Source organism: Kluyvera georgiana (assembly GCF_050990895.1).
In the GTDB taxonomy this organism is placed as follows: domain Bacteria; phylum Pseudomonadota; class Gammaproteobacteria; order Enterobacterales; family Enterobacteriaceae; genus Kluyvera; species Kluyvera georgiana.
In genome coordinates this window covers 1,786,896-2,017,581 of sequence record NZ_CP158865.1, presented here as the reverse complement: position 1 = coordinate 2,017,581, position 230,686 = coordinate 1,786,896, and the positions used below count along the sequence as shown (strand labels likewise).

Annotated in this window: 220 protein-coding genes, 8 tRNA genes and 1 other annotated feature (2 of these 229 only partly in view); of the genes, 86 read left to right on the top strand and 142 right to left on the bottom strand. The window is 53.1% G+C overall.

Annotated features, from left to right (window positions below):
* The 3 genes from ABTW00_RS09570 to ABTW00_RS09560 form a co-directional block, all read left to right on the top strand.
* Window positions 1-1,984, top strand: the 3' portion of a protein-coding gene (locus ABTW00_RS09570) for a PqiB family protein (RefSeq protein WP_271448056.1). Its footprint begins 650 nt before the window's first position; the window shows 1,984 of its 2,634 coding nt (coding positions 651-2,634); the start codon falls outside the window, past its left edge; its stop codon occupies window positions 1,982-1,984.
* 84 nt (window positions 1,985-2,068) lie between these two features.
* A complete protein-coding gene (gene rsmF / locus ABTW00_RS09565) occupies window positions 2,069-3,508 on the top strand; it encodes a 16S rRNA (cytosine(1407)-C(5))-methyltransferase RsmF (protein ID WP_433640384.1) in 1,440 nt (479 codons plus the stop codon).
* A gap of 112 nt (window positions 3,509-3,620) precedes the next feature.
* Complete coding sequence (locus ABTW00_RS09560; protein ID WP_064544747.1) at window positions 3,621-3,860, top strand: YebV family protein; 240 nt, start codon at window positions 3,621-3,623, stop codon at window positions 3,858-3,860.
* Window positions 3,861-3,891: 31 nt separating this feature from the next.
* On the opposite strand, the gene lpxP is transcribed toward ABTW00_RS09560, so the two are convergent.
* Window positions 3,892-4,827, bottom strand: coding sequence for a kdo(2)-lipid IV(A) palmitoleoyltransferase (gene lpxP, locus ABTW00_RS09555; RefSeq protein ID WP_271448058.1), 936 nt, complete (start codon window positions 4,825-4,827; stop codon window positions 3,892-3,894).
* A 557-nt stretch (window positions 4,828-5,384) separates the two neighbouring features.
* On the opposite strand from lpxP, the gene ABTW00_RS09550 reads away from it, so the two are divergent.
* Window positions 5,385-5,597 carry a KTSC domain-containing protein gene (locus ABTW00_RS09550; RefSeq protein WP_064544742.1) on the top strand — a complete coding sequence of 71 codons (213 nt, stop codon included), beginning with the start codon at window positions 5,385-5,387 and terminating at the stop codon, window positions 5,595-5,597.
* A 103-nt stretch (window positions 5,598-5,700) separates the two neighbouring features.
* Here the strand turns inward: ABTW00_RS09550 and uraH are convergent, their stop codons facing one another.
* Window positions 5,701-6,111 (bottom strand): hydroxyisourate hydrolase, encoded by a 411-nt coding sequence (gene uraH, locus ABTW00_RS09545; protein ID WP_433640380.1) that lies wholly within the window; start codon window positions 6,109-6,111, stop codon window positions 5,701-5,703.
* Between the two features lie 126 nt (window positions 6,112-6,237).
* Complete coding sequence (locus ABTW00_RS09540; protein ID WP_240492989.1) at window positions 6,238-6,414, bottom strand: cold shock small protein YmcF; 177 nt, start codon at window positions 6,412-6,414, stop codon at window positions 6,238-6,240.
* A 502-nt stretch (window positions 6,415-6,916) separates the two neighbouring features.
* On the opposite strand from ABTW00_RS09540, the gene cspF reads away from it, so the two are divergent.
* The 4 genes from cspF (at window position 6,917) to rfaY (ending at window position 10,140) form a co-directional block, all read left to right on the top strand.
* Window positions 6,917-7,117, top strand: coding sequence for a cold shock-like protein CspF (gene cspF, locus ABTW00_RS09535; RefSeq protein WP_164092424.1), 201 nt, complete (start codon window positions 6,917-6,919; stop codon window positions 7,115-7,117).
* A gap of 718 nt (window positions 7,118-7,835) precedes the next feature.
* On the top strand, window positions 7,836-8,141 hold the full coding sequence (locus tag ABTW00_RS09530; protein WP_433640377.1) for a hypothetical protein: 306 nt from the start codon (window positions 7,836-7,838) through the stop codon (window positions 8,139-8,141).
* Between the two features lie 453 nt (window positions 8,142-8,594).
* Window positions 8,595-8,888 carry a YciI family protein gene (locus ABTW00_RS09525; protein WP_065358402.1) on the top strand — a complete coding sequence of 98 codons (294 nt, stop codon included), beginning with the start codon at window positions 8,595-8,597 and terminating at the stop codon, window positions 8,886-8,888.
* Window positions 8,889-9,456: 568 nt separating this feature from the next.
* Window positions 9,457-10,140, top strand: a complete 684-nt coding sequence (gene rfaY / locus ABTW00_RS09520) for a lipopolysaccharide core heptose(II) kinase RfaY (protein WP_433640375.1) — start codon at window positions 9,457-9,459, stop codon at window positions 10,138-10,140.
* 26 nt (window positions 10,141-10,166) lie between these two features.
* Here the strand turns inward: rfaY and ABTW00_RS09515 are convergent, their stop codons facing one another.
* The 4 genes from ABTW00_RS09515 to yobA form a co-directional block, all read right to left on the bottom strand.
* Window positions 10,167-10,394 (bottom strand): hypothetical protein, encoded by a 228-nt coding sequence (locus ABTW00_RS09515; protein WP_433640373.1) that lies wholly within the window; start codon window positions 10,392-10,394, stop codon window positions 10,167-10,169.
* A 546-nt stretch (window positions 10,395-10,940) separates the two neighbouring features.
* Window positions 10,941-11,279 (bottom strand): YebY family protein, encoded by a 339-nt coding sequence (locus ABTW00_RS09510; protein ID WP_100250011.1) that lies wholly within the window; start codon window positions 11,277-11,279, stop codon window positions 10,941-10,943.
* Between the two features lie 12 nt (window positions 11,280-11,291).
* Window positions 11,292-12,161 carry a copper homeostasis membrane protein CopD gene (copD, locus tag ABTW00_RS09505; RefSeq protein ID WP_433640371.1) on the bottom strand — a complete coding sequence of 290 codons (870 nt, stop codon included), beginning with the start codon at window positions 12,159-12,161 and terminating at the stop codon, window positions 11,292-11,294.
* Window positions 12,162-12,163: 2 nt separating this feature from the next.
* Window positions 12,164-12,538 carry a CopC domain-containing protein YobA gene (gene yobA / locus ABTW00_RS09500; protein ID WP_433640369.1) on the bottom strand — a complete coding sequence of 125 codons (375 nt, stop codon included), beginning with the start codon at window positions 12,536-12,538 and terminating at the stop codon, window positions 12,164-12,166.
* Window positions 12,539-12,675: 137 nt separating this feature from the next.
* Here yobA and ABTW00_RS09495 point away from each other — a divergent pair, with 137 nt between their 5' ends.
* The 3 genes from ABTW00_RS09495 (at window position 12,676) to exoX (ending at window position 14,346) form a co-directional block, all read left to right on the top strand.
* Window positions 12,676-12,906 (top strand): DNA polymerase III subunit theta, encoded by a 231-nt coding sequence (locus ABTW00_RS09495; protein WP_064544733.1) that lies wholly within the window; start codon window positions 12,676-12,678, stop codon window positions 12,904-12,906.
* A gap of 89 nt (window positions 12,907-12,995) precedes the next feature.
* Window positions 12,996-13,664, top strand: coding sequence for a nitrilase-related carbon-nitrogen hydrolase (locus ABTW00_RS09490; protein ID WP_433640367.1), 669 nt, complete (start codon window positions 12,996-12,998; stop codon window positions 13,662-13,664).
* 22 nt (window positions 13,665-13,686) lie between these two features.
* Entirely contained in the window at window positions 13,687-14,346 is a 660-nt protein-coding gene (exoX, locus tag ABTW00_RS09485; RefSeq protein ID WP_271447674.1) for an exodeoxyribonuclease X, read from the top strand.
* A gap of 1 nt (window position 14,347) precedes the next feature.
* Here exoX and ptrB read toward each other — a convergent pair whose 3' ends face one another.
* Together ptrB and ABTW00_RS09475 are read right to left on the bottom strand one after the other, a co-directional pair.
* Window positions 14,348-16,399 (bottom strand): oligopeptidase B, encoded by a 2,052-nt coding sequence (gene ptrB / locus ABTW00_RS09480; RefSeq protein WP_271447673.1) that lies wholly within the window; start codon window positions 16,397-16,399, stop codon window positions 14,348-14,350.
* Window positions 16,400-16,482: 83 nt separating this feature from the next.
* Window positions 16,483-17,124: a tellurite resistance TerB family protein gene (locus ABTW00_RS09475; RefSeq protein ID WP_064544725.1), complete on the bottom strand. Its 642-nt coding sequence runs from the start codon at window positions 17,122-17,124 to the stop codon at window positions 16,483-16,485.
* A 183-nt stretch (window positions 17,125-17,307) separates the two neighbouring features.
* Here ABTW00_RS09475 and purT point away from each other — a divergent pair, with 183 nt between their 5' ends.
* Window positions 17,308-18,486 carry a formate-dependent phosphoribosylglycinamide formyltransferase gene (gene purT, locus ABTW00_RS09470; RefSeq protein ID WP_433640364.1) on the top strand — a complete coding sequence of 393 codons (1,179 nt, stop codon included), beginning with the start codon at window positions 17,308-17,310 and terminating at the stop codon, window positions 18,484-18,486.
* Window positions 18,487-18,562: 76 nt separating this feature from the next.
* On the opposite strand, the gene ABTW00_RS09465 is transcribed toward purT, so the two are convergent.
* The 3 genes from ABTW00_RS09465 to zwf all read right to left on the bottom strand — a co-directional run bounded on the left by ABTW00_RS09465 (window position 18,563) and on the right by zwf (window position 22,765).
* Entirely contained in the window at window positions 18,563-19,204 is a 642-nt protein-coding gene (locus ABTW00_RS09465; RefSeq protein WP_064544721.1) for a bifunctional 4-hydroxy-2-oxoglutarate aldolase/2-dehydro-3-deoxy-phosphogluconate aldolase, read from the bottom strand.
* A gap of 39 nt (window positions 19,205-19,243) precedes the next feature.
* Window positions 19,244-21,055, bottom strand: a complete 1,812-nt coding sequence (gene edd, locus ABTW00_RS09460) for a phosphogluconate dehydratase (protein ID WP_064544719.1) — start codon at window positions 21,053-21,055, stop codon at window positions 19,244-19,246.
* 234 nt (window positions 21,056-21,289) lie between these two features.
* Window positions 21,290-22,765, bottom strand: coding sequence for a glucose-6-phosphate dehydrogenase (gene zwf, locus ABTW00_RS09455; protein WP_064544716.1), 1,476 nt, complete (start codon window positions 22,763-22,765; stop codon window positions 21,290-21,292).
* Window positions 22,766-23,162: 397 nt separating this feature from the next.
* Between zwf and ABTW00_RS09450 the strand changes: the two genes are divergently transcribed.
* Both ABTW00_RS09450 and pyk read left to right on the top strand, forming a co-directional pair.
* On the top strand, window positions 23,163-24,032 hold the full coding sequence (locus ABTW00_RS09450; RefSeq protein WP_064544714.1) for a MurR/RpiR family transcriptional regulator: 870 nt from the start codon (window positions 23,163-23,165) through the stop codon (window positions 24,030-24,032).
* A 110-nt stretch (window positions 24,033-24,142) separates the two neighbouring features.
* A complete protein-coding gene (pyk, locus tag ABTW00_RS09445; protein WP_064544712.1) occupies window positions 24,143-25,585 on the top strand; it encodes a pyruvate kinase in 1,443 nt (480 codons plus the stop codon).
* A 115-nt stretch (window positions 25,586-25,700) separates the two neighbouring features.
* Here pyk and lpxM read toward each other — a convergent pair whose 3' ends face one another.
* From lpxM to znuA, 3 genes are all read right to left on the bottom strand, one after another.
* The gene (gene lpxM / locus ABTW00_RS09440; RefSeq protein ID WP_064544710.1) at window positions 25,701-26,678 is read right to left on the bottom strand and encodes a lauroyl-Kdo(2)-lipid IV(A) myristoyltransferase; all 978 of its coding nucleotides are present in this window, start codon (window positions 26,676-26,678) and stop codon (window positions 25,701-25,703) included.
* A gap of 131 nt (window positions 26,679-26,809) precedes the next feature.
* Window positions 26,810-28,132: a murein DD-endopeptidase MepM gene (gene mepM / locus ABTW00_RS09435; protein WP_064544708.1), complete on the bottom strand. Its 1,323-nt coding sequence runs from the start codon at window positions 28,130-28,132 to the stop codon at window positions 26,810-26,812.
* A 12-nt stretch (window positions 28,133-28,144) separates the two neighbouring features.
* Window positions 28,145-29,104 carry a zinc ABC transporter substrate-binding protein ZnuA gene (gene znuA / locus ABTW00_RS09430; protein ID WP_065358117.1) on the bottom strand — a complete coding sequence of 320 codons (960 nt, stop codon included), beginning with the start codon at window positions 29,102-29,104 and terminating at the stop codon, window positions 28,145-28,147.
* Between the two features lie 77 nt (window positions 29,105-29,181).
* Between znuA and znuC the strand changes: the two genes are divergently transcribed.
* A complete protein-coding gene (gene znuC / locus ABTW00_RS09425) occupies window positions 29,182-29,937 on the top strand; it encodes a zinc ABC transporter ATP-binding protein ZnuC (protein ID WP_064544705.1) in 756 nt (251 codons plus the stop codon).
* Complete coding sequence (gene znuB / locus ABTW00_RS09420; protein WP_064544702.1) at window positions 29,934-30,719, top strand: zinc ABC transporter permease subunit ZnuB; 786 nt, start codon at window positions 29,934-29,936, stop codon at window positions 30,717-30,719. Before znuC ends, znuB begins: the two co-directional genes overlap by 4 nt.
* A 115-nt stretch (window positions 30,720-30,834) precedes the next feature.
* Here znuB and ruvB read toward each other — a convergent pair whose 3' ends face one another.
* Complete coding sequence (gene ruvB / locus ABTW00_RS09415; RefSeq protein WP_271447670.1) at window positions 30,835-31,845, bottom strand: Holliday junction branch migration DNA helicase RuvB; 1,011 nt, start codon at window positions 31,843-31,845, stop codon at window positions 30,835-30,837.
* Between the two features lie 8 nt (window positions 31,846-31,853).
* Window positions 31,854-32,465, bottom strand: a complete 612-nt coding sequence (gene ruvA, locus ABTW00_RS09410) for a Holliday junction branch migration protein RuvA (protein ID WP_065358119.1) — start codon at window positions 32,463-32,465, stop codon at window positions 31,854-31,856.
* A 1,161-nt stretch (window positions 32,466-33,626) separates the two neighbouring features.
* Between ruvA and ABTW00_RS09405 the strand changes: the two genes are divergently transcribed.
* Window positions 33,627-34,229: a YebB family permuted papain-like enzyme gene (locus tag ABTW00_RS09405; protein WP_271447668.1), complete on the top strand. Its 603-nt coding sequence runs from the start codon at window positions 33,627-33,629 to the stop codon at window positions 34,227-34,229.
* Between the two features lies 1 nt (window position 34,230).
* On the opposite strand, the gene ruvC is transcribed toward ABTW00_RS09405, so the two are convergent.
* From ruvC to aspS, 4 genes are read right to left on the bottom strand one after another with little or no spacing between them, the layout of a single operon-like run.
* Window positions 34,231-34,752: a crossover junction endodeoxyribonuclease RuvC gene (gene ruvC / locus ABTW00_RS09400; protein WP_064544692.1), complete on the bottom strand. Its 522-nt coding sequence runs from the start codon at window positions 34,750-34,752 to the stop codon at window positions 34,231-34,233.
* Between the two features lie 34 nt (window positions 34,753-34,786).
* Complete coding sequence (locus tag ABTW00_RS09395; protein ID WP_064544690.1) at window positions 34,787-35,530, bottom strand: YebC/PmpR family DNA-binding transcriptional regulator; 744 nt, start codon at window positions 35,528-35,530, stop codon at window positions 34,787-34,789.
* 28 nt (window positions 35,531-35,558) lie between these two features.
* On the bottom strand, window positions 35,559-36,002 hold the full coding sequence (nudB, locus tag ABTW00_RS09390) for a dihydroneopterin triphosphate diphosphatase (RefSeq protein WP_065358122.1): 444 nt from the start codon (window positions 36,000-36,002) through the stop codon (window positions 35,559-35,561).
* 1 nt (window position 36,003) lies between these two features.
* Window positions 36,004-37,791: an aspartate--tRNA ligase gene (gene aspS, locus ABTW00_RS09385; RefSeq protein ID WP_065358123.1), complete on the bottom strand. Its 1,788-nt coding sequence runs from the start codon at window positions 37,789-37,791 to the stop codon at window positions 36,004-36,006.
* 267 nt (window positions 37,792-38,058) lie between these two features.
* Between aspS and ABTW00_RS09380 the strand changes: the two genes are divergently transcribed.
* From ABTW00_RS09380 to cmoB, 5 genes are read left to right on the top strand one after another with little or no spacing between them, the layout of a single operon-like run.
* On the top strand, window positions 38,059-38,625 hold the full coding sequence (locus ABTW00_RS09380; RefSeq protein ID WP_433640357.1) for a hydrolase: 567 nt from the start codon (window positions 38,059-38,061) through the stop codon (window positions 38,623-38,625).
* Window positions 38,622-39,440, top strand: coding sequence for a DUF72 domain-containing protein (locus ABTW00_RS09375; protein WP_065358125.1), 819 nt, complete (start codon window positions 38,622-38,624; stop codon window positions 39,438-39,440). Before ABTW00_RS09380 ends, ABTW00_RS09375 begins: the two co-directional genes overlap by 4 nt.
* 51 nt (window positions 39,441-39,491) lie before the next feature.
* A complete protein-coding gene (locus ABTW00_RS09370; protein ID WP_064544680.1) occupies window positions 39,492-39,887 on the top strand; it encodes an MAPEG family protein in 396 nt (131 codons plus the stop codon).
* Window positions 39,888-39,926: 39 nt separating this feature from the next.
* On the top strand, window positions 39,927-40,670 hold the full coding sequence (gene cmoA, locus ABTW00_RS09365; protein WP_064544678.1) for a carboxy-S-adenosyl-L-methionine synthase CmoA: 744 nt from the start codon (window positions 39,927-39,929) through the stop codon (window positions 40,668-40,670).
* Window positions 40,667-41,635, top strand: a complete 969-nt coding sequence (cmoB, locus tag ABTW00_RS09360; RefSeq protein WP_065358126.1) for a tRNA 5-methoxyuridine(34)/uridine 5-oxyacetic acid(34) synthase CmoB — start codon at window positions 40,667-40,669, stop codon at window positions 41,633-41,635. The genes cmoA and cmoB overlap by 4 nt, the downstream gene beginning before the upstream one ends.
* A gap of 199 nt (window positions 41,636-41,834) precedes the next feature.
* Here cmoB and cutC read toward each other — a convergent pair whose 3' ends face one another.
* Window positions 41,835-42,575, bottom strand: a complete 741-nt coding sequence (cutC, locus tag ABTW00_RS09355; protein WP_271447663.1) for a copper homeostasis protein CutC — start codon at window positions 42,573-42,575, stop codon at window positions 41,835-41,837.
* A gap of 74 nt (window positions 42,576-42,649) precedes the next feature.
* Window positions 42,650-43,216, bottom strand: a complete 567-nt coding sequence (locus ABTW00_RS09350; protein WP_064544673.1) for a VOC family protein — start codon at window positions 43,214-43,216, stop codon at window positions 42,650-42,652.
* A 211-nt stretch (window positions 43,217-43,427) separates the two neighbouring features.
* Between ABTW00_RS09350 and argS the strand changes: the two genes are divergently transcribed.
* A complete protein-coding gene (gene argS / locus ABTW00_RS09345) occupies window positions 43,428-45,161 on the top strand; it encodes an arginine--tRNA ligase (RefSeq protein ID WP_271447662.1) in 1,734 nt (577 codons plus the stop codon).
* Between the two features lie 272 nt (window positions 45,162-45,433).
* Entirely contained in the window at window positions 45,434-47,305 is a 1,872-nt protein-coding gene (gene mrdA, locus ABTW00_RS09340; protein WP_433640353.1) for a penicillin-binding protein 2, read from the top strand.
* A 21-nt stretch (window positions 47,306-47,326) separates the two neighbouring features.
* On the opposite strand, the gene ABTW00_RS09335 is transcribed toward mrdA, so the two are convergent.
* From ABTW00_RS09335 to flhB, 6 genes are all read right to left on the bottom strand, one after another.
* A complete protein-coding gene (locus ABTW00_RS09335) occupies window positions 47,327-48,895 on the bottom strand; it encodes an MFS transporter (RefSeq protein ID WP_064544668.1) in 1,569 nt (522 codons plus the stop codon).
* Between the two features lie 232 nt (window positions 48,896-49,127).
* A complete protein-coding gene (locus ABTW00_RS09330) occupies window positions 49,128-50,267 on the bottom strand; it encodes a glycoside hydrolase family 88/105 protein (protein ID WP_433640350.1) in 1,140 nt (379 codons plus the stop codon).
* Between the two features lie 4 nt (window positions 50,268-50,271).
* The gene (locus tag ABTW00_RS09325) at window positions 50,272-51,858 is read right to left on the bottom strand and encodes an MFS transporter (RefSeq protein ID WP_064544664.1); all 1,587 of its coding nucleotides are present in this window, start codon (window positions 51,856-51,858) and stop codon (window positions 50,272-50,274) included.
* A 270-nt stretch (window positions 51,859-52,128) separates the two neighbouring features.
* Window positions 52,129-52,524 (bottom strand): flagellar protein FlhE, encoded by a 396-nt coding sequence (gene flhE / locus ABTW00_RS09320; RefSeq protein ID WP_064544662.1) that lies wholly within the window; start codon window positions 52,522-52,524, stop codon window positions 52,129-52,131.
* The gene (gene flhA, locus ABTW00_RS09315) at window positions 52,524-54,605 is read right to left on the bottom strand and encodes a flagellar biosynthesis protein FlhA (RefSeq protein WP_064544660.1); all 2,082 of its coding nucleotides are present in this window, start codon (window positions 54,603-54,605) and stop codon (window positions 52,524-52,526) included. Before flhA ends, flhE begins: the two co-directional genes overlap by 1 nt.
* The gene (gene flhB, locus ABTW00_RS09310) at window positions 54,598-55,749 is read right to left on the bottom strand and encodes a flagellar biosynthesis protein FlhB (RefSeq protein ID WP_433640347.1); all 1,152 of its coding nucleotides are present in this window, start codon (window positions 55,747-55,749) and stop codon (window positions 54,598-54,600) included. The genes flhA and flhB overlap by 8 nt, the downstream gene beginning before the upstream one ends.
* Before the next feature lie 607 nt (window positions 55,750-56,356).
* Between flhB and ABTW00_RS09305 the strand changes: the two genes are divergently transcribed.
* From ABTW00_RS09305 to ABTW00_RS09290, 4 genes are all read left to right on the top strand, one after another.
* Window positions 56,357-56,962 carry a fimbrial protein gene (locus ABTW00_RS09305; RefSeq protein WP_433640345.1) on the top strand — a complete coding sequence of 202 codons (606 nt, stop codon included), beginning with the start codon at window positions 56,357-56,359 and terminating at the stop codon, window positions 56,960-56,962.
* Window positions 56,963-57,037: 75 nt separating this feature from the next.
* Entirely contained in the window at window positions 57,038-57,733 is a 696-nt protein-coding gene (locus ABTW00_RS09300; protein ID WP_433640343.1) for a fimbrial biogenesis chaperone, read from the top strand.
* Window positions 57,734-57,786: 53 nt separating this feature from the next.
* Entirely contained in the window at window positions 57,787-60,276 is a 2,490-nt protein-coding gene (locus ABTW00_RS09295; RefSeq protein ID WP_433640341.1) for a fimbria/pilus outer membrane usher protein, read from the top strand.
* 3 nt (window positions 60,277-60,279) lie between these two features.
* Entirely contained in the window at window positions 60,280-61,422 is a 1,143-nt protein-coding gene (locus ABTW00_RS09290; protein ID WP_433640339.1) for a fimbrial protein, read from the top strand.
* A gap of 84 nt (window positions 61,423-61,506) precedes the next feature.
* Here the strand turns inward: ABTW00_RS09290 and cheZ are convergent, their stop codons facing one another.
* Genes cheZ through tar form a run of 6 tightly spaced genes read right to left on the bottom strand, consistent with a single transcriptional unit; the run spans window position 61,507 to window position 67,809 of the window.
* Window positions 61,507-62,151, bottom strand: coding sequence for a protein phosphatase CheZ (cheZ, locus tag ABTW00_RS09285; RefSeq protein ID WP_163449515.1), 645 nt, complete (start codon window positions 62,149-62,151; stop codon window positions 61,507-61,509).
* A 10-nt stretch (window positions 62,152-62,161) separates the two neighbouring features.
* Window positions 62,162-62,551: a chemotaxis response regulator CheY gene (gene cheY, locus ABTW00_RS09280; RefSeq protein WP_064544650.1), complete on the bottom strand. Its 390-nt coding sequence runs from the start codon at window positions 62,549-62,551 to the stop codon at window positions 62,162-62,164.
* 16 nt (window positions 62,552-62,567) lie between these two features.
* The gene (locus ABTW00_RS09275; protein ID WP_064544649.1) at window positions 62,568-63,617 is read right to left on the bottom strand and encodes a protein-glutamate methylesterase/protein-glutamine glutaminase; all 1,050 of its coding nucleotides are present in this window, start codon (window positions 63,615-63,617) and stop codon (window positions 62,568-62,570) included.
* Window positions 63,614-64,480 carry a protein-glutamate O-methyltransferase CheR gene (gene cheR, locus ABTW00_RS09270; RefSeq protein WP_433640336.1) on the bottom strand — a complete coding sequence of 289 codons (867 nt, stop codon included), beginning with the start codon at window positions 64,478-64,480 and terminating at the stop codon, window positions 63,614-63,616. The genes ABTW00_RS09275 and cheR overlap by 4 nt, the downstream gene beginning before the upstream one ends.
* Window positions 64,481-64,503: 23 nt before the next feature.
* Entirely contained in the window at window positions 64,504-66,108 is a 1,605-nt protein-coding gene (locus ABTW00_RS09265; RefSeq protein ID WP_433640334.1) for a methyl-accepting chemotaxis protein, read from the bottom strand.
* A 39-nt stretch (window positions 66,109-66,147) separates the two neighbouring features.
* Window positions 66,148-67,809, bottom strand: a complete 1,662-nt coding sequence (gene tar / locus ABTW00_RS09260; RefSeq protein WP_433640332.1) for a methyl-accepting chemotaxis protein II — start codon at window positions 67,807-67,809, stop codon at window positions 66,148-66,150.
* Between the two features lie 275 nt (window positions 67,810-68,084).
* Here tar and ABTW00_RS09255 point away from each other — a divergent pair, with 275 nt between their 5' ends.
* On the top strand, window positions 68,085-69,347 hold the full coding sequence (locus tag ABTW00_RS09255) for a dicarboxylate/amino acid:cation symporter (protein ID WP_064544642.1): 1,263 nt from the start codon (window positions 68,085-68,087) through the stop codon (window positions 69,345-69,347).
* A 178-nt stretch (window positions 69,348-69,525) separates the two neighbouring features.
* Here ABTW00_RS09255 and ABTW00_RS09250 read toward each other — a convergent pair whose 3' ends face one another.
* From ABTW00_RS09250 to flhD, 7 genes are all read right to left on the bottom strand, one after another.
* The gene (locus ABTW00_RS09250) at window positions 69,526-70,812 is read right to left on the bottom strand and encodes a porin (RefSeq protein WP_433640329.1); all 1,287 of its coding nucleotides are present in this window, start codon (window positions 70,810-70,812) and stop codon (window positions 69,526-69,528) included.
* Window positions 70,813-71,483: 671 nt separating this feature from the next.
* Window positions 71,484-71,987 carry a chemotaxis protein CheW gene (gene cheW, locus ABTW00_RS09245; protein ID WP_065357835.1) on the bottom strand — a complete coding sequence of 168 codons (504 nt, stop codon included), beginning with the start codon at window positions 71,985-71,987 and terminating at the stop codon, window positions 71,484-71,486.
* Between the two features lie 23 nt (window positions 71,988-72,010).
* On the bottom strand, window positions 72,011-74,041 hold the full coding sequence (gene cheA / locus ABTW00_RS09240) for a chemotaxis protein CheA (RefSeq protein ID WP_433640327.1): 2,031 nt from the start codon (window positions 74,039-74,041) through the stop codon (window positions 72,011-72,013).
* A 4-nt stretch (window positions 74,042-74,045) separates the two neighbouring features.
* Window positions 74,046-74,972: a flagellar motor protein MotB gene (gene motB / locus ABTW00_RS09235; RefSeq protein WP_163448970.1), complete on the bottom strand. Its 927-nt coding sequence runs from the start codon at window positions 74,970-74,972 to the stop codon at window positions 74,046-74,048.
* Window positions 74,969-75,862, bottom strand: coding sequence for a flagellar motor stator protein MotA (motA, locus tag ABTW00_RS09230; RefSeq protein ID WP_064544632.1), 894 nt, complete (start codon window positions 75,860-75,862; stop codon window positions 74,969-74,971). The genes motB and motA overlap by 4 nt, the downstream gene beginning before the upstream one ends.
* A 123-nt stretch (window positions 75,863-75,985) precedes the next feature.
* Complete coding sequence (gene flhC / locus ABTW00_RS09225) at window positions 75,986-76,570, bottom strand: flagellar transcriptional regulator FlhC (protein ID WP_100249988.1); 585 nt, start codon at window positions 76,568-76,570, stop codon at window positions 75,986-75,988.
* On the bottom strand, window positions 76,567-76,917 hold the full coding sequence (flhD, locus tag ABTW00_RS09220) for a flagellar transcriptional regulator FlhD (protein WP_064544628.1): 351 nt from the start codon (window positions 76,915-76,917) through the stop codon (window positions 76,567-76,569). Before flhD ends, flhC begins: the two co-directional genes overlap by 4 nt.
* A 791-nt stretch (window positions 76,918-77,708) precedes the next feature.
* On the opposite strand from flhD, the gene uspC reads away from it, so the two are divergent.
* Entirely contained in the window at window positions 77,709-78,128 is a 420-nt protein-coding gene (uspC, locus tag ABTW00_RS09215; RefSeq protein ID WP_065357832.1) for a universal stress protein UspC, read from the top strand.
* Between the two features lie 82 nt (window positions 78,129-78,210).
* On the opposite strand, the gene araH is transcribed toward uspC, so the two are convergent.
* The 4 genes from araH to ABTW00_RS09195 all read right to left on the bottom strand — a co-directional run bounded on the left by araH (window position 78,211) and on the right by ABTW00_RS09195 (window position 82,625).
* Complete coding sequence (gene araH, locus ABTW00_RS09210) at window positions 78,211-79,191, bottom strand: L-arabinose ABC transporter permease AraH (protein ID WP_433640323.1); 981 nt, start codon at window positions 79,189-79,191, stop codon at window positions 78,211-78,213.
* A gap of 14 nt (window positions 79,192-79,205) precedes the next feature.
* Complete coding sequence (gene araG / locus ABTW00_RS09205) at window positions 79,206-80,720, bottom strand: L-arabinose ABC transporter ATP-binding protein AraG (RefSeq protein ID WP_433640321.1); 1,515 nt, start codon at window positions 80,718-80,720, stop codon at window positions 79,206-79,208.
* A gap of 62 nt (window positions 80,721-80,782) precedes the next feature.
* The gene (locus ABTW00_RS09200; protein ID WP_433640319.1) at window positions 80,783-81,763 is read right to left on the bottom strand and encodes an arabinose ABC transporter substrate-binding protein; all 981 of its coding nucleotides are present in this window, start codon (window positions 81,761-81,763) and stop codon (window positions 80,783-80,785) included.
* Window positions 81,764-82,067: 304 nt separating this feature from the next.
* Entirely contained in the window at window positions 82,068-82,625 is a 558-nt protein-coding gene (locus ABTW00_RS09195; RefSeq protein ID WP_064544617.1) for a DJ-1/PfpI family protein, read from the bottom strand.
* A gap of 633 nt (window positions 82,626-83,258) precedes the next feature.
* On the opposite strand from ABTW00_RS09195, the gene ABTW00_RS09190 reads away from it, so the two are divergent.
* Window positions 83,259-83,762, top strand: a complete 504-nt coding sequence (locus ABTW00_RS09190) for a non-heme ferritin-like protein (protein WP_064544615.1) — start codon at window positions 83,259-83,261, stop codon at window positions 83,760-83,762.
* 77 nt (window positions 83,763-83,839) lie between these two features.
* On the opposite strand, the gene ABTW00_RS09185 is transcribed toward ABTW00_RS09190, so the two are convergent.
* Complete coding sequence (locus tag ABTW00_RS09185) at window positions 83,840-84,091, bottom strand: DUF2766 family protein (RefSeq protein WP_064544613.1); 252 nt, start codon at window positions 84,089-84,091, stop codon at window positions 83,840-83,842.
* A gap of 81 nt (window positions 84,092-84,172) precedes the next feature.
* On the bottom strand, window positions 84,173-84,262 hold the full coding sequence (azuC, locus tag ABTW00_RS09180; protein ID WP_015963980.1) for a stress response protein AzuC: 90 nt from the start codon (window positions 84,260-84,262) through the stop codon (window positions 84,173-84,175).
* Window positions 84,263-84,472: 210 nt separating this feature from the next.
* Between azuC and ABTW00_RS09175 the strand changes: the two genes are divergently transcribed.
* Window positions 84,473-85,897, top strand: a complete 1,425-nt coding sequence (locus ABTW00_RS09175) for an MFS transporter (protein WP_433640314.1) — start codon at window positions 84,473-84,475, stop codon at window positions 85,895-85,897.
* A gap of 65 nt (window positions 85,898-85,962) precedes the next feature.
* Here ABTW00_RS09175 and ABTW00_RS09170 read toward each other — a convergent pair whose 3' ends face one another.
* Window positions 85,963-86,601, bottom strand: a complete 639-nt coding sequence (locus ABTW00_RS09170) for an RpiB/LacA/LacB family sugar-phosphate isomerase (RefSeq protein WP_433640312.1) — start codon at window positions 86,599-86,601, stop codon at window positions 85,963-85,965.
* 289 nt (window positions 86,602-86,890) lie between these two features.
* On the opposite strand from ABTW00_RS09170, the gene ABTW00_RS09165 reads away from it, so the two are divergent.
* The 3 genes from ABTW00_RS09165 (at window position 86,891) to ftnA (ending at window position 90,185) form a co-directional block, all read left to right on the top strand.
* Window positions 86,891-89,077, top strand: coding sequence for an HD domain-containing phosphohydrolase (locus ABTW00_RS09165; RefSeq protein WP_433640310.1), 2,187 nt, complete (start codon window positions 86,891-86,893; stop codon window positions 89,075-89,077).
* Window positions 89,078-89,163: 86 nt separating this feature from the next.
* Window positions 89,164-89,499, top strand: coding sequence for a YecR family lipoprotein (gene yecR / locus ABTW00_RS09160; RefSeq protein WP_065357840.1), 336 nt, complete (start codon window positions 89,164-89,166; stop codon window positions 89,497-89,499).
* 188 nt (window positions 89,500-89,687) lie between these two features.
* Window positions 89,688-90,185, top strand: coding sequence for a non-heme ferritin (gene ftnA, locus ABTW00_RS09155; protein ID WP_064544607.1), 498 nt, complete (start codon window positions 89,688-89,690; stop codon window positions 90,183-90,185).
* A gap of 34 nt (window positions 90,186-90,219) precedes the next feature.
* On the opposite strand, the gene ABTW00_RS09150 is transcribed toward ftnA, so the two are convergent.
* A complete protein-coding gene (locus ABTW00_RS09150) occupies window positions 90,220-90,459 on the bottom strand; it encodes a YecH family metal-binding protein (protein ID WP_433640308.1) in 240 nt (79 codons plus the stop codon).
* Between the two features lie 196 nt (window positions 90,460-90,655).
* Between ABTW00_RS09150 and tyrP the strand changes: the two genes are divergently transcribed.
* Complete coding sequence (tyrP, locus tag ABTW00_RS09145) at window positions 90,656-91,867, top strand: tyrosine transporter TyrP (protein WP_433640306.1); 1,212 nt, start codon at window positions 90,656-90,658, stop codon at window positions 91,865-91,867.
* Window positions 91,868-91,905: 38 nt separating this feature from the next.
* On the opposite strand, the gene ABTW00_RS09140 is transcribed toward tyrP, so the two are convergent.
* The 8 genes from ABTW00_RS09140 to ABTW00_RS09105 all read right to left on the bottom strand — a co-directional run bounded on the left by ABTW00_RS09140 (window position 91,906) and on the right by ABTW00_RS09105 (window position 99,998).
* Window positions 91,906-92,574 (bottom strand): YecA family protein, encoded by a 669-nt coding sequence (locus ABTW00_RS09140; RefSeq protein ID WP_065357824.1) that lies wholly within the window; start codon window positions 92,572-92,574, stop codon window positions 91,906-91,908.
* Between the two features lie 85 nt (window positions 92,575-92,659).
* Window positions 92,660-93,376 carry an ABC transporter ATP-binding protein gene (locus ABTW00_RS09135; protein WP_064544578.1) on the bottom strand — a complete coding sequence of 239 codons (717 nt, stop codon included), beginning with the start codon at window positions 93,374-93,376 and terminating at the stop codon, window positions 92,660-92,662.
* The gene (locus ABTW00_RS09130) at window positions 93,373-94,251 is read right to left on the bottom strand and encodes an ABC transporter ATP-binding protein (protein WP_271448037.1); all 879 of its coding nucleotides are present in this window, start codon (window positions 94,249-94,251) and stop codon (window positions 93,373-93,375) included. Before ABTW00_RS09130 ends, ABTW00_RS09135 begins: the two co-directional genes overlap by 4 nt.
* On the bottom strand, window positions 94,248-95,537 hold the full coding sequence (gene livM, locus ABTW00_RS09125; RefSeq protein WP_433640303.1) for a high-affinity branched-chain amino acid ABC transporter permease LivM: 1,290 nt from the start codon (window positions 95,535-95,537) through the stop codon (window positions 94,248-94,250). Before livM ends, ABTW00_RS09130 begins: the two co-directional genes overlap by 4 nt.
* Window positions 95,538-95,546: 9 nt before the next feature.
* A complete protein-coding gene (locus ABTW00_RS09120; protein WP_064544597.1) occupies window positions 95,547-96,461 on the bottom strand; it encodes an ABC transporter permease subunit in 915 nt (304 codons plus the stop codon).
* A gap of 79 nt (window positions 96,462-96,540) precedes the next feature.
* Complete coding sequence (locus tag ABTW00_RS09115) at window positions 96,541-97,659, bottom strand: branched-chain amino acid ABC transporter substrate-binding protein (RefSeq protein WP_064544573.1); 1,119 nt, start codon at window positions 97,657-97,659, stop codon at window positions 96,541-96,543.
* 405 nt (window positions 97,660-98,064) lie between these two features.
* The gene (locus ABTW00_RS09110) at window positions 98,065-98,940 is read right to left on the bottom strand and encodes a hypothetical protein (protein WP_433640300.1); all 876 of its coding nucleotides are present in this window, start codon (window positions 98,938-98,940) and stop codon (window positions 98,065-98,067) included.
* 173 nt (window positions 98,941-99,113) lie between these two features.
* Window positions 99,114-99,998 (bottom strand): LysR family transcriptional regulator, encoded by an 885-nt coding sequence (locus tag ABTW00_RS09105; protein ID WP_433640298.1) that lies wholly within the window; start codon window positions 99,996-99,998, stop codon window positions 99,114-99,116.
* A 35-nt stretch (window positions 99,999-100,033) separates the two neighbouring features.
* Here ABTW00_RS09105 and ABTW00_RS09100 point away from each other — a divergent pair, with 35 nt between their 5' ends.
* On the top strand, window positions 100,034-100,852 hold the full coding sequence (locus tag ABTW00_RS09100; protein ID WP_245191240.1) for a sulfite exporter TauE/SafE family protein: 819 nt from the start codon (window positions 100,034-100,036) through the stop codon (window positions 100,850-100,852).
* Window positions 100,853-100,972: 120 nt separating this feature from the next.
* The gene (locus ABTW00_RS09095) at window positions 100,973-101,929 is read left to right on the top strand and encodes a diguanylate cyclase domain-containing protein (RefSeq protein WP_433640296.1); all 957 of its coding nucleotides are present in this window, start codon (window positions 100,973-100,975) and stop codon (window positions 101,927-101,929) included.
* Window positions 101,930-102,197: 268 nt separating this feature from the next.
* On the opposite strand, the gene ABTW00_RS09090 is transcribed toward ABTW00_RS09095, so the two are convergent.
* From ABTW00_RS09090 to uvrY, 6 genes are all read right to left on the bottom strand, one after another.
* A tRNA-Leu gene (locus tag ABTW00_RS09090) sits at window positions 102,198-102,284 on the bottom strand.
* Between the two features lie 11 nt (window positions 102,285-102,295).
* Window positions 102,296-102,369, bottom strand: a tRNA-Cys gene (locus ABTW00_RS09085).
* Between the two features lie 40 nt (window positions 102,370-102,409).
* Window positions 102,410-102,485 (bottom strand) — tRNA-Gly (locus ABTW00_RS09080).
* 151 nt (window positions 102,486-102,636) lie between these two features.
* Window positions 102,637-103,185 (bottom strand): CDP-diacylglycerol--glycerol-3-phosphate 3-phosphatidyltransferase, encoded by a 549-nt coding sequence (gene pgsA / locus ABTW00_RS09075; protein ID WP_064544567.1) that lies wholly within the window; start codon window positions 103,183-103,185, stop codon window positions 102,637-102,639.
* A gap of 55 nt (window positions 103,186-103,240) precedes the next feature.
* Window positions 103,241-105,073: an excinuclease ABC subunit UvrC gene (gene uvrC / locus ABTW00_RS09070; RefSeq protein WP_433640293.1), complete on the bottom strand. Its 1,833-nt coding sequence runs from the start codon at window positions 105,071-105,073 to the stop codon at window positions 103,241-103,243.
* Complete coding sequence (gene uvrY, locus ABTW00_RS09065) at window positions 105,070-105,726, bottom strand: UvrY/SirA/GacA family response regulator transcription factor (protein WP_064544562.1); 657 nt, start codon at window positions 105,724-105,726, stop codon at window positions 105,070-105,072. Before uvrY ends, uvrC begins: the two co-directional genes overlap by 4 nt.
* Before the next feature lie 456 nt (window positions 105,727-106,182).
* Here uvrY and ABTW00_RS09060 point away from each other — a divergent pair, with 456 nt between their 5' ends.
* A complete protein-coding gene (locus ABTW00_RS09060; RefSeq protein ID WP_064544561.1) occupies window positions 106,183-106,407 on the top strand; it encodes a DUF2594 family protein in 225 nt (74 codons plus the stop codon).
* Window positions 106,408-106,476: 69 nt separating this feature from the next.
* Here the strand turns inward: ABTW00_RS09060 and sdiA are convergent, their stop codons facing one another.
* From sdiA to ABTW00_RS09020, 8 genes are all read right to left on the bottom strand, one after another.
* Entirely contained in the window at window positions 106,477-107,199 is a 723-nt protein-coding gene (gene sdiA / locus ABTW00_RS09055) for a transcriptional regulator SdiA (RefSeq protein WP_065357815.1), read from the bottom strand.
* 320 nt (window positions 107,200-107,519) lie between these two features.
* Entirely contained in the window at window positions 107,520-108,272 is a 753-nt protein-coding gene (tcyN, locus tag ABTW00_RS09050) for an L-cystine ABC transporter ATP-binding protein TcyN (RefSeq protein ID WP_433640290.1), read from the bottom strand.
* Window positions 108,269-108,937 (bottom strand): cystine ABC transporter permease, encoded by a 669-nt coding sequence (gene tcyL, locus ABTW00_RS09045; protein ID WP_064544553.1) that lies wholly within the window; start codon window positions 108,935-108,937, stop codon window positions 108,269-108,271. Before tcyL ends, tcyN begins: the two co-directional genes overlap by 4 nt.
* Window positions 108,938-108,950: 13 nt before the next feature.
* Window positions 108,951-109,937: a D-cysteine desulfhydrase gene (dcyD, locus tag ABTW00_RS09040; protein WP_433640288.1), complete on the bottom strand. Its 987-nt coding sequence runs from the start codon at window positions 109,935-109,937 to the stop codon at window positions 108,951-108,953.
* Window positions 109,938-110,018: 81 nt separating this feature from the next.
* The gene (gene tcyJ / locus ABTW00_RS09035) at window positions 110,019-110,819 is read right to left on the bottom strand and encodes a cystine ABC transporter substrate-binding protein (RefSeq protein WP_064544593.1); all 801 of its coding nucleotides are present in this window, start codon (window positions 110,817-110,819) and stop codon (window positions 110,019-110,021) included.
* An 85-nt stretch (window positions 110,820-110,904) separates the two neighbouring features.
* Window positions 110,905-111,456: a flagella biosynthesis regulatory protein FliZ gene (fliZ, locus tag ABTW00_RS09030; protein WP_240492971.1), complete on the bottom strand. Its 552-nt coding sequence runs from the start codon at window positions 111,454-111,456 to the stop codon at window positions 110,905-110,907.
* A gap of 60 nt (window positions 111,457-111,516) precedes the next feature.
* The gene (locus ABTW00_RS09025) at window positions 111,517-112,236 is read right to left on the bottom strand and encodes an RNA polymerase sigma factor FliA (RefSeq protein WP_064544586.1); all 720 of its coding nucleotides are present in this window, start codon (window positions 112,234-112,236) and stop codon (window positions 111,517-111,519) included.
* Between the two features lie 166 nt (window positions 112,237-112,402).
* The gene (locus tag ABTW00_RS09020; RefSeq protein ID WP_433640285.1) at window positions 112,403-113,662 is read right to left on the bottom strand and encodes a FliC/FljB family flagellin; all 1,260 of its coding nucleotides are present in this window, start codon (window positions 113,660-113,662) and stop codon (window positions 112,403-112,405) included.
* Window positions 113,663-113,927: 265 nt separating this feature from the next.
* On the opposite strand from ABTW00_RS09020, the gene fliD reads away from it, so the two are divergent.
* Genes fliD through fliT form a run of 3 tightly spaced genes read left to right on the top strand, consistent with a single transcriptional unit; the run spans window position 113,928 to window position 116,143 of the window.
* Window positions 113,928-115,334 (top strand): flagellar filament capping protein FliD, encoded by a 1,407-nt coding sequence (fliD, locus tag ABTW00_RS09015; RefSeq protein WP_433640283.1) that lies wholly within the window; start codon window positions 113,928-113,930, stop codon window positions 115,332-115,334.
* Window positions 115,335-115,358: 24 nt separating this feature from the next.
* The gene (gene fliS, locus ABTW00_RS09010; protein ID WP_065357811.1) at window positions 115,359-115,769 is read left to right on the top strand and encodes a flagellar export chaperone FliS; all 411 of its coding nucleotides are present in this window, start codon (window positions 115,359-115,361) and stop codon (window positions 115,767-115,769) included.
* A complete protein-coding gene (gene fliT, locus ABTW00_RS09005) occupies window positions 115,769-116,143 on the top strand; it encodes a flagella biosynthesis regulatory protein FliT (protein WP_433640280.1) in 375 nt (124 codons plus the stop codon). Before fliS ends, fliT begins: the two co-directional genes overlap by 1 nt.
* Before the next feature lie 42 nt (window positions 116,144-116,185).
* On the opposite strand, the gene yedD is transcribed toward fliT, so the two are convergent.
* Window positions 116,186-116,599: a lipoprotein YedD gene (yedD, locus tag ABTW00_RS09000; protein ID WP_433640278.1), complete on the bottom strand. Its 414-nt coding sequence runs from the start codon at window positions 116,597-116,599 to the stop codon at window positions 116,186-116,188.
* A 186-nt stretch (window positions 116,600-116,785) separates the two neighbouring features.
* Window positions 116,786-117,097: a flagellar hook-basal body complex protein FliE gene (gene fliE, locus ABTW00_RS08995; protein WP_433640275.1), complete on the bottom strand. Its 312-nt coding sequence runs from the start codon at window positions 117,095-117,097 to the stop codon at window positions 116,786-116,788.
* A gap of 216 nt (window positions 117,098-117,313) precedes the next feature.
* Here fliE and fliF point away from each other — a divergent pair, with 216 nt between their 5' ends.
* The 14 genes from fliF (at window position 117,314) to rcsA (ending at window position 128,842) form a co-directional block, all read left to right on the top strand.
* Complete coding sequence (fliF, locus tag ABTW00_RS08990) at window positions 117,314-118,984, top strand: flagellar basal-body MS-ring/collar protein FliF (protein WP_433640273.1); 1,671 nt, start codon at window positions 117,314-117,316, stop codon at window positions 118,982-118,984.
* Window positions 118,977-119,972: a flagellar motor switch protein FliG gene (gene fliG, locus ABTW00_RS08985; RefSeq protein ID WP_064544539.1), complete on the top strand. Its 996-nt coding sequence runs from the start codon at window positions 118,977-118,979 to the stop codon at window positions 119,970-119,972. The genes fliF and fliG overlap by 8 nt, the downstream gene beginning before the upstream one ends.
* Window positions 119,965-120,663, top strand: a complete 699-nt coding sequence (fliH, locus tag ABTW00_RS08980; RefSeq protein ID WP_433640271.1) for a flagellar assembly protein FliH — start codon at window positions 119,965-119,967, stop codon at window positions 120,661-120,663. Before fliG ends, fliH begins: the two co-directional genes overlap by 8 nt.
* Complete coding sequence (gene fliI / locus ABTW00_RS08975) at window positions 120,663-122,033, top strand: flagellar protein export ATPase FliI (protein ID WP_271447387.1); 1,371 nt, start codon at window positions 120,663-120,665, stop codon at window positions 122,031-122,033. The genes fliH and fliI overlap by 1 nt, the downstream gene beginning before the upstream one ends.
* Window positions 122,034-122,054: 21 nt before the next feature.
* Complete coding sequence (fliJ, locus tag ABTW00_RS08970) at window positions 122,055-122,498, top strand: flagellar export protein FliJ (RefSeq protein ID WP_064544537.1); 444 nt, start codon at window positions 122,055-122,057, stop codon at window positions 122,496-122,498.
* Complete coding sequence (locus ABTW00_RS08965; RefSeq protein ID WP_433640268.1) at window positions 122,495-123,694, top strand: flagellar hook-length control protein FliK; 1,200 nt, start codon at window positions 122,495-122,497, stop codon at window positions 123,692-123,694. Before fliJ ends, ABTW00_RS08965 begins: the two co-directional genes overlap by 4 nt.
* 104 nt (window positions 123,695-123,798) lie before the next feature.
* Window positions 123,799-124,266 carry a flagellar basal body-associated protein FliL gene (fliL, locus tag ABTW00_RS08960; protein ID WP_065357806.1) on the top strand — a complete coding sequence of 156 codons (468 nt, stop codon included), beginning with the start codon at window positions 123,799-123,801 and terminating at the stop codon, window positions 124,264-124,266.
* A gap of 4 nt (window positions 124,267-124,270) precedes the next feature.
* Entirely contained in the window at window positions 124,271-125,275 is a 1,005-nt protein-coding gene (fliM, locus tag ABTW00_RS08955; RefSeq protein WP_433640266.1) for a flagellar motor switch protein FliM, read from the top strand.
* Window positions 125,272-125,685: a flagellar motor switch protein FliN gene (gene fliN, locus ABTW00_RS08950; RefSeq protein ID WP_064544530.1), complete on the top strand. Its 414-nt coding sequence runs from the start codon at window positions 125,272-125,274 to the stop codon at window positions 125,683-125,685. The genes fliM and fliN overlap by 4 nt, the downstream gene beginning before the upstream one ends.
* A gap of 100 nt (window positions 125,686-125,785) precedes the next feature.
* Window positions 125,786-126,124 (top strand): flagellar biosynthetic protein FliO, encoded by a 339-nt coding sequence (gene fliO, locus ABTW00_RS08945; protein ID WP_064544582.1) that lies wholly within the window; start codon window positions 125,786-125,788, stop codon window positions 126,122-126,124.
* The gene (fliP, locus tag ABTW00_RS08940; RefSeq protein ID WP_064544528.1) at window positions 126,124-126,861 is read left to right on the top strand and encodes a flagellar type III secretion system pore protein FliP; all 738 of its coding nucleotides are present in this window, start codon (window positions 126,124-126,126) and stop codon (window positions 126,859-126,861) included. The genes fliO and fliP overlap by 1 nt, the downstream gene beginning before the upstream one ends.
* 9 nt (window positions 126,862-126,870) lie before the next feature.
* Complete coding sequence (fliQ, locus tag ABTW00_RS08935) at window positions 126,871-127,140, top strand: flagellar biosynthesis protein FliQ (RefSeq protein ID WP_035896987.1); 270 nt, start codon at window positions 126,871-126,873, stop codon at window positions 127,138-127,140.
* Window positions 127,141-127,145: 5 nt separating this feature from the next.
* Window positions 127,146-127,940 carry a flagellar biosynthetic protein FliR gene (fliR, locus tag ABTW00_RS08930; RefSeq protein ID WP_064544526.1) on the top strand — a complete coding sequence of 265 codons (795 nt, stop codon included), beginning with the start codon at window positions 127,146-127,148 and terminating at the stop codon, window positions 127,938-127,940.
* Window positions 127,941-128,218: 278 nt separating this feature from the next.
* Window positions 128,219-128,842 (top strand): transcriptional regulator RcsA, encoded by a 624-nt coding sequence (gene rcsA / locus ABTW00_RS08925; protein WP_064544525.1) that lies wholly within the window; start codon window positions 128,219-128,221, stop codon window positions 128,840-128,842.
* A gap of 48 nt (window positions 128,843-128,890) precedes the next feature.
* On the opposite strand, the gene dsrB is transcribed toward rcsA, so the two are convergent.
* Window positions 128,891-129,082: a protein DsrB gene (gene dsrB / locus ABTW00_RS08920; protein ID WP_064544524.1), complete on the bottom strand. Its 192-nt coding sequence runs from the start codon at window positions 129,080-129,082 to the stop codon at window positions 128,891-128,893.
* A 172-nt stretch (window positions 129,083-129,254) separates the two neighbouring features.
* On the opposite strand from dsrB, the gene ABTW00_RS08915 reads away from it, so the two are divergent.
* Window positions 129,255-129,461, top strand: coding sequence for a YodD family protein (locus tag ABTW00_RS08915; protein WP_433640261.1), 207 nt, complete (start codon window positions 129,255-129,257; stop codon window positions 129,459-129,461).
* Window positions 129,462-129,777: 316 nt separating this feature from the next.
* Here ABTW00_RS08915 and dgcQ read toward each other — a convergent pair whose 3' ends face one another.
* The 3 genes from dgcQ to ABTW00_RS08900 form a co-directional block, all read right to left on the bottom strand.
* On the bottom strand, window positions 129,778-131,472 hold the full coding sequence (gene dgcQ, locus ABTW00_RS08910; RefSeq protein WP_433640981.1) for a cellulose biosynthesis regulator diguanylate cyclase DgcQ: 1,695 nt from the start codon (window positions 131,470-131,472) through the stop codon (window positions 129,778-129,780).
* Between the two features lie 154 nt (window positions 131,473-131,626).
* Window positions 131,627-131,809, bottom strand: coding sequence for a YodC family protein (locus ABTW00_RS08905; protein WP_065357802.1), 183 nt, complete (start codon window positions 131,807-131,809; stop codon window positions 131,627-131,629).
* A 77-nt stretch (window positions 131,810-131,886) separates the two neighbouring features.
* A complete protein-coding gene (locus ABTW00_RS08900) occupies window positions 131,887-132,804 on the bottom strand; it encodes a DUF808 family protein (RefSeq protein ID WP_433640979.1) in 918 nt (305 codons plus the stop codon).
* 169 nt (window positions 132,805-132,973) lie between these two features.
* On the opposite strand from ABTW00_RS08900, the gene yedA reads away from it, so the two are divergent.
* Window positions 132,974-133,900: a drug/metabolite exporter YedA gene (gene yedA, locus ABTW00_RS08895; protein ID WP_433640259.1), complete on the top strand. Its 927-nt coding sequence runs from the start codon at window positions 132,974-132,976 to the stop codon at window positions 133,898-133,900.
* On the opposite strand, the gene ABTW00_RS08890 is transcribed toward yedA, so the two are convergent.
* Genes ABTW00_RS08890 through drpB form a run of 4 tightly spaced genes read right to left on the bottom strand, consistent with a single transcriptional unit; the run spans window position 133,860 to window position 136,844 of the window.
* Window positions 133,860-134,354, bottom strand: coding sequence for a very short patch repair endonuclease (locus tag ABTW00_RS08890; protein WP_064544508.1), 495 nt, complete (start codon window positions 134,352-134,354; stop codon window positions 133,860-133,862). The genes yedA and ABTW00_RS08890 overlap by 41 nt on opposite strands.
* Window positions 134,335-135,756: a DNA cytosine methyltransferase gene (locus ABTW00_RS08885; RefSeq protein WP_433640256.1), complete on the bottom strand. Its 1,422-nt coding sequence runs from the start codon at window positions 135,754-135,756 to the stop codon at window positions 134,335-134,337. The genes ABTW00_RS08890 and ABTW00_RS08885 overlap by 20 nt, the downstream gene beginning before the upstream one ends.
* Before the next feature lie 54 nt (window positions 135,757-135,810).
* Window positions 135,811-136,518 (bottom strand): phosphohydrolase, encoded by a 708-nt coding sequence (locus ABTW00_RS08880; protein ID WP_064544506.1) that lies wholly within the window; start codon window positions 136,516-136,518, stop codon window positions 135,811-135,813.
* A gap of 44 nt (window positions 136,519-136,562) precedes the next feature.
* The gene (drpB, locus tag ABTW00_RS08875; protein WP_433640254.1) at window positions 136,563-136,844 is read right to left on the bottom strand and encodes a cell division protein DrpB; all 282 of its coding nucleotides are present in this window, start codon (window positions 136,842-136,844) and stop codon (window positions 136,563-136,565) included.
* A gap of 724 nt (window positions 136,845-137,568) precedes the next feature.
* Here drpB and ompC point away from each other — a divergent pair.
* Window positions 137,569-138,756, top strand: a complete 1,188-nt coding sequence (gene ompC / locus ABTW00_RS08870) for a porin OmpC (RefSeq protein ID WP_433640252.1) — start codon at window positions 137,569-137,571, stop codon at window positions 138,754-138,756.
* Between the two features lie 63 nt (window positions 138,757-138,819).
* Here the strand turns inward: ompC and ABTW00_RS08865 are convergent, their stop codons facing one another.
* Window positions 138,820-139,716 carry an N-acetylmuramic acid 6-phosphate etherase gene (locus tag ABTW00_RS08865; RefSeq protein ID WP_065358375.1) on the bottom strand — a complete coding sequence of 299 codons (897 nt, stop codon included), beginning with the start codon at window positions 139,714-139,716 and terminating at the stop codon, window positions 138,820-138,822.
* Between the two features lie 168 nt (window positions 139,717-139,884).
* On the opposite strand from ABTW00_RS08865, the gene ABTW00_RS08860 reads away from it, so the two are divergent.
* Together ABTW00_RS08860 and dcuR are read left to right on the top strand one after the other, a co-directional pair.
* Window positions 139,885-141,504: a sensor histidine kinase gene (locus tag ABTW00_RS08860; RefSeq protein WP_064544497.1), complete on the top strand. Its 1,620-nt coding sequence runs from the start codon at window positions 139,885-139,887 to the stop codon at window positions 141,502-141,504.
* A complete protein-coding gene (dcuR, locus tag ABTW00_RS08855) occupies window positions 141,501-142,220 on the top strand; it encodes a two-component system response regulator DcuR (protein WP_433640249.1) in 720 nt (239 codons plus the stop codon). The genes ABTW00_RS08860 and dcuR overlap by 4 nt, the downstream gene beginning before the upstream one ends.
* Here dcuR and ABTW00_RS08850 read toward each other — a convergent pair.
* Together ABTW00_RS08850 and ABTW00_RS08845 are read right to left on the bottom strand one after the other, a co-directional pair.
* Entirely contained in the window at window positions 142,201-143,166 is a 966-nt protein-coding gene (locus ABTW00_RS08850) for an FAD:protein FMN transferase (protein WP_433640247.1), read from the bottom strand. The two genes, dcuR and ABTW00_RS08850, sit on opposite strands and share 20 nt — an antisense overlap.
* 58 nt (window positions 143,167-143,224) lie before the next feature.
* Window positions 143,225-146,029 carry a flavocytochrome c gene (locus ABTW00_RS08845; RefSeq protein WP_433640244.1) on the bottom strand — a complete coding sequence of 935 codons (2,805 nt, stop codon included), beginning with the start codon at window positions 146,027-146,029 and terminating at the stop codon, window positions 143,225-143,227.
* A gap of 629 nt (window positions 146,030-146,658) precedes the next feature.
* Between ABTW00_RS08845 and ABTW00_RS08840 the strand changes: the two genes are divergently transcribed.
* The 5 genes from ABTW00_RS08840 to ABTW00_RS08820 all read left to right on the top strand — a co-directional run bounded on the left by ABTW00_RS08840 (window position 146,659) and on the right by ABTW00_RS08820 (window position 154,924).
* Window positions 146,659-148,173, top strand: coding sequence for an anion permease (locus ABTW00_RS08840; RefSeq protein ID WP_209438759.1), 1,515 nt, complete (start codon window positions 146,659-146,661; stop codon window positions 148,171-148,173).
* A gap of 56 nt (window positions 148,174-148,229) precedes the next feature.
* A complete protein-coding gene (fumA, locus tag ABTW00_RS08835; protein WP_433640242.1) occupies window positions 148,230-149,879 on the top strand; it encodes a class I fumarate hydratase FumA in 1,650 nt (549 codons plus the stop codon).
* A gap of 437 nt (window positions 149,880-150,316) precedes the next feature.
* A complete protein-coding gene (locus tag ABTW00_RS08830; protein ID WP_433640240.1) occupies window positions 150,317-152,830 on the top strand; it encodes an autotransporter domain-containing protein in 2,514 nt (837 codons plus the stop codon).
* A gap of 193 nt (window positions 152,831-153,023) precedes the next feature.
* Window positions 153,024-153,926, top strand: coding sequence for an ROK family protein (locus ABTW00_RS08825; RefSeq protein WP_433640238.1), 903 nt, complete (start codon window positions 153,024-153,026; stop codon window positions 153,924-153,926).
* 17 nt (window positions 153,927-153,943) lie between these two features.
* Window positions 153,944-154,924 (top strand): LacI family DNA-binding transcriptional regulator, encoded by a 981-nt coding sequence (locus ABTW00_RS08820; RefSeq protein WP_433640236.1) that lies wholly within the window; start codon window positions 153,944-153,946, stop codon window positions 154,922-154,924.
* A 58-nt stretch (window positions 154,925-154,982) separates the two neighbouring features.
* On the opposite strand, the gene ABTW00_RS08815 is transcribed toward ABTW00_RS08820, so the two are convergent.
* Window positions 154,983-156,950, bottom strand: a complete 1,968-nt coding sequence (locus ABTW00_RS08815; protein ID WP_433640977.1) for an alkyl/aryl-sulfatase — start codon at window positions 156,948-156,950, stop codon at window positions 154,983-154,985.
* Window positions 156,951-157,218: 268 nt separating this feature from the next.
* On the opposite strand from ABTW00_RS08815, the gene ABTW00_RS08810 reads away from it, so the two are divergent.
* The gene (locus ABTW00_RS08810) at window positions 157,219-157,602 is read left to right on the top strand and encodes a hypothetical protein (protein WP_065358365.1); all 384 of its coding nucleotides are present in this window, start codon (window positions 157,219-157,221) and stop codon (window positions 157,600-157,602) included.
* A 53-nt stretch (window positions 157,603-157,655) separates the two neighbouring features.
* Here the strand turns inward: ABTW00_RS08810 and ABTW00_RS08805 are convergent, their stop codons facing one another.
* The 3 genes from ABTW00_RS08805 to ABTW00_RS08795 all read right to left on the bottom strand — a co-directional run bounded on the left by ABTW00_RS08805 (window position 157,656) and on the right by ABTW00_RS08795 (window position 159,737).
* On the bottom strand, window positions 157,656-158,285 hold the full coding sequence (locus tag ABTW00_RS08805; protein ID WP_065358364.1) for a winged helix-turn-helix transcriptional regulator: 630 nt from the start codon (window positions 158,283-158,285) through the stop codon (window positions 157,656-157,658).
* Between the two features lie 181 nt (window positions 158,286-158,466).
* Window positions 158,467-159,369 (bottom strand): lipid A hydroxylase LpxO, encoded by a 903-nt coding sequence (gene lpxO, locus ABTW00_RS08800; RefSeq protein ID WP_433640233.1) that lies wholly within the window; start codon window positions 159,367-159,369, stop codon window positions 158,467-158,469.
* A 278-nt stretch (window positions 159,370-159,647) separates the two neighbouring features.
* Window positions 159,648-159,737, bottom strand: a tRNA-Ser gene (locus ABTW00_RS08795).
* A gap of 90 nt (window positions 159,738-159,827) precedes the next feature.
* Here ABTW00_RS08795 and mtfA point away from each other — a divergent pair.
* Both mtfA and ABTW00_RS08785 read left to right on the top strand, forming a co-directional pair.
* Window positions 159,828-160,625 carry a DgsA anti-repressor MtfA gene (mtfA, locus tag ABTW00_RS08790; protein ID WP_206063153.1) on the top strand — a complete coding sequence of 266 codons (798 nt, stop codon included), beginning with the start codon at window positions 159,828-159,830 and terminating at the stop codon, window positions 160,623-160,625.
* Between the two features lie 100 nt (window positions 160,626-160,725).
* Window positions 160,726-160,801, top strand: a tRNA-Asn gene (locus ABTW00_RS08785).
* A 63-nt stretch (window positions 160,802-160,864) separates the two neighbouring features.
* Here the strand turns inward: ABTW00_RS08785 and cbl are convergent.
* Complete coding sequence (gene cbl / locus ABTW00_RS08780) at window positions 160,865-161,815, bottom strand: HTH-type transcriptional regulator Cbl (protein WP_065357644.1); 951 nt, start codon at window positions 161,813-161,815, stop codon at window positions 160,865-160,867.
* Between the two features lie 102 nt (window positions 161,816-161,917).
* Window positions 161,918-162,835, bottom strand: a complete 918-nt coding sequence (gene nac, locus ABTW00_RS08775) for a nitrogen assimilation transcriptional regulator NAC (protein WP_065357645.1) — start codon at window positions 162,833-162,835, stop codon at window positions 161,918-161,920.
* A gap of 307 nt (window positions 162,836-163,142) precedes the next feature.
* On the opposite strand from nac, the gene ABTW00_RS08770 reads away from it, so the two are divergent.
* Window positions 163,143-163,218: transfer RNA gene (locus ABTW00_RS08770), tRNA-Asn, on the top strand.
* A 50-nt stretch (window positions 163,219-163,268) separates the two neighbouring features.
* On the opposite strand, the gene ABTW00_RS08765 is transcribed toward ABTW00_RS08770, so the two are convergent.
* Window positions 163,269-164,603, bottom strand: coding sequence for a PLP-dependent aminotransferase family protein (locus ABTW00_RS08765; RefSeq protein ID WP_433640230.1), 1,335 nt, complete (start codon window positions 164,601-164,603; stop codon window positions 163,269-163,271).
* Between the two features lie 87 nt (window positions 164,604-164,690).
* Here ABTW00_RS08765 and ABTW00_RS08760 point away from each other — a divergent pair, with 87 nt between their 5' ends.
* Window positions 164,691-165,572, top strand: coding sequence for a DMT family transporter (locus ABTW00_RS08760; protein ID WP_433640228.1), 882 nt, complete (start codon window positions 164,691-164,693; stop codon window positions 165,570-165,572).
* Window positions 165,573-165,609: 37 nt separating this feature from the next.
* Here ABTW00_RS08760 and ABTW00_RS08755 read toward each other — a convergent pair whose 3' ends face one another.
* Together ABTW00_RS08755 and ldtA are read right to left on the bottom strand one after the other, a co-directional pair.
* Window positions 165,610-166,551, bottom strand: coding sequence for a Gfo/Idh/MocA family protein (locus tag ABTW00_RS08755; RefSeq protein WP_433640226.1), 942 nt, complete (start codon window positions 166,549-166,551; stop codon window positions 165,610-165,612).
* A gap of 70 nt (window positions 166,552-166,621) precedes the next feature.
* On the bottom strand, window positions 166,622-167,554 hold the full coding sequence (gene ldtA / locus ABTW00_RS08750) for a L,D-transpeptidase (RefSeq protein ID WP_064544411.1): 933 nt from the start codon (window positions 167,552-167,554) through the stop codon (window positions 166,622-166,624).
* Window positions 167,555-167,747: 193 nt separating this feature from the next.
* Here ldtA and ABTW00_RS08745 point away from each other — a divergent pair, with 193 nt between their 5' ends.
* Entirely contained in the window at window positions 167,748-169,196 is a 1,449-nt protein-coding gene (locus tag ABTW00_RS08745; RefSeq protein ID WP_064544409.1) for an AMP nucleosidase, read from the top strand.
* A 90-nt stretch (window positions 169,197-169,286) separates the two neighbouring features.
* On the opposite strand, the gene ABTW00_RS08740 is transcribed toward ABTW00_RS08745, so the two are convergent.
* From ABTW00_RS08740 to ABTW00_RS08730, 3 genes are all read right to left on the bottom strand, one after another.
* Window positions 169,287-169,362: transfer RNA gene (locus ABTW00_RS08740), tRNA-Asn, on the bottom strand.
* A 140-nt stretch (window positions 169,363-169,502) separates the two neighbouring features.
* Window positions 169,503-170,969, bottom strand: a complete 1,467-nt coding sequence (locus ABTW00_RS08735) for an EmmdR/YeeO family multidrug/toxin efflux MATE transporter (RefSeq protein WP_065357663.1) — start codon at window positions 170,967-170,969, stop codon at window positions 169,503-169,505.
* Entirely contained in the window at window positions 170,945-171,124 is a 180-nt protein-coding gene (locus ABTW00_RS08730; protein WP_416374507.1) for a DUF5951 family protein, read from the bottom strand. Before ABTW00_RS08730 ends, ABTW00_RS08735 begins: the two co-directional genes overlap by 25 nt.
* 6 nt (window positions 171,125-171,130) lie before the next feature.
* Between ABTW00_RS08730 and ABTW00_RS08725 the strand changes: the two genes are divergently transcribed.
* Window positions 171,131-171,206, top strand: a tRNA-Asn gene (locus ABTW00_RS08725).
* 45 nt (window positions 171,207-171,251) lie between these two features.
* Here the strand turns inward: ABTW00_RS08725 and ABTW00_RS08720 are convergent.
* A complete protein-coding gene (locus tag ABTW00_RS08720) occupies window positions 171,252-171,770 on the bottom strand; it encodes a hypothetical protein (protein WP_433640222.1) in 519 nt (172 codons plus the stop codon).
* 124 nt (window positions 171,771-171,894) lie between these two features.
* Between ABTW00_RS08720 and ABTW00_RS08715 the strand changes: the two genes are divergently transcribed.
* On the top strand, window positions 171,895-172,785 hold the full coding sequence (locus ABTW00_RS08715) for a LysR substrate-binding domain-containing protein (protein WP_433640220.1): 891 nt from the start codon (window positions 171,895-171,897) through the stop codon (window positions 172,783-172,785).
* A gap of 5 nt (window positions 172,786-172,790) precedes the next feature.
* On the opposite strand, the gene cobT is transcribed toward ABTW00_RS08715, so the two are convergent.
* The 6 genes from cobT to dacD all read right to left on the bottom strand — a co-directional run bounded on the left by cobT (window position 172,791) and on the right by dacD (window position 178,216).
* Window positions 172,791-173,843 (bottom strand): nicotinate-nucleotide--dimethylbenzimidazole phosphoribosyltransferase, encoded by a 1,053-nt coding sequence (gene cobT, locus ABTW00_RS08710; RefSeq protein ID WP_433640218.1) that lies wholly within the window; start codon window positions 173,841-173,843, stop codon window positions 172,791-172,793.
* Window positions 173,844-173,873: 30 nt separating this feature from the next.
* A complete protein-coding gene (gene cobS, locus ABTW00_RS08705; protein WP_433640216.1) occupies window positions 173,874-174,614 on the bottom strand; it encodes an adenosylcobinamide-GDP ribazoletransferase in 741 nt (246 codons plus the stop codon).
* Complete coding sequence (gene cobU, locus ABTW00_RS08700) at window positions 174,611-175,156, bottom strand: bifunctional adenosylcobinamide kinase/adenosylcobinamide-phosphate guanylyltransferase (RefSeq protein ID WP_433640975.1); 546 nt, start codon at window positions 175,154-175,156, stop codon at window positions 174,611-174,613. Before cobU ends, cobS begins: the two co-directional genes overlap by 4 nt.
* Window positions 175,157-175,350: 194 nt before the next feature.
* Window positions 175,351-175,671 (bottom strand): DUF496 family protein, encoded by a 321-nt coding sequence (locus tag ABTW00_RS08695; RefSeq protein WP_035894853.1) that lies wholly within the window; start codon window positions 175,669-175,671, stop codon window positions 175,351-175,353.
* A gap of 201 nt (window positions 175,672-175,872) precedes the next feature.
* On the bottom strand, window positions 175,873-176,931 hold the full coding sequence (locus ABTW00_RS08690) for an FUSC family protein (RefSeq protein ID WP_064544396.1): 1,059 nt from the start codon (window positions 176,929-176,931) through the stop codon (window positions 175,873-175,875).
* 118 nt (window positions 176,932-177,049) lie between these two features.
* Window positions 177,050-178,216, bottom strand: a complete 1,167-nt coding sequence (gene dacD, locus ABTW00_RS08685; protein ID WP_433640213.1) for a serine-type D-Ala-D-Ala carboxypeptidase DacD — start codon at window positions 178,214-178,216, stop codon at window positions 177,050-177,052.
* Here dacD and ABTW00_RS08680 point away from each other — a divergent pair.
* Entirely contained in the window at window positions 178,128-178,382 is a 255-nt protein-coding gene (locus ABTW00_RS08680; RefSeq protein ID WP_433641134.1) for a hypothetical protein, read from the top strand. The two genes, dacD and ABTW00_RS08680, sit on opposite strands and share 89 nt — an antisense overlap.
* 48 nt (window positions 178,383-178,430) lie before the next feature.
* On the top strand, window positions 178,431-179,855 hold the full coding sequence (gene sbcB / locus ABTW00_RS08675) for an exodeoxyribonuclease I (protein WP_433640973.1): 1,425 nt from the start codon (window positions 178,431-178,433) through the stop codon (window positions 179,853-179,855).
* Window positions 179,856-179,963: 108 nt separating this feature from the next.
* Here sbcB and tsuB read toward each other — a convergent pair whose 3' ends face one another.
* From tsuB to ABTW00_RS08655, 4 genes are all read right to left on the bottom strand, one after another.
* A complete protein-coding gene (gene tsuB / locus ABTW00_RS08670; protein WP_001575873.1) occupies window positions 179,964-180,188 on the bottom strand; it encodes a thiosulfate utilization sulfurtransferase TsuB/YeeD in 225 nt (74 codons plus the stop codon).
* Between the two features lie 12 nt (window positions 180,189-180,200).
* A complete protein-coding gene (tsuA, locus tag ABTW00_RS08665; protein ID WP_433640211.1) occupies window positions 180,201-181,256 on the bottom strand; it encodes a thiosulfate utilization transporter TsuA/YeeE in 1,056 nt (351 codons plus the stop codon).
* Between the two features lie 191 nt (window positions 181,257-181,447).
* Complete coding sequence (plaP, locus tag ABTW00_RS08660) at window positions 181,448-182,806, bottom strand: putrescine/proton symporter PlaP (RefSeq protein ID WP_001575875.1); 1,359 nt, start codon at window positions 182,804-182,806, stop codon at window positions 181,448-181,450.
* Window positions 182,807-183,153: 347 nt separating this feature from the next.
* Entirely contained in the window at window positions 183,154-183,975 is an 822-nt protein-coding gene (locus tag ABTW00_RS08655) for an SDR family oxidoreductase (protein ID WP_065357670.1), read from the bottom strand.
* A 178-nt stretch (window positions 183,976-184,153) separates the two neighbouring features.
* On the opposite strand from ABTW00_RS08655, the gene hisL reads away from it, so the two are divergent.
* The 10 genes from hisL to ABTW00_RS08605 all read left to right on the top strand — a co-directional run bounded on the left by hisL (window position 184,154) and on the right by ABTW00_RS08605 (window position 192,503).
* Window positions 184,154-184,204: a his operon leader peptide gene (gene hisL, locus ABTW00_RS08650; RefSeq protein WP_071594744.1), complete on the top strand. Its 51-nt coding sequence runs from the start codon at window positions 184,154-184,156 to the stop codon at window positions 184,202-184,204.
* Window positions 184,180-184,301 (top strand) — a sequence feature (His leader region). (Overlaps the previous gene by 25 nt.)
* Window positions 184,302-184,335: 34 nt before the next feature.
* On the top strand, window positions 184,336-185,235 hold the full coding sequence (gene hisG, locus ABTW00_RS08645; protein WP_065357671.1) for an ATP phosphoribosyltransferase: 900 nt from the start codon (window positions 184,336-184,338) through the stop codon (window positions 185,233-185,235).
* 5 nt (window positions 185,236-185,240) lie between these two features.
* Entirely contained in the window at window positions 185,241-186,545 is a 1,305-nt protein-coding gene (hisD, locus tag ABTW00_RS08640; protein ID WP_271447898.1) for a histidinol dehydrogenase, read from the top strand.
* Window positions 186,542-187,603: a histidinol-phosphate transaminase gene (gene hisC / locus ABTW00_RS08635; RefSeq protein WP_433640206.1), complete on the top strand. Its 1,062-nt coding sequence runs from the start codon at window positions 186,542-186,544 to the stop codon at window positions 187,601-187,603. The genes hisD and hisC overlap by 4 nt, the downstream gene beginning before the upstream one ends.
* The gene (hisB, locus tag ABTW00_RS08630; RefSeq protein ID WP_064544382.1) at window positions 187,600-188,667 is read left to right on the top strand and encodes a bifunctional histidinol-phosphatase/imidazoleglycerol-phosphate dehydratase HisB; all 1,068 of its coding nucleotides are present in this window, start codon (window positions 187,600-187,602) and stop codon (window positions 188,665-188,667) included. The genes hisC and hisB overlap by 4 nt, the downstream gene beginning before the upstream one ends.
* Window positions 188,667-189,257 (top strand): imidazole glycerol phosphate synthase subunit HisH, encoded by a 591-nt coding sequence (gene hisH, locus ABTW00_RS08625; RefSeq protein ID WP_064544380.1) that lies wholly within the window; start codon window positions 188,667-188,669, stop codon window positions 189,255-189,257. Before hisB ends, hisH begins: the two co-directional genes overlap by 1 nt.
* Entirely contained in the window at window positions 189,257-189,994 is a 738-nt protein-coding gene (gene hisA / locus ABTW00_RS08620) for a 1-(5-phosphoribosyl)-5-[(5-phosphoribosylamino)methylideneamino]imidazole-4-carboxamide isomerase (RefSeq protein WP_433640202.1), read from the top strand. The genes hisH and hisA overlap by 1 nt, the downstream gene beginning before the upstream one ends.
* Window positions 189,976-190,752: an imidazole glycerol phosphate synthase subunit HisF gene (hisF, locus tag ABTW00_RS08615; RefSeq protein WP_064544376.1), complete on the top strand. Its 777-nt coding sequence runs from the start codon at window positions 189,976-189,978 to the stop codon at window positions 190,750-190,752. Before hisA ends, hisF begins: the two co-directional genes overlap by 19 nt.
* Complete coding sequence (gene hisIE / locus ABTW00_RS08610) at window positions 190,746-191,345, top strand: bifunctional phosphoribosyl-AMP cyclohydrolase/phosphoribosyl-ATP diphosphatase HisIE (protein ID WP_433640200.1); 600 nt, start codon at window positions 190,746-190,748, stop codon at window positions 191,343-191,345. The genes hisF and hisIE overlap by 7 nt, the downstream gene beginning before the upstream one ends.
* Window positions 191,346-191,498: 153 nt before the next feature.
* Window positions 191,499-192,503, top strand: coding sequence for an NAD-dependent epimerase (locus ABTW00_RS08605; protein WP_433640198.1), 1,005 nt, complete (start codon window positions 191,499-191,501; stop codon window positions 192,501-192,503).
* Between the two features lie 83 nt (window positions 192,504-192,586).
* Here ABTW00_RS08605 and ugd read toward each other — a convergent pair whose 3' ends face one another.
* The 34 genes from ugd to wcaB form a co-directional block, all read right to left on the bottom strand.
* A complete protein-coding gene (ugd, locus tag ABTW00_RS08600) occupies window positions 192,587-193,753 on the bottom strand; it encodes a UDP-glucose 6-dehydrogenase (protein WP_065357680.1) in 1,167 nt (388 codons plus the stop codon).
* A 208-nt stretch (window positions 193,754-193,961) separates the two neighbouring features.
* Complete coding sequence (gndA, locus tag ABTW00_RS08595) at window positions 193,962-195,368, bottom strand: NADP-dependent phosphogluconate dehydrogenase (RefSeq protein ID WP_064544366.1); 1,407 nt, start codon at window positions 195,366-195,368, stop codon at window positions 193,962-193,964.
* Between the two features lie 138 nt (window positions 195,369-195,506).
* Window positions 195,507-196,313 carry a glycosyltransferase gene (locus ABTW00_RS08590; RefSeq protein WP_433640195.1) on the bottom strand — a complete coding sequence of 269 codons (807 nt, stop codon included), beginning with the start codon at window positions 196,311-196,313 and terminating at the stop codon, window positions 195,507-195,509.
* Window positions 196,314-196,393: 80 nt separating this feature from the next.
* On the bottom strand, window positions 196,394-197,479 hold the full coding sequence (gene wecB / locus ABTW00_RS08585) for a non-hydrolyzing UDP-N-acetylglucosamine 2-epimerase (protein WP_433640970.1): 1,086 nt from the start codon (window positions 197,477-197,479) through the stop codon (window positions 196,394-196,396).
* A gap of 15 nt (window positions 197,480-197,494) precedes the next feature.
* The gene (locus ABTW00_RS08580) at window positions 197,495-198,217 is read right to left on the bottom strand and encodes a glycosyltransferase family 32 protein (protein ID WP_433640193.1); all 723 of its coding nucleotides are present in this window, start codon (window positions 198,215-198,217) and stop codon (window positions 197,495-197,497) included.
* Between the two features lie 63 nt (window positions 198,218-198,280).
* A complete protein-coding gene (locus ABTW00_RS08575) occupies window positions 198,281-199,144 on the bottom strand; it encodes a polysialyltransferase family glycosyltransferase (RefSeq protein ID WP_433640191.1) in 864 nt (287 codons plus the stop codon).
* Between the two features lie 635 nt (window positions 199,145-199,779).
* Window positions 199,780-201,027: a lipopolysaccharide biosynthesis protein gene (locus ABTW00_RS08570; protein WP_433640189.1), complete on the bottom strand. Its 1,248-nt coding sequence runs from the start codon at window positions 201,025-201,027 to the stop codon at window positions 199,780-199,782.
* Window positions 201,028-201,634: 607 nt separating this feature from the next.
* On the bottom strand, window positions 201,635-202,396 hold the full coding sequence (locus ABTW00_RS08565) for an oxidoreductase (protein ID WP_433640187.1): 762 nt from the start codon (window positions 202,394-202,396) through the stop codon (window positions 201,635-201,637).
* Entirely contained in the window at window positions 202,389-203,084 is a 696-nt protein-coding gene (locus ABTW00_RS08560; protein WP_433640185.1) for a cytidylyltransferase domain-containing protein, read from the bottom strand. Before ABTW00_RS08560 ends, ABTW00_RS08565 begins: the two co-directional genes overlap by 8 nt.
* Window positions 203,081-204,061: a Gfo/Idh/MocA family protein gene (locus tag ABTW00_RS08555; protein WP_433640183.1), complete on the bottom strand. Its 981-nt coding sequence runs from the start codon at window positions 204,059-204,061 to the stop codon at window positions 203,081-203,083. Before ABTW00_RS08555 ends, ABTW00_RS08560 begins: the two co-directional genes overlap by 4 nt.
* Window positions 204,062-205,120, bottom strand: coding sequence for a nucleotidyltransferase family protein (locus ABTW00_RS08550; RefSeq protein WP_433640181.1), 1,059 nt, complete (start codon window positions 205,118-205,120; stop codon window positions 204,062-204,064). It abuts the gene before it with no gap.
* Between the two features lie 18 nt (window positions 205,121-205,138).
* On the bottom strand, window positions 205,139-205,786 hold the full coding sequence (locus ABTW00_RS08545) for an acetyltransferase (RefSeq protein WP_433640179.1): 648 nt from the start codon (window positions 205,784-205,786) through the stop codon (window positions 205,139-205,141).
* On the bottom strand, window positions 205,779-206,852 hold the full coding sequence (neuB, locus tag ABTW00_RS08540; protein WP_433640177.1) for an N-acetylneuraminate synthase: 1,074 nt from the start codon (window positions 206,850-206,852) through the stop codon (window positions 205,779-205,781). The genes ABTW00_RS08545 and neuB overlap by 8 nt, the downstream gene beginning before the upstream one ends.
* Before the next feature lie 6 nt (window positions 206,853-206,858).
* Window positions 206,859-208,022, bottom strand: a complete 1,164-nt coding sequence (neuC, locus tag ABTW00_RS08535) for a UDP-N-acetylglucosamine 2-epimerase (protein ID WP_433640175.1) — start codon at window positions 208,020-208,022, stop codon at window positions 206,859-206,861.
* 5 nt (window positions 208,023-208,027) lie between these two features.
* Window positions 208,028-209,170: a LegC family aminotransferase gene (locus ABTW00_RS08530; RefSeq protein ID WP_433640172.1), complete on the bottom strand. Its 1,143-nt coding sequence runs from the start codon at window positions 209,168-209,170 to the stop codon at window positions 208,028-208,030.
* A gap of 15 nt (window positions 209,171-209,185) precedes the next feature.
* Window positions 209,186-210,376, bottom strand: coding sequence for a UDP-N-acetylglucosamine 4,6-dehydratase (locus tag ABTW00_RS08525; RefSeq protein ID WP_433640170.1), 1,191 nt, complete (start codon window positions 210,374-210,376; stop codon window positions 209,186-209,188).
* A gap of 454 nt (window positions 210,377-210,830) precedes the next feature.
* Window positions 210,831-211,724 carry a UTP--glucose-1-phosphate uridylyltransferase GalF gene (gene galF, locus ABTW00_RS08520; RefSeq protein WP_433640169.1) on the bottom strand — a complete coding sequence of 298 codons (894 nt, stop codon included), beginning with the start codon at window positions 211,722-211,724 and terminating at the stop codon, window positions 210,831-210,833.
* Window positions 211,725-211,934: 210 nt separating this feature from the next.
* The gene (locus ABTW00_RS08515; RefSeq protein WP_065357453.1) at window positions 211,935-212,930 is read right to left on the bottom strand and encodes an NAD-dependent epimerase/dehydratase family protein; all 996 of its coding nucleotides are present in this window, start codon (window positions 212,928-212,930) and stop codon (window positions 211,935-211,937) included.
* A 160-nt stretch (window positions 212,931-213,090) separates the two neighbouring features.
* Window positions 213,091-214,491 carry a colanic acid biosynthesis protein WcaM gene (gene wcaM / locus ABTW00_RS08510; RefSeq protein WP_433640167.1) on the bottom strand — a complete coding sequence of 467 codons (1,401 nt, stop codon included), beginning with the start codon at window positions 214,489-214,491 and terminating at the stop codon, window positions 213,091-213,093.
* A 9-nt stretch (window positions 214,492-214,500) separates the two neighbouring features.
* Window positions 214,501-215,724: a colanic acid biosynthesis glycosyltransferase WcaL gene (gene wcaL, locus ABTW00_RS08505; RefSeq protein ID WP_065357447.1), complete on the bottom strand. Its 1,224-nt coding sequence runs from the start codon at window positions 215,722-215,724 to the stop codon at window positions 214,501-214,503.
* A complete protein-coding gene (gene wcaK, locus ABTW00_RS08500; RefSeq protein WP_065357446.1) occupies window positions 215,721-217,001 on the bottom strand; it encodes a colanic acid biosynthesis pyruvyl transferase WcaK in 1,281 nt (426 codons plus the stop codon). The genes wcaL and wcaK overlap by 4 nt, the downstream gene beginning before the upstream one ends.
* A gap of 142 nt (window positions 217,002-217,143) precedes the next feature.
* Window positions 217,144-218,625: an MOP flippase family protein gene (locus ABTW00_RS08495; protein WP_433640164.1), complete on the bottom strand. Its 1,482-nt coding sequence runs from the start codon at window positions 218,623-218,625 to the stop codon at window positions 217,144-217,146.
* 9 nt (window positions 218,626-218,634) lie between these two features.
* Entirely contained in the window at window positions 218,635-220,029 is a 1,395-nt protein-coding gene (wcaJ, locus tag ABTW00_RS08490) for an undecaprenyl-phosphate glucose phosphotransferase (RefSeq protein ID WP_064544340.1), read from the bottom strand.
* 132 nt (window positions 220,030-220,161) lie between these two features.
* Window positions 220,162-221,532, bottom strand: coding sequence for a colanic acid biosynthesis phosphomannomutase CpsG (cpsG, locus tag ABTW00_RS08485; RefSeq protein ID WP_065357444.1), 1,371 nt, complete (start codon window positions 221,530-221,532; stop codon window positions 220,162-220,164).
* Between the two features lie 153 nt (window positions 221,533-221,685).
* Window positions 221,686-223,122 (bottom strand): mannose-1-phosphate guanyltransferase, encoded by a 1,437-nt coding sequence (cpsB, locus tag ABTW00_RS08480; RefSeq protein ID WP_065357443.1) that lies wholly within the window; start codon window positions 223,120-223,122, stop codon window positions 221,686-221,688.
* Between the two features lie 3 nt (window positions 223,123-223,125).
* Window positions 223,126-224,349 (bottom strand): colanic acid biosynthesis fucosyltransferase WcaI, encoded by a 1,224-nt coding sequence (gene wcaI, locus ABTW00_RS08475; protein ID WP_433640160.1) that lies wholly within the window; start codon window positions 224,347-224,349, stop codon window positions 223,126-223,128.
* The gene (locus ABTW00_RS08470) at window positions 224,346-224,825 is read right to left on the bottom strand and encodes a GDP-mannose mannosyl hydrolase (protein ID WP_065357441.1); all 480 of its coding nucleotides are present in this window, start codon (window positions 224,823-224,825) and stop codon (window positions 224,346-224,348) included. Before ABTW00_RS08470 ends, wcaI begins: the two co-directional genes overlap by 4 nt.
* Window positions 224,826-224,828: 3 nt before the next feature.
* Window positions 224,829-225,794 carry a GDP-L-fucose synthase gene (gene fcl, locus ABTW00_RS08465; RefSeq protein ID WP_064544326.1) on the bottom strand — a complete coding sequence of 322 codons (966 nt, stop codon included), beginning with the start codon at window positions 225,792-225,794 and terminating at the stop codon, window positions 224,829-224,831.
* A gap of 2 nt (window positions 225,795-225,796) precedes the next feature.
* A complete protein-coding gene (gene gmd / locus ABTW00_RS08460; protein ID WP_032281169.1) occupies window positions 225,797-226,918 on the bottom strand; it encodes a GDP-mannose 4,6-dehydratase in 1,122 nt (373 codons plus the stop codon).
* A 24-nt stretch (window positions 226,919-226,942) separates the two neighbouring features.
* Window positions 226,943-227,497: a colanic acid biosynthesis acetyltransferase WcaF gene (gene wcaF, locus ABTW00_RS08455; RefSeq protein ID WP_065357440.1), complete on the bottom strand. Its 555-nt coding sequence runs from the start codon at window positions 227,495-227,497 to the stop codon at window positions 226,943-226,945.
* Window positions 227,498-227,506: 9 nt separating this feature from the next.
* Window positions 227,507-228,253: a colanic acid biosynthesis glycosyltransferase WcaE gene (wcaE, locus tag ABTW00_RS08450; protein WP_064544320.1), complete on the bottom strand. Its 747-nt coding sequence runs from the start codon at window positions 228,251-228,253 to the stop codon at window positions 227,507-227,509.
* An 8-nt stretch (window positions 228,254-228,261) separates the two neighbouring features.
* Window positions 228,262-229,485, bottom strand: coding sequence for a colanic acid polymerase WcaD (gene wcaD / locus ABTW00_RS08445; RefSeq protein ID WP_433640156.1), 1,224 nt, complete (start codon window positions 229,483-229,485; stop codon window positions 228,262-228,264).
* Window positions 229,460-230,677, bottom strand: a complete 1,218-nt coding sequence (wcaC, locus tag ABTW00_RS08440) for a colanic acid biosynthesis glycosyltransferase WcaC (protein WP_433640154.1) — start codon at window positions 230,675-230,677, stop codon at window positions 229,460-229,462. The genes wcaD and wcaC overlap by 26 nt, the downstream gene beginning before the upstream one ends.
* On the bottom strand, window positions 230,674-230,686 hold the 3' end of the coding sequence (wcaB, locus tag ABTW00_RS08435; protein ID WP_433640968.1) for a colanic acid biosynthesis acetyltransferase WcaB. 479 nt of this gene lie beyond the right edge of the window; the window shows 13 of its 492 coding nt (coding positions 480-492); its start codon lies off the right edge, out of view; its stop codon occupies window positions 230,674-230,676. Before wcaB ends, wcaC begins: the two co-directional genes overlap by 4 nt.

Below are 230,686 nucleotides of genomic sequence, written 5' to 3'. Positions count from 1 at the left end.
AGGCAGCCGTTTCTGGAACGTTTCCGGAGTGAAAGCCGACGTCGGTCTGAGCGGCGCGAAAGTGCAGTTGGAAAGTCTGGCCGCGCTGGTTAACGGTGCGATTGCCTTCGACTCGCCATCCGACTCCCAGCCTGCCGCGCAGAACGATGAGTTTGGCCTCTATGAAGATTTGGCGCACAGCCAGCGCGGCGTGCTTATTCAGTTGCAGTTACCGAATGGCGATGGGCTGAAAGCAGGCTCGACGCCGATGCTCTATCAAGGGCTCGAAGTGGGGCAACTGACAAAAATGACGCTCAACCCGGACAGTTCTGTGACCGGTGAAATGACCGTCGACCCGAGTGTGGTATCGCTGCTGCGCGAAAATACGCGCATCGAACTCCATCAGCCGAAGCTGTCGCTGGAAAACACCAATCTGAGTCAGTTGCTCACCGGCAGCACCTTTGAACTGGTGCCTGGAGAAGGCGCGCCCAAGGATCGCTTTACCGTGCTTGCTGCGGATAAAACCTTGCTACAGCAACCCGGCGTACTGACGCTAACTCTGACCGCGCCCGAGAGCTACGGCATCGACGCGGGGCAGCCTATCATGCTGCACGGCGTGCGTATCGGCCAGGTCATGGAGCGTAAGTTGAACGCGAAAGGAATCAGCTTCGCCATCGCCATTGATCCGCAATATCGTGACCTGCTGCACGGTGACAGCAAGTTTGTGGTGAACAGCAAGATGGACGTGAAAGTGGGTGTCGACGGCGTGGAGTTCCTCGCGGCCAGCGCCAACGAATGGCTCAGCGGCGGCATTCGCATTTTGCCTGGGGAAAAAGGCCAAATGAAGGCCAGCTACCCGCTGTTCGCCAATCTGGAGAAAGCGCAGGAAAATAATCTTAGCGACTTCCCAACCACCACATTGATGCTCACCGCAGAAACGCTACCGGATATTCAGACCGGCTCCGTGGTGCTGTACCGTAAGTTTGAAGTAGGCGAAATCACCTCCGTTCAGCCACGCGCCAACGCGTTTGATATCGCCGTACATATTAAGCCGGAATACCGTTCTTTGCTCACCGCTAACAGCGTGTTCTGGGCTGAAGGTGGCGCGAAAGTGCAGTTAAACGGGAGCGGTCTGACGGTGCAGGCCTCTCCTCTTTCGCGGGCGCTCAAAGGCGCAGTTAGCTTTGATAACATCAGCGAAGCGAATAACGGCACCCGCAAGGGCGACAAGCGGGTCCTGTTCCCCTCAGAAACCGCCGCGCGCGCGGTGGGTGGACAGATCACGCTGCACGCCTTTGATGCGGATAAACTTTCTGCCGGTATGCCAATTCGTTATCTCGGCATCGATATCGGACAGGTACAAAGCCTGGAGCTCAATGCCTCGCGCAATGAAGTTCAGGCCAGCGCCGTGCTCTACCCGGAGTACGTCAATACCTTTGCCCGCCGCGGCACTCGTTTCTCCGTGATTACGCCGCAAATCTCGGCCGCTGGCGTTGAGCACCTGGATACCTTGCTCCAACCGTACGTCAACGTTGAGCCGGGCCACGGGGAGCAGCGTCGCGACTTTGAGCTCCAGGAAGCGACCATTTCCGATTCACGCTATCTCAACGGCCTGAATGTGGTGGTGGAGGCGCCGGAATCCGGCTCGCTGAGTATCGGTACGCCGGTGTTGTTCCGCGGCATTGAAGTCGGCACCGTTACCGGCTTACGTCTCGGCAGCCTCTCTGACCGAGTCATGATTGAAATGCGTATCGGCCAGCGTTATCAGCATCTGGTGCGCAACAATTCAGTCTTCTGGCTGGCTTCCGGCTATAGCCTCGACTTTGGCCTGATTGGCGGCGTCGTGAAAACCGGCACCTTCAATCAGTTCATTCGCGGCGGGATCGCTTTCGCCACGCCGCCGGGGACACCGCTGGCGCCGAAGGCGCAGGAAGGCAAACACTTCCTGCTGCTTGAGTCGGAGCCGAAAGAGTGGCGCGAATGGGGCACCGCCCTGCCGCGTTAACGACCGCCCTCACGCGCCGGTGTCCCGTCACCGGCGCGTTTTATGGTAGACTGCGCGCTCTTTATCTCCTTGTGGTATTCGCCAGTGGCTCAAAACTCTGTCTATTTTCCTGATGAATTCCTCGCGCAGATGCGTGAGGCCATGCCGGCTCATCTCTCATTTGACGCATTTCTTGCCGCCTGCCAGCGCCCGCTGCGCCGCAGTATTCGCGTGAATACGCTGAAAATCACGGTCGATGACTTCCTGCGTCTGGTTGACCCTTATGGCTGGCAACTGACCCCGGTCCCCTGGTGTGCCGAAGGTTTTTGGATCGAGCGTGACGACGAGGACGTGTTGCCGCTGGGCAGCACCGCCGAGCATTTGAGCGGACTGTTTTATATTCAGGAAGCCAGTTCCATGCTGCCCGTCGCGGCACTGTTTGCCGACGGAGCGGCACCGGTTCGGGTGATGGACGTTGCCGCAGCCCCGGGCTCTAAGACCACGCAGATTGCGGCCAAAATGGGCAATCGCGGAATGCTGCTGGCCAACGAATTTTCCGCCAGCCGGGTGAAGGTGTTGCATGCCAACATCAGTCGTTGCGGCATTAGCAATACCGCGCTGACGCATTTTGACGGCCGCGTGTTTGGCGCCGCCTTACCTGAGTGCTTTGATGCCATATTGCTGGATGCCCCCTGTTCCGGCGAAGGGGTTGTGCGTAAAGACCCTGATGCATTGAAGAACTGGTCGCTGGCAAGTAATCAGGCCATAGCCGAAACCCAACGCGAGCTGATCGACAGCGCGTTCCACGCGCTGCGCCCAGGCGGGACGCTGGTCTATTCCACCTGCACGCTGAACCGCGAAGAGAACGAATCGGTCATCGCCTGGCTGCTGGCGCGTTATCCGCAGGAAGTGGAAGTCTTGCCTTTAGGTGAGCTTTTTGCCAGCGCTGACCAGGCGCTGACGCCGGAAGGCTTTCTGCACGTATTCCCACAAATTTATGACTGCGAAGGGTTCTTCGTTGCGCGACTGCGTAAAACAGCGGCCATCGAAGCGCTGCCTGCGCCGGGCTACAAGGTGGGTAAATTCCCATTCACACCGATGAAAACGCGTGAATCCGCTGCCGTTGAAAGCGCAGCGCGAAGCGTGGGTATTGAATGGGATGACGCGCTAACGCTGTGGCAGCGTGACAAAGAGATCTGGTTGTTCCCTGCTGAAATCGCGCCGTTGCTGGGTAAAGTTCGTTTTTCCCGCATCGGTTTGAAACTTGCCGAAACGCACAACAAAGGCTTCCGCTGGCAGCATGAAGCGGTCGTTGCGCTGGCCAATACGCAAAAATTGGGTCACGAACTCACGCTGGAAGAAGCACAGGAATGGTATCGCGGTCGCGACGTGTATCCGCAGCAACCTCCCACTCACGACGACGTCATTGTCACGTTCCAGGGTTTCCCCTTAGGGTTGGCGAAACGCATTGGCTCACGGTTGAAGAACAGTTTTCCCCGAGAGTTGGTACGCGACGGTAAGCTGTTTTCCAGCAGGTCCGAGTAGCGCTTAAAAAAAACGCACTTTTTCACTGGCGTAATTTTCTACGTTGACTACGCTGAAAAGGTACGGCCTAACTGGTCGTACCACAACGGTCAGCAGATTAACGGAGAGCATTATGAGTAAAACCAGCTTACGCATCGGCGCATTCGAGATTGATGACGCCGTTCTGCACGCCGATCAGCACGGTGAGCGAACGTTAAGCATCCCTTGTAAGTCCGATCCCGATTTATGTATGCAGTTAGATGCCTGGGACGCCGATACCAGCATCCCGGCCCTTCTTGATGGCGAACGTTCCGTTCTCTACCGCAAGCACTACGATCAACCGTCCGATGCCTGGGTTATGCGCCTTGTCTGACCCAAAAGGAACCCGCCCATAGGCGGGTTATTTATTTGGCGTGTGGCACCACTTTGTACAATGAGGCTTCACCGCGCGGGCGCGTTTTAAACCGACGATGCACCCACAGATATTGCTCAGGCGCACGTAAAATCTCACGCTCAATGATTTTATTCATATAGCTGGCAGCCGGGATCTCATCCCCACTCGGGTAATCGGTCATCGCTTCGCTGATATGCAGGGTATAACCTTTCTGGCAGGGCTTACGCACCATGGTCACAGTTAGCATGGCAGCGCCGGAAAGACGTGACAGTACGTTTGTTCCGTTGGTGGTCGCCGCTTCGGTGACTGAGAAGAATGGCGCGAACACGCTGCCTTTCGGGCCGTAATCCTGATCGGGAGCGAACCACACGGCTTCACCGGCCTTGAGCGCCTGCACCAGACCGCGCAGGTTACGACGGTCAATCATCGCCTTGTTTGAGCGCAGACGCCCGGTAGTCTGGACCCACTCCATGAGCGGATCGTTATGCGGACGGTAGGTTGCCATCATTGGACGACATAGCCCCATCGCACGGCCGCCAAGCTCCAGCGACATAAAGTGGACGCCAACGACCATTACACCGCGCTGTTCTTTCAGGGCGTTCATCAGGTTGGCATAACCTTCCACATCAAACCATTTTTTGACGCGAGCATCGCTCCAGAACCAGGCCATCCCGGTTTCAATCAGCCCCATGCCCAGCGACATAAAGTTTTGCTCAATCAGCTTTTCACGTTCCGCAGCATCCATATGCGGGAAACAAAGTTCAATATTACGCGTGGCAATCTGCTCACGGCGTTTTAGAAAACGGCGAGATGCTTTACCCAGAGAGGTGCCAAGCCAGTGTAAAAGAGGATACGGCAGTTGAACGACCAGCCACAGTAAAGCGAGTGCAAGCCACTTCAGCCCATTACGCGGGTGAAGCAAAGCGGTATTAAAATTTTTGGACATCATTTTTCCAGCAACGAAATGCAAGGGTAACGCTTAAGGAGAATCGAATCCGTTCATTCATCTTTATGCGTTTGTGTATATGTTGGACCCTGCTGCATTCGACAAATTCACTTCCCAGACGTTTATTTACAAACGGCTGGTAACAGAGGTATGGCGCGGGGGTGGCAGACTGTGGCTCAACTCGCCGAGAGCATGCGCCTTTTTCATGCAAAAAAATAGAGAATTTAATTCACATTACAAAATAATTTTTTTAATGCTAACGTTTTGTATTATTAGCGGGTTATCAATTTTCTAACATCATAATTTTAATCATGTTTTCTTTTCTTATCAGCGCGACGTTAGGTGGCGTTTTGACTATTGGTTGTGTTCGGGACAGAACATAAAAGAGACCGGGTAAGATTCCTGGCTACCCTCGCGTTTCTGCGCGGATAAGGGATAAGAAAATTCTTCTTTGCGATAAAATTTACGCCGATGAATCTTCCGTAAGCGTTAAGATAAGCATTCAGCCGAGTTGCCCCACCAGCGACTCAAAAGATGAAGGGAGTAACCAGAACATAATGCAGCGTCAGAACGTCTCATCATCACGTATAAAATCAATTGGTTACGATGCAAAGCAAAAAATACTGGAAATAGAGTTCTTCGGGTTAGGCATTTACCAATATGTTGGCGTCACCTCAAAAACGTACGAAACATTTCTCAGCGTGAAGTCAAAAGGACGCTTTTTTGATGGCGTCATTAAAGACAAATTCCTCTGCCGAAAAATAGGCTGAGCAGCCTATCGGGATTTGCACATAATGCATCGCCATAACAGATAGCAAAAAGCCAGCGATTAGGCTGGCTGAGTGACTCAGATGCGTTGTCGGGTGACGCGTATCAACTCCCTTTGTAAGTGGAGTATCCGTACTGACTTAGCAAGAGAGGGATATGAAGCTTTTCGTTGGTCTGCGTCACGGTGAATAACACCGGGACCTCAGGGAAAAATGAGGACAGCTTTTCACTCTTAAAATAGTCGCCCGTTTTGAACGTCACCCGGTATACCCCTGGCTGCATGTCCTTATCTTCCGGATACAAGGATTTAATACGGCCATCATTATCTGTTTTTCCTTTGGCAAGCATGTCCCAGCCTGTTGGCTGTTGTTTTTCCAAAGTAACGTCAACGTCCCAGGAAGGGATCCCCGTTTGCTGGTTTAAGATGTGAACACTGAGCGTTCCCGCAGGCGCACTAAACGCAACTGGCGTGAAGATAGCGGTAGACAGCAACATCAGACGGGCTATTTTGTTCATTTTTTCTTCCTGTGGTTACAAGCACAGGTCAAGCTTAAACGTGTTTTGGATAAAAAAAATTCAACTTTTCGTTAAGAATTCGGACGAGCACAATACGAAGGATAACGTACGCTTAGGCACATGCAACTAAGCAGATACTCCCGGAGATTTATCCTTGATGACAGTTGTCTCATTGGGCACCATATTGGTCTTGCAAAAAATACATTTTGCACCAAATGGATTTCTCTCTGAAACATCAAATATTGATGTTCGATATTGGGAACCATGACAACATGGACACCTGAAGTGAATATTTAAATTCATAATTTATACCTCTCTGATAACAGTTGTCGCAGCGTATTTTTATCGGAAATTTCGCTTTTTTTTACGTTCTAACGCTCTGCAAAATATCTAAAAACACAAACAACTTCTAAATAAACGTGTATGGTGGCAGCCCCCTATTCAAATCCTCGCAACATTCCTAAAAACATTGCTGTTGCCAAATGATCAAGGTCGATATCGGACCGGCTCATTTGAGTATCTCAATTTTAATGATGATAATAAACGCATAGTATTGTACGTTGGACTCAAAGAGAGGTGATATCAGCGGTAGAGTCTGGCTATGAGGACTGCTTTGTAGAAAGTTTTACGTTTGTTTGTATTTCAAACTGACATCTTATTAATGCATTTCCTGCGCTGATTGGCAAATTTTATTTTAGCCGTCCAGGAGTCTCTATCTAAAATACACAGATAGAATTAGCTTTTTATTTTTTTAAGCGTATAATCTAGCCGTATTTTTCATCAAGGAATCTATTTATCTCGTAAAATGACAGGAATTGTCAAAAGTTTTGATGCTATAAGTGGCAAAGGCTTTATCACCCCATCAGACGGCCGAAAGGACGTTTTACTCCATATCTCAGCACTCTACAGCTGTGAATCTGAATCCCCAAAACCGGGAGACCGTGTCGAATTTTGTCGTATGAATGGTCTGAAAGGACCTGTGGCTGCGAATATCTACCTATCCTGAACGGTATCCAAACCCAAAAAACTGTATCGTCCATCGCCCTGCCGTAAGTTAAGTCGCCCATTGTCCAGACCATCATGGAAAAACGGAGGCAGACTTCAATTGCACTTTTGAGTTGAACTGTAACCCCTCATAAGTAGGGAGTTAGGCCATACTGCAATTTTTATTGACTAGCTAAGTACGCATAAACTCAGGTAAGTCCCTTAAAAAATGCATAGCAGATCAGCCCCACTAAAACCAGGATAACTAACGCCACCACTATTGCTATGAAAATATGCCATAGTGCCTTCAGGATAGAGATAAAAGCGGATGCCTTTTGGGCTGACGATAAGCAAGTTCCATGTTCTCTCTCCCACTCAGTAGACCAAATAGTGTGCTCCCTCATCCATGCTACCACATGTGCATAGACAGCAAATCCAACCCCAAGACCGACAGCTACTGATGCAAGATTGATACAGTAGTACAGGAGTTCAGATTCGAAAAAAAATGGATTGAAGCGATCGGTTATTGCACCAAATAAAAGACCGACACAGGGAATCAGAATCCCACCATACTTTTCAAAAGCGAGTGTAGATACGTAACTAAAACGCCTCAAATCCCCTCCTAAAACAAGTCATGTAATTTTTATTTTTTGCGCCAAAGGTCAATTCATATCATACATGAATGAACCATTTTGATTATCATACTCCTACAACTCACTTACCCAAAACATGGGATCGTTATGAAAAAACTCTTAGTCATCGCACTCATCACATTCAGCGCTAGCTCGTTAGCTCAGGAAGAATTTTTCTACAAATGCGATGATGGAACCAAAGCCCATCAGTATCTGGACGAAAATGGCAAAGCGGTGATGGATTTCCATGGTGTAAAAACCACCTACAGAGGCATCAACGCGGCCAATGAGCTTAGCTTTGTTGCGGATGGTTATAGTCTGAGTATGAAACCACTGACAGAAACCCGATTTAACATGGATTTGTTGGGACAAAAAACACACTACGCGACAAATTGTGACGAAATACAGGAATAGCTATTTTTCGAAGTCGTCCCCCCTCCATTTCGAGGGGGATAAATCTTGCTGCAATCTGTTTCGGCTAAAGCAGTATAAAAATCTTCATCATAATCATATCGATACGAACTACGACGCTCCTCTTGACTATCTTCATATCCGGCATCCAGGCGGCCATCATAATCTTTGGATGGGTCGAATACACTCTGAATAGAATGATATAGATAGCAAGAGACCAAATACGATTCCTCTTGGCGGCGGAGAACAATAAAATCTCCATAATTCAATAAATTAATAAATACTTTATGCTTTCGTCATCCTTAAACCTTACATCACATCCCTTTAAATACAGATAGTTATAATTTTCTACTGCAGAGTTCGGCAGAATTTCAGGCGTCTTACCACTCAAAATGCTCTCACCGCCATTTCCTGTGGTGATAACATCTAAACCTTCCTCTCTCTAAGGGCTTTGAAATGAGTATTATTTATGTCGTTGTCTTAACGTATGTAAAACCACTGCAAGAAGTTGACGCTCAAATTCCTGAACACGTTAAGTGGCTTAAAAGAGGCTACGCAGAGGGCGTATTTCTCGCGTCAGGCAGAAGAATCCCTCGAAATGGCGGAGTTATACTCGCAAAATGTGACAGTATCGAGTCGCTTGAGGAGCGCCTTAGTCAGGACCCATTCCAAAAATTGAAGATCGCTGAAGCTGAAATTATTCCCTTTGATGCTTCTATGAGATCTGAATTGCTGGAAAATATTCTTTGATTGCATATCGGCTCAATTTCCCATGTTGGGCCGTTCATCTAGAGCAACCGCTCCCAATTCGCCATCTAGCGCCACCTCATAGATTACCCTTCCCCACCAAGCTGATCATCTGGGCTCGTGGTAAGGGATCGCCAGCGGTTACTGAAAAACAGCCTGAAACCAATTGTGGAATGATCCAAAGCAAACCAGCGCGGATTACTCAACAGTTAGGCAGATGCTCTACCAGAAGTAGCGATAAATCCTCTCAGTTGCCACATTTCATCCGCTGCATGCTGTTATCTGATGTAAGATTTATGTAATGTCCCGCAGCGCTATCTCCAACGCAATTTATTAAAAAGTTCTATTTGTCGTATCAATTAGTGAATATCTGTATTTTAATATTAACCCTCGAGATTTCCGCATTTTTTGTACTTTTTTGTTTTTACGTCCTAATTATTATTTCCCCTTAAGGCTTTCTTAAGGAATTAGCACTGCGGGGGCATTGAGCGCTTTTGTCATTCCCAATAAGGCATATTGACTTCCACTGCAATATCAGAACAACACTTATGTATGTGATAAGAAGTAACATATGATAACCAAGACCAAACTTTGCAACTTCAAATTATACTATAAAGATAATGAAGAGAAATATAAGTCAATCTTTGCCGATGTGGTGAACTATCGGTTTAGAACGCTAAAGGTATTTCGTAACACTAACGATACGAAGGTATCCTTGATTGATACTGAATACGGAAAATATATCCTCAAAATATTTTCTCCCAAAACGCGAAAGGCTGAGAGATTTTTAAAATCATTTATTAAAGGTGACTATTATAAACATCTGATAGTTAAAACCGATCGTGCAAAAAAAAAGGGACTTGTTTTTCCGAATGATATTTATTTTCTTGCAGAGAGAAAAATCTTCAACTATTCAGGGATCTTTATCATGCTGAATGAGTATGTGGAGGGTGAAATGCTCTGCGATTATGCCATCATCCCTGACGCCTTTAAGAACGAAATTAAAAAGTCGATAGATAAGTTGCACTCTTTAAACCTACTTTCTGGCGACCCGCACAGTGGTAATTTTGTTGTCACCAAAGAGGGTATCCGTTTAATCGATCTGACAGGAAAACGATGCACGCCAGAAAGAAAAGCCCGCGACCGAATTTCGTTAGAGGAAAATTTAGGCATTCCAAATGAAATAAAAAATTTTAGCTATTATCATGCTATTTTTAAGAAATGCATTCGTAAATTTATTAGAAGGAAGAGTTAATATAGATTATCGCGATTAATTAATCATTAACTGCCAATCGCAGACTCCGCGATATTACTTAATTTTTCGGCAATGGCTGCCACATCGTTTTCCCTTCCCCGCCTGGCCGGATAGTCAGGGCTCATGGTAAAGGGTTGCCAGGTGTTATGAAAAAACAGCTCGCTGTCGATGGTAGAATTATCCACAGCAGAGAAACAAGCTTCACGCACCAAAGGAGCCATTTTTGGACGCGGAACATCACTGTGTTGGCACACTATCAATCCGCAGCCATACCAATGCTAATTCATACGTCCGAGATTCGTAGCCTGGCAGGTCGCGTGTAGGAAGATGCCTACGGTGAAGAATTTACGCAAAAGCGGCTGGGTCACGCCCCGGAGAATACGACCAAAATCTATCCCGATGAGCGGGACGATAGCGCTTATAAAATGTTATGAAACCTTGTAAAAAGAATGTTAAAGGTGGTATAACCAAAGGTGCCGGAATACAGAAGTTCGGATATTCTCGGGCACTGCCTTGTAATAGATTGATTTATAAGGCACATAAAAAGAGACCGAATACGATTCCTGTATTCGGTCCAGGGAAATGGCTCTTGGGAGAGAGCCGTGCGCTAAAAGTTGGCATTAATGCAGGCTAAGTCGCCTTGCTTTATAAGAATAGATGACCGTGACAGCTTTTCCAGTCCACAGACCTGGAGAGTGGAAAATTTTCGTCGATTAAACGGTATAGCTTAAAAAAAACCGCAACCATTCTGCGAGAATGATTGCGGTTTTTTATTGATTATTAAACAGATACGCTATTCGTTAGCAAAGTTTCTCTGCGCGTTCAATAAACGGAGCGAGACTCATTTTCACTCCCGGCTGATGCGGATCGTCAATCTGAATGACGCTTAGCGGCTGCGCCTGGGTCTTACCGGCCTTGACCTGCTGCTCAGCGACGTCGTTCAGCGGGTACTGCACCAGAGTACTGGGGTTAATCACATACAGTGCGTTATCAGCACGGCAGGTGAGCATGACCTCTTCGCGGTTAAACGCCCACTTCTCTTTTCCCACCTCAAAGCGGCTCACGGTGATGACCTGTGCAGCCAGCGCGCTGCTGGCCGTCGTTAACAACAACAAAGAGAGAATAATCTTTTTCATAATTCGCCAGTTCAATTAAAAAGGTTCCCAGGTGGCGAAAAGACTGACGCACGCCAGCACCAGCGCCCCCAAAACAATTTCCACCTGCGTGGTACGTAAAAAGACGCGCTGCGCCCATCCATTCGCTGCCGTCATCCTTGGCACCAGTAAATAGCGGTTAAGCAGCGCCATGACAATCATCAGCGCAACCAGTCCCACTTTTACCCATAGCGCAACGCCATACGGTGTTGCTGCTGTGAAACCGCCCTGAATCATCCAGGCATTTACCAGCCCCGTCGCCACCGCAGCTGCCACGGCCAGATGCCCATAGCGGGAATAACGCATCATCGTGGTAATAGCTAACTTACGCCAGCGGCCTTTTGCCAACCGTAAACAGTACAAGAAGGGGACCAGACCGCCCACCCATGCCGCTGCGCAAAGCAGATGCGCTGCATGGTTAATACGCTGTAGCACTCCGGCTACGCCTTCATGCATCGCCGCATGGCCGACGCCCGCCAGCAGAATAAACTGCGCGACGCACAGAAGCAAAAGCCGCCGCATCATCTGCCGTGGCTGTACACAGGCAATACCGAAGGCCACCCATGCCAGCACGATTTCCCACAGCCAGACGCTACCAAACTGCGTGTGCAATACTGCCTGCCAGACCTCCGGACGCCAGGTATCAGACCAGCCATCTCCCATCAGCCCGCCTTGCGCCACCAGCATCAGCATGGCCGACAGCACGCTCAGCGTCAGCGCACTGCGCAGTAGTTGGGAAAAACGCTGAATCAACAGTCGCCGTAGCTCAGAAGGTGCCCACCAGCCCGCATAAAGCGTGCAACCGAAGGCCACCATCAACGAGGCAAAATGAATAAACCGTAAACTAATATAGAGTGCCGCTAGCATGGTTACTTCACACTAAACTGGTACTGACCTTTCGTTTTGTGCCCGTCAACCGACACCACGTGCCACTCAACGGTGTACAGACCGGGTATCAGCGTCTGGGTCAGTGGCACCCTCATCTGCGTCTTATCATTTTCGCTGCGAGTGGCCTTGCCTGTTCCGATGACCTGCTTATCCGGGCCGGTAAGCTTAACGCCACTAAAGTTGGCTTCGATACCTTCTGAAAAATTCAGCGTCAGCATTTGCGGTGCTGAGGTGACTTCGGTATTGGCGGCAGGCGTCTGTTGTTGCAGGTGGGCGTGAGCCCATACGGGCGAGGAGCCGAAGGCACTCAAAAGAAACAGCGTGGCACAGAGCGTGCGAGGCGCGGTGAATTTCATTTCCATCATTCCCTTTTGTTATCAATATAAGTCAAAGAATAACGCTGTATAATGTTCACGTCGAGATGGGCGCCCCCTGGACTTGCCATTTTGCGAGACTCTTAGTAACTTTTGCGCGTGATCCTAAGGAGAAAACCATGCAAACCAATCTGGCAGCCCTGCCTCAGCAGGAAATGGATAAAGTTAACGTCGATCTTGCCGCCGCGGGCGTTGCATTTAAAGAGCGTTATAACATGCCGGTCGTGGCCGAAGTCGTCGAACGCGAGCAGCCCGCCCATCTGCGCGACTGGTTCCGCGAGCGGCTGATCGCGCATCGTTTAGCTTCTGTAAACCTTTCCCGTCTGCCTTACGAACCCAAACAGAAATAATTATTACTGTTAGTTACAATTCCTTACATCCGGTCTGTTACTATTGCTCAGAATAAAAACTCGCTGACAACGTGTTGAAGGACGCAACTATGCTGACATGGACTATTGCCGCAGCGCAATATGCGCCCCGAACGGGAGGCGTCGCCGAAAACATCACCCACCATCTGCGCTTTATTCACGCCGCCGCCGAGCAGGCGTGTAAGGTGCTTATCTTTCCGGAACTTTCTCTTACTGGCCCCAACGACGAACACACGCTCCCCGCGCCGCCCTGTGATAACCAACTACAGCCACTGCGCGACGCCGCCCAGCGCCACCAGATGACAATCATTGCCGGGCTACCGATGGAGAACGAGGGCAAGCGTATTAAAGGCATCGTCATTTTCGCTCCCGATGCCGCCACCCCGCTTAAACAGCAGCAGGGGCACGGTACCTGCCTGGCGCCAGAGTCGGACCAGGTCAGCGTCTTTGAACTGAACCATGAAGGCTGCGAACTTTCCCCTCAGGCGTCCCTACTGGCTACCGTTAGCTGCATGGCGGAACCGCAGCAGCAGCGGACAACCCAACGCCTGCAGCGGTTTGCGCATAAGTACGCCATCGCGGTATTGAAGTCGAATTACGCCAGCGGAACCTTTTCCGGCGGTAGCGCGCTGTGGGATGAGAGCGGCCAGCTGATCGTGCGCGCCGACAGCGGAGAATTGCTGTTAACCGGCAGAAAAAGCGCCCAGGGTTGGCAAGGCGAGATCATTCCATTACGCTAGTCGTTTTGGCCGGGAGTTCGCCATGCTGCGCGTTATTGATACCGAAACCTGTGACCTGCAAGGGGGCGTCGTTGAGATTGCCTCCGTCGACGTTATTGACGGGCAAATCGTCAACCCGATGAGTCATCTGGTTCGCCCCGACCGTCCCATCAGCGCACAGGCGATGGCGATCCACCGGATTACCGAAGAAATGGTCGCCGATAAGCCGTGGATTGAAGAGGTCGTCCCCTTCTATCAGGGAAGCCCATGGTACGTTGCCCATAACGCCAGCTTTGACCGCCGCGTATTGCCGGAGATGGACGGCGAGTGGATTTGCACCATGAAATTAGCGCGTCGCCTGTGGCCTGGCATTAAGTACAGCAATATGGCGCTCTATAAGTCCCGCAAGCTGAGCGTAGCCACGCCCCCAGGACTACACCACCACCGCGCGCTGTACGACTGCTACATTACCGCCGCGCTGCTGATCGACATCATCCAAACCTCTGGCTGGACGCCGGAACAGATGGCTGACGTCACCGGACGGCCTGCGCTGCTCCGTACCTTTACCTTTGGTAAATACCGTGGACAGGAAGTGGCAGAAGTGGCGAAAAACGATCCGGGCTACCTGCGCTGGCTGTTTAACAACCTCGACCGCATGAGCCCGGAACTACGTTTAACGCTGAAGCACTACCTTGGCCAATAGCCTAGCGCTCCGAGCGCCCTGGTAGCGTTCCCTGGGCCAGGGCAATCAGGAAGGCATACTCCAGCGCGACCCCCTCATAGCTCTTATAGCGCCCGGACTTGCCGCCATGGCCGGCATCCATCTCGGTACACAGTAGCAACAGGTTATCGTCGACCTTAAGTTCACGTAGCCTGGCCACCCATTTTGCCGGCTCCCAGTACTGCACCTGCGAATCGTGTAACCCGCTGGTGACCAGCAGATGCGGGTAAGCCTGCGGCTGTACGTTGTCGTACGGGCTGTAGGATTTCATATAGCGATAGTAGGTTTCATCCTGCGGATTGCCCCACTCTTCAAACTCGCCGGTAGTGAGCGGAATCGACTCATCCAGCATGGTGGTCAGCACATCAACAAACGGAACCTGCGCCACTACGCCATGAAACAGCTCAGGTCGCTGGTTGATAACCGTCCCCATCAGCATACCGCCCGCGCTGCCGCCCATGCCGTAACACAAATTCGGCGCGCCATAGCCCTTCGCCAGCAGCGCATCGCAGACGTCGAGATAGTCGTTAAAGGTGTTTTGCTTCTTGAGGAATTTGCCGTCTTCATACCACTGCTGGCCCAGTTCACCGCCGCCGCGAATATGGGCAATCGCAAAGACAAAACCGCGATCGAGCAGGCTCAGGCGGCTGCTGCTGAAATCGGCGTCCATGCTGGCGCCGTAAGAGCCATAGCCGTAGACCAGCAGCGGATTTTTCCCCCGACGAAAATGCTCGTGGCGATAGACCAGCGAAACCGGTACCTCAACGCCATCCCGTGCGGTTACCCACAGGCGTTCGCTGCGATAGCGGCTGGCATCGAAGCCTTTTACCTCCTGTTGTTTAAGCACGCGGCGCTCGCCGCTATCCATATCAAGCTCAAACAAGGTATCCGGCGTGGTCATCGAGGAGTAGCCGTAGCGTAAACAGGCTGTTTCCGGTTCCGGGTTATAGGCAATCCAGGTGACATAGGCCGGATCGTCAAAGGCGATAGCCGTCTCCTGATGAGTTTGCCGATGAATCTGCCGCAGGCTGGTTAATCCACGCTGGCGTTCTTCCACCACCAGCCAGTCGCGGAATAACGTGAAATCTTCCAGCATCACCGTCTCGCGCGCGGCGATTAACGTCAGCCAGTCCCCTTCTTCCCCGTTAACGCCACGATAGAGGCCAAAGTTTTTACCTTCGCGGTTTGAACGAATATAAAAATGCCCCTGGTAATGGTCAAGGCTGTATTCATGATCCTTACGGCGAGCTAAAAATGTCTGCGGCTTCGCGTCAGGCGTATCGGCATCGACCAGCAGCATTTCACTGGTTGTGGCGCTGGACAGCGCAATCACCACGTACTGGCGCGATGAGGTCTTATGCAGGCTGACGTAGAACGTTTCATCCTGCTCTTCATAGATAAGCTCATCGTGCGTGGAGGGTGCCCCCACCTGATGACGCCAGACCTGCCATGGCAGCAACGTCGTCGGGTGCTGGCGCACATAATAGAGTGAACGGGAGTCGTTCGCCCACACCACGCCGGGCGAAACATTGTCAATCACCTCCGGTAGCCAGGTCTCATTTTCCAGATGACGAATCCGCAGGCTGTACTGGCGGCGAGAGAGGAAATCTTCGGTTACCGCCAGGAGATTGTTGTCGGGAGCGACGTTTAGCCCTCCCAAAGTATAAAACTCACTGTGCGCCGCACGCTTGTTTTCATCAATCAACAGCGACCAGCTCTCCTCTCCCAGCGCCTGGCGCTGATAAAGGGCATATTCGCGCCCCGGCTCAAAAACCTGACGGTAGCGATAACCATTTTTGATATACGGCGCAGAAACCTCGCGCGGAGGGATCCGGTCCACAATCTCTTTCAGCACGCGATCCTGTAGGCTGCGCTGGGATGACATCACCTGGCGGCCATAGGCGTTTTCCTGCTGTAAATAGTCGATAACCGCAGGCCTGGCGCGCGTGTCATCGCGCAGCCAGTAGTAGTTATCAATGCGCGTATCGCCATGCAATGTCATGGCGTGGGGGATCCGTTTTGCTTTTGGCGGCATCTCATTATTCTTCTGTTTTAGTCACACCCTATAAGGGTGGACAAATTAAACAATGATGCAAGCAAAAGCGGTGATAAAAGTAATTAAAGTTGCTGTTTTTGCTGCTGTAAATCGCGCTCGATGCCCTCACGGACCTCCGGCGGCAGTTTCAACGCATCGCCCAGCGCGTTCAGGTAGCTGCGCTCCATAAAATGATCGATATCGATTGCCGCACAGCTAATGAAATAGAGTTCCAACGCTTCTTCTTCATTGTGGACGTCTCGCGCCAGACGTTGAGGGTCGAGCGGTTGTTCCATCGCCCGCGCAATCAGCGCACGCCCCTGCTCTGCAATACCGGCTTCACGCAGCTGCTGTTCAATCGCCTGCTGCTCTTTCGCATCGATATGTCCATCGCTCTTCGCCGCAAAGACCAGCGCCAGAATCAGACGTTCGGTACGCACATCCAGCGGCGCCGCCGATTCGCCGTACTGGCTGGCCGCCTGCGGGTCCGCGCGCAATTTATCTTTGTACTTGTTCCACAACACGCTACCAGCCACCGCGCCACCGCCCACCAGCAGCGCGCCGGTACCGTACTTCGCCAGTATCTTTCGCGATGACTTACTGGCCAGCAGTAGCCCAGCCAAACCGCCTAACGCACCGGGCACCAGCATTTGGCTAAGATCGCTTTTACTCTCCCCCGATTTTTGCCCCAGCAGAGACTGCAGTTGATTAAGCCAGCCTGACATACGACCTCCAGTAGAAATAGGTGAGAAACTCAGCCTATGCGAGCAGATGTCAGGATATGTCTATGCCAGATAAAGATGCGCAAATATCCAGCAATAGCAACGTCTGACCGTTGTCAGCGAGACAGACGCAAACGTTTTCGTTTATAATGAGCCAAATTTTTGTGAGACGGTGGAATAGGTAAAATGACGTTATTAGGCACAGCTCTGCGTCCGGCGGCGACGCGCGTAATGCTCCTCGGTTCGGGCGAGTTAGGTAAGGAAGTGGCGATTGAGTGCCAGCGGTTGGGCATTGAGACCATCGCCATCGATCGCTACGCTGACGCCCCGGCGATGCACGTCGCGCATCGTTCTTATGTGATTAACATGCTCGACGGCGCGGCGCTGAAGGCGCTGGTTGAGCAGGAAAAACCGGACTTTATCGTGCCGGAGATTGAAGCGATCGCCACCGATATGTTGATTGAACTGGAACAGGCGGGTCAGCACGTGGTGCCCTGCGCACGCGCCACGCAATTGACCATGAACCGCGAAGGCATCCGCCGCCTGGCGGCAGAACTTCTCAAGCTGCCAACCTCAGCCTATCGCTTTGCCGACGGCGAAGCTCAGTTTCGCCAGGCGGTCGCCGACATCGGCCTGCCGTGCATCGTTAAACCGGTGATGAGCTCATCCGGCAAGGGCCAGACCTTTATTCGCCGTGAAGACCAGCTCGCTCAGGCGTGGCAGTACGCGCAGGAAGGTGGCCGGGCCGGTGCCGGGCGCGTGATTGTGGAAGGGGTGGTCAATTTTGATTTTGAAATAACCCTGTTAACCGTCAACGCCGTAGACGGCGTACACTTCTGCGCGCCGGTTGGCCACCGTCAGGAAGATGGCGACTACCGTGAGTCCTGGCAGCCGCAGCAGATGAGCGCGCTGGCGCTGGAGCGCGCGCAGGCGATCGCCCGCGAGGTGGTGCTGGCACTCGGCGGCTACGGCCTGTTCGGCGTTGAGCTGTTTGTTTGCGGCGACGATGTGGTGTTCAGCGAAGTCTCTCCGCGTCCGCACGATACCGGGATGGTGACGCTGATTTCGCAGGACGTTTCAGAGTTCGCGCTGCACGTCCGTGCGTTTCTTGGATTACCGATTGGGGCTATCCGTCAGTATGGCCCTTCCGCCTCTGCGGTACTGCTGCCAACGCTGAGCAGCAGCAACGTGACCTTTGATAACGTGCAGAATGCGCTCGGCGCGGGTGTTCAACTGCGGCTGTTCGGCAAGCCGGATATCGCCGGTTCCCGCCGTATGGGCGTAGCGCTGGCTACTGGCGATAGCGTTGAAGATGCCGTTGAGCGCGCCAAAATCGCTGCAGCGGCGGTCGTTATTCAGGAATAAGAAAAAAGGCGGGTTGCTTGCGCATACCCGCCCTTCTTTTGCTTACCCGATCATCAGACCGGGTACCGCAGACACCTTACAGCTTCGCGCCTTCAACCGCTTCGCGAGCCAGCTTGGTGATGCGATCGTAGTCGCCCGCTTCCAGCGCGTCTGCCGGAACCAGCCAGGAACCGCCGATGCACAGCACGCTTTTCAGCGCCAGGTAGTCACGGTAGTTAGCCGGAGAGATACCGCCAGTCGGGCAGAAACGGATGTGAGAGAACGGACCCGCAATCGCCTGCAGCGCTTTCACGCCGCCGTTCGCTTCAGCCGGGAAGAATTTGAACTCTTTCAGGCCGTGCTGCATACCCAGCATCAGTTCAGAAACAGAGCTAATGCCCGGGATCAGCGGGATAGTGCCTGCGGTAGCCGCTTTCAGCAGCTCATCGGTCAGGCCCGGGCTGATAGCAAACTGCGCGCCAGCGTCGGTCACTTCTTTCAGCTGCTGTGCGTTAGTCACGGTACCCGCACCCACGATCGCGTCCGGAACTTCTTTCGCAATGGCGCGGATAGCGTCCATCGCGCAGTCGGTACGCAGCGTCACTTCCAGTACGCGAACGCCACCGGCAACCAGCGCTTTTGCCATCGGTACTGCGTGCTCAAGCTTGTTAACCACGATTACCGGGACTACCGGGCCAGTGGTCAGGATTGCTTCAGCCGTTGTTTTCCAGTTTTTCATCAGAAATATTCTCTCGCCAGATCTACAAAACGTGTCATCTTAAAAGGTAATACAGGTTGCGCCCTGCTCTGCACCGGACAATTTTTCCCGTAATGCGCCAAACAGTTCACGGCCTGTCCCCACGCGCGAAGCGCTCAGATCGGGAATATGCGGTTGGCGTGCGGCCAGTTCAGCTTCATCAACCAGCAGCGTCAGCTCGCCGGTCTGGCCGTTTACGCGGATCATGTCGCCATCGCGTACTTTCGCCAGCAGCCCACCGTCATAGGCTTCAGGGGTTACGTGAATCGCTGACGGTACTTTACCGGATGCACCAGACAGTCGTCCATCAGTGACCAACGCAATTTTGAAACAGCGGTCCAATAATACACCAAGTGGCGGCATAAGTTTATGTAATTCTGGCATCCCGTTCGCTTTTGGCCCTTGATGGCGCACAACCACGACGCAATCTTTATCCAACAGCCCCGCTTCAAAGGCAGGCAGCACATCATGCTGGCTTTCAAAAACCACCGCAGGCGCTTCAATCACCTGGTTCTCAACCGGTACGGCGGAGGTTTTCATCACCGCGCGGCCAAGGTTGCCGCTCAGCACTTTGGTGCCGCCGTGTTTCGAGAACGGTTTATCGAAGGTGGCAATAATATTGTCATCCAGCGACGCGGTGGCGCCTTCACGCCAGTCCAGTTTGCCTTCGTTCAGCCACGGCTCCATGGTGTAGTGAGACAGGCCGAAACCGGCGACGGTGTTCACGTCTTCGTGCAGCAGTCCGCCTTTCAGCAGTTCGCGCACCAGCACCGGCACGCCGCCCGCCGCCTGGAAGTGGTTGATATCGGCCGGACCGTTCGGGTACAGACGCGCCATCAGCGGTACCACTTCTGACAAGTCGGAGAAATCATCCCAGTTAATGATAATGCCCGCCGCGCGCGCCATCGCCACCAGGTGCATGGTGTGATTGGTTGAACCGCCGGTCGCCAGCAGCGCCACGATACCGTTGACCACCACTTTTTCGTCAATCATTTTACCCAGCGGCATCCACTCATTACCGTTGCCGGTCATGCGAGTTACCTGACGTGCCGCAGCGGCGGTCAGTTCAGCGCGCAGCGGCGCATCCGGGTGAACAAAGGAAGAACCCGGCAGCTGCATCCCCATGAACTCAATCACCATCTGGTTGGTGTTGGCAGTGCCGTAGAAAGTGCAGGTACCCGGCGCGTGGTAAGACGCCGCCTCAGACTCCAGCAGCGCGTTACGGTCAACCTTACCTTCAGCGTAAAGCTGGCGAATGCGCACTTTTTCTTTGTTCGGCAGGCCGCTGGCCATTGGGCCTGACGGAATGAAGACAGACGGCAAATGGCCGAATGACAGCGCGGCCATCGCCAGCCCCGGGACGATTTTGTCGCACACGCCGAGGTAAAGCGCGCCGTCAAACATGTTATGAGACAGACCCACCGCAGCGGACATGGCAATCACTTCGCGGCTCAGCAGCGAAAGCTCCATCCCATCCTGACCCTGAGTCACACCGTCACACATCGCGGGCACGCCGCCTGCAACCTGCCCCACCGCGTTCACGCTGTGCAGCGCTTTGCGGATCAGGTCCGGATAGTGTTCGTAAGGCTGGTGGGCAGAAAGCATGTCGTTATAGGAGGTGATGATCGCGATATTGTTACGCAACATGCTTTTCAGCGACGCTTTATCGTCTGGCTGACAGGCGGCAAAACCGTGCGCCAGGTTGCCACAAGCGAGCTGAGAGCGATGAACCGTTTCAGTTTTGGCTTGTTCGATACGTGCCAGATAAGCCGCGCGCGTATCGCGAGAGCGTTCGATAATGCGATTTGTTACCCGTAACATTGCAGAGTTCATAAAGGCTCCTTAAATTTTTTCTGTCCAGGCTGCGGCTCACGACGGTGTATACATGGGGCTGACGAATAAATAAATGCCCGTATAGCGCAGCTCAGAGGCAAAGGTCTACTCGCAGTGTAATAAAAAAAGCCCCGGGGGTGAATCCTCCCGGGGCTTAAATGCGCAAAAATAGCACTACTTGCTGTGTTAGATCATGTTACCGGTAAAATAACACTTCTGGATTACCAGCAGACCTTACTCAAACTCGTTCCAGGAACGACCATCACGAGTAATCATGGCGACAGATGCCACCGGCCCCCAGGTTCCCGCCTGATAAGGTTTCGGCGCGTCTTTATCGCTAGCCCAGGCTTCGGTAATCGAGTCGACCCACTTCCATGCTTCTTCCACTTCATCGCGGCGCACGAACAGCGCCTGAATGCCGCGCATCGTTTCCAGCAGCAGGCGCTCATAGGCATCGGCAAGATGCGTTTGATTGAAGGTCTCGGAGTAGCTCAGATCCAGCTTGGTCACCTGCAGGTTGTGCTTGTGCTCCAGACCCGGAACCTTATTAAGGATCTGAATATCTACGCCTTCGTCCGGCTGCAGACGAATGGTCAGCTTGTTCTGCGGCAGCTCAGGCCAGGTTTCTTTGAACAGATTCAGCTCTGGGTTTTTGAAATACACAACCACTTCTGAACATTTGGTCGGCAGACGTTTACCGGTGCGCAGGTAGAACGGCACGCCCGACCAGCGCCAGTTATCAATGTCCACACGAATGGAAACGAAGGTTTCGGTGTTGCTGGATTTGTTCGCGCCCTCTTCTTCAAGGTAGCCCGGCACCTTCTGCCCTTGCGCAAAACCAGCGGTGTATTGTCCACGGACGGTTTTTTCACGCACGTTGGTATGGTCAATGCGACGCAAAGACTTCAGGACTTTCACTTTCTCATCGCGGATGCTGTCAGCACTTAAATCTGAAGGAGGCGCCATGGCAATCATGCACAGAACCTGTAACAGGTGGTTCTGGATCATGTCGCGCATTTGGCCGGCCTGGTCGAAGTAACCCCAGCGGCCCTCAATGCCGACTTCTTCGGCCACGGTAATTTCTACGTGATCGATAGTGCGGTTATCCCAGTTGTTCACAAACAGCGAGTTAGCAAAGCGCAGCGCCAGCAGGTTGAGCACCGTTTCTTTACCCAGATAGTGGTCGATACGGTAAACCTGGCACTCTTCAAAATACTCGCCCACCTGGTCGTTAATCTCACGAGAGGTTTCAAGGGAAGTACCCAGCGGTTTTTCCATGACGACGCGCGCCGGTTTGGCGTTCAGTTTCGCCTCGCCCAGACCGCGGCAGATGGCGCCAAAGGTGCTTGGCGGCATAGCAAAGTAGTTAATGGTAATGCGGTTTTTTTGATCAAGCATCTCACCCAGACGCGAAAACGCCGGGGCGTCATTCACATCAAGGTTGCAGAAATCAAGACGCGCGCTGAGGGTGTTCCACAAACCTTCATCAATTTTCTCTTTCATGAAGGTTTCGAGCGCTTCGCGGACAACTTTGGTGTATGCCGCTTTATCCCAGTCTGCACGGCCTACGCCGATAATCCGGGTGTCCGGATTAATCTGGCCGGCTTTTTCCAGCTGATACAGGGAAGGCAGCAGTTTTCGGCGGGCCAGGTCTCCCTTCGCGCCGAAAATGACCAGATCGCATGCCTGGGCCGTTTGCGTTACCGCCATGTCATTCTCCTCGGTTTATATTCCTGGTTCTATGCCAGGCTATCTACCCGTCGCCGTTCAGGTTTTCATGAAAACGACGGATATCGTTGTAATTTTCTTACGGTGCACTGTACTGTGTTTACGAAATTGCCGAAACCCTTTAACGGCATTGACCGCCTCCGATCGCACAATTCGGAACCACCACGGTCATATCATGAGGGCAATTGACCTGTTTTGTTCGTTCTTTCGCCCAGGCGGCGTCTGTTAAAACACGACACCGATCATGTAATGAAAAAAAACAACATATTTTGCTGTTCCTATTCACTTTTCATCCCGCTTCAAGCGTATATTCTTGCTAAAACGCCTGCAGATTTCACCCATTAATGGAATCGTTTCAATCTATGAGCGCCTTGTCACGATGAACATGCTGGAAAGAATCCAGTCCCAACTGGAAAACCTTAGCAAATCCGAGCGAAAAGTCGCGGAAGTCATTCTGGCGGCTCCCGAACAGGCAATTCATTCAAGCATTGCCGCGCTTGCCCTGGAAGCTGAGGTCAGTGAACCTACGGTTAATCGCTTCTGCCGCAGTCTGGAAACGCGAGGTTTTCCTGATTTTAAACTGCATCTTGCCCAAAGTCTGGCAAACGGTACACCGTATGTTAATCGTAATGTGGACGAAGATGACAGCGTTGAAGCCTATACGGCCAAAATATTCGAATCGGCCATGGCGAGCCTTGCGCATGTGCGTCAATCGCTCGATATGTCGGCGGTGAATCGCGCGGTCGATCTGCTGACCCAGGCGAAAAAAATCGCCTTCTTTGGGCTCGGTTCTTCCGCCGCGGTGGCGCACGACGCCATGAACAAATTTTTTCGCTTTAACGTCCCTGTCATCTATTCCGATGACATCGTTTTGCAACGAATGAGCTGTATGAATTGCAGCGACGACGACGTCGTGGTGCTCATTTCTCACACCGGCCGAACGAAAAGTCTGGTCGAGGTAGCGCAGGTGGCGAGGGAAAATGATGCGATGGTTATCGCCATCACTTCCGCCGGTACGCCGCTGGCCCGCGAGGCCACGCTCGCCATCACGCTGGACGTTCCTGAAGATACCGATATCTACATGCCGATGGTGTCCCGCCTGGCGCAGCTGACCGTGATCGACGTCCTGGCCACCGGCTTTACCTTACGACGCGGGGCGAAATTCAGGGATAACTTGAAGCGAGTCAAAGAAGCGTTAAAAGAATCGCGCTTTGATAAAGAACTATCGACACACAGCGATAATCACTAAAAGCGATAAAAAGAGTGTAACCTATTTAAGCATTCGGTAACCCGTTATTGGCATATTGCCGAATTCCTGTTCACGCAACACCTGAGTTGTATTAGTCAACGGAGTATTACATGTCCAGAAGGCTTCGCAGAACCAAGATCGTCACCACGTTAGGCCCAGCAACCGATCGCGATAACAACCTTGAAAAGGTTATTTCCGCCGGCGCTAACGTCGTACGTATGAATTTCTCTCACGGTACGCCAGAAGATCATCAGCTACGTGCCGACAAAGTACGCGAAATTGCAGCAAAACTGGGGCGCCATGTAGCCATCCTTGGCGATCTGCAAGGTCCAAAAATCCGCGTATCGACCTTCAAGGAAGGCAAAGTTTTCCTCAATATCGGCGACAAATTCCTGCTGGACGCCAACCTGGGTAAAGGTGAAGGCGACAAAGAGAAAGTGGGTATCGACTACAAAGGCCTGCCTGCCGACGTCGTACCGGGCGACATCCTGCTGCTGGATGATGGCCGCGTGCAGTTAAAAGTGCTGGAAGTTCAGGGCATGAAGGTGTTCACCGAAGTCACCGTCGGCGGCCCGCTGTCCAACAATAAAGGCATCAACAAATTAGGTGGCGGCCTCTCCGCTGAAGCGCTGACCGAAAAAGACAAGGCCGATATTCTGACCGCCGCCAAAATCGGCGTCGACTATCTGGCTGTCTCCTTCCCGCGCTGTGGCGAAGATCTGAACTACGCTCGCCGTCTGGCCCGCGAAGCCGGCTGCGATGCGAAAATTGTCTCCAAAGTTGAGCGTGCGGAAGCCGTCTGCAGCCAGGACGCGATGGACGATATCATTCTCGCTTCCGACGTTGTGATGGTGGCCCGTGGCGACCTGGGCGTAGAAATTGGCGACCCGGAGCTGGTGGGTATTCAGAAAGCGCTCATTCGTCGTGCGCGTCAGCTGAACCGCGCAGTCATTACCGCGACCCAGATGATGGAGTCGATGATCACCAACCCGATGCCGACTCGTGCGGAAGTGATGGACGTGGCGAACGCCGTGCTGGATGGTACCGATGCGGTGATGCTTTCTGCGGAAACCGCGGCCGGTCAATATCCGTCTGAAACCGTCGCCGCCATGGCGCGTGTGTGCCTGGGTGCAGAAAAAATCCCTAGCATCAACGTATCTAAACACCGCCTGGACGTGCAGTTCGACAACGTTGAAGAAGCGATCGCCATGTCGGCAATGTATGCGGCAAACCACCTGAAAGGGATTACCGCCATCATCACCATGACCGAATCCGGCCGTACCGCGCTGATGACCTCGCGCATCACCTCCGGTCTGCCGATTTTCGCCATGTCTCGCCATGAACGTACGTTGAACCTGACCGCGCTGTACCGTGGCGTTACGCCGGTGTTCTTCGACAGCGCCTGCGACGGCGTCGCGGCAGCCCACGATGCGGTAAACCTGCTGCGCGACAAAGGCTATCTGATGTCCGGCGACCTGGTGATTGTGACCCAGGGCGACGTGATGAGTACCGTGGGTTCAACCAACACCACGCGCATTCTGACCGTCGAGTAATACGCACGTCATCAACATAAAAAAACCGGACGATGTCCGGTTTTTTTTGCACTCAGAACAGGGCGGGAATGATCTGGGGTAACCCCAGTGTCGCTTTGCTCGCCCGGGCGATGCGTTATTTCTTTTTCTTTGGGTAGAGCTCTTTGCGCTGATACGGCTCTATTTCGCCGGGCTTACGCGTCTTCAGCAGCTTCAGGATCCACGTATACTGCTCGGCATGCGGGCCCACAAAGATCTCCACTTCTTCATTCATGCGGCGTGCAATGGTGTTGTCATCCGCTTCCAGCAGATCGTCCATCGGCGGGCGCACCAGTATCGTCAAACGATGCGTTTCACCGTTATAGACCGGGAACAGCGGCACCACGCGCGCACGGCACACTTTCATCAGCCGCCCTATCGCCGGCAGCGTCGCTTTGTAGGTTGCAAAGAAATCGACAAACTCACTATGCTCCGGCCCGTGATCCTGATCGGGCAGATAGTAGCCCCAATATCCCTGACGTACCGATTGAATAAAAGGTTTGATGCCATCGTTACGCGCGTGCAGGCGACCGCCAAAGCGGCGACGTACGGTATTCCACACGTAGTCGAACACCTTGTTGCCCTGGTTGTGGAACATTGCGGCCATCTTTTGGCCCTGCGAGGCCATGACCATGGCAGGGATATCAACGCCCCAGCCGTGCGGAACTAAGAAGATAACGTTTTCACCGTTGCGGCGCATTTCATCGATAATCTCCTGCCCCTGCCAGTCGAGGCGCGGCAGAATTTTTTCCGGCCCTTTCAACGCCAGTTCAGCCATCATCACCATCGCCTGCGGCGCGGTGGCAAACATCTCATCAATAATCGCTTCACGCTCGGCTTCACTTTTTTCCGGGAAGCAGTACAGCAGGTTGATCTGCGCGCGACGGCGGGCGCTTTTCCCAAACTTACCGGCCAGACGGCCAAGTTTACCCAGCAGCGGGTCGCGGATTTTCGCCGGTACATAAGCGATGCCCGCAAATGCCAGCACGCCTAGCCAGGCGCCCCAATAGCGCGGGTGACGAAAAGATTTCTCAAACTCGGGAATGTATTCACTGGTATTTTTTTTCGTTTCCATGCCTGTTCCAGGTTCGAATCATCGGGTCGGTGTGGATAATCAGATAGTGTAGCGAGGCGAGGTGCTTCGCACAAAAGAAAAAGCCGACGCCACCTGGGCGTCGGCTCTGAACGTTTACTTCTTAGACGAAACTAGTCAAAACGCAGCTGCGGCAGCACCTGTTTTACCTGTGCCAGGTAGTCGGTACGGTCTGAGCCGGTCAGCCCTTCGGTACGTGGCAGTTTCGCCGTCAGCGGGTTCACCGCCTGCTGGTTGATCCATACTTCATAGTGCAGGTGTGGGCCTGTTGAACGACCGGTGTTGCCTGACAACGCGATACGATCGCCACGTTTCACCTTCTGGCCCGGTTTCACCAACAGTTTACGCAGGTGCATATAGCGCGTGGTGTAGGTCCGGCCATGACGCAGTGCAACGTAATAGCCGGCCGCGCCGCTACGTTTGGCGACAACGACTTCACCGTCACCCACCGCCAGAACCGGCGTACCTTGCGGCATCGCGAAATCAACGCCGCGGTGCGGCGCCACGCGACCGGTCACCGGATTCAGACGGCGTGGGTTAAAGTTAGACGATACGCGGAACTGACGTGAGGTCGGGAAGCGTAAAAAGCCTTTCGCCAGCCCCGTACCGTTACGGTCGTAGAACTTACCGTCTTCCGCGCGGATCGCGTAGTAATCTTTACCATCAGAACGTAAACGTACGCCCAACAGCTGGCTTTGCTCACGCTTGCCGTCGAGCATTTCGCGCGACATCAGCACCGAGAATTCATCGCCTTTTTTCAGCTTACGGAAGTCCATCTGCCACTGCATCGCTTTAATCACCGCGCTAACTTCCGCGCTGGTTAACCCGGCGCTGGTGGCGCTGGAGACGAAGCTACCGCCGACGGTACCTTTGAACAGGCTATTAACCCAGTCGCCCTGCTGCATCTCGCTGCTCATTTTGAAACCGTTTGCAACGCGATCGTAGGTACGGGTTTCACGACGCGACATTTCCCAGGTTAAACGCTGGAGATCGCCATCATCGTTCAGGGTCCAGGAGAGCTGCTGGCCCACCTTCATGTTTTTCAGGTCTTTATCAGAAGCGGCAAGCTGGCTGATATTCCCCATATCAATACCGTACTGATTCAGGATGCTGCTCAGGGTATCGCCCGTGGATACCACATACTCATGCACGCCCGTTTCGTTATCGACTTTGTCGTCCAGTTCGTCCTGCGGGATGGCTTCATCTTCCTGCGCGGCCTGGTCAATCGGTTCACTGGCCTCCGGCAGCAGAGAACGAATTTCTTTTTTCTCCAGCTCAATCGTCCGGGTGACGGGTGATGAAGAGGTTGGATGGTAAACGTATGGCCGCCATACGGCGACGGCCAACGTGAGAACGGTGAGTGACCCCAGCATAACGCGGTGGGGCCGCGGCAAATTATTAAATGCCAGAGCGACAGAGCGGGCTATCTGCTGCACGTATTCACTTCCTTACTTATCTCCTTTCAGGCAGCTCGCATACTGGGTCGCCAGTTGAGCAAGAAACGCCGGGTAGCTTTCTTTGCTCAGCTGTATATTCGTGCCGAGTGGGTCCAGCGTTCCCATGCGAACGTTGGTACCCCGCGCGACAGATTCAACGACAGCGGGCCTGAATTGTGGCTCAGCAAAAACGCAGGTTGCTTTTTGCTCAACCAACTGTGTTCTTATTTGATGTAAACGCTGCGCACCGGGTTGAATCTCAGGGTTGACGGTGAAGTGCCCAAGCGGCGTCAAACCGTAGTGTTTTTCGTAGTAACCATAGGCATCATGAAAAACGAAATACCCCTTTCCTTTCACCGGCGCCAGCTCATTCGCCACCTGCTTGTCGGTTGCGGCCAGATTGGCCTCAAAATCCTTCAGGTTGGCGTCAAGCCGGGCTCGACTCTGGGGCATAAGTTCCACTAATTTGTCATGGATTGCAACCGCCGAAAGCCGCGCTATCTCTGGGGATAACCACAGATGCATGTTGTATTCACCGTGATGGTGATGTGCGTCACCTTTTTCACCGTGAGCGTGGTCATGATCGCCCTCTTCCGCACCTTCGTCACCATCGTCGTCAGCCCCTTTCATGAGTAACGGTTTCACGCCGTCCAACTGGGCGATAGTCACTTTTTTGCCGGCAGAAATGCTTTGCGTTGACTTGTCCATGAAGGCTTCCATCTCTGGACCAATCCAGACGACTAAGTCCGCGTTCTGTAAGCGTTTTGCATCAGATGGACGCAATGAATAGTCATGCTCAGACGCGCCGTCAGGCAGTAAAACCTGGGTCTCGGTGACACCATCGGCAATCGCTGAGGCGATGAATCCTAACGGTTTAAGAGAGGCGACAACGGCAGCATCCGCACGCTGTGCGGCACTCCCCCACAAAGCAACGGATAAAGCTGCGAAAAGAAGCGTATTTTTCTGTAACATAATGCGTCTATTGTTCGAAATGAATGAAAGAAGTGTGATATTATAACATTCACTCTCTTGTGCAACCCCTAATTGCTATGACGAATCTTGTATCGCTGGAAAATGTCTCCGTCAGCTTCGGCCAGCGCCGGGTGCTCTCCGACATCTCACTGAATCTCAAGCCAGGCCGCATTCTGACGCTGCTTGGTCCTAACGGCGCGGGTAAATCTACGCTGGTACGCGTGGTACTAGGGCTTGTTGCGCCCAGCGAAGGCGTCGTGGTGCGCGAAAAACAGCTGCGTATCGGCTACGTACCGCAGAAGGTTTACCTCGATGCGACATTGCCGCTGACCGTCAAGCGTTTTTTGCGTCTGCATCCCGCTACGCGTAAAGAAGATATCCTGCCGGCGCTCAAGCGTGTACAGGCAGGACATCTGCAGGATGCGCCGATGCAGAAGCTTTCCGGTGGTGAAACCCAGCGCGTACTGCTGGCACGTGCACTGCTGAACAAACCGCAGCTGCTGGTGCTGGATGAACCGACTCAAGGCGTTGACGTCAATGGCCAGGTGGCGCTGTACGATCTGATAAACCAACTGCGCCAGGAGCTGGACTGCGCGGTACTGATGGTATCGCACGATCTGCATCTGGTCATGGCAAAAACCGACGAAGTGCTGTGCCTCAACCATCATATCTGCTGTTCCGGCACGCCGGATGTGGTCTCAATGCACCCAGAATTTATTTCAATGTTTGGGCCCCGCGGCGCCGAGCAGCTCGGCATTTACCGCCATCAACATAACCACCGCCACGATTTACAGGGCCGTATTGTTTTACGTCGGGGAAATGGGCAGTCATGATTGAAATTTTACTTCCCGGCTGGCTTGCCGGAATGATGCTGGCGTGTGCTGCCGGCCCGTTAGGCTCGTTCGTGGTCTGGCGCCGTATGTCCTATTTTGGCGATACCCTGGCGCATGCTTCCCTGCTGGGCGTCGCTTTCGGTTTACTGCTCGACGTGAATCCATTTTATGCGGTCATCGCCGTCACGTTGCTGCTTGCAGCCGGCTTGGTGTGGCTGGAAAAGCGCCCTCACCTGGCGGTGGATACCCTGCTCGGCATTATGGCGCACAGCGCGCTGTCGCTTGGCCTGGTGGTGGTCAGCCTGATGTCGAACATCCGCGTAGACCTGATGGCCTACCTGTTTGGCGACCTGCTGGCGGTTACGCCGCAGGATCTTATCTCGATTGCGCTGGGTGTGGTTGTGGTGCTGGCAATTCTGTTCTGGCAGTGGCGTAATCTGCTGTCGATGACCATTAGCCCGGATCTGGCGTTTGTCGACGGCGTGAAGCTACAGCGGGTTAAGCTGCTGCTGATGCTGGTGACCGCGCTGACCATCGGCGTGGCGATGAAGTTCGTCGGCGCGCTGATTATTACATCGCTGCTGATTATTCCCGCGGCAACAGCGCGCCGTTTCGCCCGTACGCCAGAGCAGATGGCGGGGATTGCGGTGGGCGTTGGGATGATTGCGGTAACCGGTGGGCTGACCTTCTCGGCGTTTTACGATACGCCGGCGGGCCCTTCCGTGGTGCTGTGCGCGGCACTGCTGTTTATTCTGAGTATGACAAAGAAAGCCGCTGCCTGATTTTCCCGGTGGCGCTTCGCTCGGCCGGGTACACCTATGCCCGGTGGCGCTTCGCTTACCGGGCCTACAGAATCGTGTAGTCGTGTTGGCCTGATAAGCGAAGCGCCATCAGGCACTAAGGCATCTCTGGCGGCTTGATGCCAAAGTGTGCCCACGCGCGCGAAGTTGCCATACGGCCACGTGGCGTGCGCTGCAAGAACCCTTGCTGAATCAGATAGGGCTCCAGCACGTCCTCAATGGTTTCTCGCTCTTCGCCAATCGCCGCGGCCAGGTTATCCAGCCCGACGGGACCGCCAAAGAACTTATCAATCACCGCCAGCAGCAGCTTGCGGTCCATATAGTCAAAGCCTTCCGCGTCAACGTTCAGCATATCCAGCGCCTGCGCGGCAATCTCTGCGGAGATGGTGCCATCATGCTTCACCTCCGCATAATCGCGTACGCGCCTCAGCAGACGGTTGGCAATACGCGGCGTACCGCGTGCGCGACGCGCCACTTCCAGCGCGCCTTCATCGCTCATCTCCAGCCCCATATAGCGGGCGCTGCGGCCCACGATGTGCTGGAGATCAGGAACCTGGTAAAACTCCAGACGCTGTACGATACCGAAGCGATCGCGCAGCGGCGAGGTCAGGGATCCCGCGCGGGTGGTGGCGCCAATCAGGGTAAACGGCGGCAGATCGATTTTAATCGACCGCGCGGCCGGGCCTTCACCAATCATAATATCCAGCTGATAGTCTTCCATCGCCGGATACAGCACCTCCTCCACGACCGGAGACAGGCGGTGGATCTCATCGATAAACAGCACATCATGAGGTTCAAGGTTGGTGAGCATAGCCGCCAGGTCGCCCGCCTTCTCCAGCACGGGGCCTGAGGTGGTGCGTAGGTTAACGCCCATTTCATTGGCCACGATATTCGCCAGCGTGGTTTTCCCTAAACCCGGCGGGCCGAAGATGAGCAGATGGTCCAGCGCGTCGCCGCGGAGTTTCGCCGCCTGAATAAAGATTTCCATCTGCGAGCGCACCTGCGGCTGGCCGATATACTCTTCCAGTAATTTGGGGCGGATGGCGCGATCGGCCACCTCCTCCGCCATCGAACTGCCTGACGAGATCAGGCGGTCTGCTTCAATCATCCTTTACCTCATAGCGCTGCGCGGAGCGCTTCGCGGATCAATGTTTCGCTGCTGGCGTCCGGACGGGCGACTTTACTCACCATCCGGCTGGCTTCCTGAGGTTTATAGCCCAGCGCCACCAGCGCGGCAACCGCTTCCTGCTCGGCATCGTCGCTCTCCGGCCCTGCCGGTGAGGTCAGAACCAGATCGGCGGCAGGCGTAAACAGGTCGCCATGCAGCCCCTTGAAGCGGTCTTTCATCTCGACGATAAGACGCTCGGCGGTTTTCTTGCCAATACCCGGCAGCTTGACCAGCGCCCCCAGTTCTTCGCGCTCGACCGCGTTCACGAACTGCTGCGCCGACATACCGGAGAGGATCGCCAACGCCAGCTTCGGGCCAACACCGTTGGTTTTAATCAGCTCTTTAAACAGCGTGCGTTCCTGTTTGTTGTTGAAACCGTACAGCAACTGCGCGTCTTCACGCACCACGAAGTGGGTAAAGACTATCGCTTCCTGCCCGGCTTCCGGCAGCTCGTAAAAACAGGTCATCGGCATATGCACTTCATAGCCGACGCCGCCGGTTTCCAGAAGGACCAACGGGGGTTGTTTTTCGAGAATGATGCCTCTGAGTCTGCCTATCACGTGACGCTCCTGCGTTAAGGGCTGAAAAGGTAATGCTCTATCATAAAAAAAGGCTGGATAGATATCCAGATGAAAAATGTTTTTAACGATTTTCCGGGCGCTTTTTATCGCCTCGAAGTACCGTTCCTGACGCGAACAAAATATCTCGTATAATAATTAACGACTTTCTTTCGCTCTTCCCGGATGACCTCCTGACCGTAGGTCATATGGCAAATTCGATAGCCACTATTGATCAATCGCGGCATTTCTTCCCGTTCCTGCGTGTCCAGCAACACTTGACGATGGCGGTTAAGAACACGATAGATCTCCCGCACCGGCAGACTCGGATACCGTTTGTGGTAAAGAAACAACGTGAGCCTCATAAAGGCAATGATCGACCCATTGCTCATTAAATCAGGAACAAGACAGGCATTGAACAAGAGATGATGGCAGAGTTTCGCTATGTGTGGGTTGTTCTCGACAAATTGCATACACATCACGTTTGGAGGCAGCTTAACCTCCATGTATGATTTATCCTCTTGCCAGCAGGTGATGCTATACGAATAGAGTCCCGCGCAGGTATTTCGTGGCAAAGAGCTCGCAGCTCATATCCAGTCCGGCATAATAGAGAATATGCCAGCAATAAAATAACAAGTATCTGTATCAACCAACAATATCGCATCGTAAGGTACAATCGATACTAAACGCCGATAAAAGCAGATGTACATTATGTGCCGCTTATATGTATTGCATGAAATATAAATGGAAAACACACACTTAGACCAAAACGAGATGTGACACGTCTGGACGCACCAACAATATCTGAAAGTTAGCTTTCTAAAAGGAATGAAAGCGCCAGTCCAATGCAGACCACATGTGTATCAGCATAGAAAGAACAGCACTAAACCCGCGCGTCATTGTCCCCGACTACAAATCAGTAATGCCCGATAACGTTCAAACAGGGATATTTATCTCATCTCTATACACGCTTCTGGCGAGATTAGCCGTCCTTATTTTTAATACCCGCAAAAAACATTCTTATTTTAAATAAGAGTAAACATAACATTCATCACTCCCATTCATTAATAACCATATACTTGCCATAAGATTAATATAATGCTAATTATCCAACAGCATAAAATAGAGGACGTTATTTCAGAATAATCACCACGGAACGAGAACATGAAAAAACATTATCTAATCGAATATGAAACCGGAGATATTGTATTTACCTGTATAGGTACCGCACTTTTCGGTCAGATATCAACCGCATCACGGTGTTGGAGCAATCATGTAGGCATGATTATTGGCCACAACGGTGAAGACTATCTGGTGGCAGAAAGCCGCGTTCCGCTCTCAACCGTCACCACGCTGTCGCTATTTATCCAGCGTTCAGCCGGGCAGCGTTACGCCGTACGTCGCCTGCGCGGCGGCCTGACGGTCAAACAGAAGCTCGCCATCATGGAGCAGGTTCCTGCCCGGCTAAACAAGTTTTATCACACCGGATTTAAATACGAGTCATCGCGCCAGTTCTGTTCGAAATTTGTGTTTGATATCTACAAAGAAGCGCTGTCTATTCCGATAGGCGACGTCGAGACGTTTGAAGAGTTACTGAACAGCAACCCCAATGCAAAGCTCACTTTCTGGAAACTGTGGTTTTTAGGTTCCATTCCCTGGGAGCGCAAAACGGTAACACCAGCCAGTCTGTGGCAGCATCCGAATCTGATTCTGGTGGATTCACAAGATAAAGAAACACCCCAGTCAACGGCGACTGAGGTGATTTAGATTAGCGTAACCGCCCACGCGCTAAATTCAGCCTTGCGTCACTCACCTGCATGGCGTTCTGGCTGACGTGGCAGTGGGTAATGGCGATAGCCAGCGCATCCGCGGCATCGGCCTGCGGGTTAGCGGGGAGCTTTAACAGCGTGCGCACCATATGCTGAACCTGGCTTTTTTCCGCGCTACCAATACCCACCACGGTCTGTTTCACCTGACGGGCGGCGTACTCAAAGACAGGCAGCTCCTGATTGGTGGCGGCCACAATGGCCACCCCGCGCGCCTGCCCCAGCTTAAGCGCCGAGTCGGCGTTTTTCGCCATAAAAACCTGCTCTATCGCGAAATAGTCCGGCTGGAACTGGGTGATAATCTCCGTCACGCCCGCGTAAATCAGCTTCAGGCGCGACGGGAGATCCTCGACTTTGGTGCGAATGCAGCCGCTACCGAGGTAGGTCAACTGACGGCCAACCTGGCGAATCACGCCATAACCGGTGATGCGCGACCCCGGGTCAATGCCGAGAATAATAGCCATCACGCATCTCCTGTTATATTAGGGTTCAGCCACCTCATTCTAAGGTAGCAGCAACCTCGTCAGAGATTTCACCGTTGTGGTAAACTTCCTGAACGTCGTCACAGTCTTCCAGCATGTCGATAAGACGCAGCAGCTTCGGCGCGGTTTCCGCGTCCATGTCCGCTTTGGTAGACGGAATCATTGAGACTTCAGCGGCATCAGCTTTCAGACCCGCGGCTTCCAGCGCGTCGCGCACTTTGCCCATCTCTTCCCACGCGGTGTAAACGTCAATCGCGCCGTCATCGAAGGTCACAACGTCTTCAGCACCGGCTTCCAGCGCCGCTTCCATGATGACGTCTTCGTCGCCTTTCTCAAAAGAGATCACGCCTTTTTTGCTGAACAGGTAAGCAACCGAACCGTCAGTTCCCAGGTTACCACCGGTTTTGCTGAACGCGTGACGCACTTCCGCAACGGTACGGTTACGGTTATCGGACAGGCATTCAATCATCACCGCCGTGCCGCCAGGGCCGTAACCTTCATAGATGATGGTCTCCATGTTCGAGTCTTCATCACCGCCCACGCCGCGCGCAATCGCACGGTTCAGGGTGTCACGGGTCATGTTGTTGGACAGTGCTTTATCCACCGCCGCACGCAGACGCGGATTAGCATCCGGATCGCCGCCGCCCAGTTTAGCCGCCGTCACCAGCTCACGAATGATCTTGGTGAAGATTTTGCCGCGCTTGGCATCCTGCGCCGCTTTACGATGTCTGGTGTTGGCCCATTTACTATGACCTGCCATAAAAATATCTCCAAAAAACTTTGCCCTATCAGGCAGCGTTAATGACAAATTCTTCAATCGCCTGCCGGTTACTCCACGACTTGGTCAGCGCCGCCGCAACGGGCGCATCGAGCCATTGGTAGGCCAGGTGTTCAGTGAACACAATCTCCCGCTCGTGGGGCAGCGCAAGGCAGAACCAGGATTCCGTATTGCGCACTACGCCTGGGGCATAGCGATGTCGTAAATGTTGAAAAATTTCAAACTCCACCGTGCGCTGACAGTCCATCAAGGTCAGTTGCTCAGAAACAACGTCAATGGTGACCTCTTCCTTTACTTCACGCACGGCGGCCTGCGACGCGGTTTCCCCCGCTTCCAGGCTGCCGGTAACCGACTGCCAGAACTCGGGGTCATCGCGTCGCTGCAGCATCAGCACCCGTTTACTGTCCTGGGCATAAATGACCACCAGAATAGAGACGGGCTGCTTGAATAGCATGTTACTCGTTCTCCGCCGACGCTTTCGGCTCTTTTGCCACAACCTGAATACCCAGCTCGCCAAGAGAGGCCGGGTTCGCGAAGCTTGGCGCTTCGGTCATCAGGCAGGCAGCCGCCGTGGTTTTCGGGAAAGCGATAACGTCACGGATGTTGTCGGTGCCGGTCAGCAGCATGGTCAGACGGTCTAGACCGAATGCCAGACCCGCGTGAGGCGGCGTACCGTACTTCAGCGCGTCCAGCAGGAAGCCAAACTTCTCGCGCTGCTCTTGCTCATTGATGCCGAGGATACCGAACACGGTCTGCTGCATGTCGCCGCGGTGAATACGTACGGAACCACCGCCCACTTCGTAGCCGTTGATCACCATATCGTAGGCGTTCGCTACCGCGTCTTCCGGTGCCGCTTTCAGTTCTTCGGCGGTCATGTCTTTCGGCGAGGTGAACGGGTGGTGCATCGCGGTCAAACCGCCTTCACCGTCGTCTTCAAACATCGGGAAGTCGATAACCCACAGCGGCGCCCACAGGGTTTCGTCGGTCAGGTTCAGGTCTTTACCCAGCTTCAGACGCAGCGCGCCCATCGCGTCGGCAACCACTTTCTTGTTATCCGCGCCGAAGAAGATCATGTCGCCGTCCTGCGCGCCGGTGCGCTCAAGGATAGCTTCAATGATGTCGGCGGTCAGGAATTTGGCGACCGGGCTGGTGATGCCTTCCAGACCCTTGGCGCGTTCGGTCACTTTGATGTAAGCCAGGCCTTTCGCGCCGTAGATCTTCACAAAGTTGCCGTATTCGTCGATAAGCTTACGGGTCAGCGCAGCGCCGCCCGGTACGCGCAGCGCGGCTACGCGGCCTTTCGGATCGTTTGCCGGGCCAGAGAAGACCGCGAATTCCACGTCTTTCAGCAGATCAGCAACGTCTACCAGCTCCATCGGGTTACGCAGATCCGGTTTGTCGGAACCGTAACGGCGTTCGGCTTCAGCGAAGGTCATGATCGGGAAGTCGCCCAGATCCACGCCTTTGATTTCCAGCCACAGCTGACGCACCATCGCTTCCATCACTTCACGTACCTGCGGTGCGGTCATGAAGGAAGTTTCCACGTCGATCTGGGTAAATTCTGGCTGACGGTCAGCGCGCAGATCTTCGTCACGGAAGCATTTTACGATCTGATAGTAGCGGTCGAAACCGGACATCATCAGCAGCTGTTTGAACAGCTGAGGCGACTGCGGCAGCGCATAGAATTTACCTTTATGTACGCGGGACGGTACCAGGTAATCGCGTGCGCCTTCCGGGGTCGCTTTGGTCAGCATCGGGGTTTCGATATCGAGGAAACCGTGATCGTCCATAAAGCGGCGCACAAAGCTGGTGATTTTGGCGCGGGTTTTCAGGCGCTGAGCCATTTCAGGACGACGCAGGTCGAGGTAGCGGTACTTCAGACGCGCTTCTTCGGTGTTAACGTGGTTGGAGTCCAGCGGCAGCGATTCTGAACGGTTGATGATAACCAGGTCGGAAGCCAGAACTTCAATCGCACCGGTCGCCATATCCGCGTTGATGTTTTTTTCATCACGGGCGCGAACGGTGCCGGTAACCTGAATGCAGAACTCATTACGCAGTTCAGAGGCTAACTTCAACGCATCCGCACGATCCGGATCGAAGAACACCTGTACGATGCCTTCACGGTCGCGCATATCGATAAAAATGAGGCTACCGAGATCACGACGGCGGTTGACCCAACCACACAGAGTCACCTGCTGCCCAACGTGGGACTGTCGAAGCTGTCCGCAATATTCTGTACGCATGAGATATCCCTTAACTTAGCCGTCGGCGGATTGTCGCCTGCCTGGCAGGCTTTACTGTCGCAGCTTTAGCTGAATGTCACTACTGGATGAAAAAAGGGGGCTATTATACTGGAAATTCTCGCTGGCGATAAGCCCAGTGCGGTTTATACGCCTGTTTGCTGAACGCTTATTGCTTACGCTCACAAAAATTAACAATAATTATCCATTCGATCACCTGGCGACAATTGTAAGGTATGCCCCCGACAGCCCGCTTACAGAGGAATAACCATGCTGAATTTAGTCGCAAACAAAACCGCCCTTGTCGTCATTGACTTGCAGGAAGGCATTCTGCCGTTCGCCGGCGGCCCGCATACCGCAAGCGACGTTGTGTCACGCGCCGCGCGTTTAGCCGAAAAATGCCGCGCCGCCTCTGCGCCGGTGGTGATGGTACGCGTGGGCTGGTCCGCCGATTATGCCGAAGCGTTAAAACAGCCGGTTGACGCGCAGGCCCCGGCAAAAGCGCTGCCGGACAACTGGTGGACCTATCCGGCTGAACTGGGTAAACAGGACGGAGATATCGAAGTGACCAAACGCCAGTGGGGTGCCTTCTACGGAACCGATCTTGAAATGCAGCTGCGCCGCCGAGGCATTGACACCATTATTCTGTGTGGGATTTCAACCAATATCGGCGTCGAGTCAACCGCGCGTAACGCCTGGGAGCTGGGCTTTAATCTGATCATCGCCGAAGATGCATGCAGCGCCGCTTCCGCTGAGCAACATCAGGGCAGCATGACGCATATCTTCCCGCGCATCGCCCGCGTGCGCAGCACTGAGGAGATCCTCGCCGCCTTATGATTTATCTTGGGCTTCCCCAATGGTCGCACCCGAAATGGGTGCGATTGGGTATTACCAGCCTCGAACAGTACGCTCGCCACTTTAACTGCGTGGAGGGTAACACCACGCTGTACGCGCTGCCAAAAGCCGAGATTGTCGCCCGCTGGCAGGCTCAAACGGATGATAACTTCCGTTTTTGCTTTAAATTCCCGGCGACCATTTCACATCAGGCTGCGCTACGCCAGTGCGGCGATCTCACGCAGGAATTTTTCCAGCGGCTATCGCCTCTCGCCGGGCGAATTGGTCAGTACTGGCTACAGCTTCCCGCGACCTTTGGGCCGCGCGACCTCCCTGCGCTATGGGCATTCCTCGACGGCCTGCCAAAGGAATTCCATTACGGCGTGGAAGTTCGCCATCCTGGCTTTTTCAGTAAAGGTGATGAAGAGCGACAGCTCAATCGTGGCCTGCACGAACGTGGCGTGAATCGCGTGATTCTCGACAGCCGCCCGGTGCATGCCGCCATTCCGCACAATGAAGCCGTCATCGAGGCGCAACGTAAGAAACCGAAGGTACCGGTGCACGCCGTCGTCACCGCCGGTCAGCCAATGGTGCGCTTTATCGGCAGCGATAATATGGCGCAGAATCTGGCGATGTTTACGCCGTGGCTGGAAAAATTGCCGCTATGGCAGCAAACCACCACCCCCTATTTATTCCTGCATACGCCGGATATCGCCCAGGCGCCCGAGCTGGTGGACGCCCTGTGGAATACGTTGCGCACCGCCCTTCCCGACCTGGGTGACGCGCCGGCAATTCCACAACAATCTTCTCTTTTCTGACGTTCCTACCTATGATAATGAGTGCCATCTGCCAAAAGAAAGGGAGTTTGTATGGTTAGCGCGTTGTATGCCGTGCTGGCGGCATTGTTGCTGATAAAGTTTTCCTTTGATGTCGTTCGCCTGCGCATGCTGTACCGCGTTGCCTACGGTGACGGCGGCTTTAGCGAGCTACAGAGCGCCATCCGCATTCACGGCAACGCGGTGGAATACATCCCCATTGGCGTGGTTCTGCTGCTGTTTATGGAAATGAACGGCGCGGAGACCTGGATGGTGCACATTTGCGGCCTGCTGCTGCTGGCCGGGCGGCTGATGCACTATTATGGATTCCACCATCGCCTCTTTCGCTGGCGGCGCTCCGGCATGAGCGCAACCTACATTTCGCTGTTGCTAATGGTGCTGGCGAACCTGTGGTATATGCCGTGGGAGTTGGTTTTCTCCCTCCATTAGCGCACAATACGCCGTTTTTATTTTTCCGGATTTCACCTTATGTCTGACCGCGACACGCTATTTTCTGCCCCGATCGCCCATCTTGGCGACTGGACTTTCGACGAACGGGTAGCCGAAGTCTTCCCGGATATGATCCAGCGCTCCGTACCGGGCTACTCGAATATTATCTCGATGATAGGCATGCTGGCCGAGCGCTTCGTGCAGCCCGGCACGCAGGTCTACGACCTGGGTTGTTCACTCGGTGCGGCCACCCTCTCCATACGCCGTAACATCGCCTATAACGACTGCCGTATCATCGCCGTCGATAATTCCCCCGCGATGATTGAACGCTGTCGCCGCCATATCGACGCCTATAAAGCGCCGACCCCGGTCGACGTGATTGAAGGTGACATTCGCGACATTGAGATTCACAACGCCTCCCTGGTGGTGCTGAACTTTACCGTACAGTTCCTCGAACCCGCAGAACGTCAGGCGTTATTGAACAAAATTTATCAGGGTCTCAACCCAGGCGGCGCGCTGGTGCTGTCCGAGAAGTTCAGCTTCGAAGACGCGACCGTCGGCGAGCTGCTGTTCAATATGCACCACGACTTTAAGCGTGCTAACGGCTACAGCGAGCTGGAAATCAGCCAGAAGCGCAGCATGCTGGAAAACGTGATGCTGACCGACTCCGTTGAAGTGCATAAAGCGCGTTTGCAGGAGGCCGGCTTCGAACACAGCGAGCTGTGGTTCCAGTGCTTTAACTTTGGCTCTCTGGTGGCACTGAAAGCAGGAACCCCGGCATGATCGAGTTCGGCAATTTTTACCAGTTAATCGCCAAAAGCCCGCTCTCCCACTGGCTGGAAACGCTGCCCGCGCAGATTGGCGCCTGGCAGCGCGATCAGCACGGCCTGTTTAAGCAATGGGCCAATGCCGTCGAGTTTCTACCTGAAATTCAGCCGTGGAAACTTGACCTGCTGCACAGCGTCACCGCGGAAAGCGAAACGCCGCTGAGTGAAGGCCAGCTTAAACGCATCGATACGTTAATGCGTAACCTGATGCCGTGGCGTAAAGGACCGTTTTCACTGTATGGCGTTAACATCGACACCGAATGGCGCTCCGACTGGAAATGGGAGCGCGTGTTACCGCATCTGTCTGACCTGAGCGGGCGTACGATTCTCGACGTCGGTTGCGGCAGCGGCTATCACCTGTGGCGCATGATTGGCGCAGGCGCGCATCTGGCGGTCGGTATTGACCCCACCCAGCTGTTCCTGTGCCAGTTTGAAGCGGTGCGTAAATTGCTGGGTAACGATCAGCGCGCGCACCTGCTGCCGCTCGGCATTGAACAGCTTCCAGCCTTAAAAGCCTTTGACACCGTCTTCTCAATGGGCGTGTTGTACCACCGCCGATCGCCGCTGGAGCATATCTGGCAGTTGAAAGATCAGCTGGTCAGCGAGGGTGAGCTGGTACTGGAAACGCTGGTGGTGGAAGGCGACGAGAATACGGTGCTGGTGCCGGGCGACCGCTACGCGCAAATGCGCAACGTCTATTTTATTCCGTCCGCGCTGGCGCTGAAAAATTGGCTCGAGAAGTGCGGATTTGTCGACGTACGCATCGCTGATATGAGCGTAACCACCACCGAAGAGCAGCGCCGCACCGAGTGGATGGTGACCGAGTCGCTGGCCGACTTCCTTGACCCGAACGACCCGAGCAAAACGGTGGAAGGCTATCCTGCCCCGCTGCGCGCGGTGCTGATTGCCCGCAAACCGTAATCTGTCCGGTAGGCCCGATAAGCGCAGCGCCATCGGGTAACCCCGGCGCACATGCCGGATGGCGGCGTAACGCCTTATCCGGCCTACCGACGGTGCAGTGGGGAAATAACGGAGAAAAAAAGGCCCCTGTTTAATGGGCAGGGGCCTGGTACAAGCAAGCATCATATTGGGCGATATGACGCGCGGTAAAAAACGTTAGCTACTCATGCTGCGTGATGATCGCTTTCATTGCGGCCACTGCCGCACCGTCGACGGCATAACGCGAATACTCATCAGCGTCAGGATCCGTTGACATTGACAATCCGGGGTTGCGATAACGCATGTCGGAGGGCAGCCATTGCCCGGCTGAACTGTGCACTTCTTTGACGCCGGCTTCCAGGAAGAGTGAAAGGTTACTCGCTCTTACACCTGCACCCGCCATAATGGTTGGAGTATCGTTACGGGCGATTAGTTCCCGAATTAATGAAATACCTTTTTCCGCCGACGGCTGTTGCCCCGAAGTCAGTATGCGGGCGACACCTAATTCCGCCAGTGCATCAGCAGTTTGCAGCGGATTTGCACACATATCAAACGCCCGGTGGAACGTCACCGCCAGTGGCCCTGCAGCCACCATAATTTGTCGCATCCGCGGTACATCGACCTGCCCTTCCGGGTTGAGTATGCCAATCACAACGCCGGGATACCCCAACGAACGAACCTGGCGAACATCTTCCAGCATGGCGGCAAACTCGCCGTCTGTATAACAAAAATCACCGCCGCGCGGGCGAATAATGGGATGGACGGGAATCGTCACCCGCTGGCGAGTGGCTCTCAACACGCCGTACGACGGCGTCAGCCCCCCTTCCAGCGGCGCGGCGCACAGTTCAATGCGATCGGCCCCGTTCTGCTGCGCGATAACCGCGCATTCCGTGCTATAACAGCAGATCTCCAGCAATGCCATGTCTCTCTCCCTTTTTCTCCAGCGTCCGATCATGCCACCGTTCCGCGCGACAGACCCCGCGTTAGCTCACATTGTTACACTGCCTGTTCACTGGCAACGATCTCTTCAATCGTCCACGGATGAAATTTCACCGTCACGTTGCCGTCGGTCACCGCCATGGTGGGATTGGGCAAGCGTTCGCGTTCCCCTTTCGGTGAACTGGTTTTCACTGAAATACCCGGCTGGCTCAGGCCGTCATCGGACAGCAACGCCAGCGCGCGGGCATTAAGCTGCGCCGGTTCGCCCGGCAGGACGATTTCAATATGTTCCCAACCTTCATGGGGATAGCGCTTCTCACCCGGCCACGGTAGTTCAACGACCGTAAAGCGCCAGTGCGCGACGCACACCGGCTCATCCAGTTTGAACAGGCAGATAGGTCGGCCATTGATGATATTTTCCGACAGCAGCGTACCGCACTGTTCAAACCCGGCACGCCAGCGCTCGGCAGTCGCATTTTGATGACAGCGCAGCGAAATGTGGTCAGCGTTAAGCGGGGCAATATCTAACCCCAGACGCTGGGCAAGCGTGCTGAACGCCTCGGTGAAGCGCGGAAGATCCGCAGAAATATCCTGTAGCTGTGCCATCGTCTGCCAGTTTGCCATTTCAGCCCTACTCTTAATCAATGAAAAGGCTAATCTACCCTGTTGTTGGCGCTGAACCAACCTATGAGGCGGACAAGCGATTAATCCCTGTTCAGGCGGCGTTGGGCCAATGCTGACGGCATCCGGCAAATGCAGTATACTCCCGCCTTAATTTATCCACACCCGGCGCGGAACCAGCATGGTGACGGCGTCTAAAACGTAAGGTATTCCGGTGAATATTCAGGCTCTTCTCTCAGAAAAAGTCAGTCAGGCCATGATTGCGGCAGGCGCACCTGCCGATTGCGAACCACAGGTTCGTCAGTCAGCAAAAGTACAGTTCGGTGACTATCAGGCTAACGGCGTGATGGCGGTTGCCAAGAAACTGGGCATGGCGCCGCGACAACTGGCAGAGCAGGTACTGTCTCATCTCCAGCTTGATGGCATCGCCAATAAAGTGGAAATCGCCGGGCCAGGCTTTATCAATATTTTCCTCGATCCGGCTTTCCTTGCCGAGCACGTGACTCAGGCGTTGAAAAGCGATCGTCTGGGTATCGCGCAGCCGCAGGCACAAACTATCGTGGTTGACTACTCCGCGCCAAACGTCGCCAAAGAGATGCACGTGGGCCATCTGCGCTCCACCATCATCGGCGATGCGGCGGTACGTACCCTGGAATTGATGGGTCACAAAGTTATCCGCGCCAACCACGTCGGCGACTGGGGCACCCAGTTCGGTATGCTGATTGCGTGGCTGGAAAAGCAGCAGCAGGACAACGCCGGTGAAATGGCGCTGGCCGACCTCGAAGGTTTCTACCGCGACGCGAAAAAACATTATGACGAAGACGAAGCCTTCGCCGAGCGCGCGCGTAGCTATGTGGTTAAGCTGCAGAGCGGCGATGAATACTTCCGTAAAATGTGGCGCCAGCTGGTCGACATCACCATGACCCAGAACCAGCTGACCTACGATCGCCTGAACGTCACCCTGACCCGCGACGACGTGATGGGTGAAAGCCTGTACAACCCAATGCTGCCGGGTATCGTAGCCGACCTGAAAGCCAAAGGTCTGGCAGTGGAGAGCGAAGGCGCAACCGTAGTGTTCCTGGACGAGTTCAAGAACAAAGAAGGTGAGCCTATGGGCGTCATCATCCAGAAAAAGGATGGCGGCTACCTGTACACCACCACCGATATCGCCTGTGCGAAATATCGTTACGAAACCCTGCATGCCGACCGCGTGCTGTACTACATCGACTCCCGTCAGCACCAGCACCTGATGCAGGCGTGGACCATCGTGCGTAAAGCCGGCTACGTGCCAGATTCCGTTCCGCTGGAGCACCACATGTTCGGCATGATGCTGGGTAAAGACGGCAAGCCGTTCAAAACCCGTGCCGGTGGTACCGTGAAGCTGGCGGATCTGCTGGACGAAGCGCTGGAGCGCGCGCGCCGTCTGGTGGCAGAGAAGAACCCGGATATGCCGGCAGACGAGCTGGAAAAACTGGCCAACGTCGTCGGTATTGGCGCGGTGAAATATGCCGATCTCTCCAAAAACCGCACCACCGACTACGTATTCGACTGGGATAACATGCTGGCCTTCGAAGGCAACACCGCGCCGTATATGCAGTATGCCTATACCCGCGTTCTGTCCGTATTCCGTAAAGCGGAGCTGGAAGAGAGCGCAATCGTCAACGCCGCTGTTTCCATTACCGAAGATCGTGAAGCCCAGTTGGCTGCACGCCTGCTGCAGTTCGAAGAGACGCTGAACGTGGTTGCTCGCGACGGTACGCCGCACGTGATGTGTGCCTATCTGTACGATCTTGCCGGTCTGTTCTCCGGCTTCTACGAGCACTGTCCAATCCTCTCCGCAGAGAGCGAAGCAGTGCGTAATAGCCGCCTGAAGCTGGCGCTGCTGACGGCAAAAACGCTGAAACTGGGTCTCGACACTCTGGGTATCGAAACCGTCGAACGTATGTAATTACTTCGAGTGGTATAAAAAAGCCTGCGCCTGTCGCGGGCTTTTTTTATTTTCCCGAATGACCCCTTCCAGGACTGATAAGCGAAGCACCATCAGGCGGCCCCGCGCACCTTGCCGGATGGCGGCGCAAACGCCTTATCCGGCCTACGTTCACTGCAATTTGTTACAAAACACAAGGAATGACACATTTCCAGGAGGGATGGTACATTTTTTGCCTGTCATGCCAGTGACCGCTCCGTATCATTAGGCGGCTTATACACTGGGTACCGTTCATGACATTTCGAGATTATGAAGCGGAGAGAAAACTCTTTCTGCGACGCGCGCTAGTGGCCTTTGGCCTGGTCGTCATCTGCTTTAGCATATTGATTTTCAACCTGTATCATCTCCAGGTTGATGAACACGACTACTACACCACCCGTTCGGACGCCAACGACATCAAAATGCTGCCGGTCGCGCCAACGCGCGGCATCATCTACGATCGCAACGGCATTCCGCTGGTCAAGAACGTGACCTGGTACGATATTTCGGTTACCCCCTATAAAATCAGCGATATGGATGCCCTGTTGCATCAACTGACGCCCCTGGTCGACCTGACGCCTGATGATATTGAACAATTCCACAAGGCCTTAAAATCGAGCAGCCGCTATCGCCCGGTGGTGCTAAAAAACGCGCTGACCGACGTCGAAATTGCCCGCTTCTCCGTGAACCAGTTCCGTTTCAGCGGCGTCACGATTGACAGTTATGAGGACCGTCAGTATCCGTATGGTGCCGAATTAGCGCACGTGCTGGGCTACGTGTCGAAAATCAACGATACCGATCTCAAAACGCTGGATAAAGAAGGGATTGCCGAGAACTATGCCGCCGACCACAACATTGGTAAGCAGGGTATCGAGCGCTATTACGAAAATGAACTGCACGGTAAAACCGGCTATCAGGAAGTGGAAGTTGATAACCACGGACGCATCGTTCGTCTGTTAAAAGACGTCCCGCCGGTTGCCGGGAAAGATATTCACCTCACGCTGGATCTGCATCTGCAAGAGTATATTGAGAGCCTGCTGGTCGGGCAGCGCGCCGCCGTGCTGGTGGAGGATCCGCACGACGGTTCCGTGTTGGCGATGGTCTCCAACCCAAGCTATGACCCCAACCCCTTCGTCAAAGGCATCAGCTATCAGGACTACAACACCTTGTTGCAGGATAAAGATCTGCCGCTGATTAACCGCGTGACCCAGGGGCTGTACCCACCTGCCTCAACCGTCAAACCCTATATGGCGATGTCGGCGCTGCTCGACGGCGTGATTAGCCCACAGACCAGCTTCTTCGGCGCGCCGACCTGGACCCTGCCGGGCACCCAACGCCATTACCGCGACTGGAAGAAAACCGGCCACGGAATGCTCGACGTGACCAAAGCGATTGAAGAGTCCGCCGATACCTTCTTTTATCAGGTGGCCTATATGATGGGTATCGACCGCATTCATACTATGCTCAGCCAGTTCGGCTACGGCAAGCCCACCGGCATCGATCTTGATGAAGAGTACAACGGTCTGTTGCCAAGCCGCAGCTGGAAAGAGCGGGTGCATAAAAAAGCGTGGTATCAGGGGGATACGATTTCGGTCGGCATCGGGCAGGGCTACTGGATAGCCACGCCAATACAAATGGTGAAAGCGATGGTGGCGCTGCTCAATAATGGTCGCGTCATTCCCCCTCACCTGCTGAAGGATGAAGAGTCCGGCAACACGGTGACGCCCTATCGGGAGCCCAAAAATGAAACGCAGATTGCCAGCGCCTCTTCACCTTACTGGAACCTGGTACGCCAGGCGATGTTCGGCATGGCAAATGCCCCCAACGGCACCGGCTACAAGTTCTTCCACACCGCACCATACGGTATTGCGGCAAAAAGCGGCACCTCTCAGGTATTCAGCCTGAAGGAGAACCAGACCTATAACGCGAAGATGATTCCAACCCGCCTGCGCGACCATATTTTTTATACCGCCTTTGCGCCGTATAAAAATCCGCAGGTGGCCGTAGCGTTAGTGTTAGAAAATGGGGGGAGTGACGGCGTGGTCGCGGCGCCGGTGATGCGCCAGATCCTCGACCATCTTTTTGCCCCCCAGAACGGTCAGCCGCAGCCGCCGTCCCAGGGGTAAGAGACGTGAACGTCGGGTGCCTTAGCGCCCGGCGGAAACGGCTTCCACAACAACAGGCGCGTCGTCGTTTTTAAACAGCGGGCTATTGCCCCAGCACTCTTCGTAGCGATGCCCTACCAGATCTTCCACCACCGCACGGACCTCCGGGGTGATATCCTCAAGCTTGCCGCCTGCTTTAATACGCGCGACTTCCTGCAGCACCACTTTGTGCGTTTCGCGATCCAGCTTCATCTGCTTACTGAAGACAATCGCCATCAGCGCCAGCAACGCTACGCCGCCGCAGAACACTACCGCAATCGCGTTAACCGCGCTTTCCGGCTGCACGTGCGCTTTTGACTGGAAGCCGTAGTAGCTGAGGATGGCTCCCATCACAAACACGATAATAGAACGCAGAATCTTGCCGGAGAAGGTCATCGCCCCGGCATAGATGCCCTCACGGCGACGGCCGGTGTAGACTTCATCCACGTCCGCCAGGAAGGTGTAAACGGTCCACGGAATGTAGTACACGCCGCCGGTCCCCAGGCCGAAAATGATCGTGATGCCGAACATCAGAATGGTCGCCAGATGCACCGGCAAATGGAAGAACCACAGCGAGGTATAGAGCAACACGGCGAAGATAACGATGCTCAACGCAATAATGTACGGCTTGCTGAAGCCTTTTTTCACGCACAGGCCGATAAACAGCGCCGTGGAGATCAGCTGCAGGATAGAGTTAAGGCTGTTCAGCCCGGCGACCATCGCCGGATCGTGCTGGAGAACGAAAATAACAAAGTAGGTAAAAATGGAGGCAAACAGCCACTCGGCGCCAAAACCGCACAGGTACATGCCAAGGTGCTTACGGAACACGCGCAGATAGAAGGTTGAGCGCATATCTTTCGCCAGCGACAGCAGCGTATTCAGCAAGCCGGTTTTCGCCTGTACTTCCGTCTCTTCTTCACGCGGGCGTTCCCAGCTGTTGTACCACAGGCAGGCCACTGCCGCGATCAGGATCGCGCCGTAGGTCAGGCCGGTCAGGAAGAACGGGGTCGCGGAATCTTTGCCGTACAGCAGAATGAACTGCCCTGGAATAAAGGCAGCGAGGAAGTTTGCCAGCTTACCAAAAATCGCTTTATAGCCTGTCAGCTTCGAGCGCAGCGCGAAGTCGTCGGTCATTTCGGTGGCTAATGTTTCGTACGGCACCATAACTGAGGTATAAATAATCTCGAACATCACGTAGGTGCACAGGTAGTACCAGAAGCTCAGCCCTTCCACCCACAGCAGCGGGTAGAACATCATCAGCGGAATGCCGATCAGCAGGAAGAAGCGGCGGCGGCCAAAGCGCTTACCAAGGCGCGTTTTGCCGAAGTTATCGGTGAGGTAACCCATCAGCGGGTTACTGATGGCGTCAATGACGCTGGCAACGGAGAAAATAAACGCGGCTTCGATTAACGTCAGGCCGCAGAAGGTGGTGTAGAAGTACAACAGCCACGCGCCGCTGATCGCCAGCGCGCCGCTACCTAAGAGGTTTCCGCCTCCGTATGCCAATTGATGGCGCAGATTGACAGGTCTTCCCTGCAGCCCGTGGGGGGCTGAAGCCGTATTTCTTGCCATGAAAAATAAACCTCGTGTTTTATTATTTTGAAACACTGTTTTTATATTCTTATGACGGCGGGTTAAATGTGAGCTATATCACTAATGTCATTGCGGCTATTACCCATCACACAAGAATGCGATCCACTTAAAATTTTTTTATAACTAAAAGTGAAAATTGCAAAAAATTTTGATTTACCGGGTAATAAAAAACCCGGCGACTGACGTGGCCGGGTGGGTGAAGAGAGAGAACTTAGAAGAACTTACGTAAATACTCGGTCAGGCACAGGATCGCCATCGCCTGCCCGTATGGCATCGAGGTCAGCGGGATTTCGCGGTAGAAATCGAGGTTAGACCCCATGCCGGTGCCAAAGGAGGTTTGTAGCAGCTCGCCTTCCGGTGATATGTGCTTCACAATGCCTTTAATCGCTTTTTCCGCAACGATCGCATACTCCTGGCTCACGTAGCGCTTGCGCACCGCTTTCAGAATACCGTAGGCAAAACCGGCGGTTGCCGACGCTTCCAGATAGGAGTTCGGATCGTCCAGCAAGGTGTGCCACAGCCCGCTCTCATCCTGACATTTCGCCAGCGCGGCAATCTGCGCGTTCAGCACCTGCACCAGATAACGACGCGTCGCGTTGTTTTCCGGCAGATCGACCAGCTCAAGGAAGTCTGGGATCACGATGGTCAGCCAGCTGTTGCCGCGTGCCCAGCGGGCGTTAGCAAAGTTGTGGTTGCCTTCGTAGCTCCAGCCGTGGAACCACAGGCCGGTTTCCCGATCCATCAGATTCTGCACGTGCAGCAGGAACTGATACACCGCTTCTTCCACATATTCAGGACGATTCAGCAGTTTGCCAATTTTCGCCAGCGGCAGCACGGTCATCATCAGCGTGTCATCCCACATCTGCTGATGGTTTTCCTCCGCCAGCGTGATGTGCTGCATGCCGCCGTGTTCGGTGCGCGGCATCTCATTCATCGCCCATTCCGCCCAGCTGTCGAGCCACGGCAGGTACGCCGGATTACCCGTCTCTTCATAGCGATAGGCCAGCGTCAGGAACGGCGCCATGGTGTTGACGTTTTTGGTGGTCGCCCCCTCGGCAAAACGGTCTGCAAACCAGCTGTCGATAATATCGCGCATCGCCACATCGCCGGTTTGCTGGTAGTACTGATAAATACCGTACAGCCCTACGCCATGCGTCCATTCCCAGCCTGCCCATCCTTTGGTATCAATGACGCGACCATCGTCCAGGCGCAGCAGAAATTGGCCGGTTTCATCCTTGATATTCACCAGATTGTTCGTCACCGTCTGAATCAAGGCTTTCACCTCTTCCCGGGAGATAAAGCGCTCCGGCTGTCGTAATAATGGGCTATGTTTGACGGGCCAAACTTTCATATTCTTAACCTCTGTTGTAAGTCGAATTCAATGTTGCAGCCTGCTTCAGTGAAGGTGCAGCAGGTTTGTTACGATTCAGGTAGCCAATGTTGTTGTTGCCCCACAGGGATTCATAAGGCATCCCCGCCAGCATCTCGACCGTAGCGCGCGCCTGCGGCGTAACGGTCTCAGGCATCACGTGGCCAGATTCACGCATTTTCGCGGTCTCTTCACGCAGCACGCTGTGGGTTTTCAGGTTCAGCTTAAAGCGCAGGGAAACGAGGAAGCCCAACGCCAATACGATGATGGTACCCATGCTGAGGATCATCAGGATGGTATGGCTGACTTCAGGCGGCTGCGTTTTCTGGCCGGACACAAAGCCGGACAGCTGCATGATGATCCCCACCAGCATGACCGCACCGGCCTGAGAGGCTTTACGGGTCAGGGTCATGATGCCGGCGAAGATCCCTTCGCGACGCTGACCGGTGATGACTTCATCGACGTCAGAAATATAGGTGTAGGTGTTCCACGGTACATAGTTGATGCCCCCGCGACCCAGGCCTGCGATAGCGGAGATCAGCAGCAGCAGCGAGTAGATGTCGCTCATGCCTGCGTAGTACAGCGCCGCGTAAGAGAAAGACCCCAAACCAAACAGGACGACAACCATGCGGTAGGACGGTGCCGGCCCAAAGCGGATGCACAGCGGGATCATGGCAATAACGGCAATGAACTGGAAAATCGCCATTGTGCCGAGCAGGTTAGAAGCCACGGAAGCTTCCTGCATCAGCACAAACACCACATAGTAGGTAAAGACGGCGTTGAACACGTCCTGGGCGATATAGCCCCCGAGGTACATGCCCAGATGCTGGCGGAAAATCTTGATGCGCAGCGTAGAGCTCAGTTCAACAAACAGGCGATTCATGCTCTGACCAAAGGTCAGGTGCTTTTTCTCTTCTTCCGCCTTCAGGGCTGCCGCGGTCCACTCTTCACGCGGGCGTTCCCAGGTGAAGAACCAGACGAAGGTTAGCATCAGCGCGCACAGTACGGAGAACACCAGGCTGGCGTAAAAGAAGGAAATGGCGTTGTCTTTACCAAAATGAGTCAGCAGGATACCCGGCAGGAAGGAGGCCAGAATCGCCGACATCTGAGCCATACCAATACGCGCGCCTGAGAACTTGGTTTTCTGTTTGAAGTCGTCGGTCATTTCCGGTACCAGCGTTTCGTACGGTACCAGGATCATGGTGTAGACCACGTCAAAAATCAGATAGGTCAGGAGGTAATACCAGAAGCCCATGTCCCCTATCCACATAAAGGAATAGCTGAACACGCAAGGGATACCCAACATAATGAAGAATTTACGACGACCGAAGCGTTTACCTAACCAGGTAGAGCCGAAGTTGTCGGTCAGGAAGCCCATTAACGGACTGACCACCGCATCCAGAACCCTGGCGGTGGCAAAGATAAAGGTGGCCTCAATGGGGCTTAACCCGCAGAAAGTGGTATAGAAATAGAGAAGCCATGCAGCGGTCAGCGCGGTCGTTCCCGCGCCGAGGAAATCTCCCGATCCGTAGGCGAAGTAATTTACCAGTCCTATTTTTCGCGTTCTATTCATTAGCCGTCAATCCTGTGCTTTTTTATTATGAATCTCCTTCGCTCGCTGAGGGTGAGACAAAAGGAGTACTGACACGGCTACAGTAAAAGTATGCATCAAGGGATACCTTCCTATTTCTGCCAGTTCGGGCGTAGGATTGGCAAAAATGCAAAGAGTCGTGGCATATGCATCACTGATTTATAAAACAACGTTTCTTTACAATCAAAAGCAGGGGCCAGAAATGCGAGCTCGCCACCAGAATCGAGCGGCGAGTGGAGGAATGTGCGGCGATTAGCGGTAGTTAACGATGATTTGAATGCTTTTAACCTGTAGAGCGGGAATTAATCGCCCGCCGCCGGGAATCTCCCAAATAAAACGAAACGGCTCAGCGGCTGAAACCTGATTGAACGCCATCGTGGTGCCGCTGAGGGCATCCAGCTCCGTACAGCGCGAGAGCGAACACAGGCGCGTGCGCAGCCCGGCAGGAATCGGCCCGTTCAGTTCATAGCGCCAGGCAACCAGCGTGGTTGCGCCCTGCACCGGCTGCGATGGCGACAGCGGGCGTGACGAGGCCGCCACGCCACGATGGTTGAGCGTAATGCCAATATTGCTGGCCTGCCAGGCGCCCTCACCCGCCGCCTGCGCCAGACACGGCAGGAGGCAAAGCAGCGGAAGAAATCGCGGCATTATTTGCCTCCAATGGTCGCGGTCATGCGGATATTACGGTTGTCGGAGAGTTCCATATTCGACAACACCACCAGCTGCGGCAGGCTACGGCGTAAAAAACGCGACAGCAGAGGACGCAGCGCGTGATTGACCAGCAGTACCGGCGGTGCGCCCAGCATCTCCTGACGCGCCAGCGCCTCCTGCGTCTGTGCTAACAGTCTGTCTGCCAGACCTGGCTCCAGTCCGCCGCCGCCCTGCAACGCCTGCAGCAACAGACGCTCCAGCGGCGTATCCAGCCCAATCACCTGTACCTCGTCGTTGCCCGGGAACCAGCGCTGGGTAATGGCCCGGCCCAGCGCCACGCGCACCACCGAGGTCAGTTCGCCCGGGTCGGTTTGAATCGGCGCATGCTCCGCCAGCGTCTCGAGAATGGTGCGCATATCGCGAATCGGTACTTTCTCATCCAGTAGATTTTGTAGCACTTTGTGCAGCGTCGTCAGCGTGACCACGCCCGGCACTAAATCTTCGGTCAGCTTCGGCATTTCCTGGGTCACACGATCCAGCAGCTGCTGTGCTTCCTGGCGACCAAACAGCTCAGAAGCATGGAGGCTGATTAAATGGTTCAGATGTGTTGCCACCACCGTACTGGCTTCCACCACCGTAAAGCCCTGAATCTGCGCCTGCTCTTTCAACGCGCTCTCAATCCAGATAGCCTCCAGGCCAAACGCCGGATCGGTTGTCACCTCGCCCGGCAAACTTCCCGCGGCAGTGCCGGGGTTAATCGCCAGCCAACGCCCCGGATAGGCTTCACCGCTGCCAATTTCAACGCCTTTGAGCAGAATACGATACAGCGCTGGAGAAAGATCCATATTGTCGCGGATGTGTACCACCGGCGGCAGGAAGCCCATCTCCTGAGCAAATTTCTTCCGGATACTGCGGATACGCCCCAGCAGCTCGCCGTCCTGCTGGAAATCGACCATCGGGATCAGACGATAACCGACCTCCATCCCCAGGGTATCTTCCAGCTGCACGTCGCTCCAGGTGGCCTCAACGGCCTGCGAACTGCTCTCCGGCACGTTCACCGGCTGCGGTTGCTCCGGCGCTTTCATTTCGCGCCCGCGAATCCACCAGGCCAGCCCCAGCAGCGCGGCGGTAAACAGCAGGAACACCAGGTTTGGCATCCCCGGCACCAGCCCCAGCAGGCCGAGTACCCCGGCGCTAAGGAGCATCACGCGCGGGTTGCTGAACAGCTGCCCCACCATCTGCTCGCCGACATCCTGCTCAGTACTGACGCGCGTCACAATAACACCCGCAGCGGTTGAGATAACCAGCGCCGGAATCTGGGCTACCAGGCCATCGCCGATGGTCAGCAGCGTATAGGATTCCGCCGCTTTGCCGAGATCCAGCCCGTGCTGCAATACGCCCACCAGCAGGCCGCCGATGACGTTAATCACCATGATCAGGATCCCGGCGATGGCATCGCCGCGCACGAATTTACTGGCGCCGTCCATTGAACCGTAGAAATCGGCTTCCTGAGTCACTTCGGCACGACGCTTTTTGGCCTCGTCTTCGCCGATAATTCCGGCGTTGAGGTCCGCGTCAATCGCCATCTGTTTACCCGGCATCCCGTCCAGCACGAAACGCGCGCCCACCTCTGCAATACGACCCGCACCTTTGGTGATAACCATAAAGTTGATGATCACGAGGATGATAAATACCACGATCCCGATGGCGAAGTTACCGCCCACGAGGAAGTGGCCGAACGCCTCTACCACCTTCCCCGCCGCCGCGCCGCCGGTATGACCTTCCATCAGAATGATACGGGTTGACGCGACGTTCAGCGCCAGGCGCAGCAGCGTGGTGAACAGCAAAATGGTGGGGAATGCGGCAAATTCCAGCGTACGCTGGGTAAACATCGCCACCAACAGCACCATGATGGAGAGCGCAATATTAAAGGTGAACAGCAGATCGAGGACGAAAGCCGGAAGCGGCAGCACCATCATCGACAGAATCAGCAGGATCAGCACCGGCCCGGCAAGCACTTGCCACTGGGTAGATTTCAGGTTGCCGGGGAGACGCAGCATTGCGACAAGATTAGCCATCAGAGTCCTTCTCGTTCAAAAAATCCAGTGCCTCAGGCACCGGTATGTTATCCGGTTTTTTCGGCGGTACGCCGCCCGCCAGTCGCCAGCGCTTCAGTTGCCATACCCACGCCAGCACTTCCGCTACCGCGGCGTATAGCTGGCCGGGGATCTGCTGGCCGATATCGGCATGGCGATACAGCGCCCGCGCCAGCGGCGGCGCTTCCAGCATCGGTATTCGGTTCTCTTCGCCAATTTCACGAATGCGCAGCGCCACCAGGCCAGCCCCTTTTGCCACCACCTTCGGCGCGCTCATTTTGTTTTCGTCGTACTGCAACGCCACCGAATAGTGGGTCGGGTTATTCACGATAACGTCGGCCTTCGGCACGTCCGCCATCATGCGCTGCCGCGCCGCCGCCCGCTGCATCTGGCGAATACGCCCTTTCACGTGCGGGTCGCCCTCGCTCTGCTTGAATTCATCGCGGATATCCTGGCGCGACATGCGCAGCTTCTTCAGATGGCTGTGGATCTGCCAGAAGACGTCGAACCCCACCATCGGAATGATGCCCAGCGCCACCAGCAGCGCGCACAGCCCGACCATGTTCAGCGCATCCCCCATCGCCGACAGCGGCGACTCGCTGACCAGCCGCATCATCTGCGGCCAGTGCATCCACAGGAAAAAGCCCGCCACGGTGCCCATCAGCACCGCTTTCATAATGGCTTTGGTGAGCTCCGCCGCGGTCTGCGCCGAGAACATGCGCTTAATGCCCGGCAGCGGGTTGAGCTTATCGAGCTTGAAGGCCAGTGATTTGGTGCTGAACACCAGCCCGCCGAGCATCATCGGCGCCACCAGCGCCACCGTCACCACGCCGACTATCAGCGGCAGCAGCGCCAGCATGGCTTCTTTGAGCAGCAGAATGATTTGTCCGAGGATCAGATTGGGATCGCTGACGATGCTGTGGTCAAAACGCAGCCCGCCCGAGAGCAGATTGGCCAACCGACGGGCAAGGGATTCCCCGCCCAGCCAGAGCACGCAAACGCCCACCAGCAGCATCAGCAGCGATGTCAGCTCGCGGGAACGCGGGATTTGCCCCTCTTCGCGCGCTTTCTCAAGCCGTTGGGGTGTGGGGTCTTCCGTTTTGTCGTCGTCGCTCTCTTCTGCCACGGCTTCACTCTCGCAGTTTCGGTCGCGAGTATTATCCCGAGGTTGCGCATTGCCAATAGGCAGAATAGCGGAGTGAAAGTAGAGGAATTCGGGCGTTTATGGCCCTGACAGGCCGGATACAGGGATAACCATGGCGGTCATGTCGCAGAAAAGATGCCTGCGCCCCTCATTCTCAGGTTAGACCTCACCAGGGTTCGCACGCAATGGGTTTCCTGATAGTCGACAAACGGATAATAAGCCATCTTGTTCTGCTCAGTTAGCGCTGATACCCGCGAGCCGTTGAACTCCCCTTTTTACCATGAAATAAACTAACAAATTGATTAAGGGAATCTTAAAATTAAGCGAGCAACTTATAAAATCGGGTAAAATAGACATTCAGAAAAATTATTTAACGTGAATAAAAAAGGATAAAACAAGCAACACGCCCGGTGAATTAATAACAACAATGAATATTATCACCATCAAAACACCATGAATGAATCAAAAGCCTCCTCACGCAGCAATTGCTTAACAAACAGGCATCTCGCCAATATCCCAGCGACCGTTCTATAATATATTAAGAGGCATAGAATTAATATTAATGTCCTATGGATTATAAAAATAGACTATGAACTATAAACAAGGAGTTGTTATCTTTATGAAGATAAATAAAAGCATTATTGCGTTAGCCTTTCTGGCTACGTTTTCACTCAACGCGCACAGCGCGGAAAACGGCGCGGGAACCATCCATTTCACCGGCGAAATCATCGAACCTTCTTGTACCATTGATGGAGATAGCGGGAATGACCTCAATGTTCCCCTGGGAACCTGGCCGACCTCTCTTTTTAGTACTGTAGGTGCAGAGTCAGATCCCATTGATGTTGATATCAAACTTGTCGACTGCCCGGTCACAAGCGACGGCTTATCCGCCGTACAGCTCACCTTTAACGGCACCACGGCATTAACCGGGTCCAATACGCTCCTTGACGTCAGCCAACTCAGCACCTCCGGCGATAAAGCGGCCACCGGCGTCGGGATTGCGCTGAGTCCTGCCGATAAGCCAACACAGTTGTTGGCATTCGATGGCTCTGAAGGACAGGTCTATATCAATTTACCTACTGTATCTACCGATTCGGTTTGGGCCCACTTGCAGGCCCGATATAAATCCTTCGCCACAGAGGTCACGCCAGGGCCCGCGGATGCCGATCTGACGGTCAACATTGTGTATCACTAATATTCTTGACTGCTTCGCCTGATATATATCAGGCGATGACCCTTCGTATTATATTATTACACCGAGGCCCTGTTTATGCGTATCCTAGTGCTGGCTGCAGCATTGTCGCCTATTTTCTATTCGTGCATGTGCACGGCTGCTGGCGTCCAGGTTGGCCGTACACGTATTATTTTTGATGCTAATAAAAAAGAGGTGGCATTAGCATTAACGAATACCGACGAGCAACTCCCCTGGTTAATTCAATCCTGGACCGATATCGGTGATGAAAAAACGCGAGGGCCGTTTATCGTCACGCCCCCGCTATTTCGTCTGGACGGCAAAAAAGAACAGAGCCTACGTATTACGTGGAACGGTACGCCGTTGCCAGAAGATAAAGAGTCCTTGTTCTATATGAACGTGCGCACCATTCCCGCCACCGCCAAAGAAGACGAAAGTAAAAATATGCTGCGCCTCATCTATAAAACCCGTATCAAACTGTTCTGGCGCCCCAAAAAAATCAACGGAACGCCGGCTGAGAGCTGCGAAAAATTACAGTTCTCACGTTCAGGCAATGTGTTAAAGGTGACGAATAAAAACGCCTTCTATACGGTTTTTGATTCCTTACACCTGGGTGCCGTTGCGCTGAAGCAGGCGGATATGGTCGCCCCGTTTAGCGATGCCTCATTTACCCTGAATACGCCGTCTTTCGCGAACCAGGTCACCTGGCGCTGCATTAGCGATTACGGCAGCCCATCGCAGCAATACTCAGCCTCTGTCAATCAGAGGGGGTAAAGTTGCGATATTGCCGCCCGCAGAAACAAACGTTCCCCTTATCAAGACTGTCATTGCTTATACGCAGACTGGTCGGCATCGCATTTGTTTTTTCGACTCAGGTACTGGCGAAAGAATACACCTTCTCCGCCTCCTCGCTGGAAGGTAACGGGCTCTCGCAGCAGGAGATCGACCTCTCTCTTTTTTCTCGCGAAAACGCGCAGATGCCCGGAACCTGGCCCTCCCGATTGAAGCTCAATAAAACGGAGTTGGATGAGCAGTCGATCACCTACATCAGCGGCGAAAACGGCGAACTTCAGGCACAAATTACGCCCGCCATGCTGCGCCAGTGGGGCATTAAAGTTGACGATTATCCTGAGCTTGCAACAGCGCCTGCGGATACGCCTCTTGCTGAACCGCTGGGTCATTACATACCGCAAGCTTCGTCAACGCTGGATTTTTCGTCAATGACGCTAAAAATAAGCATGCCGCAGGCCGCGATATCAAGCCAGGCAAGAGATGGCATCGCCCCTTCCCTCTGGGATGACGGCGTTCCCGTGTTGTTTACGGATTACAGCTATTCCGGATCCCGGACCAGCGACGAACATAACAATACGTCTGAGAGCCAGTACCTCAACCTGCGCAGCGGTCTTAACCTCGGGGGATGGCGCCTGCGAAACTATTCTACCTGGAGCAAATCTGAAAATACCCACGCCTGGGAGACCATCAACACCTATCTCCAGCACGATATTGATTTCCTGCGCAGTCAGTTTACCGTCGGCGAAAACAGCACTCGTGGCGATGTCTTTGACAGCATACAGTACACCGGCGTCAATCTCGCCTCCGATGACGAAATGCTGCCCTATAGCCAGCGCGGCTACGCGCCAATTATCCGCGGGGTCGCCAGCTCGAATGCTGAAGTGTCCGTTCGGCAAAATGGCTATCTCATCTACCAGCAAAACGTCGCGCCCGGCGCGTTTGAAATTACCGATCTCTATTCCACCACCAACAGCGGCGACCTTGAGGTGACGGTGAAAGAGGCCGATGGCAGCGAACACCATTTCACCCAGCCCTATTCCAGCACCGCGGTTATGCTGCGCCCTGGCCGGATAAAGTACGAAGCCACCGCCGCACGCTATCGCGCCGCCAGCGGCAGCAGCGAAAAAGAGCCTGAATTCGCGCAGGCAAGCATGATTTACGGCTTGAATAATAGCGCGACATTATTTGGCGGCATCACCGCCTCGGAGGATTACCAGGCATTGAATGCCGGTATCGGTATCGCGCTGGGCGATTTTGGCGCGCTCTCCGCCGATGTCACCACCGCCAAAGCGACGCTGGATAATCATCACACCAGCACCGGCCAGTCATACCGTCTGCTCTATTCCGGAAAGATTGAAACCACAGATACCAACTTTACCCTCGCCAGCTATCGCTACTCGACTCAGGGTTACTACAGCTTTGCCGATGCCAATAAGAAATATGACGGTAGCGAAGATGACTGGATGTTCCGCTATAACAAACGCAATCGAATCCAGGCCAGTATCAGCCAAACGCTGCTCGGTAGCAGCATTTATCTGAACGGCTACCAGCAGGACTACTGGGGCACTTCGGACACGGAACGCAGCCTCTCTGCCGGGATAAATACCACGATTAAGGGGATTAGCTATCACCTGACATACACCTACAGTAAAACCAGCGATGGGCCAGACGATCGGATGATAGCCTTTGGTTTGAGTATTCCGCTAAGCCGCTGGTTACCCAATGCGTGGTCCAGCTATAACGTGAGCAACAGTAAACGGGGTTACACGCGCCATAACATAGGCTTAAACGGCACGCTGCTTGACGATCGGCGCCTGAGCTATTCTTTGCAACAGAGCCGCAGCAACCATGATGCTGATGATACCAGCAGCCTGTACGGCAGCTATCGTTCACGGTACGCCAATCTCAATGCGGGCTATTACACTTCCTCAAACGATTCGCAGCAGTTCAGCATCGGCGCTAGCGGAGCGATAGTCGCCCATCCTCACGGCGTCACGCTGTCTCAACCGCTGGGCGATCAGTTTGCGATTGTCTCGGCGCAGGGCGCGCAGGGCATCCGTTTCCAGAACCAGCGCGGGATACGCACCGACTGGCAGGGAAATGCGGTGATTCCGTCCCTCAGTGCGTATCAAAAGAACGCTATTCGTATTGATACCACCAGCCTGCCGGATGATGTTGATACCGACGCCACCGCCGTCACCGTCATTCCAACCCGCAGCGCGGCAGTGGCGGCAAACTTTATTGCTCACGTCGGTTATCGCGCCATGCTCCAGCTTTCAGGCATAAAAGGATTAGCCATTCCTTTCGGCGCGATGGTTTCCGTCGATAACGCGTCGATTTCCGGCATCGTCGATGACACCGGTACCGTCTACCTGGCGGGCGTTCCCCGCCAATTCTCGATAACCGTAAAATGGGGTAAAGCGCCCGAACAACAATGTCATGCCGCCGTAGCCCTGCCTGAACCCGAACACGCCGCTAATCTGGCGGGCATCCTTTTCGCCCAAGTCGCCTGTAAACAGGAATGAAATATGCGTCACTTTTTTACGGTCATTTTAGCTTCAATTCTCTTCCTGGTGCCGGGGGTAACTCTGGCAGCAGTAACCGTGTTAACCAATTGCTTTGACTCAGCAGCAGACTATTCCGTGTCGTATGACCATGAACTCAGCAGCAGCGAAAACAAGGCAACCTATTCTTATCGGGCGAGCAGCGACATGCCTGGAAGCGGACCAGAGATCGAAGCTAACTGCTCCTGCCCTGCTAACATCGCTTCATCATCAACGGTTTATGAATATAATTTTGCCGGTAGCCCGCTTGCGGCTGGCGTTAGCGGATACGGCGTGTTGACAGACAAATTGGATATCCAGGCGACAGGTTTTAATGACGCTATTGATAACCCTGATGGGACCGGTTTAAGCCCAATCAATATCACGGAATATCCCACGTCAATCGGTAGCATGCTCACTCAAAAAGCTTACCAAAAACAGACCGAAGGATCTGCCGATGTCTGTAGCGACGAAACGCGACCAACCGGCGGCGCAACGGTGAAGCGTAAGTTCAAATTGAACATACTTCGCTTTTCTTTGTATGTAAAAAAACCGATTATTGGTGAGGAAATCATCAACCCTACGCTGGTTGTTCAAGGCTACGCCTGTTTATATATAGGCGGCGGTTCTTGTGAGAGTACCGATGCGCAGCTGGTCTCCAATATCTGGCTCAGCGGCAAAATTACCGCGCCGCTCAGCTGCACCATTAATGCCGGTAGCACCATTGAAGTGGATCTGGGGACGCTCAACCGCAATCAGTTCGTCACCCCGGGCGCCACGCCGCAAAACTATACCCTCCGGGATGTCGATATTTCCTACCACTGCGACGGGCTGACCGCCGATGACAATGACAAAATCAAGCTGACCTTAACCGCCGATCAGGGCGTCGTCGACGGCAGCCAATCCTATATCGCCAGGCTGATCGACAGAGACGATCTTGGCGTCAGAATGTTTGACGTCAACAACCAGAACGTGGTGCTGGATGGCTCCATCGATTTCCCGGTATCTCTGGATGAACAAGGTAACGGCGTCATTCGCATGAAAGCGGCGCCGGTCAGCACCACGGCCAGTAAACCGGCGCCCGGCAGTTTCGAAGGCAATATGACGGTGAAGATGGATTTACGTTAAGCGCCCTGCCCCCGCAGGGGAGTCAGGGATGGCCCGGCGGCACAATGCAGACCGGGCCGACAACTGTAGGCTGTGGGATGAAACTCAGAATCCCAAACTGTCCAACAGGTCGTCTACCTGATCCTGGCTGGCGACCACGCCCGCTTTCGAGGTATCAACCTGCGGCCCGTTGAGCAGACTGTCATTCTCACGTTTTGGACGCGAGCCTTGATCCGGGATGTTCTCCAGTAGCACCATCAGCAGCTGACGCTCAATCTCCTGGATTACATCCATCATGCGCTTGATAACCTGGCCGGTGAGGTCCTGGAAATCTTGCGCCATCATGATTTCAAGCAGTTGCGCATTGGTAAAGCTGGTATGTCCGGGCACATCGCCAAGATATTTACGCGTATCGCTCACCAATTCGCGGGCGTCAGCCAGCTCAATCGGATTTTCAAACCATGCATCCCAGCGTTGAGTCAGCGCTTTCGCGCCTTTTTCCATTTCATCCTGATGCGGCTGAGAGGCTTCAACACTGTTGAGCGCGCGTTCAGCAGCCTGCGCGGTCATCTGCACCACGTAATCGAGACGGTCACGCGCATCGGGAATCGCCTCCGCCGCCTCCGCAATGGCCTGATCCAGCCCCAGTTCACGCAGGCTATCGCGCAGCATACGGGTCAGATTGCCAATGCGGCTAATAATATCCGCGGCGGAATGTTCATCGCCGGGCTTGATGGAAGAATGCATCATGACTGTCACCTCACATGCCCAGTTTCTCGAAGATTTTGTTCAGCTTCTCTTCCAGCGTCGCGGCGGTAAACGGTTTCACCACGTAGCCGCTGGCTCCGGCCTGCGCGGCAGCAATGATGTTCTCTTTCTTCGCTTCCGCGGTCACCATCAGCACCGGCATCGCCGCCATTCCGCCGTCAGCACGAATGGTTTTCAGCAGTTCCAGCCCGTCCATGTTCGGCATGTTCCAGTCGGAAATCACAAATCCAAACCCGCCCGCTTGCAGTTTATTCAGCGCATCAACGCCGTCTTCTGCTTCTTCAACGTTGTTAAACCCCAGCTCTTTTAACAGGTTGCGCACGATGCGACGCATGGTGGAAAAGTCATCCACAACCAAAAACTTAAGCTCTTTATCCGCCATAAAATAATTCTCCTGATCAAATACGTATTGCCTGTCCGGCACTGATTTTCGCCAGCATCTGCTGGCTTACCTGGCTAAGATCGACCACTTCGCTGACGCCACCGGTATTGATGGCCTCACGCGGCATGCCGAACACCACACAACTGGCTTCATTCTGCGCAATGGTCCAGGCACCGGCCTGGTACATCGCATGCATCCCAGCCGCACCGTCGTTGCCCATGCCGGTGAGGATCACCCCCACGGCGTTGCGCCCCGCGTGCTTCGCAACCGAATGAAACAGCACATCAACCGACGGGCGATGGCGATTAACCGGCGGCCCGTCGTGAATTTTGATTTGATAGTTTGCTCCGCTGCGCGCCAGCTCCATATGCTTGTCGCCCGGCGCAATGTAGGCGTGGCCCGGCAGTACGCGCTCGCCGTCTTCCGCTTCTTTCACCGTAATCTGGCAAAGCTTGTTGAGCCGTTCGGCAAACGAACGGGTAAAGCCCGGCGGCATATGCTGGGTAATCAGCAGCGCGGGGCTGGAGAGCGGCAACGGCTGCAGCACGTGGCGAATCGCCTCGGTGCCGCCGGTAGAGGCACCGATAGCGATCAGCTTCTCAGAGCTGAGCAGCGGCCCTGCTTTTAGCGTCACGGGGGCTGCGAGTGGCTTGTGCGCGCTAATCCGGGCGCGGGAGGCGGCCCGTACCTTGTCGGCAATGGTTTCGCTGTAGGCCAGCATGCCTTCACGAATCCCCAGCTGTGGCTTGGTGACAAAGTCCACCGCGCCAAGCTCCAGCGCACGCAACGTCACCTCCGACCCTTTCCCGGTCAGCGAGGAGACCATCACCACCGGCATCGGCCGCAAGCGCATCAGTTTCTCGAGAAAATCGAGGCCGTCCATGCGCGGCATTTCAACGTCCAGCGTCAGCACGTCCGGATTGAATTTTTTAATCAGATCCCGAGCCACCAGCGGATCCGGTGCGGTAGCCACCATCTCCATATCGTCGTGGCTGTTAATAATCTCCGTCATGATCTGGCGCATCAGCGCCGAATCATCTACCGACAAGACTCTGATTTTACTCATGCTCTTCCCTTACTTAGCGCATAGACCGTCTGTCCGCGCAGGCTGAACTCACGGGCAAGATGGCTAAAGTTTTCCGAATGCCCGGCAAACAGCAGCCCGTCGGGTTTCAGCAGGGGCACAAAGCGCTTGAGGATCTCCTGCTGCGTTGTTTTATCGAAATAAATCATTACGTTACGGCAGAAAATTGCGTCAAATGGCCCGGGAACGTTGTAGTGCGTATTCAGCAGGTTCAGCGTGGTGAAATCCACGTAGTTCGCCAGCTCGTTACGCACCCGTACCAGCCCCTCGTGCGGGCCGGTTCCGCGCATAAAATAGCGCTGCAGCTGCTGCTGCGAGAGCGTTTTCAGCTCCTCCATGCGATAAATACCGTTTTGCGCTTTTTCCAGTACTTCGGTGTCAATATCGCTGGCAAACACCTTCCAGCGACCCGGCGCGGTGCCCAGGGTATCGGCCAGAGTAATGGCGATGGAGTACGGCTCTTCCCCCGTCGACGCGGCGGCGCTCCAGACCCGATATTCCCCCTGCCGACGCGCAGCATGCTCCGCCAGCGTCGGGAAATGGTGCGCCTCGCGGAAGAACGCCGTCAGGTTGGTGGTCAGCGAATTGATAAACGCCTGCCACTCGGCGCTGTCTCCGTTGGCCTCCAGCAGGCTGAGATAGTGACCAAAATCATCCAGATTCAATGCCCGCAGGCGTCGAACCAGACGGTTGTAAACCATGTCACGCTTGTGATCCGCCAGCACGATCCCGGCGCGCTGGTAGATCAGTTGACAGATCCGACGAAACTGCGCGTCGGTAAGCGTCAGGCGCTGCGTCAGCTGGCTCAGTAATTGCGATTGCCCATTTGGCAGAGATACAGTCATAGCGCCTTCTTACATCACATCATTCAGGAAACAGCAGGTACTGCGGCCAGCGAGACGTTTTCACGCTCGGCGGCCACCTTCACTTCTTCGAGTTCAAACACAGAAACCACGGAGGTTAAGCGATCGGCCTGCCCTGCCAACTGTTCAGTGGCGGCCGCTCCTTCTTCCACCAGCGCGGCGTTCTGTTGCGTCACCTGGTCCATCTGGCTGACGGCCAGCGCGACCTGTTCAATGCCCCGGCGCTGTTCGTCCGAGGCGGAGGCGATTTCCCCCATGATGTCGTTTACTCGGGTGACCGACTGGACTATCTCGCTCATGGTGCTGGCCGAGGTTTCGACCAGCGCCGATCCTTCCTGTACGCGGGCCACCGACTCTTCGATCAGCACTTTGATCTCTTTTGCCGCCTGGGCGCTGCGGCTGGCGAGGTTACGCACTTCACCGGCCACCACCGCAAACCCGCGCCCCTGCTCGCCCGCACGTGCCGCTTCCACGGCGGCGTTCAGCGCCAGGATGTTGGTCTGGAAGGCAATGCCGTCAATGACGCTGATAATGTCGCTGATTTTCTTCGAACTGGTGGCGATATTGTGCATGGTCTGCGCAACATGGTTGGCCTGCTCGCCCCCGCGTTTAGCGGTGTCCGCCGCGCCGTGGGCCAGATGAGAAGCCTGGCGCGCGTTGTCGGCGTTCTGGCTGACGGTCGCCGTTAACTGTTCCATGCTCGCCGCGGTTTGCGCCAACGATGCCGCCTGTTGTTCCGTACGGGAAGAGAGGTCGTTGTTGCCAGCGGCAATTTCTGAGATCCCGGTGTGCATCGCGAAACTCCCCTGACGCACTTCGCCTACCGTTTTACGCAGAGATTGCTGCATCGACTTCAGTCCGGCGAAAATGGCGCTGATTTCATTTTTACCGTACACCGCAATTGGCCGCGCCAGATTGCCTTTGGCAATGCTGTCAAAATGGCTGCTGATAATGGCCAGCGGTTTGACCACCATATGGCGCACCCACCACAATGCAACGAGGGTGATCGCCACGGAGATAATCACCATCGCGATAAACATCATCGTGGAGCGCGCATAATCGTCCTGGCTTTCGCTTTTCGCCGCCGCCACATAGCGCTCAATATTCTTGCGCCAGCTTTCATAGTTGGCATCGAACTGGTCCTGCGTTTTCTGCACCGGCGCAGCGACATATTCAGAGAGCTGATTGTTTTCCAGCCAGGCGACCTGATGCGCCAGCATCTCGTGCCAGGTGGTAAAACTTTTCGCCGTCTGCTCTTGCAACGCCTTATCGCTCTCGCTCATCAGTTGCAGCGCCATAAAGCCCTGAAACAGCGCTTCGCCTTGCGAAAGGTTCTGCTTCACGTCGTCAACCATGGCGTGCACTTCATTAGGTGGATAGCTCAGCGCCGCCAGCGTACCGGCTTTATTAAGCATGGTGCTGGCCTGCAGCATGGCGGCACGTGATTCCGTGAGCGTGCTTAGCTGCTGGCTGCTCTGATCCACCCGATAAATATTGTTTTGTCCGTCGCGAAACGCCCAAAAAGAGAGTCCGTTACTGCCAATCTGCAAAATGCCGCAGAGAATCAAAATCAGAAACAACGTGGTAGAGATTCGAATACGATAAAGCATCACCACACTCCTGGAGGCGGCCCTTGACCGCAGATAAAATTAAAAGGTTTCCCAGTTAGAATCAGAGGTTCGATTGGCGGCGGAAGCCTGGCGAGGTATCGCCAACGTTGCCGCCGCCGGTACTGATGTCGTCGCTCTATTTCCTGAGGCGACGTTCAATCGGAATGCCGCAACCGCCTGGTTCAGGCGTTCGGCTTGTTCTTCCAGCGCGGCGGCGGCAGAGGCGGACTCTTCCACCAGCGAGGCGTTTTGCTGGGTGACGCTGTCCATCTCCGCAACGGCGATGGCGACCTGATCGATACCCCGACTCTGTTCGTCAGAAGCCGAGGCGATTTCCCCCATAATGTCGGTGACGCGGGTCACGGCATTGACGATATCGGTCATCGTTTCACCCGCCGTCTCAACCTGCACGGAGCCGGTTTCTACGCGTGCAACGGAGTCTTCAATCAGCGCTTTAATCTCTTTTGCGGCCTGAGCGCTGCGGCTGGCCAGGTTACGCACTTCGCCAGCCACCACCGCAAATCCCCGCCCCTGCTCCCCGGCACGCGCGGCTTCCACGGCGGCGTTCAGCGCCAGAATGTTGGTCTGGAACGCAATGCCGTCAATGACGCCGGTAATATCGGAAATTTTCTGCGAGCTGGCGGCAATCTCGTGCATGGTATTCACCACGCCGTTCACCACGCTGCCGCCATGTTGCGCGGTGTCAGATGCGCGTTGCGCCAGCTGTGACGCCTGACGCGCGTTTTCGGCATTCTGCTTCACCGTTGCGGTCAGCTGCTCCATGCTGGCCGCCGTCTCTTCCAGCGACGCCGACTGCTGTTCGGTGCGTGCGGACAGATCGTTATTGCCGGCGGCAATTTCGCTGGTGCCGTGATAGATAGCTTCCGCGCCTTCCCGGACGTGTGTCACGGTATCAATCAGCGCGCTTTGCATATGGGTGACCGTATCGGCCAGTTCGGTAATTTCGTTACGCCCGCGCAGGGTCAGGCGCTGAGTTAAATCTCCGGCGGCAATCTGGCGAATGTGCGCCATCACGGAGGCCAGCGGCTTAAGCAGAATCGCGCGGATGCCAAACCAGGCGCCGACCACCACAATCACCAGCACTACCGCCAGTATCGCCAGCTGCCAGCGGGCAATCTGGTAGTCGCTGCTGCTGGTGGTAAAGGCGCGCTGATAGAGCGCTTCACTTTGCGTGGCGTACTGATTCATCGCCTCGCCCATGGCGTTCTGCATGCCTTGCGTCGGCTGGGCAAAATAAGCGTCCATATTACCGCCTTCCAGGAACCCCACCAGTTCCTGTAACGCCGCGGAATAGTTTTGATAGGTCTTTGTGATCTGGGCGCTGGCGTCGTTCATCGCCGGCTGCGAGGGCAGTTCGCTAAAGCGCGCAAAGTGTTCTGCCGCCTGGGTTAGCGTGGTGCGTGCATTTTTCAGCAATTCCGTTTTGGCGCTGCTTTGCTGGTTAGCGGTGTCCATCATCATCCGCGCCGAAGAACGGCTCAGGTTGATGCGGGTTTGCAGCAGCAGATCCCACGCTTTGGTGAGTTCGGCCTGTTGCGTGCGAAGCGTGTTAGATTGCGCAAAGCTCTGTTGGTTTTGATGCAGTGAGGAGAACAAAAAGCCTCCGGAGACCAACTGCAAAAGTGCGAAGACGACCAGCACCAACATCAGCAGCGTGACAACGCGGATACGGTTTAACATACAGCACCTTCTCAATGACGTGTTATTCGCTGTTATCGGCATCCCAAAAAGAAACTTTATGTGCGGGCGGGGTAAAAATCGTAAGCGTTCTCGGGCAGCAAAACGGCTGTGGACGTGAGCGACTGAATCACAACGCTTTTTATAAAATATAAAAAAAAGTTGTAAATCCCCTCACTTTCATACAATTTATGTGGTGAATAAATTGATGGTATTTAATAACTAAAAAATCATTTTTTCATCGCAGGGCTTTTTCGTAATCTGACGGGGTATTTTTTGTGGCAAACGCAAATAAGCTCACGATTTTTATCGTGATTTTCATGCTGGCGGGGATTCTCACCGGCGCAATGATCCATTCCTATGCATCAGCAACCACCATCGAAGTGTGGTCTGGTAACATCACTCTTCTGACGGATATATTCCTCCGGCTAATCAAAATGGTCATCGCACCGTTGGTGTTCAGCACCTTAACGGTCGGGATCATGAAGCTGGGTGAAACCTCGACGATTGGCCGCGTCGGCGGTAAAGCGATGGTGTGGTTTATCAGCTCTTCGGTGCTGTCGATTCTGGTGGGCCTGTTTATCGTCACCCTGCAACAGCCGGGGGCGGGTCTGAATCTGACCGTGCCAAAAGACGCGGTTGATACCGGTCTGGCGGTCAGCGGCATGAGTCTGAAGGGCTTCCTTTCACATACCATCCCGACCAGCATCGTCGGCGCGATGGCGAATAACGAAATTCTGCAGATTGTGGTCTTCTCGATGTTCTTCGGCATCGGCGGGGCTTCACTGGGACAGAAATTCAACGCGCCGTTGGTGGCCGCGCTGGATGTGGTCTCGCATATCATGCTGAAAGTCACCGGCTACGTGATGTACGTTGCGCCGCTGGCCATTTTTGCCGCTATCTCTTCGGTCATCGCCACCGAAGGGCTGGGGATCCTGCTAAACTACGCTTCATTCATCGGCGGCTACTACCTGGCGATTCTGCTGACCTGCTGCGTGCTGGTAGCCATCGGCTACATGGTGCTGAAAAAAGAAGTCTTCCGCCTGCTCAGCATGCTCAAAGATCCGGTGCTGGTCGCGTTTACCACCAGCAGCTCCGAAGCAGCCTATCCGAAAACGCTTGAACAGCTGACCCAATTCGGCTGCTCACGCAATATCGTCTCCTTCGTCTTGCCGATTGGTTACTCCTTTAACCTCGTCGGCTCAATGGTGTACTGCTCTTTTGCGTCGATGTTTATCGCACAGGCCTACAATATTCATTTGGGCTTCTCCGAAATTGCGGTACTGATGCTGACGCTGATGCTGGCATCCAAAGGGATTGCCGGGGTGCCTCGTTCGGCGCTGGTGGTGCTGGCGGCGACCATTCCGAGCTTTAATATTCCGGTTGCGGGTATCCTGCTGCTGATGGGCATTGACCACTTCCTCGATATGGGCCGTTCAGCTATTAACGTACTGGGTAACGGGGTCGCAACGGCGATGCTGTCGCAGAACGAGGGCGAGCTGGCGCAGGAAGAACCCGAAGTCGTACAGCAGAATATGTAAACGCCAGGCCGACACAAAAGAAAAGCCAGACCTCAGGGTCTGGCTAAATAGAAAATAAACCTGCCATTCTCGCCGCGAAGCACTCCCCCTCCCCACAGCGATATCAACACAGTAGTAACAAGAGCAAATGAAAAGTACGGCCCCCACCCCACTGGCATAAGATGGGGGTTTACAGCATTTAGATAAAGATACGCAGGCCTACCGCAGCCAGGTGATCGGAGACGTTATAAGAGTCATCGGTATTGCCGCTGGCTTTCTCATAGCCGTATTCGATATAGGTGACGGCGTTTTTACCTAACCAGTAGTCAGTACCCAGCGTGGTGGACTGGAAATGCTGTCCGTCCATCGCATCGCCGCCTTCGGTCCAGTCAAAGTTAGCGTAAATGCTCCACTCCGGCGTAATTTTGAACTGAGAAGCATATTCCAGGCCCAGGATAGTTTCCTGATCGTCGGTGGCGTTGCTGGTGCCGCTGACCGCCGCGTGAACATCGTCAACTTTGTTGATGTAGTAAGTCGCCTGCGCGGCGTTATACCAGGTAAAGCCGTCGAAGTTGGCGGTGTACTTGGCGTTTAAGCCCATCGAGTAGGTGTTACCATCGTAAGACGGGCCGGTGACGTTGGTGACCGGTACGGTACCCATTGGGTTATCATTCTGGTCGTAATAGGTCATGTTGGTCGTCGTGGTACCCTGGTTAACCGTATAGTTGTTGTACGCTGCCGCACCGGAGACAGAGAAGCCATTGTCAAAGCGATACTGCGCCGCCAGCGCCGCGCCGCCGTGAACGGTGGCAGAACCGTCATGGTAGGCGTCGTGCATATCCGGGCCGTCGCCATAACCGCTACCGAAGCCAATTTTATCCACGTCATCATTACCCTGGCCCATGACGCCGACGGTAAATTCTTTGGTGTTGTAGTAATAGATAGCCGCTGAGTTAATAATATCCGTCGACATCCCGGCGGTATCGTGTTTCGCCTTACCACCGTAGGCATAAGTGGTATCAATACCCAGCCCCCAATCCGTTGGCGCATACTGTTTACCAAACGTTATCACGCCATATTCATCATTACCCAACCCGGCATAGGCCTGACGGGTATAGACATCATTACCCTGATCGTCGGTGGCGGAATCCAGACCGTGAATACCGGTTTCGTAATAACCTACTGCATAATAACCTTTGTCATTAATTTTCTGGCGTAATGCGACACCCAGACGTGAGTCATTATTCTGAATATTATGTTCTACGCTATGCGCGGAATCGTCCTTCGCATACAAACGTACGGAACCCATAATCGAGACCGCCGTATCATCGCTTTTATAGACCATTTCCCCTTTGGTTTGCGTCGCCGTGTACGCCGGAGAGGCAAAGTCGCCGCTGCTTGCCAGAGCACAAGTCGGAGCACCTACCGCTGCAGTAATAGCCAGAGCGATAATAGAGGGTTTAATCATTACTTTTTTTACGCGCATAGAAGTCCCTTAACCTAATATTTAAGTTCGTTTTTTTGACTGCTTTAATTTAGTAAGACGGGAAAACAAATTATTTCCACGAGCAAATATTAATGACAGAACGATTTTATTTTCCATGCGTAAAAATAAAAAATAAGAGAGCGATCACTAAGAATTATTTCCTTTCACCCCTTCACATATTGTTTTAAAACTCACGAAAACAGTTATTATTTAATTCAAATTATTAGCAATTTACTTATTTTTTGAAATAAAGTGTTTCTTAATATTTAAATTAAACCATTGAGATTTAACTAAGCAACATTAATGAATGTTAAAAACAGCATTTATCATGCTTATTTTTAACACGTTTTTATCATAGCAGACTAATTTATCGAATAATTCGGCAGGTTAAAGATTAACAATCTTTATTTAAAATAAATGCACGTTGCCCCTTCTCGATTAGCCTATATACACAATAAATTGATTGAATAAATACATTCAATTGAGTGATGTGTTTTTCAGAATAACAGAAAAGGAGGGGCAAAAATGGAAAAATAAAGGGATAGAAAATGTTATCTCTGCACGCTGTTATCGCACACTTTTTTCATTATCTTATTTTAATAAAAACGAATTTGCGTTAGCCGCTATTTATAATTCAGGCCCGACGTCGTATGCCGCCGGGCCTTTTCTCATCATGCCGCGTGGTTAGCTGCGCTATCCAGCAGGGCCATCTCTTCACTATTCAGCAGCTTTTCGATGTTGACCAGAATCAGCATCCGGTCACCCAATGCGCCAAGCCCGGTGAGATATTCCGTAGACAGCGTGACGGCAAACTCTGGCGCCGGACGAATCTGCTCTGCCGCCAGCGACAAGACGTCGGAGACCCCGTCCACCACGATCCCGACGACGCGCTGACCCAGGTTCAGTACGATCACCACCGTATTATCGTTGTACTCGACATCTTGCTGACTGAACTTCACCCTCAGATCGACAATCGGCACGATCACGCCGCGCAGATTGGTGACACCTTTAATAAAGGACGGCGTGTTGGCAATGCGCGTAACCTGATCGTAGCCCCGAATTTCCTGCACCTTCAGAATATCGATACCGTACTCTTCGTTGCCCAGGGTAAATACCAGAAATTCCTGTCCTGTCGGTTCTCCCGCCAGCTTTGTTACATTCGTCATACCGGTCATGTTTTCTACCTTTTTTCTGCGTTTCAGGCGGCTGTGTTCGCCAGACGTTTATCACGATTCAGTCCCTGCAGGGCGGAGACGTCAACAATCAGCGCGACGCTACCGTCGCCAAGAATGGTCGCCGCCGAGATGCCCGGCACTTTGCGATAGTTGCTTTCGAGGTTTTTCACCACCACCTGGTGCTGGCCAATCAACTGATCGACCAATAGCGCATAGCGTCGACCGGCGCTTTGCAGGATGACGACAATGCCCTGCGTAGCCTCGGTTTTCGCGCCCTGTACATCGAAAGCTTTCCACAGTTCCACCAGCGGCAGATATTCGCCGCGAACTTCCAGTACGCGCTCGCCGCCCGCCAACGGATGCAGATCTTCTTCACGCGGCTGCAAAGATTCCATCACCGCGTTGAGCGGCAGAATAAAGACCTCTTCGCTGACCTTCACCGACATACCATCAAGAATCGCCAGCGTCAGCGGCAGCAGAATGCGGATCGTCGTCCCCGCGCCCTGCTTCGACTGAATTTCAACGTGGCCGCCCATCTCCTGAATATTTCGTTTTACCACGTCCATCCCCACGCCGCGCCCGGAAACATCGGTTACCTGTTCGGCGGTGGAGAAACCCGGTGCGAAGATCAGCATGCCGACCTCTTCATCGGTCATGCTTTCGCTGACGGCCATCCCCTGCGACAGCGCTTTTGCCAGAATGCGTTCACGGTTCAGGCCTGCGCCATCGTCGGTCACTTCAATACAGATATTGCCCCCCTGATGCTCTGCGGAGAGAATCAGGTTACCCACGGCAGATTTTCCTGCCGCCAGACGCGTTTCCGGCAGTTCGATACCGTGATCGAGGCTGTTGCGCACCAGGTGAGTTAACGGATCGATAATGCGTTCAATCAGGCTTTTATCCAGCTCAGTGGAGCTGCCCATCAGCGTCAGCTCTACCTGCTTACCGAGCTTACCCGCCAGATCGCGCACCAGACGCGGGAAGCGGCTAAAGACATACTCCATCGGCATCATTCGGATAGACATCACGGACTCCTGCAGGTCGCGCGCGTTGCGCTGGAGCTGCCCCATGCTGGTAATCAGGTCGCCGTGCGAGACCGGATCCAGCGCGTTGGAACGCTGGGCCAGCATTGACTGAGTGATGACCAGCTCGCCAACCAGGTTAATCAACTGATCGACCTTCTCAACCGCCACGCGGATACTGGTCGATTCACTGCTGCGCGCCGCGGGCTTTTCGCGTTCTACGCGGGGCGCCGTCTGGCTTGCGGCGGCTACCGGCGCCCCTGGCGCGACAACCGGCAGCTCCACGATCTCTTCGGCTTCGGCTATTTCCACGACCTTAGGCTCTGTCGCTGCGGCAACGGTGGTGAAGGCTATCTGGTCTGCCTCGATAACGAAACACAGCACGGCGACGATATCGTCCTGATCCACGCTACTGTCGAGCACCGCGGTTAGGCTATCGGCCGTTTTGTTGACCTGGGTCAGCGTCGCCAGATTGCCCAGCTCCTCTTCCAGCATATCGGGTTCACCGGGCTTCAGGCGCGACAGCGTGATCTGGATTTTGCCGGCGGCTGCGGTATCGATCGCTACCGTCTCGGCCTGCTGACTGTTGTCGACCACGCTCAGGCGGGCGCTTGCGGCCACCGGTGGGACGCTTTCGCCTTTCGCCTCCAGCGCCAGTTGGCGCAGAGCGTTGCAGATATATTCGAAGCTGGCAGCATCCGGTTCGCTGGAGCTTTTATAGGCGTCGAGCTGTTCCTGCATAATATCTTTGGTTTCCAAAAACAGGTTGATAATATCGGTGTTGAGCTTCATCTCCCCGCGGCGTGCCTCATCCAGCAGGTTCTCCATCAGATGCGTCGTTTCCTGCAGCACGGTGAAGCCGAAAGTGCCCGCCCCGCCCTTGATCGAGTGCGCCGCGCGGAAGATCGCGTTCAACTGTTCAGCGTCAGGGTCATCCACCGCCAGATCCAGCAGATGCTGTTCCATATCGGCCAACAGCTCGTCGGCCTCATCAAAAAATGTTTGATAAAAATCGCTGATATCCATGCTCACGCAATCACCTCGAGTCGGGTTGTGGCGCCGTAGTACCTGATGCAGACGGTGAGGTCGTCGGCGACGGTAATACGCTTAAAGGTTCATTCTGGCTCTCGGCATTCTCATGGAGAATGGCCTGCTCAGCCTGGTTATTCAGCACCAGCAGGCTGATGCGACGGTTAATCGCATCGTTGCCGCCGTGCTCTGATAAGCGCATCGAGTTTGACATCCCGATCACGCGTAAAACTTTGCCATCATCCAGCCCGCCGGCCACCAGTTCACGGCGGGAAGCGTTGGCGCGATCTGCCGACAGCTCCCAGTTGCTGTAGCCACGCTCCCCGGTGGCATACGGATAGTCGTCCGTATGACCGGCCAGGCTGACCTTATTGGGAATTTCGTTCAGCACCGGCGCAATCGCACGGAGAATATCGCGCATGTAGGGTTCCACTTCCGCGCTGCCAGTTTTAAACATCGGTCGGTTCTGGCTGTCGATAATCTGAATACGCAGCCCTTCCTGCACGAGGTCAATTTTCAGATGCGGACGCAGCGCACGCAGCTTGGGATCGGCCTCAATCAGCTGGTCCAGTTCGCCACGGATACGTTTCAGACGATTGGTTTCCATCCGTTTTTTCAGGTCGTCGATGTTCGGCTGCTTGTGTACTTCGCCCTGTTGCTGGGTGACATCATCACCGCCGCCGGGAATCGGACTCTCGCTGTTCGCCATCCGCTGGCCTCCGGTGATCGCGGTGGCCAGCGGCGTACGGAAGTATTCGGCTATCTGAATCAACTCTTTCGGGCTGGAGATGGAGATCAGCCACATCACCAGGAAGAACGCCATCATTGCCGTCATAAAGTCGGCATAGGCAATTTTCCACGAGCCATGGGCGCTGCCGTGAGATTTATGTTTGCGCCGCTTAACGACGACAATAGGATGCGCTTGATTCTTCATGCGTCCTCGGTGGTCGTTTGCTGTTGCCCCGCCGGGTTACGCACCGCACGAACGTGCTCTTCCAGCTCGATAAACGACGGGCGTTCACTGGTGTAAAGCGTTTTTCGGCCAAATTCGACGGCGATCGGCGGCGCGTAGCCGTTGAGGTTAGACAGCAGCGTAATTTTGACGCACTGCATCATCTTCGTCGTTTCCGCGCTCTTTTGACGCAGCACGCTCGCGAGCGGTGAGACAAAACCATAGGCCAGCAGGATCCCGAGGAACGTACCGACCATCGCGTGAGCAATCAGCGCGCCCAGCTCTGCCGCCGGACGGTCGGCTGAGCCTAAGGCGTGTACTACGCCCATGACCGCCGCAACAATACCAAACGCCGGCAGCGAATCCCCCACCAGCGCCAGGCTGTTGGCCGGCACTTCGCTTTCGCTTTCGTGGGTTTCGATTTCTTCATCCATCAACGCTTCAATTTCGAAGGTGTTCATGTTGCCGCTGATGATCAAGCGCAGATAGTCGACGATAAATTCCAGCATCACCGTATCGGCGAGGATCCGCGGATAACTGGCAAAAATTTCGCTCTCTTTCGGATTCTCGATATCGCGCTCGAGCGAAAACATCCCCTGCTGACGTGACTTGGCCATCAGGCGATAGAGCAGCGCCAGCAAATCCATATACATCGTTTTGGTGTACTTTGAGCGGCGGAACAGTAAAGGTAACGCTTTCAGCGTACCTTTAATGGCCTTGCCGTTGTTGCCCACGATGAACGCGCCAACCCCCGCCCCGCCGATAATAACCAGCTCGGCTGGTTGATACAGTGCTCCAAGGTGTCCGCCAGTCATCATGTAACCGCCGAAAACTGTCCCCAAAACGACCAGGTAACCTATTAAGATCAGCACGCTATCATCCTTCCACTGTTGACTAAGAGAGGAGACAGATGAGCAATTTCATCCACGCGCAGGCAAAAAAAGCAGCGGCCATAATGGCCGCTGCTGGAGTGTTTTCGCCACACCGTGTGGGGTTTAAACAGCTTGCTCTATCTGTTCATCCAGCAGTTGTGGATTACTATCGGCAAGATCCTCAGAAAGTTTACGTCTTTTTACGGCCCGTGATGGCGGCTGGCATAAGCTGCATACAAAGCTACCAACGGGTTGGTGAGCGTGGGTAATAAAGTTACCGCCGCAGGCGTTACAACTGGAGAGTTCGAGCATGCCGCTTTCAACGAAACGAACCAACGTCCACGCACGCGTCAGGGCCAACAGCGGCCCGGCATCCTGCTGCGGGCACTGCTCGAGGTAGAGACGGTAAGCCTTGATCACAGCATCGACGCCAGAACATTGCCCACTTTTGAGTAAGAACTGCCAGGCATTGCAGAACATGGAAGAGTGAATATTCTGTTCCCACGTCATAAACCAGTCCGTGGAAAACGGTAGCATCCCTTTCGGCGGCGGGCTGCCGCGAAGTTCTTTGTAGAGCTTAATCAAGCGACCACGGCTCAATTGTGTTTCGCTTTCCAGCATTTGCAAACGCGCGCCCAGGGTAATCAGCTCCATGGCGAGCTGAATATCGCGTGCTTCCTGAACAATGCTTTTTTCGCTCATGGTCAAGCCCTTTTCTTACGGGCAGGTTCGCCTGAATGACTGGCCTGATTCAGCAGGCGTGTGGAGAGCAGAATGCCGGTATGGATTTGCTGTAAATCGTCAACCCGTGATTCCTGCGTCAGACGGGTGATGGTTTGTGAGTCATCAAAACGGAACTGACAAACCAATTGATTGGTTTCGGCCAGTTTCACCATCTGCGGGAGCGTCAGTTCCCCGAGGACTTTCGCCATATCCTCGTTGATACCGAGGCGGAACATGGCTGAAGCCTTATCCTGACCGATCAAACGCTGTGCAAGAAGCAAGTAAGACAAGTTGATGTCATAGATGTGCTTTAGCAACTCGGATGTATGCATTTTCCCCATCCCGAATAACCAATTTGTACTTTATGCGGAAAATCCGCATACCCCGTGATGTCGTCGGGCAAGGCCCGATAAAAAAAGAATCGGTCAAAATGCATAGCCGATTAGGTGAATCTCATGCCCCATCGCCGGGTAACGTTTTGAACGCACGGCCCGACAATTCTAAACATTTCTTACAATTTACTAAGATTTTTCCTAATTCGACGCAACTTTACTCGCCAGATGTGACACATACAATGTTACTTCACTGTTAATTTGAAATTTATGTGATCAACATCACAAAATCAAACCGTATTTTTACACCGCATCCATCAGTCATAGTTGTATTTTGAACAATAAATAACCATTCAAAACGCTGTTTTATTCCTGCCTGGCGGATATTCATTCACCGAAACTATCCAATAACGTTCGACGGTGGGCAACTTTACTTGAGACAATTGCGAAAAAATTATCACAGATCATAGTTTCATCTAATATATAAAATTCATCGTAAATTCAATAAATTGAAACATCGAATGATTTGCCGTATATTCATTTGCATATTATTTACTTTTCATTAACATTAATTCAGCATAAATTAAATGTTTATTCGCTGTTTTGATTACATGATATATTCAGCGTCGCTTATGCAATCTGTACAATAATTACGCATTTATTCGCATAAAAAAAACTTATGTATCAGGTTAACTTATAGACAGATTTATTCTGTCTTCCCCTTGCAGGTCTGAGGTAAAAAGAGTAAGAGAATAAAAAGAGAGCGCGCATTATTAGAGCAAGGAGGTCTGATGTCTTACTCACATCTACTGGTGGCCGTTGCGCCCACCCCGGAAAGTCAGGCCCTGCTACGGAAAGCAGTCGCCATCGCGCGTCCTGTCAATGCGCGCATTAGCCTTATCACCCTCTCAACCGACCCGGAAATGTATAATCAGCTCGCCGCCCCGATGATGGAAAACCTGCGGGAGCTGATGCAGGAAGAGACCCTACAGTTCCTGCAAACGTTGGCTGACACGGTCGACTACCCCATCTGGAAAAGTCAAATCGCCTGCGGTGAATTAGGCGAACATATCAAAGCGTTCAGTAAAAAATACCAGGTTGACCTGGTCATCTGCGGTAACCATAACCAAAGCTTTTTTTCGCGTGCCACCTGCTCGGCAAAAAGTATCGTGGGAACCAGTGGGGTGGACGTTTTACTTGTGACGTTGTAACAATACCGTTGAGATAAGCCAAAACCCGGGGTAGCTTCCATTCCCCCGGGCAATCTTGAATGATTTCAGCTGACAGTCTGCGCTATACGCTCCGTTTAGCTTTCTGTTTGTAACGGTCGAAGATCACCGCCGCCAACAGAATTAAACCGCGCACGACATACTGCGAGAATGGAGAGATATTGAGCAGGTTCATCGCGTTCTCCACGGTGCCCAGAATCAGAATCCCGGCGACCACGTACGATATCTTGCCAATCCCGCCTTTCAGCGAGACGCCGCCCAGCACGCAGGCGGAGATGACGATCAGCTCATAGCCAATCGACGTCATGGGCTGTCCGCTGGTCATACGTGAGGCCAGAATGATCCCCGCGGCAGCTGACACCAGGCCTGAGAGCACAAAGATAATGATCTTGGTGCGCACCACCGGAACCCCCGCTAAACGGGCAGCCTCTTCATTACCACCAATCGCCAGCGTGTTACGGCCAAAGGTGGTTTTGTTAAGCAACAGACCGAAAATAATCAGGCAACCGACCGTCAACCAGATAGGTGCCGGCAGGCCCAGCCAGTTGGCATAGCCCAGGGTGAAGAAACGCTCGTCCTCAATCCCTACCGCCTTTCCATCGGAGATGATATAGGCCAACCCGCGCACGATTTGCATGGTGGCAAGCGTGGTGATCAGCGCATTGATCTTAAGACGGGCAATCACGAAGCCGTTGACCAGCCCGCTCAACGCCCCGAGCAGCAGCCCGGCAAAGACGCCAATCCACAGATTTTCAGTGACGTTAATCACCACCGCCGTCGTGACGCCCGCACAGGCAATCACTGAAGCAACCGACAGATCAAAATCGCCGGAGGCCAGGCAGAACAGCATCCCGCAGGCCACCATTCCTGACATCGATATAGCCAGCCCAAGCCCCTTCATATTGATAAAGGTGGCAAAGTTCGGGACAAAAATCGTACAGCAGATAAACAGCGCGGCGAAGACCACCAGCATTCCGTACTGATCCCAGATACGGCTAAGGCTCAACGACGAGCGGCGGGCGCCAGGCGTAGTAACAGTTGACATCATAACCTCCTAACTCAGGCAACGGCCTGACTGACTTTTGGCATAGCCAGGCTTAACGCCTGTTGTTCATTGGCGCTCTCGTGCAGCAGTTCGCCGGCGATTTCCCCTTCACGCATCACCACAATACGGTCGGCAACGCCCAGCACTTCCGGTAGGTCGCTGGAAGCAAACAACACCGCGACGCCGGACGCCGCCAGCGCATAAATCACGTTATAGATTTCATGTTTTGCCCCAACGTCGATGCCCCGCGTGGGCTCATCAAGCAGGATCACCTTCATATCTTCCGACAGCCAGCGTCCGAGAATCGCCTTCTGCTGATTGCCCCCGGAGAGGTTCATGATCAGCTGCTGAGCCCCCGGCGTTTTGATATTAAGAGACTGAATATGGTGGTCGGCATTAGTCGCTTCCCAGTCGTTATTGATGAGGCACCCCGCGTGGATATGCTTGCGGCGGGCGCTAATGTTGATATTGTCACGCACCGAATGGACCGGGATGATCCCCTCGGCTTTGCGGTCTTCGGGGCACAGCATCATCCCCGCGCGAATCGCCTGCGCAGGTTTATTGATGGTCACCCGCTCACCGTCGATGAAAATCTCACCGCCGGTTATTTTCGTCCCGCCGAAGATCCCTTTCATCAGCTCGCTGCGCCCGGCGCCAACCAGGCCAAACAGGCCGACGATTTCACCGCTGCGAACGGTCAGCGAAATCGGCGTGCGCACGCCCGGCGCTTTCACCAGCGATAGACGCAGACGCTCTTCACCGTACTGACGCGGCTGCCAGCCATAGATATCGCCAATGTCACGCCCGACCATCGCCTGCACCAACCGGTCGTGGCTCACTTCCATCATGTCGGTAAAGGTGCAGACATAGCGGCCATCTTTAAATACGGTGATGGCATCACTCAGCGCGAAGATCTCTTCCATGCGGTGAGACACATAGATGATCACCCGCCCCTCTTTGCGCAGTTCACGGATCACCCGAAACAGGTTGTCGATTTCGCGCGCGGAAAGTGAGCTGGTCGGTTCATCAAAGGCAATGACCTTGGCGTTACGCGCCAGCGCTTTGGCAATCTCGACCATCTGCCATTGGCCAATCGACAGGTACTTCAGCGGCGTATCGGAATCGATGTCCAGACCCAGATGCTCAAGCTGGATACGCGCTTCATAGTTCAGCAGTTTGCGGTTAACGATACCGCCGCGGCTTGGCAATTGACCAAGATAGATATTTTCCGCCACGGTCATTTCCGGGACGAGATGCAGTTCCTGGTAAATTATCGCGATACCCGCGTTCAGCGCCGCGGTGGTATCAGCAAAAGAAATCTCTTCTCCGCGCAGCGCCAGCGTGCCGGACGTCGGGGCATAGTTACCGCTAAGAATTTTCAGCAGCGTCGACTTGCCGGCGCCGTTCTCGCCCATCAGCGCGTGGACCTGGCCGCTATAGCAATCGAAGCTAATATCGGACAGCGCCTTTACGCCCGGGAAGGTTTTGCTGATACCGCGGAAAGAGAGATAAGGGGTAGACTGTTGCATCGCAACCTCCACAATGACACGATCCCTCTCCTCCCGCGCTGCGGGAGGAGAACCATCAGGACTTAGAGGCCTTTTTTCGCCAGCTCTTCTTTGAAGTTATCGCGGGTAATCAGCACGACATCGGTCACCGCGGTAAATTTCGGTGGTTCAGCGCCTTTCTGCACCCAGTTGTAGAGCAGCTCGCTGGTTTTGTAACCGTGAATGTCCGGGCTTGGCAGAAGCGAACCAAAGAAGCCGGTGGCCTGCGCTTTTGACAGTTCGTTCACCGCGTCCACACCGTTGATACCAATACCGATGACGTTGTCCGCTTTGAACCCCTGACCTTCCGTAGCACGCACGCCACCGAGCACGGTGTTATCGTTCATGCCAACAACCAGCCACTGTTTCACTTCCGGATGTTGTACCAACAGCGAGTTACCGGCATCGAACGCACCGGGGATATCGTTAGATTTGGTGGGCACCTGATAAATCTGCTTTTCCGGGAAACCGGCAGCTTTTAGCGCGTCCATGGAACCTGAAGTCCGGCGGCGCGCGGTGTCCAGTTCATTGGCGGTAATCGCCATCACCCCGGTGGTTTTCACGTCCCAGCCGCGCTTCTGCATCTCTTTATACAGTTCCTGCCCTTGCCGTGCGCCTATTTCGCTCGCCGCCATCATCACCAGCGGCACATCCTCCATCGGTTTCCCTTTGGCGTTAACAAACTGATCATCAACGGTGATGACCTTCATATCGTAGCCACGCGCTTTGGCGACGATAGCGGGCCCTAATTTTGGATCTGGCGTACAAATAACAAAACCTTTGGCACCACTGGCCGCCAGGCTATCAATGGCATTGAGGGTTTTCTCACCGTCCGGAACGGCAATTTTAATGACATCAAAACCAAGGTCTTTACCGGCTTTATCCGCAAATTTCCATTCCGTCTGGAACCAGGGTTCTTCGGGTTGTTTTACTAAAAAACCGAGCTTTAAATTCTCGGCCATAGCCGATTGTGACATAACCGCCGTCAGCCCGATGGCCACCAGCGCTTTCGTAAATTTGTGCATGGTTAACTCCAGCCTAAATGTTCTTTTATGTAGGGAAAAATCAGACAAACGATTTAAATCGGACATAAAACAAAGTATTAGCCGCATAATTAACAGCATTAACAATGTTGAAACATTAATAGCCAGGAATTAACCATTCAGAAGAGAGCACCATCACACCCCTGAATAACAGTGAAGTGATGCATAGATTCAGCAGATACGTACATATAAAAAACGCGAATTGTCAGACAATTCGCGCAGAGAGAATAGCTTATTTATCTATATACTCAGCGAAGATATCCCTTCCACTGAGATGACCAATTAATTACCAGCGGTAATAGATGTGATCGGCGTGGTCACGTACCGGCGCTTCATCGCCCAACAGACGTGCCGCGACGGTAAAGGCAAAATCAAAGACGTGACCAAATCCTTTGCCGCTAATCAGATTGCCGTCTTCAACGACCGGCGCATCAACGTATTCACCGTTTTTCACGTCCTGCCACAGATCCCCGGAGCAGACATAGCGACGGCCTTTCAGCAGATCGTTGCCGGCCAGCACGCGCGCAGCGGCTGAGCAGATTGGGCAAATAAATTTGCCCGCGGCATCGTGGGCCGCCACAAACTTAACGACATCCTGATTCGCCGCCAGATTCACGCTACCTTGTGGCCCCCCCGGCAGGACGACTGCGTCGTACAGGGTATCAAGACGTTCTGCCAGCGTGGCGTCAGCCACCATCGGGATATCGTGATAGCTCACCACCGCGCGTGATTCAGCGCACGACACCAGCTCAACGCCAATATGCAAACGGCGCAGGATATCGATAGTGACAATCGCTTCCCCTTCTTCAAAACCCGGGGCCAGCAGTACAGCAACCTGTTTCATTTTAACTCCTGTAAATTCATATAATCGAATCCCTCCAGGTGACGAATAGGGAAGGATTTAGCGTACTCCTCATTACCGCGAACATAATCCTCTTACCGGCCATTATCAAAAATGATCTAAAACAAATTTGCGATCATTCCAATATTGGGGGACCGATGTATATCATGATATATAAATGGGAATTATTATTCGCGATGTACTATTGATAGCAAATAATGCGTAACGCGCCTATCTGAGCAATGACTGCCAATCTAAAAATTAGACTCAGCTCACATTTCCCGATGCACATAATGTAAGACAGAATACGCATGTTAACAAAGCCTTACGCAGAGTATATCGGGAAGTTACATTCTCTATATTTCATAGGGTTACGAAAATATTATTTTGCGAACCTGGGTAATAGCAATATAGGTTGTAACGAAACGTAAAAAGCGGCTCATGAGAGTTTTCTTATATCCAAACTAAGAGTATTCTTTTTTCTGAACACAAGAGAAATTATATCTTTTGTTCATGGTTGAAGACTACGAGTAATATGTAGTTACACTCCAACGCGTAAATAGCGCATGGTTAGCGGCTATTTAGATACTATGCGGTATCACGCGTATCGTTCCTACCAGTAATAAGGATATTTGTATGGCAGTTCCAGGAATGGTTCAAAAGCTTAATGCTCAGATGAATCTCGAATTTTATGCATCTAATCATTATTTGCGTTTGAGCGAGTGGTGCTCAGAACATCGACTGAATGGTACCGCGACGTTTTTACGTTCACGGGCGCAATCCAGCGTAACGCAAATGATGCGTGTGTTCGATTATATGAAGAAATCTGGCGCTTATCCGGTTGTGAAAGCTTTTGAAACCCAAGAAGATAAGTGTGCCACCCTCGAAGATCTTTTCCTGAAAACCATTGAAGATCACGCACAGCGCAGCTCTACGCTGTCTGAGCTGACTGAACAGGCAAAAGTGCTTCATGACGATAACACCCTGAGTTTCCTCAACGCACTGGAAGAAGAGCAGGAACAGGATGGTATCTTGCTGAAGACCATTCTGGATGAAGTGCGCAGCGCGCGTAAAGCGGGCCTCTGCATCCAGCAAACCGACCAGCATCTGCTGAACATCGTTAACCAACAGCAGCATTAATTACGCAACAAGGGCGGCCATGGCCGCCCTTGTTCTTTCCGCTCTCAGGACTGTGGCCTGAAGACGTCAATTCGGGATCAGTGCGTCGCATCCTGTGGCGTAAACTTCAGCTCAATCAGCGCAATCGCTTTCTGAATCGCCCGCAACGTTACCGGATCGGCCCCCGCCGGATGAGTGGTAAAGTCAATCGCTTTCAGCTGAGTCGCCATCTTTTCGCGGACTTCAACCGGTGCGATAACATCAATAACGTCGAGGATCTGTTTGATAACGAGTTGGCAGGCGACGACGTCGGAAACCAGTTCATCGTTAGGGGTGAGGTTCTGAGACATTTTTTGCTCCTATTTTGCGGAGCGTAATAGTAACCTACTTTTGCTGAAGATAAAAAAACCTGCCGCAGCAGGTTTTTTTTATCAGAACATAGCGCCTGGCGGTACGTCTTTGAAAGTCTTGCAATAGTTCTCGAACATGCTTTTGAGGATTTTACGCATGCGCTGTTTCATGTTGATGCTCCGGTTTTTGTTATGCAGGTGTTATTGTCTTTAGGCACATAATATGACCACCATCACAAAAATCAACCATTTTGAGAGTTAAATCACATAACAATTATCATGCATGTTAAATTTATAAGGAAATTGTTATGAAAATCTGTGACTTGCAGAATCTACAAAACCTATAAATTTTACGAATTATTTTGATAGGGTAACGCAACGATGAATGAGCCTCTCCAGGCCCAGGCGAGCCGTGGGGTATCCCCTGCCGCGCTGCTTGTGGCCGGTGCATTCTTTATGGAGTTCCTCGATGGGACGGTGATTGCCACCGCCCTGCCAGATATGGCGAAAACCTTTGGCGTTGAAGCCGTCGATCTCAATATTGGCATTAGCGCTTACCTGATCACGCTGGCAGTACTCATCCCGGCCAGCGGCTGGATAGCGGACCGCTTTGGCGCGCGCACCATTTTCAGCCTCGCGCTGGCCATTTTCACCGTCTCTTCCGTGTTTTGCGGCCTCGCCACCAGCGCCCACAGTTTCGTGGCCATGCGTATCCTGCAGGGCGTAGGCGGCGCGTTGATGGTCCCTGTTGGGCGGCTAGCCGTCCTTCGAACCACGCCGAAACACCTGCTCATTACCGCCATTGCCACGCTCACCTGGCCCGCGCTGATTGCGCCTATTATCGGGCCTCCGCTGGGCGGATTTATTACCAAAGTGGCCGACTGGCGCTGGATATTCTTTATTAATGTCCCGTTGGGTATCATCGCCATCCTGCTGGCGTTGCGGATTATTCCCAACATCCGCGATGATGAGCGACGGCCATTCGATCTACCGGGTTTCCTCGCTACCTCAGTGTCAATGGTGAGCCTTGTCTACGCGATGGAGCTTCTGGGGGCGGAGAAAATGCAGGGGGGGCTAATCATCACGCTGTTGCTGCTCGGCGGCGCCACTTTTTATTATGCGCTGTCCCATTTCCGCCGCAGCCCGGCGCCGATGATCCGTATGGATGCTCTAAAGGTCCCCACCTTCCGCGTCACGATGTACGGTGGTTCATTGTTCCGCGCCTCGATCAGTGCCGTACCGTTCCTGCTTCCCCTACTCTTTCAGGTCGGTTTTGGTATGGATCCGTTCCACTCCGGCCTGCTGGTGCTGGCGGTGTTTGTGGGCAACCTGACGATTAAGCCGGCAACCACACCGCTCATTCGCTGGCTGGGCTTCCGCCGCCTGCTATTGATCAACGGTGCGCTGAACGTGCTGGCGCTGGTCGCCTGCGCCTTCCTGACACCGCAGACGCCGGTATGGGTGATTATGCTGGTACTGTATCTCGGCGGCGTGTTCCGCTCGATTCAATTTACCGGCGTCAGCACCCTGGCGTTTGCCGACGTACCCTCACCGCAAATGAGCTATGCCAATACGCTGTTCAGTACCGCCAGCCAGCTGGCGATTGGCCTGGGCATCACGCTCGGGGCGATTGGGATTCGTATTGGTGAGAAGCTCAGCGCCGTGCTGGATCTCAGTACGGTACCGGGTATCAGCTTCCGCCTGGCCTTTGTCTTTATTGCGTTGATTTGCCTGGTGGGGATGATAGATACCCTGCATCTGACGCGAGACGCGGGCAGCGCGGTGTCGAAGAAAGCCAAAGCCTGAGTTCACTGTATAAAAAAACCCACGCCAGAGCGTGGGTTTTTTTATTAAAAAGGAGAGCGTCAGGCTTACGCCAGGATCTCGCGAACAAAGGTTTCGATTTCTTTGTTCTGGCAGTTTTCGAAGAAGCATTCCTGGAAACGCTGACCGGAGACAGCCGTTTTCACCAGCGCCGGGTCGATTGCGCGCAGAGTATCCAGATAGTTTTCTTTCACTACAGCGGCTTTCACCTGGTTCAGGATACCCGCGTTGCGGACCTGAGGCTCTTTACGCTCCGGCGGGTAGCCTTCGCCGTTACGACCGGTGAACGCTTTTTCAAACATGTAGCGAACGTTCAGCTCCGCGCCCCAGCCATAACCTTTTGCGAAGGCCAGAGACAGCGCGTTACCGTTGTTGATCTGGGCAAACAGGAAGGCGTCTGCCGGATCCAGGCAGTAGCCGCAAACCACGCCCGGATGGATGTTCAGGGACATCAGCGCGCCCTGACCGGTACCGCAGCCAGTCACGACGAAATCTACCGCTTTAGAGTTCAGCAGGATGCTGGCCATGATACCCAGGTGAATGTAGGTCAGATGATGATCGTTTTCATCGCTCATGCCCACGTTGTAGACCGGGAAGCCTTTTTCATCGGCAACGGCTTTTAACTCATGATGAATAGTCGCGTTCTTGCTGGCCTGGCTGTTTTCCATCATCAGTGCAATTTTCATTCTTTCCTCTCCTGAAAGCTACGCGGGATTTCCCGCAGTCGTTCGATTACGTTGCAGTAACCTTACTACCAGACAAACGCACTTTCAAATTTTATGAAAAATGGTTTTACTTTTTACTGAGGCGGTCACACTTTTGGCCTATGCCGGGTAGATAAATCATTACATAAACCATTATTTTTTTACTGTTACCAGGGCACATGGTCGACTAAACTGGCGTAAGGGGAATAATAGACCCGATGAATTGTACGCTATTAAATGGATGAAATAGTCTTCGCAAAGGAACTGACTTGTGACACAGGACTGCCGATCTCTTCGACACGGGCTGGGTCTCCTTGTTCTACTGACCCTGTTGCTCGTTTGCACGACACGCGTTTTTGCCGTACCGCCACAAAAAGTAAAAGCGGCTTCCACCATTCCTGTCTGGATACTCGACGCCGATAGTTTTGAATTCTGGCGCGACGACCACGGAGAGTTCCATGGTTTCTATCCCGAGCTGCTGCACGCCATCAATTCGCGCTACGGCTATAATCTCACCCTCCAGCCCATTGACGGCACGACCTTCGAGCAACGTTTCAGACACCATGACTACGGGTTATACGCCAGCGTGCTACAGACCCGTGAACACCTGAAGAATACCATCCTCTCCTTACGCCTGCTCGAAAACAGCGTCGTTACCGCCAGCATCACCCGACAGGCAAAGACGGTACGCGACCTGAACGATACACGAGTCATTTTCCGACGGCACGATCCCACCCAGACGCTCGTTAAACAAGCTTATCCCACCCTGACATTTCAGCAAGTCATCGAAGTTGACAGCAGTAAAGAGGCCTTACAGATTCTGCGCAGCGGCGGCGCCGATTTCTATATCAACGAGGACAGAGAGATCGGCAGTCCGCAGTATTACTACACCATCTCTCGTCCGTTCGATTCACTGCGTATCACCACCTCGTTCGGGATTAGTCCGGAACTGATATCTCTACGCAGTAACATCAATCAATTGATTAACGAATGGCAGCAAAACGGCAAGCTTCAGGCATTAGAAGAGCAAAGCCAGATTGAATTTCTCCGCCGTAACCTCGTCATCACCCCCGAAGAGCGACACTGGCTCCAGGAAAATCGCCTTACCCTCTGGCTACCGAAAAATGAGAACTTCTCCCCCATCATCTGGAAGGACAATCAGGGATACCACGGCAGCGCGATTAGCATCGTCAACGATCTCCGCGATCTGCTCAATATCAACGTCGACGTTCAATTCGTTGATAATTATCTGGTACGTATGAAAAATGAAGACTGGCCGTTACGACTTGCCGATATTATTGACGTCCGCGACGGCGCACAGTTGGAGGGGCTGGTTGGACCGTTGTTGAACTGGTACAACGCTTATTACAATAAGGTCGGTCAGCCCTTTATTCTTGATGAAGAGCAGGTGCGCCATCAGCGGATTGGCGTGATTCGCGGCTCCTTTGCCGCCTACTATCTGCGCCAGCGGTTTGGTACTGACGTTACGCTGGTCGCACGTGCCACCCTCGACGAGCTGCTGGATACCATTGATAACAACCAGATCGACTTTATTCTCGGTGATTTAAGCTCGCTCGAGCAGGCGCTACGCGGCAGCGATCTGTTCCGTGGCGCACTGAAAGTCGCAGGACTGACCCACTCAAGTTTTCAGATTGGTACCTGGGTGAACATCGATCACCCGCTGCATGCACTGCTGGCGCAGGTTCATCTGATCTCCAGCTATCGTCACCAAATCACGCCGCCGACCAACGTCCCAGCCTCCACGTCGTTAAGTAAAAATTCATTACAAATGATTAGCGCCGGACTGCTGGCCGCGCTGGTCTTTATTCTGAGTATGATGCTGATGATGTGGCGGCATATGAACAAGAACCGCGCGATTAACCGCAGCATCGTCGAAGCGATGGAAAAAATTAATCACGTCCACGACGATGAGACCGGCTGTCATATCCGCCGCGTCTCTGCCTATTGCAGCCTGTTAGCCCGCGCGATGAAGCTGCCTCAGCGTCAAATCCGCGATATTGAGAATTTTGCCTCGCTGCATGACATCGGCAAAATTGCGGTGCCCGAGACGATTCTGCATAAGCAAGGCAAACTCACCGAGGACGAATTTAAGCAGATTCAGCAGCATTCAGTGAAGGGCTGGCGCATCGTGCAGGGGCTGGTGCTCGGCTCTGTGGCGGAAAATCTGATCCGCTACCACCATGAAAAATGGGACGGCAGCGGCTATCCGGATGGGTTAGCCGGTGAAGCCATCCCGCTGGAGGCGCGTATTCTGGCCATTGCCGACGTTTACGATGCGCTGCGGCAAAAGCGCATCTACAAGCCCAGCTTCTCGCATGAGCGCGCATACGAAATCATCGTCAGCAGTTCAGGCAGCCATTTTGACCCAACGCTGGTCAAACTGTTTTGCCAGTTGCACCTGCAGTTTCAGGCTATTTACGAGTCACAAACGGATTAACACCTGAATCTGGCGACTATTCAAGGGATTGGCCGCAGGTCACGTCAGTTATAATGAGACTACGACAGATTGCGCAGAGCGACATGATGAAAAGCCTCATTCTTATCCCCGCCCTGCTGGCCCTTTCCGCGTGCACGGTTCCCCGCACGGCGAGTGTCAGCGAAGTTGATGCAACCAGCGGTATCGTTCGCCTGACCTACGGACAGGCGGTACTGCAGAATGCCCGCACCGACAGTTACCTGGCCCAATCCGAGGCCAATAAAGCCTGCCAGCAGATGGGCTACGCCACCGCTTTTTCCTATGGTCAGCCGATTCCCACCTGCTCCACCATTAGCGGCTCGCTGTGCCTCAACGAATATATTACCCTTCAGTACCAGTGCCGGGGTATCGCAAATATTCCTGCCTCCAGCGCCTATTATTAGCCCCACCGCCGGTGAATTCCGGCATTATTATTCCCCTTGATATTTATCGTTATATTTATGCCAATGAGTTTTATTCCCATTCGCATTATTATATCGATCATTTTATATTTACCTTTTGCAAATAAATTAATAACAACTTATAGTTCTGCTGTAATTAACAATTAACCTATTTTTTCGGGAGCGACACCATGCTAAAAGCGCCAATGATCGAGAAATTAAACGAACAGATGAATCTCGAACTTTATTCTTCGCTGCTGTATCAACAGATGAGCGCCTGGTGTAGCTTCAACAGTTTTGAAGGCGCCGCCGCCTTTTTACGCCGCCACGCGCAGGAAGAGATGACGCACATGCAGCGCCTGTTTGATTACCTGACCGACACCGGCAGTCTGCCACGCATCAATAGCGTCTCTTCGCCGTTTGCCGAGTATGCATCACTGGACGAACTGTTCCGTGTGACCTATGAGCACGAGCAGCTGATTACCAGCAAAATTAATGAACTGGCGCACGCCGCTATGTCCAACCAGGATTATCCGACCTTTAATTTCCTGCAGTGGTATGTTGCGGAACAGCATGAAGAAGAGAAATTGTTTAAATCCGTTATCGATAAGCTGACGCTGGCAGGTAAAAGCGGTGAAGGTCTGTACTTCATTGATAAAGAGCTGGCAACGCTCGATACTCAGAATTAATGTTCATGCAGCGGCGTTAATACGCCGCTGCTGATTAATGTCGGCATATCTTACTTTCTTCGGTCGTAAAACCCGATTCCAGCGGTATAAATTTCCCTTTCTTATACAAAAAAGCCACCAGCTCGCCCGCGCTCATATTTTCCGCAGAACAAGTATGAAAACGCGCATGCTCGCCAAAGCGTGCACGAATGGCCGCTTCCAGACTTTCGAAGCTGTACTGCTGGCCTGATGCAATCATCATATTCAGTACTTCGTGACCGTGAATAGAGTCCATTATTTCTCCCCTTAAAAAAGGTCACCATAAACTGCATTTGTACTGCATGTTTTGCGCTAGCGCAGCTTTCTGGCGTCCTATAAAAAACGTAAACTTTTAATTACACCATCTGTAATTCAGATTTGACGAATGACGCATATTCACATACTCTGCGCGACATCTTTCGTTGTGAATACGTTGTGAAGTAGAGGAAAGCGTGAAGAACCGTACTCTGGGGAGTATTTTAATCGTCGCCGGCACCACCATCGGCGCAGGAATGTTGGCAATGCCGCTTGCCTCAGCGGGGGTCGGTTTTGGCATCACGTTGGTGCTGCTGGTAGGTCTGTGGGCATTAATGTGCTACACCGCCCTGCTGCTGCTGGAAGTGTATCAGCACGTACCGGCCGACACCGGATTAGGTTCTTTGGCGCTACGCTACCTGGGACGCCACGGGCAGTGGATCACCGGCTTTAGCATGATGTTCCTGATGTACGCGCTCACGGCGGCCTATATCAGCGGTGCGGGTGAACTGCTGGCTTCAAGTCTCAACCAGTGGTTTAGCATGGATATGCCACCCGCGATGGGCGTACTGCTGTTTACCGCCATCGGCGGCATGATCATCTGCGTGGGCACCTCGCTGGTCGATCTATTTAACCGCTTTCTGTTTAGCGCCAAAATCATTTTTCTGATCGTCATGCTGGCGCTGCTGCTGCCGCACATTCACAAAATTAATCTGATGACGCTACCGATGGCCCAGGGGCTGGCGCTGTCGGCCATTCCGGTTATCTTTACCTCGTTTGGCTTCCACGGCAGCGTACCGAGTATCGTTAGCTATATGAACGGCGACGTACGCAAACTGCGCGGCATTTTTATCATCGGTAGCGCCATCCCGCTGGTCGCCTATCTGTTCTGGCAGTTGGCAACCCTCGGCAGCATCGACTCGCCGGTCTTTAGCGCACTCATGTCTCAGCACGCGGGCCTGAACGGCCTGTTAATGGCGATTCGCGAAGTTGTCGCCTCGCCGCACGTTGAGCTAGCCGTCCACCTGTTTGCTGACCTGGCGCTGGCGACCTCCTTCCTCGGCGTCGCACTGGGGCTGTTTGACTATCTGGCGGACCTGTTCCAGCGCAAAAATAGCGTCCGCGGCCGTCTACAAACCGGCGGTATCACCTTCCTGCCACCGCTGGCCTTCGCGCTGTTCTACCCGCGCGGTTTTGTGATGGCGCTGGGTTACGCGGGCGTGGCTCTGGCAGTGCTGGCGTTGATTATCCCGTCATTGCTGACGCTGCAAAGCCGCAAACACCACCCTCAGGGCGGCTATCGCGTCGCCGGAGGAAAACCGATGCTGTGGCTGGTGTTTGCCTGCGGGATTGCGGTGATTGGCATTCAGGCAGGAATCGCGACCGGGCTGTTACCGTCGGTGGGGTAAGTGTCTTGATATAAAAAAGGGGCCAATCGGCCCCTTTTTTATTTTGCTAAACAACACTGCTTATATTTCTTTCCGCTGCCGCACGGACACGGGTCGTTACGTCCCACCTTCTGTTCGTTTTTAATCGGCTGCTTAACCGGCGCTTCTTTCGGATTGTCCATCCAGTAATCGAACAGACTCAACGCCGCCGGGCGAATTTTGTCGATACTGTCAAAATACTGCTCAACCGTGAACGACTCCAGCGCCGCGCTTTTCTCTTCATCACCGTGCAGCGCGATGCTATCAAATGCCGCTTGCTGGTCTGCCGGTAAACCGGACCAGTCGGTCAGACGCGCGCCGCGCAGGTAACCATAGCACCACTCCTCCACGATGGTCAGCTCCTGACCTTCTTCTTCGCGAGTCCCAAACAGCGGCTCAAACTGGTCCGGGTAGTCGTTCAGGCGATCGGCAATGTCACTCATATGCTGCAGCGTGAGATTCACAAAACGGTCGCGCTCGCGATCGGTCGCCCAGTGCGGCACATGGTCTGCCCCGCCCCATACGGCAAACATCCACTCGGCGGGTTCAATCTCCAGCGGTGAGGAGAGGATGGCGGTCAGCATACCGTCCAGTTCGGAAACGTCGATAATTGACGCATCAGAGGCATACTTCGCAATGGTCTCGTCCAGCCATTCCAGCTCGCTTTCGGTTAAAGGTCCCGTTTTCATACTCAATCTCTGTCGTTGTTGATGAGGTCATTCAGTTCAGGCGCAATGATGCAGGAGTTTAGCATTGAACTCCAGCAATGCTTTGCTACACGCCGCCCAGATAGGCCTTGCGCACCTCCTGATTGCCCAACAGTTCCTCACCGCTGCCGCTGAGACGAATTTGCCCGTTCACCATCACGTATCCCCGGTCAGAGAGCTTCAGCGCATGGTGAGCATTTTGTTCCACCAGAAAAATAGTCATCCCATCGCGAGCCAGTTCACGCAGCGTATGGAAAATTTGCTTCACCACAATCGGCGCCAGTCCGAGGCTGGGCTCATCAAGCAGCAGCAGTTTCGGTCGGCTCATCAGCGCACGGGCAATCGCCAACATCTGCTGCTCACCGCCGGACATGGTCATCGCCCGCTGCTTACGCCGCTCTTTGAGACGAGGGAACAGATCGAACATGCTTTGCAGATCCTGAGCGGCGTACTGGTTACCAATGGGGATGGTACCCATCAAGAGGTTTTCTTCCACGGTCATATCGGGGAAGATGCGCCGCCCCTCCGGCGCCTGAGCGATCCCCGCCGAGGCGACATAATGGGTGGTACGATGGCTGATATCGTCGCCGCAGAAGAGAATTTGCCCGCTGCGCACGCGCGGCTGGCCGAAAATGGACATCAACAGCGTCGATTTCCCCGCGCCGTTGGCGCCAATCAGTGAGACGGTTTCGCCCTTGTTGACCTGCAGCGAAACCTGCTTTAACGCCTGGATAACGCCGTAATAGACATCAACCTCACGAAACTCCAACATCGGTTCGCTCATAGGCTGACCTCGTCTTCGCTGGTGCCGAGATAGGCGGCAATGACTTTCTCATCGTGCTGAATTTGTTCCGCCTTGCCCTGGGCAATGACATCGCCGTGGTCCAGCACGATAATATCGTCCGAAATGTCCATCACCATCCCCATATCATGTTCAATCAGCAGCACGGTAATGCCGTGATGCTCACGCAAGAAACGGATAATTTTGCTCAGCGCCCGCGTTTCCACGGGGTTCAGCCCGGCGGCGGGTTCATCAAGACAAATCATCTCCGGGCCGGTGCACATGGCGCGGGCAATCTCGAGGCGACGCTGCTGGCCATAGGACATCTCACCCGCCAGCCGGTTGGCGCAGTCAACCAGATCCACCACCTCAAGCCAGTAAAAAGCGCGATCCAATGCGGCGCTCTCGGCACGGCGATAGGCTGGCGTATTGAGGATCCCGGCGACCAGGTTGCGGTTGACCTGCATATGCTGCGCGACCAGCAGATTCTCCACCACCGACATCTCGCGGAAAAGACGGATATTTTGGAACGTCCGCGCCAGCCCCGCCCGGTTCACGAGGTGAGTTCCGCCAAACATCTTGTAAAAAATCCGCTGCCCGAGGCGTGCCGGGTTAACCCAGTCACCCGGCTGAAACTTTTGTCCGAGAATCTGGATGACGTTAGTGGTTTTACCGCGCGTATTGAACAGAATTTTGCCGCCGGAAGCCTTGTAGAAACCGGTCAGGCAGTTGAACACCGTGGTCTTTCCCGCGCCGTTGGGGCCGATGAGCGCGGTAATCGAGCCACGCTGTACCTCCAGATTGACATCGTTCAGGGCTTTAATACCGCCAAAATGCATCATCAAATGCTCAACGCTTAAAATCACATCCTGGCTCATGGCGCCACTCCTTTACGCACCGCAAATCCGCTGCGATTGATGCGAATCAGCCCCCGAGGCCGCCAGATCATCATCACCACCATCAATACGCCAAACAGCAGCACGCGATACTCGGCAAAACTGCGCAATAGCTCGGGGGTAACGGTCAGTACAAACGCCGCCAGCACCACGCCGATGGTCGAGCCCATCCCGCCCAGCACCACGATGGCGAGAATCAGCGCCGATTCAAAGAAGGTGAACGAGGTGGGATTGACGAAGCCCTGATAGGTGGCGAAGAACACGCCGGCAATTCCGGCGGTCGATGCGCCGAGGGTAAAGGCCGACAGCTTCACCAGCACATGATTCAGGCCCATCGAGCGGCAGGCGATTTCATCTTCACGTAGCGCCTCCCACGCGCGGCCAATCGGCATACGCGTCAGACGATGTTTGATATACAGCACCAGCAGTACCACCAGCACCAGAACCGCGTAGATAAAAATAAACTTCAGATTAGGGTTATAGGTGAGATGGAAAAACTCGTGGAACGGTACACCGCCCTCTTTCGCCCGCCGTCCAAATTCGAGGCCAAAGAAGGTTGGCGGCGGTGCGGAAATCCCGTTCGGGCCGCCGGTAAAGCTGAGCCAGTTGTTAAGGATCAGACGGATGATTTCACCAAAACCAAGGGTCACAATGGCCAGATAGTCGCCGTGCATGCGCAGCACCGGAAAGCCAAGCAAGGCGCCTGCCGCCGCGGCCATCAGCGCCGCCAGCGGTAGCATCGACCAGAATCCCAGCCCCAGATACTGATACCCCAACGCCAGCCCGTAGGCGCCAATGGCATAAAACGCCACGTAGCCCAGATCTAAAAGCCCGGCGAGACCGACTACGATGTTCAGCCCTAGCCCCAGCAGCACGTAGATCAGGCCGAGGATCGCCACCGTCAGCACATATTTGGTGGCGACGAACGGGAAGCAAACCGCCAGTGCCAGCACCAGTGGGATTATCCATCTCATTCGGCTTTTATAGTCCGGCGCACGCACATAGACGCCCGCATTATCGCTTTCAAAGCGGGATGTAAAACGTCGGCCGAGCGCGGTGGTGGCCATTGCGCTAAGCGCAAAGCGCCCCACCATCACGACGGCGATAATCCAAATTAGGCGTTGACCTTCAAAGTTGAAGCTGTAGCCATCAAGCACCACGCCGACAATCGGGCCGAAGATAATCAGCGCCACCAGGCCGGAAAAAATTGCGTCAAGAATGCAGCGTTTGAGGGAAAACGCCTCATGTGAAGCTATTGAATGCGTCATCGTCCACTCCTACACTTTGGCCACAATCGGGCGGCCAAGCAGCCCCTGCGGGCGGAAAATCAGGATCACCACCAGCAGTCCGAACGAGAACACATCTTTATAGTCGGAGTTGACCATCCCGGAGAACTGCGCTTCGGCCACGCCAAGCAGCAGCCCCCCCAGCATCGCCCCCGGTAGGGAACCGATACCGCCGAGCACCGCCGCGGTGAACGCTTTGATGCCGATGATAAACCCGGCATAGAAGTCGAAGGTGCCGTAGTTCATGGTGATCAGCACCCCCGCCAGCCCCGCCATCGCCGCGCCGATCACAAACACCAGCGAGATGATACGATCGGTGTTGATGCCGAGAATCGAGGCCATTTTGCGATCCTGCTGCACCGCCCGGCACATACGTCCGAGACGGGTGTGCCCAATAATCCACGTCAGCAGCAGCATCCCGGCAAACGAGGCCAGCAGGATAAAGATTTTGGTATAGGTAATCTGCACGAAACCGTCCCCGATATGCAGACGCAGCACACCGTCGAGCATCGTCGGCACCCCCTGCTGGCGCGGACCCTGGCTGATTTGCGCATAGTTTTGCAAAATCAATGACATGCCGATGGCAGAAATCAGCGGCGCCAGACGAGTGGAATTACGCAGCGGTTTGTAGGCAATACGCTCAATCGTCCAGCCGTACACGCCGGTAACCACGATGGTAAAGACCAGCGTGCCGAGGATCAGCAGGGGGAAAGAGTGCAGGCCAAAGAAGGAGAGTAGCGCCAGACCAATGGCGCAGAGGTAGGCTGAGATCATATACACTTCGCCATGAGCGAAGTTAATCATGCCGATGATACCGTAAACCATGGTGTAACCAATGGCGATCAGCCCGTAGACCGATCCTAGCGTCAAGCCATTGACTAACTGTTGCAGAAAGAATGTCTCCATCATCGCGCGCTCGTGTTATTGGCCGTGTTATAGAGCGCCGGTATGCAAGCACACCGGCGCTGAGCGTGACTCCATCCGGTTACTCAACTTCCTTATACTTGCCTTTGTCATCCCACTGATAAACGACGTAGTCCGAGACTTTCAGGTCGCCCTTGCTGTCCCAGGCTTTCTTACCCATGACGGTTTCGACCGGGTTGGCCTTCAGCCATTCGCTGGCTTTCGCCGAATCAGGACCGGCCGCTTTAAACGCCGCCGCGATGGCCTGAATAGAAGCATAGGAATAGAGGGTGTAACCTTCAGGCTCAAACTTATTGGCGCGGAATTTTTCGATAACCGCCTTGCCGTCAGGGATCAGGCGCGGATCTTTGCCAAAGGTCATATAGATGCCGTTGGTATACTGCGGACCACCGGCGGCGGTGACCATCTCTTCGTTGACGATACAGTCGCCGGAGAAGAATTTCGCCTGCACGCCCTGCTCACGCATCTGACGTACCAAAGGGCCCGCTTCAGGGTGACAGCCGCCGAAGAAGACCACGTCCGGCTTCTGAGCGCCAATTTTGGTCACCAGCGCATTAAAGTCTTTTTCACCACGCGACAGGCCTTCATACATCACATCCTTCACGCCGCGCTTGGCCAGCGCCGCGCGAGTCGCATCCGCCAGTCCCTGTCCGTAGGTATCTTTATCGTGGATGATAACCACCCGTTTGGCCTTCAGCTTATCAATGATGAAGTTGCTGGCAACGTCGCCCTGCTGGTCGTCGCGGCCGCACATACGGAACATATCGTTCATTCCGCGCTCGGTGATTAGCGGGTTTGTTGAACCAGGGGTGATGGCCAGCACGCCCGCATCGTTATAAACCTCGGAGGCGGGCATCGTCGAAGAGGAACAGAAGTGGCCAACGACGGCCTGAACTTTGTCCTGATCGACCAGACGGTTCGCTACCGCCACGGCCTGCTTCGGTTCACAGGCATCATCGCCCTGTACCAGCTTAATTTTCTCGCCGTTAATCCCACCCGCAGCGTTAATATCCGCCGCGGCCTGGGTCGCGCCGTGCCAATATTGATCGCCATAGGTAGCGTTCGGCCCGGTAAATGGGCCAGCGACACCAATCACAATATCGGCCTGGGCGGAAAACGCCGTCACCAGACACCCTGCCAACACAATCGAAAGCGGACTTCTTATTAATTTCAGCGACATTATTATCTACCTTAGCAAAAGAGGTTTATGCATAACGGTGTGAAGCCGAACCACCGGCGCACGCGCCGGACTGACGACATCCTGACAATATCCTGCTGATAACGGCGAGGTTTCCTTACGCTTTTCAGGTCAAATCATTAAGCAAAATGGTTGCCAACTTTTCGCAACCATCGCGCGGATTTTGACAATTTTGAGTATAGAGCGCCGTTACAGGGCCTCTGCACCGACGAAGTGAAATTACGGGAGGGATCACATCTGGTTAACAATAAAGTACATAAATATTGCAATAGTCACGCTTTGCGCATTTTTGTAGCAAGTTGTGCAAACTATGCTGCGCGGTGGTGCAGGCTATAGGCATCACAAAAAAGCCCGCTGGGGAGCAGGCTTTCGGACAACATGATAAGCTTATTCTGGCAGTTTAAATTGCCACAGCGCGGCGTCTTTGTGCAGCGGGTCAAGCTGATACGCTTCGTTGAGTTTCGGGTGATCGGCAATCAACTCAGCCAACGCCTGTCCATTTTCGATAGGTTCGAGGTTGTAAGCCATATCCAGTTTACGTACCGCTTCAATAAACCGAGGGCGAATGGCATATTTTTTGACGCTTGAATTCTCCTCGTATCGCTTTATCTGCGCGATGGCAATCATCCAGAACATGGGCCGCCACCAGGCCCAGGAAAAATCACAGCGGCCAATCACATCGCTGGCATTATGTTGATGGGCAAGGATCGTGAAGAAATTCATCAATTCATCAAGTTTATAACGATCGTTCTGTTCTTCCCGTTTAAACGTACTAAAACCGTCGTAACGGGTAACCAACTGAATTCGTTCCCAGGCGTTATCCTCCAGCATCCGTTGCTCGGAGACGAAAAAGCGGGAAATCATAAATTCAAAGTAGCGACGGCTCGCCATTGCTGGAATCAGGACATTCATTGACGAATTTTTGACGCCCTGAAAATACTCGCTGCAGTAAGTCTGGAATAAGTTAATGACGGCCCCTTCTTTTGCATGCTCCGCCGACGCGCGGTTAGCCTCAGCCGTTTTAGCTAACTCCGTTTTGGTTTGTTGCAGTTCGTAAATTTGTAGGGAAACCGTAATAATCACCCCGCACAGCGCTAAGCCGGCAAACAGCGCGTTCACGCTGCTGAACATATCCGCTAACGGCTGGGTAGTCTTCGACTTGATCCACACCGGATCGGCACCCATATACCAGGCCCAGACCCACAGCCCAAAAATTAATGTTGTCGATCCTATCAGCAGCATATAAAAGGTTTTGTTCTTCATTACCCTATCCTTACAAGGCGTTAGCGCACACTATACGCGAGGGATAAATACAATTTCATCTACTATTCCCGGCAGGTTTTATCTCTATTAAGCCGACAGGCTGGCCCACAATGAATCAGGGTCAGAGTTGAATCAACTCAAGACAGAATCGGGCAACGATATCAGGATATTGATTAATGAGTTCTGAGAAAGTCGATTAATTCTGTTATTGGTGGGCTTAGTGAATCCGCTGTTTTATAGCAAATGCAGATTCGTCGCCGTGCCCATGGGTCGGTTAGCGGTAATACATGGTAATGGTATTTTTTACGGAAGCGTTCAGCGACTGACACGGGAATAACCCCTACGCCAATACCACTACTGACCATTTCGCAAACCCCTTCAAAGCTGCTCATTCTGATGCGATACGTCAGTGGGTGACCCAGTTCTCTGGCATGTCCGTTGATGTGCTCCTGCAGCGCGCTGCCGGGGTAAAGGCCAATAAAAGTCTCGCCGAGCGCTTCTGAGAGAGAGACTTCATGGCGAAATCCAAACGGGTGCGTGGTCGGAACGATAAGGGCAAGCCTGTCATCTGCTATGGGTTCAAGCATCAGTTCGCGGGGGTCAACAGCATCTGAGACGAGACCGGCTTCCGCGATCCCATTATGTATGCTGTTAATAATATCCGTACTGGTTCTCTCTTCTAACTCAATGGTCACATTAGGGTGTTCTGAAAGCCACTTAGCCAGTCTACCGGGCAGAAATTCTGCCATTGCAGACGTATTGGCATACAATCGTACCTTTCCTCTCACTCCTTTAACGTAAGCGCCGAGTTCAGCGTTAAGCCGCTCGTGCCGGGAAAGTAATTCACGGGCGTGGCCGACCAGGATTTCACCGGCATCTGTCAGGCTAACGCCTCTGGGATGTCGAGAAAAAAACTTTACCCCGATATCTTCCTCCATGCTTTTCAGTCTCTCGCTGGCCGAGCCAACCGCAAGACAGGCATCACGAGCCCCCTGAGTAATGCTTCCCGCATCAGCGATGCAGACGACAAGTTTCAAATCAGAAAGATCCAGCCTCATAAGATATACACCTAAGCTTTCGGATGATCCGAAGCATGATGCGTTTAAACCAGATTGTCCACTCGCGACTGAAATGCTTGAATCACTCAAAATCCTTCATCAAGGCAGATTTTGTGAACGAACAACTGTATCTCTATCTTTTACTTATATTTATCCTCGCCGGTTTCGTAAAAGGCGTGACAGGAATGGGTCTACCAACGGTGGCGATGGGATTAATTAGCTTGTTCATGCCTCTTCCTGTCGCAGCAGCGCTGCTGGTTATTCCTTCTTTCGTGACGAACGTGCTCCAGCTTTGTACCGGCCCCTCAGTAAGGCAGATTATCCAACGTCTGTGGCGGATGATGTTGCTTCTGTTGGCTGGCACGGCGGCCGCCTCTTCACTGCTAATCAGCATAAATGCAACCTGGTCAGCGTTTGGGCTGGGTGTGGCTTTACTTATTTACGCAGCTTTTGCGCTGGTGTCGCCGTCCTTTACGGTCCCGGAGTCCAGAGAGAAATGGCTGTCTCCGGTTATTGGCGGCGTGACAGGTGTCATCACCGGCGCGACAGGCGTGTTCGTAATGCCAGCCGTCCCCTTTCTCCAGTCGCTTCGATTAAGCAAAGATGAACTCGTTCAGGCTCTGGGGCTGTCATTTACCGTTTCGACCGTGGCGCTGGCCGCAGGTCTTTATCTGCATGATGCTTTCAGGGTGGAGCAGTTTTCATTGTCTTTTTTATCTCTATTCCCTGCCCTGGCCGGGATGTGGCTTGGGCAGAAAGTGCGGGCACGCATCAGCGCCAGACTTTTCAGAAAATGTTTTCTCCTGTTCCTGATTGTGCTTGCCCTGGAGTTGATTTCACGCCCCTTTATCTGATTTGTCGCTGATGTAACTGCTATCTGTGGTCGTTCGGGCAAACGAGCTCTTTTTTGAACTATATTCAAATGATTGGTAAGCCTTAATCTGGCATAAACATATCTATTTCTTCGAGGTGATATGAAATTCCCTGGCATCCCGGATAATGAGGAAGAGCGTCTAAGATCCCTTTATCTGGCAGATCTTCTTGATACAGGCTCCGAAGAACGTTTTGATCGTTTAACTCGTCTGGCAAAAAAAGTCTTTCAGGTGCCCGTGGTACTGATAAGTCTACTCGACCGTGAGCGCCAATGGATGCTAGCGTGCGAAGGATTGGCTACCCGCGAAACGCCTCGCAACATCTCTTTTTGTAGCCACGCCATTTTGCAGGATGGCCCCTTTATTGTTAACGACGCATCTCACGATGAACGTTTTCATGATAACCCTCTGGTTACCGGGGAACCTTACATAAGGTTCTACGCAGGGTATCCCGTGCATCTGCCTGATGGCGCTATCGCAGGTACCCTTTGTCTGATTCATTCCACACCCCGCGGTTTCAACGACGAGGATATTGCTTGCCTCAAGGATTTGGCCTTTATTGTCGAAGATGAATTTAAGATTCTTGGCATGGCCTTGACCGATAGTTTAACGGGTATCCCTAATCGTCGTGGTTTTTATAGTAAAGGAGAAAAGCGATTCCGTTCCCTTACTAAAACGAATGTAACATTCAGCCTCATCTTTTTTGATCTCGATAAATTCAAACCTATCAACGATCTCTGGGGGCATGCGGAAGGTGATGAGGTTTTAAAAGTATTCGCCGCGATGGTGTACAAACTTCTGCGTCCAGGGGATATCGCAGGACGTCTCGGCGGGGATGAATTTGCCGTTCTCCTCACTCACCACGCCAGGGCCGATTTATTTTTGCAAGATTTGCGTAATAACGTCGATGAGTACAATCAAAACTCGGGTAAGCCCTATAACATTAATTATTCCTACGGAATGTTGCAAAATGACCCGGAGCGCTACCCGTCGTTAAGGGAGATGCTTAAAGAAAGCGATGAGGTGATGTACTCAGCAAAGCGCCGGAAACATGCATAAGCGTACACTGGTGTTATTTTGAGTGTTTTCCCTGAGGGACGTGGGGAAAATGCCGGAGTCGATACAAGCGTATTTTGAAGGGCGATGGTTAATTATTTGTACGCGTGAGAAACTCAGATAAATGACGCTCGAAGACCTGATGCGAATCGCTTCAAACAACGTTCATATTAGGAAACATATTAGGAAATGAGGTTTCAGGCACAAAAAAACCACCTTTCGGTGGTTTTTCACGACACTGCTTATCATTGATTTTATTCTACTTTTCCCATGGTAGCCGGAGTGGGACTTGAACCCACACAGCGCGAACGCCGAGGGATTTTAAATCCCTTGTGTCTACCGATTCCACCATCCGGCCAGGGAAGAAAGTGGAGGCGCGTTCCGGAGTCGAACCGGACTAGACGGATTTGCAATCCGCTACATAACCGCTTTGCTAACGCGCCTTTAAATCTTAAACATCCGCTATTGCCGATGCTTTTAAATTGGAGCGGGAAACGAGACTCGAACTCGCGACCCCGACCTTGGCAAGGTCGTGCTCTACCAACTGAGCTATTCCCGCATTATCAAGTCGATTCGTTAACCACTTGATTTTGCTATCGTCTGGCAATCAGTGCTGCCGTTCGATGCGTTGCATTCTACTTATCTGACGCGGTGAGTCAACGGTATTTTTCGCAACTTTGTATCGTTTGCTGAAAATTACGCCGAAACGATCACTCTTGAAGCAAATCGCCGCGCGCGGCGTTCAGATATTGCAGCATAGACCACAGCGTCAGCACCGCTGCCACGAGGAATAGCGCAATACCGGCCCACTCAACCCACATATTCGGACGCCACAGCATCCACACCAGCGCGGTCATCTGCGCGGTGGTTTTCACTTTACCGATCCACGAAACGGCAACGCTGCTGCGTTTACCCAGCTCGGCCATCCACTCGCGTAACGCCGAGATAATAATTTCACGAGCGATCATCGTTGCCGCCGGCAAGGTGACCCACCAGGTGTGGTAATGTTCCGCCACCAGCACCATGGCAATCGCCACCATCACTTTATCCGCAACCGGATCGAGGAAGGCACCAAAACGAGTACTCTGGTTCCAGCGACGAGCGAGATAGCCATCAAACCAGTCGGTGACGGCGGCCACAAAGAAGATCAGCGCGCAGACAAACGGCGCCCAGACGAACGGAAGGTAGAACGCCAGCACAAAAAACGGAATCAGGATGACGCGGAACAACGTAAGCAATGTAGGGATATTATATTGCATGGCGTGGTAACTATCTGTTGTTAGTAAATATTAGCCCTATGTTGCTACAGAGCCCCTAATGTTTCAACGAGTAGAAGATCTTTTCTGCTAAGCCGAGCGAGATTCCCGGCACTTTGGCGATATTTTCGATGCTTGCCTGCTGTAAACCTTGCAGCCCACCCATGTACTTGAGCAGCATCTGACGCCGCTTCGGCCCCACACCTTCGATTGTCTCCAGCGAGCTGGTGCTTTTCACTTTGGCGCGCTTTTTGCGATGCCCGGAGATAGCGTGATCGTGCGATTCGTCGCGGATATGCTGGATCACATGCAGCGCAGGAGAGTCAGGAGGCAAACTAAAACCCTCACCTTCCGGCTCAAAGAACAGCGTCTCAAGCCCGGCTTTACGGTCGCTGCCTTTCGCAACCCCTAACAACAGCGGGTGATGCTTATCCCACGGCACGTTGAGTTCGGCAAAAACCGCTTTCGCCTGGCCCAACTGCCCTTTCCCACCGTCGATAAGAATGACATCCGGAATTTTACTTTCATCAATCGCTTTACCGTAGCGACGGCGCAGCACCTGGTTCATCGCGGCGTAGTCGTCACCCGGAGTAATACCGGTAATGTTGTAGCGACGATACTCGGCGCGCAGCGGGCCGTTAGCATCGAACACCACACAGGAGGCCACCGTCTGCTCGCCCATGGTGTGGCTGATATCGAAACATTCCATCCGCTTAATCGCCGGCAACTTCAGTTCGATAGCCAGCGCCTGAAGGCGCTGATGTACGGTCGACCGTTGAGACAGTTTAGTCGACAGCGCGGTCACCGCGTTGGTGCGCGCCAGCTTTAAGTAACGCGCACGATCGCCACGCGGTTTAGTCTGTACCTGAATGCGTCGCCCGGCGAGCTCAGAAAGGGAGTCGGCGAGCAACGTTTTATCTTTGAGCGAGAAATCGAGCAGGATCTCGCCCGGAAGCGTGCGCACCTGGCTGCCCTGGAAATAGAACTGACCAACGAAAGTCTCTACCACTTCGCCGAGCTCGGTATCGCTTGGCACCTTGGGGAAATAGCTGCGGCTACCGAGGACTTTGCCCTGGCGGATAAACAGCACATGCACACAGGCCATTCCCGCCTCGAACGCCACGCCAATGACGTCCAGATCGTCACCGTTATTCGAGACAAACTGTTTTTCCGTCACTCGACGTACGGCCTGAATCTGATCGCGGATGCGGGCGGCTTCCTCAAACGCCAGCGCATGGCTGGCTTTCTCCATGCGCGCGATCAGCTGCGTCAGCACCTGATCGTCTTTACCCGCGAGGAACAGCCGTACATAGTTCACCTGCTGCGCGTACTCTTCTTCGCTCACCAGCCCTTTCACACATGGCCCCAAACAACGACCAATCTGGTATTGCAGGCAAGGACGCGAGCGGTTGCGATAAACGCTGTTTTCGCACTGGCGGACGGGGAAGATTTTTTGTAACAGCGCCAGCGTTTCCCGCACGGCATAACCGTTGGGGAAAGGACCAAAGTACTCGCCTTTGGCGTGTTTGGCGCCGCGATGCGTCGCCAGACGCGGATGGGTATCCGCGCTGAGGAAAATAAAGGGATACGATTTGTCGTCACGCAGCAACACGTTGTAACGCGGCTGATAGAGCTTGATGTAGTTATGCTCCAGCAGCAGCGCTTCCGTTTCGGTGTGGGTGACGGTGACATCAATCTGGGCGATTTGTGCTACCAGCGCTTCCGTTTTGCGAGAAGACACCTGCGTACGAAAATAGCTGGCAAGGCGCTTTTTGAGATCTTTGGCTTTGCCAACATAAATAACCGTGCCGCCGGCATCATACATACGATAAACGCCGGGCTGGCTGGTTACGGTTTTCAGAAAGGCTTTTGAATCAAAAACATCACTCACTGACTTGCTAACGACTCCGCATTGCACAGGCCATGGCGAATTGCCAGGTGGGTCAGCTCAACATCACCGTGTATGTTCAGCTTGCTAAACATACGGTAGCGGTAACTGTTCACCGTCTTGGGACTCAGATTCAACTGTTCTGAAATCTCATTCACCTTCTGACCTTTAGTGATCATCAGCATAATCTGCAATTCACGTTCAGACAAACTGGAGAACGGCGATTCCGTCTTTTCCGGCTCAATCTGACTTAATGCCATTTGCTGAGCGATGTCTGAGGCGATATAGCGCTGACCGGAGAACACCGAGCGAATGGCGTTAACCACCTCTTGCGGCGCGGCGCCTTTGCTCAGATAACCGGCCGCACCGGCCTGCATGACTTTTGCCGGCAGCGGGTTTTCCGTGTGTACGGTTAGCATGATAACTTTGGTATCGACCGCCGAACGCGCAATTTTACGCGTTGCTTCAAGGCCACCAATGCCAGGCATGTTCATGTCCATCAATACAACATCAACAGGATTGGCACGGCACCACTTAACCGCATCTTCCCCGCAGTTAGCTTCGCCGGTGACTCTAATACCTTTTATATCTTCGAGAATGCGTCGTATCCCTGCGCGCACCAGTTCGTGGTCATCAACAAGAAGGACGTTGATCAAAGGAATAATCTCCAGAATAGGGATAACGCTACTACTTCTTAATTCCCCCATACTACCGGGTTTTATATCATCTGTGAAAGTCTAAAAATGCCAGGGCTTCGATTTCGATCTCGTTTTTGGAAATAATCATGTACAGAGACTGGAAAGCACTAAAAAACAGTAAGATGCCTGTGGCAGATATCAGTATGCTTGCGGGGATTAACGACGTAAACAGGTGCTTTGTCGTATATTTGATAAATAGGCCTTATAATATGTAACAACAATTAACGATGACGGAACCGTATTTAAACATTTTGCCCCTAACCCGCTGTCTATGCAGTCGAAATAATAATTAATATCAGATCTGAGCAGCGAACAAAAAACAGGCACTCCTTTTTTTCCCCCGGCTTGTGGTATACTGCGCCGCTTTCATAATCCGCATCGCGCATAATGCGCAGAAATTGTACGAGGCAATAAATGAGCACACCTGATTTTTCCACTGCAGAAAATAATCAAAATCTGGCCCAGGAAGTTTCCTGCCTGAAGTCTTTGCTGACCCTGATGCTGCAGGCGATGGGCCAGGCTGATGCCGGTCGCGTGATTATTAAAATGGAAAAGCAAATTGCGCAGTTAGAAGATGAAGCTCAGGCTGCCGTATTTTCCAGCACCGTTAAGCAAATTAAACAAGCTTACCGCCAGTAATAAAAAACCGGCTGTCAGCATTGCTGCTGACAGCCGGTTTGCCGTCTGCACGCAGAACGCGAATACCAGTCAGATCAATCCAATCGCCGCTGCATAGCAGGCAATCTGCGTTTTGTTCGGCGCATTAAATTTTTTCTGCATGTTCTTTTGATGGAAATTCACCGTATTCTCAGAGATCGACAAAATCATCGAGATCTCCGCAGAGGTTTTCCCTTCCGCCGTCCATTTCAGAATTTCTAATTCCCGCTTGCTGAATTTCATCTCCCGCGGCATCACCATTTCATCTTCCACACGCAATAATGCCAGCAGGCTCATTTCCAGCAGAATTTGTAAACGCAGAGCGATTTCATCCTGGTCTGGAGTAAAGCCTGGCGTACGGGTGCGCGACACCGAGAGGAAGCCGTGCGCATGGTTAGGCAACATCAGACATTGCGTAGCGCCGGTTTGTAGGCCATGCGCGCGCGCGGCATGCCACAACTCCTGAGCATCGCTGAACAGCTCGTCGTCCCAGGGTAAATGGCCCAGCGAGAAATTATCAGGTTTCAGCACAGGATCGATAGCCATATAGTTCGCAGACTTATAATGCGACATCCAGGCATCAGGATAAGTGGTATACACAGAAATGCGCGGTCGGGTAAACGGCACCGGATGCCGAACACACAGGGCGAAGAAATCGTATTCCAGATATTCTGTTTGTTGTTGAAGTAACGCGTATATCTGTTCGCTTGCCGTAGCAGCCTGGAAAAGATGCAGCATTTCCCGCCGCCAACTGAAAAAATCATCGTCTCTCATAACGAACGAGAAATCCCCTGATCAATAATCATTTTTATGAATACAGAAAGCTAACACATAAATCTTATTTATATGTATAAAATATCACGCCACTCTAAAATAATCCTAATTTGCCTCATTTCTGTAACTTAGCGCACGATATTACTGCTCTCAGGCGCTTTATGGCCGTTTCAGATGAAATAATATTTACCTATTGATTGAGCATGCTTAAGTAAAATTTTTCATTAAAAAGGTGATGATACAGAGGCGTCATTATTTGCTATGCGAATTAAGTTCGATGAAAGGCACGCAGGTTGGGTAACCCGCGCGCCTTTGGAGAGCTACTGCATCAAGAATTTTTCGAGGAACTGACGGGTACGAGCCTGCTGTGGATTGGCGAACAGCGCCTTAGCTTCCTCCTGCTCCACAATTCGCCCCTGATCCATAAAGATGGCGCGGTCAGCAACATCACGGGCAAAGCTCATCTCATGGGTCACGATGACCATCGTACGCTTCTCCTGCGCCAGCGCGCGGATAGTGTTCAACACCTCACCCACCAGTTCGGGATCCAGCGCGGACGTCGGTTCATCAAACAGGATCACATCCGGACGCATCGCTAGCGCACGGGCAATCGCCACACGCTGCTGCTGGCCGCCGGAGAGACGGCGCGGATAGCTCTCTTCTTTACCTGAAAGCCCCACCTTGCTTAATAGCTCGCGAGCGCGGGCAACCGCACCGGCTTTATCTTCACCCTTCACGATCACCGGCCCTTCAATGATATTCTCCAGCACCGTACGATGTGGGAACAGATTGAAGCTTTGAAACACGAACCCGACGTGCTGGCGCAGGCGGCGAATCAGCCCTTTCTGCTGGCCGATAGGGCGCGCGGTATCAATCGTGATATCGCCAACGCGGATGGTGCCGCTTTCCGGCTGTTCCAACAGATTAATACTGCGCAGCAGCGTGGTTTTGCCGGAACCGCTTGGCCCGATAATGGCCACCACTTCTCCCTCTTTCACCTCGAGATCGATACCGTGCAGCACGGTCTGTCCGTGGAATTTTTTAACCAGGTTTTTGACTTCAATTGCACTCATTTCGGGTCTCGCTCCTGGCGGTTTAGCTGGTTTTCAAAATAGTTTTGCAGCACCGACAGCACGGTCGCCATCACCCAGTAAATCAGAGACGCGGCCAGATACATGGTGAACACTTCCAGCGTACGTGAGGTGATCAGTTGAGCCTGACGGAACAGCTCCGGCACCTGAATGGTCGCCGCCAGCGAGGTATCTTTCACCAGGCTGATAAAACTGTTCGACAGCGGCGGCAGCGCGACGCGCGCCGCCTGCGGCAGAATCGCCCGGCGCATCGTCTGCCACGGGGTCATGCCGATACTTGCCGCTGCTTCCCACTGGCCTTTATCGATCGACGAAATCGCCGCACGCAGCGTTTCGGCAGCATAGGCCGCCGTATTCAGCGACAGGCCAATCATTGCCGACGGAATGGGATCCAGTTCGATACCAAACTGCGGCAGACCGTAGTAGATCATAAACAGCTGGGCAATCAGCGGCGTGCCGCGAAAAATAGAGATGTAGCAACGTGCCAGCCAGCGTACCGGCGCAATGGGCGACAGGCGCATCAACGCGAGAATAAAGCCCAACACCAGCCCAAAGAACATCCCGCCGATACTGAGCTGGAGGGTAAAGACCGCGCCTTTGAGCAGATACGGCGCGGAGTCGATCACTAATTGAATACTTTCTTGCATGAGCGCGTTCTATTTAAATGTGAGGATGATAGGCGAACAGCGCAGGCGCGCCGCCGGTATGGACGAACAGAATGGGCCCTTCATCTTTGAAGCGTTTCTGGCTGACACCGTCGATAAGCCCGGCCATCGCTTTACCGGTGTAGACCGGGTCGAGCAGAATGCCTTCCAGACGCGCGAGCAGTTTCACCGCTTCCATGCCGTCATCGTTCGGAATACCGTAGCTCGGGGCGAAATAGTCGTCCCACAGCGTGATCCCGGCGGTAGCCGTCAATTCAAGGCTGCGCGCAATCTCCTGCTGGAGCGTGACCACTTTCGGCAGTTGATCGGCCACCTTGCGGGAAACGGTGACGCCAATCAGCTCGGCTTCCGGCATCACCTGCTCGAGCCCCACGGCCAGACCAGCATGGGTTCCCGCGCTGCCGGAGGCTACCACCACGGAGGAAATCGACACCGCACCTTCGCACTGCTGAGCGATTTCCAGCGCGCTCTCCACGTACCCCAGCGCGCCCAGCGCGTTTGAACCGCCCACCGGAATCACATAAGGACGAAAGCCCTGCGCTTCAAGACGCGTCGCCAGTTCAGCCAGCTGCGCGTTCGGGTCGGTCAATGCCTCACACATCTCCACCTGGGTATTAAACAGATCCAGCAGCAGACGGTTGCCGTTGCTGAGATAGTTTTCTGCCTTCGTCCCCATCGGATTTTCCAGCAGCGCCACGCAGTGCAGCCCCAATTTTGCCGCCACCGCCGCCGTCTGGCGCACGTGGTTAGACTGGATTGCCCCAGCGGTCACCAGCGTGTCGGCCCCTTCACGTAGCGCGTCGGCAGCGAGAAACTCCAGTTTACGCAGCTTGTTTCCGCCCATCGCCAGCGGCGTGACGTCGTCGCGTTTGATAAAAATGTCGCGCCCGATGTAGTCGGAAAAGCGCGGCAGGTATTCCAACGGCGTCGGCGCGCCAATAAACTCAAGGCGCGGAAAACGGGTTAAATTTTGCAGTGACATAGCATCTCCTTAGTCTCGTTTTTATTATGCGCCGTAAATAAAAAAAGGCGCCCTTTCAGCGCCTTTTTTCCTTCAGAGCAACTAGTGCGTAACGTCAGCTCCAAACCATTTTTCGGACAGCGCCTTCAGGCTACCGTCTTTCTGCATGGCGTCAATAGCGCTATCCACTGCTTTGAGCAGATCGTCGTTGCCTTTACGCAGCGCAACGCCTGATTCCTGACGGGAGAACGCATCACCGGCCACCGCCAGCGTATTGTTGGTTTTCTTCACCAGATCCAGCGCCGCCAGACGGTCAACCAGAATGGCGTTGATACGGCCAACGCGCAGATCCTGATATTTGGTCGGGTCATCGTCGTAAGTCCGGATGTCCACGCCCTGCACGTTCTGACGCAGCCACTCTTCATAGTTGGTGCCCAGACCGACGCCGACTTTTTTACCTTTCAGATCCGCCGCGGTTTTGATGGAGTCTTCGCTGCCCTTCTTCACCAGCGCCTGAATACCGGAGATGGTGTACGGGGTGGAGAAGTCATATTTCTTCTGACGTTCCGGCGAAATGGTGACCTGGTTAATCACCACGTCGATACGTTTGGAGTCCAGCGACGCCAGCATACCGTCCCATTTGGTCGGTTTCAGATCGGCCTTAACGCCAAGGTGTTTAGCCAGTTCGTTAGCGAAATCGACTTCAAAACCGGTCAGCTTGCCGTCATCACCCTGGAAACTAAACGGAGGATAGGTCCCTTCCAGCCCAACGCGCAGCGTGCCGCGTTCTTTAACCTGGTTTAATAAATTTTCGGCAGCAAAGGCTTGCACGCTTGCTCCCGCAACCAGCGCAACGGCCATTACGCCCATCAGCGCCTGACGACCCAGAAACTTCAGTTTCATTATACCCCCGAAAAACATTATTTTTCCGTAGTGTAAACCGTTCATCATCAATGACAAACACCCATAAGATCCATGTTATTCCAATTTAATATATATCAGAGGTTTCACGGTCTGCGAAGTTTTGTGCGTTGTTCAGCGCCTGCTGGTGATGAAATCGCAGGTATTTACGCAGTGCAATACGATAATTGTTGGTGCTGGTATCCGGCAGCCACGCCTCCAGCTTGACGTCAGCCTGGCGTTCCAGCAGCAGCGCGCGCGGCACCTGTTGCGCGGAAAAGTGGTTGCCAAGACGACGCAGACGCACGACGTATTCACGCACGGTACCGGCGCTCATGTCGGTATGTTCGAGGAGGTATTGTTTGAAGCCGATGATATTGAAGAAGGCGCTCTGCTCTTTGCAGTGCAGATCGCCGCAGAAACGGCACAGCGCGGACCATGCCTCGCGTTCCTGTTGCCAGGCCGCGTCGTCCATCAGGGTATCGAGACGGGATATCGCGATTTTATTGACTATCTCCCCCTGCCGGACGAGCGTGATGCGGTCGAGCAGTTTATGACAGTGCGCGCAGTGCGTTTGGCTGTGTTTGAAGTCTTTCAAATAGCGGCTTAGGGGCCGTCTTTTTACCTGCATCATCATGATAACTCCGGGTTTTCATTGATTAATGCGGCATTCTTTGGTTGAACGTAACGTTATACCAACCTACAGCTTACCCAGCTTGATGCGCAGACGCTTGATCGCCTGACTGTGCAACTGGCTGACGCGCGATTCCCCTACTTCCAGCACCGCGCCAATCTCTTTAAGATTGAGCTCTTCCTGGTAATAGAGGGTTAACACCAACTTTTCACGTTCCGGTAAGGCTTCAATCGCCTCCATCACGCGCTGGCGAAGATCGCCTTCCAACAGTTGATGCAGAGGGTTTTCGTGCTGATTCTCTTCCGTCACCAGTTCGATGCTGTCGCCATACTCTTCCCGCCACTCATCGTAGGAAAAAAGCTGGCTGTTATTGGTATCTAACAGCACCTGACGGTATTCCTCAACCGCAATCCCCAATCGCTGCGCGACTTCGGTTTCCGTCGCGTTTCGTCCCAGCTCTTGCTCCAGTTGACCCAGCGTTTGCGCAACTTCACGCGCGTTCCGCCGGACGCTACGCGGCACCCAGTCACGGCTGCGTAATTCGTCCAGCATCGCCCCACGGATGCGTTGCACTGCGTAAGTGGTAAATGCCGTACCTTGCAGAGCGTCATAGCGTTCAACAGCGTTCAATAAGCCGATACCGCCCGCCTGGAGCAGATCGTCCAGTTCCACGCTCGCCGGCAAACGCACCTGGAGGCGCAGCGCTTCATGGCGCACCAACGGCACATAGCGTTGCCATAGCGAGTGTTTATCCATTACACCTTCAGCGGTATACATTGAATTCACGATAAACAGCCCTGCATTAATATGAGTTATCGGCACGATTATCCGTTTCTATAGCCGTTTTAATCGGTGGAACAGTGGGAGAAATGTGGGGTTATTTGCGCAGTAAAGTGAAATTTCAGTAACAAAAAAACCCCGCCGAAGCGGGGTTGGGTCAGGATGAGAGCGATTAGCCCTGCAGCAGAGACAGAACCTGCTGCGGTACCTGGTTGGCTTTCGCCAGCACGGAGTTACCGGCCTGCTGAATAATCTGCGCTTTAGACATGTTGGACACTTCGGTCGCATAGTCGGCGTCCTGAATACGGGACTGCGCTTCAGACAGGTTGGTGGTGGTGTTGTTCAGGTTGGTGACCGCGGAATCCAGACGGTTCTGGACGGCACCCAGGGATGAACGGAATTTATCGACAGATGCGATAGCATCATCAAGAGCTTTAAGTGGATCTGCGGTGAGATTACTTGGTGCGGTGGTAAGAGCCCCCGCTGTAACTACGCCAGTATCAGTAATATTAGCGACATTATAGGTCGCCGCTTTAGTCGTCGCGTCAGTAGTCTTAATCAAATAAGCATCTTTACCATTGGCATCTTTGTACTGAACCAATGACTGATCTCCAGTTAATGCAGCCGTATCGATTTTAATATCTTTACCGATAGTTGTAATTGCAGTTGTGGAGGTAGGGCTGTCACCCGTTTCAGCCGTTGAATTGAAGCTGATGGTACCAGTTTTATTGTCAACTTGAGCATCATAGTACTTACCAGCATTCAGAACATATGATTTACCGCCATCCTCTACTAGCGTAGAACCACTTGTTAAACCCGATGCTTTACCGTCGACAAAGTTAGCATCAGCAACAGTAATTTGCTTGTTAATTGTACTTCCATCCTTAAGACTATTACCAAGATTGGTAACATCAAAAGAGCTTAGATTTAAGGTATTGGAATCAATTTTCTTAAGGTCGATAGTGATGGTCTGTCCATCATTAGCCCCAACCTGAATACTCATTTTACCGTCTTTAGCAAGAACATTGACGCCGTTAAACTGTGTCTGACTTGATACACGATCAATCTCATCCAGACGGGATTTAATTTCATCCTGGATAGAAGAGAGGTCGGAATCAGAGTTCGTGCCAGTAGATGCCTGAACAGTCAGTTCACGCACACGCTGCAAGTTGTTGTTGATTTCAGACAGCGCGCCTTCAGTGGTCTGCGCAACGGAGATACCGTCGTTGGCGTTACGTGCCGCCTGAGTCAGGCCTTTAATGTTGGAGGTGAAACGGTTAGCAATCGCCTGACCCGCTGCGTCATCCTTCGCGCTGTTGATACGCAAGCCAGAAGACAGACGCTCGATAGAACTGGACAGAGCAGACTGGTTCTTGTTGATATTGTTCTGAGTGATCAGCGAGAGGCTGTTGGTATTAATGACTTGTGCCATGATTCGTTATCCTATATTGCAAGTCGTTGATTACGTAATGGGTTTCCACCCGTCGGCTCAATCGCCGTCAAACTTGTTATCGTCTGCCGTTAAACAACCTTTAGAATTTTTTTTCGCAATCACGCATTTTTTTAGCCGCCGAATTACTCTTTTCTCTTGCCCTTATTCCCGCCATTAAAAATTTAGAATTAAGCGTAAACTTTGTGACATCCAGGCCGATAACCCCGGTATTCGTTCTACGTGTCGACAGATAAAAGGAAATCACATGGCAAGTATTTCATCGCTGGGAGTCGGGTCGGGCCTGGATTTAAGTAGCATTCTTGATAGCCTCACCGCCGCCCAGAAGGCAACGCTGACGCCTATCTCTAAACAGCAGACGTCTTATACCGCAAAGCTGAGCGCCTACGGGACGCTGAAAAGCGCGCTGACCACGTTCCAGACCGCTAACACCGCGCTGTCAAAAGCTGACCTGTTTTCCGCCACCACCACTACCAGCAGCAGCACCGCGTTTAGCGCCACCACGGCGGGGAATGCGATTGCCGGGAAATACACCATCAGCATCAGCCATCTGGCACAGGCGCAAACGCTGACCACCAGCACCACCAAAAGCGATACCAAAACCGCGATTGCCACCAGCGACAGTACGCTGACCATTCAACAAGGCGGCGGTAAAGATCCGATCACCATCGATATCAGCGCGGCCAACTCCTCGCTGAGCGGTATTCGCGATGCCATCAACAACGCGAAAGCGGGCGTCAGCGCCAGTATCATCAACGTCGGTAACGGCGAATATCGTCTGTCGGTGACCGCAAATGACACCGGTAGCGATAACGCCATGACGTTGACTATCAAAGGCGACGACGCGCTGCAAAGCTTTATGGGTTATGACGCTAAAGCCAGCAGCAACGGGATGGATGTCTCCGTTATTGCGCAGAACGCCCAGTTGACCGTCAACAACGTGGCTATTGAAAACAGCAGCAACACCATCAGCGACGCGCTGGAAAACATCACCCTGAACCTGAACGATGTCACCACCGGCAACCAGACGCTGACCATCACCCAGGACACCACCAAGGCGCAAAAAGCCATCAGCGACTGGGTCACCGCCTATAACTCGCTGCTGGACACCTTTAGCAGCCTGACAAAATACACCGCCGTCGACGCGGGCTCCGATAGCCAGAGCGCAAACAATGGCGCCCTGCTCGGCGACTCGACGCTGCGCACGATTCAGACTCAGCTCAAAAGTATGCTGAGCAACAGCGCCAGCTCCTCGCAGTTCAAAACGCTGGCGCAGATCGGTATCTCTACCGACCCGAGCACCGGCCAGCTTGAGCTGGATGCCGACAAACTCACCGCGGCGCTGAAAAAAGACTCTACCGGCGTAGGTACCTTGATCGTCGGCGACGGCAAAAAAACCGGTATCACCACCACCATCGGCACCAACCTGACCAGCTGGCTTTCCACCACCGGCATCATTAAAGCCGCCACCGATGGCGTCAGCAAAACGCTGAACAAATTAACCAAAGACTACAACGCCGCCAGCGATCGTATTGATGCGCAGGTTGCGCGCTACAAAGAGCAGTTTACCCAGCTCGATGTGTTAATGACCTCGCTGAACAGTACCAGCAGCTACTTAACGCAGCAGTTTGAATCGACCAGCAATTCCAAGTAATCACTTTTGATCGGGAGAGACGTCATGTACGGGGCAAAAGGTACGCAGGCCTACGCACAGATTGGAGTGGAAAGCGCCGTGATGAGCGCCAGTCAGCAGCAGCTTGTGACCATGCTGTTTGACGGCGCGCTCAGCGCGCTGATCCGCGCCCGCCTGTTTATGCAGGACGGCAACCAGCAAGGGAAAGGTCTTTCCCTGTCGAAAGCCATCAACATTATCGAAAACGGGCTGAAAATCGGCCTTGATGAGGACAGCCGCGACGAGCTAACGCAGAACCTGCTGTCGCTGTATGCCTATATGGTCAGACGCCTTCTGCAAGCCAACCTGCACAATGATGTCAGCGCCGTTGAGGAAGTTGAGGCGTTAATGCGCAACATCGCCGATGCCTGGAAGGAATCTCTACTTACGCCTAACTTGATTCAGGACGCCGTCTAATGAGCCATGCACCGCACCTTTATCTGTCGTACCAAAAGCTGGTTGAAAAAAGCAATCTGATGCTACGGCTTGCCACGGAGGGACTGTGGGACGAATTAATCGCCAGCGAAATGGAGTACGTCAATGCGGTGCAAAAAATTGCTCAACTGACGCGAGAGAGCCAGCCAACCGAACCGCTTCAGGAACAACTCCGTCCGTTGCTGCGTAAAGTGCTTGATAACGAAAACACCGTAAAGCGCCTGTTGCAGGCGCGCATGGACGAGCTGGCGAAACTGGTCGGACAATCGTCAATTCAGAAAACGGTGATGACCACCTACGGTAATCAGGGCGGCCACGTGCTGGTTCCGCAGGATAAGGTTGACCTGAATCATTGATGAATAGCGCTCCGGCATCAGCTATGCCGGAGCGACAAAATTTTACGGCAGCACCGACGGCAGCGGCGCTTTAATCAAAGCGTTGGCACATTCTACCGTAGGCCGCTCAACCCGCTGCAACGTCATCCCATCGTATTTCAGCGAATTGCCATCGCGTTCCACCGCATAGACATCCAGCTTGTTGGTCACGTTGTAGACATCGCTATCGCGCAGAGTGAGTTTGCCCGGCAGCGCAATCACCCGCTGCCACTGGCGGCAGTCCAGGGTATCGCCGTCGCGGGTGACAATCAGGCTGGCCATCGCCTCCGGGCTGACCAACGCGCGCTGCGGCCCCATCGTCTGCCAGTATCCCGCCAGCCCCGCCGGAGCAGGTGATTTCACCACCGTTGAGTAGTCTTCGATCTGCGCACAGCCCGCCAGCGCCATCAGCGCTGCCACAATGGCTAATTTTTTCATTATTCATCCTGTTCCGGGAGAAAAAAACAGAAACATTATAGCGTTAAACCTGCGGGGGTTTCACGGAAAAGACGGTGGGCTGAGGGTAATCTGAACGAATGCAATGAAGCGTGGGAGGCGCCGGAGTGGAAAAGACGAATGGCAGGACTCTCCCAACGTTAAACCCAATTGAGAGAGCAACGGAAGCTAGACCTGCATCCCCATCACTTCCTGATACGCACCCACCAGTTTATTACGCACCTGAATTCCCATCTGCAGCGAAACGGACGCTTTTTGCAGATCGGTCATCACATCGTTCAACGCGATTCCCGGTTCACCTAATGAGAACTTCTCCGCCTGCGCTTTGGCGCTGTTTTGCGTATCGCTGATACGGTCGAGCGCCGCGTGCAGCTGCCCGGCAAAGCTGATGGTTGGCTGTGTATCCACGCTTTGACCGCGCGCCAGTGATGCCGTTGCCTGCATCTGCGACAGCACGCCCTCAATACCCTGAATCGCCATGTTGACTCCCAGATTGTGTTTAACCTGGGAACGAGCTTACCAGTTTGTCAATAAGATAAAGGCGCTAAATAGCACTATAAAAACGGGTTATTTGGCCCATCGAATTTCCCGAAGCATCAAATAATGGCATCGCTGTCTTTATGTGTTTTGCGCCAGGGAGTCTGCTTTGTTTTCGTTTACGTTTAACGCCATTGATCAGGAACGACGAGGTGCGCAATGAGCGCGAGTGCTACGGCTACGCCACAAAATAAAACTGTAGAATGGGTCAATCGCCTGCGCGCTAATCCAAAAATTCCACTGATGGTGGCCGGTGCCGCTGCGGTGGCTATTCTCGTGGCGATGGTGCTGTGGGCCAAATCCCCGGACTATCGCACGTTGTTCAGCAACCTGTCCGATCAGGACGGGGGGGCCATCGTGACCCAGCTGACCCAGATGAACGTCCCCTATCGCTTCGCCGATAACGGCGGCGCGCTGGAAGTCCCCGCCGACAAAGTGCATGAACTGCGCCTGCGTTTGGCCCAGCTCGGCCTGCCGAAAGGCGGAGCGGTAGGCTTTGAGCTGCTCGATCAGGAAAAATTCGGTATCAGCCAGTTCAGCGAGCAGGTGAACTACCAGCGCGCGCTGGAAGGTGAACTGTCTCGTACCATCGAAACCCTCGGTCCGGTCAAAAGCGCCCGCGTGCACTTGGCGATGCCAAAACCTTCGCTGTTCGTACGCGAGCAGAAATCCCCCTCGGCCTCCATTACGGTCAATCTCGAACCGGGACGCGCGCTTGATGAAGGACAAATCTCCGCGGTGGTCCATCTGGTCTCCAGCGCCGTCGCGGGTTTACCGTCGGGCAACGTCACCGTGGTCGATCAGGGCGGCCATCTGCTGACCCAGTCCAATACCAGCGCTCGCGACCTGAACGACGCGCAGCTGAAATACACCGCCGACGTTGAAGGCCGCGTTCAGCGCCGTATTGAAGCGATACTTGGGCCGATCGTCGGTAACGGTAACGTGCATGCGCAGGTCACCGCGCAGGTGAACTTCGATAATAAAGAGCAAACCGACGAACAGTATCGTCCGAATGGCGATCCTAACCAGGCCGCCATTCGTTCGCGTCAGGTTAGCGAAAACGACCAGGTCGGTAGCCCGTATCCGGGCGGTGTTCCGGGCGCGCTGTCTAACACCCCAGCCCCGGCACCGTCGGCGCCGATTGCCAACCCACCGGCAAATCAGGCCAACGCGCAGAACGCCAATACCCGCACGGCCACCACCACCGGTCCGCGCAATACCCAGCGTAGCGAAACCAGCAACTTCGAGCTCGATCGCACCATTTCGCACACCAAAAAGAACGTTGGCGACGTTCAGCGTCTGTCTGTCGCCGTGGTGGTCAACTATCGCAATCTGCCAGACGGTAAACCGCTGCCGCTGACCAGCGATCAGATGAAACAGATTGAAGATTTAACCCGCGAGGCGATGGGCTTCTCCAGCCAGCGTGGCGATACCCTGAACGTGGTCAACTCACCGTTTAACAGCAGCGATGACAGCGGCGGCGAACTGCCGTTCTGGAAACAACAGTCGTTTATCGAGCAGCTGATGTCCGCCGGTCGCTGGCTGCTGGTGCTGATTGTCGCCTGGCTGCTGTGGCGTAAAGCGATTAAGCCGCAGCTTGCCCGCCGCGAACAGGTCGCCCTGGCTGAGGTGGAGAAAGCGAAAGCACAGCAGGAAATTCAGGAAGCCGTTGAGGTTCGCCTCAGCAAAGATGAACAGACCCAGCAACGCCGTGCTAACCAGCGCCTGAGCGCCGAGGTGATGAGCCAGCGTATTCGCGAGATGTCTGATAACGATCCGCGCGTCGTGGCGCTGGTCATTCGCCAATGGATGAATAACGACCATGAGTAATCTTACCGGAATCGACAAAAGCGTCATTTTGCTGATGACGATTGGCGAAGATCGCGCCGCCGAGGTGTTTAAACACCTCAGCACCCGTGAAGTGCAGCAGCTCAGTACCGCCATGGCGGGTATCAAGCAGATTTCGAATAAACAGCTGACCGACGTGCTGGCCGAGTTTGAGCAAGAGGCCGAGCAGTTCGCGGCGCTGAGCGTTAACGCCAATGAATATCTGCGTTCGGTACTGATTAAAGCGCTGGGTGAAGAGCGAGCTTCCAGCCTGCTGGAGGACATTCTCGAAACCCGCGAAACCACCAGCGGGATCGAAACGCTCAACTTTATGGAGCCGCAGAGCGCCGCCGATATTATCCGCGACGAGCATCCGCAGATCATCGCCACCATACTGGTCCACCTCAAACGCGGCCAGGCCGCCGATATTCTGGCGCTGTTCGACGAACGTCTGCGTCACGACGTCATGCTGCGTATCGCCACCTTTGGCGGCGTGCAGCCGGCGGCGCTGGCGGAACTGACTGAGGTGCTGAACGGCCTGCTCGACGGCCAGAACCTCAAGCGCAGCAAAATGGGCGGCGTGAGAACGGCGGCAGAAATTATCAACCTGATGAAAACGCAGCAGGAAGAAGCGGTTATTACCGCGGTACGCGAATTCGACGGCGAGCTGGCGCAGAAAATTATCGACGAAATGTTCCTGTTCGAAAACCTGGTCGAGGTCGACGATCGCAGCATCCAGCGCCTGCTGCAGGAAGTGGACTCCGAATCGCTGCTCATTGCCCTCAAAGGCTCCGAGCCGCCGCTGCGCGAGAAGTTCCTGCGCAATATGTCCCAGCGTGCAGCCGACATTCTGCGCGACGACCTGGCCAACCGCGGCCCGGTACGTTTGTCGCAGGTCGAGAACGAACAGAAAGCCATTCTGCTTATTGTGCGTCGTCTGGCCGAAACCGGCGAGATGGTGATTGGCAGCGGAGACGACACCTATGTCTGATACCACGCCGTGGAAAGTCTGGCAGCCTGACGATCTCTCGCCGCCGATGGAGGTGGAGTTTACTCCCCTCACCCTCGACGAACCCGACGCCGAGCAGGAGGAAATTTCTGCCGAGCAGCTGCAACAACAGCAGCTGGCTCAGCTGCAGATCCAGGCACATGAACAGGGGTATCAGGCCGGGCTGCGTGAAGGCCACGCCGCCGGTCAACAACAGGGCTATCAGGAAGGGCTGGCGCAGGGGCTCGAACAGGGTCTGGCACAGGCCAAACAGGATCAGGCCCCTATCCATGCCCGAATGCAGCAGTTGGCGAGCGAATTTCAGCACACCCTGGATACCCTCGACAGCGTGATCGCCTCACGTCTGATGCAGATGGCGCTGGAAGCGGCGCGACAGATTGTCGGCCAGATGCCGGTGGTCGATAACACCGCGCTGATTAAACAGATTCAATCCCTGCTGCAGCAAGAACCGCTGTTCAGCGGCAAGCCGCAGCTGCGGGTTAGCCCGGAAGATTTGCCGCGCGTCGAGGAGATGCTGGGCGCCACGCTGAACCTTCACGGCTGGCGACTGCGCGGCGACCCAACGCTGCACCCCGGCGGCTGTAAAGTTTCCGCCGATGAGGGCGATCTCGATGCCAGCGTGGCAACGCGCTGGCAGGAACTGTGCCGCCTGGCGGCACCGGGAGCCTGCTGATGACCGTGCGTCTAACCCGCTGGCTGAACACGCTCGACAACTTTGAAGCCCGCATTGCCCAGCTTCCCGCCGTGCGCCGCTATGGCCGCCTGACCCGCGCTACCGGCCTGGTGCTGGAAGCCACCGGTCTGCAGCTACCGCTCGGTGCAACCTGCATTATTGAGCGTCAACAGGGTACTGAGATGCAGGAAGTGGAAGCCGAAGTGGTCGGCTTCAACGGTCAGCGCCTGTTTTTAATGCCGCTCGAAGAGGTTGAAGGCATTTTACCCGGCGCACGGGTTTATGCCCGCAGCAGCATCGGAGACGGATTGCAAAGCGGCAAACAGCTCCCGCTTGGCCCGGCGCTGCTCGGCCGCGTGCTCGACGGCAGCGGCAAACCGCTCGACGGCCTGCCCGCGCCGGATACTACCGAAACCGGCGCGCTGATCACTCCGCCCTTCAACCCGCTCCAGCGCACGCCGATTGAACACGTGCTGGATACCGGCGTGCGGCCCATTAATGCCCTGCTGACCGTTGGCCGCGGCCAGCGTATGGGGTTGTTCGCCGGTTCCGGCGTCGGTAAAAGCGTGCTGCTCGGCATGATGGCGCGCTACACCCGCGCCGATGTCATCGTCGTCGGCCTTATCGGCGAGCGCGGTCGCGAGGTGAAAGATTTTATCGAGAACATTCTCGGCACCGAAGGCCGGGCGCGTTCCGTAGTGATTGCCGCGCCCGCCGACGTCTCTCCCCTGCTGCGCATGCAGGGGGCGGCCTACGCGACCCGCGTGGCGGAAGACTTCCGCGATCGCGGCCAGCATGTGCTGCTGATCATGGACTCACTGACCCGCTACGCAATGGCGCAGCGCGAAATTGCCCTGGCGATAGGCGAACCGCCGGCCACCAAAGGCTACCCGCCTTCGGTCTTTGCCAAGCTGCCCGCGCTGGTTGAACGCGCCGGGAACGGCATCAGCGGCGGCGGCTCGATCACCGCGTTTTATACTGTGTTAACCGAGGGCGACGATCAGCAGGATCCGATCGCCGACTCCGCGCGCGCCATTCTCGATGGCCATATCGTCCTGTCGCGACGGCTGGCCGAGGCCGGTCACTACCCGGCAATTGATATTGAAGCCTCCATCAGCCGCGCGATGACCGCGCTGATTAGCGAGCAACACTACGCGCGAGTGCGCAATTTTAAACAGCTGCTCTCCAGTTTTCAGCGTAACCGCGACCTGATTAGCGTCGGCGCGTACGCCAAAGGTAGCGATCCGATGCTGGACAAAGCCATCACGCTCTGGCCGCACCTGGAAGCATTTTTACAGCAAGGCATTCTTGAAAAAGCAGACTGGGAATCATCAATCCAGGCGCTGGAATTGATTTTCCCAACGTCATAGTGAAGCAAGAGGATCACCAATATGGCGCAGCACGGTGCATTAGCAACGCTCAAAGAACTGGCAGAAACCGATGTCGATAACGCCGCCCTGGTGTTGGGCGAGATGCGACGCGGCTGCCAGCAGGCGGAAGAACAACTCAAAATGTTGATGGACTATCAGCTTGAATACCAGAACAGCCTGAATAATGACATGACGCAGGGGATTGCGAGCCTGCGCTGGCAAAACTACCAGCAGTTCATTCAGACGCTGGAGAAAGCGATTGACCAGCACCGTCAACAGCTTATCCAGTGGAACAACAAAGTCGAACAGGCGCTGAACTTCTGGCGTGAGAAAAAACAGCGTTTGCAGGCATGGCAAACGTTACAAGACCGGCAGGCCTCTGCGGAGCTGCTGGCGGAAAACCGTCTGGATCAGAAGAAGATGGATGAATTTGCCCAGCGTGCAACCATGAGGAAACCAGAATGATCACTCTGCCTAACCTGGCCATCAGCGATACAAGCCTCGCGACGGCCGATACCGCAGCCAAAACCGCAGGCGGCGCCGAGGATTTTCTGGCTCTGCTGGCCGGCGCATTAACCCAAACCGCCGAGGGAGCAAGCGCGGGCAAAACCGCGTTGTTGTCTGGCGAGGAGGCGGCATCGTTACGCGATGCCAAAGTTAAAGGTCAATCCATCACCGAATGGCTGGTACAGCAAGAAGCCACGCGCTCCACCGTTGAACTGGGTGAAGCGGCGGATATCACCGAGCAAAGCGACGCGCAAACGCTGCTCAGTTCGCTGGCGGCACACCTCAAAGGCGAGCTGTCGTCGGGTAAAGATAAGGTCAGCGGCAAAGAGCGTGACGCCGACGAGGATAAACTGAGCGACGACGAACTGAGCAGCCTGAATGCGTTGATGGCCATGCTGCCCGCACCGTTGCAGCCCTTGCAGAACGCCGCGCATTCAACCACGGGCGCCGCCAGCGATACGCTGAACGCGTTAAGCACGCCGCTCAAACGTGGCGATGCGAAAGCCGAGAGTTTTATCGATGTGAAAGGCACTCCGGCGTCACAGCCGCATACCGATGCCCGGGCGCTGTCGGCCGACGCCGCTTTCGCGATCCCCGCGCAAAAGGCCGAAATGGAGAGCACGCCAAGCCCGACCGCGCCAACGGCAACGTTGTCAGCGATGTCCCCGCAGAGCAGCAGTTCACTGGCCGCCCCGGCGGCCGTCAGCGCCAACGTTCATGCCCAGCTTGGTACTCCGGACTGGCAGCAGAACGTCAGCCAGCACATCACGCTGTTTACCCGTCAGGGTCAGCAAACTGCCGAACTGCGCCTGCACCCAGAGTCGTTAGGCCAGGTACACATTACGCTGAAGGTGGAAGATAACCTCGCGCAGATCCAGATGGCCTCGCCGCACAGCCACGTGCGCGCTGCACTGGAAGCCGCCCTGCCGGTGCTACGCAGCCAGCTGGAAGATAACGGTATTCAGTTGGGGCAGAGCAACATCAGCAGCGATGGCTTTGCGGGTCAGCATCAGCAGCCCTCTTCCCAGCAGTCTTTCGCCTCGCGCGCTGATGCCAATGCAGGCGATGCGCAAGACGATGGCGAAGTACTGGCCGTCCCTGCCGCCCTGCACGCCGCCTCTCGCGGCGATAACGCGGTAGATATCTTCGCTTAAACGCCAGAGGTAACACGATTATTCCCGTCTTTTCCACGCTTTGACCGGCGCGGGAGGCGGGATAATCATTGGATAAGCAGTAGTAAAAAGGAAGACCGCATCAGATGACTGACACCGCTATCAATAAAAAGAGCAAACGCTCGCTCTGGATCCCACTTTTGGTGCTGGTAACGCTCGCCGCCTGCGCCACAGCAGGTTACAGCTACTGGCGCATTGAGCATCAGAACGCCCCCGCCGCGCCGAAAGAAGCGCCGCCGCCGGCCGCACCGGTCTTTTTCCCGTTGGATACCTTCACCGTCAACCTGGGCGATGCCGATCGCGTGCTGTACGTGGGCATCACGCTGCGCATGAAGACCGAAGCTGATCGCGCCCGTCTGAACGACTATCTGCCGGAAGTACGCAGCCGCATGCTGCTGCTACTGTCGCGTCAGGACGCGACGAAACTGGCAACGGATGACGGGAAAAAACAGCTCGCCAACGATATTAAAGAGACGCTGAGCGCGCCGTTAATTGCCGGTCAGCCGAAACAGAACGTTACCGACGTTCTGTACACTGCCTTTATTCTGCGATAGAGCCATGGGCGACAGTATTCTTTCTCAGGCCGAAATCGATGCGCTGTTAAACGGCGACAGCGACAAATCGAGTGAACCGCTGGCGGGCGCCACGGGCGAAGATGATATTCGCCCCTACGACCCCAATACCCAGCGCCGCGTCGTCCGTGAGCGACTGCAGGCGCTGGAGATTATTAACGAGCGTTTCGCCCGTCACTTCCGTATGGGGTTGTTTAACCTGCTGCGCCGTAGTCCGGACATTACCGTGGGGGCGATACGCATTCAGCCTTACCACGAGTTTGCCCGTAACCTGCCGGTGCCAACCAACCTCAACCTGATTCACCTTAAGCCGCTGCGCGGTACCGGCCTGGTGGTGTTCTCGCCAAGCCTGGTGTTCATCGCGGTGGACAACCTGTTCGGCGGCGACGGTCGTTTTCCTACCAAAGTGGAAGGCCGTGAATTCACCCACACCGAGCAGCGAGTGATCAACCGTATGCTCAAGCTGGCGCTGGAAGGCTATAGCGATGCCTGGAAAGCGATTAACCCGCTGGAGGTGGAGTACGTCCGTTCGGAGATGCAGGTCAAATTCACCAACATCACCACCTCACCAAACGATATCGTGGTGAACACGCCATTCCACGTGGAAATCGGCAACCTGACCGGCGAATTTAACATTTGCCTACCGTTCAGCATGATTGAACCGCTGCGCGAACTGCTGGTCAACCCGCCGCTGGAAAACTCCCGCCACGAGGACCAAAACTGGCGCGAAAACCTGGTACGTCAGGTGCAGCACTCGGAGCTGAAGCTGGTGGCGAACTTCGCCGATATCTCGCTGCGTTTGTCACAAATACTCAAACTTAAACCCGGTGACGTTCTGCCGATTGACAAGCCAGACCGCATTATTGCCCACGTTGACGGCGTACCGGTGTTAACCAGCCAGTACGGTACCGTGAACGGCCAGTATGCGCTGCGCGTAGAACATTTGATCAACCCGATTTTGAATTCGCTGAACGAGGAACAGCCCAAATGAGTGATATGAATACTCCACCCGATGACAACAGCGGATCCGTGGACGATCTGTGGGCTGAAGCGCTGAACGAGCAAAAATCCACCTCCGGAAAAAGCGCCGCGGATGCGGTCTTCCAACAGCTCGGCGGCGGCGACGTCAGCGGTACGTTGCAGGATATCGATCTGATCATGGATATCCCGGTCAAGCTGACCGTGGAACTGGGCCGTACGCGCATGACCATCAAAGAGCTGCTGCGCCTGACGCAGGGTTCGGTGGTGGCGCTTGACGGTCTGGCGGGCGAGCCGCTGGATATTCTGATTAACGGCTATCTGATCGCGCAAGGTGAAGTAGTGGTGGTTGCCGATAAATACGGCGTTCGCATTACCGACATCATTACGCCATCGGAACGTATGCGCCGTCTGAGCCGCTGATATGAGCGCAACCCACTCCGCGCCCGTTGTGACGCCGTCGCACGCCGCACCGGCCAACCATACCACCACGCCGGTGACGGTGGCGCACGCCAACGAACCGATGACTTCGCCGCTGATTCAGGTAAGCGGCGCGCTGCTCGGCATTATCGTGCTGATTCTGGCCGCCGCGTGGATCGTTAAACGCGTTCTGCCCGGTACGGTTCAGGGCCGCACCAACAGCGGTCTGAAGGTGAGCGCCAGCGCCTCGTTAGGGGCGCGCGAACGAGTGGTGATTGTGAACGTCGAGGATGCGCGGCTGGTGCTGGGCGTAACGGCCCAGCAGGTCACGCTGCTCCATACCCTCCCGCCAGCGCCGCCGGAAAACCAGCCGCCGCAGGCTAACGCGCCGGAATTTGCTTCACTGATGAAAAACATGCTTAAGCGTCCCGGGAGATCCTGATGCGCCGTATTTATTCCCTCGCGCTGGGCGGGTTGTTATTGCTCTCGCCTTCCGCCTTTGCTCAGCTTCCGGGTTTAATCAGCCAGCCGCTGGCCAACGGCGGGCAGAGCTGGTCGCTGCCGATACAGACGCTGGTGTTTATCACCTCGCTGACCTTTATCCCGGCGATTTTACTGATGATGACCAGCTTTACCCGCATCATCATTGTCTTTGGCCTGCTGCGCAGCGCGCTGGGAACGCCGTCCGCACCGCCTAACCAAGTGCTGCTGGGGCTGGCGCTGTTTCTCACCTTTTTCATCATGTCGCCGGTCATTGATAAGGTTTATACCGACGCCTATCAGCCGTTTAGCGAAGATAAAATCACCATGCAGGAGGCGTTGGATAAAGGCGCACAGCCGCTGCGTGAGTTTATGCTGCGCCAGACGCGTGAGGCCGATCTGGCGCTGTTCGCCCGGCTGGCCAACAGCACGCCAATTCAAGGCCCGGAAGCCGTGCCGATGCGCATTCTGCTGCCCGCCTACGTCACCAGCGAGCTGAAAACCGCTTTTCAGATTGGCTTCACGATTTTCATTCCGTTTTTGATTATCGATCTGGTCATTGCCAGCGTGTTGATGGCGCTGGGGATGATGATGGTACCGCCTGCAACCATTGCCCTGCCCTTTAAGCTGATGCTGTTTGTATTGGTCGACGGCTGGCAGTTACTGGTCGGTTCACTGGCGCAAAGTTTTTACAGTTAAGGAGTACCCATGACCCCTGAATCCGTCATGATGATGGGCACCGAGGCGATGAAAGTGGCGCTGGCGCTGGCCGCCCCGCTGCTTTTAGTCTCGCTGGTCACCGGTCTGATTATCAGTATTCTGCAAGCGGCCACGCAGATTAACGAAATGACGCTCTCGTTCATTCCAAAAATCATTGCCGTTTTTATCGCTATCATCGTCGCCGGGCCGTGGATGCTGAATCTGCTGCTTGATTACGTACGCACCTTGTTCAACAACCTGCCCTACATCATCGGTTAAGCATTATGCTTCACATGACCAGCGACCAGTGGGTTTCATGGCTCGGGCTCTACTTCTGGCCGCTGCTTCGCGTGCTGGCGCTGATCGCCACCGCCCCCATTCTCAGCGAACGTTCTGTGCCTAAACGGGTGAAAGTGGGGTTGGGGATTATCATTACCTTCGTGATTGCGCCCTCGCTGCCGCCGGTCGATGTCCCGCTCTTTTCCGCTAACGCGCTGTGGCTGGCGCTCCAGCAGATTCTCATTGGCATCGCGCTGGGCTTTACGATGCAGTTTGCCTTTGCCGCCATACGAACCTGTGGCGAGATTATTGGCCTACAGATGGGTCTGTCATTTGCCACCTTTGTCGATCCGGGCAGTAACCTCAATATGCCGATACTGGCGCGCATTCTGGATATGTTAGCCATGTTGCTGTTCCTGGTCTTCAACGGGCATCTGTGGCTGATTTCACTGCTGGTCGATACTTTCCACACGCTGCCTATCGGCGGTGAACCCATTAACAGCAATGCGTTTCTCGCGCTCACCCGAGCGGGAGGCATGATTTTTCTCAACGGACTCATGCTCGCACTGCCGATCATTACCCTGCTGCTGACGGTGAACCTCGCACTCGGGATGCTTAACCGTATGACTCCGCAGCTGTCGGTGTTTGTCATCGGCTTCCCCATCACGCTTACCGTCGGCATTCTGCTAATGGCGGCGTTAATGCCATTAGTGGCCCCCTTCTGTGAACACTTATTTAGCGAAATATTTGATCTATTAGCCGATATTATCAGTGAGTTACCACGTATAAATTCTCCATAGTACCCTCCCGGTTATTATGAGGAAATTCCTAAAGTAAATTTGCAAAAACATCTACCAGCATATCGCTGGCGCGGGTTATTTGTTTTTACGTCTTTCACATAACCTAACATTTACTTTACTTTGAGATGATTCCTGGCAAATTATACGTAACTTTACGGGATAGTTGATGCCGCCTGATCGTCTTCATTCTCAATTTTTTATTTTCATTAGGTTCGCTGCGACGATGAAGTTCGAGGGTAATGGGTTAATTATCGTTACGCATTGAGTGAGGGTATGCCATGTCAACGATTATTATGGATCTATGCAGTTATACGCGGCTAGGGTTAACCGGATACCTGGCCAGTCGTGGAGTGAAGAAACGAGATATTGACAATGTTGAGAGCGTAGAAGCACTTACTGAAGTTTGCGCGGCTCGCCGTCCATCTGTCGTGTTTATTAATGAGGACTGCTTCATCCACGATGTGCAGAGTAGCTTGCATATCAAGCAGATCATTAATCAACATCCCAGGACTTTGTTCATTGTTTTTATGGCCATTGCCAATATTCATTTTGACGAATACCTGATGGTGCGGAGTAATCTGCTAATAAGTTCCAAATCGATAAAACCGGAAACCCTGGATAGCATTCTGGGGAATTATCTGAAAAAAGAAAAATCAGATGTAAAGCAGACTAATATGTCTACTCTGTCATTAAGCCGGACAGAATCAAGTATGTTGAAAATGTGGATGTCGGGACAGGGAACGATTCAGATTTCCGATCAGATGAATATTAAAGCAAAAACTGTATCGTCACATAAGGGTAATATTAAGAAGAAAATAAAAACGCATAACAAACAGGTTATCTATCATGTTGTGCGCCTGGCAGAAAATGTCACCTCGGGCATTTTCGTCAATATGCGCTAGGATATCCAGGCAGGGAAACTGGCGGTAGCCCTACCGCCAGGTGCTCGATTACGATTCGCTTTTTTCAACAAATATCCCATCAGGATGGCCCACTTCGTTGAAAAACCATATCCCCAACGGATAATCTTCCAGCGCGACCAGATACATGGTCCCTTCATTGAACTGTTCAATGGCCAGCACCACACCGGAGCGACGCGGCCCCCCATCGGTTTTGACCGTCACACGATCGTTAACTTGCATAAACGTCTCTCCTGATTGGTTTTTCCCAGTGTAGAACAAAATGGTCGTGCTGACAGCGGCTCCGCAAACCAACTGACTAAATATCCACCAATGTAAAAAAGCGAACAAAAAATGAGCAGCATCGTACAACGAATGTATAATTATACAGGGAACGGTAAAAAGGGTATCTGTGATGAAATCTGCGATCGATCCTCGCCAGATCAACGTCGATGCGCTACTGGCGGCCATCAACGAAATCAGCGAAAGTGAAATCCACCGTTCGTCGAACGATCCACACCACGTGAGCGTCGACGGTCGTGAATACCATACCTGGCGTGAACTGGCGGAAGCCTTCGAGCTGGATGTACACGACTTCAGCGTGACCGAAGTGACGCGCTGACGGCAAAAAAATCCCGACACATCTGCGTCGGGATCAACCTTGCCGAAGCAAGAAGCATTGAAATATTCGTTACATCAGGAAACCTGACGTGGGTGAAACATTATCGTTGTTTATGTGGAATGACAAGAATTATTCACCTAGTAAATATATATGACCTCTCAGTCATTCGTCGTTTCTTGTTTTAATAACATCGAGATAAATCATATAGATGGCGATTTCAGATAACCTGGATTATTGTTAATTTTTTGAGATTATTCTTATTACTATACTTATCCATAAGCTAAATTTATGATTTTCGCTTCTACAGCTACGTCAATCAGCCTTCAGCACACACCCGGTTACGGCCGCCCTGTTTCGCCTGATACAGGCGACGGTCGGCGATTGACTGAAGATGTTGGAAATCGTAGCGCTGCAGCTCTTCGCTACTGCACACGCCTAACGAGGCGCTCACCCGCAGCGTTTGATTGCGGCTGATGAGAATTTCCCGACTATAGATGCTCTCACGAATACGCTCAGCAATCACCAGAGCCTGTTCCAGCGACGTTTCCGGCAGCACGATACAAAATTCTTCACCGCCAACGCGCCCGGCGATATCCGACTTCCGAACTTTATTGAGGATCACCCGGCCAATATGAATCAGTACCCGGTCTCCGGCCTGATGACCATATTGATCGTTAATGCGCTTGAAGTGGTCCAGATCCAACTGAATCACCGACAACGGTGCGCCCAATTGCTGGCTGGCAGCAAGCGCTTTACCGGCTCGCTCAAACAGCGCCGCACGGTTATACAGGCGGGTCAGCATATCGTGCCAGGCTCGCCACTCTAAGGAATCCTGCAGCGACGACATATTGCGTACCATGCGGCGGATGACGGCCCAGGAGATAAGCAGCATGGAGGTAAACAGTATCCACAGCAGGGTTAGCGCGATACTGATGCTGCCAAAGTCGCCGCGGATCCCTTCCTCCAGGCTATGAATACGCAACAGCACACCGTCGAAATTGCGCAACTTTTCCCAGCTGATGTAGCGGGAAAGCTGGCGAACGCTGCCCTCGTTATCGTGCTCGTAGGCATACGCCAGCTGTGCCTGGATCTCTTGCGAAAGCTGCGTGCGCTTTTGCGGATTCTCTTCGGATGAGGCAATCAGGTTCATCCGCCGATCGTAGAGCTGATATTCCCCCTCCGCTTCCCCTTCAACAGACTGCATCAGGAATTGGGTCATCTCATTAACTGATAGCTGGATGGCCAACACGCCGAACCAGTATTGGTCGTAATCGAGAGGCGCAGAAGCGGTCACCATCTGCGCCACCGGCACTTTATCGCGACTGAAGGTGGTGTTCCATTTCACGCCGCGATTCGGGTTATCCCGCTGTGACTGCTGGATAAACCACGGGCTGGTGGCCAATTTGTAATAGTACTCGGTGATGCTGTTGCCCTGATCCTGTTCGGTGCTGAGATAGAATCCGGCGCGCGAAACGTACAGCATATGAGTATCAAAACGGGAGAGATGCTGACGCGTAATGGCAGAGAGGCGCAGCAGATAGCCAAGCTCAATGGTTGCCATGAACTCGTTGCCGAGCAGAGCATTATCGCGCGACAAGAGATTGGTATGTTCGACAAAATCGTCCGAGACGCCGTTTAACGGCAACGTGCGGTTGTTGTTTAGCGAGATCCGCCAGTCGGCAAGCGCACGCTTGCGCTCAAACTCCTGCTCAGCGGTGCGCAGAACTTCAAAGGCCAGTGGAACCTGCAGCGCCGACTCCATACCATTGCGAAAAAACAGCAAGCGGTCAGTATTGAACTGCAACTGCGCGTCCATGTCGTTGGCGACGTTTTTCAGGTTATTGCGCTGGCTGGAGATGTACGCATCCTCCAGCACAATGGTTTCGCGCCAGGTCAACAACGTGGAGAAAAACAGCACCACCAGAAAGCAGATATTGACGACACGTTCGGGGCTAACCCGACGCGTGAGGCGCGCCCACCATCCTGACGAAGCCGCCGTGCTGGCAGTCATGGGACGCACATAGGCCTCCTGACACTCGCAGACCCATCCCACATCCCATTATTGCGCTGCTGAGAATTCATACTGCTCCATTACACATCGCTACGACAAAGAACCCAATAACAACGGTTCTAAAACGCCCGGCAATTGCCGGGCGTAAACACGGTTATAATGCCTTTTCCTGCTGGCGTGTAGGGCCGGGAATCAGCTCATCTTCGCGGAATGCTTCCCGTTTGACGCCGAAACCATCATACCAACGACACTCCACCATACCGCTAGCATATCCCGTTACCACCATCCGCGGCCCACCGTTTTTGGGCCGAACTTCATCACTGACCAAAAAGACCATTACTGCCTCCGGTATCAGGGTGAAACTGTTTCACCTTAGCCTATCCACGGCCCCTTTGCGTAGCGGAATTGGATTATTTACGCCGGCTTTTTACGCAGGCTGGCGATGAGATTCACCCCCGCCAGCACCACGGCGCCAATCATAAAACCCAGCACCAGGTTTGCCAGCGTCGGCAGCACCATGGCTAGCCATGCCGCCTGCTGCCCGGCAAAGCCTTCGATAGCATGGTGCAACGGCGCCACGCCGTGAACCACAATACCGCCGCCCACCAAAAACATCGCCAGCGTCCCCACCACCGAGAGCGTTTTCATCAGCCAAGGCGCGACCACCAGCAACCCTTTACCGAGTCCCTGAGCCAGCACGCTGCGCTTCTCCGCCAGCCAGTAGCCCATATCATCCAGTTTGACGATCACCCCAACAAGACCGTAGACCCCCGCGGTCACCAGCAAGGCGATGCCGGATAAAATCAGCACCTGGTTGAGCAACGGCGCTTGCGCCACAATACCCAGCGTGATGGCCACAATTTCCGCCGACAGAATAAAGTCGGTACGAATGGCGCCTTTGACTTTATCGCGCTCGTAGACAGCCGGATCCTGCTGGGCAATGGCCTCCAGACGCTGCTGACGAGCGGCATCATCCCCCTTATGCTTACGCGCCTGCAGGGTATGCAGCACCTTCTCCACGCCTTCAAAGCACAGATAGGCCCCGCCAATCATCAGTAGCGGCGTGACCGCCCAGGGAATAAAAGCGCTGATCAGTAGCGCCAACGGAACCAGAATCACCTTGTTAAGCAGCGACCCCTTTGCCACGCTCCATACCACCGGCAATTCGCGGTTGGCGCGCACGCCCGACACCTGCTGTGCGTTCAGCGATAAATCATCACCCAGCACGCCGGCGGTTTTTTTGGCCGCCAGTTTGCCCATCATCGAGATATCGTCCAGTAAGGTTGCGATATCATCTAATAAGGTTAATAAACTACTTCCCGCCACAAGCAACATCCTTCCTTTTGTTATTGATAACAAAGTATGAAGCAAAAAAGCGCAGGGCGTAAGAGATACATATTTATAACATAAGAATAACATCAACCCCTTAATTAAAGCACTCGCCAGCGAACTCGTTTTGGCGTTTACTATCAGCCTGCTTGCTATTATGCCGTGAGGAAGTATGCGTATTAAACAACTGTTACCGCTGGTCGGCGCGCTGTTCGCGCTGTATATCATCTGGGGGTCGACCTATTTTGCCATTAGCATTGGCGTGGCGAGCTGGCCCCCGCTGACGATGGCGGGCGTGCGCTTCCTGTCGGCGGGCGTGCTACTGATGATGTATCTGCTGGCGACCGGGCATCGCCTGCCGCCACGCGGACCGCTGCTCAACGCGGCGCTGATTGGTGTTTTGCTACTCGCGGTGGGTAATGGCATGGTGACGGTGGCGGAACATCAGCACGTGCCTTCAGGCATTGCCGCCGTGATGGTGGCCACCGTGCCGCTGTTTACGCTGTGCTTTAGCCGCTTTTTCGGCATCGCCACCCGTAAGCTGGAATGGCTGGGGATCGCCATCGGTCTGGCCGGCATCGTGCTGTTGAACAGCGGCGGCAACCTTAGCGGCAACCCGTGGGGTGCGCTGCTGATTCTGATTGGTTCTCTGAGCTGGGCGTTTGGTTCGGTGTACGGCTCGCGTATCACGCTGCCGACCGGCATGATGGCGGGCGCGATCGAAATGTTAGCCGCCGGTATTGTGCTGATGCTGGCCTCGTTGCTGAGCGGTGAACGCCTGACGACGTTACCGGATCTCCACGGTTTCCTGGCGGTGGGCTATCTGGCGATTTTCGGTTCTATCATCGCCATCAATGCCTATATGTATCTGATTCGAAACGTCACCCCCGCCGTGGCAACCAGCTACGCTTACGTCAATCCGGTGGTCGCCGTTCTGTTAGGTACCGGTTTTAACGGCGAGCATCTCTCTGCGACCGAGTGGCTGGCGCTGGCGATTATCATTGCGGCAGTGGTGCTGGTGACGTTAGGCAAATATCTGTTCCCGGCGAAAGCGACGGCTACTCCCTGCCCGACGAAGAAAGCAGGTTTAGATTCGTGATCCCCTGAATCCCGATCTGCGCGCTGCCTTCGCCGCCGCAGATCCACTCCTCCAGCCGTTCGCACAGCGCGCTATCGCTTAGCTTCGCTCGTCCGCGTAGCGCGCACTCCCACACCACCAATACCCGCCAGCCCTGTTCGACCAGCAGGCCGATATCTCGTCGATCGCGAGTGACATTAGCGCCAATTTTCGCCAGCCAGAACTCGGTTCGCGTGGCCGGCACCTTAAATAAATAGCAATCATGCTGATGCCAGAAACAGCCGTGAGTAAAAATGACGCAGCGATAGTCATCGAGCGTGAAATCAGGCCGGCCCGGCAGACGCGTATCCTGAGCCTGCCAGCGTAAACCCAGCTGTTCGAGCAAGGACGCCATCCTTTTTTCAATGGCGGTATTGTGCGTACCGATAGCACGCATATTTTTGCTGCGCGTGGCTTTATCGTGAACGTCCGCCATCCTGCTTCTCCGCATCCCGCTTTTGTACGGCTTGCAAAATACGCGACTCCAGCAGCCTGGCCACGGCGGCAAATACCGGCACAATCACCGAGTTACCAAACTGGCGATAGGCCTGCGTATCCGAGACCGGAATGCGAAAGCGGTAGCCCTGCGGCGATTCAAAGCCCATCAGCCGCGCGCACTCACGCGGTGTCAGGCGGCGCGGCCGGCGTAGCTGATTCTGTGGATCGTCGAAATGTTTTTCGCCCAGTGCGCGATCCCAGCCGCGATCGATAAGGATCTCCGCACCGTCTTTGTAATAGCGTGCCGACAAGGTACGCGCCACGCTGGTGGCTCGCGTGGGATCAACCAGCCCATAGCCAAAGCCGTTGCCTTTTTCCTGATGCTTGCGCGCATAGCGATAGAGGTACTTCCACAGCACCGGCGTCAGGATAAATTTGGCATCGACGTTGGGCTCCAGCAATTCGCCAAAGGTTGGGCGACGCGCGGGATAAAGCGCGGGAATATCGCGCAGAGTGAAGCCCTCATGCAGGCCTAAATCCCGACGGAAACCAACCAGCACGATGCGCTCGCGGTGCTGCGGTAAGAAGTGCTGACCGTCGATAATCTTCGGGTCATCGGCCCCCATATCCGCAGCATCGGCAACTTCATAGCCCAGCTCGTCCAGGGTTTGCATGATAATGCGGAAGGTTTTCCCGCCATCGTGACTTTTCAGATTCTTGACGTTCTCCAGCACAAAGATGGGTGGCCTGCGTGCGTCAATAATTCGCACCACGTCAAAAAACAGCGTGCCTTGCGTATCACAGGCAAACCCATGCGCGCGGCCCAGGGCATTTTTTTTCGATACCCCGGCAAGCGAAAACGGCTGGCAGGGAAAGCCCGCGAGCAGAACATCGTGCTGCGGAATGCATTGGCGAATATGCGCCTGCGCCTCGGCGTCGCTGACCTCGGTGCGCCCACTCAGCGTGACATCGCGGATGTCGGCGTTGAACCGGTGTTCATGCGGATCGCAGTACCAGTTCGCCTTGTAGGTGCGCACCGCATGTTTGTTCCACTCGCTGGTAAACACGCACTGGCCGCCAATCGCTTCAAAGCCGTTGCGAATACCGCCGATACCGGCAAAAAGATCGACAAAGCGAAAGGCATAATTCGGATGATGGGCTGGCGGCTTCGGCAGCAACCCGGCAAGATGCGCCTGCTCGTTTTCGCTGAGTCGGGTACTGGCGCGCCCCAGGGCGACGACACGTTTAACAATAGCCGGGCTCCAGTGCTGTTCCCCCACGGCAACCAGCTCGGCGACAACGGTCTTAAGATCGTAAATCTCCAGGATATGCTCCAGCAGCGCCTGAGCGTCCGGCTCGTCGGGTAACGCTACCTCGTTTGATAAGACTCGTTGTTGCATAAATTCGACCAGATACAGAAAAGGAAAAAGAAAGCGCAAATAAAAGTGAGATTATCATAGTTTGCTGGATTCTTGTGGCGCGAATCGCCGCAGTACATCCTCATCCAGCGACAGCCGATCGCCCGCCAGTTCGGCACTCAGCTTTGCCATAAATTGCACCAAAAAATCAGCATTCTGTTGCGCTATTTCCCGCCCCTTCTCGGTTTGCATCGTCGCAGGCAGGCGCAGCAGCTTGGTCTGAAAATGGTCCAGCGCGTAGGCTTTATCATCTAACGTCCGGCGTTCGGCGAAGGGATCGTCGGCATCGAACAGCGCCGTATTCATCGAACCCGAGACGGCAAACACGCGCGCCAGCCCGATAGCGCCCAGCGCCTCTAGCCGGTCGGCATCTTGCACGATACGGGCTTCTGCCGTTTCTGGAGGAATGCGCGCGCTAAAACTGTGTGCCGCTATCGCATGGGCAACGGCATCGTAACGTTCAGGTGGAAAATGAGGAAAATCACGCTGGAGGATTTCCAGGGTTTGCTGCGCCGCCAGCTGCGAAGAACGCGCGCGATCGGGATGGTTCTTTGGCAGACTGACCAAATCGTGAAAATAGCTGGCCAGCAGGATGACGAGTAAATCGACCGACTGCCCTTCCGCTATCTGTCGCGCGGTGCGCCAGACGCGGCGGAAATGGGCGATATCATGCGACGCATCGCCGCTATATTCATGTGTTTCAAACCAGAACTCAACGTCCTGCTGCCACGCGTTTAAATCCATTTTATTATTGCCTGAGTGAGTATTAGCCCCTCAGCATAGCAATATTAGAAGCGTTCTTCCCGCTCTGCCTGACGAGGGCGCGTATACCAGGCTATCCCGCCGAGCAGCCCACCGACAACGCTCAAGACCAGAAAACCCAGCAGTGCGCCAAGCCACTTACCGCTGGTCGAACCGATTTCACCGTCAATCGTCGCCCCCGGAATGGTCTGTACATCGCTGATGACCCATATGTAATGGCCCATCGCCCAGACAAAGTAGCCACAAAACGCGTAAAAGACCCACAGCGCCAACTTGCCTCCTGGGCCGCGGTCCATTCTTTCTTCCATAAAAACACTCTCATCACACAAATCATTCAAACGGCCGCCACGGTAATGATGTGACGCAAATCACATTATAACAATTAAAGCGGTACGAGGAAGCTTTCAGTACGGCCTGTAGGCCACGAAGTGTCGGTGACTTGATCTCTGGCAAGTTTGTCGCGGTGCCCATTTTTTGTGCCACGAAGCACCTCGCTAAGCCGCAGACCCAGCGGTTTCTTTACTGATGAGTTTTAATACCGCGTCTTATTCCCCGCTTAAATTAACACTCACTTATATACAAAATAGTATTTCCTTTCATCAAGACATTCTTTTCCTCTATATTTATAAATATAAAAATACCCTTTATTTTTCATTTTATCCGTGTCATTATCATCGCCGTTATTAGTCTTTTGTTATGCATCAAGATTTTTTATTTATGACCTTCCCGACTGTATGCCAGTGCAGTCGGGATTTTTTTGTTTTCTTCACCTCAAACTAACCATTCAACTAATTTATAAATACACCACAAAACAATTAAAAATAACATAATGCAATGAATTTCATGAATTTTTATAATACAAGTTGTTTAATTATATTTATTCTACTATATCTGAAATCTTTTGAAATATTTAATATAATTTTATTACATTTATATCGTGATGAAAATTGAACTCCCACTATATTATCCAAATGCGTAACACCGGAGGTGTTTCTATATATTCACATGCGTTATCATGCAAAGGAAAATATAATGAAAATGAAAGCACTGGCTCTGCTGATTCCTGCTTTATTTATAGCAGGCGCGGTAAATGCGGCGGAAATGTATAATAAAGATGGAAATAAAGTAGACCTGTACGGCAAGGTCGATGCTCGTCATACCTTCTCCGACAACGCGGGTGATGACGGCGATGAAACCTACGTGCAAATCGGTTTCAAAGGCGAAACCCAGATTACTAACGACCTGACGGGCTACGGCCAGTGGGAATACAAAACCTACGCTAACGATACCGAAGGCGCTGGCGACAAATCCTTTAACCGCCTGGCGTTTGCTGGCTTGAAATTTTCCAACTACGGTTCCTTCGATTATGGCCGTAACTACGGTTCAGTGTACGACATTGAAGGCTGGACCGATATGCTGCCGGTATTTGGCGGTGATTCTTACACCTGGACCGACAACTTTATGGTTGGCCGTGCTAACGGTGTCGCAACCTATCGTAACAGTGATTTCTTTGGTCTGGTCGAAGGCTGGAACTTTGCCCTGCAGTATCAGGGTGCGAATGAAAGCGGTTCAAATAACCAGGAAGGGACCAAAAATGGTCACAACAACGTCCGCTTCCAGAACGGTGACGGTTACAGCATGTCCACCACATTTGACTTCGCCGATGTGGTTCCGGAATTAGAGGGATTAACCATCGGGGCAGCCTATGCCACTTCCGATCGTACCAACGATCAGGTGGCTTATGCGGGTATTGAGAATCGCTACGGTAGCGGTAAGAACGGCAGCGTAAGCGCCGGTGGCGATAAAGCTGACGTCTGGACCGTCGGCGCAAAATATGATGCTAATAACATCTATCTGGCGATGATGTATGCGGAAACCCGCAACATGACGCCGTTTGGCGACGCTGGTATTGCTAACAAAACGCAGAACTTCGAAGTGACCGCGCAGTATCAGTTCGACTTTGGTCTGCGTCCGTCCCTGGCGTGGGTCTATTCCCACGGCGTTGACGTTGGCGTTCATACCAACAGCCATGGTTCTTACCTGACCGACCAGGATCTGGTGAACTACATCGATCTGGGTGCAACTTACGCCTTCAACAAGAACTTCTCTAGCTACGTTGACTACAAAATCAACCTGCTGGATGAAGATTCCCGCTTCTATAGCGCAAACGGCATCTCTACCGATAATATCGTTGGCGTCGGCATGATCTATCAGTTCTAAACTGTCAGCGATAAAACAAAGCCCGCATCACACGCGGGCTTTTCTTTTTTATCAACATCAAGACTATGGCGCTTCCTGCAGCGCCAGACGCACAAAGCCATTGTTCTGCGCCAGCAGTTCATGGGCTTTCCAGGCATCCATCCCGGTAAGCACCATCAATACCGCTGTTTTACAGTTATGGTCGCAGCTTTCCAGCGCCGCTTTCGCCGCCGCGCGCGTGCAGCCGCCCGCCTCCATCACAATCGCAATTTGCCGCTCCATCATCTGCGTGGTATTACCGCGAATATCAACCCGCATATTGCTATAGACTCGGCCAGTACGGACGGCCAAAGCGGTGGTCAACATATTGAGCACACGATTTTGCGCGGCAATCGCCTTCGGATTGCCATATCCCGCCACTACTTCAGCGCCGGTTTGCGGCGCAATGACGATATCGGCGAGTTCGGCGGCTTCGCTGTGCACGTTGCGGGTAATCAGCGCCCTTGTCGCCCCCAGTGACCAGGCATGACGCATCGCGCCCCATAGCCACGGCGTTTTCCCGCGAACGGAAAGCCCGATCAACAGGTCTTTTTGCGTGAACCCGATGGCCTGGAGATCCAGCACGCCACGGTTATAGTCCTGCGCCGCCTCGCCCATATCGTGCAGCATCGCCAGCGCCCCGCCCGCAATCAACCCCACCAGCGGATGCTTTTCATCCGGCGCATACGCATTGGCGGCCAACACCGCGTTGCGCCCCGAAGCGCCCGCCCCCGCAATCACGACCCGACCACCGTGACTTAAGGTCGCCACCGCGCGGTCGACCAAACGAGTCAGCTCGTCAAGACAGGAAGTAACAGCGTCGGAGATTATCTTATCTTCTTGATTAATAAGATTTAACATATCATGAGTGGACAGTCGGTCAATTTCAGCGGTCGTCGAACTGCGTCTTTCCATGACTGAACCTGCAAGCTTAATGCTCATAAACGGACTCCTTATTATGGGTTCTTCAACAATACTAAAGTGTTTTGTATGGAAAGCTCTGCGAGTACGGTCACAAAGAAAGGTTTGGTTTTGTCAGGGCTCGATGACTTTAAGAAAAGGGATACATCGGCGATAATGATTTTTTGCCGTTGATAATAGAAGGTTTTCATGCGCAATATGCCGCAACAGCCACCTCAGGCCAGGCGCCCAATGAAGCTCAGTACGCTGGTGACGCTGATGGTATGCAGCGTGATTGTTTCCGTCCTGTTGGTGGTATACGCCTTCTATTTCATGCAGATAACTAAAGCGACTCGCACCGGTCTGCAGGACAAGGCCTTTGCCATCGCCCGCACGCTGGCCGATTCCCCAGAGATCAAGCGCGGGCTCGCGACGTCGCCTGAACAAAATATTATCCAGCCAATTGCTACAGCGGTACAGCAGCGCAATGGTCTGCTCTATGCCGTTATCACGGACATGGATGCGGTGCGTTACTCGCACCCCAATACCCATCTGATTGGCCAGCATTTTATCGGTGCCGATTTGCAGCCTGCGCTCAAAGGCCATGAGAATCTGTCAATTAATCACGGCGTTCTGGCAGAAGCGCTGCGCGTTTTTACGCCCATCTACGACAACCAGCATCGGCAAATTGGCGTGGCGATTGTCGGTATTTCACTGCAGAAGGTGGATGAACAGATTAGCGAAGCACGCTGGAACGCCATCTGGTTTGTATTGTTTAGCGCGGTGGTGGGCACGCTGGGTATCTGGGGGCTGGTACGCGTGCTGAAAAATATCTTATTTGGCTTCGAGCCGCATGAGATCTCCAGAATGTTCGAGCAGCGCCAGGCCATGCTGCAATCCATGCGTGAAGGGGTTATAGCCGTTGACGACAAAGGCCGCGTAACCCTGATTAATCAGGCCGCACGTCACATTCTCTTTTCGGCTGATGCCCATGCTTTAGGGGCGGAGCAACACGCACCGCTGCTCAGCAATCTCAAAGAAGTGCTCGCCAGCGGCTCGCCGGTGACCGATCGTGAAATGGGCTGCAATGGTCGCCTGCTGCTATGCAATATCGTTCCGCTGCGCAACAACAGGCGCGTCATTGGTGCCATCGGCACCTTCCGCGACAAAACCGAAGTGAGCCAGCTGATGCAGCGTATGGATGGACTGGTCAACTATATCGACGCCCTGCGCACCCACTCCCATGAATTTATGAATAAACTGCACGTCATTCTTGGGTTATTGCACATGAAGCGCTACGACAAGCTCGAAGACTACATTCTGCAAACCGCACAGAACTATCAGGCGGATATTGGTACGCTGCAGCACAAAATAAAATCACCGATTATTGCCGGTTTCCTGCTGGGTAAAATCAACCGTGCGGGCGATATGGGCGTCAATCTGACGCTGGCGGAAGAGAGTCTGGTGCCCGATAACCCGAACGAAGAACAGGTGGCGGTACTGGTGACCGTACTCGGCAACCTGATTGAGAACGCCCTCGACGCCATGGCCGACCAGGGCGAAGGTGAAATTGGCTTGCTGCTACACTACCAGAACGGCTGGCTTAGCGGCGAAGTCAGCGACGATGGCCCAGGGATAGACCCGGTGCGCATTGACGCTATTTTCAATAAAGGATTTTCAACCAAAGGCGAAAACCGCGGTGTCGGGCTGTTCCTGGCCCGCCAGCAGACGGAAAACCTTGGCGGGACGCTTTCCGTCGAGTCGGAGCCGGGCGTATTTACGCAATTTTTTGTACATATTCCGTGGGACAGCGAGAGGAACAGCGCGTGATTAATGTGTTAATAGTCGATGATGATGCCATGGTGGCCGACCTGAATCGTTGCTATATCGAGAGAGTGGACGGTTTTGCCTGCTGCGGTATCGCGTCTACGCTCCAGCAGGCGCGAGATAAGCTTGTGGATCCTTCACTGTCTATCGACCTTATCCTGCTGGATGTTTATATGCAGCAGGACAACGGGCTGGATCTGCTGCCAGAAGTCCGTAATGCCGGGCGAGCGATTGACGTTATCATGATCTCCTCCGCTTCCGATGCCGCCACCGTTCAGACTTCGCTGCGCTACGGCGTGGTGGACTATCTGATTAAGCCTTTCCAGTTCCCGCGTTTTGAAGAAGCGCTACTGAGCTGGCGCGAAAAAAAACAGCTGATGGGGAGCCACGCCTACTATGAACAGGCCGACGTCGATCGCCTGCTGCACGGTGGTTCGCCCGAGTTGGCAGACACCAAGCGGTTGCCGAAGGGGTTGACGCCACAGACTCTGCGCACATTGTGTCAGTGGATTGATACACACCCGGAAACGGAGTTTTCCACCGACGACCTGGCGCAGGCAGTGAACATTTCCCGCGTGTCGTGTCGTAAGTATCTGATCTGGCTTGCGCAGATCAATATCCTCTTTACCAGTATTCACTACGGTGCGACCGGTCGCCCGGTCTATCGCTATCGCCTGCAGCCGGAACAATACGGCCTGCTCAAACAGTACTGTCAGTAAGGTGATAGTCGTTATCCAGTAGCGTGAAACGATAGTGGCGGGCCGAAGACAGGACCACCTTTTTCGTTTTCGTCACGAAAATCGCTTCAATATCCGGCCTTGCGCGCAGCGCCGCGCAGCCCTTCTCGACACCCATGCCATACATCAACGTGGTCCAGATATCGCCATCGATGGAGTTTGTGCTGACGATCGTCACGCTATCGAGTTCGTTATTCAGAGGGTAGCCGGTACGCGGGTCGAGGATATGATGATACAGCTGGCCATCTTGTTCAAAAAAACGCTCATAGATGCCGGAGGTCACCACCGATTTATTTTCGACGTTGAGCGTACCAATCATCGCCCCGGCGGTAGAGAACGGTTTTTTTATGCCAATCGACCACCCCCCTTCCGGCGTACCCAACGTTTGTACGTTGCCACCAAGATTGATGAGCCCCTGCTCCACGCCCTCCTGGCATAAAAAATCGCGCACGCGGTCGGCAATATAGCCCTTTGCGATCGCGCCGAGATCGATCTCCATTCCCGGCAGCGCCAGGAAAACACTCTCGTCGCTATCGTTGAGGATGACCTGCTCGTGTTTGGTCAGCGTCAACAGATGCGCAATTTCATCCGCAGGCGGCACGCTGTCGCCCTTAAAGCCGATGCGCCAGCGTTTTACCAACGGTCCAATCGCCAGGTTAAAAGCACTCTGCGGGAGTTCGCTCGCCGCTTTCGCACATTTGATCAAGGTATAAACCGGGTGACTGACCTTCACCGCACGTTGGCCTGCCGCATGGTTGATGTCCATCACCTGCGACTGAGCACGATTTACGGTCAGCAGATCTTCATATTGCTTAATCAGACGGAAAACGCGAGAGGCAAGGGCCTCATCGTGAACGAAGAGTTTTAACAGGATGGGCGACCCCATCAGAACGGCGGAATAGCTGTATACCCGAGCGGTATCTGACATCAAACTCCCCCTTCAAATCAGTTGAAATAGCCCGGCAATGCCGGGCTATGGGACTGGGTTACGCTGATTCAAGCATGGCCCAGGGCACCTGTTGCGCGCGCAGCGCAGCCTGATGGCCAGCGAGCGTACCAAAGATAATAATATCAGCAACAGCGTTCCCGCCAATTCGGTTGCCACCGTGGATACCACCGACCACTTCACCGGCAGCAAAGGCTCCTGGAATCACCTGTTTTTGCGCATTCAGCACGTGGGTTTCGGTATTAATGGTCACCCCGCCCATAGTGTGGTGCACGCCTGGCGCAATCTGAATCGCGTGGAACGGCCCTTCATTAATCGGTGCACGCAGCGCCGTTTTACGACCAAACTCTTCGTCGTCCTGTTTCGCTACCGCATCGTTATAACGGGCAAGCGTGGCGAGGAAAGTCTCTTCGTCTAGTCCCAGTTTAGCCGCCAGTTCACTCGCGGTGCTCGCGCTGGTGACCAGTCCTTTAGCGATATACTCATCTGCCGCTTTATTTTTGCTGCGGACGTGTTCATCAAAGACGATGTAGGCATATTGCTCCGGCAGCGCAATGATAGCGGCCGAGACTTTATCGCGCGTTTCCATTTCGTTAAAGAAGCGGTTGCCCTGCTGGCTCACCAGAATCGCGCCGCCGCCGCGGATGGATTCCGACACCAGATAAGAGGTTTTCTGTTCCACTGTCGGGTGAATCTGGATTTCGCCCATATCCACCGTACCCGCACCAATACGCTCCAGCAGGGCAATACCGCCGCCGGTTGCGCCTTTGTGGTTGGTGGTCACGAAGCCCGCCAGATCCGGGCGGTATTTCACCACCATCTCGCTGTTAGCGCTGAAACCGCCGGTCGCCACAATGATGCTGCGGGTCGCAATGGTGACGCTCTCCTGCTCCTCGGTCAGCAGGCGTACCGCCGATACTTCACCGCCTTCCATCACAATATCGACCACCGAAGTGTCGAGCATGACATCAATCTCGCGTTTTGTGACATTACGCACAAGGCCGCTGATGAGATAACCGCCCACGGCAGAACCGTCTTTTGGACGGTGAGTACGGTCAATACTCATGCCGCCGGTGGTGGTGATGTCGTTGAGCATGATGCCGCGATCCGCCAGCCATTCGATCGCCTGCGGCGCATTTTCCACAAAGCGATGCAGCAGCGCCGGGTTGTTTTTGTTTTTACCGCCCTTCAGCGTTTCGGCGTAGAACAGCTCTTTACTATCCTGAATGCCTTTCACGCGCTGGAAGCGGGTTTCCGCCGCGTTCATCCCGGCAGAAGCCTTAATCGTGTTGCCACCGATGGTCGGCATTTTTTCAACAATCAGCACGCTGGCGCCATCATCATGGGCCTGAATCGCCGCCGCCAGACCGGCGCCACCGCTGCCCACCACGACCACGTCGTAGGCTTTTGGCGCTGCGGCATCGCCGCCCTCTTCCGCCGCCAGCGCTTTACTGGATTTCACCATCGCTTTGGAGACCGCTTTTTTCACCGCCTCGCTCTGGCTGGTCGCACCGGAAATGGCGTCAACATGTGGCGTATTCGCGTCGAGGATACGGGAACGAATCTCTTCAAAGCTGGTGACGAACTCAACGTCCTGATCGACGCCACCGGTCAGCTCGATATCGGCAATACGGTCGGTTTCCAGGCTTACGTTGATAACCAGTTCGCCGGCATCATCCTGAACGGTCTCCACGAATACGCCCGGCTTAAATTTTGACACCGTCATGCTCATGTCGCGGATCATCGCTTCCACCAGCGAGAAGCGCCACAGCGGTTCCGGAATGTTCAGCGCTTCACGCTGGGTGCTATCAATAAACAGATCCAGCGTCTGGCCGTCCGCAATACGGTCCGCCCAGTCCGGATAGGCAATGCAGGCACGGCCGACGGCCACCAGGTCATAACCGTGATCCATGGCGCTTTCAATATCGCTGTCATTAACCACACCGCCCACGCCCATCACCGGCACCTGGGCCAGCGTTTCAGAGCGCATCGCGACATATTTTTCAATCAGCGGGGTCGGATCGTTGGTCTCTACAATGGACGGGCGCAGGGTTGCACCGACGGAGAAGTGCAGGTAGTCCAGACCTCGTGCGGCCAGTTTTTCCAGCAGATACATTGTGTCGTTGAAGCGGATCCCCGGGACTTCCATCTCTTCCGGCGAGAAGCGATAGCCGATAATAAAGGCATCATCCGCATACTGGCGTACCATCTTATGGGTGATATCCAGCACCGCCAGCGGGAATTTTGCGCGGTTGTCACGGCTGCCGCCCCACTCGTCGTCGCGTTGGTTAGAGTTTGGGGAATAGAATTGTTGGATCAGATAGGTATTCGCGCCGTGCAGTTCCACGCCGTCGAAACCGGCCTGGATAGCGCGGCGCACGGCTTCACCAAATTTACCGACCATGCCTTCCACTTCTTCCGTGGTCAGCGCGACCGGTGTTGCTGCGCCTTCACGCGGCGCAGCCACGGCGCTTGGGCCGACCGGCGTGCGCCCACCGATCAGCTTCGGATCGACCATACGGCCGCCGTGATAAATTTGCAGCAGCGCTTTGGAGCCCTGGGATTTGATGGCTTCGGCAATTTTCGCCAGCCCGGCAATTTTATCGTCGCTGTCGATCCCCAGAGCCCCCGGGAAGGCCAGACCTAAGTCATCCACAAAGCAGCATTCGACGATGATGGTGCCGATACGTCCGGCACGGGCACGGTAGTACTCCACCAGCTCGCTGCTGACTGAGCCATCGAAATAGCCTGAACACGTCGTCATGGGGGCCATAAACAGACGGTTTTTCAACTCGGTGCCATTGGGCAAGGTAAAGGAGCTAAGTACGCGATGATCACTGTTCATAAGAATAAACTCCAAACTTTAAAAAATTAAATTCAAGAATTCGGGATCGGGCTGCATTTGAGTTATTTGTTATGCCGATATCATGATATTAATATAGCGATAATTTTAGTTACTAAAGTCATTACGTTAGTTATAAAACTATTTAATCCCACGAATAACAGGAATACCCCCATGGTGTTACTAATTAGAATATATTTCATTCACAATTATTTAATAAAATCGCTTAAAAATATAACTTAGCAAACAGTGGACAAACCAGTCGCAAACACAAATAAAAACCAACAAAAACAATGATATAAAATTTAATACAGGAACTAAAAATCTCCTTTATATAATTTTTATCATACTCAATAACCGCCAATAACCTATAATCTTATAGGGTTATTCTGATCAGAAGAAAAATAACACTGCGCTTGTCTTTTTTTGATCGTGATCAATTGTAATCGCCTTCAAAAGAGCATTATATAAATATAAGAATTTTTCACATTGGTGCTAAATAAAATAGCGTCAATGACCCATACTCAAAATTGCCTGCAACACTTTTGAAAGATAAATAAAGTAAAAAAACTAAAAAAAGCAGAAAGGCAGTTTTTGCGAATCGAATTATTAACTACTTATAGAAGCGTAATATGAACGAGAAATCTGCGACATCGCACTCGCCGACGCCGGTGAGTAAACCGAAAGACGGCAAGAAAAACCGTCTTGTGATGATGGCCCTGCCCATTATCGTGGCCGTGCTATTACTTTTCGTCCCGGTTCCTGACGGGCTTCCACCTTATGCCTGGCACTACTTTGCCATCTTCGTCGGCGTGATCGTTGGCCTTATCTTCGAACCGCTGCCGGGTGCCGTCATTGGTCTGACCGGCGTGGTCGCCATTGCGCTGTGCAGCCAATGGGTGCTGTTTAGCCCGGAACAGATGGCTGCCGATAAATTCCATCTGGCGGGCGCCTCCTTTAAATGGGCGGTCAGCGGTTTTGGTAACTCGACCGTGTGGCTGATCTTTGGTGCCTTCATGTTCGCCGCCGGTTACGATAAAACCCGTTTCGGTCGCCGACTGGCGCTGATTCTGGTGAAATATCTCGGTCGCCGCAGCCTGACGCTCGGCTACGCCATCACGCTGGCGGACCTGCTGCTGGCACCGTTTACGCCCTCTAACACCGCGCGCAGCGGCGGGACCATCTACCCGATTATCGCCAACCTGCCGCCGCTGTATGGCTCTAAACCGAACGACCCGAGCGCCCGTAAAATCGGCTCCTATCTGATGTGGGTGGCTATCACCGCCGCTTGTATTACCAGCTCGATGTTCCTGTCAGCCCTCGCCCCTAACCTGCTGGCGCTGGCGCTGGTGAAAAGTATTGTCGGTATCAACATTTCCTGGGGCACCTGGTTTATCGCCTTCCTGCCGCTCGGCGTGCTGCTTATCCTCACCATGCCGCTGCTGGCCTACTGGTTCTACCCACCGGAAGTGAAGGTGAACGATGAAGTGCCGCTGTGGGCCGCTCGTGAGCTGGAAAAACTGGGTAAACTGTCACGCAATGAAATTCTGCTGCTGGTATTCGTCTGCTGCGCGTTGATGATGTGGATCTTCGCTGCGGCGTGGATTGAACCCGCAATGGCCGCCCTGTTGATCATCGGCCTGATGCTGTGGACCGGCGTGCTGGAGTGGAACGATATTACCGGCAACAAAGCGGCCTGGAACACCTTTGTCTGGTTTGCCACCCTCGTGGCGCTGGCCGACGGCCTCTCTTCCACCGGCTTTATCGGCTGGCTGGGTAAAGAAGGCGGTATGCTGATGAGCGGTATCTCTCCGGGCGTGGCGACCATCGTGCTGCTGCTGGCGTTCTATCTGCTGCACTATCTGTTTGCCAGCACCACCGCGCACACCACCGCGCTACTGCCGGCGATGCTCACGATTGCCTCCACTATTCCGGGTATGAATATGGAAGTGTTCGTGCTGCTGATGGTGACCTCGCTGGGTATCATGGGGATCATCACCCCGTACGGCACCGGCCCAAGCCCGATTTACTACGGCAGCGGCTACCTGCCAACCAAAGACTACTGGCGCCTCGGCACCATCTTTGGCGGCATCTTCCTGGTCGCCCTGCTGGTCATCGGCTACCCGTGGATGTCTATGATGTTCTGATTCATAACCGTCGGAGGGCAACCTCCGACGGTTTTATTTTTATGGAGTGAAGAGCTATGTCGAACAAACCGTTTGTCTACCAGGACCCCTTCCCGCTGTCTCATGACAATACCGAATACTATCTGCTGAGCCGCGAGCACGTTTCTGTTGCCCAATTTGACGGTCAGGATGTTCTCAAGGTTGAGCCTGAAGCGTTAACCCTGCTGGCCCAGCAGGCGTTTCACGATGCTGCCTTTATGCTGCGCCCTTCTCATCAGCAACAGGTCGCCGCTATCCTCAGCGACCCGGAAGCCAGTGAAAACGATAAATACGTCGCGCTGCAGTTCCTGCGTAACTCCGATATTGCCGCTAAAGGCGTGCTGCCAACCTGCCAGGACACCGGCACCGCAATCATCATGGGGAAAAAGGGCCAGCGCGTATGGACCGGGGGTGGCGATGAAGCCGCGCTGTCGCAGGGCGTGTATAACACCTATATCTCCGACAACCTGCGCTATTCGCAGAACGCCGCGCTGGACATGTATAAAGAAGTGAACACCGGCACCAACCTGCCGGCGCAGATTGACCTCTACAGCGTAGATGGCGACGAATATAAATTCCTGTGTATCGCCAAAGGCGGCGGTTCCGCGAACAAAACGTATCTGTATCAGGAAACCAAGGCGCTGATCACCCCGGCGAAGCTGAAAAATTACCTGGTTGAGAAGATGCGTACGCTGGGTACAGCGGCCTGCCCGCCGTACCACATTGCTTTTGTTATTGGCGGAACTTCCGCAGAATCGACGCTGAAAACCGTCAAGTTGGCCTCCACTCGCTACTACGATGGTTTGCCGACCGAAGGTAACGAGCACGGTCAAGCGTTCCGCGACGTGACGCTGGAACAAGAGCTGATGGAAGAAGCCCGTAACCTCGGTCTCGGCGCACAGTTTGGCGGTAAATATTTTGCCCATGATATCCGCGTGATCCGTCTGCCACGTCACGGTGCATCGTGTCCGATTGGGATGGGCGTCTCCTGCTCTGCCGACCGTAACATTAAGGCTAAAATCAACCGTGACGGCATCTGGATTGAGAAGCTGGAGCACAATCCGGCGCAATATATTCCCGAGGCACTGCGTCAACAGGGTGAAGGCGATGCGGTCAGCATCAACCTCAACCAGCCGATGAGCGAGATTCTGGCTCAATTGTCTGCTCATCCGGTCTCTACCCGTCTGTCGCTGAACGGCACCATTATCGTCGCCCGCGACATTGCGCACGCCAAACTCAAAGAGCGACTGGATAACGGTGAGCCGCTGCCGCAATACGTCAAAGATCACCCCATTTACTATGCTGGCCCGGCAAAAACGCCTGAAGGTTATGCATCCGGCTCCTTAGGCCCAACCACCGCTGGCCGCATGGACTCCTATGTTGACCTGCTGCAGTCTCACGGCGCCAGCATGGTGATGCTGGCGAAAGGTAACCGTAGCCAGCAGGTGACCGACGCCTGTCACAAACACGGTGGCTTCTACCTCGGCAGCATCGGTGGTCCGGCCGCCGTGCTGGCGCAAACCAGCATCAAGAGTCTGGAATGCGTGGCCTACCCGGAACTCGGGATGGAAGCTATCTGGAAAATTGAGGTAGAAAACTTCCCGGCGTTTATTCTGGTCGATGATAAAGGGAATGATTTCTTCCAACAGATACAGAATAAACAGTGTGCAGGCTGTACTCAGCGCTAAATTTGCTCACTCATTCTCACTCAAAGCCCCTCTCGGGGCTTTTTTTTACTTCAGCATAAGCCATTCGGCTTAAATATAAATATCCGTTATTTTGACTCACTTCGATAGTTTTATATTTTTTAATCTCAATGTAACAAAACATGTAAAACAATATAATTAAATGTCAGTGTAAAAAATACATATTTAATTAATTATCGATCGCTAGTATAACGCTAACCTCTTAATAATCATAAAATAGACGAAAAACGATCATTTTACCCGCTTAAACATTCACGACGCAAATTTAAAACTGATGCTCTCATATGTTTTTAAAAATACTATTGTGATCTCTGGCAAAAAGAAAACAATAAACACTATTACATTTATAAAATTAAGACCCCCCTTAAAAGGCATATTATCGCGATGTTTTTTAATATGAATTTCTTAAGGATTTTTAAATGCGCAACAAAACCAAATTAACGCTGTTATCGCAGTGTATTTTTATTTCGCTGGCTTCTTTTTCTGGCTCTGCGCTGGCTGATACCTGTGCCGGTAACGACATTTCTCAGACCTGTGGTTTAACGCTCTACCCAGATGGTAACTACTACCAGGATTCAGGTGTTACAAATGCCGTTATCGCGAATGAGACAACCCTGCATACGGATGTGTTTATGGACGGCCATCGTGGTGACAACGATACCCAATCGCTGGTCGTTAACCAGTCCGATATGACCGGTTACTATATCGACGGGAGTAATGGCGGTACGGCTAACATCACTCTGGAAAATAACTCAACCGCAGACATGATTGAAGTCGGCTCAGTCGGCACGACAACGAACACCACTGTTACCGTTGACAACTCGACGCTGAATGGTGAAAACAGCAGCGTTGCCTATGATAATAACGGCAATGGTGGCCCAACAGCGGGCGACAAAGACTATATGCACGGCGCAGCCATCTATCTGGATCCGCAGGACGCTGGTGCCCACAATGTTAACATTATCAACGGCAGTCACATAAATGGCAGTATTATCAGCGCCGGTCAGGGTGAGCAGAATATCGCCGTCAGCGGCGATAGCACTATTAGCTCCGCCGGTATTTATGCCGGTAGCGCGAAATCAGCAACGACAATTTCATTAACCAACTCCAGCCTTGATGCTGAAGGCAGTAAAGTCGCTGCTTTAATACCTCCAGCCAATCCCCATTTTGATGATGTCGGTATTGCCGCCTACAGCACCAATACGCTGAATCTGAATATCAACAGCAGCGATATTACAGGTGATATCGCTCTACTAAATAACAATAGCAAAACCGCTGCCGCCACAAACGTTAATATAACCAATGGTTCAACCGTTAACGGTGATATCACGCTGAAAGGAAATGCCGACAGCACCATTTACGTGGATAACAGTACGGTCAACGGCGATATCAACACCGGTGCTGGCAATGACACCATCACGCTAGCCAACAACTCACAGGTCAACGGCAACATTGATGGTGGCACCAAAGGTACCGATACTCTCAATCTTGACGAGAGCAGCACTATCAATGGTGAGATCAGTAATATCAACACGGTAAACACCGCGGGCAACAACGATATCACTACCGATAAAGTCGACAACGATACCACCTGGAACATTGACAACGGTTCAACGCTAACGGCGGACACCACCGGCAATGACGTTCAGGTCAATATGTCGACAGATAGTCAGGCTGAGTTGGGCAATGTTGATGCCAGCGCGGGAGATACCCTGGTCGTCACCAGCACCGCTCTCAGCACCGCTAACCAGCAGAACGTCGAAGTCGCCACCTTCACCACCGCTTCAGGCACCCCAACCGATGCCGTCACCGCCACCTTCGCCAATGGTTCTCAGCAGGTGGAAAGCCGTAGCGGCGCGTATAACTACGAAGATACCTTGACCGAGCAGCAGGTCGCGGCAGCGGGCCTTCAGGATACAACCGGGACCGCCTATAACGTTCTGTTCAGCAGCTCTCGTGGCGAACTGGCCAGCGACGTGCAGGGCATGATCGCCGGTCTGGATGCCGCCAAGCAGGCGGGCCGTATGATCACCGACGATCTGGCGAACCGCCTGAACCAGGTACACCTGCAAAACCTGTTCGGCCACGGTGTCGATGGTGCGCAGGTGTGGGGTGATTTCCTCTACCAGAACGGCGATTACAGCGATGACGTTGGCTATAAAGACATTACCCAGGGCGTACAGGGCGGTGTGGATTGGACCTCACATCTCAACAATGGCGATAGCCTGACCGGCGGTATCGCGCTGGGCTGGACCCGCAGCCGCGATCGCAGCACCAACGGCGGTAGCAACAACTTTAACGACAGCGTCTACGGCAACTACTACAGCGTGTACGGCGGCTGGCAGCAGTCTCTGCACGATAACCTGTGGGGCATGTTCGTTGACGGCAGCTTCAGCTATGGTGATATGCGCTATTCCACTTCGGCAAACAACGTTAGCAATGCCACCACCGGCATGACCCAGGCGCTGGACGGCTCTTCCGACGGGAATCTGTACACCACCCAGGCACGTGCGGGCGTTAACATCGTATTACCGGGCGAAACGGTCCTCCAGCCATATGCAACCCTCGGCTGGGATAAAGCGCAGGAAGACGGCTTCTCTGACCAGGCCATCACCTTCGGCGACAGCCAGGTATCGGAATGGAACACCGGCATCGGTATGCGGGTGACCACCAAACTGGCGGATCTCAATAAAAACGTTGAACTGTATCCATGGCTGGATGCGCGCTATCAAACCGAGTTTAGCGATAACACCGATATCAAAGCGGCGGACTATCACAACACTGACGGTCATAACGCCACAATGGGTATCTTCGGCGCAGGGATTAATACCACCATCGGTAAAGATTTCTCCCTGAATACCGGCGTGTACTTCGGTACCGGCGATGTGGATAACGATGCCAGCGTCCAGGCGGGCGTAAGTTACCACTTCTAATCTCTCTTCAGGCCCTGAATCACAGGGCCTTTTTCATTGCGTCTTCTTTTATCTACTATACAAAAATCGCCTTACAACGCCTATTTATCGCTTTTCAACGCTATATACGTCACATTTTCTCACATCAATCATTTTGTATAGTAAACAAAAAACCTACACTTTCGCCATCGTTTACCACAACAGGACAGCAACCATGAGATTAGGACTGGATATTGGCGGAACCAAAATAGAGGCGGTGGTATTAAATGACGGCGGTGAAGTGGTTTATCGCCAGCGCTACGCCACGCCAAAACAGCGCTATGAGGATTTCTTTCAAGCCGTGATCGGCGCTATCCATGCAGCCCGCGAAGCCACGCAGCAAAATATCTCCATAGGCCTGGGGATCCCCGGCGCCGTCGCTCGCGATGGCTTAATCAAAAACTCGAACATCCTGGTGCTAAATCAACAGCCGTTTGTTGATCATCTTGAACAACAGCTTGCCATGCCCGTTGCCGTCACCAATGACGCCAACTGCTTCACCTTATCGGAAGCCATCGATGGCGCCGGAAAAGGCTACGGCGTGGTGTTTGGCGTTATCTTAGGCACCGGCTGCGGCGGGGGGTTATGCGTCGACAACCGTTTGATTACCGGGCCAAATGCCTGTGCTGGCGAATGGGGGCACAACGCTCTTCCTCACTATCACCCCCAGAAAGACGGTGACAGCGACGTTTGCTACTGCGGACAGAGCAACTGTATAGAGAGTTTTATCTCAGGAAGCGGCCTGGAACGACAGTATTTTCAGAAATTTAGTAAACATGATAAGGTGCCGGACATTATTACCCAGTTGAACGCGGGCAATACGGCCATTGCCGCCTTGTGGGATCGTTATCAGGATCAGGTTGCAAGAGCGCTGGCCGGGGTGATCAATACCCTTGATCCCGATGCCATTGTGCTTGGCGGCGGCGTGTCAAATATTCCTCAACTGTATACGGGACTACAACAACGCATTGCACAGTATGTTTTTGGCCGGCAATGCTGTACCCCGGTTATACAGGCGCATCATGGCGACAGTAGTGGTGTGCGCGGTGCGGCGTGGCTGGGTGAACAGCGTCGTTAACACAGAGTGGGAGTGAGATGGCTAAAGCAGTCAGAATACGTGATATCGCCGCCGCATGCGGCGTATCACCCGGTGCGGTTTCACGTGCATTGAAAGGCCAGCCGGGTCTGGGCGAGGAGACGCGGCTACGCATCATCGCCGCCGCCGAGCAGCAGGGTTACGATTTTTCGCGCCTGCGCAGCGATAAAATAAAACGCGTTCTGTTTTTGCTCCATCGCCAGCATAATATCAACCGTGCGCTGCCCTTCTATTCACCGCTGTTTTTAGCCATTGAGGCCGAATGCCGTGAACAGGGCATCGCCCTGAGTTTTCTGGCAACCGGCCCCGGTGACGCTCTGGCCGAGCAGGTGATGCTGCATCAGCCTGATGCGCTAATCTGTGCCGGTTTTTTTGAGCCGGAGCTGATAGCCATGCTGGAACAACTTAAGCTGCCGCTGGTGCTGATCGACCTCTGGTCACCGGGTCTTCCGTGTATCAATCCCGACAACATGCAGGGCGGCTACCTTGCCACCCGTCATTTACTGGCACAGGGCCGTCAGCGCATCGCCTTTCTCGCCAGTACGCTCTCGCACTACAGTATCCGTCAGCGTGAAAAAGGCTACCGCCAGGCTCTGTATGAGGCACGGGTGCTAATGCCACCGGAGTACGAGGCTATCGCGCTACCGCAGGTTGATACCGAACAATCACTGGTACGGGCCATTCACGAGCTTTTTGACCTCGCCGAGCCGCCTGATGCCATTTTTACCTATAACGATGCCACCGCGCTATTGGTGTTAGCGGTGTGTGCAGAACGCGGGATCCGCGTGCCGCAAGACGTGGCGTTAGTGGGCTTTGATGATATTGAACCTGCGGCGTGGTCACAGCCGCCGTTAACTACGATCGCCGTCGATAAGCAGCGGTTGGGGCGCGAAGCGCTGGAGATATTGCTGTCCGGGAAAAGTGAGACGAACGTTCTGCTACCGGTAGAACTGGTGGTACGCGCCAGCTCCGGCGCGTAACAGATTATCGTGAATGCCCGGCGGCGCTCTCACGCCTCGCCCGGGCTTTCCTTAACGCTTATGGCGTTACCATATTGAACCAGAACTCGAATTTATCCATATAGCCCAGCATCTCGTCCAGCTTCGCATGATTGCCAGTGACACGTACGTCACCCTGCGCTTCTGCCTGCTGCAGTGATTCTTGCTTCAGGATAATTTTGTTTAGAGTATCGCGGTTAAGCACAATGGTGGCGTCCGGGTTGCTGGCCTGAACGTTCGCACTATGGTTCAGCACGCCGTTTTCCAGCTCCAGCTTGTATTTGCCCCCCTCGCTGCCAAGATCGACATTAAACACCGCTTTCGCGTTCGCCGCCTTCTCGCCGTTAATATGCACGGCCAGATAGTCGAAGAACATCTCCGGCGACATCGCCTTGACGGTATCCGGGCTGGCCGTATTCGGCGTAGGCCCTTTTACGACGCCATTACGCAGTTCCTGAGCGCCGGTCAGGTAGAAGTTGCGCCATGGACCTGACTCAGCCTGATAACCCAGCTGCTCCAGCGCATCCGCCTCCAGATTGCGTGCTGCCTGGTTGCTCGGGTCGGCGAAGACGATATGATTGGTGACCTGCGCGACCCAGCGATAGTGCCCCTGCGCGTAGTCCGCTTTAGCTTTTTGCATAATCGCATCGGTGCCGCCCATGTAATCGACGTATTTCTTCGCGGCGTCGGTCGGCGGTAGCTCATCAAGGGTTGCCGGGTTGCCGTTAAACCAGCCGAGATAAAACACGTATGTCGCTTTCACGTCGTGACTCACGGAACCATAATAGCCGCGGCTGGCCCATGAGTTTGCCAGGCCCGGCGGCAGCGTGAAATTGGCGGCGATTTCATCGCGAGTCAGGCCCTGGTTAGCCATACGCAACGTCTGATCGTTGATATAACGATACATATCACGCTGGCTTTTCATCAGCTTAACGACGTTCTCATTGCCCCAGGTTGGCCAGTGGTGCTGAGCGATAATAATTTTCGCCTTACCGCCCCAGCGATCAATCACATCATTGACATACTTCGACCACGCCAGCGGATCGCGAATTTTCGCGCCGCGCAGAGAATAAGTGTTGTGCAGCGTGTGGGTCACGTCTTCCGCCGCTTCAATCATCCCCTTCTCTTCCACATACCACAGCATTTCTGACGGCGCTTCCGAACCTGGAGCCATCATAAAATCATAGGTTAAGCCGTCAATGACCTCTTTCTGCCCGGTATGGGTAATGTAATCAGTCGGCTCGATCAGCGTCACGGTCCCTGCAGAAGTGGTGGTTCCCAGACCCGCGCCCACCTGGCCTTTCGCCCCCGGCTTCAGCAGGTTGCCGTACATGTAGCTGGCACGACGACTCATGGCATTCCCGGCCATAATGTTTTCCGACACGGCTTCCTGCATAAAGCCTGCGGGCGCGTAAACTTTTACCTTACCGGATTTCACGTCGTCCTCATCCACAACGCCACGCACGCCGCCGTAGTGATCCACATGGCTGTGGGTATAGATAATCGCCACAACGGGCTTCTTACCGCGATTTTTGTAGTACAGGTCCATTCCCACTTTCGCCGTTTCAGCGGAGACCAGTGGGTCAATAACCGTGATCCCCTCTTTACCTTCCATGATGGTCATATTTGAGAGGTCGAGGTTACGGATCTGGTAGACGCCGTCGGTGACTTCGAACAAGCCGCCAATGTTAATCAGTTGAGACTGACGCCACAGGCTCGGATTCACCGTATCCGGCGCTTTCTCACCCTCTTTAATGAAGTTGTACTGCTGAGGATTCCATACCACGTTGCCCGCAGCGCCCTTAATCAGTTCCTGTGGCAATGGAGCGATAAAACCTTTGTGTGCATTCATAAAGTCGGTCTGGTCAGCGAACGGCAGGGTTTTGTACAGCGCGTCATTGCTCGTTCTGGTCTGTACCGTGGCATCGTTACCCATTTCCTGTGCCATAGCGGGCAGCGAAATCAGGGATGTTGAACACGCCCCGGCAATAGCCATACAGCCAACCATTTTATTCAGTTTCATAAAGCCTCTGTTTATACATTTCGCCGCGCAGGAAAGAAGATACGTAGAGATATACTCGGCGGCAGGTGATACTTAACAAAATAACAATGGCGTAAGGCTAGCACCGGCAGAGATACCGATAAAAAGATAACGCGTTTAAATTTAAATTTGGACGTCAAGACGTTGCATTATTTAAAAATGGATAAATCAACACTCGCCGTACTGCTGTGAAAAAAGATAATGAGCAGCATGCTTATTTAATTCATGTAAAATTATGCGTAAACTTTCTCTTATTATATTGCCCTTCTGCCTCATGGCCTGTACTGCAGAACCGCCCGCGGTGCTGAGCAAAATCGACGCAATTCAAATTCCTGTGGTACAAAATGGCTCACCATCGCGTGACGCGACGGCGATGAACTCACTCTATCAGCAGAATAAATCGATTCTCGATAACATGACGTTAAATCTGAAAACGGACTATCTGCTGAATGTGAAAACTGCCGAAATATTTGACGAACACAGTCAGGCACACCAGGTTTATGTGTCACTGTCAAAACTTGATCAAATACGATTGATGAATCATTTATACCTGAAGGAGCAAAACGCAGCCGGATTGCAGAAGCTTAATGATGTTCTCCGCCCCCTTATCAACGTGTAATTAAATGCCACCGCATCAGGCGGTGGCATTTAATCATTGGGAAGCTCAAGTTATTAAAAACGTTCCGGCAAATTATGGAGTTCCATGAGATAGCCGCCACGTTTAAACGCTATATAGTGACCACTCTTCAATGCGGATAGCACGTTTAATATGCTGCTGCGCGACAGGTGCGTACGTTCCTGAATATAATCAAGAATCGATACGCGCATCCGCATCTCTTCCGGCAGTTGGCTCATGTCCAGCAAATGGTTACGAATCACTGAATAGGTCCGCTGCTGCACCACCAGCGCATCACGATAAAAAAGATAGGCCGTATGGTAGGATAGCAGCGCGGCCACGTCTTCCCACACGCCGTGCTCACGAAACAGCTCCATGGCCGTTTTGGCATCAACGCGCAGGATCGTTGACTCGGTTTCAGCACGCAGCAAATGGCCCCGTACGGGTTGGATCATTTCAGCAATACCGAACAGGTGTGGATCGTAAACGGAGACAATCAGCAGCCCGTCGGAAGCCCTGAGAATTGACAGCTCGCCTTGCTGAAATAAGTACAGCTGGGGCTGGTTTTTGTAGGTCCAGGTCATACGCTTTCGCGGCACAACCTTCATTTTTTCGGCAATCGGCTCAAGCAGTGCCGTCAAACGCTGGATACTTTGTTCCGGGCGGATAGGCGGTAAAATATGCATAGAAATACCTGATTAATTCCATTCCATACGATTATAGAGCGCAACAGGATGTCCGTAAAAATTGCACAATTGCGCATTTACGCACATCCAAAACTCTCGGCAAACCGCAACGTTGTTTAAATTTAAACAAAGGAAACGGTCCCCGGCCTATTTTTCACAAACGCCCACCACGCTCGCCGGTTCAAAAGGCTCGCCAGATAAGGGCCGCGATCCCCGCAAACAGCAGCCATTTCACGATATAGTACACAGCCTTATTCCATTTTTTCAGCCGTTTCCCCACAATACGTATCTGATAAATATAACGAAAACTCCGATTAATACCGCCAATACGATCGCCGACATCGTTTGGTGCCACCGCCGCACTCATTAAGTTACGCCCCAGCCAATGGTTTACCTTTTGCGCCCAGCGATAACGCATCGGGCGTTCAATATCGCAAAATAAAATCAGGCGATTCTCACCGCTGGTATTCTCTGCGTAGTGTATGTAGGTTTCATCAAACAGAACGCCCTCACCATCCCGCCAGCTATAGCGCTCGCCGTCGACCTCAATAAAGCAGCGGTCATCATTCGGCGTCAACAGACCAAGATGGAAACGCAACGATCCCGCGTAAGGATCGCGGTGACGCGGTAAGCGGCTACCGTCAGGGAGAGTCGCAAACATGGCCGCCTTCACCGAAGGAATGCCGCGCAACAGCTCTGTGGTTTTTGGGCACAGCGTATTGGCTGAAGGATGCGCCTCCTCATACCATTTCAGGTAGAAACGTTTCCATCCGGTTTTAAAAAACGAGTTGAAGCCAGCATCGTTGTATTTTTCAGCCGCTTTAATTTTCTCCATATTTTGCAGCCGAATGCCTTCGTCACGGATCACCTCCCAGTGCTCCTGGAGTACAGTAAGCTCGGGAAACGATTCTGGATGTAAATATGGCGTGTTGGCGACGCGAGAAAAAAGGTACATGAAGCCATTCAGCGGTGCAGTAAATGTCGAATGGTCTGAAAGCTGACGCCAGAAGCGAAACCGAACCTTCCCCCTGAAATGCACGTACAGTACGGAAATAATCATTATCAGCAGAACGATATACTTCATCTTTGCTCACCCGACCATAGGTTATTTAAACGTCACCATCAATCACCGCGGTATCAGAAAATCCGCAGCTCAAAAATCTTAGCAAAGAAAATCTGCCCCGGAGAAAATCGAGGAACAAAATGGCGATAGCCGCCAGCACGTCAGGCAACCTGGTGCGCGAGTGAAGAGGATAAAATTCAGAGAATGTTGATAGCGTAGATCGGAACGGGAAGATATACCCAGTCTATACCAAGTGTGATGCTGGTCGTTGAAACAGAATGGCGTAAGTGATTGAATAGTGGCGGAGAGAGGGGGATTTGAACCCCCGGTAGAGTTGCCCCTACTCCGGTTTTCGAGACCGGTCCGTTCAGCCGCTCCGGCATCTCTCCGTTTTGATGGTTGCCATCATGCCAGGAATTTTGGCATTTTAACAGACCCAGTCTCTTCAATTACGTTCAAGTGACGAGTTTACGAGCAGAATGATGATTAAATGGCCCTGGAAAACGAGTGACACTGCCGATAAAGCCGATTTGCCGTGGGCGCAGGCCCTGGCGATCCCGCTGTTAGCCAACTTGTCTATGGACGAGCAGGTGAAGCTGGTTCAGCTTGCCGACCGTTTCCTCCAACAAAAGCGGATGGTGTTTTTACAGGGGCTAACCGTCGAACCGATCACCGAAGCGCGTATCGCGCTGCTGTTCTGCCTGCCCGTTATGGAACTTGGCTTAGAATGGCTTGACGGTTTCCATGAAATTCTCATCTACCCTGCTCCGTTTATTGTCGACGACGAATGGGAGGACGATATCGGGCTGATACACAGCCAACGGGTGGTTCAGTCCGGCCAGAGCTGGCAACAGGGGCCCATCGTGCTCAACTGGCTCGATATCCAGGACTCCTTCGATGCCTCCGGTTTTAATCTGATTATTCATGAAGTCGCGCATAAGCTCGATACGCGCAACGGTGACCGTGCCAGCGGCGTGCCGTTTATCCCGCTACGTGAAGTCGCGGGTTGGGAGCACGACCTGCATGCCGCGATGAATAACATCCAGGATGAGATTGATTTAGTTGGCGAAAACGCTGCCAGCATTGATGCCTACGCCGCGACCGACCCGGCAGAGTGTTTTGCGGTGCTTTCTGAATACTTTTTCAGCGCGCCTGAACTTTTTGCCCCGCGGTTCCCGGCGCTATGGCAACGTTTTTGCAGCTTCTACGGCCAGGACCCATTGCAACGGTTACGAGATAATAGCCAGCAGGATGAAAATCCCCCGGCAGTACACTAAAACAACAGCTTGCGCTAAATTCAGCCAGTTGAATCAGCAAGTTAAATTTAGTGTTGACACAAATATCCATGCCCAGTACTATGCGCCTCGTTCACACGATTCCTCTGTAGTTCAGTCGGTAGAACGGCGGACTGTTAATCCGTATGTCACTGGTTCGAGTCCAGTCAGAGGAGCCAAATTTAGAAAAGCCTGCTTTCGAGCAGGCTTTTTGCTTTTCTGCGGTATTCACCGCAGAATCATCAAATCTGGTAATCCAGCACCGTTTCTTCCAGATCCATCGCCTGGCGCTTGATCTCTTCCAGCGACAGTCCGGCATTGCATAGCTCAATAAAACGCCAGACATAGTTCCGCTGTAGCTGACCACGTTTAAGCCCCAGCCAGACGGTGTTGGCATCAAACAGGTGATGAGTATCCAGCCGCACCAGGCTACCCGATTCCTGTGCATCGCCCGATTGCTCGGCCACCAGGCCGATACCCAACCCGAGCTCGACGTAAGTTTTGATCACATCGGAATCCTGGGCGCTGAGGACGATATCCGGCGTCAATCCCTTACGGTTAAAGGCTTCATCAATGCGCGAGCGCCCGGTAATCCCCTGGCGGTAGGTAATCAGCGGCCAGCGGGCAATCGCTTCAAGCGTCAACGGCGTGGTCTGTGTGAGCGGATGATCGGTTGGAACCAGCAGGCTGTGATGCCAGCGGAACCACGGGAAAGCTACCAGCGTGGCATCATTGCTGAGCCTTTCGCTGGCGATACCGATATCGGCGCCGCCGCTGTGCAGCAGCGCGTCAATTTCCTGCGGCGTGCCCTGAATCAACTCCAGACGCACATCTTTGAAGATTTCACGAAAAGCTTTGATCACTGGCGGCAGACTATAGCGCGCCTGAGTGTGCGTAGTGGCAATCGTCAATACGCCGGATGCATCGTTGGTAAAGAGATCGGCCAGGCGGCGAACGTTGCTGGCCTCATTCAAAATACGTTCGGCAATCACCAGCAGGGCTTTGCCCGGCTCGGTCATGCCTAATAAACGCTTCCCGCGACGAATGAAGATCTCGATCCCTAGCTCTTCCTCAAGTTCGCGAATATGTCGGCTTACGCCAGACTGCGATGTGTAGAGCATATTGGCAACTTCGGTCAGGTTGTAATCCTGCCGTGCCGCTTCGCGAATAATTTTAAGTTGCTGGAAGTTCACGCGTCACCCCGATTCAGTCAGATATGACGCTATTGTTAAAGTTTGTCGACCTGACAAACAAATAATAAAAACCAGCAACATATTCCTGAATGGAATATAAGCTTAGCTCACAAGCTGCAATTCACGGTTATCCAGCATTGGGCGGCTAACCAGCGACATCAAAATCTCTTTCACCGCCTGCGCCTGCGGCGAGAGCTGACCGCGTGCCGAAACGTTAAGCGATAAAGGCAGGCTCATTGACGGTGTCGTGATGCGCGCCATCCAGCCGTTCGCCGCACTGCATAGCGAACGCGCCGCCGACTCCGGCAGTACGGTCACGCCCATACCGCTGGCGATGGCGGCGGTCAGCGTTGAGATTGACTCAATTTCACCAATAATCTTTGCCGTTAAGCGGCGCAGCGAAAACGCTTCGTCAACGCGAGCACGTACCGCGCTATAGTCGCGGGGTAAGAACAGATTCATTTCGGCAACGGCGGTGAGATCGACGCTCTGCCCAGGACAGTCGCGAGTCCCTACCAGATACAGATCTTCTTTCAACAAAGGCTGGCTCACAATCCCCGCTAGCGGCGCACGATCGTACAGTACCGCCATATCCAGTTGACCGTTGAGCAGCTTGTCATTTAGCACCGTGCCGCTGTTTTCATGCAGATAGACCAGCACCTCCGGCAGCTCGTTACGCACAGCCTGTAGCAGCGGCATGGTGATCGAGGACGCCGCCGTTCCCGGCGCAAGGCCAATTGAAACGGTGCCGCTGAGGGTTTGCCCGACGTTATTGACCGCCAGTTGCGCCTGTTCGCACTGGCGCAGAATGGTACGGGCATGCGTATAGAGAACCTTACCCGCTTCGGTCGGTGTCACACCGCGCTTGGTACGGATAAGCAGCTGCTGGTCAAGCTCACCTTCCAGCGTTGCGACCTGCTGACTCAGTGCGGGCTGTGCGATATGCAACACTTCAGCCGCCTGGGTCAGACTGCCGATATCGACGATTTTCACGAAGTATTTCAGTCGTCTTAAGTTCATTTTTGCCTCCGGTAAGAGATCCACTGCCACGCTGGCGTTAAGTAATCGGAGGAGTTGCAAGATGCTTGCCAGTTTTTATTATCTCGCTAAAACCGGCTAAACCTATCGCTGAAGGCCTTTTTGCAACCAGTCAGAAGATTGCCCTATGCCCCATTAGGGGTAAAGATGCACTTTCGCGGTGCAAAGCGGGGAGAAAATGAGCAAGAAAGGCAAAATTGCTGAAATTGTCAGCAAACGAACTTATTCGCGCTTTTCACCCTTTGACAAGCCGTAGGGACATCGATAATATGCGCCCCGTTCACACGATTCCTCTGTAGTTCAGTCGGTAGAACGGCGGACTGTTAATCCGTATGTCACTGGTTCGAGTCCAGTCAGAGGAGCCAAATTTAGAAAAGCCTGCTTTCGAGCAGGCTTTTTGCTTTTCGACTTTCCGCTACCGACTCTGTTCATATTCAATCGCTTCGCGCACTGCCGCCAGCGCAACGCGGAGTTGAGCCATCGAGACCGAACCTAGCGCCACGCGAATTGCCTGCGGGACGTGGGTTGTCACGCAAAATGGTTCAGCGGTTGAAACTGAAATCTGCTTATCCATTAACTGCTTCGCCACCCTGTCAGCCCGACTCTCCTCGGCCAGCGGTAGCCAAAGAAACCATGAGTCCGGGTGGCTGATACACGGCAGCGGCCCCAGCACTTCGCGGGCAAGAAGCTGGCGCTGGCGAGCATCGCGCCTTTTCTGCTTCGCCAGTTGTGAAACGGTCCCGTCAACAATCCACTGGCAAACCAGCGCACTCATCAACGAAGGCGTATTCCACGTGGTTGCCCGAATAGCACGTTCAAGCGCCGGACGCCAGGCCTCCGGGCAGACGACCATCCCCACGCGTATTCCGGTGGCAACATCTTTCGAAAAGCCGCTTACATAAACCGTTCTTTCCGGCGCATAGCTCGCCACCGGCGATGGCATACGTGTAACCAGATAGGCGTAAGCTGCGTCTTCAATCACCAGCAGGTCGTGCTGACGGGCGATGGATGCCAGCCGCTGCCGCTGGCGGGCGCTCAGCACCCAACCGAGAGGGTTGTGCAATGTTGGCATGGTGTAGACCGCTCGCAGATGTCGCATCCGGCATAAACGCGCGAGCACATTGAGATCGGGGCCGTCATCGCCGACGGGAATCGCGAGCAGCTCCAGCTGATACAGTGTCGCTAGCGCTTTGAATCCTGGGTAGGTTAAGGCATCGACGGCCACCACGTCGCCGGGACGCAGCAACCCCATGACCGCAACGGCTAGCCCATGCTGAGCGCCGTTAACAATCAGCACATTCTCCGCGCGTGCGGTCAGGCCGTGAGTATTGAGGTGGTGGGCAATAATTTCTCTCTCCCCTATCCTTCCCGCGTGGGGCTGATAACGCAGGTGCGATTCAATATCCCCAACGTTGGCCAACTGGCGCAGCCCCTCACGCAGCCGATCGCCCTGCCCCGGCAGCGACGGATAGTTGAAATTAAGATCAAGTACATCTGCGGCGATCGCCTGCTGATCGATACCGTGCCCCATCGCTAATGCGATTTCTCGCACAAAGGTGCCGCGCCCCGTTTCACCGCTCACGAGCCCCATCGCTTCCAGCTCGGCGTACACGCGGGTCGCCGTCGCTAAAGAAATATGATGCTCTGCAGCCAATCGCCGATGCGTGGGTAAACGGCTTCCTGCCACCAGTTTCCCGCTGCAGATAGCCAGGGCATAAGCGTCAACCAGCGTTTTATAGCGCGCCTTCATACAATATATCCATGACAATAATTTGATTGTATCGAATATGAGAAACTACCATCGCTGCGAGAATCACTCAACGACAAGGAGCAGGAGATGAATATCGTAGGCGCAAAACAGCAGGTGCATTCCGGGTGGCTCAACGGTTTGCTGGGGGTGATCATTTTTAGCGGCTCGCTGCCGGCGACGCGAATAGCGGTACTGGAAATGGATCCGTTCTTTCTGACTTTTTTACGCGCCTCTATCGCGGGGCTGGTCGCCGTCGCGCTGCTTAAGGGATTTGGTCAGCCCAGGCCGCATCGCGGGCAAATCCTGCCGTTGCTCATTGTATCTCTGGGGGTCATTATTGGCTTTCCGCTGCTCACCGCGCTTGCCTTGCGCTACGTTACCGCCGCCCACTCGATTGTTTTTATTGGGCTGCTGCCGCTGGCGACGGCGATTTTCGGCGTCCTACGTGGCGGTGAGCGACCACGCATCGCGTTCTGGATATTCTCACTGCTTGGCAGTTTGCTCGTTGCGGGTTTTGCTCTCTTTCAAAGTGCGACGCTGTCTCTGACTGGCGATGCGCTGATGCTTGGCGCTGTGCTGGCCTGCGGTCTGGGCTATGCGGAGGGCGCAAAGCTGACGCGCGAACTCGGCGGTTGGCAGACCATTGGTTGGGCGCTGTTGATATCGCTGCCGGTAATGCTTTTAGCCGCATTTATCACTCGCCCGCCCCTGTTCGGCGCGTTTTCCCCTTCGGTATGGCTGGCCGTTGGCTATGTCTCGTTATTCAGCATGCTGATTGGTTTTATCTTCTGGTACAAAGGGCTGGCGGCGGGAGGGATTGCCGCCGTTGGGCAACTACAGCTGTTGCAGCCTTTTTTAGGACTGGCGCTGTCTGCCCTACTTCTTCACGAGGCGGTAAACCCGCAGATGATCATCGTGAGTTTCGGCGTCATCCTGTGCGTTCTGGGGGCGCGACGGTTTGCGCGATAACGCGACGCCGGCAGCATCCGGCGTCGCGAGCGGAGGATTACAGCGCGGCGTGAATCATATCCAGCACCTGCATATTGCGCACCGTCTCTTCCAGCGGAATCAGCCGCGAAGGCTGGTTGAGCACCGCGCTGGAGAAATGGCGAATCTCCGCCTGATAGCGGTCGGATTCGCTAACCGGCAGTTCGCGCACGCCGTCGGCGGTATGCAGATGCAGCGCCCCCGCATCGTCCAGGAACGGTTTATCGACAATTAGCATGCCTTTCGTGCCGATAATCTCCGCATAATTGCGGCCATATGCGTTAAATCCGCAGTGAATATTGGCAATCAACCCATCCTCGTACTGGAGCAGCGCCGAAAGATTGGTATCAACGCCCTGGTCCGTTTCGCACAGCGCTTTGCAGCGTACCGGCAGACGTCCGGTCACCATGCCGATAAAGTTCACCGGATAACAGCCCACGTCGTACAGCGCCCCGCCGCCCAGCGCTGGCTGCATTTTAATGGTATTTGGACGATCCAGCAGAAAACGGAACGAGACGTTAATATGTCGAATATCGCCCAGCGCGCCGCTTTCCAGTACCTGTTTGATCACCCGTACACGGTCGGTGTACTGATACATAAACGCTTCCATCAGCAAGCGATTATGGCGCGTCGCCGCCTGGCACATCTCCTGCGCCTCGGCGGCGGTCAGGCCAATCGGTTTTTCACACAGTACGTGCTTGCCCGCTTCGAGCGCCCGAAGTACCCACTCTTTATGCAGTGAGTTCGGCAACGGAATATAAACTGCCTGAATGGCCGGTTCGGCGAGCAGCGCCGCATAATCACCGTAGCTCTGTTCCCATTCGCCGGTTGGCAAGTCGGCCTGATGACGCGATGCGACACCGTACAGGCGCGCATTATCCGCCCGCGAAATCGCGGGAATAATCGAATTTTTGGCAATTCGGGCATAGCCCAGTACGCCCCAGTTTACGACGGTGCTCATCTCATTCTCCCTGCTAATTGACAGCAAAAAGCCCGCACGGCGCGGGCTTTGGCAATCTGCATTGTGCAATTTAAAGGGTGTTGTGCGAGACGCTAATATTCACCGGCATCCCCGAGCGACGCTCCAGTACCGATCTTGCGCGATTCACATCAACCCCCTGCCCTTCAGTAAAACTACGCAGAGCAGGCGTCATTGGCAACGGAACTTTGTTATCCGATTCGTATTCTGTGCGGTTGCGCGATAACGGCTCGTGCACCTCAACCCAACGGCTGCCGTCCGGCTCAGCGGTGTATTTCACCGGCTGATCGATAATCTGTACCCGCGTTCCCACCGGCACGTTATCAAACAGGTATTTAATATCGTCGTTGCGCAGGCGGATACAGCCCTGACTCACGCGCAGGCCAATACCGAAATTCGCATTGGTGCCATGAATGGCATAAAGCCGCCCAATATAGATGGCATACAACCCCATCGGGTTATCCGGCCCGGCAGGCACAAAAGCAGGTAAACTTTCGCCGCGCTTCGCATATTCACGACGGGTATTCGCCGTCGGCGTCCAGGTCGGCCCCTCCTGTTTACGTTCGACCGCTGTCACCCAGTTTCGCGGCGTTTCACGTCCAGCCTGACCAATACCGATCGGCAGTACTTCAACGGTATTGCTGCCCGGTGGGTAATAATAAAGTCGCATTTCGGCAACGTTCACCACGATCCCCTGCCGTACGGTGTTCGGTAAAATCAGTTGCTGCGGGATCACCAGCGAGGATCCCGATTTCGGCAGAAACACGTCCACGCCCGGGTTAGCTTCCAGCATGTTGCTCAGCCCTTGCCCGTACTGGGCCGCAAACGCCTCCAGCGGCAGCCGGTTATTCTCTGGCACGGTGATGTTCAGCGTACTGCCGACCAAACGGCTTCCCTCCGGCGGAAGCGGATAAGTGACGGCCAGCGCGCTGTGGCTAGCCGCTGTCAGAATTAACGCACACCAGAGTTTTACACGAGGTCCCATTTCCCTTTCCTCATTCACGGCAGATATCGGTTAATTATAGCTTTTTTCGCCCACCGCGCTGCTATTCCCTTTGAGCATGAAGAATATGGTTAAAGGTTAATCAGTTGTTATAAGGAAGCCGGCTAGCGCTTTTGTTTCATCATCCGCTGACATACTATCGGGAAAGCTGCAGACCTGACACAAGGAGCGAACGATGAGTAACACGGGCGTGAGTCTGACCCCTGAGCAGGCGCTGGATCAACTCCAGGCGCTGTACGATCAATCGGTAAATGCATTACGTGACGCCATCCGTCTGTTTATTGAGGATCGATCACTGCCTGGCGCCGAAGCGCGGGCCAACGGATTATTTGTCTATCCCCAGCTCTCGGTCTCCTGGAGCGGCTGCGCGCACAAAGCGCAGAAAACCCGTGCGTTTGGCCGTTTTACCCACTCCGGCTGCTACACGACCACCATCACCCACCCGACGCTGTTCCGCAGTTATCTGTTGGAGCAGTTGTCGCTGCTATATGAAGATTACGACGCCCATATTGAAGTCAGCCTGTCACAGCACGAGATCCCCTATCCGTATGTGATAGACGGCCTCAATCTCGATCGCTCCATGAGCGCCGATCTCACACGTTTCTTCCCGACGACCGAGCTGTCGCAGATTGGCGATGAAACGGCCGATGGCTTAACCCATGCCACTGAGTTCTATCCGCTGTCGCATTTTGATGCCCGCCGCGTCGACTTCTCGCTGGCGCGCCTGCGTCACTACACCGGCACACCGGTAGAGCACTTCCAGCCATTCGTGCTGTTCACCAACTACACCCGCTACGTTGATGAATTCGTGCGCTGGGGTTGCAGTCAGATCCTCGATCCTGACAGCCCATATGTATCGCTTTCCTGCGCGGGCGGAATCTGGATCACCGCCGATACCGAAGCGCCGGAGGAAGCGATTTCCGATCTGGCGTGGAAAAAGCACCAGATGCCGGCCTGGCATTTGCTCACTAAAGACGGTCAGGGAATTACGTTGATTAATATTGGTGTCGGCCCATCCAACGCCAAAAATATCTGCGACCACCTGGCGGTATTGCGTCCGGACGTGTGGCTGATGATTGGTCACTGCGGCGGCCTGCGCGAGAGTCAATCGATTGGCGACTACGTGCTGGCGCATGCCTACCTGCGCGACGACCACGTACTCAACGCCGTGCTGCCGCCGGATATTCCGATCCCGAGTATCGCCGAGGTACAGCGCGCCCTGTACGATGCCACCAAGCAGGTTAGCGGCATGCCGGGAGAGGAAGTCAAACAGCGATTACGTACCGGCACGGTAGTGACCACCGACGACCGCAACTGGGAATTGCGTTATTCGGCATCCGCACTGCGCTTTAACCTTAGCCGGGCGGTAGCCATTGATATGGAAAGCGCGACGATCGCCGCGCAGGGCTACCGTTTCCGCGTCCCCTACGGCACGCTGCTGTGCGTGTCAGACAAGCCGCTGCACGGAGAGATAAAACTGCCCGGTCAGGCTAACCGCTTCTATGAAGGGGCGATTTCAGAGCACCTGCAGATTGGCATTCGCGCCATCGACCTGCTGCGTGCTGAAGGCGATCGCCTGCACTCACGTAAGTTACGCACCTTCAACGAACCGCCGTTCCGTTAACCCCTTTCCTCGGCTCGCCATGGCGATGTCGAGGAAGTGGCTGAACGCAGAAAAGCAAAAAGCCTGCTCGAAAGCAGGCTTTTCTAAATTTGGCTCCTCTGACTGGACTCGAACCAGTGACATACGGATTAACAGTCCGCCGTTCTACCGACTGAACTACAGAGGAATCGTGTGAACGAGGCGCATATTATCGGGGTACCCCGTGGTTGTCAAAGCCTGATTTGCAGAAAATAAATCGTTTGCTGATTAAATCTGCAATCAGGCTGAAAACTGACGTTTATTGCCGATTTTACCCGCAACCCACCCTCAGGCGGCGTCTTCTTTTTTCGCTGGCGCATATTTCCACGCCCAACGCCCGGTAACCAGACGACGATAAAACAGCGTGGCACGTGCCGCCCAATCGAGGAACATCCCCATCCAGACGCCAACGACACCCCAACCGAGCAGGATACCCAGCACGTAACCCACGACCACTCGGCAGCCCCACATGCTCAGCATGGAGACCCACATGGCGAAGCGCACGTCGCGTGCCCCTTTAAAGCCCGCAGGCAGCACCCAGGAAGCCGCCCAGATCGGCATAAAGGCAGCGTTCATCCACAGCAGGATTTTCACCACCTCTTTGACATCCTCTTCATGGGTGTAGAACGACGCAAACAGCCCGGCAAACGGTGCCGTCCCCCACGCAATCACGGTAAGTACAATAGTCGACATCCAGAAGACGTGACGCAGCTGACGTTCCGCCTGCGCGAGCTGACCGGTACCAAGCCGTTTACCGGTGATAATAGTCGATGCCGATCCCAGGGCGTTACCCGGTAGGTTAATCAGTGCCGCCACCGAGAAGGCAATAAAATTACCGGCAATGACATCAGTCCCCATCCCGGCAACAAACATCTGGGTTAGCAGTTTGCCACCGTTAAACAGCACCGATTCAACGCTAGCCGGGATCCCAATCCCCATCACTTCCCAGATAATCGCGAAATTCAGTGGCTTGAAGTAGCTTTTAAGCGGAATGCGCAGAGCCGGATTGAAGCCAACCATCAGCACAATGATGATCATCACCGCGCCGATGTAGCGTGAAATGGTCAGCCCGAGACCCGCCCCGGCAAAACCAAGACCGCCCCAGCCGAAAGCGCCGTAAATCAGCACGCTACTAATCAGAATGTTAAGAATATTCATCCCGCCGTTAATCATCAGCGGGATCTTCGTATTCCCGGCACCACGCAGTGCGCCGCTGCCAATCAGCGCAATCGCAGCGGCCGGGTAGCTCAGAACGGTCAGCTCGAGATAGGTCAGCGCCAGCGCCTTAACTTCGGGCGTCGCGTCACCGGCAACGATATTAATAATTCCGGCACCAAAATAGTGAATGACCGCCGCCAGTATCGCCGCGAAGAGGGTCATGATCACCAGCGACTGTCGCGCCGCCGCACGCGCCTTGCGACGGTCCCGCTTGCCGAGACTAAACGCCACCACCACCGTTGTCCCAAGGTCAATCGCGGCGAAGAAGGCCATAATCACCATATTGAAGCTATCGGCCAGGCCTACGCCCGCCATCGCCTCTTTTCCCAGCCAGCTAACAAGGAAAGTACTCAGCACCCCCATCAGCAAAACGCAGGTATTTTCCAGAAAAATGGGTACAGCAAGGGGGGTGATTTCACGCCAGAAGAGAACTCGATAACTTTTGCGTTTTTGATACCAGGGCGTACGCGAGACGGCCTGGCGAAGCACGGCGGTGACGTTCAAAATGGACCTTAGATCTGAAAGTTGAAACTCCATTTCAAATGATGAGGGAGAATCACCGATCCTGCAAAACATTTTTCCTTAATTTTTGTCTGGAATGGCGACAAATTGTTGATGGAATAGGCAACTGCACCACAAAGCGGTAATTGGGGTTTGACAAAAGTTTTTTCGCCGCTAAGATACGACTCCACAACGATTCCTCTGTAGTTCAGTCGGTAGAACGGCGGACTGTTAATCCGTATGTCACTGGTTCGAGTCCAGTCAGAGGAGCCACATTTTAAAATCCCGCTTAAGGAAACTTAAGCGGGATTTTTGCTTTTAACGCTTTTCCTGTTCCGCAATCCGGACCAGTAGAGCCCCCAGTAAGGCGAGATCGATGGGTAACGCAAAAGCAAAGACGTACCCCATCAATCCCGGTGCTGTACAAGCCTGAATCAGTAAAACGGTCGTCAACGCCACAACGCAACTTATCGTCGTGCCCGTTCGTTTCTCAACAACGTACCGACCGTGAGCGAGCCCCAGCCCCACACCGCCGATGAGAATACCGGGTAACAGCACGTTTCCTATATGACCGTTCAGAATTGTCAGCAGCACCAGCAACCAGCCCGCGGCGGCCAGTAGAAAGCCGTGACGCGCTATCCCCCGCTGACGTGCCAACATGACCCCCAGACCGATGCTCACAGCCAATGCGGTCAACAAGATCATGCTGCTCCCCACTCCAACCATTGTCGCCATTTTCAGCAACAAGCCACCCGCAGCGGTCCCGGAACCTAGCGCAATGGCGCGTAGCGCACCCGCTTCGCTCGGCAACGTAGCGTTATGTATCTCTGTACTCATTTTCGACTCCCGACATCATCATGAGAATAATTCACTTCTCGCTTTACATGCCGGGTAGCCTACGCCCTGTATAATGGCTTAAACAAACGCATAGTTTTCAGCTATAGATGAGAAAAACTCAGGCATGAAAAAAATACGCCTCCCGCCGCTTGGCGCGCTGCGGGCGTTCCACGCAGTCGCCGAAAGCCAGAGCTTTAAACGGGCCGCCGACACGCTGGGTGTGAGCGCCACGGCAGTCAGCCATCAAATCAAACTTCTGGAGTCAGTGCTTGGGTGCCGGGTCTGCGAGCGCAGCGCACAGGGCATGAGTCTGACGGAAAGTGGCCGAGTGCTTTATGCAGGCACTCAGCGCGCCTTTGCCGCACTCGAAGAGGCCACAACACAGGTACTTCGCGCTCAGCAGCCGCCCTCGCTGACGGTCACCACCACGTCCAATTTTTTAACCCACTGGCTGGTGCCGAGGTTGGCGGACTTTAAAACGGAATTCCCGGCCATAGACCTGCGCCTGCACACCAGCGTCGAGCGCGTCGATCTCAGCCAGCGTACCGTAGACGTGGCAATTCGCTACCGCGAGACGCCGGAAGCGGCGCTGCACTGCACGCTGCTGTATACCGATCGCTTTATCGTCGTCGCCAGCCCGGCACTGAACATACGCCAGCCGGAGGATTTACAGTCAGTCACGCTGTTCCACGTCGAAAACCGCCGCGTCCCCGCCGATGAACCCAGTTGGGAACACTGGCAACAGCGCTACGGACCTGCGGGCTTAAATATCCATGCTGGATTGACCTTCAGCGATGAGACGCATGCGCTACAGGCGGCAGTCGCGGGCCAAGGGGTGGTGATTGCCAGTGAGTTGCTGGCGAGAGATTTGTTACAACGTGGCGTGCTGACGGCGCCGTTCAACATGACGTTGCCCGGCGCAAACTACTATCTGGTGGCGACCGAAGAAACCGCGCAGCGCCGGGATATTGTGACGCTGCGGGAATGGTTACTTCGCCAAATGATAGCGAAGTAAGAACCTTATACCGGCAGGACGATATTGCTGCCCGCCAACGTGCCCATGCGGTTGTACATGGCGCAAGCCGATTCCACGATATGCATCGCCATCGCCGCGCCGCTGCCTTCACCAAGACGCATCTCCATGTGCAGATACGGCTCAAGCTCCAGATGCGCGAGCGCGATGCGCGCGCCCTTCTCGGCGGAGAAGTGCGAAGGGATCAGATACGGCTTCACGCCAGGCGCAATCCGACAGGCGGCCAGCGCCGACGCGTAGGACAAGAAACCATCCAGCACCACCGGCAGGCCACAGGACGCAGCGCCGAGCATCACGCCGGTCATTCCCAGCAGGTCATAGCCGCCTACTTTCGTCAGCACGTCAAGACCATCGTCGGCGTTCAGCTGATTCACAGCGATAGCGCGGCGAACGACCTCAACTTTATGCCCCAGCTGCGTCTGCGGCAGGTTTGCGCCTACGCCTACCACCGCTTCCGGCTCGCTGTCGGTGAGCACGCTCACCATCGCCGCTGCCGGGGTAGTATTCGCCATGCCCAACTCGCCCACGCCAAACAGCGTCACGCCCTGCTCTGCCAATTGGCGCGTATAATTGATGGTCGACATCAGTACCGACTGCGCCTGCTCGGCACTCATCGCCGGACCCTGCGCAATATTGCCGCTGCTGCGCGCGACCTTCATATCAATAAGGCCGGGAATCGGATCGGCATCAATGCCGACATCCATCACGTGTACGTCGGCACCGACCTGTGCCGCCATCACGCAGACGCCGGTGTTGTGGCGAGTCATATTTGCCGCCTGAATTGCCGTGACAATCTGAGGAGAGACCGCGACCCCTTCATGCCAGACGCCGTGGTCAGCGCACATTACGAGGATGGCTTTCTTCGCCACCTGTGGCGTGCCGTGCAGCCCCGGCATACCGGCCAGTTGTACCGCCAAAGATTCCAGCCTTCCAAGACTGCCGGTGGGTTTTAGCAGCCCATCAATATGTTGCTGTGCTTGCGCCATCGCGGCGTTATCGACGTCAGGAATCGCCGCTAATAATGAAGCCAGTGTTTGCATGATTTATTATTTACCCCGTTGAACGCTGGCTTACAGTAGCGCCAGCAAGAAAATCACTTCGCCTAGCTCAATTGCCGCCCCCAACGTGTCGCCGGTTTGTCCGCCGAGCGTGCGTTTCAGCAACAGGCCTAAAATAAAGACGCCAATAAACGCCACCAGCAACGCACGCAGGCCATGCACACCCAGCATGGCGGTAACCAGCGCACCACCGATGACCAACGTAACCCAGGTCTGGCGGAAGCTGATTTTGCCGATAAACAGGTTACCTAGCCCCTCTTCCCGCGCATAGCGATGGCGGTACATCATCAGCACCGACGCGGCACGCCCGGCAATACAGGCACCGGCAATGGCGGCCAGCATCGGCGTGTCGCGCAGCGCCAGTTCGCTGAGGGCCAGCACTTTCGCCAGCAGCACAAAGATCAGCGCCAGGCCGCCGTGCGTACCGAGACGGCTGTCGCGCATAATTTCCAGCATCTTTTCACGTCGGCGTGCGGAGAAAATACCGTCGCAGGTATCCGCCAGCCCATCCAGATGGAAGCCGCCGGTCAGCAGCGCCAGCGCCAGTACGGCAAAGAACGCCGCCAGTGGGATGCCACACCACGCCTGGACGATGATAAACACCAGCCCACTCAGCGCGCCAAGCAGCAGCCCAATAATCGGAAACGTAATGACGCCGCTGACATAGCGGTCCAGATCCAGCCCCTGTGACCAGCGCTGCGGCACCGGCAGACGGCTCATAAACGAAAGTGTGGCGAAAAACAGTCGGCTCATTTTATTTTGACTCCAATCCCTGATACCACCAGCCAGACGTCATCTGCCGCCTGCGCCAGCTTTTGGTTCACGCGCCCGGCGATATCGCGAAAATGCCGGGCCAGACGATTCTCGGGCACGATGCCCATCCCCACTTCATTGGTGACCAGCACCACTGGCGACGGGCAGGCTCGACAAGCCGCTATCAGCGCGTCGATTTCGGCGTTAACTTCGTGTTCCAGCGCGTCGAAGTCCCATCGCTCAATCTCGTCCGGGTTGCCCGAGGCAAAGAGAATGTTGGTCACCAGCGTTGTGATGCATTCCAGTAAGATGGCTTCGTTGGGATCGTTGTGGGGGGTAATGATGTCGGCAAGATGTTGCCAGCGTTCTTCGGTGCGCCAGTGCGCGGGGCGACTATCCCGATGATGTTGAATACGCTCGGCCATCTCGGCGTCGAAAATCTGCGAGGTGGCGATATAGCAAACCTGAGGATACTGGCTGAGTAACGATTCAGCGTGGCGGCTCTTGCCGCTGCGTGCGCCGCCGGTCACCAGCATCATGATTGCGCTTCCTGATGTTGCTGCATGGTTAGCGAGATCCTTTGATATCAATATGTTCCCACATCACTGTGGCTAATATATCAAACACAGAGCTTTATACTCCGCATTGCTCGCGATGTCACTGAGGTTGTGGCGGTAGGAAGAAAGGAAAACGGAATTGACCAGGTGACGGCAGCGCCGCCACCCGAGAATGACGGTTACTCGCCTTTCTGCTCGCCCATCACTTTGAGTTTCTTAGAGATGTCGCGGCGTTCTTTAGACAGTTCAGCATTTTTGATGATGTAGTCATCAACGCGATCTTCATAGTCGCCTTTCATGCTGGCAATAATGCCCTGAATAGCTTCAACGCTCATGCCCGGTTTGATGTAGTCGCTGAGGTTGTCCAGCAGCAGGACACGCTTCTGGTTGTCACGGATCTTTTTCTCAACGTCCTGGATTTCGCGCTGCAGTTTGTTCTTACGACGGAACAAACGTACAAACTCCAGTACGTCCTGAAACGAAGGTTTCGTGGTTTCCATTTTTATACCCCTGATAGTTGAGAGTCGGATTCGTTAAAACAACGGCTACACGATAAGGTACACATTACTGATATCCCCTTCAACCAGTATGACTTCGCGTATCACCGTTGCGGCAAACAATCATTTTTGCTTTGGGTTCATCATAACCCTAAATCCAGCTGAATCGAAACAACCAGACGCAAAACCCTGCGCATCTGCCTTTTATTTACGCAATGCGCGGCACATCAGGCTGGAGAGTAGCTCCAGTTGACGCGCCAGTTCCATGCTCAGCCAAACGTAGCCATGAATCGGCGTTTCCGAAAGGTTATCGCCCTTGTAGTCGTTCACCAGCTGGCGCAGTTCGGCGACAATGTCGTTGAGCTTCTCGCTGTTGGCCTTAATGGGGCGCGGATTACCTTCATACAACGCGTGGGCGATGGAGAGCAGCGTTTGCTGCGTCATGGTCTGGGTTTCGCGCAGCGTCTGGGCGTTGAGCATCAGCAGATGGCTTGGGCGGGTCGCCCAGTGGGCGTTAATTTGCAGCTCCAGCATACACACCAGATTGCGGCTCACGGTCTGGATCGCCTCAAAGATGCCTTTGTGAATGTGCGTCTCTTTGCTGGCCGGGGTAATCAGGCCGCGCATTTTCACCACGTCGTTGAGTACCGTTTGCAGGTGTTTTTCCAGCCTCGGCCGCTCAATCAGGTTCGGCGACAGGCCCGCCTGATAGATGCGGTTAAACTGGGTAACGAAGGTGGCCATCTGGATACGCCAGTGGATAAACGCCCGCTGCGGCCAGATACCGGTAAATAGCATCGCCAGCAGACAGCCGAAAATGACGTCGCCGCTTCGCCACAGCGCGGTGGTCATATCGCCCGGCGGCGCGCCCACCACCACCCCCAGCGTGATGCCAATCAGCAGCGCCTGATACGGTTTCTTACCCAGCGCCAGCCAGCCGCAGAGGAACATCGCCGCCGCGCACCAGATAATCATCAGCGGCAGTGAGATAAGTTCCAGCTTGAGGGCGACCAGACCCAGCGCGGAGCCAAGTACCGTACCGCCAATCCGCTGGAAGGCTCGCGGAACCACGTTGCCCCAGAACGAAATCGGCCCCATGACCACCACCAGCGTGATCAACGGCCAGGAGCCGTCAGGAATGCCAAGCAGGCGGACGATAAGAAACGTCAGGACAAAAGCCAGCGCAATGCGTGCGCCGTGCACGGTACGATAGTGTCGATATAAGCGTATTTCAAACGGGCTGAGTGACTTATCCGGACGCACACCCACTCTCCACAAAAAACGAAAGGGCAAATTGTACCTGCTCCGCCAGGCAACGACCACCGGGAGCGCAAAAACGCCCCTGAAAAGAGGGGCGCTAATCGATAAAATAGAGTTTACATCAGGCTTTGTGATGCAGGTAATCGCTTAAGCGCGAGAACAGCCCGCCTTTGCCAACGCTCTCCAGCGTCACCAGCGGCCACTGCGCCACCACTTTATCGCGGTCGAGCAGTTGAATTTCCCCCACCCGCTGATGGGCGGCCAGCGGCGCTTCCAGCTCTTTTTTATCCAGCACGTATTTGGCTTTAATATTTGGCACTTCGGCTTTCGGCAGCGCTAACCAGAAATCCTGATCGGTACCGAGGGCAATCTTCTCTTTATCGCCATACCAGATACGCTCGGTACCGACTTTTTTACCGTTTTGCAGAACCTGCACGGTATCAAAGTTTTGCTGACCCCAGCGCAGCAGCGTACGCGCCTGCTCCTCACGCCCTTTCGGGCTGTCGGCGCCCATCACGACGGCAATCAGGCGACGCTGACCGTCCACCGATGACGCGATCAGGTTAAACCCTGCGCCGGAAGTATGCCCGGTTTTCAGCCCGTCGATGTGCATGGTTTTTTCCCACAGCAGGCCGTTACGGTTCTGCTGGGTAATACCGTTCCACGTCAGGCTCTTCTCGCTGTACATATGGTAGAACTCAGGCTCACCATGAATAATCGCGCGTGACAGCACTGCCAGATCGTAAGCCGAACTGTGCTGGCCCGGCGCATCAAGGCCGTGAACGGTTTCAAAGTGCGTGTCTCGCAGATTCAGCTTCTGCACGTAGTCATTCATCATTTTGACGAACTGCGGCTGGCCGCCGGCCACGTAGTCCGCCAGCGCCACGCAGGCGTCATTGCCGGAATCAACAATCAGGCCACGGCTCAGATCGCGAACCGAAACGCGGTCGCCCGCTTTCAGGAACATAAGCGATGAACCATTAAACACCGGGTTAGCCGCCGCCCAGGCATCGCGCCCGACGGTGACGATGTCATCCGGCGTAATACGATGGCTGTCGATCGCCCGATCCACCACGTAGCCGGTCATAAGCTTGGTCAGACTGGCCGGATTGCGCTGCTGATGTTCATTACCTGCGGTTAAAATCTGCCCGGTTGTATAATCCATAAGTACCCACGAACCGGCTTTAATGGCGGGCGGGGTGACAGCAGGCATTGCGACATTGTCGGCAAATGCACACGAAACGCTCGAAGCGAGCAAAGAAACGGCAACAAGAAAACGGGCTTTCAACGGAACATCCTCAACTTTTACAAATTCGCCGTCCTTTTTACGGAAGTTTGTGCCTCATGACAGGGCTAAATTGCAAGAAAATATGACATATCTCTATTTTCCCACAAAAAAATCCCCTGCGTGTCGGATTCCAGAAACGGTTGTGGCGCTTCTGATGCCAGGCTAAATCGTTTACCATGGGTATTCAATGCCATACACGGACACAGTTAACGCCATGCAAGAGACCTCCAGCGCGCCGGGATTCCTGTTTCACGACTATGAAACGTTCGGAACCAGTCCTTCCCTCGACAGACCCGCGCAGTTCGCCGCTATTCGTACCGATAAGGACTTCAACATCATCGGCGAGCCGGAGGTTTTTTACTGTAAGCCGGCGGACGACTATCTGCCGCAGCCGGAAGCGGTGTTAATTACCGGCATCACCCCGCAGGAAGCGCGCGCCAAAGGCGAGAATGAATCGGCATTTGCCAAACGTATTCACGATATTTTCACGGTGCCGGAAACCTGCGTGGTGGGCTACAACAACGTCCGCTTTGATGATGAAGTGACGCGCAATATTTTCTACCGTAACTTTTACGACCCTTACGCCTGGAGCTGGCAAAACCGCAATTCGCGCTGGGACCTGCTTGACGTGATGCGCGCCTGCTATGCCCTGCGCCCGGACGGCATTAACTGGCCGGAAAACGATGACGGTCTGCCGAGCTTTCGTCTGGAGCATTTAACCAAAGCCAACGGTATTGAACACAGTAACGCCCATGATGCGATGGCCGACGTTTACGCCACCATCGCCATGGCGAAGCTGGTGAAGACCCAGCAGCCAAAGCTGTTTGATTATCTGTATGCCTACCGGGGCAAGAACAAGCTGATGACGCTGATCGACGTCCCGCAGATGAAGCCGCTGGTGCATGTCTCCGGGATGTTTGGCGCCTGGCGCGGAAACACCAGCTGGATTGCGCCGCTAGCCTGGCATCCGGATAACCGTAACGCGGTGATCATGGTCGATCTGGCGGGCGACATCGCTCCGCTGCTCGAGCTGGACGCCGATACGCTGCGCGAGCGTCTGTATACGCCGAAGGCCGAGCTCGGCGACAGCTCGCCGATTCCGATTAAGCTGGTGCATCTGAATAAGTGCCCGGTACTGGCGCAGGCCAATACCCTGCGCCCGGAAGACGCAGACCGCTTAGGCATTAATCGACAGCACTGCCTGGATAACCTGAAACTGCTGCGTGATAACCCGCAGGTGCGCGAGAAGGTGGTGGCGATTTTTGCTGAAGCCGAGCCGTTTGTTCCCTCGGACAACGTTGACGCCCAGCTTTATAACGGTTTCTTTAGCGACGCTGACCGGGCAGCGATGAAAATCGTGCTGGAGACTGAGCCGCGCAATCTGCCGGCGCTGGACATTACCTTCGCCGATCCGCGTATTGAGAAGCTGCTGTTTAACTTCCGCGCGCGCAACTTCCCCGGCACGCTGGATGAAAATGAACAACAGCGCTGGCTGGAACATCGTCGACAGATCTTCACCCCGGAATTTTTACAGGCCTACGCGCAGGAGCTGGAGATGCTGTACGGGCAGTATGAAGGGAATAATGAGAAGCTGTCGCTGCTGAAGGCGCTGTATCAGTACGCGCAGGAGATTGTGTAAGCGAAAGTCGGCCTGATAGCCAAAGCGCTATCAGGAAAATACGGCCCCGATTGCCGGATGGCGGAATTGCCTTATCCGGCCTACCGGCATCGGGTCATGCAAATAGCATTACTTCTGTACGGTAATCGTCCATGCGGCATCGCCAGACTGCTGATAGTCGGTGACCGTAAAGCCCTCTTCCGCCGCCCACTGTGGGATGGCTTCCGTCGCCTGAGTACAGTCGAACTCAATCACCAGCTGGTCGCCGCTGGCCAGTTCCGCCATTGCCGCCTTCGCTTCAATTAACGGGAACGGGCAAACCTGCGTGACTACGTCCAGTTTCTTCACAACCATTTTTTCTACTCCTTAAGCCGTTGCGGTTTTCAGTTTTGCTTTCCGCTGCGGGCGAACATACAACATCCACGACGCGCACCACACGCCGAGAATCATAAACACCAGGCCAATCCAGCCCTGCCAGGTCATCATCGCGGTCATCACCAGACCGTTGCCGATCGAGCAGCCTCCGGCAATGCTGGCGCCAAAGCCCATCAATACGCCGCCACCCGCGCTGCGCAGCGTAGTGCTGGCATCAGCAGCACGGACGCGGAATTCGCGGCTGGCTTTCGCGGCGATAAACGAACCGATAAAGATCCCCAGCACCAGGAAGACGCCCCAGTTGAGGTACTTGCTGTCGCCACCTACCAGGAACTGCAGAATATTGGCGGTCGGCGAGGTGATACCGAGGCCAAACATGCGCCCGGTGGCCTCGCTCAGCGGCCAGGCCAGCAGTGCGATAAGGCCGATCAGAATGGCGGTGACAAACGGATGCCAACGCTTTTCAAATAACAGATGCGCCAGACCGGTTCGGCGCGGCGGCAGAGAAGCCACCTTGAGCTTCGGTTTGCTCAGCTCTTTGCGTACAAACCACAGCGTCACCGCCACCAGCAGAACGATAATCGGCCAGACGGAGATATTCAGCGTTTCGGCAATGCCGTTGTGGGCGGTCGTGTGTTGACCGAGGAATTTGTTGAGCCCCGCGGCGTGCGGTGAACGCATGATCGCGCTCATCACCATATAGGTAACCAGCGCAATCCAGCTGCCAATCAGCCCTTCCCCGGCGCGATACCAGGTGCCGGTAGCACAACCGCCCGCATAAACGATACCAATGCCGAAAACGAAACCGCCAACCACGGTGCCCAGCCACGGGAACGCGCCCGCGTCATACTGCACCACGCCTAGCTGAATCAGCGCAAAAACGCCGATGCTCTGAATACAGATAGCAATCAACAGCGCGTAAAACATGCGGTTATTTTTGCTGATATACATATCGCGAAAGCCACCCGTCAGGCAGAAGCGACCGCGCTGCATAACGAATCCCAGTAGGGCTCCGCAAATTATCCCACTTATTATCATGTGCCACATAAGAATCAATTAACTCAATATTATCAGTCTTAAAATTATTCCTGACCCCGCCGGAGGGCTCCAATAACCAAAAGCTCTATATTATTCCCAGCGGTTATTAATATTGATTTTTTAATCACTCCATAAACTTAAGGCAAAAAAAAACCGGAGGCCCAGACCTCCGGTTTTGCAACCATCGTTTTTAAATTCAGTTATGCAACATCTTCGTACTGCGGAACCGGGTTGCGGAAGCTCTTGGTCACACAGGCCAGGTAGATCAGACCGATACCGGCCCAGATCAGGCCCAGAACCATAGAGCTCTCTTCCAGGTTCACCCACAGTGCGCCAACAGTCAGCGCGCCGCAGATCGGCAGGAACAGGTACTGGAAGTGATCTTTCAGTGTCTTATTACGCTTCTCACGGATCCAGAACTGAGAGATAACGGACAGGTTCACAAAGGTGAACGCCACCAGCGCACCGAAGTTAATCAGCGCCGTTGCCATCACCAGGTCGAAGTTAATCGCCAGCAGCGCAATCGCGCCAACCAGGATGATGTTCATCGCCGGGGTACGCCAGGTTGGATGCACGTAGCCGAAGAAGCTTTTCGGGAACACGCCATCACGACCCATCACGTACATCAGACGCGCCACACCCGCATGCGCCGCCATACCTGAAGCCAGCACGGTAATGGTGGAGAAGATCAGCGCGCCAACCTGGAAGGCTTTACCCGCCACGTACAGCATGATTTCAGGCTGTGAGGCGTCCGGATCTTTGAAGCGAGAGATATCCGGGAAGTAGAGCTGCAGGAAATAGGTGGAGAAGATAAAGATCAGACCACCAATCAGCGCCGTCAGGAAGATAGCACGCGGAATCACGCGCTCAGCGTCTTTGGTTTCTTCAGACAGGTTGCTGATACCGTCAAAGCCGGTAAAGGAGAAGCACAGAATCGTGGCCCCGGTAATCATAGGGATCACGTGCGCATCACCCGACCAGAACGGACGGTTGCTTGCCAGCGTACCGGCACCTTCGCCGTGCGCCACGCCGTAAATCACCATACCCAGGATCACGGCAATCAGGACCACCTGGAACACCACGATCACGGTGTTGAAGTTGGCGACCGATTTGATGCTGCGCAGGTTAAAGGCGGTCATGAAGGCAACCAGCGCAATCACGAATACCCATGACGGTATCGACGGCACCAGCGCTTCGAAATATATTTTTGCCAGCAGAATGTTGATCATCGGCGCGAACAGATAGTCGAGCAGCGAAGACCAACCCACCATAAAGCCAACGGTCGGGCTAATGGATTTCTGGGCATAAGTGTAGGCAGAGCCCGCCGAAGGATAGCGGCGCACCAGCTTACCGTAGCTCAGCGCGGTGAACAGAATCGCCACCAGAGCGAAGGCATAAGCTGTTGGCACGTGACCATCGGTCATGCCAGATACGATACCGAACGTATCAAACAGCGTCATCGGCTGCATATAGGCCAGGCCCATCATAACAACCGGAATAAGCGTAAGCGTTTTACGTAATTCCACGCGAGAGGTGTTTGGAGTAACGTTATGCGACACGGTCAGTCTCCATTACGGCGATGGCCGGCGCAAAATTGAAAAATTGCCCCATTTTTTTTCTGTTTCCTCAGCGACAACGACTGTCGTTTTTTAAGTAAGTATCTATCCGGTACGAAGCCCGGCCTCTTTAATTTGATGGTTGTTTTGATGTAAAAAAAATAACCGACGCGGCAAGCACGTCGGTTAATCTCAATTTTTTACATTCGACATATTTTGCCCCAAACTGTAGCAAAAATACAAGCCGCTGAGAGCATGTTCAACAGATTAGCTCGTCTAAATGTCTGATAATTCAGCAACTGCCGAATCATAAATCTCATCTATAGCACTATTTGCTAAAACAGAGGCGATTATTCCATCGGCATACGTAACGGGTCAGGATACTGATACTCAAAGCCGAGCTCGCGGCAAATGAGATTACCGTCGACGATTTTGCCTTTACCGTTACCGCTATCGCTAAAGACCGGAACCGCCAGCCCCAGTTCACGCGCCATTTGCGGGTAGAAAATACCGCGGGCAGGATGCAACGGCGCACAAATGTTATAAATGTGCCCCCCCTTCGGCGCCTGTAATAAAAGCGTAATAGCGGAGATAACATCTTCCAGGTGGACGAGGTTCACGCCCTGCTGGCCATCCGGCGCGGATTTACCGGCGAAGAAACGTCCGGGATGCCGTTCCGGACCCACCAACCCGGCCAGACGCAGAATATCGACAGACGTCCCCGGTAATTGATGAAGCCAGTCTTCCAGTTCTTTCAATACTCTGCCACTCGCGGTGACCGGTTCACGCGGCGTGCTCTCTTTCACCAGCCCTTCTTCTTTACCGTAGACCGACGTTGAGCTGGTAAAGATAATGCGCGGAATATGGTGCGCCAGCGCGGAGTCAACAATCTCCTGCACCGCCTGATGGTAGAAATCGTCTCCCGTGCCGCTGCGGCGCGCGGGGAGCGTGATGACCAGCGCGTCAACATTCATTAAGGCGTCCAGGTCATCAGCCTCACACACCAGTTGCGGGTCGAGCCGCAGCGGATAGCTATCAATACCGCACATTCGCGCGGCTTCCACGCCATCATCAGTCGTTTTACTGCCCGTTACCTGCCAGCCACGCGCCATCAACGACAGCGCCAGCGGCATACCCAGCCACCCCAAACCGACAATTGCCACCTTCTTCATTGCGCTATCTCCTGGTTCAACCTGCACTCCTCTCATAAGGCTACGCCACCGCGAGAAAACTGACAATTTATAGTGGCAACATGAATTGATTTAATGAATGAAAAAAGCGCTTGCGCTCAACGACAAAAGTGGTTTAGGTTAAAAGACATCAAGTGAATAGTCATTCAACGAGAAATTTATGAGCCGCGTTCAATTTAAACACCACCATCATCACCATCATCCTGACTAGTCTTTCAGGCGATGTGTGCTGGGAGACATTCAGATCTTCCAGTGGTGCATGAACGCAAGAGAGCCCCCGGAAGATCATCTTCCGGGGGCTTTTTTTTGAACCAAATTCAGCAGGGTAATGAGGAATACAGAATGTTAGATAACAGCCGTTTACGCATAGCTATTCAGAAATCAGGCCGCCTGAGCGATGATTCACGCGAATTACTGGCCCGTTGCGGTATCAAAATTAATCTCCACACCCAGCGCCTGATTGCGATGGCGGAGAATATGCCGATCGATATCCTGCGCGTTCGCGATGACGATATTCCGGGCCTGATTATGGACGGCGTGGTCGATCTCGGCATTATCGGTGAAAACGTGCTGGAAGAAGAGCTGCTGAGCCGCCGCGCACAAGGCGAAGACCCGCGCTACTTTACCCTGCGTCGTCTGGACTTCGGCGGCTGCCGTCTGTCGCTGGCGACCCCGGCGGATGAAGCCTGGAACGGCCCGGCTGCGCTTGACGGCAAACGTATTGCCACCTCTTACCCGCACCTGCTCAAACGTTATCTCGACCAGAAAGGCATCAGCTTTAAATCCTGCCTGCTGAACGGCTCCGTTGAAGTCGCCCCGCGCGCTGGCCTTGCCGACGCCATTTGCGACCTGGTCTCTACCGGCGCGACCCTGGAAGCCAACGGCCTGCGTGAAGTGGAAGTGATGTTCCGCTCCAAAGCCTGCCTGATTCAGCGCGACGGCGAAATGAGCGAAGCGAAACAGCAGCTGATCGACCGCCTGTTAACCCGTATTCAGGGCGTGATTCAGGCTCGTGAATCAAAATACATCATGATGCACGCGCCGACCGAACGTCTGGAAGAAGTGATCGCCCTGCTGCCAGGTGCCGAGCGCCCAACCATTCTGCCGTTAGCTGGCGATCAGCAGCGTGTGGCGATGCACATGGTCAGCAGCGAAACCCTGTTCTGGGAAACCATGGAAAAACTGAAGTCCCTGGGTGCCAGTTCGATTCTGGTACTGCCGATTGAGAAGATGATGGAGTAAGCGCCATGAGCTTCAATACCCTGATTGACTGGAACAGCTGTAGCCCCGAACAACAGCAGGCGCTGTTAATGCGCCCGGCGATTTCCGCTTCCGACAGCATCACCCGCACGGTGGCCGACATTCTGGAAAACGTCAAAAACAACGGCGATACCGCGCTGCGCGAATACAGCGCGAAGTTTGATAAAACTGAAGTTGACGCGCTGCGCGTCACTGAAGAAGAAATTCAGCAGGCCGCAGGCCGTCTGAGCGACGAGCTAAAGCAGGCCATGCAGGCGGCGGTACGTAATATCGATACCTTCCACACCGCACAAATTCTGCCGCCGGTGGATATCGAAACTCAACCGGGCGTGCGCTGCCAGCAGGTGACCCGCCCTATCGCCTCCGTGGGGCTTTATATTCCGGGTGGTTCAGCGCCGCTGTTCTCCACCGTATTAATGTTGGCCACCCCGGCGCGCATCGCCGGCTGTAAAAAAGTGGTGCTGTGCTCGCCGCCGCCGATTGCCGATGAAATTCTGTATGCGGCGCAGCTGTGCGGCGTAAAAGAAGTGTTTAACGTCGGCGGCGCACAGGCCATTGCGGCACTGGCGCTGGGCACCGAGTCCATTCCAAAGGTTGATAAAATCTTCGGGCCAGGCAATGCGTACGTCACTGAAGCGAAACGCCAGGTTAGCCAGCGTCTCGACGGCGCGGCCATCGATATGCCAGCGGGCCCATCTGAAGTACTGGTCATCGCCGATAGCGGCGCAACGCCGGACTTTGTCGCCTCCGACCTGCTCTCTCAGGCCGAACATGGCCCGGATTCACAGGTGATTCTGCTGACGCCGGACGCGAAGCTAGCCGAAGGCGTAGCACAAGCCGTTGAACGCCAGCTTGCCGAGCTTTCCCGCGCCGATACCGCGCGTCAGGCGCTCTCTGCCAGCCGGTTGATTGTGGCCAACGATCTGGCGCAGTGCGTGGCTATCTCCAACGCCTACGGCCCGGAGCACCTGATTATTCAGACCCGCAACGCGCGTGAACTGGTTGATGAGATCACCAGCGCCGGTTCGGTATTCCTCGGCGACTGGTCGCCGGAATCCGCGGGCGACTACGCCTCAGGCACCAACCACGTGCTGCCAACCTACGGCTACACGGCAACCTGTTCCAGCCTCGGTCTGGCCGATTTCCAGAAACGAATGACCGTGCAGGAATTATCGCGCGAAGGGTTCTCGGCGATTGCCGCCACCATTGAAACGCTGGCCGCCGCCGAGCTGCTGACCGCCCACAAAAACGCCGTTACCCTGCGCGTGAACGCCCTGAAGGAGCAAGCATGAGCATTGAACAGTTAGCCCGCGACAACGTTCGCGCCCTGACCCCATATCAGTCGGCGCGCCGCCTTGGCGGTAAAGGCGACGTCTGGCTGAACGCCAACGAATACCCGACGGCGGTGCCGTTCGAACTCAGCCAGCAGACGTTGAACCGCTACCCGGAATGCCAGCCGAAAGCGGTCATTGAAAACTATGCCGCCTATGCGGGCGTGAAGCCGGAGCAGGTACTGGTGAGTCGCGGCGCGGATGAAGGCATCGAACTGCTGGTGCGCGCGTTTTGCGAACCGGGCCGCGATGCGGTGCTGTTCTGCCCACCGACCTACGGCATGTACAGCGTCAGCGCCGAAACCATCGGCGTAGAATGTCGCACCGTGCCGACCAAAGCCGACTGGCAGCTGGATCTGCCGGCCATTGCCGACAGTCTGAGCAACGTGAAAGTGGTTTACGTATGCAGCCCGAACAACCCAACCGGGCAGATTATCAACCCACAGGATTTCCGTACCCTGCTGGAGATGACCCGCGATAAAGCGCTGGTCGTGGCCGATGAAGCCTATATTGAGTTCTGCCCGCAGGCGACGCTAGCCGGCTGGCTGGCCGAGTACCCGCATCTGGTTATTCTGCGCACGCTATCCAAAGCCTTTGCACTGGCTGGGCTGCGCTGCGGCTTTACGCTGGCGAATGAAGAGGTGATCGCGCTATTAATGAAGGTGATTGCGCCTTATCCGCTCTCGACCCCGGTTGCCGATATTGCGGCCCAGGCGCTTAGCGCGCAGGGAATCGCCGCCATGCGCGAACGCGTCGCGCAAATCCTGAATGAACGTCAGTATCTGGTGGAAGCGCTGCGCACCATCGACTGCGTCGAGCAGGTATTTGATTCCGAGACCAACTACGTACTGGCTCGTATTAAAGCCTCAAGCAGCGTATTTAAATCTTTATGGGATCAAGGCATTATCTTACGTGACCAGAATAAACAACCTTCTTTAAGCGGCTGTTTGCGCATCACTATCGGCACTCGTGCTGAGAGCCAGCGCGTGATTGACGCTTTGAAAGCGGAGACCGTATGACCCAGAAGTTTCTCTTTATCGATCGCGATGGCACCCTGATTTCTGAGCCACCCAGCGACTATCAGGTAGACCGTTTTGACAAACTGGCCTTCGAACCTGACGCTATTCCGGTTCTGCTGCAGTTGCAGAAGGCCGGCTATAAGCTGGTGATGATCACCAATCAGGACGGGCTGGGCACCGACAGCTTCCCGCAGGCGGACTTCGATGGCCCACACAACCTGATGATGCAAATTTTCACCTCTCAGGGCGTGGTGTTTGACGATGTGCTGATCTGCCCGCATCTGCCGGCCGACAACTGCGCATGCCGCAAACCGAAAACCCAGCTGGTCACCGCATGGCTGGCGAACGAAGTGATGGATACCGCCAACAGCTACGTGATTGGCGACCGCGCTACCGACGTAGAGCTAGCCGCCAACATGGGCATTACCGGCCTACGCTATAACCGCGACACGCTCAACTGGGCGATGATTGGCGAACAGCTCACCCGCCGCGACCGCTACGCGCACATTGAGCGTAATACCCGTGAAACGCAGATTGACGTAGAAGTGTGGCTGGACCGCGAAGGCGGCAGCAAAATTAACACCGGCGTCGGCTTCTTCGACCACATGTTGGATCAGATTGCCACCCACGGCGGTTTCCGCATGAACATCACCGTGAAGGGCGATCTGTATATCGACGATCACCACACCGTGGAAGATACCGGTCTGGCGCTCGGCGAGGCGCTGAAGGTGGCGCTCGGCGACAAACGCGGCATCAACCGCTTTGGCTTTGTGCTGCCGATGGACGAATGTCTGGCCCGCTGCGCGCTGGATATCTCCGGCCGCCCGCACCTGGAATATAAAGCCGAGTTCACCTACCAGCGCGTAGGCGACCTCAGCACCGAGATGATCGAGCACTTCTTCCGCTCGCTCTCCTACGCAATGGGCATCACGCTGCACCTGAAAACCAAAGGCAAAAACGATCACCACCGCGTAGAGAGCCTGTTTAAAGTCTTTGGCCGCACGCTGCGCCAGGCGATTCGCGTAGACGGCAACACCCTTCCTTCCTCGAAAGGAGTGCTGTGATGAACGTGGTTGTCCTTGATACCGGCTGCGCGAACCTCAATTCGGTGAAAGCGGCGATCGCCCGTCACGGCTACGAGCCGGTGGTCAGCCGTGACCCGGATGTGGTGCTGCGCGCTGACAAACTGTTTCTGCCGGGCGTAGGTACCGCGCAGGCGGCGATGGATCAAATTCACGAGCGTGATTTGGTCGAGCTGATTAAAGCCTGCACCCAGCCGGTGCTCGGCATTTGCCTTGGCATGCAGCTGCTGGGACGCCGCAGTGAAGAAACGAACGGCGTCGACCTGCTGGGGATTATTGACCAGGACGTGCCGAAAATGACCGATTTTGGTTTGCCACTGCCGCACATGGGCTGGAACCGCGTCTATCCGAAAGCCGGAGATCGTCTGTTCCGCGGCATTGAGGACGGCGCTTATTTTTACTTCGTCCATAGCTACGCGATGCCGGTCAATGAATACACCATCGCGCAATGCCACTACGGTGAAGCGTTTACCGCCGCAGTACAGAAAGATAATTTTTATGGCGTCCAGTTCCACCCCGAACGCTCCGGCGCGGCGGGCGCACAGCTGCTGAAAAACTTCCTGGAGATGTAATGATCATTCCAGCTTTAGATTTGATTAATGGTACCGTGGTGCGCCTCCATCAGGGCGATTACGGCCAACAGCGCGATTACGGCAATGACCCGCTGCCGCGCCTGCAAGACTATGCGGCGCAAGGGGCGGAAGTACTGCACCTGGTTGATTTAACCGGCGCAAAAGATCCGGCCCAGCGCCAGATCCCGCTGCTGAAAACCCTGGTCGCCGGCGTGAACGTGCCGGTGCAGGTTGGCGGCGGCGTGCGTACCGAAGAAGACGTGGCGGCGCTGCTGGACGCGGGTGTGGCGCGCGTGGTGGTGGGATCAACGGCGGTGAAATCGCCGGAAGTCGTCAAGAGCTGGTTCCAACGCTTTGGTGCGGAACATCTGGTGCTGGCGTTGGACGTGCGCATCGACGATAACGGCACCAAACAGGTGGCGGTGAGCGGCTGGCAGGAAAACTCTGGCGTGACTCTGGAAGAACTGGTGGAGATCTACCTTCCCGTTGGCCTTCAGCACGTGTTGTGCACCGATATTTCGCGCGACGGCACCCTGGCAGGCTCTAACGTTTCATTGTATGAAGAGGTCTGCGCCCGCTACCCGCAGGTGGCGTTCCAGTCCTCCGGCGGCATTGGCGACCTGAACGATATTGCTGCCCTGCGCGGCACCGGCGTGCGCGGCGTGATTGTCGGCCGCGCGCTGCTGGAAGGTAAATTCAACGTAACGGAGGCCATCCAATGCTGGCAAAACGGATAATTCCTTGTCTTGACGTGCGTGATGGTCAGGTTGTTAAGGGCGTACAGTTCCGCAATCACGAGATCATCGGCGACATCGTCCCGCTGGCCAAACGCTACGCCGATGAAGGCGCGGATGAACTGGTGTTCTACGATATCACGGCTTCCAGCGATGGCCGCGTGGTTGACAAAAGCTGGGTTTCCCGCGTTGCCGAAGTGATTGATATTCCGTTCTGCGTGGCGGGCGGCATTAAGTCCATCGACGATGCGGCGCGCATTCTCTCCTTCGGCGCGGATAAAATTTCCATCAACTCCCCGGCGCTGGCCGACCCGGAGCTGATTACCCGCCTGGCGGACCGCTTCGGCGTGCAGTGCATCGTGGTGGGTATTGATACCTGGTATGACGCTGACAGCGGCAAATATCATGTCAATCAATACACCGGCGATGAGAGCCGCACCCGCGTGACCCAGTGGGAGACGCTGGATTGGGTGCAGGAAGTGCAAAAACGCGGCGCGGGCGAAATCGTTCTCAACATGATGAACCAGGACGGCGTGCGCAACGGCTACGACCTGACACAGCTGAAAAAGGTCCGCGAGGTTTGCCGCGTGCCGCTGATCGCTTCCGGCGGCGCAGGCACTATGGAACACTTCCTCGAAGCCTTCCGTGACGCCGATGTTGACGGCGCGCTGGCGGCTTCGGTGTTCCACAAACAGATTATTAATATTGGTGAACTAAAAGCGTACCTGGCAGCACAGGGCGTGGAGATTCGGGTATGTTAAGTGAACAACTGGACTGGCAGAAAACCGACGGACTGATGCCCGCCATTATCCAACACGCGGTATCCGGCGAAGTACTGATGCTGGGCTATATGAACCAGGAAGCGCTGGCCAAAACGCAGGAAACGGGCAAAGTGACCTTTTTCTCGCGCACCAAGCAGCGCCTGTGGACCAAGGGCGAAACCTCCGGCCACTTCCTCAACGTGGTAAGCATTGCGTCTGACTGCGACAACGACACCCTGCTGGTGCTGGTTAACCCGATTGGCCCGACCTGCCATAAAGGCACCTCAAGCTGCTTCGGCGACACCAGCCATCAGTGGTTGTTCCTGTATCAGCTTGAGCAACTGCTGGCCGAGCGTAAAACCGCCGACCCGGCAAGCTCGTACACCGCGAAGCTGTATGCCAGCGGCACCAAACGTATCGCACAGAAAGTCGGTGAAGAAGGCGTGGAGACCGCTCTGGCAGCGACCGTACACGATAAGTTTGAGCTGAAGAATGAGGCTTCGGATTTGATGTATCACCTGCTGGTGCTGCTGCAGGATCAGGAGCTGGATTTGACTACCGTGATTGAAAATCTGCGCGCGCGTCACCAGTAATCCCCTTCCCCAACCCGGCCATCGCGCCGGGTTTTCTCTTTAGTCTTCTTTCCGATAACCTAAATGGCAGATAACGATTATATTTTTCTGTGCGCAGACGGTATGATCGCGCGCAATGAGACGTTCGCATCTGAATGAGTGTTAAGGAATGCTATGAAATATTTGGTCACCGGCGCGGCTGGCTTTATCGGTTTTCACGTGAGCCAGCGCCTGCTTGCCGCGGGTCATCAGGTTATTGGCCTTGATAACCTGAACGATTATTACGACGTCAGCCTGAAGCAGGCGCGTTTGAACATGCTGCAATCATCGGATTTTCGCTTTGTGAAGATGAACCTCGATGATAACGCCGCTATGGCCGAACTGTTTGCCGAAGCGCAGTTCGATCGCGTCATTCATCTTGCCGCACAGCCCGGCGTCCGCTATTCGCTGGAAAATCCGCACGCCTATGCGCAGGCCAACCTGGTGGGCCATCTCAACGTGCTGGAAGGTTGTCGCCACAACAAAGTTCAGCACCTGCTGTACGCCTCTTCCAGTTCCGTCTACGGCCTGAACCGCAAAATGCCGTTCTCCACCGATGACAGCGTTGACCATCCCGTCTCGCTTTACGCAGCCACCAAAAAAGCCAACGAGCTGATGTCACACACCTACTCGCATCTGTACGGCTTGCCGACCACCGGGCTGCGCTTCTTTACCGTGTATGGTCCGTGGGGCCGCCCGGATATGGCACTGTTCAAGTTCACCAAAGCCATGCTGGAAGGGAAAACCATTGACGTTTATAACTACGGTAAGATGAAGCGTGACTTCACTTATATTGATGATATTGTCGAGGCGATTATTCGTCTACAGGATGTCATTCCAGAGGCAAACAGCGAATGGACGGTCGAAAACGGTTCCCCGGCAACAAGCTCGGCGCCGTATCGCGTCTATAACATCGGCAATAGCTCACCGGTGGAGCTGATGGATTACATCACCGCGCTCGAAGAAGCACTGGGTATTGAGGCGAAGAAGAATATGATGCCGATGCAGGCAGGCGATGTGCTGGAAACTAGCGCAGAGACGCAGCCGCTGTACGACCTTGTCGGTTTCCGACCTGAGACGTCGGTGAAGGATGGCGTTAAAAACTTCGTCGAGTGGTATCGTGAGTTTTATCAGGTTTAAAAAAAGAAGCCCTCATGATGAGGGCTTCTTTTTGTTGTAGCCCGGCAGACAAAGCGCCACCGGTTACTGCGGAAAACTAGCGTTTAATCATTACCAAACAGATCGCGGGTATATACTTTCTCTTCCACATCCGCCAGCTCTTCCGCCATACGGTTGGAGATAATCACGTCCGCTTCCTGCTTAAAGGCGTCCAGATCGCGCACCACGCGGGAGTTAAAGAACTCATCTTCCTGCATCACCGGTTCATAAATAATGACCGGAATACCCTTGGCCTTGATACGCTTCATGATCCCCTGAATGGAGGATGCCCGGAAGTTATCCGACCCGGATTTCATGATCAGACGATACACGCCCACTACTTTCGGCTTGCGTGCAAGGATGGAGTCAGCAATAAAGTCTTTACGCGTGCGGTTAGCGTCGACAATCGCACCGATGATGTTGTTCGGCACCGACTCGTAGTTAGCCAGCAGCTGCTTGGTGTCTTTCGGCAGACAGTAACCACCGTAGCCGAATGACGGGTTGTTGTAGTGGTTGCCAATGCGCGGGTCCAGACATACCCCTTCAATAATCTGTCGTGAGTTCAGGCCCAGACTTTCGGCATAGCTGTCCAGCTCGTTAAAGTAGGCCACGCGCAGCGCCAGGTAGGTGTTGGCAAACAGCTTGATGGCTTCGGCTTCCGTCGAGTCGGTAAACAGCGTCGGGATATCTTTCTTCACCGCCCCTTCCTGCAACAGCGCGGCAAAACGCTCGGCGCGCTCAGAACGCTCGCCTATCACGATACGGGACGGATGCAGGTTATCGTACAGCGCACGGCCTTCACGCAGGAACTCCGGCGAGAAGAAAATATTGTCGATACCCAGTTTTTCTTTAATTGAATTGGTAAAGCCAACCGGAATGGTCGATTTGATCACCATCACCGCTTTAGGGTTGATTTCGACCACGTCACGGATAACGGACTCGACGCTGGCGGTGTTGAAATAGTTTGTTTTCGGGTCGTAATCGGTCGGAGTGGCGATGATCACGTAGTCGGCATCGCGGTAAGCGTCATGTTTATCGGTTGTCGCACGGAAATTCAGCGGTTTGGTCGCCAGATACTCTTCGATCTCTTTATCCACGATCGGCGATTGTTTCTGATTCAGCATGTCGACCTTAGCCTGAATGATATCCAGGGCCACCACTTCGTGGTGCTGGGCGATCAGAATGCCGTTCGACAGGCCGACGTAACCTGTTCCTGAAATAGTTATCTTCATTCGCTCTGTAACTTCTTCCGGTTAAACATTTGAAGGTGAATGCATCACCACCGAGTGATCCAACGTTGTCGTATCGGATCGGCGTGCGGTCAGTATATCGCGATTTACCACAACGCCGCCTATCAGACCTGACTGAATGCTGTTTTCAGACAATAAAAAAGCCCGGAGATGCGCTCCGGGCCTGCATTTAAGGATGAACTAATTCAGATTAATCCAGCCATTCGGTGTGGAACACGCCTTCTTTATCCGTGCGTTTATAAGTGTGCGCACCGAAGTAATCACGCTGAGCCTGAATCAGGTTCGCTGGCAGTACCGCAGCACGGTAGCTGTCGTAGTAGGCAACTGCAGCAGAGAAGGTCGGTACCGGAATACCATTCTGTACAGCGTAAGCCACAACATCACGCAGCGCCTGCTGATATTCATCAGCAATGTTTTTGAAGTACGGGGCCAGCAGCAGGTTAGCGATACCCGCATTCTCTGCGTAGGCGTCGGTGATTTTCTGCAGGAACTGTGCACGAATGATGCAGCCCGCGCGGAAGATCTTCGCGATTTCGCCGTAGTTCAGATCCCAGTTGTACTCGTCAGACGCGGCACGCAGCTGAGAGAAGCCCTGCGCATAGGAGACGATTTTGCCCAGGTACAGCGCACGACGCACTTTCTCAACGAACTCCGCCTTATCGCCAGCCAGTTTAGCCTGCGGGCCGGACAGCACTTTAGATGCCGCAACGCGCTGGTCTTTCAGCGAGGAGATGTAGCGCGCGAATACGGACTCGGTGATCAGCGACAGCGGTTCGCCCAGGTCCAGAGAGCTCTGGCTGGTCCATTTACCGGTACCTTTGTTCGCCGCTTCGTCCAGGATTACGTCAACCAGGTATTTACCGTCTTCATCTTTTTTGGTGAAGATGTCTTTGGTGATGTCGATCAGATAGCTGCTCAGCTCGCCTTCATTCCACTCGGTGAAGGTAGTTGCCAGCTCTTCGTTAGACAGGTTCAGGCCACCTTTCAGCAGAGAATAGGCTTCAGCAATCAGCTGCATGTCGCCGTACTCGATACCGTTGTGAACCATCTTCACGTAATGGCCCGCACCGTCAGCGCCGATGTAGGTCACGCACGGCTCGCCATCTTCTGCTACCGCAGCGATTTTGGTCAGGATTGGAGCAACCAGTTCGTACGCTTCTTTCTGACCGCCAGGCATGATAGACGGACCTTTCAGCGCGCCCTCTTCACCACCGGACACGCCGGTACCGATGAAGTTGAAGCCTTCAGCAGACAGTTCGCGGTTACGACGGATAGTGTCCTGGAAGAAGGTGTTGCCACCATCAATGATGATGTCGCCTTTATCGAGGTACGGCTTCAGGGAATCGATGGCAGCATCGGTGCCCGCGCCCGCCTTCACCATTAACAGGATACGACGTGGGGTTTCAAGAGACTCGACGAACTCCTGTACCGTATAGTGAGGAACCAGCTTCTTGCCCGGGTTCTCAGCGATCACTTCTTCGGTTTTTTCACGGGAGCGGTTGAAGATGGAGACGGTATAACCACGGCTTTCGATGTTGAGCGCCAGGTTGCGCCCCATCACTGCCATACCGACTACGCCGATCTGTTGCTTGGACATTACATACTCCTGTCAGGGGATGGTCACCGCGAACGATACGCGGCTTGAATGTGGCGTAGATAATAATCCATGCATAAAATTTTAACCAGTAGCACAGCCACTGTAAGCACACATAGGTAATTATTATATTTCTTAGTTTTACTTACGCAGTCCTTTATAAACTATACGTAGCAAAAATGTTGGTAATAATCTAGGTATAATTCGGAGAATTGCACAACTTAAAACACCAAGTAAATTATCCAACTTTAATTTGTATTTTAATTTAGCAAGCTTCACTTCGCTTTCAATGTAATCATATCCTTTTCGTCGTTTAATCATTTTATCACCAGCCCTAACATTAACTAATACTTTATTCAGATTAAAAGTCTCATAACCAGCAGAAATAACCCGAAGCCATAGATTATAATCCTCCATCAAGAAATGATGTTGGTAGCCACCAATCTTATCAATGATATTTTTTCTTAAAGCGATAGTCATATGATTGAAGGGATTTCGCTTTTTAGCATATATTTCAATATCCTTGTGCTCTGAAACCGAAAATCTTACCCCATATGAAATTAACATACTTTCATCAAATTCATTGATTGCGCCACCGAGCAAAACAACATTAGGATGTTGTTCCATAAACTTGATTTGGTGAAAAAATCTATCAGGCAAACATACATCATCCGTATCCATACGCATGACAATATCATTTTTACAAAATTTCAGACCGTGATTGAGCGCTTCACCAAGTCCTACATTCACAGGAATTTCAATTATATCAATAGGTAATTGGCACAAAAACATACCAACTACATTATTTAAATCTTCACCAACTGGTCCGTCATAAACAATCACGACCTGATCCGCACTTGCAGTATTGTTTTTTATACTTTGTAAACACTGATAAAGATGCTCAGGTTGTTCTTTATAGTATAAGGACATTAGAACTGTAAATTTCATTTCCGATTGACCATGACAAAGGCATTAATTTGAAAATTAAAAATGACATGAAAAATATCGTCTACATATTATAAAAAGAGTTACAGACTTTGCTCTAAAATATCTACAATTCTTTTACTTGCCATACCATCACCATAGGGATTACTGGCTCTACTCATTTTTTCATATACAGAGCGGTCATCCAGAAGCTGTCTAAAAGCACTATAAATGACATCTTCACTTGTACCCACTAGCCTTAAGGTACCAGCCGCTATACCTTCTGGACGCTCTGTTGTATTACGCATTACCAATACAGGCTTACCAAGGCTAGGAGCTTCTTCCTGAATACCACCACTATCGGTTAAAATAATGTAGGAGCGAGACAGAAAATTGTGAAAATCAAAGACTTCAAGTGGTTCTATTAAGCGAATCCTATCAGATTCACCCAGTATTTGCCGTGCAGCATCTCTTACTGCCGGATTCATATGAATAGGATAGATAGCTTTGATATCAGGAGTTTCATCAAGAATCTGTTTTATGGCCCTGAACATGTTTCTCATGGGCTCACCTAGATTCTCTCTCCGATGTGCCGTCACCATTATTAGTCTACTATCTGAAGCCCAACTTAAATGCTCATGTGTGTAGTTACTTTTAACTGTAGTCTTCAACGCATCAATTGCTGTGTTTCCAGTAACATGAATTGAATCCGACGCTTTACCTTCTCTTAAAAGATTTTCTCTTGATGATTCTGTTGGTGCAAAGTGATATTTACATACAACACCAACTGCTTGACGATTAAACTCCTCAGGAAAAGGAGAATCAATATTGTAGGTGCGAAGCCCTGCTTCAACATGCCCTACTGTAATCTGAAGATAAAAGCATGCTAAAGCAGTCGCAAAGGTTGTTGTGGTATCACCATGTACAAGGACAATATCGGGCTTAACAAGCGTTAAAATCTCTTTCATCTTTTCAAGAATATTGATGGTTACATCAAAGAGAGTTTGTTTCTCCTTCATTATAGAAAGATCATAATCAGGAACCACATTGAATGCACTTAAGACTTGATCAAGCATTTGCCTATGCTGCCCTGTAACGCAAACAACAGTATTTATTTTTGGTCTCGATTGCAATTCTTTTACCAAGGGACACATTTTAATCGCCTCTGGTCTCGTACCAAAGACTACCATGACCTTTTTCACTATTTATCCCTTAAATTTATTCAGAATCTTTTTAATATATGCACTAGCCTGAGGGCCAATAAATTTACTAAACCGATGTTTAAGTTTATCCGACTTTGAATGCCAGGAAGCTGAAAAATGGTGAACAGTGTGTGTATCATTAGTTATAATCACCCGACCGGTTCGCCATTGCTTCGCACAAAAAACATCAAATGGATAAATAACAAGTCCTTCATTAAGGAACTGAAGTTCATTTCTTGGTTTCCAACCATACTGATTAATTGTGAGTTCAGTGATAACACCCGTATTAGGTGTCTTATCATAGCTCCCATTAGAAAGAATGAATTTTCTGCTATCATACCCAGAAAGCAAATTTTCAATCCATTTATGCCCTTGTATCGAAGCCATTGTTCCCGTCACACACATCATATCGTCTTCACAACCAGTGAAGGCATCATGCACAAGGAATTTATCTAGCGATTTTAGCACTTCTACGTCAGTATCCATATAAATACCACCGTGGTGATATAGGGCATACAATCTCACATAGTCAGTAACAAAAGCGAATTTTTTTGATTCATAAGCTTGCTTCACATATTCATTACTATTAACATCAAAACTATCTTCATTCCACTCGATTATTTCATAGTCGGGAAGTTTCTCTTTCCATGATTTAATACAGCTAATTGCTAATTCTGGCATCTGGCCACGACCAAACCAGCAATAATGAATTTTTTTTGGAATCACTATAAACCCCTCTGAATAAAACTATTTTAATCAAACAAAAAACCAATTAATTACTCGCTAAGACTAATATGCAACTTCATCTTTCAGCATGATTTTTTGTTTTATTAGGCATGAGTTAATAGCTGTGGAATTATAAGAAACACCTTTATCGAAAACGATGTCATATAAAGCCAAAAACTCAAAAGGAAAACGTCCACTGAGCCTTTGTACGTTATCCCTAATATAAATATCATCTTTTTCTTTTGGATGAATCTTTAAATACACTTTATATTTTTCTTTTTGTAACTTAAGGATTTGAGAATTAAATAAGTCGACTGCCTCTTCCTTTGTATGAATACCAAAAAGATAGGTCGGCTGAGTTAATACTATCGCTCTACCCTTTTCATCATCTTGTAGTGAAAAGTCAAATTGAACATCACTAAAAAAAACTTTCTTTAAGATCTCTTTATCCGTTTCAGATAAAGCACGAATGCATTCAATGTCATTGACTTCTTGTATATCACAGTTCAAATGAGTGACATTTTCCAACCTTAATAAATTGGCCAACCTGCTCTTATCTCTAACATAAAAATTTCTTACATCAAAAATAGAGTTAGCCCTAATAAACAACGTTTTTTTTATTAACTCATTGACTATTTGCTTAAGCCCTATTGTTTTACCTTTCTTAAATAGAACGTTTTTACAGTAAATACTTTCACCCTCTTCATAAAAATTGATTTCATCAGGCGAACCAACATTTGCTAGCTGTAGGGGATAATACCCCACAAATCCGTCTAGAAAAAACGTTATCCGGTCATTTTTTTTCTTGAACGGAAAAATAAAAACTCTATACAACACATTTTTTATATACTCAGTGGTATTATTTTTAAAAAGTACTATCTTGTATATTTTCTCGAGCCCCTGAAGATTTACTAATTTTGTTTCCATGTCTAATGAGTCTTGAATATTAACAAGCAAAACATTCTTCTCATTCTTGTCCATGATTGAATAGACGAAAGGAAGTTTATTATAATTCCATAAATAATAATAAGTTATATTCACAATTCTTTCATCCATACCATACTGTTTTTAACCACTCTATAGACTGAACAGGGAGTTAACATTGCGAAATTTATTTTTTCTAAAAAAAGAAATCCATATCTCCTCATGCAACAACCAAGATTATCACTTCAAACATAGGAGCTATAAAGATAAATGAAATCATATCCCCACTGACAAAACCGTTTGAATATCTTTTTTTATAAAAATTATTATAACACTCAATAATGGCGCAAAAAATCGACAGCCAAAATAATAAATCTATAGCAGGAAAACCGTTTGTAGACCTTCTTTCTTTAGCGCTATCCTATCTCCTGTCGTTATTATATTTGAACGTGTTTACATGTTTACGCTCACCTGAGCATTCTTCATTATTACTGAAAAGTACAGTGACTCACGCATACAGATTAAGTAATTATATATTAACATCCAAATTAATATGTGAACTGCATGTTAGTTTCATATTTACAACACAAATATGCTGAGACTTTTTTAGTTATCGGCAAAAAATAATCCAACCATATTTATCCAGAAACTTTCCAGGATACTAAATGCAATCTTGATGTTAACCACCATGTTGCAAAGAATCGAATGCACATTGATGTAGCAAACGACATAGCGACACCTACAATACCATTAACATGAATAAGAATGAGAAGTAATACTATATTGAACATCCCCGTACTAATAGTAACAATAGCTAAACGTCCAGTACGTTTCGCGTAAAAGAGGTAGTTAGTGACCATAAGATACATCCCACCAAAACATTGACCAAGACATAACCATCCGATAACTTCAGTCGCTTTTTCAAAATTATCACCACCAATAATTCGTACAACCAAAGGGCCAATAATAAAAGACAGACACCCCAGCAAAAATACAATTATGAAAAAAAGATATGTAAACCTGACAACTCGTTTTAATTGCTCAATCCGATTATTAGCCAGACTCTTGAATAACCAAGTAATCATCGCCTTGTTTATCGCATCAAAGACTACTGCAACGCCAAGACTCAGTTGCACAGCGAACATGTAAATGCCGGCTTCAGAGATACCAAGTTCTTTGTTTATAAAAAAACGGTCAAGCGAACTCAAGAAAAACATACCTACTACATGTGGAACTAAAGGAAGACCAAATGATAATGCATCAGATATATAATCCTTCCGAACCACAGTTAACTTGATTAAATTATTCTTATATAACAATAAAACACTTAAGAGTGCATATAATGCAGTAGTTGCGAGAATTGCATCAACCCGACCTTGCGCCCCATAATTAAGCATAACAACGAGGATAACTGAAAAAACAAAATTTAGAAGGCTTTGACTAACTTGCATAGTGCCAAATTTTAATGCTTGCTCTCGAATTTGCCACTGTCCAAGTCGAAGTTGGATGATGAAATTTGCAAACGAAATAACTAACGCTAAGTATATCCATTGGATAGGTATACTTAGCCATAAACAAATTTTATCACCAAGAAAATAAAAGATCGCACATAAAACTAGAACTGATATAAATAATATATGTAAACATGCGCCATTATATACAGGAAGAGAATCATGCTCTCCGTCATAAAACTTCCTGTTAGCTGCGCCAATAGTATTCACCCCAACAAGTGCAGCAAAGCCTGTTATAAGAGTCTGAAACATAGCTATTTGCCCATACTCACTGGGGCTCAAGTTCCGGGTCAGCACTGGCAATAAGAGAAACGGTATGAGGGCATTTAAAATATTGGATGATAAATAAATCCCTGAACGTTTAAACAAGCTCATAATGGTAACCAAACTGTTATTGAGTAAATAAAGCAAAAAATATTTTATTTATAGTTTGCATACGATTCATCTACTATTCTAATCACTTTGGCCGATTTCCCAACAGCAGCGTAAAAAGAAAGCACACTTTTGTCACAAGACTGTTTGCATCGACAACAGAGTTTCATCGATTGTAACTCTAGGGAAAATTGTCACATTAGCACCAACCCGACATCCACGCTCTAATATAATTAGTTAAATTTTAGAATATCTTTACAAAAACATTGATTTACTCGTATCGCTAAAATAGTGATTAGGAACATAGATATTGACGCCAGCTCCAATAAGCACATCGTATGCAATTTCAATATGAATGTCCTCGACTTCAAATGGATATGTAAAGAGCATTGTATCAGATCTCACTAAGACATTAGTGCCGACAGAAACTTTCGGCGTCTCAATAGCATACACAAATAATCTAAAAGTAGAGAGCCACTACTGATTCTTGGAGTTTTCTCTTACAGGTCATATATCGCAAATGAGTAGAGTATAATAAAAAAAATATACGCTACATATCATAACCTAACCGATTGAATGCGTACCAAAATTTTATTTTTTACAAAAAAAATCATAGAGTAAATCCATCATCGACAATAATATTCTGCCCCGTTACATATTTTGACTCATCAGAAAGTAAGAAAACAATGCTGCCAAGTATTTCTTTGACATCGAGCATTCCTGCGCCATTGGTTTCCTTTTTATATGCCTGTAGGAACGCCTCTGGTTGATGATCAAAAATCCCCCCAGGGCTCACAGCATTAATCTTAAAACGGCTATCATTAATATAAGCAACAATGTATTTATTAAGATGCAAAAGTGCAGATTTAATTGCCGCGTATTCAACGGGCATCGTCATTGATGTATTGTCATATATATCAAACTTTGGTGCTACAACTCCATAAATAGAAGATATATTAACTAATGAGAAAGGCTTTAAATTCCTCTGAAAATAAGATGCACATTGTTGTGCGAATAAGAATGAACTTCCAAGGTGAAGTGACAAATTCTCATTAAAACTGTCAATTGTCACATCAAAAAAATGAGTACCATAGGTTTTATTTCTCGGATAGGTCACATTGACAGCGCCATCCAATTCAGATGAACCAGCAAGAAGGCTGCGTACAGAATCTACACTGGTGATATCAAGCTGATGCAGCTCATAGTTTTCGGTAATGCCGAGCCTATCAAATTTTTCTTGAGCAACATCCGGATTATTATCACCTGATATAACATACCCACCTTCTTCAATAATTTTTTTAACCAGTTGTGAACCCAGCAAACCACCAGCACCAGCAATAAGTATTTTCTTACCTTTTAACATTTCAGCCATTTTTCATTTCTCTTAATAAAATCTCTGCCATATAAAAATCATAAATATCATCAATATCAACCGCCCGCTCTTTTGGAACGATAATACTTGTGACTCTCCCCGAAAATAAGCCATAGTTATTAAGAACAAATTGTGGCGTTGTTGCGTACACAACAGTTGTTATATCATAGACCGGTGGAGCATCCTGCCGTCTCTGTACTTCTCCTGCCGGTTCTTCAACAAGCCTGACATAATCGTCATCGACAAACTTTACCATATTAAAGTATGGGCTGCGGCTTGCGGGTGTAACAGAAATACATATATCAGCATTTGAATTCACACGCTTCGCAATTGCCCGCTCGACATCTTCCACACTGCGAAGAGGGCTTGTGGCGGGCAGCGTGACAAACTCATCAAACTCGCCGTCTCGTTTTTTTACCCATTCAATAGCGTGTCTCCAAGCTAACCATTCAGAACTGGTATCACTAGCAAGTTCATTGGGTCTGCGTATCACCGTAGCACCGTTTTCTTCTGCTACACGCGCGATCTCATCATCATCTGTTGATACGTAGATCGCGTTTATTGAAGGACATTGTTTTGCAGTATCAATGGAGTATTGCAAAAGAGGCTTATTATTCAGAGGCTTAATATTTTTTCCCGGCAATCCTTTTGAACCGCCACGGGCAAAGATAAACGCATTAGTTTTCATTGCAAAGCTCCAAACTTAACTTCTTTTTTGATCTCTTCAATAAAGGTAACAACTTTAACCGACGTTTCCAGAGAAATACATTGATTGTCTTGCTGGTATATTTTATTAATAAAATCTTTCAGCATCTCAATGTACATGCCATTTTTATCCCATTCAGGTTCGCTGTACATGACATTACAACCTGTGCCGTTATAGAAAAGAATCTCATTTCGAATCAGATCCCATACTAATCGCCCCTTGCTACCAATAATGTGACATTGCCTCCATGCTTTTTTTTGCAAAAAATCCAGATGAATATTTACAATAGCACCTGAAGAACTGGCTGCTGTAACATCGGCAAGGGCCTCAACGTTCATTTCCAGTTCATCTGATGACCGGATTATAGAATGTAGCCTACAAAGATCGCCGAATAACCATTGAGCATAATCAATTTCATGGCTTAACTCTAGTAATGCCCCCCCTCCAAGATGCTTATTTGCGGAGACACTATCACGATAATCTTTAGATGGACGCCAGTCAGGAAGATATTGACCGATGTCAATATTGACATTATAAATTTTCCCAACAAAATCTTCTTCCAGCATTTTTTTTACTCTTGATGCTGAAGGAAGATAACGTAGGCAATACCCCACAGCCACTGGTGTCTTATATTGTACGGCAATCTCCATAAGCTTCGCCGCATCTTCTGAAGTTGCTGCTACGGGTTTTTCTATTAAAACAGGTATCCCTGCCCTGATCAATTCTGCACTATGTTTTAAATGGCAAGTTGAAGGAGAAGCAACAACTACCATATCAACCTGTTCATTAATTACAGCGCTAATATTCGCAAGATATCCATCACAATCACTGGTTAAATCAGTAACAGTGCGCTCACTTGATGACATCGCGTAAATAGAAACATTAGGAAATAAAATCCTTATATTCCGCCGATGCCGTGAAGCAATGTTTCCCAAGCCAATGACAGCTACTTTTTTCATTTATTCAAATCCCAGAGAATGGATATCTGCTTGTGCTCGCTTGAAATCATCCATGCGACCAATATCTAACCAATACTCATGAATCGGGAACATCAACACATCCTTGTTATTATTCATAACCCCTTCCAGCAAGGTTGGCATATCAATTCGATGATTTTTAGGTACTGACTTGAAGATTGAAGGGGAAACGACATAAATACCTGCGTTCACGAAGAAATGATGGACTGGTTTCTCCACCATACTGACGATTTTATTTCCCTCCCCTGTAATAACTCCATAAGGGATTTGGTAGTCATATTCTCGCACGCAAATCGTGGCGTCAGCATTATTACTATTATGAAAGGCAAGCAGACGCCGGAAATCAATATTGGTAAGGACATCACCATTAATCATTATCAGAGGTAGAGATTCTGATAAATCATCAGGTAGCAATCCTAAAGCGCCACCGGTTCCTAACGGAATATCTTCATGGATATACCTTATCTTAGCGTTAAACGCCTTCCCATCACCAAAATAATTTTGAATAACTTCAGGTAAAAAATGAGTTGATATATAGAAATTACTGAACCCAGCCCTGACAAAGCTTTTCAGCACTGTTTCAAGAATAGGTTTGTCTCCGACTTTCAACATTGGTTTCGGGCAATTATCAGTGAGTGGTTTTAACCGTGTACCAAATCCACCCGCCATGATAAAAACTGGATTATCATATTTTTCAGCAGTTGACACAGTTGCAATAGTCTCGAGACCTATGATGACACCATTTTCAACGATAGGAATAGATAATATTCCATTTGCTGACATTATCTCTGTTAGCTCTTTTTTTGATGCATCTGGCGTTGCAGTTATTGGACTTTCATTCATTACAAAGCGAACAGCAGTTGAAAGAGGTAAGTTTTTTAGTAATCCCCTTCGAATATCACCGTCGGTAATGACACCTAATAACACATTTTTTTCATTCACAACCAACGCTATGCGCAAGGCTTCTTTATTAATAACTTCAAGCGCGCCAAGAATTGAACTTTCGGGAGAGATTAATACATTTTTCCATTGCTGAGTCATTTTAGACCTTCTACAGTTTTATCTGACCAAGGCACGTGGCGCATAAATTTTCTGTTGTGGTTGTACATTTTCGGTTACTAATGTATTCGCCATTATTGTAGCTCTCGATCCAATTTCAATATTCTGAATAACTGTCGCACCTGCACCAATAAAAACATGTTCTTCAGTCTTGCACTGTCCGCAGATTATAACTCCCGGAGAGATAGAGTTATAGGCTCCGAGCAGTACGTCATGCTCAATAGTAGCTCTGGTATTGATGATCGTATGAGCACCTATATGCGAACCGGTCTGGACAATAGCACCCGGAAATATTTGCACCCCCTCCTCCAGGAAAGAAAAAGATGATACATAAGCGTTGTCCGCTACAATCGTTTCGAAAGTATAGCCCATTCTTTTAAAAAAAAGATTAACTTTATATCTAATTTCTGAACCAGGCAATGCACCTATTCCATTAACCAATCTAACGTCTTCAGGTTTAAAACGAACAATTTCATTGTCATTCGTCAAGACATCAATTCCTGTGTATACATTCCTTTTGGTAACATCATCAGGACTGATGATAGCGACAATATCTCGCTTTTGCTGTTTAAGCATATCAACAATTACGCTAGCGTGGCCGCCTCCGCCAATGATTACGAGAGGCTTATCCGAAATATTATTATTCACAAATCAAATCCCCAGGAGAATAATCGTTAGCAGAAGCTTTATTTATCAAATCCCAATATAAATAGGGAGACATCCCCGTTCCCGGACGCTTGATTGCCAGATTATCAAATGTAAACGATTCCCCTGCTGTAATTTTCTTCGCAGCCACCAGACTTTTTCGCGCGACGCTTTTATTTTTGATTTCTGACACTGTAGGTGCTTTAATGCTATTACCCAACGCTTTTTCAACCTGACGGATAGCAGCAATCATTGCCTCTAGCTCAACAGGGTCCAGCGATGCTTTATGATCAGGTCCTTCCATATTTTTATCAAGCGTAAAGTGTTTTTCGATAACAATCGCACCGCGCGCAACGGCAGCCACAGGAATCATTATCCCGTCACTGTGGTCGGAATACCCCGCAGATAACCCAAACGCCTGATGTAAAGTATCCATAGCACGCAGATTAATCTCTTCCATTGGTGCCGGATATTCGGTAGTGCAATGAAGAATGATAACCTTTTCTTTAAGCGCTCTTTGACCTGCCTCAGATGAGTACGCTCGCTGAAAAGCTTCAAAACACGGTTCCACATCTTTAGAGGCGGTATAACCGAAAGCAATAACGCCCAACGCACTCTCGATCTCAGCCAGCGTCGCCATTCCGGTTGAGACAATAATGTCACAACCAGTACGTGCATGCTCCAGCACCAAAGGTGCATTCGTCAATTCCCCTGATGGTAGTTTCAACCTTTTAATCCCAAGTTCGTTCACCAAAAACTTCAGACTTTCTGAATCAAAGGCGGTAGAAAGGAATTCGATGCCAAGATTATTACAGTAACGAGCCAGATTATGGTGGGCTTCCCATGAAAGCTCAAGGCGACTTAGCATCTCCAACTGTGATTCTTGCTTTTTAGTATTCGTGACCTGATAGTCTGCCTGCGCCGCTTCTGCTGTGACCAGGTTCTTCGCCTTAAACGTTTGAAACTTGACGATATTAGCACCTGCTTTATGAGCAGCATCGACAAGTTTAAAAGCCAGTTTTTCGTCGCCGTTGTGGTTAACCCCGGCCTCAGCAATGATAAGCGTCATATAGTTTCACTTTATATCGTAAAATGTCTTACTCGGTACAAAATGCATAGATTTGATCATCTTGATGACCTTTGCACTTGTATTCCCTTGCCCATAAGGATTCGAAATTTCTTCACCCTTTCTTATGTAGCTTCGCGTAATTGCGCACGACAGAGCTTCTGTGATGGACTCAGTTGTCGCATCGCAGTTGAGTACGCTTTGTGCAGCAATACGTCCTTTTTGACGTACGCCGATATTTACCGTCGGAACACCAAATGCAGGTACCTCAATAATGCCACTTGATGAATTACCCAGCACAACAGCAGCGTGTTTAACCGCACTGAGATAACGCACCTGTCCTAACGATGGAATAGCCTTTACACGTTTAGGTGATTTAGCTGCATAAGCTTCAATTAGAGGGATAATTTTTCTACCACCATCATCCGCATTCGGATATGTAAGAATAATCTGAAGTTCAGGAAATTCATCAAGAGCATCCAGCAATGCAGTAAAGCTCTCTTCGGCGGGTTCATTTCCTAAAGTAACAGGATGGTATGTAACAACTGCGTAAGGTTTTTGTAACGGAAAGTTCAAAGAAGCAGCCAACTCTTCAATTGTCATAAACTGCCCGCGTTTGAGATGATCTAACCCAATAGCGCCCACATTTGCGACACGCTCAGGAGCTTCTCCCAATTGAATTACACGGTTTTTATATTCCTCTGTCGAGGTGCCGTGTAAATAGCTAAATTTTGTAATGGCATGTCGAATAGCATCATCATAGGCACCTTCGGTAATTTCTCCCCCATGCAGATGAAAGACAGGAATACGAAGAATCATTGCAGTTTGTGCCGCCGCAAGTGCTTCAAAGCGATCGCCAAGAATAACCAATACATCCGGTTTTAGTCGCGATAACGCATCCGCAAACCCCAGAACTCCCAACCCCATACTTTTTGCGGTTCCTATTGCTGAGTCAGATGAGAGTAATATTTCAATTTTTTCATCGATTAAAAAGCCATCTTCCTCAATCTGTTGCCAAGTATTTCCAAACTCCGGGGATAGGTGCATACCACTGACAAGAAGTTGCAGTTGTAACTCCTCATCACTCTGGATATCCTTCATTAACCAATAAAGTAATCCATATTCTGCTCGCGTACCGGTGAAAACAGCTACCTTGCGCTTTACTGTTTTCATCGCATTCATTCCACTGGCGAACTCGGTAGGTTAACCAACAGAGCTTCAATCGTCTCGGAGTTTTTAAGATCATCGCGCATTGCGTGCTCAAACATCGGTAGACGATGCATCAGTTTCCAGATTGGGCGAACCATGACTTTTGCTTCGTTCATTTGTGCAAGAATAGCATCGCGAGAGTCCTGGTTTTCACAAATTACAGCATTCAGCCAGTAGTTGGACTTTGCATATTCAGGCTCTTTGACGAATTTAAATTCTGAACCTTCAAAGAAGGTTTCATATTGCTGGGCAAGCATCCTTTTTTGCTTCAAAAAAATATCCAGACGTTCCATTTGCCCACAGCCCAATGCTGCATTCAGGTTAGGCATACGGTAGTTAAAGCCGGGTTCATCGTGGTAAAACTCATAAGCATGCGGAACCTTGGCAGTTGTGGTGACATGTTTAGCACGTTTCCCTGCTTCGGATGAACGACAGAAAATCATTCCACCGCCGCCAGTAGTGATTATCTTATTACCATTAAAACTCAGAGCGCCATACTCGCCAAGGGTGCCTGTATGATGGCCCTTATAAAAAGACCCCAGACTTTCAGCAGCATCTTCTACCAGGACAAGATGCCACTTCTTGCATACCGCGATCAACTCATCCATTTCAACAGGATGACCAAAAGTGTGCATCGGAACTACTGCACGAACAACCTGACGTGTTACACGATGCTGACAACCCTGCTCAGTCAATTCTGTGTTCTCAGAGAGCCACTTGTCGAGTGCTACAGGGCAAAGACCTAAGCTAACGGATGACACGTCCGTGAACACAGGATCTACCCCCAAATGATAAAGCGCATTACAGGTTGCAACAAAAGTCAGAGCCTGAGTGACCACTAAATCACCACGCTTCACGCCGGCCAGATACAATGCCGCACTTAATGCCGCCGTGCCGTTAACCGTTGCAACTGCACGCGCAGTCCCTGTATAGGCTTCCATTTTACGTTCAAAGTCGTCGACATATTTGCCTACACTTGAGACAAATGTGCTCTCAAGTGTATCCAGTACGTATTTTTTTTCATTACCATCAAAAACTGGCGCATGTAAAGGAATAAACGCATTTGTTTTGTATACGTCGCGAACAAATTCGATAATTGAATTAATATTCATACGTTGAAGCCTTACTTACATTTTACTATCAAGATATTTGCCGGTTTCTTTATGTCCAAAGTCTGGGATCATTTCAAAAAACAGCTTAACGATGTCCTTTTTAGACCATTCAAGCGATATTTTCATTGCCTGGATTTTTTCTTCAAAATGTGACAAAAGCACTGGATCATAAAGAGCTTCATTCTTGATAATTCCAAAATTAACGAAGCGATTCATATCAAGGGTTTCTTTATCCGTGAAAAACTCTTCAAAATCTTTTTCACCCGTTGTATCACTCGAAGTAAATAAGCAAGGCCATTTACCCTGAGCAGGTAACGTTTTAGCCAGCTCGCGTGCTTCATCTTCCGTTTCGCACAGATACGGCTCAAATCCAAGCTGTTTAAGATATAGAACAGCAATATCAGCAAATGAAATAAGGTGAAGAGCTTCACTCAGTTTCGGGAAAAAAATGTCTCGATTATCGCCAAAGATGCATGACATTAAGCATAGCTCACCCGACTCTTGCGGTGTAACAAAGTAGCGTTTAATGTCATTAGGTGCCACCAGTGGCTGTCGTTTTTGTATGCGCTGGTTGAAACCATGCAGAAGAGAACCATCTGAAAACGCAACGTTTGCGAAGCGTGCCGTCGAGATATTGATATCTTTACTCTTACGCATCAGGAACATTTCCATAATGCGTTTAGATGCTCCCATCATGTTTACTGGATTGGCAGCTTTGTCCGTTGACACACAGAAGAACTTTTTCACTCCTGAGGCAATAGATTGTTCAATTGTTTTATCAGTATTGAGAATGTTCACATCAATCATACGCATAAGAGTAAACGGATCTTTCTCGCTACGGACATGCTTGAGGGCAGAAAGATTCAGTACATAATCATATTTACCATCAGCTTTTATAAAAGCATCATATTCCACGGTTCCAATATCAAGAGCGAAAGTCTGGAAGTCACCATCAATATAACCAAAAGAACTACGGATATCACGAACCAACTCAACCATGTTATTTTCACTGATATCAACAACATGTAGCTTTTGCGGATTACGCTTGAATATCTCTTTTGTTACTGCCTGACCGATTGAACCCGCACCGCCCAACACGAGAAATCGAGATGAAGAAACTATTTGCTTTAATTCTTTTTCATTTCTAGCAACATCATCGACAAATAATGCCTTATTGCGCCCAATTAACTGAAGGATATTATCCATTTTTTAGTCCTGGTCGATTATTTGTTAATACCTAACAACTATTTCAATTAGAACAAATATATCCAAATGAAGCAGTTTTCCCCAGCGTTACTGATGATTACACGAGCAAAATAAGCTATAAATTAACCAAAAAGATCTTTTTGATAGGTAAAACAGCATGCTACCGCCCCTAGCTTACCAGCTACTAGTGCGCTAAGTACTTTTCAACGATGCGGTAAACTCCAGCTACTCGAACTGAGTTTCCTCTTAATACTCAAATGGTAATTGTCTTACCAAATTCAGTCATAAACAAGAAGAAATGCCATGAAAGCACAGCTAACATTTCTTAAGCAAGACATTGTTATTATTGCATTTACACAAAAACGACAGGAATATTCTTGACACTTACTCAAGCGCAAAGAACACCCTCTGTCGTTTTTATCAATTAGTTGCCTGTGGTTTTACCCGGTCGCTCTTACTCACTGAGTAACTTCTCAATCCCTTTCCGAAACTTCGCCCCTTCCTTCAAATTTCGCAGCCCATACTGTACAAACGCCTGCATATACCCCATTTTCTTACCGCAGTCATAGCTGTCGCCGGTCATCAGCATGGCATCAACAGACTGTTTTTTCGCCAGCTCGGCAATCGCATCGGTAAGCTGAATACGTCCCCATGCACCGGGAACCGTCTGCGCCAGCTCGTTCCACACATCGGCAGACAGCACATAGCGGCCGACGGCCATAAGATCTGAGTTAAGCGTCTGCGGTTGATCCGGCTTCTCGATAAAATCGATGATACGGCTAACCTTGCCTTCGCTGTCCAGAGGATCTTTTGTTTTAATCACTGAGTATTCAGAAAGATCGCCCGGCATACGTTTTGCCAATACCTGGCTACGGCCCGTTTCATTGAAGCGAGCCACCATTGCCGCAAGATTATAACGCAGCGGATCGGCAGATGCGTTGTCAAGAATGATATCAGGCAGCACGACTACAAAGGGGTGGTCGCCAACAATCGGGCGGGCACAAAGAATAGAGTGACCTAAGCCTAACGGCTGAGCCTGACGCACGTTCATGATGGTGACGCCCGGTGGACAGATAGACTGTACTTCAGCCAGCAGTTGACGCTTAACGCGTTGTTCCAGCAGGGCTTCCAGTTCGTACGAGGTGTCGAAGTGGTTTTCCACCGCATTTTTCGATGCGTGGGTGACCAGGACGATTTCTTTGATGCCTGCAGCGACGATCTCATCGACAATGTACTGAATCATCGGTTTATCGACGATCGGCAGCATCTCTTTGGGAATCGCTTTCGTGGCGGGCAACATATACATACCCAAGCCTGCTACCGGAATGACTGCTTTCAAATTAACCATGGTAATGTCCACTTTTATTCAGTTGAAAAAGTATAGCCTTTCAGACCGTCAACGTCTGAGTTGGTTCGCTAATCCTTTGAAACTCAAAAACATAGGGAAAACGAATAACTCTACTACAACCTATCAACTGACAATTTTGACTCAGATGAATCGGAAAGCCCGTCATTCAGTCAGCTACGAAACTGCATTTCCGATTTTTCGCAGCAAAAATCACTCAGTCACAAACGTGATATCGTCCTGTTTCTCGTGGACGAATTCGTACTTCAGCGTTCGATCTAAGCCCTGAGACAGGGTATACGGCGCAACAAATCCTGAGGTATGCACCTTAGTCGCATCAAACTGCGTCGTGGCGCAAAACTTCTTCACCCTCACTGAACTGATGGCATATTTTTTCCCGCTGACTTTACTCAGCAGGTCAAAACAATAGCCGCCCAGCATACCGACTGCATAAGGCAAATGAACGGAAGGAATTTTTTTGTTGAGGCTTTTTTCCACTTCGGCAACCAGCTGATTCATGTTCAGGTCCGGCTTGTCAACGTAGTTGTACACCTCATAACCTGCCGCAACATTGCTCAGCTTATACTTGATAAACTCAACGATATTGCCGATATAGGCCATTGATTTATAGTTTGTTCCTGCGCCCACCATCGCAAACTTGCCGCCGGCGATCTGCTTCAAAAGGTTGTAAACATTGCCGCGATTACGCTCACCAAAAATCACCGTTGGACGAATAATGGTCAGCGAGCGTTCATCAGGCGCCTGCTGGTACCACTCGCGCAGTACCTCTTCCGCCTGCCATTTGCTTTTACCGTAATGGTTGAACGGATCTTCTGGATGGCTTTCATCAGGATTGACCTTATTCAGGCCGTATACGGCAACCGAACTCGCAAAAATGATATTTTTCACGCCATTCTTGTTCATGGCGGCCAGCACGTTGCGCGTTCCCTGAACATTCACGTCGTAATACAGTGATGTGGGACTCACATCATCACGATGCTCGGCAGCCAGCAACACCACGGTATCAAACCCGGCAAATGCGGCATCCATGCTCTCCTGATGACGAACATCACCCAGTTCGGTAACTTCAGGGAAGAAATGACTCTGCTGCTTATCTACGTTTTTGATGCGAAAATCATCTTTAACCAGCTCAATCAAGCGGGTCCCGACAAATCCTGACGCACCCACAAAGCAAACTTTATCATTCATAATCATTTAACGAGTATCATGCCGTATGCATTTAAAGGATAACCACCCTCCCGCAGGAGCGACGCATTAGCCCGAGTTAATTCTATCAATCAGGCAATTATAATCTTTTGATAAATGATATCCAGTATAGAAATGTCAGACGGGCTTAGACATCGCCCTTTTATCGCCTGTCAGGGAGATGAAAGTTCACTTTTTCGACATTCACCACTTGCTGATCGATATGATCAATATCCACCGCCGCCACCCCCTTCTCATTCACCGCCCGCACGTTCGCCAGCGACAGCAGCGTATCCTGCTTAGCCATAAACTTCCCTCGAACATCCTTGCGCAAATCGAAGTTCAGCTTCAGCGCGGGCCCGCGAGATGAGAGCTGCATCACGTTGATGTTCCTCAAGAAAATGTGCTGTGGTTTGTTGTGAATCTCCAGCGAGGCGTGCTTCATGGAGAGGTTGGTGAGAGAGACAAACGAGGGATTGTTGCCAGAGGAAATTTGAATACCGCGAACCGTATAAGGCAGCGCGCTATTATCCATATGTACATTATTTAAGCGGAAATTTTGCGGTATAGACAAATAGTTACCTTTGATAACACCGTAGCCAATCAGCATTCCCGCGCTATTAACCATATCGACACCATCAATAACGAAATTATCACATCCGTAGATCGCCACCGTGGCGTTATCTATTCCCGCCTGCTTGCTGAATTCCGGTGTGATATTGCTGGCTTTCACATTACGTATAATAAAGTGTTTGCCGTTTTCCACGTGCACCAGCTGGCGACAGTTGCTGCCGGTGATGTTAGCGACGACGAAATTTTTCACCGCCTGCTCTTCCGGGTAGCCATTATCGTAGGTGCTACCGGCCAGGCCGATACCGATGCCCCAGTTGACCTTGCCGTTGGTGCAGTCGATATGGTCGATAACATGGTCGGAGATCAGGATATTGCGGTCGTTGATCGCCACGTTCCACTCAATGGCGTCGCCCTGCAGATAGCTGAAGTGGCAGTGGGTGATGTTCACATCGACCCACTGATTATGGTAGCCCTGGCGCAGAATACCGTAGTTGGCTTTAGTGATGGTCAGGCGGGTAATGGTCAGGTTACGCAGCGTGCGCTTATCTTTGCCGCCGATGAAAATCTGCGCCACCGGGCCGTAGCCGCTCATCGTTAGTCCAGCGATGGTGCAGTCGCCGCCGCGCACATCCAGCGTAATGTTGTAGAGGCTACCTGCGCCGCTGCCGATCACCTGGCAGCCCTTTTGCAGGATAAAGCGCCCGCGCCCGTTGCCCTTCAGCGCGCCGGCAATCGCCAGCGTTTTCCCCGGCGGCAACGTAATCGCGGTATTGATATTGTCGCAAACTACATCCGCCGGCACGTTGACCGTGTCGGCCTGCGCAAAGGCGTCATTGAATGCGCGAATCCAGTCGCCGTTGCGCACATAGTCACGTATGTTCACCGTCAGGCGCTTCTCTGCGGCACGCGCACTGGTCGCTGAAAGTACCGGCAGCGCTGCGGCAAGCGTCGCCCCGGCGGTGAGGAAGTAACGTCGGGTTAAGGTGTGCATAGCGCCTCCTTAGCAAAGCGTTTGCAGCAGGCTGGCAAGCTGCCGGTTAATCACCTGCTGGTTAAAATCGGTTTCGACTTTCTCACGTGCGCGCGTCAGCACCGGCTGGAGACTGCGCTCATCCATGCGCCCCAGCGATTGCAGCTTGTCCGCCAGCGCCGTGGCGTCGTATTCGTCCACCAGCCAGCCGGTATGGCCGGAATCAATCAGTTCCGGTATACCGCTGTGTATCGTCGATAGCACCGGTATCCCCACCGCCATCGCCTCCATGAGCGCGACCGGAATGCCTTCCATATCACCGTCGGCACCGGTCACCGAGGGCAGAAGGAAAACGTCGGCTTCATCAAGCAGCGCTTTCACTTCATGGCTAGGCTTGAAGCCCGGCATTTCGACGCAATCTTCCAGCTGATACTGTTCAATCAGGGTGCGCAGACGGCGTTCCCACGGCCCGATCCCGAGGATGCGATAGCGAAAGTTCACGCCGCGCTCTTTCAGCTGTCGGCAGGCTTCAATCGCCACGTGTAGCCCTTTTTTCTCAGTCAGACGCGCAACGGAGAGGATCTGCAAACAGCCGTCAGGCGCTTTTAGCGGACGCAGCGAGAAGCGGTCCATGTTCACGCCCATCCTGGAAACGGTGATTTTATCCGTCGGGCAGCCCATAGCCTGCAGTCGGTCAGCCCACAGCTGGCTGATGGGCAACATCATGTCGCCGCGGCGAAACAGCTGCTGGTATTCGCCGGTATAGTGGTTCAACACCTCACGGCTCGAAATATCGATGCCGTGAAAAACGGTGGCAATCTTACCGTCAATCACGCCCAGCTCGCGGAGCTTGGCGGCGGTCACTCCCGCCGGGCCAAAGTGGGCGATATAAACGTCGGCGATAATCGGCGCAGGCGTACGGCTACAAATGGAGGATAGGATCAGGTTACGCGCCTCCTGACCGTAACGCCGCGCGTTCAAGGCCCGCCAGACGGCGGGACGGTGTAAACCGCGCAGGGTACTGAAGGCCCGGTAGCGCAGCTTCTCCAGCGCGGTTGCCGGTTCATCCTGTAACCAGCGGACTTTGTCCGCCAGTTGATATTGCGTATAAGCCGCATGAGTGTTGGTCAGGTCGCCCTTTTGCAGGGCGACAATCTCCACCTCATATCCCATCTCGATAAACGCCACGATCTGGTTTAAGACAAACGTCTCGGACGATAGGGGAAATTTCAGCAGGAAGAAGCTGACTTTCATCGGCCCTCCCGAATGCGGTTCAGCACCGACTCAATCATGGTGAAGCCCTTCTGCCGTTCGCCCTCAACCGCCGCGGCCACTTTCTCGCCCAGCGCCGGGAGCTGGTTGAGAATATCGCCCACCACGCCCTGCATCGAGCCGTCCAGCAGGTGACGGATGTCGATAGCCATTTCCGGCATACCCAACTGCTGCATGATGCCCGCTGATTTGTGCTCGTAGTTGATGGCAATCGCCGGCGTGCCGAAGTTCATCGAGATAATTGCCGAATGCAGACGTGTGCCGATGGTCAGCTCGCAGGAGGCAAGAATTTTGCCAATCTCCACGTCATTAAGTTCGTCCATGGCGATGTGGAAATGCTCGCGATTTTTGACGTACTGCGCCATCCGCAGGGCCACCATACGATCATCGCGGTTGTAGCGGTCGATACTGGTACAGGTAGAAAGCGCCAGCACCTGATAACCGTCATCAATCATACGGTTCACTACCTCGGCAAACGCTTTTTCATACGCCTGCTGGGTGGTGCCCAGACGTTTATCAAACGGCTCCAGCTCGCGCAGGGTGATCGCCACGGTTTTACGCTGTGCGGTCAGGTTCAGCCAGTGCTGCACCGCGTAACTCGGTTCGAAACTCTCGTTGCGATGCTCTACCAGCCAGGCGGTGTCCACGCCCTGCTCCACTTTGCTGGTATCAATTTGCGCTTTCGCCATCAGTTCACGGCTTACCGTCTCACGCAAAATCAATGCGTTGGTGCGGCCAAAGACATAGTTCGCCAGCTCGTTGAAGTCCGGGTTCTGGAACGGGCCGACGCTGTGGCCAATCATGTAGATAGGCTTGTTAGCCATAAAGGCGCACAGCGGATATTCAAAGTGGGTCAGGCCATAGAGATCGACATAGTTCGACCCACCAACCTGAATAATCGCGTCATAGTTGCCGAGGAAGCGCACAAAATCGTGAAACTCTGGCGCAATCTCAAAGTTGCGCAGCTTGCCTTCACCGGTGACCTTAGCCAGCAGGATCTTGTGCTGGAAGCGACGGCGCAGCACCTTCTTCACGCGCCCGCTCACGCCTGCCGCCGCCTGCTGTTTCTGGCTCAGCTGATACAGCGGATCGGCAATAATTTCACGCCCCTGCAACCAGGAGGAACTGATCGGGAAACGGCTCATTACGTCCATCTCAACGTCCGGCTGCTGGCGAAGAATCGCATCGAGCAGGCCGCGCATAATGGCGCTGTCGCCGCGGTTGCCGCAGGTGTGGTTTCCCAAAATTAGTAATTTCATCATGGCCTCATCAAAGGGGTTTCAAGCAAATCATTCAAAAATGCGTCATTGTCGAACGTAGGCCGGATAAGGCAACGCCGCCATCCGGCAATCTGCGCCGGGTTGCCTGATGGCGCTACGCTTATCAGGCCTACATCAACGGTTAATCAGAAACGCGCAGTAGCATCTTCAGTTTCTGGCTCCGACAGAGCGGTTTTTTAAGTTCAATCAGCAGGCTATTGCGCGATAGCACAATCACCAGCGCAAAGCTGACTACCCCCGCCAGCACCTGCATCGCCAGCAGCGCGGAGAGCGCAACGCTGCCTTCCAGCAGTCGCCCCACCGCGTAGCTTGCAATCAGCGTCGGCAGGGAGAGACGAAATGGCAGCCACAGGCTCAGCAGGTAATCGCGGTAGCCCGGCCCCAGCACCGGTTTAATCATCACGAAGTAGCTGAGGATGGTGTTGATGATTTGCACCAGCAGGAAGCCCAGCGTGACGCCAATCGCGCCGCCGAGCTGCCCGCCGATAATCACCGCCGGAATAAACAGGAAGGTCTTAAAGACGTTGAATTTAAAGCTGATATCCACCCGTGCTTTCGCCATCAGCAGCGAACCAATCGGGTTGCCTACCGAGCGCAGCAGCCCCACCACGCACAGCAACTGGAGGATTGGCACGATGTGCAGCCATTTATCGCCAAACACCAGCGGCACAAAGTTATTGCTGACCACCATCAGCCCCAGCAGCGCCGGGAAATTGATGATCCCCACCACCGACAGCAGCTTGTAGAAGTTGACTCGCAGCTTGTCGGTGTCGTCCTGAATCTTGGCAAACGCCGGGAACAGCACGCGGGTGATAATGGGGTTAAGTTTCATCGGCGGCACCACCGCCACGTTGTAGGCGAGGTTATAGCCCCCGGCCACGCTGGCGCCGAGGATACGCGCCAGCGTCAGCGTCGACAGGTTGGTGTTTATGTAGTTGACGATGCTGTCTGCCGTCAGCCACGCGCCAAAACGCAGGTTCGGCATGACCGCGGTCAGTGAAAAATGCAGGCCGGGACGGTAAATTTTGCGGCCAAAATAGCCAAACAGCAGCGTACGCACGGCGCTGTTGACCAAATAGCCCAGAATCGCCGTCATGGCCAGCGGCCAGAAGCAGGCGCTGATCACGGTAAAGGTAAAGCCCGACAGCACCGCTGCCGTTTCAATGGAGCCAATCTTGTTAAACTCCAGCTCTTTTTGCATCAGCGCGCGGAACTGCTGGCCGTGGGGAATCACCACAAAGGCCAGCGACAGCATTTTGATCAACGGCGCGAGATCCGGGTTGTGCAGCAATCGCGCGATGGTATCGCTGAGCAGATACACCGCAGCAAACACCGCAATCCCCAGACCAACGTTCAGCCAATAGAGCGTGGTCAGCTCAATCTGGCTGATGGCTTTACGCTGAATAATCGAGTTGGCGATGCCAAAATCCGACAACGTGTCCGCCAGCGCGATAATCACCAGCGACACGGTGAGCAGACCAAACTGATGGCCGTCAAACAGCCGTGCCAGCACGGTCATCTGCGCCAGCCCCAGGCCAATAATCACCACCGTCGCCATCGCCGACCATTTCGCGCCATTGATGGTTTTTTCTCTCAGGCCCATGTCACTTCCTCAGTAGGCTGCTTTGTTGACAAAGCCTTTAAACACCGTCAGGAAGACGATTTTGATATCGAGCCACAGGCTCCATTCGCGGATGTATTCGAGATCGAACTCCACCCGTTTTTCCATTTTCTCGAGGGTGTCGGTTTCACCGCGCCAGCCGTTGATCTGCGCCCAGCCGGTAATGCCTGGCTTCACTTTGTGGCGCAGCATGTAGCCTTCAATCAGTTGACGGTACTGCTCGTTGTGCGCCACCGCGTGCGGACGCGGGCCGACGATAGACATGCCGCCGGTGAGCACGTTGATAAACTGCGGCAGTTCATCCAGCGAGGTGCGGCGCAGGAAGTTGCCGACGCGGGTCACACGCGGGTCGTTCTGCGTCGCCTGTTTCACCACCTTGTCGTTCTCCATGACCTTCATCGAGCGGAATTTCCACACTTTGATCGGTTTACCGTCCATGCCGTAGCGGGTCTGGCGGAAGATGATGGGGCCCGGCGAACTCAGCTTCACCGCCAGTGCGATGCAGCACAGCGCCGGCGAAATCAACAGCAGAATGCCCAGCGCCAGGACGATATCCTCCAGCCGTTTGATAATGCGGTTAACCCCGGAGAGCGGCGTGTCGTACAGCGGCACCAGCGGAATACCGTTCACCACTTCCACCCGTGAGTGCAGGATGTTAAAGGTGAAAACATCCGGGATCAGCAGCACCGAGCAGGTGGTGTCGGCAAGAGAACGGACCACCTCTTTAATCTGGCTCTCTTCCTGCATCGCCATCGAGATATAGACGTTGTGGATTTTGCCGCTGCGCGCATCGTCGAGCAGTTGTTCAAGGTTGCCCATCCAGTCGGGGTTAACGCCGCCCGGTTTGGCATCGTAATAGCTACCGACTACCTCATAACCCAGCCACGGCTGGTTACGGAAGCTCTCGAGCAGCGCCTGCCCTTCCGGCATATCTCCTGCTACCGCCACATAACGGGTGTTATAGCCGCGATGGCGCAGCACACCAGCGCCATAGCGAATAAACGCGCGGCTCGCCAGCATGCCGATGGTGCTGAGCAGGTACCACGCCAGCCACATGGCAAAGTTGGTATTAAAATCATCGTTAAACGCCAGCAGCCCCGCCGCAAACACCAGGCTCAGCGTCCAGTTCTGCAATAGCAGCAGCAATTCGGTGGTGATACGCACGCCGCGCCATGAACGGTAGAAATCGGTAATCCCGCCAATCATCTGGAAAACGACCAGCGTCACCAGCGCCATCAACAGATGGAGATATAAAAACGGCAACGCAACCGCCTGACACACCAGCCACAATCCCCCCAGCATGATGGTGATGTCGGAAAAACGCTGCACCATGGAGATTAACGATGCATTCGTTTTAGCTCGTTCGCGCTTTTTTAGAGTCGTCATCGTTGGTCCTATTCGTCGTGTCCCCTCACCCCGGCCCTCTCCCCAAAGGGGCGAGGGAGAAAAAACCATCCGCAGCCTGCACGTTCGGTTCCCGCTCCTCTCTGAAGAGAGGGTTAGGGTGAGGGGCAATGATTACTGATTAAGCAGCGCCAGAATGTCCTGCGTTCGCGCCTGCATCAGCGGCGTATTCCCGCGAGACTCCACGTTTAAGCGCACCACCGGTTCGGTATTGGAAGAGCGCAGGTTGAAGCGCCAGTCGGCAAATGCCAGGCTGATGCCGTCGGTACGGTCAATCTCCAGCGCGCTGCCGGCAAAGTGCGCCTCCACGCGGGCAATCGCTTCTGACGGCGCCGCCAGCTGACTGTTGATTTCCCCACTCGCCGGGAACGCCGCCATGCGGTCATGCACCAGCTCACCCAGCGTTTTACCCTTCAGACAGAGCAGTTCGCTCACCAGCAGCCATGGGATCATGCCGCTGTCGCAGTAGGCGAAATCGCGGAAATAGTGGTGGGCGCTCATTTCACCGCCGTAGACCGCGTCGTCCTGACGCATGCGCTCTTTAATAAACGCATGACCGGTTTTCGACATTACCGGCGTGCCGCCCGCCGCGGTCACCACGTCCACGGTGTTCCACGACAGACGCGGGTCGTGAATAATCCGCGCGCCGGGGTTTTTCTCGAGGAACGCTTCGGCCAGCAGGCCGACGATGTAGTAGCCCTCGATAAACTGCCCTTTCTCGTCAAACAGGAAGCAACGGTCGAAGTCGCCGTCAAAAGCAATACCCATATCGGCACCGTATTTGATGACCGCATCGCGGGTGTCCGCGCGGCACTCCGGCAGCAATGGGTTAGGAATGCCGTGCGGGAAGGTGCCGTCCGGCGTGTTGTGCACTTTAATCAGACTTACCGGCACGTTCAGCGCCTTGAAGCGGGCTTCCAGCGCATCAATCACCGGGCCAGCCGCGCCGTTACCGGAGTTCACCACCAGCTTCAACGGGGTCAGGTTTTGCACGTCGATATAGCCCAGCAGGTGATCGATGTAGGCGTCGCGCAGGTTGATTTTCTGGTAGCTACCGCGTGCGGCATCGTTGACCGGCGGGAAGTCATTGGCTTCCGCCAGGCGCTGTACGTCGCGCAGGCCGGTATCGCCGCTGATGGGGCGCGCGCCTTCACGCACCAGCTTCATGCCGTTGTAGTCCATCGGGTTGTGGCTGGCGGTCACTTCAATACCGCCATCAACGCCGAGATGGAAGGTGGCGAAGTAAATCTCTTCGGTGCCGGAAAGCCCGATATCCAGCACGTCAACGCCCGCGTCGCGCAGGCCGTTGGCTAACGCCAGCTTCAGCGCCTCGCTGGTTAAGCGTACGTCGCCGCCCACCACGATAGTTTTCGGCTTCAGGTATTCACCGTAGGCGCGGCCAATGCGCCACGCGATGTCTTCATTCAGCTCTTCGCCGAGCTTGCCGCGAATGTCGTAGGCTTTAAAACAGGTTAATTTCGTCATGTTTTTACCTTTCTTCAGGCAACAGTTGGCCCTGACCGGTGAGGGTCATCAATTTCAGTGTCGTGAGTTGCCGGATGGCGCTTCGCTTATCCGGCGTACGGTTTGGGTTTTGTAGGCCCGGTAAGCGCAGCGCCACCGGGCGCAATACGCGCGCTACACGCGCCCGTAACGATCCTGGAAGCGCACCACGTCGTCCTCTTCCAGATAGGCGCCAGATCGCACCTCAATCAGGTCGAGCGGGATTTTCCCAGGGTTTTCCAGACAATGCGTGACGCCGAGAGGAATGTAGATAGACTCATTTTCCCCCAGCAGCGTGATTTGGTCGTTGAGGGTCACTTTGGCGGTGCCCGCCACCACAATCCAGTGTTCCGCACGGTGGTGATGCATCTGCAGCGACAGCCCCTCACCCGGCTTCACGGTGATGCGCTTGACCTGATAGCGATCGCCGGAATCAATCGAGTCATATTTGCCCCACGGGCGATAGACTTCCCGGTGAATATGGTGTTCGTGGCGGCCATCGGCTTTAATCTTCTCGACCACCTTTTTGACGTCCTGCACCGCGTTGCGATCGGCGATAAGCACCGCGTCTTTGGTTTGCACCACCACCAGGTCCTTTACCCCGACGGTTGTCACCAGGCCAGACTCAGCATAGACATAGCTGTTTTCGGTTTTATGGCTGATCACATCGCCATGGTGCACGTTGCCTTCCGGAGTGTGGTTGCTGATCTCCCACAGCGATGACCAGGAGCCAACGTCGCTCCAGCCCGCATCCATCGGCACCACTACCGCATCCGCGGTCTGTTCCATTACCGCATAATCGATGGATTCGTCCGGGCAGCTCAGGAACGCCGCTTCATCGACGCGGATAAAGTCGAGATCCGGGTCGGTGACATCCATCGCTTTTTCGCAGGCGCGAAGAATATCCGGGCGATATTTGCCCAGCTCTTCCAGATAGCGCCCGGCGCGGAACAGGAACATGCCGCTGTTCCAGTAGTATTCACCGCTGGCGACATAGGCCTGTGCGGTATCAAGATTGGGTTTTTCAACAAACTGTGCGACGTCAAAGGCCAACGTGTCGTCAGTTCCCGGCGTGACATCACCCCGGCGAATATAGCCATAGCCGGTTTCCGGCACGTTCGGCACGATGCCGAAGGTCACCAGCTTGCCATTTTCAGCATACGGCGTGGCATGACGAACCGCCGCGCGGAAGGCCTCTTCGTCCTGAATGACGTGGTCCGCCGCCAGCACCAGCATCAGCGGGTCGCCGTCCGGTTCGCGACGTTTAGCCGCCAGCGCTGCCAGGGCGATGGCTGGCGCCGTGTTGCGCCCCGCCGGTTCCAGAATAATGTTTTCGGTCAGTTTGTTGAGCTGACGCAGCTGTTCCGCCACGATAAAGCGGTGCTGCTCATTACAGATAACCACCGGGCTGGCGCACTTCACGCCGTCCAGGCGGTTCACCGTGGCCTGCAGCATCGTCATGTCCCCTTTCAGGCACAGGAACTGTTTGGGGTACAGCACTCGGGACAGCGGCCACAGTCGGCTACCCGAGCCACCGGCCATCACGACCGGGAAAAGCGTAGTTTGACTCATCGTTTAACCCCGAATATCAGCAATAAATTGGTTGAGAACGTGTTCTTTATCGAGCGAACGTTCAGCCCAGGCGCGAGCGACCGCATTTCGCTTCGGCATCGTCAGCGCCTGCTCGATCCCTGCCACCAGCGACGGAACCGATTCAGGCGTCACGCACACCGCAATGCCCGGATTGTCCAGACACAGCTGGCCCAGCTCGGTCTGCGGTTCAGCGGTAATCACCGCATTGCCGCCCACCGCCAGAATATTGGTCAGCTTAGAAGGCAGCACCGCATCGGCGGCGCCACGCTTCTGAATCACCAGATGGCAGTCGCCAATCGCCAGCAGCGCGGGCAAATCTTCATACGACTGCAGCGGCAGGAACTTGACGTTAGCCAGCCCGCGTTCGGCGACCATTTTCTCCAGCCGCGCTTTACCGCCGCCCTGGCCGACAATGGCAAACAGCCACGGCTGTTCACGGAGCTGTTCGGCGGCAGTAATCACGCTCTCCAGCCCCTGTTTCTCGCCGATATTGCCGGAGTAGAGAATAATTTTGCGTTCATCCGGCAGGCCAAGACGCTGACGCAGCGCCGTCACCAACGTTTCCGGTACCTCGCGAAAACGCGAAACTTCCGACCAGTTAGGGAAGAAAATCACCTTCTCCGGCGCAACGCCCTTCTCGCAGGCTTTGTTCATCATCGAGCGCGAGATGGTCGAGACGTTGTCGACGTTGTGCAGCCCGCTGCGCTCAAAGGCGCTGGCAAGTTTTGCCACCTTGCCGGAGCGACCGCTGCCCGCCATGCCCAGCCCCAGCATGGCATCCACTTCATAATCCTGAATATGCAGCAGCGTCCGCGCGCCGGAAAGCTTCGCCAGCAGGCGCATCCCCGGGGTGCAAAACAGCGTCGGCACCACGCCGATAATGCGATCCGGTTTCCAGCGGCGTTGGGCCATCAGCGGGAAGAAACTGCTGAGCGCAAAGCTGCCGAGATGGATTAAACGCTTCAGCGTCGTCGGCTGCTTTGGCACGTACAGCGGGCAACGCCAGACGGTAGCGTCGCCGTTTTCCCGGCGGTAGCGCCAGCTTGAGTATTTCGCACCAACCTGCCATTCCGGGTAGTACGGCGGCGCGGTAATCACCCGCACCTCGTGGCCCTGCTGCGCCATCCACTCGACCATTTCACCGGTGTATTTGCCGATGCCGGTCAGTTCAGGCGAATAGTTGATGCCATACACCAGAATCTTCATAGGCCCGGCACCTCGGCCATTTTGTCGACCCGGAAATAGGCGCGGCTATTTTCATGAACGTTGTCCGACGCCAGCAGCGCAGGCGGCGTCAGCCAGCGGTAATCATTATGCTGAGCGTCCGGCAGCGTTAGGCTGTCGGCGTCTACCTGCAGGCGAAAGCCGAGCACGATGTAATGGGTCGAGAAATCCGTACCGGAGAAATTGTCGTCATAGAAATGCTGCCAGACGCCGTAAAAGCGGCCTGCCGTCATCGGCAGGCTCAGCCCCAGTTCGGCCTCGGTCAGGCGTGCAAACGCCTGGGCCAGCGTTTCATCTTTCTGTACCCGCCCGCCCGGCACGAACCAATATCCCTGCGCCGGACGATTGGTGCGCTTGCCCAGCAAAAACTCGCCCTGCGCGTTCTCGACGATCAGGTCGATGGAGATCAGCGGCGTCGACTGGACGACGGTGGCAAACGCTTCCTGGCTCAGAAACATACGTTACCCCCGGAAGCGGTGCTGGTTTTCCAGAAACCACTGGTAGGTGCTGGCAAGACCAGCCTCCAGCGAGATTTCGTGGTACCAGCCCAGCTGATGCAGACGAGAAACGTCGAGCAGCTTGCGCGGCGTGCCGTCGGGTTTGGTGGCGTCAAACACCACCCGCCCTTTAAAGCCCACCACTTTCGCCAGCGTCTGCGCCAGTTCACGAATGGTGCAGTCAACGCCGGTGCCGACATTGATGTGCGACAGCATAGGCTGCGTGTTTTCAAGCCAGACGCTGCGGTCGAGCTCCATCACATGGATACTGGCTGCCGCCATATCGTCCACATGCAGGAACTCACGCATCGGCGTACCGCTCCCCCACACCACCACGTCCGCGGCGTTTTGCTGTACCGCTTCATGGAAGCGGCGCAGCAGCGCCGGAATAACGTGCGAGTTGCTCGGGTGGAAGTTATCGTTCGGCCCATACAGGTTGGTCGGCATCACCGAACGGTAGTCGCGATTATGCTGGCGGTTGTAGGACTCGCACAGCTTGATACCGGCAATTTTCGCAATCGCGTACGGTTCATTCGTCGCTTCCAGCGTGCCCTGCAGCAGCTCGCTTTCGTGCATTGGCTGGTTAGCCATTTTCGGATAGATGCACGATGAACCGAGAAACAGCAGCTTATTCACGTTGTGCGTATGCGCCGCGTGAATAATGTTGCTTTCAATCATCATGTTCTCGTAGATGAAATCCGCCGGGAAGGTGTTGTTGGCGACAATGCCGCCCACCTTCGCCGCCGCCAGATACACCTGATCAATATTTTCAGCGGCGAAGAAGTCGTTCACTTCACGGCTATCCAGCAGGTTAAGCTCATCGCGGCTGCGAACCACCAGATCCACGTCGCCGCGTTGTGCAAGCTGTCGGACGATGGCCGAGCCCACCATTCCCCGGTGGCCCGCCACAAAAATACGTTGTCTGGTCATACTTAAGACTCCAGCGCGATCGCCACTTCATAGCCGTGGGATTTCAGCAGGGAATGTTTCTTCGCTGCTTCCAGGTCTTTGGCGACCATTTCAGAAACCATCTCCTGCAGGGTGGTTTCCGGTTTCCAGCCGAGTTTTTCATGCGCTTTGGTCGGGTCGCCGAGCAGGGTTTCAACTTCTGCCGGACGGAAGTAGCGCGGATCCACGGCCACCATCACATCGCCCGGTTTCACGCCCGGCGCATCGTGACCGGTTACCGAGACCACAATCCCTTTTTCTTCCACGCCTTTACCTTCGAAGCGCAGTTTGATTCCCAGCTGAGCCGCCGCCATTTCAACGAACTGACGAACCGAATACTGCACGCCGGTAGCGATAACGAAATCTTCCGGATGGTCCTGCTGCAGCATCATCCACTGCATTTTTACGTAGTCTTTGGCATGGCCCCAGTCGCGCAGAGAATCCATGTTGCCGAGGTACAGGCACTTCTCCAGGCCCTGAGCAATGTTGGCGATCGCGCGGGTAATTTTGCGGGTCACGAAGGTTTCGCCACGGCGCGGAGACTCGTGGTTGAACAGAATGCCGTTACAGGCGTACATACCGTAAGATTCACGGTAGTTCACGGTGATCCAGTAGGCATACAGTTTAGCGACCGCATACGGCGAGCGCGGATAGAACGGGGTGGTCTCTTTTTGTGGAATTTCCTGCACCAGGCCGTACAGTTCCGAAGTGGAAGCCTGATAGAAGCGCGTTTTCTTCTCCAGTCCCAGGAAGCGGATGGCTTCCAGCAGGCGCAGCGTGCCCATCGCATCGACGTCGGCGGTGTATTCCGGCGACTCAAACGACACGGCGACGTGGCTCATCGCGCCCAGGTTATACACTTCATCCGGCTGCACTTCCTGCAGAATGCGCGTCAGGTTGGAGCTGTCGGTCAAATCACCGTAGTGCAGGTGAAACTTCGGGTTGCTGCTGTGCGGATCCTGATAGATGTGATCGACACGTTCGGTGTTAAAGGAAGAAGCACGGCGTTTAATCCCGTGAACTTCATAGCCTTTTTCCAGCAGCAGTTCTGCCAGATAAGAACCGTCCTGCCCCGTTACGCCGGTAATAAGTGCGACTTTTGACATTCTATTTTCCTCAAATTGTCCCGTTTAGGGAGTCACTTTCTCTACGCGCTCACGCGTAACCACTGCGGGATTGCCACGGCAAATCATATTTGCCGGTAGCGATTTAAATACGCTGCTACGGGCACCGACGATCGTGCCCTCGCCAATCGTGACGCCGGGGGCGACAAAAACGTCCGTCGCCAACCAGCATTTTTCACCGACCACAATCGGCGCGGCGTTAATATCGAAATGTGCGCTCTGATAATCGTGGCTACCGGTGCACAAATAACATTTCTGCGATACCACCGAGTTTGCCCCCAGGGTTATTTCACCCAAGGTATATAACACCGCGTCATCACCCACCCAGGCATAATCGCCAATAGTTAATTTCCATGGATAGGTAATTTTCACCGACGGGCGAATCACTACGTTTTTTCCTATTTTTGCGCCAAACAGGCGTAATAAAAATGCGCGCCAGCGATAGAGTATTTGCGGAGACCAGGCAAATAACGTGGCCTGTACCGCCCACCAAATTTGTACTTTAATACCCCCGGCACCGCGGAAACCTTTTGGTACCGTAAAGCCAGATAAATCCTGCATTTGGTATCCTTATGCTTTGTGATATAAGGCTTTTGCTTTCCCCGTCGTGCGCAGGCGTAATAAATAAGACAATTCTGTAAGCAGGCCCGGCATACGCAATATTTCGCGCTGCACTTTTTTGGCGTCCTGGCACAACTGCAAATTATTGGTAGTGGACACGCCGCCCATTGAAAATTCCGACACCAGCCCTTTAATACGCTTGAAGGCATATCCCGACTTATACATCCGGGCCGCCAGTGCATAATCGGAAGAGACACGATACTGCACATCATAAGGATGATTTTTCAGCCCACGTAGCGGGAAGAAAATAGCCTGATGGCTTGCCGGTAGGCTGTGGTAAATATACCAACCCTGCTTGGCGCTACGGCGAATTTGGGTGCCATCACCAAAGTCCAGCATCGCATCGCCAAGGTACATGGCGTCGTCGCTTTTGCCGCGCAGCTGGCGGACGAACTGCGAAACATCCGCATGAAAGCTGTCGCCGGAATTAAGGAACAACACGAACTTGCCCTGCGCCATGCGAATGCCTTTGTTCATCGCATCGTACAGCCCTTCATCCGGTTCGCTCACGTAGCGTAACTGGTATTGCCCGTTACGTTTTTCGAGAAATTCTGCGGTGCCGTCGTTCGAGCCACCGTCCACCACAATCCACTCAAAAGAGAGGCTCGGATCGTTTGCCAGATGGGCCAGCGAACGCCAGGTTTTCATCACGCCATCGACGTTACGAAACGCTACGGTAATTACGCTTAACAACATGCTTCACCTCATCTGCTGTCAGCAATATTCAGCGCTTTACGCAGAATAAAAGGACAAACAATTAAAAATACATATTCCGGACTAAATATCGAACCGGTAAAAAATAATGATATCGGCGTGAAAAGATACAGCTGCACGGCGAAATTACGATTATTCCCAAAAGCGTTAATGAACATTTTGAAAACGTAGTACAGATATCCTGCCGTTAATATCACAGCGAACCACGAAAAATAAATCATTAACAGATACAGACCATTGTCTATGGTTTTCCCGACATCCGCACCGTTAAATATTCCGAATGATGCAACATATTCGTAAAGAGAACCAAATCGCACGACCCCATCAATACTGGTTAATGAATAACCGACCATCACCAGTGGGCCAATTATGCGGTAATACGATGACGACCCTTCCGTCCCCAAATCGCCAATACGCTCAGCAATATAGGGAAACGCAAACACCAGACCGATAAAAAATGCGCCTAATGAGATAATCGCCAACGGTAACTTTTTCTTGATCGCTTCTTTGTTCAGGTACTGGAAAGCCCACTCCAGCAGATAGAACAGGATAAATGTCATCACCCCTGAAAACGACCCAGAAAGAATTATCCCTGCCAGAATCATAGCATCAGACTTCGGGGTTTTGATACCAAACTGTTTGATGCAAAGCCAAATTGAGATTAATGCCAGAGCGAAGAATGCCGGTTCGAAATATAACGCAGTGGTACGCTTTCCGCCGAATTTTATAAAATTCAGTACATAGCTATTACTGTAAATAAGATATTTCGAAATCGTCGCAATCAGACTGCTGCCGCCGGTCAGAATAATCTGCGCCATCTCCAGCGCCGCCAGCGCCACCACAAGGGTAATCACCACGTAGAAAAAACGCAGGATCTTACGGTGGTTATGCGGCGAAATGGTTTTGAAGCGAATGCTCCAGACCATGCCGATAATGATCACGATATAGACAAACAGCATCGTCGAGGTGACGTATTTGCTTGGGTCCAGCGATTGTCCGAACAGATAGTTGAACAACGTCAACCCCACGCCCAGCCCGAGGGCAATCATCAGTTTTTTCAGATTAATGCGTTCAACAAACAACAGCAGCAGCAGCGGAAGGAACGTCACGATGGTAATGGGGAAGCTCTCCCCCAGCTGCGCCAGCTTCACGTTAACCAGCAGGTAGATTAACGGCAGCAGCAGATAGCTACAGACTCTGATAGAACGAGACATATTCCTCCAGCATCTGTTGTCCGCTGTAGGCCTTGCGGCTCCGCGCGCTAAAGTTCTCAAGAGTGGTGCCAAAAATCTGCTCGGCAATCTCCGCTTTTGGTTGCTGCACTAAGGTAAGTACCTCGACATCATCCACGGTACGACCGCCGGATTTTGCCAGCACCTCTTTTGCCGCCTCGCTATGGGTCGCGATGACCGGTACGCCAATCGACAGCGCTTCGCATAGAATCAGCGGGTAGTTATCCACTCGCGAGCTGAACAGCAGCGCGTCCAGCGGGTTCAGCTCGCTCATCAGTTGGCGTTTATCGGTCAGAAAACCGTGGTTCACCACGTTACTGCCCTCAAACGGCGAGAACTTACCGAAGGTGTGCACCTCGACCTTATCGCCCAGCGCGATAATATCGCGCACCAGCTGCTGGTTGGTTTTACCGTCATAGCGCAGGTCGTGCGCGACCACGGCGATTTTAGGCCGCGTGGAGAAGCGTTTTACCGGCGTCAGCTCGGCGAGAATCGCTTCGGTCGCCACGTCAATACCGTTATTGATAATCTGGCAGCGCCCTGCGCCGTAGAGGCTGTTAAAGGCCTCGGCAACATGCTGACTGGGCGAAATAAAGCGACAGCCCAGCGCTAACATCTGGCGAAACAGCTGGCGTTTTTCATCCACCAGCGCATGTGCGCGATCGACCTTAACCGGCGGATAGTTGCTCAGCGTCGGGCACTTCTGACAGCCGCTTTTCCAGCCTTCGCAACCGTCAAGGAAGGCACAGCGACCGGTCACGCTCCAGTGATCGTGCAGCGTCCAGATAAAAGTCGCATCGCTTTTATGCGCCTTCACCCGCTCGCAGAAGCTCACCACATCCTCCAGATTCAGCCAGTAGCTGTGCATAACGTGAAAATGCAGTACCACCGGGCCGTCAGTACGGGTGACCTGGCGATACAGGTTATTGAGGTTGCCAAACACATCGCGGTTAAACAGGCGGAACAGCGCCAGGTTTGCCATCGAGGTTAACCGTCCGGTCTGCTTTATCACCTGCGGATAACGGTCGTGACTCACGCTTTTTTTACCGCCTTTGCCATAGCCGTAGACAAATTTTGACGACAAGCCCTGACGTAGCGCGCGCTGATGCAGGTCCAGCGCCACGCCCGCCGCGCCGCCCTCGGCCAGACGAACGTTAAATTGCAGAATATTCATTTAATTACC

Coding starts and splice junctions, on each gene's coding strand:
- ABTW00_RS09560 (WP_064544747.1), top strand. CDS start 3,621: ATGAGTAAAACCAGCTTACGCATCGGCGCATTCGAGATTGATGACGCC.
- lpxP (WP_271448058.1), bottom strand. CDS start 4,827: ATGTCCAAAAATTTTAATACCGCTTTGCTTCACCCGCGTAATGGGCTG.
- ABTW00_RS09550 (WP_064544742.1), top strand. CDS start 5,385: ATGCAGCGTCAGAACGTCTCATCATCACGTATAAAATCAATTGGTTAC.
- uraH (WP_433640380.1), bottom strand. CDS start 6,111: ATGAACAAAATAGCCCGTCTGATGTTGCTGTCTACCGCTATCTTCACG.
- ABTW00_RS09540 (WP_240492989.1), bottom strand. CDS start 6,414: ATGAATTTAAATATTCACTTCAGGTGTCCATGTTGTCATGGTTCCCAA.
- cspF (WP_164092424.1), top strand. CDS start 6,917: ATGACAGGAATTGTCAAAAGTTTTGATGCTATAAGTGGCAAAGGCTTT.
- ABTW00_RS09530 (WP_433640377.1), top strand. CDS start 7,836: ATGAAAAAACTCTTAGTCATCGCACTCATCACATTCAGCGCTAGCTCG.
- ABTW00_RS09525 (WP_065358402.1), top strand. CDS start 8,595: ATGAGTATTATTTATGTCGTTGTCTTAACGTATGTAAAACCACTGCAA.
- rfaY (WP_433640375.1), top strand. CDS start 9,457: ATGATAACCAAGACCAAACTTTGCAACTTCAAATTATACTATAAAGAT.
- copD (WP_433640371.1), bottom strand. CDS start 12,161: ATGCTAGCGGCACTCTATATTAGTTTACGGTTTATTCATTTTGCCTCG.
- yobA (WP_433640369.1), bottom strand. CDS start 12,538: ATGAAATTCACCGCGCCTCGCACGCTCTGTGCCACGCTGTTTCTTTTG.
- ABTW00_RS09495 (WP_064544733.1), top strand. CDS start 12,676: ATGCAAACCAATCTGGCAGCCCTGCCTCAGCAGGAAATGGATAAAGTT.
- ABTW00_RS09490 (WP_433640367.1), top strand. CDS start 12,996: ATGCTGACATGGACTATTGCCGCAGCGCAATATGCGCCCCGAACGGGA.
- exoX (WP_271447674.1), top strand. CDS start 13,687: ATGCTGCGCGTTATTGATACCGAAACCTGTGACCTGCAAGGGGGCGTC.
- ptrB (WP_271447673.1), bottom strand. CDS start 16,399: ATGCCGCCAAAAGCAAAACGGATCCCCCACGCCATGACATTGCATGGC.
- ABTW00_RS09475 (WP_064544725.1), bottom strand. CDS start 17,124: ATGTCAGGCTGGCTTAATCAACTGCAGTCTCTGCTGGGGCAAAAATCG.
- purT (WP_433640364.1), top strand. CDS start 17,308: ATGACGTTATTAGGCACAGCTCTGCGTCCGGCGGCGACGCGCGTAATG.
- ABTW00_RS09465 (WP_064544721.1), bottom strand. CDS start 19,204: ATGAAAAACTGGAAAACAACGGCTGAAGCAATCCTGACCACTGGCCCG.
- edd (WP_064544719.1), bottom strand. CDS start 21,055: ATGAACTCTGCAATGTTACGGGTAACAAATCGCATTATCGAACGCTCT.
- zwf (WP_064544716.1), bottom strand. CDS start 22,765: ATGGCGGTAACGCAAACGGCCCAGGCATGCGATCTGGTCATTTTCGGC.
- ABTW00_RS09450 (WP_064544714.1), top strand. CDS start 23,163: ATGAACATGCTGGAAAGAATCCAGTCCCAACTGGAAAACCTTAGCAAA.
- pyk (WP_064544712.1), top strand. CDS start 24,143: ATGTCCAGAAGGCTTCGCAGAACCAAGATCGTCACCACGTTAGGCCCA.
- lpxM (WP_064544710.1), bottom strand. CDS start 26,678: ATGGAAACGAAAAAAAATACCAGTGAATACATTCCCGAGTTTGAGAAA.
- znuA (WP_065358117.1), bottom strand. CDS start 29,104: ATGTTACAGAAAAATACGCTTCTTTTCGCAGCTTTATCCGTTGCTTTG.
- znuC (WP_064544705.1), top strand. CDS start 29,182: ATGACGAATCTTGTATCGCTGGAAAATGTCTCCGTCAGCTTCGGCCAG.
- znuB (WP_064544702.1), top strand. CDS start 29,934: ATGATTGAAATTTTACTTCCCGGCTGGCTTGCCGGAATGATGCTGGCG.
- ruvB (WP_271447670.1), bottom strand. CDS start 31,845: ATGATTGAAGCAGACCGCCTGATCTCGTCAGGCAGTTCGATGGCGGAG.
- ABTW00_RS09405 (WP_271447668.1), top strand. CDS start 33,627: ATGAAAAAACATTATCTAATCGAATATGAAACCGGAGATATTGTATTT.
- ruvC (WP_064544692.1), bottom strand. CDS start 34,752: ATGGCTATTATTCTCGGCATTGACCCGGGGTCGCGCATCACCGGTTAT.
- ABTW00_RS09395 (WP_064544690.1), bottom strand. CDS start 35,530: ATGGCAGGTCATAGTAAATGGGCCAACACCAGACATCGTAAAGCGGCG.
- nudB (WP_065358122.1), bottom strand. CDS start 36,002: ATGCTATTCAAGCAGCCCGTCTCTATTCTGGTGGTCATTTATGCCCAG.
- aspS (WP_065358123.1), bottom strand. CDS start 37,791: ATGCGTACAGAATATTGCGGACAGCTTCGACAGTCCCACGTTGGGCAG.
- ABTW00_RS09380 (WP_433640357.1), top strand. CDS start 38,059: ATGCTGAATTTAGTCGCAAACAAAACCGCCCTTGTCGTCATTGACTTG.
- ABTW00_RS09375 (WP_065358125.1), top strand. CDS start 38,622: ATGATTTATCTTGGGCTTCCCCAATGGTCGCACCCGAAATGGGTGCGA.
- ABTW00_RS09370 (WP_064544680.1), top strand. CDS start 39,492: ATGGTTAGCGCGTTGTATGCCGTGCTGGCGGCATTGTTGCTGATAAAG.
- cmoA (WP_064544678.1), top strand. CDS start 39,927: ATGTCTGACCGCGACACGCTATTTTCTGCCCCGATCGCCCATCTTGGC.
- cmoB (WP_065358126.1), top strand. CDS start 40,667: ATGATCGAGTTCGGCAATTTTTACCAGTTAATCGCCAAAAGCCCGCTC.
- cutC (WP_271447663.1), bottom strand. CDS start 42,575: ATGGCATTGCTGGAGATCTGCTGTTATAGCACGGAATGCGCGGTTATC.
- ABTW00_RS09350 (WP_064544673.1), bottom strand. CDS start 43,216: ATGGCAAACTGGCAGACGATGGCACAGCTACAGGATATTTCTGCGGAT.
- mrdA (WP_433640353.1), top strand. CDS start 45,434: ATGACATTTCGAGATTATGAAGCGGAGAGAAAACTCTTTCTGCGACGC.
- ABTW00_RS09335 (WP_064544668.1), bottom strand. CDS start 48,895: ATGGCAAGAAATACGGCTTCAGCCCCCCACGGGCTGCAGGGAAGACCT.
- ABTW00_RS09330 (WP_433640350.1), bottom strand. CDS start 50,267: ATGAAAGTTTGGCCCGTCAAACATAGCCCATTATTACGACAGCCGGAG.
- ABTW00_RS09325 (WP_064544664.1), bottom strand. CDS start 51,858: ATGAATAGAACGCGAAAAATAGGACTGGTAAATTACTTCGCCTACGGA.
- flhE (WP_064544662.1), bottom strand. CDS start 52,524: ATGCCGCGATTTCTTCCGCTGCTTTGCCTCCTGCCGTGTCTGGCGCAG.
- flhA (WP_064544660.1), bottom strand. CDS start 54,605: ATGGCTAATCTTGTCGCAATGCTGCGTCTCCCCGGCAACCTGAAATCT.
- ABTW00_RS09305 (WP_433640345.1), top strand. CDS start 56,357: ATGAACTATAAACAAGGAGTTGTTATCTTTATGAAGATAAATAAAAGC.
- ABTW00_RS09300 (WP_433640343.1), top strand. CDS start 57,038: ATGCGTATCCTAGTGCTGGCTGCAGCATTGTCGCCTATTTTCTATTCG.
- ABTW00_RS09290 (WP_433640339.1), top strand. CDS start 60,280: ATGCGTCACTTTTTTACGGTCATTTTAGCTTCAATTCTCTTCCTGGTG.
- cheZ (WP_163449515.1), bottom strand. CDS start 62,151: ATGATGCATTCTTCCATCAAGCCCGGCGATGAACATTCCGCCGCGGAT.
- cheY (WP_064544650.1), bottom strand. CDS start 62,551: ATGGCGGATAAAGAGCTTAAGTTTTTGGTTGTGGATGACTTTTCCACC.
- ABTW00_RS09275 (WP_064544649.1), bottom strand. CDS start 63,617: ATGAGTAAAATCAGAGTCTTGTCGGTAGATGATTCGGCGCTGATGCGC.
- cheR (WP_433640336.1), bottom strand. CDS start 64,480: ATGACTGTATCTCTGCCAAATGGGCAATCGCAATTACTGAGCCAGCTG.
- ABTW00_RS09265 (WP_433640334.1), bottom strand. CDS start 66,108: ATGCTTTATCGTATTCGAATCTCTACCACGTTGTTTCTGATTTTGATT.
- tar (WP_433640332.1), bottom strand. CDS start 67,809: ATGTTAAACCGTATCCGCGTTGTCACGCTGCTGATGTTGGTGCTGGTC.
- ABTW00_RS09250 (WP_433640329.1), bottom strand. CDS start 70,812: ATGCGCGTAAAAAAAGTAATGATTAAACCCTCTATTATCGCTCTGGCT.
- cheW (WP_065357835.1), bottom strand. CDS start 71,987: ATGACCGGTATGACGAATGTAACAAAGCTGGCGGGAGAACCGACAGGA.
- motB (WP_163448970.1), bottom strand. CDS start 74,972: ATGAAGAATCAAGCGCATCCTATTGTCGTCGTTAAGCGGCGCAAACAT.
- flhD (WP_064544628.1), bottom strand. CDS start 76,917: ATGCATACATCCGAGTTGCTAAAGCACATCTATGACATCAACTTGTCT.
- uspC (WP_065357832.1), top strand. CDS start 77,709: ATGTCTTACTCACATCTACTGGTGGCCGTTGCGCCCACCCCGGAAAGT.
- araH (WP_433640323.1), bottom strand. CDS start 79,191: ATGTCAACTGTTACTACGCCTGGCGCCCGCCGCTCGTCGTTGAGCCTT.
- araG (WP_433640321.1), bottom strand. CDS start 80,720: ATGCAACAGTCTACCCCTTATCTCTCTTTCCGCGGTATCAGCAAAACC.
- ABTW00_RS09200 (WP_433640319.1), bottom strand. CDS start 81,763: ATGCACAAATTTACGAAAGCGCTGGTGGCCATCGGGCTGACGGCGGTT.
- ABTW00_RS09195 (WP_064544617.1), bottom strand. CDS start 82,625: ATGAAACAGGTTGCTGTACTGCTGGCCCCGGGTTTTGAAGAAGGGGAA.
- ABTW00_RS09190 (WP_064544615.1), top strand. CDS start 83,259: ATGGCAGTTCCAGGAATGGTTCAAAAGCTTAATGCTCAGATGAATCTC.
- ABTW00_RS09185 (WP_064544613.1), bottom strand. CDS start 84,091: ATGTCTCAGAACCTCACCCCTAACGATGAACTGGTTTCCGACGTCGTC.
- azuC (WP_015963980.1), bottom strand. CDS start 84,262: ATGAAACAGCGCATGCGTAAAATCCTCAAAAGCATGTTCGAGAACTAT.
- ABTW00_RS09175 (WP_433640314.1), top strand. CDS start 84,473: ATGAATGAGCCTCTCCAGGCCCAGGCGAGCCGTGGGGTATCCCCTGCC.
- ABTW00_RS09170 (WP_433640312.1), bottom strand. CDS start 86,601: ATGAAAATTGCACTGATGATGGAAAACAGCCAGGCCAGCAAGAACGCG.
- yecR (WP_065357840.1), top strand. CDS start 89,164: ATGAAAAGCCTCATTCTTATCCCCGCCCTGCTGGCCCTTTCCGCGTGC.
- ftnA (WP_064544607.1), top strand. CDS start 89,688: ATGCTAAAAGCGCCAATGATCGAGAAATTAAACGAACAGATGAATCTC.
- ABTW00_RS09150 (WP_433640308.1), bottom strand. CDS start 90,459: ATGGACTCTATTCACGGTCACGAAGTACTGAATATGATGATTGCATCA.
- ABTW00_RS09140 (WP_065357824.1), bottom strand. CDS start 92,574: ATGAAAACGGGACCTTTAACCGAAAGCGAGCTGGAATGGCTGGACGAG.
- ABTW00_RS09135 (WP_064544578.1), bottom strand. CDS start 93,376: ATGAGCGAACCGATGTTGGAGTTTCGTGAGGTTGATGTCTATTACGGC.
- ABTW00_RS09130 (WP_271448037.1), bottom strand. CDS start 94,251: ATGAGCCAGGATGTGATTTTAAGCGTTGAGCATTTGATGATGCATTTT.
- livM (WP_433640303.1), bottom strand. CDS start 95,537: ATGACGCATTCAATAGCTTCACATGAGGCGTTTTCCCTCAAACGCTGC.
- ABTW00_RS09120 (WP_064544597.1), bottom strand. CDS start 96,461: ATGGAGACATTCTTTCTGCAACAGTTAGTCAATGGCTTGACGCTAGGA.
- ABTW00_RS09115 (WP_064544573.1), bottom strand. CDS start 97,659: ATGTCGCTGAAATTAATAAGAAGTCCGCTTTCGATTGTGTTGGCAGGG.
- ABTW00_RS09110 (WP_433640300.1), bottom strand. CDS start 98,940: ATGAAGAACAAAACCTTTTATATGCTGCTGATAGGATCGACAACATTA.
- ABTW00_RS09105 (WP_433640298.1), bottom strand. CDS start 99,998: ATGAGGCTGGATCTTTCTGATTTGAAACTTGTCGTCTGCATCGCTGAT.
- ABTW00_RS09100 (WP_245191240.1), top strand. CDS start 100,034: ATGATGCGTTTAAACCAGATTGTCCACTCGCGACTGAAATGCTTGAAT.
- ABTW00_RS09095 (WP_433640296.1), top strand. CDS start 100,973: ATGAAATTCCCTGGCATCCCGGATAATGAGGAAGAGCGTCTAAGATCC.
- pgsA (WP_064544567.1), bottom strand. CDS start 103,185: ATGCAATATAATATCCCTACATTGCTTACGTTGTTCCGCGTCATCCTG.
- ABTW00_RS09060 (WP_064544561.1), top strand. CDS start 106,183: ATGAGCACACCTGATTTTTCCACTGCAGAAAATAATCAAAATCTGGCC.
- sdiA (WP_065357815.1), bottom strand. CDS start 107,199: ATGAGAGACGATGATTTTTTCAGTTGGCGGCGGGAAATGCTGCATCTT.
- tcyN (WP_433640290.1), bottom strand. CDS start 108,272: ATGAGTGCAATTGAAGTCAAAAACCTGGTTAAAAAATTCCACGGACAG.
- tcyL (WP_064544553.1), bottom strand. CDS start 108,937: ATGCAAGAAAGTATTCAATTAGTGATCGACTCCGCGCCGTATCTGCTC.
- dcyD (WP_433640288.1), bottom strand. CDS start 109,937: ATGTCACTGCAAAATTTAACCCGTTTTCCGCGCCTTGAGTTTATTGGC.
- tcyJ (WP_064544593.1), bottom strand. CDS start 110,819: ATGAAACTGAAGTTTCTGGGTCGTCAGGCGCTGATGGGCGTAATGGCC.
- ABTW00_RS09020 (WP_433640285.1), bottom strand. CDS start 113,662: ATGGCACAAGTCATTAATACCAACAGCCTCTCGCTGATCACTCAGAAC.
- fliD (WP_433640283.1), top strand. CDS start 113,928: ATGGCAAGTATTTCATCGCTGGGAGTCGGGTCGGGCCTGGATTTAAGT.
- fliS (WP_065357811.1), top strand. CDS start 115,359: ATGTACGGGGCAAAAGGTACGCAGGCCTACGCACAGATTGGAGTGGAA.
- fliT (WP_433640280.1), top strand. CDS start 115,769: ATGAGCCATGCACCGCACCTTTATCTGTCGTACCAAAAGCTGGTTGAA.
- yedD (WP_433640278.1), bottom strand. CDS start 116,599: ATGAAAAAATTAGCCATTGTGGCAGCGCTGATGGCGCTGGCGGGCTGT.
- fliE (WP_433640275.1), bottom strand. CDS start 117,097: ATGGCGATTCAGGGTATTGAGGGCGTGCTGTCGCAGATGCAGGCAACG.
- fliF (WP_433640273.1), top strand. CDS start 117,314: ATGAGCGCGAGTGCTACGGCTACGCCACAAAATAAAACTGTAGAATGG.
- fliG (WP_064544539.1), top strand. CDS start 118,977: ATGAGTAATCTTACCGGAATCGACAAAAGCGTCATTTTGCTGATGACG.
- fliH (WP_433640271.1), top strand. CDS start 119,965: ATGTCTGATACCACGCCGTGGAAAGTCTGGCAGCCTGACGATCTCTCG.
- fliI (WP_271447387.1), top strand. CDS start 120,663: ATGACCGTGCGTCTAACCCGCTGGCTGAACACGCTCGACAACTTTGAA.
- fliJ (WP_064544537.1), top strand. CDS start 122,055: ATGGCGCAGCACGGTGCATTAGCAACGCTCAAAGAACTGGCAGAAACC.
- ABTW00_RS08965 (WP_433640268.1), top strand. CDS start 122,495: ATGATCACTCTGCCTAACCTGGCCATCAGCGATACAAGCCTCGCGACG.
- fliL (WP_065357806.1), top strand. CDS start 123,799: ATGACTGACACCGCTATCAATAAAAAGAGCAAACGCTCGCTCTGGATC.
- fliM (WP_433640266.1), top strand. CDS start 124,271: ATGGGCGACAGTATTCTTTCTCAGGCCGAAATCGATGCGCTGTTAAAC.
- fliN (WP_064544530.1), top strand. CDS start 125,272: ATGAGTGATATGAATACTCCACCCGATGACAACAGCGGATCCGTGGAC.
- fliO (WP_064544582.1), top strand. CDS start 125,786: ATGACTTCGCCGCTGATTCAGGTAAGCGGCGCGCTGCTCGGCATTATC.
- fliP (WP_064544528.1), top strand. CDS start 126,124: ATGCGCCGTATTTATTCCCTCGCGCTGGGCGGGTTGTTATTGCTCTCG.
- fliQ (WP_035896987.1), top strand. CDS start 126,871: ATGACCCCTGAATCCGTCATGATGATGGGCACCGAGGCGATGAAAGTG.
- fliR (WP_064544526.1), top strand. CDS start 127,146: ATGCTTCACATGACCAGCGACCAGTGGGTTTCATGGCTCGGGCTCTAC.
- rcsA (WP_064544525.1), top strand. CDS start 128,219: ATGTCAACGATTATTATGGATCTATGCAGTTATACGCGGCTAGGGTTA.
- dsrB (WP_064544524.1), bottom strand. CDS start 129,082: ATGCAAGTTAACGATCGTGTGACGGTCAAAACCGATGGGGGGCCGCGT.
- ABTW00_RS08915 (WP_433640261.1), top strand. CDS start 129,255: ATGAAATCTGCGATCGATCCTCGCCAGATCAACGTCGATGCGCTACTG.
- dgcQ (WP_433640981.1), bottom strand. CDS start 131,472: ATGACTGCCAGCACGGCGGCTTCGTCAGGATGGTGGGCGCGCCTCACG.
- ABTW00_RS08905 (WP_065357802.1), bottom strand. CDS start 131,809: ATGGTCTTTTTGGTCAGTGATGAAGTTCGGCCCAAAAACGGTGGGCCG.
- yedA (WP_433640259.1), top strand. CDS start 132,974: ATGCGTATTAAACAACTGTTACCGCTGGTCGGCGCGCTGTTCGCGCTG.
- ABTW00_RS08890 (WP_064544508.1), bottom strand. CDS start 134,354: ATGGCGGACGTTCACGATAAAGCCACGCGCAGCAAAAATATGCGTGCT.
- ABTW00_RS08885 (WP_433640256.1), bottom strand. CDS start 135,756: ATGCAACAACGAGTCTTATCAAACGAGGTAGCGTTACCCGACGAGCCG.
- ABTW00_RS08880 (WP_064544506.1), bottom strand. CDS start 136,518: ATGGATTTAAACGCGTGGCAGCAGGACGTTGAGTTCTGGTTTGAAACA.
- drpB (WP_433640254.1), bottom strand. CDS start 136,844: ATGGAAGAAAGAATGGACCGCGGCCCAGGAGGCAAGTTGGCGCTGTGG.
- ompC (WP_433640252.1), top strand. CDS start 137,569: ATGAAAATGAAAGCACTGGCTCTGCTGATTCCTGCTTTATTTATAGCA.
- ABTW00_RS08865 (WP_065358375.1), bottom strand. CDS start 139,716: ATGAGCATTAAGCTTGCAGGTTCAGTCATGGAAAGACGCAGTTCGACG.
- ABTW00_RS08860 (WP_064544497.1), top strand. CDS start 139,885: ATGCGCAATATGCCGCAACAGCCACCTCAGGCCAGGCGCCCAATGAAG.
- ABTW00_RS08850 (WP_433640247.1), bottom strand. CDS start 143,166: ATGTCAGATACCGCTCGGGTATACAGCTATTCCGCCGTTCTGATGGGG.
- ABTW00_RS08845 (WP_433640244.1), bottom strand. CDS start 146,029: ATGAACAGTGATCATCGCGTACTTAGCTCCTTTACCTTGCCCAATGGC.
- ABTW00_RS08840 (WP_209438759.1), top strand. CDS start 146,659: ATGAACGAGAAATCTGCGACATCGCACTCGCCGACGCCGGTGAGTAAA.
- fumA (WP_433640242.1), top strand. CDS start 148,230: ATGTCGAACAAACCGTTTGTCTACCAGGACCCCTTCCCGCTGTCTCAT.
- ABTW00_RS08830 (WP_433640240.1), top strand. CDS start 150,317: ATGCGCAACAAAACCAAATTAACGCTGTTATCGCAGTGTATTTTTATT.
- ABTW00_RS08825 (WP_433640238.1), top strand. CDS start 153,024: ATGAGATTAGGACTGGATATTGGCGGAACCAAAATAGAGGCGGTGGTA.
- ABTW00_RS08820 (WP_433640236.1), top strand. CDS start 153,944: ATGGCTAAAGCAGTCAGAATACGTGATATCGCCGCCGCATGCGGCGTA.
- ABTW00_RS08815 (WP_433640977.1), bottom strand. CDS start 156,950: ATGGTTGGCTGTATGGCTATTGCCGGGGCGTGTTCAACATCCCTGATT.
- ABTW00_RS08810 (WP_065358365.1), top strand. CDS start 157,219: ATGCGTAAACTTTCTCTTATTATATTGCCCTTCTGCCTCATGGCCTGT.
- ABTW00_RS08805 (WP_065358364.1), bottom strand. CDS start 158,285: ATGCATATTTTACCGCCTATCCGCCCGGAACAAAGTATCCAGCGTTTG.
- lpxO (WP_433640233.1), bottom strand. CDS start 159,369: ATGAAGTATATCGTTCTGCTGATAATGATTATTTCCGTACTGTACGTG.
- mtfA (WP_206063153.1), top strand. CDS start 159,828: ATGATGATTAAATGGCCCTGGAAAACGAGTGACACTGCCGATAAAGCC.
- nac (WP_065357645.1), bottom strand. CDS start 162,835: ATGAACTTAAGACGACTGAAATACTTCGTGAAAATCGTCGATATCGGC.
- ABTW00_RS08765 (WP_433640230.1), bottom strand. CDS start 164,603: ATGAAGGCGCGCTATAAAACGCTGGTTGACGCTTATGCCCTGGCTATC.
- ABTW00_RS08760 (WP_433640228.1), top strand. CDS start 164,691: ATGAATATCGTAGGCGCAAAACAGCAGGTGCATTCCGGGTGGCTCAAC.
- ABTW00_RS08755 (WP_433640226.1), bottom strand. CDS start 166,551: ATGAGCACCGTCGTAAACTGGGGCGTACTGGGCTATGCCCGAATTGCC.
- ldtA (WP_064544411.1), bottom strand. CDS start 167,554: ATGGGACCTCGTGTAAAACTCTGGTGTGCGTTAATTCTGACAGCGGCT.
- ABTW00_RS08745 (WP_064544409.1), top strand. CDS start 167,748: ATGAGTAACACGGGCGTGAGTCTGACCCCTGAGCAGGCGCTGGATCAA.
- ABTW00_RS08735 (WP_065357663.1), bottom strand. CDS start 170,969: ATGGAGTTTCAACTTTCAGATCTAAGGTCCATTTTGAACGTCACCGCC.
- ABTW00_RS08720 (WP_433640222.1), bottom strand. CDS start 171,770: ATGAGTACAGAGATACATAACGCTACGTTGCCGAGCGAAGCGGGTGCG.
- ABTW00_RS08715 (WP_433640220.1), top strand. CDS start 171,895: ATGAAAAAAATACGCCTCCCGCCGCTTGGCGCGCTGCGGGCGTTCCAC.
- cobT (WP_433640218.1), bottom strand. CDS start 173,843: ATGCAAACACTGGCTTCATTATTAGCGGCGATTCCTGACGTCGATAAC.
- cobS (WP_433640216.1), bottom strand. CDS start 174,614: ATGAGCCGACTGTTTTTCGCCACACTTTCGTTTATGAGCCGTCTGCCG.
- ABTW00_RS08695 (WP_035894853.1), bottom strand. CDS start 175,671: ATGGAAACCACGAAACCTTCGTTTCAGGACGTACTGGAGTTTGTACGT.
- sbcB (WP_433640973.1), top strand. CDS start 178,431: ATGCAAGAGACCTCCAGCGCGCCGGGATTCCTGTTTCACGACTATGAA.
- tsuB (WP_001575873.1), bottom strand. CDS start 180,188: ATGGTTGTGAAGAAACTGGACGTAGTCACGCAGGTTTGCCCGTTCCCG.
- tsuA (WP_433640211.1), bottom strand. CDS start 181,256: ATGTGGCACATGATAATAAGTGGGATAATTTGCGGAGCCCTACTGGGA.
- ABTW00_RS08655 (WP_065357670.1), bottom strand. CDS start 183,975: ATGAAGAAGGTGGCAATTGTCGGTTTGGGGTGGCTGGGTATGCCGCTG.
- hisG (WP_065357671.1), top strand. CDS start 184,336: ATGTTAGATAACAGCCGTTTACGCATAGCTATTCAGAAATCAGGCCGC.
- hisD (WP_271447898.1), top strand. CDS start 185,241: ATGAGCTTCAATACCCTGATTGACTGGAACAGCTGTAGCCCCGAACAA.
- hisC (WP_433640206.1), top strand. CDS start 186,542: ATGAGCATTGAACAGTTAGCCCGCGACAACGTTCGCGCCCTGACCCCA.
- hisB (WP_064544382.1), top strand. CDS start 187,600: ATGACCCAGAAGTTTCTCTTTATCGATCGCGATGGCACCCTGATTTCT.
- hisH (WP_064544380.1), top strand. CDS start 188,667: ATGAACGTGGTTGTCCTTGATACCGGCTGCGCGAACCTCAATTCGGTG.
- hisA (WP_433640202.1), top strand. CDS start 189,257: ATGATCATTCCAGCTTTAGATTTGATTAATGGTACCGTGGTGCGCCTC.
- hisF (WP_064544376.1), top strand. CDS start 189,976: ATGCTGGCAAAACGGATAATTCCTTGTCTTGACGTGCGTGATGGTCAG.
- hisIE (WP_433640200.1), top strand. CDS start 190,746: ATGTTAAGTGAACAACTGGACTGGCAGAAAACCGACGGACTGATGCCC.
- ABTW00_RS08605 (WP_433640198.1), top strand. CDS start 191,499: ATGAAATATTTGGTCACCGGCGCGGCTGGCTTTATCGGTTTTCACGTG.
- ugd (WP_065357680.1), bottom strand. CDS start 193,753: ATGAAGATAACTATTTCAGGAACAGGTTACGTCGGCCTGTCGAACGGC.
- gndA (WP_064544366.1), bottom strand. CDS start 195,368: ATGTCCAAGCAACAGATCGGCGTAGTCGGTATGGCAGTGATGGGGCGC.
- ABTW00_RS08590 (WP_433640195.1), bottom strand. CDS start 196,313: ATGAAATTTACAGTTCTAATGTCCTTATACTATAAAGAACAACCTGAG.
- wecB (WP_433640970.1), bottom strand. CDS start 197,479: ATGGTAGTCTTTGGTACGAGACCAGAGGCGATTAAAATGTGTCCCTTG.
- ABTW00_RS08575 (WP_433640191.1), bottom strand. CDS start 199,144: ATGGAAACAAAATTAGTAAATCTTCAGGGGCTCGAGAAAATATACAAG.
- ABTW00_RS08570 (WP_433640189.1), bottom strand. CDS start 201,027: ATGAGCTTGTTTAAACGTTCAGGGATTTATTTATCATCCAATATTTTA.
- ABTW00_RS08565 (WP_433640187.1), bottom strand. CDS start 202,396: ATGGCTGAAATGTTAAAAGGTAAGAAAATACTTATTGCTGGTGCTGGT.
- ABTW00_RS08560 (WP_433640185.1), bottom strand. CDS start 203,084: ATGAAAACTAATGCGTTTATCTTTGCCCGTGGCGGTTCAAAAGGATTG.
- ABTW00_RS08555 (WP_433640183.1), bottom strand. CDS start 204,061: ATGAAAAAAGTAGCTGTCATTGGCTTGGGAAACATTGCTTCACGGCAT.
- ABTW00_RS08550 (WP_433640181.1), bottom strand. CDS start 205,120: ATGACTCAGCAATGGAAAAATGTATTAATCTCTCCCGAAAGTTCAATT.
- neuB (WP_433640177.1), bottom strand. CDS start 206,852: ATGACGCTTATCATTGCTGAGGCCGGGGTTAACCACAACGGCGACGAA.
- neuC (WP_433640175.1), bottom strand. CDS start 208,022: ATGAAAACAGTAAAGCGCAAGGTAGCTGTTTTCACCGGTACGCGAGCA.
- ABTW00_RS08530 (WP_433640172.1), bottom strand. CDS start 209,170: ATGAATATTAATTCAATTATCGAATTTGTTCGCGACGTATACAAAACA.
- ABTW00_RS08525 (WP_433640170.1), bottom strand. CDS start 210,376: ATGGATAATATCCTTCAGTTAATTGGGCGCAATAAGGCATTATTTGTC.
- galF (WP_433640169.1), bottom strand. CDS start 211,724: ATGGTTAATTTGAAAGCAGTCATTCCGGTAGCAGGCTTGGGTATGTAT.
- ABTW00_RS08515 (WP_065357453.1), bottom strand. CDS start 212,930: ATGAATGATAAAGTTTGCTTTGTGGGTGCGTCAGGATTTGTCGGGACC.
- wcaM (WP_433640167.1), bottom strand. CDS start 214,491: ATGCACACCTTAACCCGACGTTACTTCCTCACCGCCGGGGCGACGCTT.
- wcaL (WP_065357447.1), bottom strand. CDS start 215,724: ATGAAAGTCAGCTTCTTCCTGCTGAAATTTCCCCTATCGTCCGAGACG.
- wcaK (WP_065357446.1), bottom strand. CDS start 217,001: ATGAAATTACTAATTTTGGGAAACCACACCTGCGGCAACCGCGGCGAC.
- ABTW00_RS08495 (WP_433640164.1), bottom strand. CDS start 218,625: ATGGGCCTGAGAGAAAAAACCATCAATGGCGCGAAATGGTCGGCGATG.
- wcaJ (WP_064544340.1), bottom strand. CDS start 220,029: ATGACGACTCTAAAAAAGCGCGAACGAGCTAAAACGAATGCATCGTTA.
- cpsG (WP_065357444.1), bottom strand. CDS start 221,532: ATGACGAAATTAACCTGTTTTAAAGCCTACGACATTCGCGGCAAGCTC.
- cpsB (WP_065357443.1), bottom strand. CDS start 223,122: ATGAGTCAAACTACGCTTTTCCCGGTCGTGATGGCCGGTGGCTCGGGT.
- wcaI (WP_433640160.1), bottom strand. CDS start 224,349: ATGAAGATTCTGGTGTATGGCATCAACTATTCGCCTGAACTGACCGGC.
- ABTW00_RS08470 (WP_065357441.1), bottom strand. CDS start 224,825: ATGTTTCTGAGCCAGGAAGCGTTTGCCACCGTCGTCCAGTCGACGCCG.
- fcl (WP_064544326.1), bottom strand. CDS start 225,794: ATGACCAGACAACGTATTTTTGTGGCGGGCCACCGGGGAATGGTGGGC.
- gmd (WP_032281169.1), bottom strand. CDS start 226,918: ATGTCAAAAGTCGCACTTATTACCGGCGTAACGGGGCAGGACGGTTCT.
- wcaF (WP_065357440.1), bottom strand. CDS start 227,497: ATGCAGGATTTATCTGGCTTTACGGTACCAAAAGGTTTCCGCGGTGCC.
- wcaE (WP_064544320.1), bottom strand. CDS start 228,253: ATGTTGTTAAGCGTAATTACCGTAGCGTTTCGTAACGTCGATGGCGTG.
- wcaD (WP_433640156.1), bottom strand. CDS start 229,485: ATGTCTCGTTCTATCAGAGTCTGTAGCTATCTGCTGCTGCCGTTAATC.
- wcaC (WP_433640154.1), bottom strand. CDS start 230,677: ATGAATATTCTGCAATTTAACGTTCGTCTGGCCGAGGGCGGCGCGGCG.